232 protein-coding genes, 3 tRNA genes and 7 pseudogenes (2 of these 242 cut by a window edge) are annotated in these 221,591 nt (G+C 62.0%); 118 read left to right on the top strand and 124 right to left on the bottom strand.

Features of this window, described 5'->3' with window-relative positions; genetic code table 11:
* Nucleotides 1–413, top strand: partial view of an SHOCT domain-containing protein gene (locus BDK61_RS17035; RefSeq protein ID WP_007189205.1) — the 3' portion only. It extends 10 nt beyond the left edge of the window; the window shows 413 of its 423 coding nt (coding positions 11–423); its start codon lies off the left edge, out of view; it ends in the stop codon at nt 411–413.
* Nucleotides 414–476: 63 nt separating this feature from the next.
* Here BDK61_RS17035 and BDK61_RS17030 read toward each other — a convergent pair whose 3' ends face one another.
* Together BDK61_RS17030 and BDK61_RS17025 are read right to left on the bottom strand one after the other, a co-directional pair.
* Entirely contained in the window at nt 477–746 is a 270-nt protein-coding gene (locus tag BDK61_RS17030) for a hypothetical protein (protein ID WP_121303854.1), read from the bottom strand.
* A gap of 48 nt (nt 747–794) precedes the next feature.
* On the bottom strand, nt 795–1,301 hold the full coding sequence (locus BDK61_RS17025) for a GNAT family N-acetyltransferase (RefSeq protein ID WP_004964486.1): 507 nt from the start codon (nt 1,299–1,301) through the stop codon (nt 795–797).
* 95 nt (nt 1,302–1,396) lie between these two features.
* Here BDK61_RS17025 and truA point away from each other — a divergent pair, with 95 nt between their 5' ends.
* The 3 genes from truA (at nt 1,397) to pan2 (ending at nt 5,429) form a co-directional block, all read left to right on the top strand.
* Complete coding sequence (gene truA, locus BDK61_RS17020; RefSeq protein WP_004964485.1) at nt 1,397–2,224, top strand: tRNA pseudouridine(38-40) synthase TruA; 828 nt, start codon at nt 1,397–1,399, stop codon at nt 2,222–2,224.
* Between the two features lie 45 nt (nt 2,225–2,269).
* Nucleotides 2,270–4,060 carry an oligoendopeptidase F gene (gene pepF, locus BDK61_RS17015; RefSeq protein WP_121303853.1) on the top strand — a complete coding sequence of 597 codons (1,791 nt, stop codon included), beginning with the start codon at nt 2,270–2,272 and terminating at the stop codon, nt 4,058–4,060.
* 148 nt (nt 4,061–4,208) lie between these two features.
* The gene (pan2, locus tag BDK61_RS17010; protein ID WP_121303852.1) at nt 4,209–5,429 is read left to right on the top strand and encodes a proteasome-activating nucleotidase Pan2; all 1,221 of its coding nucleotides are present in this window, start codon (nt 4,209–4,211) and stop codon (nt 5,427–5,429) included.
* A 35-nt stretch (nt 5,430–5,464) separates the two neighbouring features.
* On the opposite strand, the gene glpR is transcribed toward pan2, so the two are convergent.
* The 6 genes from glpR to BDK61_RS16985 all read right to left on the bottom strand — a co-directional run bounded on the left by glpR (nt 5,465) and on the right by BDK61_RS16985 (nt 10,969).
* Nucleotides 5,465–6,232 carry an HTH-type transcriptional regulator GlpR gene (gene glpR / locus BDK61_RS17005; protein ID WP_121303851.1) on the bottom strand — a complete coding sequence of 256 codons (768 nt, stop codon included), beginning with the start codon at nt 6,230–6,232 and terminating at the stop codon, nt 5,465–5,467.
* A 201-nt stretch (nt 6,233–6,433) separates the two neighbouring features.
* Nucleotides 6,434–6,601, bottom strand: a complete 168-nt coding sequence (locus BDK61_RS23535; RefSeq protein WP_164734732.1) for a hypothetical protein — start codon at nt 6,599–6,601, stop codon at nt 6,434–6,436.
* A gap of 8 nt (nt 6,602–6,609) precedes the next feature.
* Nucleotides 6,610–7,740, bottom strand: a complete 1,131-nt coding sequence (locus BDK61_RS17000; RefSeq protein WP_004964477.1) for an ABC transporter ATP-binding protein — start codon at nt 7,738–7,740, stop codon at nt 6,610–6,612.
* Nucleotides 7,741–7,746: 6 nt separating this feature from the next.
* A complete protein-coding gene (locus BDK61_RS16995; RefSeq protein WP_004964475.1) occupies nt 7,747–8,667 on the bottom strand; it encodes a carbohydrate ABC transporter permease in 921 nt (306 codons plus the stop codon).
* Complete coding sequence (locus BDK61_RS16990) at nt 8,664–9,602, bottom strand: carbohydrate ABC transporter permease (protein WP_011224663.1); 939 nt, start codon at nt 9,600–9,602, stop codon at nt 8,664–8,666. The genes BDK61_RS16995 and BDK61_RS16990 overlap by 4 nt, the downstream gene beginning before the upstream one ends.
* A 26-nt stretch (nt 9,603–9,628) precedes the next feature.
* On the bottom strand, nt 9,629–10,969 hold the full coding sequence (locus tag BDK61_RS16985; protein WP_121303850.1) for a sugar ABC transporter substrate-binding protein: 1,341 nt from the start codon (nt 10,967–10,969) through the stop codon (nt 9,629–9,631).
* Between the two features lie 362 nt (nt 10,970–11,331).
* Here BDK61_RS16985 and BDK61_RS16980 point away from each other — a divergent pair, with 362 nt between their 5' ends.
* The 3 genes from BDK61_RS16980 to BDK61_RS16970 all read left to right on the top strand — a co-directional run bounded on the left by BDK61_RS16980 (nt 11,332) and on the right by BDK61_RS16970 (nt 13,494).
* Nucleotides 11,332–12,546 carry an outer membrane protein assembly factor BamB family protein gene (locus BDK61_RS16980; protein WP_121303849.1) on the top strand — a complete coding sequence of 405 codons (1,215 nt, stop codon included), beginning with the start codon at nt 11,332–11,334 and terminating at the stop codon, nt 12,544–12,546.
* A gap of 42 nt (nt 12,547–12,588) precedes the next feature.
* Complete coding sequence (locus tag BDK61_RS16975) at nt 12,589–13,059, top strand: pyruvoyl-dependent arginine decarboxylase (RefSeq protein ID WP_121303848.1); 471 nt, start codon at nt 12,589–12,591, stop codon at nt 13,057–13,059.
* 81 nt (nt 13,060–13,140) lie between these two features.
* On the top strand, nt 13,141–13,494 hold the full coding sequence (locus BDK61_RS16970) for a DUF5811 family protein (RefSeq protein ID WP_121303847.1): 354 nt from the start codon (nt 13,141–13,143) through the stop codon (nt 13,492–13,494).
* Between the two features lie 56 nt (nt 13,495–13,550).
* Here the strand turns inward: BDK61_RS16970 and BDK61_RS16965 are convergent, their stop codons facing one another.
* From BDK61_RS16965 to BDK61_RS16955, 3 genes are all read right to left on the bottom strand, one after another.
* Entirely contained in the window at nt 13,551–13,745 is a 195-nt protein-coding gene (locus BDK61_RS16965; RefSeq protein ID WP_007189199.1) for a hypothetical protein, read from the bottom strand.
* A gap of 70 nt (nt 13,746–13,815) precedes the next feature.
* Nucleotides 13,816–15,621, bottom strand: a complete 1,806-nt coding sequence (gene infB, locus BDK61_RS16960; protein WP_004964455.1) for a translation initiation factor IF-2 — start codon at nt 15,619–15,621, stop codon at nt 13,816–13,818.
* A 94-nt stretch (nt 15,622–15,715) separates the two neighbouring features.
* Nucleotides 15,716–16,270: a plastocyanin/azurin family copper-binding protein gene (locus BDK61_RS16955; protein ID WP_011224668.1), complete on the bottom strand. Its 555-nt coding sequence runs from the start codon at nt 16,268–16,270 to the stop codon at nt 15,716–15,718.
* 197 nt (nt 16,271–16,467) lie between these two features.
* On the opposite strand from BDK61_RS16955, the gene BDK61_RS16950 reads away from it, so the two are divergent.
* Both BDK61_RS16950 and BDK61_RS16945 read left to right on the top strand, forming a co-directional pair.
* The gene (locus BDK61_RS16950) at nt 16,468–16,707 is read left to right on the top strand and encodes a PRC-barrel domain-containing protein (RefSeq protein ID WP_004518435.1); all 240 of its coding nucleotides are present in this window, start codon (nt 16,468–16,470) and stop codon (nt 16,705–16,707) included.
* Nucleotides 16,708–17,166, top strand: a complete 459-nt coding sequence (locus BDK61_RS16945) for an NOB1 family endonuclease (RefSeq protein WP_004518436.1) — start codon at nt 16,708–16,710, stop codon at nt 17,164–17,166.
* Here BDK61_RS16945 and BDK61_RS16940 read toward each other — a convergent pair.
* Genes BDK61_RS16940 through BDK61_RS16930 form a run of 3 tightly spaced genes read right to left on the bottom strand, consistent with a single transcriptional unit; the run spans nt 17,163 to nt 19,842 of the window.
* Nucleotides 17,163–17,309 (bottom strand): CopG family transcriptional regulator, encoded by a 147-nt coding sequence (locus BDK61_RS16940; protein ID WP_121303846.1) that lies wholly within the window; start codon nt 17,307–17,309, stop codon nt 17,163–17,165. The genes BDK61_RS16945 and BDK61_RS16940 overlap by 4 nt on opposite strands.
* Nucleotides 17,310–17,365: 56 nt before the next feature.
* Nucleotides 17,366–18,508: a CPBP family intramembrane glutamic endopeptidase gene (locus BDK61_RS16935; protein WP_011224671.1), complete on the bottom strand. Its 1,143-nt coding sequence runs from the start codon at nt 18,506–18,508 to the stop codon at nt 17,366–17,368.
* Nucleotides 18,509–18,531: 23 nt separating this feature from the next.
* A complete protein-coding gene (locus BDK61_RS16930; protein ID WP_121303845.1) occupies nt 18,532–19,842 on the bottom strand; it encodes a glucose-6-phosphate isomerase in 1,311 nt (436 codons plus the stop codon).
* 122 nt (nt 19,843–19,964) lie between these two features.
* Between BDK61_RS16930 and BDK61_RS16925 the strand changes: the two genes are divergently transcribed.
* Complete coding sequence (locus BDK61_RS16925) at nt 19,965–20,510, top strand: hypothetical protein (RefSeq protein WP_007189193.1); 546 nt, start codon at nt 19,965–19,967, stop codon at nt 20,508–20,510.
* Nucleotides 20,511–20,605: 95 nt separating this feature from the next.
* Nucleotides 20,606–21,073, top strand: a complete 468-nt coding sequence (locus BDK61_RS16920; protein WP_058992799.1) for a DUF5812 family protein — start codon at nt 20,606–20,608, stop codon at nt 21,071–21,073.
* A gap of 26 nt (nt 21,074–21,099) precedes the next feature.
* Here the strand turns inward: BDK61_RS16920 and BDK61_RS16915 are convergent, their stop codons facing one another.
* Nucleotides 21,100–21,414 carry a hypothetical protein gene (locus BDK61_RS16915; protein WP_004964436.1) on the bottom strand — a complete coding sequence of 105 codons (315 nt, stop codon included), beginning with the start codon at nt 21,412–21,414 and terminating at the stop codon, nt 21,100–21,102.
* 100 nt (nt 21,415–21,514) lie between these two features.
* On the opposite strand from BDK61_RS16915, the gene secF reads away from it, so the two are divergent.
* Both secF and BDK61_RS16905 read left to right on the top strand, forming a co-directional pair.
* Nucleotides 21,515–22,378, top strand: a complete 864-nt coding sequence (gene secF / locus BDK61_RS16910) for a protein translocase subunit SecF (protein WP_004964432.1) — start codon at nt 21,515–21,517, stop codon at nt 22,376–22,378.
* Nucleotides 22,375–23,931 carry a preprotein translocase subunit SecD gene (locus tag BDK61_RS16905; protein WP_011224675.1) on the top strand — a complete coding sequence of 519 codons (1,557 nt, stop codon included), beginning with the start codon at nt 22,375–22,377 and terminating at the stop codon, nt 23,929–23,931. The genes secF and BDK61_RS16905 overlap by 4 nt, the downstream gene beginning before the upstream one ends.
* Nucleotides 23,932–23,965: 34 nt before the next feature.
* On the opposite strand, the gene rnhB is transcribed toward BDK61_RS16905, so the two are convergent.
* From rnhB to BDK61_RS24285, 3 genes and pseudogenes are all read right to left on the bottom strand, one after another.
* On the bottom strand, nt 23,966–24,601 hold the full coding sequence (gene rnhB / locus BDK61_RS16900; protein ID WP_121303844.1) for a ribonuclease HII: 636 nt from the start codon (nt 24,599–24,601) through the stop codon (nt 23,966–23,968).
* A 57-nt stretch (nt 24,602–24,658) separates the two neighbouring features.
* Nucleotides 24,659–25,936 carry a tRNA pseudouridine(54/55) synthase Pus10 gene (locus BDK61_RS16895; RefSeq protein WP_121303843.1) on the bottom strand — a complete coding sequence of 426 codons (1,278 nt, stop codon included), beginning with the start codon at nt 25,934–25,936 and terminating at the stop codon, nt 24,659–24,661.
* A gap of 86 nt (nt 25,937–26,022) precedes the next feature.
* Nucleotides 26,023–27,136: pseudogene (locus BDK61_RS24285) on the bottom strand (mechanosensitive ion channel family protein).
* Between the two features lie 89 nt (nt 27,137–27,225).
* Here BDK61_RS24285 and BDK61_RS16885 point away from each other — a divergent pair.
* Nucleotides 27,226–28,038 carry an undecaprenyl-diphosphate phosphatase gene (locus tag BDK61_RS16885; protein WP_007189186.1) on the top strand — a complete coding sequence of 271 codons (813 nt, stop codon included), beginning with the start codon at nt 27,226–27,228 and terminating at the stop codon, nt 28,036–28,038.
* Between the two features lie 21 nt (nt 28,039–28,059).
* On the opposite strand, the gene BDK61_RS16880 is transcribed toward BDK61_RS16885, so the two are convergent.
* A complete protein-coding gene (locus tag BDK61_RS16880) occupies nt 28,060–28,665 on the bottom strand; it encodes a DUF4382 domain-containing protein (RefSeq protein WP_121303842.1) in 606 nt (201 codons plus the stop codon).
* Between the two features lie 190 nt (nt 28,666–28,855).
* Here BDK61_RS16880 and BDK61_RS16875 point away from each other — a divergent pair, with 190 nt between their 5' ends.
* Nucleotides 28,856–29,722 carry a CheF family chemotaxis protein gene (locus BDK61_RS16875; protein ID WP_007189184.1) on the top strand — a complete coding sequence of 289 codons (867 nt, stop codon included), beginning with the start codon at nt 28,856–28,858 and terminating at the stop codon, nt 29,720–29,722.
* A gap of 305 nt (nt 29,723–30,027) precedes the next feature.
* Here the strand turns inward: BDK61_RS16875 and BDK61_RS16870 are convergent, their stop codons facing one another.
* From BDK61_RS16870 to acs (BDK61_RS16835), 8 genes are all read right to left on the bottom strand, one after another.
* Nucleotides 30,028–30,252 carry a hypothetical protein gene (locus tag BDK61_RS16870; protein ID WP_232508539.1) on the bottom strand — a complete coding sequence of 75 codons (225 nt, stop codon included), beginning with the start codon at nt 30,250–30,252 and terminating at the stop codon, nt 30,028–30,030.
* A gap of 211 nt (nt 30,253–30,463) precedes the next feature.
* A complete protein-coding gene (locus tag BDK61_RS16865; protein WP_007189183.1) occupies nt 30,464–30,679 on the bottom strand; it encodes a hypothetical protein in 216 nt (71 codons plus the stop codon).
* 50 nt (nt 30,680–30,729) lie between these two features.
* Nucleotides 30,730–31,203, bottom strand: a complete 474-nt coding sequence (locus BDK61_RS16860; RefSeq protein WP_004964408.1) for a universal stress protein — start codon at nt 31,201–31,203, stop codon at nt 30,730–30,732.
* 4 nt (nt 31,204–31,207) lie between these two features.
* On the bottom strand, nt 31,208–32,878 hold the full coding sequence (locus BDK61_RS16855) for a sodium:solute symporter family transporter (RefSeq protein WP_121303841.1): 1,671 nt from the start codon (nt 32,876–32,878) through the stop codon (nt 31,208–31,210).
* Complete coding sequence (locus BDK61_RS16850) at nt 32,875–33,303, bottom strand: DUF4212 domain-containing protein (protein ID WP_121303840.1); 429 nt, start codon at nt 33,301–33,303, stop codon at nt 32,875–32,877. Before BDK61_RS16850 ends, BDK61_RS16855 begins: the two co-directional genes overlap by 4 nt.
* A gap of 45 nt (nt 33,304–33,348) precedes the next feature.
* Entirely contained in the window at nt 33,349–35,343 is a 1,995-nt protein-coding gene (gene acs / locus BDK61_RS16845) for an acetate--CoA ligase (protein WP_121303839.1), read from the bottom strand.
* A 70-nt stretch (nt 35,344–35,413) separates the two neighbouring features.
* A complete protein-coding gene (locus BDK61_RS16840; RefSeq protein WP_121303838.1) occupies nt 35,414–37,105 on the bottom strand; it encodes a bacterio-opsin activator domain-containing protein in 1,692 nt (563 codons plus the stop codon).
* 140 nt (nt 37,106–37,245) lie between these two features.
* Nucleotides 37,246–39,189 carry an acetate--CoA ligase gene (acs, locus tag BDK61_RS16835; RefSeq protein WP_121303837.1) on the bottom strand — a complete coding sequence of 648 codons (1,944 nt, stop codon included), beginning with the start codon at nt 39,187–39,189 and terminating at the stop codon, nt 37,246–37,248.
* 163 nt (nt 39,190–39,352) lie between these two features.
* Between acs (BDK61_RS16835) and BDK61_RS16830 the strand changes: the two genes are divergently transcribed.
* The 3 genes from BDK61_RS16830 (at nt 39,353) to glmS (ending at nt 43,352) form a co-directional block, all read left to right on the top strand.
* A complete protein-coding gene (locus tag BDK61_RS16830; RefSeq protein ID WP_004964393.1) occupies nt 39,353–40,213 on the top strand; it encodes a CheF family chemotaxis protein in 861 nt (286 codons plus the stop codon).
* Between the two features lie 158 nt (nt 40,214–40,371).
* The gene (gene glmU, locus BDK61_RS16825; RefSeq protein WP_121303836.1) at nt 40,372–41,562 is read left to right on the top strand and encodes a bifunctional sugar-1-phosphate nucleotidylyltransferase/acetyltransferase; all 1,191 of its coding nucleotides are present in this window, start codon (nt 40,372–40,374) and stop codon (nt 41,560–41,562) included.
* On the top strand, nt 41,562–43,352 hold the full coding sequence (glmS, locus tag BDK61_RS16820; protein WP_121303835.1) for a glutamine--fructose-6-phosphate transaminase (isomerizing): 1,791 nt from the start codon (nt 41,562–41,564) through the stop codon (nt 43,350–43,352). The genes glmU and glmS overlap by 1 nt, the downstream gene beginning before the upstream one ends.
* A gap of 448 nt (nt 43,353–43,800) precedes the next feature.
* On the opposite strand, the gene BDK61_RS16815 is transcribed toward glmS, so the two are convergent.
* Nucleotides 43,801–45,216, bottom strand: a complete 1,416-nt coding sequence (locus BDK61_RS16815; RefSeq protein ID WP_121303834.1) for a sugar transferase — start codon at nt 45,214–45,216, stop codon at nt 43,801–43,803.
* Between the two features lie 356 nt (nt 45,217–45,572).
* A complete protein-coding gene (gene aglF, locus BDK61_RS16810) occupies nt 45,573–46,328 on the bottom strand; it encodes a UTP--glucose-1-phosphate uridylyltransferase AglF (protein ID WP_004964383.1) in 756 nt (251 codons plus the stop codon).
* A gap of 88 nt (nt 46,329–46,416) precedes the next feature.
* Here aglF and aglM point away from each other — a divergent pair, with 88 nt between their 5' ends.
* A complete protein-coding gene (gene aglM, locus BDK61_RS16805; protein ID WP_121303833.1) occupies nt 46,417–47,724 on the top strand; it encodes a UDP-glucose 6-dehydrogenase AglM in 1,308 nt (435 codons plus the stop codon).
* Between the two features lie 5 nt (nt 47,725–47,729).
* Here the strand turns inward: aglM and BDK61_RS16800 are convergent.
* Nucleotides 47,730–48,047 (bottom strand): annotated as a pseudogene (locus BDK61_RS16800) (hypothetical protein); the annotation flags it as partial.
* A 92-nt stretch (nt 48,048–48,139) separates the two neighbouring features.
* Here BDK61_RS16800 and tnpC (BDK61_RS16795) point away from each other — a divergent pair.
* Nucleotides 48,140–49,613, top strand: a pseudogene (gene tnpC / locus BDK61_RS16795) (IS66 family transposase).
* A 3-nt stretch (nt 49,614–49,616) separates the two neighbouring features.
* Here the strand turns inward: tnpC (BDK61_RS16795) and BDK61_RS16790 are convergent.
* The 6 genes and pseudogenes from BDK61_RS16790 to BDK61_RS16765 all read right to left on the bottom strand — a co-directional run.
* Nucleotides 49,617–49,811: pseudogene (locus BDK61_RS16790) on the bottom strand (hypothetical protein); the annotation flags it as partial.
* Entirely contained in the window at nt 49,804–50,277 is a 474-nt protein-coding gene (locus tag BDK61_RS16785) for a hypothetical protein (RefSeq protein ID WP_049939092.1), read from the bottom strand. The gene BDK61_RS16785 and the pseudogene BDK61_RS16790, both read right to left, overlap by 8 nt.
* Before the next feature lie 69 nt (nt 50,278–50,346).
* Nucleotides 50,347–52,680 carry an STT3 domain-containing protein gene (locus tag BDK61_RS16780; protein ID WP_121303832.1) on the bottom strand — a complete coding sequence of 778 codons (2,334 nt, stop codon included), beginning with the start codon at nt 52,678–52,680 and terminating at the stop codon, nt 50,347–50,349.
* A gap of 48 nt (nt 52,681–52,728) precedes the next feature.
* Nucleotides 52,729–53,724, bottom strand: coding sequence for an NAD-dependent epimerase/dehydratase family protein (locus BDK61_RS16775; RefSeq protein WP_121303831.1), 996 nt, complete (start codon nt 53,722–53,724; stop codon nt 52,729–52,731).
* Complete coding sequence (locus BDK61_RS16770) at nt 53,717–54,649, bottom strand: NAD-dependent epimerase/dehydratase family protein (RefSeq protein ID WP_121303830.1); 933 nt, start codon at nt 54,647–54,649, stop codon at nt 53,717–53,719. The genes BDK61_RS16775 and BDK61_RS16770 overlap by 8 nt, the downstream gene beginning before the upstream one ends.
* Before the next feature lie 2 nt (nt 54,650–54,651).
* The gene (locus BDK61_RS16765) at nt 54,652–55,824 is read right to left on the bottom strand and encodes an NAD-dependent epimerase/dehydratase family protein (protein WP_121303829.1); all 1,173 of its coding nucleotides are present in this window, start codon (nt 55,822–55,824) and stop codon (nt 54,652–54,654) included.
* An 84-nt stretch (nt 55,825–55,908) separates the two neighbouring features.
* On the opposite strand from BDK61_RS16765, the gene BDK61_RS16760 reads away from it, so the two are divergent.
* The 22 genes from BDK61_RS16760 to BDK61_RS16670 all read left to right on the top strand — a co-directional run bounded on the left by BDK61_RS16760 (nt 55,909) and on the right by BDK61_RS16670 (nt 66,267).
* The gene (locus BDK61_RS16760; protein ID WP_121303828.1) at nt 55,909–56,304 is read left to right on the top strand and encodes a hypothetical protein; all 396 of its coding nucleotides are present in this window, start codon (nt 55,909–55,911) and stop codon (nt 56,302–56,304) included.
* Nucleotides 56,290–56,362 (top strand) — tRNA-Pro (locus tag BDK61_RS16755). Before BDK61_RS16760 ends, BDK61_RS16755 begins: the two co-directional genes overlap by 15 nt.
* Nucleotides 56,363–56,533: 171 nt before the next feature.
* Nucleotides 56,534–57,088, top strand: a complete 555-nt coding sequence (locus tag BDK61_RS16750; protein WP_004964360.1) for an SWIM zinc finger family protein — start codon at nt 56,534–56,536, stop codon at nt 57,086–57,088.
* Between the two features lie 139 nt (nt 57,089–57,227).
* Entirely contained in the window at nt 57,228–57,680 is a 453-nt protein-coding gene (locus BDK61_RS16745; protein ID WP_058992735.1) for a hypothetical protein, read from the top strand.
* Between the two features lie 70 nt (nt 57,681–57,750).
* Nucleotides 57,751–57,903: a ribbon-helix-helix domain-containing protein gene (locus tag BDK61_RS24355; protein WP_121303827.1), complete on the top strand. Its 153-nt coding sequence runs from the start codon at nt 57,751–57,753 to the stop codon at nt 57,901–57,903.
* A gap of 71 nt (nt 57,904–57,974) precedes the next feature.
* Entirely contained in the window at nt 57,975–59,132 is a 1,158-nt protein-coding gene (locus BDK61_RS16735; protein WP_121303826.1) for a hypothetical protein, read from the top strand.
* A gap of 2 nt (nt 59,133–59,134) precedes the next feature.
* Nucleotides 59,135–59,566: a hypothetical protein gene (locus BDK61_RS16730; RefSeq protein ID WP_058992730.1), complete on the top strand. Its 432-nt coding sequence runs from the start codon at nt 59,135–59,137 to the stop codon at nt 59,564–59,566.
* 6 nt (nt 59,567–59,572) lie between these two features.
* Complete coding sequence (locus BDK61_RS16725) at nt 59,573–60,193, top strand: hypothetical protein (RefSeq protein ID WP_058992728.1); 621 nt, start codon at nt 59,573–59,575, stop codon at nt 60,191–60,193.
* Between the two features lie 95 nt (nt 60,194–60,288).
* Complete coding sequence (locus tag BDK61_RS23530) at nt 60,289–60,444, top strand: hypothetical protein (protein WP_154021006.1); 156 nt, start codon at nt 60,289–60,291, stop codon at nt 60,442–60,444.
* A gap of 3 nt (nt 60,445–60,447) precedes the next feature.
* A complete protein-coding gene (locus BDK61_RS16720; RefSeq protein WP_058992725.1) occupies nt 60,448–60,762 on the top strand; it encodes a hypothetical protein in 315 nt (104 codons plus the stop codon).
* The gene (locus BDK61_RS16715; RefSeq protein WP_058992723.1) at nt 60,762–61,223 is read left to right on the top strand and encodes a hypothetical protein; all 462 of its coding nucleotides are present in this window, start codon (nt 60,762–60,764) and stop codon (nt 61,221–61,223) included. Before BDK61_RS16720 ends, BDK61_RS16715 begins: the two co-directional genes overlap by 1 nt.
* A 3-nt stretch (nt 61,224–61,226) precedes the next feature.
* Nucleotides 61,227–62,030, top strand: coding sequence for a hypothetical protein (locus tag BDK61_RS16710; protein ID WP_121303825.1), 804 nt, complete (start codon nt 61,227–61,229; stop codon nt 62,028–62,030).
* Nucleotides 62,031–62,049: 19 nt separating this feature from the next.
* On the top strand, nt 62,050–62,253 hold the full coding sequence (locus tag BDK61_RS16705) for a hypothetical protein (protein WP_121303824.1): 204 nt from the start codon (nt 62,050–62,052) through the stop codon (nt 62,251–62,253).
* The gene (locus BDK61_RS16700) at nt 62,250–62,717 is read left to right on the top strand and encodes a hypothetical protein (RefSeq protein ID WP_121303823.1); all 468 of its coding nucleotides are present in this window, start codon (nt 62,250–62,252) and stop codon (nt 62,715–62,717) included. The genes BDK61_RS16705 and BDK61_RS16700 overlap by 4 nt, the downstream gene beginning before the upstream one ends.
* A 182-nt stretch (nt 62,718–62,899) precedes the next feature.
* On the top strand, nt 62,900–63,544 hold the full coding sequence (locus BDK61_RS16695; protein ID WP_148709154.1) for a hypothetical protein: 645 nt from the start codon (nt 62,900–62,902) through the stop codon (nt 63,542–63,544).
* 6 nt (nt 63,545–63,550) lie between these two features.
* A complete protein-coding gene (locus tag BDK61_RS23070) occupies nt 63,551–64,108 on the top strand; it encodes a hypothetical protein (protein ID WP_148709153.1) in 558 nt (185 codons plus the stop codon).
* The gene (locus tag BDK61_RS16685) at nt 64,108–64,623 is read left to right on the top strand and encodes a hypothetical protein (protein WP_058992714.1); all 516 of its coding nucleotides are present in this window, start codon (nt 64,108–64,110) and stop codon (nt 64,621–64,623) included. The genes BDK61_RS23070 and BDK61_RS16685 overlap by 1 nt, the downstream gene beginning before the upstream one ends.
* Nucleotides 64,624–65,244 (top strand): hypothetical protein, encoded by a 621-nt coding sequence (locus BDK61_RS16680; protein ID WP_121303820.1) that lies wholly within the window; start codon nt 64,624–64,626, stop codon nt 65,242–65,244.
* Nucleotides 65,241–65,369: a hypothetical protein gene (locus BDK61_RS24255; RefSeq protein WP_256369592.1), complete on the top strand. Its 129-nt coding sequence runs from the start codon at nt 65,241–65,243 to the stop codon at nt 65,367–65,369. The genes BDK61_RS16680 and BDK61_RS24255 overlap by 4 nt, the downstream gene beginning before the upstream one ends.
* Nucleotides 65,362–65,649 (top strand): hypothetical protein, encoded by a 288-nt coding sequence (locus BDK61_RS16675; protein ID WP_148709152.1) that lies wholly within the window; start codon nt 65,362–65,364, stop codon nt 65,647–65,649. The genes BDK61_RS24255 and BDK61_RS16675 overlap by 8 nt, the downstream gene beginning before the upstream one ends.
* Nucleotides 65,642–65,818: a hypothetical protein gene (locus BDK61_RS23525; protein ID WP_155120721.1), complete on the top strand. Its 177-nt coding sequence runs from the start codon at nt 65,642–65,644 to the stop codon at nt 65,816–65,818. Before BDK61_RS16675 ends, BDK61_RS23525 begins: the two co-directional genes overlap by 8 nt.
* Nucleotides 65,815–66,267, top strand: a complete 453-nt coding sequence (locus tag BDK61_RS16670) for a hypothetical protein (protein ID WP_121303818.1) — start codon at nt 65,815–65,817, stop codon at nt 66,265–66,267. Before BDK61_RS23525 ends, BDK61_RS16670 begins: the two co-directional genes overlap by 4 nt.
* 597 nt (nt 66,268–66,864) lie before the next feature.
* Here BDK61_RS16670 and BDK61_RS16665 read toward each other — a convergent pair.
* Nucleotides 66,865–68,199, bottom strand: coding sequence for an IS4 family transposase (locus BDK61_RS16665; protein WP_244209796.1), 1,335 nt, complete (start codon nt 68,197–68,199; stop codon nt 66,865–66,867).
* A gap of 481 nt (nt 68,200–68,680) precedes the next feature.
* On the opposite strand from BDK61_RS16665, the gene BDK61_RS23065 reads away from it, so the two are divergent.
* Nucleotides 68,681–69,469: a hypothetical protein gene (locus BDK61_RS23065; protein ID WP_148709151.1), complete on the top strand. Its 789-nt coding sequence runs from the start codon at nt 68,681–68,683 to the stop codon at nt 69,467–69,469.
* Between the two features lie 154 nt (nt 69,470–69,623).
* Here the strand turns inward: BDK61_RS23065 and BDK61_RS16660 are convergent, their stop codons facing one another.
* Nucleotides 69,624–70,142, bottom strand: a complete 519-nt coding sequence (locus BDK61_RS16660) for a hypothetical protein (RefSeq protein WP_121303817.1) — start codon at nt 70,140–70,142, stop codon at nt 69,624–69,626.
* A 189-nt stretch (nt 70,143–70,331) separates the two neighbouring features.
* On the opposite strand from BDK61_RS16660, the gene BDK61_RS16655 reads away from it, so the two are divergent.
* From BDK61_RS16655 to BDK61_RS16645, 3 genes are read left to right on the top strand one after another with little or no spacing between them, the layout of a single operon-like run.
* Nucleotides 70,332–70,988, top strand: a complete 657-nt coding sequence (locus BDK61_RS16655) for a site-specific integrase (RefSeq protein ID WP_121303816.1) — start codon at nt 70,332–70,334, stop codon at nt 70,986–70,988.
* A gap of 51 nt (nt 70,989–71,039) precedes the next feature.
* Nucleotides 71,040–71,255 carry a DUF7557 family protein gene (locus tag BDK61_RS16650; protein WP_121303815.1) on the top strand — a complete coding sequence of 72 codons (216 nt, stop codon included), beginning with the start codon at nt 71,040–71,042 and terminating at the stop codon, nt 71,253–71,255.
* The gene (locus BDK61_RS16645; RefSeq protein WP_121303814.1) at nt 71,256–71,657 is read left to right on the top strand and encodes a type II toxin-antitoxin system VapC family toxin; all 402 of its coding nucleotides are present in this window, start codon (nt 71,256–71,258) and stop codon (nt 71,655–71,657) included.
* A gap of 334 nt (nt 71,658–71,991) precedes the next feature.
* Here BDK61_RS16645 and BDK61_RS16640 read toward each other — a convergent pair whose 3' ends face one another.
* Nucleotides 71,992–72,339 (bottom strand): hypothetical protein, encoded by a 348-nt coding sequence (locus tag BDK61_RS16640; RefSeq protein ID WP_244209821.1) that lies wholly within the window; start codon nt 72,337–72,339, stop codon nt 71,992–71,994.
* Nucleotides 72,340–72,342: 3 nt separating this feature from the next.
* The gene (locus BDK61_RS16635; protein ID WP_121303813.1) at nt 72,343–72,660 is read right to left on the bottom strand and encodes a helix-turn-helix domain-containing protein; all 318 of its coding nucleotides are present in this window, start codon (nt 72,658–72,660) and stop codon (nt 72,343–72,345) included.
* A gap of 120 nt (nt 72,661–72,780) precedes the next feature.
* Between BDK61_RS16635 and BDK61_RS16630 the strand changes: the two genes are divergently transcribed.
* The 4 genes from BDK61_RS16630 to BDK61_RS16615 all read left to right on the top strand — a co-directional run bounded on the left by BDK61_RS16630 (nt 72,781) and on the right by BDK61_RS16615 (nt 74,696).
* The gene (locus tag BDK61_RS16630) at nt 72,781–72,996 is read left to right on the top strand and encodes a ribbon-helix-helix protein, CopG family (protein WP_255410415.1); all 216 of its coding nucleotides are present in this window, start codon (nt 72,781–72,783) and stop codon (nt 72,994–72,996) included.
* Nucleotides 72,997–73,079: 83 nt separating this feature from the next.
* Nucleotides 73,080–73,406 carry a hypothetical protein gene (locus tag BDK61_RS16625; RefSeq protein WP_121303811.1) on the top strand — a complete coding sequence of 109 codons (327 nt, stop codon included), beginning with the start codon at nt 73,080–73,082 and terminating at the stop codon, nt 73,404–73,406.
* Nucleotides 73,399–73,629 (top strand): DUF7389 domain-containing protein, encoded by a 231-nt coding sequence (locus tag BDK61_RS16620; protein ID WP_004964236.1) that lies wholly within the window; start codon nt 73,399–73,401, stop codon nt 73,627–73,629. Before BDK61_RS16625 ends, BDK61_RS16620 begins: the two co-directional genes overlap by 8 nt.
* Nucleotides 73,626–74,696, top strand: a complete 1,071-nt coding sequence (locus BDK61_RS16615; RefSeq protein WP_121303810.1) for a tyrosine-type recombinase/integrase — start codon at nt 73,626–73,628, stop codon at nt 74,694–74,696. Before BDK61_RS16620 ends, BDK61_RS16615 begins: the two co-directional genes overlap by 4 nt.
* A 139-nt stretch (nt 74,697–74,835) precedes the next feature.
* Here the strand turns inward: BDK61_RS16615 and BDK61_RS16610 are convergent, their stop codons facing one another.
* From BDK61_RS16610 to BDK61_RS16600, 3 genes are all read right to left on the bottom strand, one after another.
* The gene (locus tag BDK61_RS16610; RefSeq protein ID WP_121303809.1) at nt 74,836–76,356 is read right to left on the bottom strand and encodes a hypothetical protein; all 1,521 of its coding nucleotides are present in this window, start codon (nt 76,354–76,356) and stop codon (nt 74,836–74,838) included.
* A gap of 132 nt (nt 76,357–76,488) precedes the next feature.
* Nucleotides 76,489–76,905, bottom strand: a complete 417-nt coding sequence (locus BDK61_RS16605; protein WP_121303808.1) for a CBS domain-containing protein — start codon at nt 76,903–76,905, stop codon at nt 76,489–76,491.
* A 63-nt stretch (nt 76,906–76,968) separates the two neighbouring features.
* Nucleotides 76,969–77,433: a nucleoside deaminase gene (locus BDK61_RS16600; RefSeq protein WP_004964226.1), complete on the bottom strand. Its 465-nt coding sequence runs from the start codon at nt 77,431–77,433 to the stop codon at nt 76,969–76,971.
* 224 nt (nt 77,434–77,657) lie between these two features.
* Between BDK61_RS16600 and BDK61_RS16595 the strand changes: the two genes are divergently transcribed.
* The 3 genes and pseudogenes from BDK61_RS16595 (at nt 77,658) to BDK61_RS16585 (ending at nt 81,628) form a co-directional block, all read left to right on the top strand.
* Nucleotides 77,658–78,707 (top strand): Gfo/Idh/MocA family protein, encoded by a 1,050-nt coding sequence (locus BDK61_RS16595; RefSeq protein WP_121303807.1) that lies wholly within the window; start codon nt 77,658–77,660, stop codon nt 78,705–78,707.
* A 90-nt stretch (nt 78,708–78,797) separates the two neighbouring features.
* Entirely contained in the window at nt 78,798–79,394 is a 597-nt protein-coding gene (gene trmY, locus BDK61_RS16590; RefSeq protein WP_004964221.1) for a tRNA (pseudouridine(54)-N(1))-methyltransferase TrmY, read from the top strand.
* A 129-nt stretch (nt 79,395–79,523) separates the two neighbouring features.
* Nucleotides 79,524–81,628 (top strand): annotated as a pseudogene (locus BDK61_RS16585) (hypothetical protein).
* 15 nt (nt 81,629–81,643) lie between these two features.
* Here BDK61_RS16585 and BDK61_RS24250 read toward each other — a convergent pair.
* Entirely contained in the window at nt 81,644–81,769 is a 126-nt protein-coding gene (locus BDK61_RS24250) for a transporter (RefSeq protein ID WP_193790551.1), read from the bottom strand.
* 94 nt (nt 81,770–81,863) lie between these two features.
* On the opposite strand from BDK61_RS24250, the gene BDK61_RS16580 reads away from it, so the two are divergent.
* The 3 genes from BDK61_RS16580 to tgtA all read left to right on the top strand — a co-directional run bounded on the left by BDK61_RS16580 (nt 81,864) and on the right by tgtA (nt 84,304).
* A complete protein-coding gene (locus BDK61_RS16580) occupies nt 81,864–82,409 on the top strand; it encodes an NUDIX hydrolase (RefSeq protein WP_121303806.1) in 546 nt (181 codons plus the stop codon).
* A gap of 44 nt (nt 82,410–82,453) precedes the next feature.
* On the top strand, nt 82,454–82,711 hold the full coding sequence (locus BDK61_RS16575) for a hypothetical protein (RefSeq protein ID WP_007189160.1): 258 nt from the start codon (nt 82,454–82,456) through the stop codon (nt 82,709–82,711).
* Between the two features lie 120 nt (nt 82,712–82,831).
* Nucleotides 82,832–84,304, top strand: coding sequence for a tRNA guanosine(15) transglycosylase TgtA (tgtA, locus tag BDK61_RS16570; protein WP_004964214.1), 1,473 nt, complete (start codon nt 82,832–82,834; stop codon nt 84,302–84,304).
* Nucleotides 84,305–84,329: 25 nt separating this feature from the next.
* Here the strand turns inward: tgtA and BDK61_RS16565 are convergent, their stop codons facing one another.
* Both BDK61_RS16565 and BDK61_RS16560 read right to left on the bottom strand, forming a co-directional pair.
* Entirely contained in the window at nt 84,330–85,205 is an 876-nt protein-coding gene (locus BDK61_RS16565; protein ID WP_004964211.1) for an NAD-dependent epimerase/dehydratase family protein, read from the bottom strand.
* Between the two features lie 65 nt (nt 85,206–85,270).
* Entirely contained in the window at nt 85,271–86,416 is a 1,146-nt protein-coding gene (locus tag BDK61_RS16560; protein WP_208644687.1) for an alginate lyase family protein, read from the bottom strand.
* 391 nt (nt 86,417–86,807) lie between these two features.
* Between BDK61_RS16560 and arcS the strand changes: the two genes are divergently transcribed.
* The 4 genes from arcS (at nt 86,808) to BDK61_RS16540 (ending at nt 90,440) form a co-directional block, all read left to right on the top strand.
* Entirely contained in the window at nt 86,808–88,595 is a 1,788-nt protein-coding gene (gene arcS / locus BDK61_RS16555; protein WP_121303804.1) for an archaeosine synthase subunit alpha, read from the top strand.
* An 83-nt stretch (nt 88,596–88,678) separates the two neighbouring features.
* Complete coding sequence (locus BDK61_RS16550; protein ID WP_007189155.1) at nt 88,679–89,086, top strand: VanZ family protein; 408 nt, start codon at nt 88,679–88,681, stop codon at nt 89,084–89,086.
* Nucleotides 89,087–89,124: 38 nt separating this feature from the next.
* Nucleotides 89,125–90,201, top strand: coding sequence for an archaeosine biosynthesis radical SAM protein RaSEA (locus BDK61_RS16545; protein ID WP_121303803.1), 1,077 nt, complete (start codon nt 89,125–89,127; stop codon nt 90,199–90,201).
* Between the two features lie 77 nt (nt 90,202–90,278).
* Nucleotides 90,279–90,440 (top strand): hypothetical protein, encoded by a 162-nt coding sequence (locus tag BDK61_RS16540; protein WP_244209819.1) that lies wholly within the window; start codon nt 90,279–90,281, stop codon nt 90,438–90,440.
* 28 nt (nt 90,441–90,468) lie between these two features.
* Here BDK61_RS16540 and BDK61_RS16535 read toward each other — a convergent pair whose 3' ends face one another.
* The 8 genes from BDK61_RS16535 to BDK61_RS16500 form a co-directional block, all read right to left on the bottom strand.
* Nucleotides 90,469–91,197 carry a TOBE domain-containing protein gene (locus BDK61_RS16535; RefSeq protein ID WP_121303801.1) on the bottom strand — a complete coding sequence of 243 codons (729 nt, stop codon included), beginning with the start codon at nt 91,195–91,197 and terminating at the stop codon, nt 90,469–90,471.
* A gap of 85 nt (nt 91,198–91,282) precedes the next feature.
* Nucleotides 91,283–92,047 carry an ABC transporter ATP-binding protein gene (locus tag BDK61_RS16530; RefSeq protein WP_004964194.1) on the bottom strand — a complete coding sequence of 255 codons (765 nt, stop codon included), beginning with the start codon at nt 92,045–92,047 and terminating at the stop codon, nt 91,283–91,285.
* A complete protein-coding gene (locus BDK61_RS16525) occupies nt 92,047–92,733 on the bottom strand; it encodes an ABC transporter permease (protein ID WP_121303800.1) in 687 nt (228 codons plus the stop codon). Before BDK61_RS16525 ends, BDK61_RS16530 begins: the two co-directional genes overlap by 1 nt.
* 32 nt (nt 92,734–92,765) lie before the next feature.
* On the bottom strand, nt 92,766–93,728 hold the full coding sequence (locus tag BDK61_RS16520; protein WP_121303799.1) for a substrate-binding domain-containing protein: 963 nt from the start codon (nt 93,726–93,728) through the stop codon (nt 92,766–92,768).
* A gap of 442 nt (nt 93,729–94,170) precedes the next feature.
* Nucleotides 94,171–94,848: a phosphoribosylformylglycinamidine synthase I gene (gene purQ, locus BDK61_RS16515; RefSeq protein ID WP_121303798.1), complete on the bottom strand. Its 678-nt coding sequence runs from the start codon at nt 94,846–94,848 to the stop codon at nt 94,171–94,173.
* A gap of 52 nt (nt 94,849–94,900) precedes the next feature.
* Nucleotides 94,901–95,155: a phosphoribosylformylglycinamidine synthase subunit PurS gene (purS, locus tag BDK61_RS16510; RefSeq protein ID WP_121303797.1), complete on the bottom strand. Its 255-nt coding sequence runs from the start codon at nt 95,153–95,155 to the stop codon at nt 94,901–94,903.
* Between the two features lie 51 nt (nt 95,156–95,206).
* Nucleotides 95,207–95,866, bottom strand: coding sequence for a DUF7504 family protein (locus BDK61_RS16505; RefSeq protein ID WP_004964178.1), 660 nt, complete (start codon nt 95,864–95,866; stop codon nt 95,207–95,209).
* Nucleotides 95,866–96,741 (bottom strand): GAF domain-containing protein, encoded by an 876-nt coding sequence (locus BDK61_RS16500; protein WP_121303796.1) that lies wholly within the window; start codon nt 96,739–96,741, stop codon nt 95,866–95,868. The genes BDK61_RS16505 and BDK61_RS16500 overlap by 1 nt, the downstream gene beginning before the upstream one ends.
* A gap of 120 nt (nt 96,742–96,861) precedes the next feature.
* Here BDK61_RS16500 and BDK61_RS16495 point away from each other — a divergent pair, with 120 nt between their 5' ends.
* Nucleotides 96,862–97,842, top strand: a complete 981-nt coding sequence (locus BDK61_RS16495; RefSeq protein WP_049939097.1) for a formyltetrahydrofolate deformylase — start codon at nt 96,862–96,864, stop codon at nt 97,840–97,842.
* Between the two features lie 288 nt (nt 97,843–98,130).
* Here the strand turns inward: BDK61_RS16495 and BDK61_RS16490 are convergent, their stop codons facing one another.
* Together BDK61_RS16490 and BDK61_RS16485 are read right to left on the bottom strand one after the other, a co-directional pair.
* Nucleotides 98,131–98,691, bottom strand: a complete 561-nt coding sequence (locus BDK61_RS16490; protein ID WP_011224711.1) for a phosphatase PAP2 family protein — start codon at nt 98,689–98,691, stop codon at nt 98,131–98,133.
* Nucleotides 98,692–98,773: 82 nt separating this feature from the next.
* A complete protein-coding gene (locus BDK61_RS16485; protein WP_121303795.1) occupies nt 98,774–99,808 on the bottom strand; it encodes a phosphoribosylaminoimidazolesuccinocarboxamide synthase in 1,035 nt (344 codons plus the stop codon).
* Nucleotides 99,809–99,959: 151 nt separating this feature from the next.
* Between BDK61_RS16485 and BDK61_RS16480 the strand changes: the two genes are divergently transcribed.
* Both BDK61_RS16480 and cofH read left to right on the top strand, forming a co-directional pair.
* A complete protein-coding gene (locus tag BDK61_RS16480; RefSeq protein ID WP_004964164.1) occupies nt 99,960–100,976 on the top strand; it encodes a sodium:calcium antiporter in 1,017 nt (338 codons plus the stop codon).
* Nucleotides 100,977–101,090: 114 nt separating this feature from the next.
* A complete protein-coding gene (gene cofH / locus BDK61_RS16475; RefSeq protein ID WP_121303794.1) occupies nt 101,091–102,443 on the top strand; it encodes a 7,8-didemethyl-8-hydroxy-5-deazariboflavin synthase subunit CofH in 1,353 nt (450 codons plus the stop codon).
* A 199-nt stretch (nt 102,444–102,642) separates the two neighbouring features.
* On the opposite strand, the gene cofG is transcribed toward cofH, so the two are convergent.
* From cofG to BDK61_RS16440, 7 genes are all read right to left on the bottom strand, one after another.
* Nucleotides 102,643–103,749: a 7,8-didemethyl-8-hydroxy-5-deazariboflavin synthase subunit CofG gene (gene cofG / locus BDK61_RS16470; protein ID WP_007189144.1), complete on the bottom strand. Its 1,107-nt coding sequence runs from the start codon at nt 103,747–103,749 to the stop codon at nt 102,643–102,645.
* Between the two features lie 188 nt (nt 103,750–103,937).
* Nucleotides 103,938–104,648, bottom strand: a complete 711-nt coding sequence (gene sop1 / locus BDK61_RS16465) for a sensory rhodopsin I (RefSeq protein WP_121303793.1) — start codon at nt 104,646–104,648, stop codon at nt 103,938–103,940.
* Nucleotides 104,648–106,234, bottom strand: a complete 1,587-nt coding sequence (gene htr1 / locus BDK61_RS16460; RefSeq protein ID WP_121303792.1) for a sensory rhodopsin I transducer Htr1 — start codon at nt 106,232–106,234, stop codon at nt 104,648–104,650. Before htr1 ends, sop1 begins: the two co-directional genes overlap by 1 nt.
* Before the next feature lie 83 nt (nt 106,235–106,317).
* On the bottom strand, nt 106,318–106,944 hold the full coding sequence (cofC, locus tag BDK61_RS16455; RefSeq protein WP_121303791.1) for a 2-phospho-L-lactate guanylyltransferase: 627 nt from the start codon (nt 106,942–106,944) through the stop codon (nt 106,318–106,320).
* Nucleotides 106,944–107,720 (bottom strand): hypothetical protein, encoded by a 777-nt coding sequence (locus tag BDK61_RS16450; RefSeq protein ID WP_004964147.1) that lies wholly within the window; start codon nt 107,718–107,720, stop codon nt 106,944–106,946. The genes cofC and BDK61_RS16450 overlap by 1 nt, the downstream gene beginning before the upstream one ends.
* The gene (locus tag BDK61_RS16445) at nt 107,698–108,879 is read right to left on the bottom strand and encodes a tubulin/FtsZ family protein (RefSeq protein WP_004593875.1); all 1,182 of its coding nucleotides are present in this window, start codon (nt 108,877–108,879) and stop codon (nt 107,698–107,700) included. Before BDK61_RS16445 ends, BDK61_RS16450 begins: the two co-directional genes overlap by 23 nt.
* Before the next feature lie 137 nt (nt 108,880–109,016).
* Nucleotides 109,017–109,916: a complex I NDUFA9 subunit family protein gene (locus BDK61_RS16440; protein ID WP_121303790.1), complete on the bottom strand. Its 900-nt coding sequence runs from the start codon at nt 109,914–109,916 to the stop codon at nt 109,017–109,019.
* 140 nt (nt 109,917–110,056) lie between these two features.
* On the opposite strand from BDK61_RS16440, the gene tmk reads away from it, so the two are divergent.
* On the top strand, nt 110,057–110,644 hold the full coding sequence (gene tmk, locus BDK61_RS16435) for a dTMP kinase (protein ID WP_121303789.1): 588 nt from the start codon (nt 110,057–110,059) through the stop codon (nt 110,642–110,644).
* Here the strand turns inward: tmk and BDK61_RS16430 are convergent.
* The 3 genes and pseudogenes from BDK61_RS16430 to tnpC (BDK61_RS16420) all read right to left on the bottom strand — a co-directional run bounded on the left by BDK61_RS16430 (nt 110,641) and on the right by tnpC (BDK61_RS16420) (nt 112,707).
* Nucleotides 110,641–110,961 (bottom strand): hypothetical protein, encoded by a 321-nt coding sequence (locus BDK61_RS16430; RefSeq protein ID WP_004964136.1) that lies wholly within the window; start codon nt 110,959–110,961, stop codon nt 110,641–110,643. The genes tmk and BDK61_RS16430 overlap by 4 nt on opposite strands.
* 52 nt (nt 110,962–111,013) lie before the next feature.
* Nucleotides 111,014–111,250, bottom strand: coding sequence for an Lrp/AsnC ligand binding domain-containing protein (locus tag BDK61_RS16425; protein WP_244209818.1), 237 nt, complete (start codon nt 111,248–111,250; stop codon nt 111,014–111,016).
* Nucleotides 111,234–112,707, bottom strand: a pseudogene (tnpC, locus tag BDK61_RS16420) (IS66 family transposase). The gene BDK61_RS16425 and the pseudogene tnpC (BDK61_RS16420) overlap by 17 nt, the downstream one beginning before the upstream one ends.
* Before the next feature lie 263 nt (nt 112,708–112,970).
* Between tnpC (BDK61_RS16420) and BDK61_RS16415 the strand changes: the two are divergent.
* Together BDK61_RS16415 and BDK61_RS16410 are read left to right on the top strand one after the other, a co-directional pair.
* Nucleotides 112,971–113,657: a potassium channel family protein gene (locus tag BDK61_RS16415; protein ID WP_004964130.1), complete on the top strand. Its 687-nt coding sequence runs from the start codon at nt 112,971–112,973 to the stop codon at nt 113,655–113,657.
* Nucleotides 113,658–113,659: 2 nt separating this feature from the next.
* Nucleotides 113,660–113,890, top strand: coding sequence for an Lrp/AsnC family transcriptional regulator (locus BDK61_RS16410; protein WP_004593869.1), 231 nt, complete (start codon nt 113,660–113,662; stop codon nt 113,888–113,890).
* A gap of 39 nt (nt 113,891–113,929) precedes the next feature.
* On the opposite strand, the gene BDK61_RS16405 is transcribed toward BDK61_RS16410, so the two are convergent.
* From BDK61_RS16405 to BDK61_RS16340, 14 genes are all read right to left on the bottom strand, one after another.
* Nucleotides 113,930–114,442, bottom strand: a complete 513-nt coding sequence (locus BDK61_RS16405) for a DUF5813 family protein (RefSeq protein ID WP_121303788.1) — start codon at nt 114,440–114,442, stop codon at nt 113,930–113,932.
* A 217-nt stretch (nt 114,443–114,659) separates the two neighbouring features.
* Nucleotides 114,660–114,744: transfer RNA gene (locus BDK61_RS16400), tRNA-Leu, on the bottom strand.
* Between the two features lie 148 nt (nt 114,745–114,892).
* Nucleotides 114,893–115,417: a DUF7529 family protein gene (locus BDK61_RS16395; protein WP_121303787.1), complete on the bottom strand. Its 525-nt coding sequence runs from the start codon at nt 115,415–115,417 to the stop codon at nt 114,893–114,895.
* 37 nt (nt 115,418–115,454) lie between these two features.
* Complete coding sequence (locus BDK61_RS16390; protein WP_004964121.1) at nt 115,455–115,862, bottom strand: DUF7555 family protein; 408 nt, start codon at nt 115,860–115,862, stop codon at nt 115,455–115,457.
* Nucleotides 115,855–117,192, bottom strand: coding sequence for an ABC transporter ATP-binding protein (locus BDK61_RS16385; protein WP_121303786.1), 1,338 nt, complete (start codon nt 117,190–117,192; stop codon nt 115,855–115,857). The genes BDK61_RS16390 and BDK61_RS16385 overlap by 8 nt, the downstream gene beginning before the upstream one ends.
* Entirely contained in the window at nt 117,185–118,405 is a 1,221-nt protein-coding gene (locus BDK61_RS16380) for an ABC transporter ATP-binding protein (RefSeq protein ID WP_121303785.1), read from the bottom strand. The genes BDK61_RS16385 and BDK61_RS16380 overlap by 8 nt, the downstream gene beginning before the upstream one ends.
* Nucleotides 118,402–119,859: an ABC transporter permease gene (locus BDK61_RS16375; RefSeq protein WP_121303784.1), complete on the bottom strand. Its 1,458-nt coding sequence runs from the start codon at nt 119,857–119,859 to the stop codon at nt 118,402–118,404. The genes BDK61_RS16380 and BDK61_RS16375 overlap by 4 nt, the downstream gene beginning before the upstream one ends.
* Complete coding sequence (locus BDK61_RS16370) at nt 119,859–120,899, bottom strand: ABC transporter permease (RefSeq protein WP_121303783.1); 1,041 nt, start codon at nt 120,897–120,899, stop codon at nt 119,859–119,861. The genes BDK61_RS16375 and BDK61_RS16370 overlap by 1 nt, the downstream gene beginning before the upstream one ends.
* A 112-nt stretch (nt 120,900–121,011) precedes the next feature.
* Entirely contained in the window at nt 121,012–122,859 is a 1,848-nt protein-coding gene (locus BDK61_RS16365) for an ABC transporter substrate-binding protein (protein WP_121303782.1), read from the bottom strand.
* A 267-nt stretch (nt 122,860–123,126) separates the two neighbouring features.
* Complete coding sequence (locus BDK61_RS16360) at nt 123,127–123,468, bottom strand: hypothetical protein (protein ID WP_004964105.1); 342 nt, start codon at nt 123,466–123,468, stop codon at nt 123,127–123,129.
* A 56-nt stretch (nt 123,469–123,524) separates the two neighbouring features.
* Nucleotides 123,525–124,310: an MOSC domain-containing protein gene (locus BDK61_RS16355; protein ID WP_004964102.1), complete on the bottom strand. Its 786-nt coding sequence runs from the start codon at nt 124,308–124,310 to the stop codon at nt 123,525–123,527.
* Between the two features lie 39 nt (nt 124,311–124,349).
* Complete coding sequence (locus tag BDK61_RS16350; RefSeq protein WP_004964101.1) at nt 124,350–124,898, bottom strand: peptidylprolyl isomerase; 549 nt, start codon at nt 124,896–124,898, stop codon at nt 124,350–124,352.
* 166 nt (nt 124,899–125,064) lie between these two features.
* On the bottom strand, nt 125,065–125,997 hold the full coding sequence (locus BDK61_RS16345; RefSeq protein WP_121303955.1) for an alpha/beta fold hydrolase: 933 nt from the start codon (nt 125,995–125,997) through the stop codon (nt 125,065–125,067).
* 57 nt (nt 125,998–126,054) lie between these two features.
* Entirely contained in the window at nt 126,055–127,140 is a 1,086-nt protein-coding gene (locus BDK61_RS16340; protein ID WP_011224729.1) for an anthranilate phosphoribosyltransferase, read from the bottom strand.
* Between the two features lie 109 nt (nt 127,141–127,249).
* Here BDK61_RS16340 and ahbB point away from each other — a divergent pair, with 109 nt between their 5' ends.
* From ahbB to mptA, 3 genes are all read left to right on the top strand, one after another.
* Complete coding sequence (gene ahbB, locus BDK61_RS16335; RefSeq protein WP_121303781.1) at nt 127,250–128,287, top strand: siroheme decarboxylase subunit beta; 1,038 nt, start codon at nt 127,250–127,252, stop codon at nt 128,285–128,287.
* A gap of 73 nt (nt 128,288–128,360) precedes the next feature.
* The gene (locus BDK61_RS16330) at nt 128,361–128,960 is read left to right on the top strand and encodes a response regulator (RefSeq protein WP_121303780.1); all 600 of its coding nucleotides are present in this window, start codon (nt 128,361–128,363) and stop codon (nt 128,958–128,960) included.
* Between the two features lie 87 nt (nt 128,961–129,047).
* The gene (mptA, locus tag BDK61_RS16325) at nt 129,048–129,977 is read left to right on the top strand and encodes a GTP cyclohydrolase MptA (RefSeq protein WP_004964088.1); all 930 of its coding nucleotides are present in this window, start codon (nt 129,048–129,050) and stop codon (nt 129,975–129,977) included.
* Between the two features lie 137 nt (nt 129,978–130,114).
* On the opposite strand, the gene BDK61_RS16320 is transcribed toward mptA, so the two are convergent.
* Nucleotides 130,115–130,921, bottom strand: a complete 807-nt coding sequence (locus BDK61_RS16320) for a TrmB family transcriptional regulator (RefSeq protein ID WP_004593852.1) — start codon at nt 130,919–130,921, stop codon at nt 130,115–130,117.
* 76 nt (nt 130,922–130,997) lie between these two features.
* Nucleotides 130,998–132,611, bottom strand: coding sequence for a DUF255 domain-containing protein (locus BDK61_RS16315; RefSeq protein WP_121303779.1), 1,614 nt, complete (start codon nt 132,609–132,611; stop codon nt 130,998–131,000).
* A gap of 81 nt (nt 132,612–132,692) precedes the next feature.
* On the opposite strand from BDK61_RS16315, the gene BDK61_RS16310 reads away from it, so the two are divergent.
* From BDK61_RS16310 to BDK61_RS16295, 4 genes are all read left to right on the top strand, one after another.
* The gene (locus tag BDK61_RS16310) at nt 132,693–134,069 is read left to right on the top strand and encodes a cytochrome P450 (RefSeq protein ID WP_121303778.1); all 1,377 of its coding nucleotides are present in this window, start codon (nt 132,693–132,695) and stop codon (nt 134,067–134,069) included.
* A gap of 73 nt (nt 134,070–134,142) precedes the next feature.
* Nucleotides 134,143–134,700, top strand: coding sequence for an FxsA family protein (locus BDK61_RS16305; protein WP_121303777.1), 558 nt, complete (start codon nt 134,143–134,145; stop codon nt 134,698–134,700).
* 81 nt (nt 134,701–134,781) lie between these two features.
* A tRNA-Ile gene (locus BDK61_RS16300) sits at nt 134,782–134,855 on the top strand.
* A gap of 250 nt (nt 134,856–135,105) precedes the next feature.
* Entirely contained in the window at nt 135,106–135,960 is an 855-nt protein-coding gene (locus BDK61_RS16295; RefSeq protein WP_121303776.1) for a hypothetical protein, read from the top strand.
* 148 nt (nt 135,961–136,108) lie between these two features.
* Here the strand turns inward: BDK61_RS16295 and BDK61_RS16290 are convergent, their stop codons facing one another.
* Complete coding sequence (locus tag BDK61_RS16290; RefSeq protein WP_121303775.1) at nt 136,109–136,537, bottom strand: arsenate-mycothiol transferase ArsC; 429 nt, start codon at nt 136,535–136,537, stop codon at nt 136,109–136,111.
* Between the two features lie 179 nt (nt 136,538–136,716).
* Here BDK61_RS16290 and BDK61_RS24485 point away from each other — a divergent pair, with 179 nt between their 5' ends.
* Together BDK61_RS24485 and BDK61_RS16285 are read left to right on the top strand one after the other, a co-directional pair.
* The gene (locus BDK61_RS24485) at nt 136,717–136,878 is read left to right on the top strand and encodes a DUF7560 family zinc ribbon protein (RefSeq protein ID WP_449405074.1); all 162 of its coding nucleotides are present in this window, start codon (nt 136,717–136,719) and stop codon (nt 136,876–136,878) included.
* Nucleotides 136,879–136,983: 105 nt separating this feature from the next.
* Nucleotides 136,984–137,835, top strand: a complete 852-nt coding sequence (locus tag BDK61_RS16285; protein WP_121303774.1) for a DUF4013 domain-containing protein — start codon at nt 136,984–136,986, stop codon at nt 137,833–137,835.
* Between the two features lie 45 nt (nt 137,836–137,880).
* Here BDK61_RS16285 and nreA read toward each other — a convergent pair whose 3' ends face one another.
* Nucleotides 137,881–139,170, bottom strand: coding sequence for a DNA repair protein NreA (gene nreA, locus BDK61_RS16280; RefSeq protein ID WP_121303773.1), 1,290 nt, complete (start codon nt 139,168–139,170; stop codon nt 137,881–137,883).
* 100 nt (nt 139,171–139,270) lie between these two features.
* Here nreA and BDK61_RS16275 point away from each other — a divergent pair, with 100 nt between their 5' ends.
* Genes BDK61_RS16275 through BDK61_RS16265 form a run of 3 tightly spaced genes read left to right on the top strand, consistent with a single transcriptional unit; the run spans nt 139,271 to nt 140,857 of the window.
* Nucleotides 139,271–139,666 (top strand): hypothetical protein, encoded by a 396-nt coding sequence (locus BDK61_RS16275; RefSeq protein WP_004964070.1) that lies wholly within the window; start codon nt 139,271–139,273, stop codon nt 139,664–139,666.
* Nucleotides 139,667–139,713: 47 nt separating this feature from the next.
* Nucleotides 139,714–140,310 (top strand): ribonuclease HI, encoded by a 597-nt coding sequence (rnhA, locus tag BDK61_RS16270; RefSeq protein ID WP_121303772.1) that lies wholly within the window; start codon nt 139,714–139,716, stop codon nt 140,308–140,310.
* Complete coding sequence (locus tag BDK61_RS16265; RefSeq protein ID WP_004964064.1) at nt 140,303–140,857, top strand: DUF7108 family protein; 555 nt, start codon at nt 140,303–140,305, stop codon at nt 140,855–140,857. Before rnhA ends, BDK61_RS16265 begins: the two co-directional genes overlap by 8 nt.
* An 84-nt stretch (nt 140,858–140,941) precedes the next feature.
* Here BDK61_RS16265 and BDK61_RS16260 read toward each other — a convergent pair whose 3' ends face one another.
* Nucleotides 140,942–141,301 (bottom strand): PadR family transcriptional regulator, encoded by a 360-nt coding sequence (locus BDK61_RS16260; RefSeq protein ID WP_004593840.1) that lies wholly within the window; start codon nt 141,299–141,301, stop codon nt 140,942–140,944.
* Between the two features lie 297 nt (nt 141,302–141,598).
* On the opposite strand from BDK61_RS16260, the gene BDK61_RS16255 reads away from it, so the two are divergent.
* From BDK61_RS16255 to BDK61_RS16250, 3 genes are all read left to right on the top strand, one after another.
* Nucleotides 141,599–142,132, top strand: coding sequence for an inorganic diphosphatase (locus BDK61_RS16255; RefSeq protein ID WP_121303771.1), 534 nt, complete (start codon nt 141,599–141,601; stop codon nt 142,130–142,132).
* Nucleotides 142,133–142,263: 131 nt separating this feature from the next.
* Nucleotides 142,264–142,389, top strand: a complete 126-nt coding sequence (locus BDK61_RS24245; RefSeq protein WP_004593838.1) for a hypothetical protein — start codon at nt 142,264–142,266, stop codon at nt 142,387–142,389.
* Nucleotides 142,390–142,476: 87 nt separating this feature from the next.
* Entirely contained in the window at nt 142,477–143,820 is a 1,344-nt protein-coding gene (locus tag BDK61_RS16250; RefSeq protein WP_121303770.1) for an alkaline phosphatase family protein, read from the top strand.
* 39 nt (nt 143,821–143,859) lie between these two features.
* Here BDK61_RS16250 and BDK61_RS16245 read toward each other — a convergent pair whose 3' ends face one another.
* Together BDK61_RS16245 and BDK61_RS16240 are read right to left on the bottom strand one after the other, a co-directional pair.
* A complete protein-coding gene (locus BDK61_RS16245) occupies nt 143,860–144,933 on the bottom strand; it encodes a tubulin/FtsZ family protein (RefSeq protein ID WP_004964052.1) in 1,074 nt (357 codons plus the stop codon).
* A 127-nt stretch (nt 144,934–145,060) separates the two neighbouring features.
* On the bottom strand, nt 145,061–145,336 hold the full coding sequence (locus BDK61_RS16240; protein ID WP_004964048.1) for a MarR family transcriptional regulator: 276 nt from the start codon (nt 145,334–145,336) through the stop codon (nt 145,061–145,063).
* A gap of 141 nt (nt 145,337–145,477) precedes the next feature.
* On the opposite strand from BDK61_RS16240, the gene BDK61_RS16235 reads away from it, so the two are divergent.
* The gene (locus BDK61_RS16235) at nt 145,478–146,008 is read left to right on the top strand and encodes a type II toxin-antitoxin system RatA family toxin (RefSeq protein WP_121303954.1); all 531 of its coding nucleotides are present in this window, start codon (nt 145,478–145,480) and stop codon (nt 146,006–146,008) included.
* 15 nt (nt 146,009–146,023) lie between these two features.
* Here the strand turns inward: BDK61_RS16235 and BDK61_RS16230 are convergent, their stop codons facing one another.
* Complete coding sequence (locus BDK61_RS16230; protein WP_004964043.1) at nt 146,024–146,683, bottom strand: halocyanin domain-containing protein; 660 nt, start codon at nt 146,681–146,683, stop codon at nt 146,024–146,026.
* Nucleotides 146,684–146,811: 128 nt separating this feature from the next.
* Between BDK61_RS16230 and BDK61_RS16225 the strand changes: the two genes are divergently transcribed.
* Nucleotides 146,812–147,561, top strand: a complete 750-nt coding sequence (locus tag BDK61_RS16225; protein WP_121303769.1) for a hypothetical protein — start codon at nt 146,812–146,814, stop codon at nt 147,559–147,561.
* An 810-nt stretch (nt 147,562–148,371) separates the two neighbouring features.
* On the opposite strand, the gene BDK61_RS16220 is transcribed toward BDK61_RS16225, so the two are convergent.
* Nucleotides 148,372–148,557, bottom strand: coding sequence for a DUF7333 family protein (locus BDK61_RS16220; protein WP_004964038.1), 186 nt, complete (start codon nt 148,555–148,557; stop codon nt 148,372–148,374).
* A 149-nt stretch (nt 148,558–148,706) separates the two neighbouring features.
* The gene (locus BDK61_RS16215) at nt 148,707–149,456 is read right to left on the bottom strand and encodes a hypothetical protein (RefSeq protein WP_121303768.1); all 750 of its coding nucleotides are present in this window, start codon (nt 149,454–149,456) and stop codon (nt 148,707–148,709) included.
* Here BDK61_RS16215 and BDK61_RS16210 point away from each other — a divergent pair, their 5' ends adjacent.
* Nucleotides 149,457–149,840 (top strand): MazG-like family protein, encoded by a 384-nt coding sequence (locus BDK61_RS16210; protein ID WP_004964032.1) that lies wholly within the window; start codon nt 149,457–149,459, stop codon nt 149,838–149,840. It abuts the gene before it with no gap.
* Here BDK61_RS16210 and dnaJ read toward each other — a convergent pair whose 3' ends face one another.
* Complete coding sequence (gene dnaJ / locus BDK61_RS16205; RefSeq protein WP_121303767.1) at nt 149,841–150,995, bottom strand: molecular chaperone DnaJ; 1,155 nt, start codon at nt 150,993–150,995, stop codon at nt 149,841–149,843.
* Nucleotides 150,996–151,106: 111 nt separating this feature from the next.
* On the opposite strand from dnaJ, the gene BDK61_RS16200 reads away from it, so the two are divergent.
* Entirely contained in the window at nt 151,107–151,625 is a 519-nt protein-coding gene (locus BDK61_RS16200) for a hypothetical protein (protein ID WP_004964027.1), read from the top strand.
* Nucleotides 151,626–151,711: 86 nt separating this feature from the next.
* Here the strand turns inward: BDK61_RS16200 and BDK61_RS16195 are convergent, their stop codons facing one another.
* A complete protein-coding gene (locus BDK61_RS16195; protein WP_121303766.1) occupies nt 151,712–152,020 on the bottom strand; it encodes a HalOD1 output domain-containing protein in 309 nt (102 codons plus the stop codon).
* A gap of 629 nt (nt 152,021–152,649) precedes the next feature.
* On the opposite strand from BDK61_RS16195, the gene BDK61_RS16190 reads away from it, so the two are divergent.
* Complete coding sequence (locus BDK61_RS16190; RefSeq protein WP_121303765.1) at nt 152,650–153,459, top strand: TrmB family transcriptional regulator; 810 nt, start codon at nt 152,650–152,652, stop codon at nt 153,457–153,459.
* 36 nt (nt 153,460–153,495) lie between these two features.
* Here the strand turns inward: BDK61_RS16190 and BDK61_RS16185 are convergent, their stop codons facing one another.
* From BDK61_RS16185 to BDK61_RS16145, 9 genes are all read right to left on the bottom strand, one after another.
* On the bottom strand, nt 153,496–153,780 hold the full coding sequence (locus BDK61_RS16185; RefSeq protein ID WP_121303764.1) for a hypothetical protein: 285 nt from the start codon (nt 153,778–153,780) through the stop codon (nt 153,496–153,498).
* Between the two features lie 340 nt (nt 153,781–154,120).
* Complete coding sequence (dnaK, locus tag BDK61_RS16180) at nt 154,121–156,025, bottom strand: molecular chaperone DnaK (protein ID WP_004964013.1); 1,905 nt, start codon at nt 156,023–156,025, stop codon at nt 154,121–154,123.
* A 164-nt stretch (nt 156,026–156,189) separates the two neighbouring features.
* Nucleotides 156,190–156,870 (bottom strand): nucleotide exchange factor GrpE, encoded by a 681-nt coding sequence (locus tag BDK61_RS16175; protein ID WP_121303763.1) that lies wholly within the window; start codon nt 156,868–156,870, stop codon nt 156,190–156,192.
* Nucleotides 156,871–156,945: 75 nt separating this feature from the next.
* Nucleotides 156,946–157,125, bottom strand: coding sequence for a DUF1328 family protein (locus tag BDK61_RS16170; RefSeq protein WP_121303762.1), 180 nt, complete (start codon nt 157,123–157,125; stop codon nt 156,946–156,948).
* A gap of 137 nt (nt 157,126–157,262) precedes the next feature.
* On the bottom strand, nt 157,263–157,883 hold the full coding sequence (locus BDK61_RS16165; protein WP_121303761.1) for a hypothetical protein: 621 nt from the start codon (nt 157,881–157,883) through the stop codon (nt 157,263–157,265).
* 93 nt (nt 157,884–157,976) lie between these two features.
* Nucleotides 157,977–158,867 (bottom strand): RNA-guided pseudouridylation complex pseudouridine synthase subunit Cbf5, encoded by an 891-nt coding sequence (locus BDK61_RS16160; RefSeq protein ID WP_121303760.1) that lies wholly within the window; start codon nt 158,865–158,867, stop codon nt 157,977–157,979.
* Nucleotides 158,868–158,871: 4 nt separating this feature from the next.
* Nucleotides 158,872–159,450, bottom strand: a complete 579-nt coding sequence (gene cmk / locus BDK61_RS16155) for a (d)CMP kinase (RefSeq protein ID WP_121303759.1) — start codon at nt 159,448–159,450, stop codon at nt 158,872–158,874.
* A gap of 45 nt (nt 159,451–159,495) precedes the next feature.
* Nucleotides 159,496–160,386 carry a DUF106 domain-containing protein gene (locus tag BDK61_RS16150; RefSeq protein WP_121303758.1) on the bottom strand — a complete coding sequence of 297 codons (891 nt, stop codon included), beginning with the start codon at nt 160,384–160,386 and terminating at the stop codon, nt 159,496–159,498.
* Between the two features lie 87 nt (nt 160,387–160,473).
* Nucleotides 160,474–161,124 (bottom strand): adenylate kinase, encoded by a 651-nt coding sequence (locus BDK61_RS16145; RefSeq protein WP_011224746.1) that lies wholly within the window; start codon nt 161,122–161,124, stop codon nt 160,474–160,476.
* 105 nt (nt 161,125–161,229) lie between these two features.
* Here BDK61_RS16145 and BDK61_RS16140 point away from each other — a divergent pair, with 105 nt between their 5' ends.
* Nucleotides 161,230–161,682 carry a peroxiredoxin gene (locus BDK61_RS16140; protein ID WP_004963996.1) on the top strand — a complete coding sequence of 151 codons (453 nt, stop codon included), beginning with the start codon at nt 161,230–161,232 and terminating at the stop codon, nt 161,680–161,682.
* A 92-nt stretch (nt 161,683–161,774) separates the two neighbouring features.
* Here BDK61_RS16140 and BDK61_RS16135 read toward each other — a convergent pair whose 3' ends face one another.
* A complete protein-coding gene (locus BDK61_RS16135; protein WP_121303757.1) occupies nt 161,775–162,650 on the bottom strand; it encodes a homoserine kinase in 876 nt (291 codons plus the stop codon).
* 123 nt (nt 162,651–162,773) lie between these two features.
* Between BDK61_RS16135 and BDK61_RS16130 the strand changes: the two genes are divergently transcribed.
* The gene (locus BDK61_RS16130) at nt 162,774–164,996 is read left to right on the top strand and encodes a sensor histidine kinase (protein ID WP_121303756.1); all 2,223 of its coding nucleotides are present in this window, start codon (nt 162,774–162,776) and stop codon (nt 164,994–164,996) included.
* 11 nt (nt 164,997–165,007) lie between these two features.
* Nucleotides 165,008–166,369, top strand: coding sequence for an NAD(P)/FAD-dependent oxidoreductase (locus BDK61_RS16125; protein WP_121303755.1), 1,362 nt, complete (start codon nt 165,008–165,010; stop codon nt 166,367–166,369).
* A 105-nt stretch (nt 166,370–166,474) separates the two neighbouring features.
* Here BDK61_RS16125 and BDK61_RS16120 read toward each other — a convergent pair whose 3' ends face one another.
* On the bottom strand, nt 166,475–167,083 hold the full coding sequence (locus BDK61_RS16120) for a DUF6149 family protein (protein ID WP_004963981.1): 609 nt from the start codon (nt 167,081–167,083) through the stop codon (nt 166,475–166,477).
* A gap of 121 nt (nt 167,084–167,204) precedes the next feature.
* On the opposite strand from BDK61_RS16120, the gene BDK61_RS16115 reads away from it, so the two are divergent.
* The 10 genes from BDK61_RS16115 (at nt 167,205) to BDK61_RS16070 (ending at nt 179,296) form a co-directional block, all read left to right on the top strand.
* Nucleotides 167,205–168,455 (top strand): NAD(P)/FAD-dependent oxidoreductase, encoded by a 1,251-nt coding sequence (locus BDK61_RS16115; RefSeq protein WP_121303754.1) that lies wholly within the window; start codon nt 167,205–167,207, stop codon nt 168,453–168,455.
* Between the two features lie 48 nt (nt 168,456–168,503).
* Complete coding sequence (locus BDK61_RS16110; protein WP_121303753.1) at nt 168,504–168,728, top strand: hypothetical protein; 225 nt, start codon at nt 168,504–168,506, stop codon at nt 168,726–168,728.
* A 52-nt stretch (nt 168,729–168,780) separates the two neighbouring features.
* Nucleotides 168,781–169,197 carry a DUF7124 domain-containing protein gene (locus BDK61_RS16105; RefSeq protein ID WP_004963972.1) on the top strand — a complete coding sequence of 139 codons (417 nt, stop codon included), beginning with the start codon at nt 168,781–168,783 and terminating at the stop codon, nt 169,195–169,197.
* A 74-nt stretch (nt 169,198–169,271) separates the two neighbouring features.
* On the top strand, nt 169,272–170,120 hold the full coding sequence (locus BDK61_RS16100) for a hypothetical protein (RefSeq protein ID WP_121303752.1): 849 nt from the start codon (nt 169,272–169,274) through the stop codon (nt 170,118–170,120).
* A gap of 125 nt (nt 170,121–170,245) precedes the next feature.
* Nucleotides 170,246–170,779 (top strand): DUF5815 family protein, encoded by a 534-nt coding sequence (locus BDK61_RS16095; protein WP_011224755.1) that lies wholly within the window; start codon nt 170,246–170,248, stop codon nt 170,777–170,779.
* Between the two features lie 49 nt (nt 170,780–170,828).
* Nucleotides 170,829–171,590, top strand: coding sequence for a hypothetical protein (locus tag BDK61_RS16090; RefSeq protein WP_121303751.1), 762 nt, complete (start codon nt 170,829–170,831; stop codon nt 171,588–171,590).
* A gap of 87 nt (nt 171,591–171,677) precedes the next feature.
* Nucleotides 171,678–171,908, top strand: a complete 231-nt coding sequence (locus BDK61_RS16085; RefSeq protein ID WP_121303750.1) for a hypothetical protein — start codon at nt 171,678–171,680, stop codon at nt 171,906–171,908.
* Nucleotides 171,909–172,064: 156 nt separating this feature from the next.
* Complete coding sequence (gene carB, locus BDK61_RS16080; protein WP_121303749.1) at nt 172,065–175,316, top strand: carbamoyl-phosphate synthase large subunit; 3,252 nt, start codon at nt 172,065–172,067, stop codon at nt 175,314–175,316.
* A gap of 108 nt (nt 175,317–175,424) precedes the next feature.
* Nucleotides 175,425–178,445, top strand: a complete 3,021-nt coding sequence (locus BDK61_RS16075; protein ID WP_121303748.1) for a PAS domain S-box protein — start codon at nt 175,425–175,427, stop codon at nt 178,443–178,445.
* 224 nt (nt 178,446–178,669) lie between these two features.
* On the top strand, nt 178,670–179,296 hold the full coding sequence (locus BDK61_RS16070) for a hypothetical protein (RefSeq protein ID WP_121303747.1): 627 nt from the start codon (nt 178,670–178,672) through the stop codon (nt 179,294–179,296).
* A gap of 216 nt (nt 179,297–179,512) precedes the next feature.
* Here BDK61_RS16070 and carA read toward each other — a convergent pair whose 3' ends face one another.
* A complete protein-coding gene (gene carA / locus BDK61_RS16065) occupies nt 179,513–180,559 on the bottom strand; it encodes a glutamine-hydrolyzing carbamoyl-phosphate synthase small subunit (protein WP_121303746.1) in 1,047 nt (348 codons plus the stop codon).
* A 102-nt stretch (nt 180,560–180,661) separates the two neighbouring features.
* Here carA and BDK61_RS16060 point away from each other — a divergent pair, with 102 nt between their 5' ends.
* The gene (locus tag BDK61_RS16060) at nt 180,662–181,075 is read left to right on the top strand and encodes an Lrp/AsnC family transcriptional regulator (RefSeq protein WP_004593789.1); all 414 of its coding nucleotides are present in this window, start codon (nt 180,662–180,664) and stop codon (nt 181,073–181,075) included.
* Between the two features lie 145 nt (nt 181,076–181,220).
* Here BDK61_RS16060 and BDK61_RS24240 read toward each other — a convergent pair whose 3' ends face one another.
* The gene (locus BDK61_RS24240) at nt 181,221–181,352 is read right to left on the bottom strand and encodes a hypothetical protein (protein WP_255458678.1); all 132 of its coding nucleotides are present in this window, start codon (nt 181,350–181,352) and stop codon (nt 181,221–181,223) included.
* Between the two features lie 24 nt (nt 181,353–181,376).
* On the opposite strand from BDK61_RS24240, the gene BDK61_RS16055 reads away from it, so the two are divergent.
* The 3 genes from BDK61_RS16055 to BDK61_RS16045 all read left to right on the top strand — a co-directional run bounded on the left by BDK61_RS16055 (nt 181,377) and on the right by BDK61_RS16045 (nt 184,760).
* Nucleotides 181,377–182,252: a mechanosensitive ion channel family protein gene (locus BDK61_RS16055; RefSeq protein WP_121303745.1), complete on the top strand. Its 876-nt coding sequence runs from the start codon at nt 181,377–181,379 to the stop codon at nt 182,250–182,252.
* Between the two features lie 87 nt (nt 182,253–182,339).
* Nucleotides 182,340–183,440: an AI-2E family transporter gene (locus BDK61_RS16050; RefSeq protein ID WP_004963941.1), complete on the top strand. Its 1,101-nt coding sequence runs from the start codon at nt 182,340–182,342 to the stop codon at nt 183,438–183,440.
* A 132-nt stretch (nt 183,441–183,572) separates the two neighbouring features.
* The gene (locus BDK61_RS16045; RefSeq protein ID WP_121303744.1) at nt 183,573–184,760 is read left to right on the top strand and encodes a sensor histidine kinase; all 1,188 of its coding nucleotides are present in this window, start codon (nt 183,573–183,575) and stop codon (nt 184,758–184,760) included.
* Nucleotides 184,761–184,785: 25 nt separating this feature from the next.
* On the opposite strand, the gene BDK61_RS16040 is transcribed toward BDK61_RS16045, so the two are convergent.
* From BDK61_RS16040 to btuC, 3 genes are read right to left on the bottom strand one after another with little or no spacing between them, the layout of a single operon-like run.
* Nucleotides 184,786–187,221, bottom strand: coding sequence for a DEAD/DEAH box helicase (locus BDK61_RS16040; RefSeq protein ID WP_121303743.1), 2,436 nt, complete (start codon nt 187,219–187,221; stop codon nt 184,786–184,788).
* Nucleotides 187,222–187,277: 56 nt separating this feature from the next.
* Nucleotides 187,278–188,549, bottom strand: coding sequence for an ATP-binding cassette domain-containing protein (locus tag BDK61_RS16035; RefSeq protein ID WP_121303742.1), 1,272 nt, complete (start codon nt 188,547–188,549; stop codon nt 187,278–187,280).
* Nucleotides 188,546–189,616, bottom strand: a complete 1,071-nt coding sequence (gene btuC / locus BDK61_RS16030; protein ID WP_121303741.1) for a vitamin B12 ABC transporter permease BtuC — start codon at nt 189,614–189,616, stop codon at nt 188,546–188,548. Before btuC ends, BDK61_RS16035 begins: the two co-directional genes overlap by 4 nt.
* 58 nt (nt 189,617–189,674) lie before the next feature.
* Between btuC and BDK61_RS16025 the strand changes: the two genes are divergently transcribed.
* The 3 genes from BDK61_RS16025 (at nt 189,675) to BDK61_RS16015 (ending at nt 193,509) form a co-directional block, all read left to right on the top strand.
* Nucleotides 189,675–190,769, top strand: coding sequence for a PGF-CTERM-anchored ABC transporter substrate-binding protein (locus tag BDK61_RS16025; protein WP_121303740.1), 1,095 nt, complete (start codon nt 189,675–189,677; stop codon nt 190,767–190,769).
* A gap of 4 nt (nt 190,770–190,773) precedes the next feature.
* Nucleotides 190,774–191,502: a 5-formyltetrahydrofolate cyclo-ligase gene (locus tag BDK61_RS16020; RefSeq protein ID WP_121303739.1), complete on the top strand. Its 729-nt coding sequence runs from the start codon at nt 190,774–190,776 to the stop codon at nt 191,500–191,502.
* A gap of 87 nt (nt 191,503–191,589) precedes the next feature.
* On the top strand, nt 191,590–193,509 hold the full coding sequence (locus BDK61_RS16015; RefSeq protein WP_007189082.1) for a hybrid sensor histidine kinase/response regulator: 1,920 nt from the start codon (nt 191,590–191,592) through the stop codon (nt 193,507–193,509).
* Between the two features lie 18 nt (nt 193,510–193,527).
* Here the strand turns inward: BDK61_RS16015 and BDK61_RS16010 are convergent, their stop codons facing one another.
* The 4 genes and pseudogenes from BDK61_RS16010 to BDK61_RS15995 form a co-directional block, all read right to left on the bottom strand.
* Entirely contained in the window at nt 193,528–194,928 is a 1,401-nt protein-coding gene (locus BDK61_RS16010; protein WP_121303738.1) for a dihydrolipoyl dehydrogenase family protein, read from the bottom strand.
* Nucleotides 194,929–195,025: 97 nt separating this feature from the next.
* Nucleotides 195,026–197,410 (bottom strand): annotated as a pseudogene (locus tag BDK61_RS16005) (efflux RND transporter permease subunit); the annotation flags it as partial.
* Between the two features lie 177 nt (nt 197,411–197,587).
* Nucleotides 197,588–198,733: an ISH3 family transposase gene (locus BDK61_RS16000; RefSeq protein WP_121303737.1), complete on the bottom strand. Its 1,146-nt coding sequence runs from the start codon at nt 198,731–198,733 to the stop codon at nt 197,588–197,590.
* Between the two features lie 192 nt (nt 198,734–198,925).
* Nucleotides 198,926–200,851 carry a COG1361 S-layer family protein gene (locus tag BDK61_RS15995; RefSeq protein ID WP_121303736.1) on the bottom strand — a complete coding sequence of 642 codons (1,926 nt, stop codon included), beginning with the start codon at nt 200,849–200,851 and terminating at the stop codon, nt 198,926–198,928.
* 204 nt (nt 200,852–201,055) lie between these two features.
* Here BDK61_RS15995 and BDK61_RS15990 point away from each other — a divergent pair, with 204 nt between their 5' ends.
* A complete protein-coding gene (locus BDK61_RS15990; RefSeq protein WP_004963914.1) occupies nt 201,056–201,676 on the top strand; it encodes a TetR/AcrR family transcriptional regulator in 621 nt (206 codons plus the stop codon).
* On the opposite strand, the gene BDK61_RS15985 is transcribed toward BDK61_RS15990, so the two are convergent.
* Complete coding sequence (locus BDK61_RS15985; RefSeq protein WP_004963911.1) at nt 201,673–202,215, bottom strand: response regulator; 543 nt, start codon at nt 202,213–202,215, stop codon at nt 201,673–201,675. The genes BDK61_RS15990 and BDK61_RS15985 overlap by 4 nt on opposite strands.
* 124 nt (nt 202,216–202,339) lie before the next feature.
* Here BDK61_RS15985 and BDK61_RS15980 point away from each other — a divergent pair, with 124 nt between their 5' ends.
* Together BDK61_RS15980 and BDK61_RS15975 are read left to right on the top strand one after the other, a co-directional pair.
* A complete protein-coding gene (locus BDK61_RS15980; RefSeq protein ID WP_007189077.1) occupies nt 202,340–202,948 on the top strand; it encodes a hypothetical protein in 609 nt (202 codons plus the stop codon).
* A 76-nt stretch (nt 202,949–203,024) separates the two neighbouring features.
* Nucleotides 203,025–203,312 carry a hypothetical protein gene (locus BDK61_RS15975; protein WP_004963905.1) on the top strand — a complete coding sequence of 96 codons (288 nt, stop codon included), beginning with the start codon at nt 203,025–203,027 and terminating at the stop codon, nt 203,310–203,312.
* Here BDK61_RS15975 and BDK61_RS15970 read toward each other — a convergent pair.
* Nucleotides 203,309–204,160, bottom strand: a complete 852-nt coding sequence (locus tag BDK61_RS15970; protein ID WP_121303735.1) for an NAD(+)/NADH kinase — start codon at nt 204,158–204,160, stop codon at nt 203,309–203,311. The genes BDK61_RS15975 and BDK61_RS15970 overlap by 4 nt on opposite strands.
* A gap of 108 nt (nt 204,161–204,268) precedes the next feature.
* On the opposite strand from BDK61_RS15970, the gene BDK61_RS15965 reads away from it, so the two are divergent.
* Nucleotides 204,269–205,438, top strand: a complete 1,170-nt coding sequence (locus BDK61_RS15965; protein ID WP_121303734.1) for a KaiC domain-containing protein — start codon at nt 204,269–204,271, stop codon at nt 205,436–205,438.
* On the opposite strand, the gene BDK61_RS15960 is transcribed toward BDK61_RS15965, so the two are convergent.
* Nucleotides 205,435–206,148 (bottom strand): DUF4013 domain-containing protein, encoded by a 714-nt coding sequence (locus BDK61_RS15960; protein ID WP_121303733.1) that lies wholly within the window; start codon nt 206,146–206,148, stop codon nt 205,435–205,437. The two genes, BDK61_RS15965 and BDK61_RS15960, sit on opposite strands and share 4 nt — an antisense overlap.
* Nucleotides 206,149–206,305: 157 nt before the next feature.
* Here BDK61_RS15960 and BDK61_RS15955 point away from each other — a divergent pair, with 157 nt between their 5' ends.
* A complete protein-coding gene (locus BDK61_RS15955) occupies nt 206,306–206,749 on the top strand; it encodes a universal stress protein (RefSeq protein WP_049939108.1) in 444 nt (147 codons plus the stop codon).
* Nucleotides 206,750–206,751: 2 nt separating this feature from the next.
* Here BDK61_RS15955 and BDK61_RS15950 read toward each other — a convergent pair whose 3' ends face one another.
* Nucleotides 206,752–207,183, bottom strand: coding sequence for a universal stress protein (locus tag BDK61_RS15950; protein ID WP_007189072.1), 432 nt, complete (start codon nt 207,181–207,183; stop codon nt 206,752–206,754).
* A 69-nt stretch (nt 207,184–207,252) separates the two neighbouring features.
* Nucleotides 207,253–209,103 (bottom strand): ATP-binding protein, encoded by a 1,851-nt coding sequence (locus tag BDK61_RS15945; RefSeq protein WP_121303732.1) that lies wholly within the window; start codon nt 209,101–209,103, stop codon nt 207,253–207,255.
* An 87-nt stretch (nt 209,104–209,190) separates the two neighbouring features.
* Here BDK61_RS15945 and BDK61_RS15940 point away from each other — a divergent pair, with 87 nt between their 5' ends.
* From BDK61_RS15940 to BDK61_RS15925, 4 genes are read left to right on the top strand one after another with little or no spacing between them, the layout of a single operon-like run.
* A complete protein-coding gene (locus tag BDK61_RS15940) occupies nt 209,191–209,982 on the top strand; it encodes an endonuclease/exonuclease/phosphatase family protein (protein ID WP_121303731.1) in 792 nt (263 codons plus the stop codon).
* Nucleotides 209,983–210,025: 43 nt separating this feature from the next.
* Nucleotides 210,026–210,361, top strand: coding sequence for a DUF7113 family protein (locus BDK61_RS15935; protein WP_004963886.1), 336 nt, complete (start codon nt 210,026–210,028; stop codon nt 210,359–210,361).
* A 51-nt stretch (nt 210,362–210,412) separates the two neighbouring features.
* Nucleotides 210,413–210,784, top strand: a complete 372-nt coding sequence (locus tag BDK61_RS15930) for a helix-turn-helix domain-containing protein (RefSeq protein ID WP_007189069.1) — start codon at nt 210,413–210,415, stop codon at nt 210,782–210,784.
* A complete protein-coding gene (locus BDK61_RS15925; protein WP_007189068.1) occupies nt 210,784–211,086 on the top strand; it encodes a DUF7521 family protein in 303 nt (100 codons plus the stop codon). The genes BDK61_RS15930 and BDK61_RS15925 overlap by 1 nt, the downstream gene beginning before the upstream one ends.
* A gap of 5 nt (nt 211,087–211,091) precedes the next feature.
* Here the strand turns inward: BDK61_RS15925 and BDK61_RS15920 are convergent, their stop codons facing one another.
* Both BDK61_RS15920 and BDK61_RS15915 read right to left on the bottom strand, forming a co-directional pair.
* On the bottom strand, nt 211,092–212,342 hold the full coding sequence (locus tag BDK61_RS15920; RefSeq protein WP_004963878.1) for a DNA double-strand break repair nuclease NurA: 1,251 nt from the start codon (nt 212,340–212,342) through the stop codon (nt 211,092–211,094).
* Nucleotides 212,343–212,397: 55 nt separating this feature from the next.
* Complete coding sequence (locus tag BDK61_RS15915) at nt 212,398–212,790, bottom strand: DUF7522 family protein (protein ID WP_004963876.1); 393 nt, start codon at nt 212,788–212,790, stop codon at nt 212,398–212,400.
* Between the two features lie 171 nt (nt 212,791–212,961).
* Between BDK61_RS15915 and gpmI the strand changes: the two genes are divergently transcribed.
* Complete coding sequence (gpmI, locus tag BDK61_RS15910) at nt 212,962–214,521, top strand: 2,3-bisphosphoglycerate-independent phosphoglycerate mutase (RefSeq protein ID WP_121303730.1); 1,560 nt, start codon at nt 212,962–212,964, stop codon at nt 214,519–214,521.
* A gap of 17 nt (nt 214,522–214,538) precedes the next feature.
* Here gpmI and BDK61_RS15905 read toward each other — a convergent pair whose 3' ends face one another.
* The gene (locus tag BDK61_RS15905) at nt 214,539–215,207 is read right to left on the bottom strand and encodes an RNA 2'-phosphotransferase (protein ID WP_121303729.1); all 669 of its coding nucleotides are present in this window, start codon (nt 215,205–215,207) and stop codon (nt 214,539–214,541) included.
* A gap of 186 nt (nt 215,208–215,393) precedes the next feature.
* Here BDK61_RS15905 and BDK61_RS15900 point away from each other — a divergent pair, with 186 nt between their 5' ends.
* The gene (locus BDK61_RS15900) at nt 215,394–216,128 is read left to right on the top strand and encodes a bifunctional helix-turn-helix transcriptional regulator/GNAT family N-acetyltransferase (protein ID WP_121303728.1); all 735 of its coding nucleotides are present in this window, start codon (nt 215,394–215,396) and stop codon (nt 216,126–216,128) included.
* A 91-nt stretch (nt 216,129–216,219) separates the two neighbouring features.
* The gene (locus tag BDK61_RS15895; protein ID WP_004963863.1) at nt 216,220–216,711 is read left to right on the top strand and encodes a pyridoxamine 5'-phosphate oxidase family protein; all 492 of its coding nucleotides are present in this window, start codon (nt 216,220–216,222) and stop codon (nt 216,709–216,711) included.
* Between the two features lie 7 nt (nt 216,712–216,718).
* Here BDK61_RS15895 and nadC read toward each other — a convergent pair whose 3' ends face one another.
* The 4 genes from nadC to BDK61_RS15875 all read right to left on the bottom strand — a co-directional run.
* Entirely contained in the window at nt 216,719–217,540 is an 822-nt protein-coding gene (gene nadC / locus BDK61_RS15890; protein ID WP_121303727.1) for a carboxylating nicotinate-nucleotide diphosphorylase, read from the bottom strand.
* Nucleotides 217,540–219,051 (bottom strand): L-aspartate oxidase, encoded by a 1,512-nt coding sequence (locus BDK61_RS15885; RefSeq protein ID WP_121303726.1) that lies wholly within the window; start codon nt 219,049–219,051, stop codon nt 217,540–217,542. The genes nadC and BDK61_RS15885 overlap by 1 nt, the downstream gene beginning before the upstream one ends.
* Before the next feature lie 2 nt (nt 219,052–219,053).
* Entirely contained in the window at nt 219,054–220,181 is a 1,128-nt protein-coding gene (nadA, locus tag BDK61_RS15880; protein ID WP_174789895.1) for a quinolinate synthase NadA, read from the bottom strand.
* 269 nt (nt 220,182–220,450) lie between these two features.
* Nucleotides 220,451–221,591, bottom strand: partial view of an amidohydrolase gene (locus BDK61_RS15875; RefSeq protein WP_121303725.1) — the 3' portion only. 356 nt of this gene lie beyond the right edge of the window; only the last 1,141 of its 1,497 coding nucleotides appear in the window; its start codon lies beyond the right edge, outside the window; its stop codon occupies nt 220,451–220,453.

The following is a 221,591-nucleotide window of genomic DNA, read 5'->3' as shown; positions in this document are numbered from 1 at the left end:
CCTCCATCGCTCTCCCGAGGTGGAAGCTCGTCGCGACCATCGCGATACTGTCGACGGGCCTTGCTATGCTCGCAGGTGCGGCCGGCCTTGGCGGGTCGATTGCACCGGTGTCGATCATCCTCGGCTGGTTCATTCTGGCCCCGCTCGTCGCCCTTCTGGGTTCGAAACTACCGATGATCGAGTCCCCGGAAGACGAGACAGCCCAGGATGAAACCGATGCACCCAACGCAACGGAACCGACGGTGGACCCGGTCGATCACCTCCGAGAGCGCTACGCCCGCGGTGAACTGACAGACAGCGAGTTCGAGCGGCGGCTGGACCGCCTGCTGGAGACCGAATCGCTCTCAGCGACCAGCGAGGCAGAGAACACGACCGGTGAGGCCGACAGGGAAGTCAGCCTCGAAACCGAGTGAACTGGCGAGTCATCGCCCTCTGGCCGTACCGCGGGTGCGTGTGCAGCCGAGGCACTTGCGGCCTCACTCCTTCGAGCTAACGACCTCGAGATCACTGTCGGTCAGGCGAACGTGCAGAAGCGCATCGTCCGGGCCCAGATCGACCACGTCGTCGAGTTCGGGCGCACAGCCGGTCATTCCGAGGTCGTTGAAGCCACAGGCGTCACAGACCGCCGCGTCGACCAGCGGGTGGTACGTTTCGTCCCGCTCTGTCGCCGGCAAGTAGCCCGCGTCCTCGATTGTCGAGCCACACTCCGCACAAATCAGTGTCTCCGGGTGTGAGGCGAGGTCCATACACAGTTTTTGTGTAGCCGCTATTTATCGCTGTGTGGAGCCGTCCGCTCAGAGCGCCCGCTGCATCTCCATTTCGACGCGCTCTTTGGCGATGGTCTCGAAGCCGACTGATTCGTACAGTGCCCGGGCGACGTGGTTCGTGTTCGAGACCGAAAGCCAGACGCGGTCGAGTCCATTCTCCTGCCCGTAGCCAAGCAGGACGCGGATGAGCTGTGAACCGATGCCGGCGTGCTGGTAGTCCGGGTGGACGAAAATTGCCAGCTCCGACGTGTCCTGATACGGGACGAGGACGGCGTGGCCGACGGCTTGATCCTCGTGCCAGACAACGACGTTCAGGCCGTCTTCGACGAGGTTTGGCAGCCAGTCGCGGATGTCTGCTTCGGTCCGGGGTGGGACGCCCTGTGACCGGGAGTCGGTCCCGAAGTCAGCATACATCTCCACCAGTGGGTCGATGTCGCCGTCATAGGCCTCGATTGTCACCGTCCGCCCGTCGTGGTCGGTGAACGTTTCGGGCGGGCGAGGGAAGTCGTGATCCGCCGCGGCGGCGTTGGACATACTCCCGTCTTTGTCCTCAGGACGCCTAAGTTCGTCTATCCTTCCCAGCGACTGAGATTCGGGTGAGACAAGTGGTTCGCAGTCGACAAATCGGTATGCGCGCCTATCGCGTGGCCTACGACGGCCAACCGTATCACGGGTTCCAGCGCCAGCCCGACGTCGACACCGTCGAGGGCCGACTGCGTTCAGCGCTCGTCCGCCTCGGTGTCTGTGAGCGTGGCGAGGGGCTGCCTGACCGGTACGCGGCCGCCGGCCGGACTGATGCCGGCGTCTCTGCGCGGACACAGACCGTCGCCTTCGACGCGCCAGCGTGGCTCTCACCGGCGGCGTTCAACGGCGAACTCCCAAACGACGTTCGCGTGTGGGCCAGCGCCGATGTTCCCGAGGACTTCCACGCAACCCACGACGCCGCCGAGCGTACCTACACCTACTACCTGTACGCGCCGGCGGATGCGGACCGACCCGAACACGAACCGGTCGACGACGGGCGGTGGGCCGACGCTGTCGACGCGCTCGCCGGGACACACGACTTCCACAATCTTACCACGGACGAGACCGGTACTGAGCGGACCGTCGCCATCGACTGGACCCGGGACGGTCAGTTCCTCGTCGTCCAGCTTACGGCTGGCGGGTTCTGCCGCCAGCTGGTTCGCCGACTCGTCTCGCTCGCGGCGGCCGTCGCGGACGGCTCGGCCCCGCTCTCGAAGGTCGACCGCATCCTCTCGCCGGAACCCGTTAGCGGCCCCGACGGGGTTCCACCGGCCCCGCCCGAACCGCTGGTGCTGACCGACGTCCGCTACCCGAACGTGCGCTTCACCCGGGACGAAGACGCCGCGGTTGACGCCCGAACGGTTTTTGCACACCGGCGAGCGACCGCCAGAACAACTGCACGGGTCGCTGACCACATCACCGACGGGCTGTAGCTCCCGAAACGAAGGCTTACTTCGGCCCCGTCCCAAGAGCGGGCTATGAGTTCGGTACCCGCACGGAGCGACATCGATGAGGCGTACAAGTGGGACCTCGACTCCCTCTACGCCACCGACGAAGACTGGGAAGCCGCCTACGAGGAGGCGGAGGAACTGATCGAGGACCTGTCCGCCTACGAGGGACGGGCCACCGAGGACGCTGCGACTCTGCTAGAGACACTGGAGACATACGAGGACCTGATGCGTACCGTCTCGAACGTCGCCGCCTACGCCCGGATGCGACGGGACGAGGACACGACCGACGACACGTATCAGGCACTGACCGCCCGCTCACAGTCACTCTCGTCGGAGGCCAGTTCGGCGGCCTCGTTCCTCGACCCCGAACTGCAGGATCTGGACTACGACGACATCGAGGCGATGGTCGACAAGGAACCGGCGCTGGAGCCCTACGAGCACTACTTCGACGACGTGCTCCGGATGAAAGACCACACCCGCTCGGCCGAGGTCGAGAACCTGCTTGCCGAACTCGGCGAGGTCACCGGCGCGCCCGGCGAGGTGTACAATATGCTGGCCAACGCCGATATGACGTTCCCGACCGTCGAGGACCCCGATGGCGACCAGCAGCCGATCACGCTCAACAACTTCACGACGCTCCAGAAACACCCTGACCGCGACTTCCGCCAGCGCGTCTACGAGGCGTTCTACGACGAGTGGGAGACCGTCCGCAACGCCGTCGGCACGGCCTACAAGAACGCCGTCAAGACGGATGTGAAGATGGCCAACGCCCGCGACTATGACACCGCCCGCGAGGCAGCACTGGACGGCCCGAACGTCCCTGTTGAGGTGTACGACACGCTCGTCGACACCGTCCACGACAACCTCGATACGCTCCACCGCCACGCCGACCTCAAACGCCAGTCAATCGGGGCCGACGAACTCCGAATGTGGGACCTTTACACCCCACTCGTTCAGGAGGAATCGCCGGAAATCGAGTACGAACAGGCCTGTGAGTACGTCACCGAAGCTGTCGCACCACTGGGCGATGACTACCAGTCTCGGCTCGCCGACGGGCTAGACTCGCGGTGGGTCGACGTCTACGAGACCGAGCACAAGCAGTCCGGCGCGTACTCCGGCGGTACCTACGACTCCCAGCCGTTCATCCTGATGAACTATCAGGACGACGTGGAGTCGATGTACACGCTGGCGCATGAACTCGGCCACTCGATGCACTCGGAGTACACCAGCGAGGAGCAGCCCTTCGTCTACTCCGGCTACGAGATATTCGTCGCCGAGGTCGCGAGCACTGTCAACGAGACGCTGTTGACCCACCACCTGCTTGACACCGTCGAGGACGAACGCCTCCGCCGGCACATCCTCAACGAGTACCTCGAACGGTTCCGGTCGACGCTGTACCGCCAGACGATGTTCGCCGAGTTCGAGCACCGCACCCACGAGATGTCTGAGGCCGGTGAGCCGCTGACGCCCGACCGGCTTGACGACCTTTACCGGGAGCTGAAAGGCGACTACTACGAGCCGGCGGTGCTCGACGACCGCATCGCCCGCGAGTGGATGCGCATCCCGCACTTCTACCGGGCGTTCTACGTCTACCAGTACGCGACCGGCATCTCGGCGGCCGTCGCGCTTGTCGACGGCATCCTCGATGACGGCGAGCCCGCTGCCCAGCGGTATATCGACTTCCTCCGGAGCGGGTCGCGGCAGTACCCGCTGGAACTGCTGCGCGACGCCGGCGTCGACATGGCCAGTCCGGACCCGGTCGAGTCCGCGCTCTCGACGTACAGCGACTATCTCGATGAGTTCGCCGAGCTGCTGTAGGGCGGTCAGTAGCTATTCGGTGCCTGCCCGGCTAGTCGAGCCGCCGGTCTAACTGAACGGTACAGCCCCGTCTCGACACGGATAACTGTTTCACCCCCTGTGACCCGAAGGCACTTTGTGTCTCAACCGTATAGTATCGACCATCCAAATGTCGCGCAGTCCCTCGCTTCCGGAACGACCACGGTTGGAACTTGATCCCGATATGACGCCTGACGAGCGTCTGGAGGCACTCCGGGAACATTTCAAAGAGATAGTACAGGTCAACGAACAGCTGACTGAGCAGCTCGACGCTGCCCGTGACCGGCAACACGACCTCACGGACGAGGTCGACCAGCTCGAACGGGAAAACGAGACGCTCAAAACCTCGTCGCTGTACATCGCGACAGCCGAGGAGCTGACCGACGAAGGCGTCGTCGTCAAACAGCACGGCAACAATCAGGAAGTGCTGACGGAAGTCTCGCCGTCCATCCGTGACGGCCTTGAGGCCGGTGACCGCGTCGCCATCAACGACTCTTTCGGCGTCAAACAGATCCTCGATCCCGAAACCGACGCCCGCGCACAGGCGATGCAGGTCGATGGCTCGCCGGACGTTTCCTACTCGGACATCGGCGGCCTCGAAGAACAGATCCGTGAGGTCCGAGAGGCCGTCGAGGAACCGCTCGTCAACGCCGAACAGTTCCGTGAGGTCGGTATCGAACCGCCAAGCGGTGTCCTGCTACACGGCCCGCCCGGCACCGGGAAAACGATGCTGGCGAAGGCCGTCGCCAACGAGACCGACGCGACGTTCATCAAGATGGCCGGCTCCGAACTGGTCCGGAAGTTCATTGGTGAGGGCGCGCGACTGGTCCGAGACCTGTTCGAGCTTGCCGCCGAGCGCGAACCGGCTATCATCTTCATCGACGAGATCGACGCCATCGCAGCCAAGCGAACGGAGTCGAAGACCTCCGGCGACGCCGAGGTCCAGCGGACGATGATGCAACTGCTCTCGGAGATGGACGGCTTCGACGAGCGCGGGGAAATCCGTATCATCGCCGCGACGAACCGCTTCGATATGCTCGACCGGGCTATCCTCCGCCCTGGCCGCTTCGACCGCCTCATCGAAGTTCCGAACCCCGACGTCGAAGGCCGCGAGCGCATCCTCGAAATCCACACGCAGGAGATGAACCTCGACGACGACGTGGACCTGGGCGCGTTTGCCACCGAAACTGACGGCCTCTCCGGCGCGGAACTGGCCTCACTGGCGACCGAGGCTGGGATGTTCGCCATCCGCGATGGCCGAACAACGGTCCAGCAGGCCGACCTCCACGACGCCTTAGAGAAAATCGAAGCCGACGACGACGCCAGCAGCGTTCCGGTCGCGTTCGCCTGACGCTGGAGGAAAGCAGATTTTAGACAGGGACAGGATCACGGAACGGCCAGCAAATTGTCGATCACCGCGACGTTCGCCTGCTCGAACACTGCCCGCATCTCGTCGCTCAGCGACACGTCCGTTATGAACATGTCAATATCCTCGACAGTCGCGAACTCGCGGAAGCTCTGACTGTCCAGTTTGCTCCCGTCGGCCACCAGAATGACGTGTCGGCCGCCTTCACAGAGCAGTGTCTTGATGCGCGCTTCGTCTTCGTTCGAGACGGAGAGACCGCCATCGATCTGGACCGCATCGGTTTCGAGAAACACGATGTCGAAGTTCGTTTTCCGAAGGTATGACTCGGCGCTGGGACCGACGAGCGCGTCCGAGGTCTGGCGCAGTGAGTCGCCGACGACCTTGACCTCGCCACAAGTCTCGCGGAGTTCGAACGCGCTCTCCGGTGAGTTCGTCGCGGCAAGCAGCGACAACTGCTCCGGGATGGTTTTCGCTATTTCGCGCGCTGTCGGCCCCGTGTCGAAGAAGACGGCGTCGCCGTCGCTCAGTTCATCGACGGCGCGCTTAGCGATAGCCCGCTTGCCACTTGGGTTGTCGATACTATCGGCCGTACTGGACCCGTCTTTCTCCGACGCCGGAAGGGCACCGCCGTGAAACCGTTCGATAAGCCCGTCTTCTGCGAGTGACGAGAGGTCTCGTCTGATCGTCGCCTCGGAGACACCGAACTCTTCGGTGAGTTCTTCGACGGTGACCCGATCCGATCTGTTTACTTGTCGAACGATTTCTTTCCGTCGTTCATCAGGAATCATGTTCTAGTACAGCGGGCCCGGACTCTGCAGGTGAGGGTGGCCTCCGACTGATGTATGTGTTAGTTCGTATCATCTCTTTCAATAGAATCGGCCCTGCTCTCAGGGCCGGCGACACAGTCTAGTGATTTGCGAGATTGCTCGATGGCGTTTAGGGGTATATCATTCAGTATGTAGACGTTCATGAAAAACTCTCTCCCGGTACTAATCGGTGAAAACACCAAACAGCGTCGTGACGACTGTCCCGACACTGCTGACGATTGCGCCGCCGTAGACACCGGTCGCGTAATTGAAGACTGCGAGGCCTGCCAGCCCGAACGCAGTCCCGAACACGAGCATATCGGCGGGTGCCATCCTATCGGCGAGTTCCATAGCCATCGTCAGATCGTCGCCTGCTGTTCGATCTTCGCGTCGTACGTGAGCGATTCGCCCGTGGCGGGATCGAAATACTGGAGCGAGTCCCTGTCGAACCGGAGGTTCACCGCATCCCCCATCTCGACCGTCGTGTCGGGGTCAACCGCGGCCTTGATGCTCTGGCCGGTTTCGAGTTCGAGTTCGAGTACGGTCTTCTCGCCCTGCGGTTCGACGACCTCCACTGTTGCCGGGTGGACGTTCGCCGGGACGCCGTCCTGATTAAGCGCGATGTTCTCCGGGCGGATGCCCAGCGTCACGCGGTCTCCGAGATACGAGCTGAGCGCATCGGTGAACTCGTCGGGAACGTTGTGGATAGCGCCGCCGAGGTCCAGTTCGAACTTGCCGGCAGACGACTCTTCGAGCGTGCCTTCGAGGAAGTTCATGCTCGGTGAGCCGAGGAATCCGGCGACGAACATGTTCCGCGGGTTCGAGTACACGTGCGTCGGTTCGCCGACCTGCTGTATCTGCCCGTTGTCCATGACTGCGATCTGGTCGGCCAGGGTCATCGCCTCCACCTGATCGTGGGTGACGTAGACAGTCGTTGTCGAGAGTTCCTCGTGAAGTTTGTTCAGTTCGGCGCGCATCTGGACGCGGAGCTTCGCGTCTAAGTTCGACAGTGGCTCGTCCATCAGGAACACTGCCGGGTCACGGACGATTGCGCGGCCCAGCGCGACCCGCTGTTGCTGACCGCCGGATAGCTCCGACGGCCGCCGTTCCAGTAACTCTTCGATCTGTAGCAGCTCCGCTGTTTCTCGGACTCGTTCGGTGATGATCTCTTCGTCCGTGTCGTGTTGCTCCAGCCCGAACCGCATGTTGTCCCGCACCGTCTTGTGCGGATACAGCGCGTAGTTCTGGAACACCATCGCGATGTCCCGCTCGTATGCGCGAGCGTCGTTGACGACATTCTCGCCGATTCTGATTTCACCGTCGGTCGCCCGTTCGAGCCCCGCGATGAGGCGCAGAGTCGTGGTCTTCCCACACCCTGACGGGCCGACGAGGACAGTGAAACTTTCGTCGGGGATGTCCAGCGAGATGCCATCAACTGCCGTAACGTCGTCGAATTCCTTTACGAGGTCGGTGAGTTCTACGTGTGCCATAGTTAGTTACTCCTTGACTGCTCCTTGTGTGAGTCCGCTCACGATGTACTGCTGGAAGAACAGGCCGAACAGGATGCCGGGTAACGCGGCAATCATCCCGCCGGCTGCCAGATGCGCCCAGTCCACGAAGTCGTCAGCTACGAACAGTGAGACCGCGATCGGAAGCGTCTGGGCCTGTTCCGAGGATGTGAGAACGAGCGCGAAGACAAACTCGTTCCACGAGAAAATGAACGCGAGGATAGCAGTGGCCGCGATGCCCGGCTTCGCCATCGGCAGGATTATTTTGACAAACGCTTCCCAACGGGAACAACCGTCGATTCGGGCCTGCTCGTCCAATGATTCGGGAATACCGTCGAAGTAGTTCTTCATTATCCAGACGGCAAACGGGAGGTTGAAGAACGTGTACGTGAGGATGAGCGCGAGCCGCGTGTCGTACAGGCTCCCGGTGAGTCCGCCGATGAGCGGCGGGTTCGACATGATCTGGAAAAACGGGACGATCAGCGCGATGGGTGGAATCATCCGCGCGCCGACGATCGACAGCAGCAGCGACTTGTTCCCCAGGAAGTCATATCGGGAGAAACTGTAGCCGGTGACCGTTCCCAGAGTGATACAGATGAGCGTCGTCGTCGTCGCGACGATCATGCTGTTGATTGTATAGTTGTCGAACGGTCGGTTCGTGAAGATATCCACGTAGTTCTGTGCCGTCGGGCTCTGTGGGAGGAAGGTGATCGGCAGCGACAGCACTTCGCTTGATGGCTTGATGCTCGTAATGAAGATGTAGTAGATCGGGAACCAGATGATCAGGACGTATACGGCGAGCAGTCCGTAAGCCAGCAGTCGCTCGCGGGCAACGGACGGCCACTCGTTCTGTGTCTCCAGTCCCAGCGACCGACGTAGTCGGTTGAGTGGTGATTTCTTCGTGCTCATGCTTCGTAGGGTGATTCGCCGAATATCTTGTACAGACTGGCCACGATGGCGAAGGTCACGGCCAGTAGGACGACCCCAAGTGCAGCGCCGGTCCCGGGTTCGTTGAATACCTGTGCGGTCCGGTACAGCCAGGAGGCCCATACCTCAGTCGCCTTCCCAGGGCCGCCCTGTGTCATCACCCAGACCAGATCCAGCGCCCGGATGTCGAAGATGATACGGATAGTCAGCGCGACCAGTATCGATGGTTTCAGGAACGGATACGTGACGTTCCAGAACCGGGACCACCGACTCGCGCCATCGACTTCGGCGGCGTCGTACAGCTGCTCGGGGACGTTCTGCAGGCCTGCGAGCAGGATGATGATGATGAAGGGGGTGAACACCCAGACGTCGGCGATGATAAGCGCCATCATGGCGAGTGCGCCATCCGAAAGGAACGGGATGTTCCCCGAGATGACGCCGAGCCGCTGAAGCGCCCCGTTTATCGCGCCGAAGTCTGACTGGAACATCCAGCGCCACATCAGCCCGCTCATTACGTAGGGAAGAATCCACGGAACGATGACCGCTGTTCGGAACCAACCCCGCCCTTTCAGATCCTTATCGAGCAACAGCGCGATGCCAAGGCCAAGCAGGAACGAGATGGAGACGCTGAAACCGACGTAAATGACTGTGTTCGTCGTAATCGAAACGAAACTGGGACTGAACACGCCGAGGACGGCCTCGCCCCCTTCGCGTGCGAAGATCAACCGCCGGAAGTTCCGCAGGCCGACGAACTCCATCTCGTTCGTTACCGGGTTACGGAACTGGAAGCTGCTGAGAAACAGCTTCGCGGTCGGATAGACGATTATTGCGGCGATCCACAGCAGTGTCGGCCCAACCGTCAAAGGGACGAACAGCTTGTCGAGTTTGCGACGCAGTGGGCTCTTTTCAATGGACATGATATATAAAACCTGAATCGCGTCAATCAGAGCAGACCGATGTCCTGGTAGAGGCGCTCAATGTTGCTGTAGGCGTCGTTGAGTGCTTTTTCGGGGTCTTTGTTACCGAGCAGCGCCGGCGTGAGCTGCTCGTTCAGATAGTCATCGACCTGTGGCTGTGCCATGTACGTCTCGCTTTTTGCGTTCTCGAGGTTGAACCGCATGTCTTCGAGCAGCCAGGACGGGTACTCGCTTTGGACCTCGTCATCTTCGTACACCTCCGGAACGACAGCCGGGTTCCCTTCGACGAGCATGTTGTTCTTGGACGACTCGCGTGTCGTCATGAAGCGGGCGAACTCCTTGGCTGCGTCCTTCCGCTCGGAGAACGCAGAGACGCTGATGCCGTTCGTGTCTTGGAACGTTGCACGGCTTTCCGGCCCCTTCGGTGGCTTGGCGCTGCCGATGCGGTTCTCGTCCCATTCGTCAATTGCGCGGGCTCCAAGCGGCGTCCAGGATTCGACGGTCGCGTACTGGCCGGCGATGAAGTTGTCACCGACGCCACCCTCGCCGAGACTGGACATCCCGTCAGGCATGATGCCGCGCTCACGGAGCCCATTGAAGAACTCCAGTACCTCTTTGCCTTCCTCGACAAACACCGGCTCGTAGCTGTCGTTGAATAGCTGGCCGCCGGCTTGGTAGAGGAACTGCTTGAAACTGAATACGGACTTGCCGGCCCAGGTGAACGCGAACCCGGATTTGTCGCCCTGTGATAGTTGTTCGCCCTGACTCAGGACCTCATCCCACGTGTCCGGCGGCGCGTCGAAGCCCTGGTCGTTCAGGTACTGCTGGTCGTAGAGGTAGCTCCCCCACTTCCCGAATTCGGGAGCCATGTAGGTCTGGCCGTCGAATTGGACGAGGTCGTTCAGCGAGTCGGGGAACTTGCTCATGTGGTCGCTTCCGAGGCCGATCGGCTCGAGCCAGTCGGAACTGACGAAGTCAGCCAGCCACCAGGTCGGGCCGTTGAACGCGTCGACGGTGCTGTCCTGGTTCCGCCAAATCGTCGTCAGACTGGTCTTGAGGTTGCTCCACGGAACCTCGTTGACTTCCACGGAGATACCGGTCTCCTCCTCGAAGCGTTCAATGTTGGCTTCGGTTCCGGGGTCGAACTCCAGCGACCCGGCGTTGTAGAACACGATTTCGTCTGCCATCGTCTCCGACCCAGTGCCGGTTGTGGCACCGTCTGAACTCTCACCGTCGGAACTATCGCCACCGGAGCCGTCTTCGGTGCTCGAATCGGAGCCGCCACTGCAGCCAGCAAGCGCCGCTGCCCCGATGACACCGGCACTTTTGATGAACGTTCGACGAGTGCGGTTTGAAGTCTCTTGCATACAATCGCTCACGAAACAGCCATGGATTATAAATTATAGGGGTTATTAAATATGAAGATAAATATCATAGTTTATAGCATGAGCTTTTCTGTTGGCTCTTCAGCGTCTAAAATAGAATTTGAAGGTACAACTATCTTATAGTAATATTATTTATTAATTTGGAACTACTGTTTTGCGTGATTGATTTCGCTCACAAACCTGAATTGGGGCATGATTTGAACGAACCATTCACCGAATCGTGCAGACCTGGTAACCGTCTCGATCGGACTGCCGTCATTCGGTCCTGCATCGAGACTCCACAGGTCGCCTGTGACCCACATAACGCCGCGCGATTTAAGCCACCCCGCCCGGTATCGGTGCCCGTGACAGAGCGCGGACGGACACGGCGGGCATTTCTGGGGACGCTCGCAGCGACAACAGTCGGGTCGGTCGCGGGGTGTCAGTCACAGTTCAATCCGCTTGCATCGACGGCGCTCGATGAACACGCCGCCACGCAGTTCCGGCAGGGGCTGTTGAACCAGGGGCATCAGGATATGTCCGTTCCGGACGCCATCGAGCGGGCCTGGGAACTGCCGGCGAACCGCGGGGACCACACCGCGGCGAAAGGGAGCCCTGCGCTGGCACCGACTGGCGACCTGATTCTGGCCGACGACACCGGCCGCGTGCGGGCCATCGCGCCGGACGGCGAGGTCCAGTGGGCAACAACAATTACACAGGCGACGCGAGGGAGCCACGGCACGCCGGCCATCGCCAACGATACCGTCTACATCGGGGCCTACGACGGCGCGCTGTCGGCACTGGACCTCGAAACCGGCCGGCGGCGCTGGCGGACGGACCTGGGCGATGCCATCGGCGCGAGTCCGACGTACTACAACGGGTCGCTGTACGTCGCTGTCGAGCACGCGGCTCCGAGCGGGAGCGTTGTCGCTGTCAACGCCGCGACCGGTGACGTGCAGTGGCGCGACAGCCGACCGACCGACCACCCCCACTCGACGGTGGCACTGGACCGCGAGCACGGCCGCCTGCTGTTTGGCTCGAACGACGGCTACTGCTACGCGTGGTCGTTTCCGGGTCTCGAACAGGTCTGGCGCTACGACACTGGCGGCGACGTGAAAGCCCCCATCGCCGTTGCTGATGGGACCGCCATCGTGCCGTCGTGGGCTGAGACAGTCACTGCCGTCGACGTGACCGACGGTTCGGAACGGTGGACCTTCGAAGCCGACGCCGACGTGATGTGTGCGCCAGCGGTCAACGACGGCACCGTCTACGTCGGCAGCCACGACGACCGCGTGTATGCAATCAATCTCGCCAGCGGCGAAGAACTGTGGCGCTACGACACCGGCGGATGGATTATCGGGAGCGTCGTCGCCACCCGGGACCACGTACTCGTCGGGTCCTACAACGGGCGGCTGTACGCACTGGAGTGGGACTCGGGTGCGGTGGCCTGGACCGTTGAGAACCGCGGCCACGTGACGAGTGCGCCGCTGGTGACCGCTGATGGCATCTACTACACAGAACGCGCTGTCGACGGCGACCCCGACCGCCCGGGGATGTGCTACGGACTCGTTCCGGCATAACGAAGCGAAACCCCTTACACCACGGACCGTCGACTCTCGCCTATGAGTACCATTCGGGTCGTATGGGGGACTGCGACCGGCCCGACCGCGCTGGCCGCGTACGACGCGGCACTCGCCGAGGCGGGCGTCCACAACTACAACCTCATCTCGCTCTCGTCGGTCATTCCTGCCGAACCGACTATCGAGGTGACTGAGACAGCGCCGGATCTGGGGCCGCCCGGCGAAGCGCTAGAGGTCGTCCAGTCCTCGGCGACCGTCGCACCGGGTGAACGCGGCGCGGCGGGCATCGGCTGGGCCCGTAGCGAGGACGGGCCGGGTATCTTCTACGAGGTCGACGGCACCAGCGAGGATGCGGTCCGGATGGAAATCCGTGAGGGGCTGGCCGCTGGTCGGGACCTTCGGGACTGGGAGTTCGTCGAGGAGAACGTCTACGTTGAATCGGCGTCCGACGACGCCGAGTACGCCAGTGCCGTCGTTCTCGCCACCTACGGCGAGAGCCACCCCATCGTGTAGTGCGTGTGCCGACGGTGCCGGTCAGAACTGTGCTCGACACTGGGTTTTTAGTGCTCCCCCCCATAGAGACAGAGAACATTCATGTACGGTAATACGTCGTTTGGTGGGGAGACGGAAGAAATGACGCTGACCGCGGAACAGCGCGAGAACCTCCGCCGGGACCTCTCGAGCGTCGCCGCCCGGACCCGCGAACTCCTGCCCGGCGAGTTCGTCGTCGGCTCGGAAATCAGTAACAGCACGACGGGCCCACGGGCCACAATTGCAGTCCAGCCTCCGGTCGGGTCGGTCGTCAGCGCTGACTACACGCCGGAAGACCCGGAAAGCGCGAGCATCTCCGATGCCGAGCGCGACGACCTCGCGCAGGGCATCGCCGCCTCCGCCGCTCTGCAGGTCAAGCAAGTGATGGGCGACGACACGTCGCCGACAGCGCAGTAACAGTCGCTGCTCTCAGTTTTCTGCAGCACAGTCGTGGTGACGCGTAGTCGTTGCTATCAGTCGTGACCGCCGCTGGTGACCGGCGGGTCATAAAACAGCGCGTAGCCGATGGAGCCGGTCGCTGGGAGGCTGCCGGCACTCAGCGCCGTGACGAAGCTAAGCGAAGTAACCACGGCACCGAGCGACGCCAGTAGCATCGAGAGGGCGATGCTGGCAAGCACGAGGTCAGGCATCGACAGGGACCCAGGCATTCGTGTCTGTATGGAGACACGCCTCCTAATTAAATATTATTACTCGCGCAAACAGCGCACCGAGTACCGCCTATTTCCCCCAGAAGGGGTCGCGGTTCCGGTGTTTCTCCAGATACATCGACAGCGCCTCGCGCTCGTCGACGGAGATGTCTTCCTTGAGTTCCTGTTCGAGAATCTTTGCGTGCTTTTCGGGGATTTCGACCCAGAGGTCGTCGCCTTCCTCGACTTGGCGGCCGACGGTCGGCCCCTGAATGGAGACAGCCATGCGCTCACCGGCGCGGGCCGAGTCGACGTCTTCGCCCTCGTCCTGAATCGTTTTGAGAGTCCCGACGCGGTTCGCCTCGCCGTTCTCCCACCTGACGACGTTGACGTTCCGACGGAGTTCACCGGAGAGGATTTCGACGCCGACGACGGCCGGGTCGGACTGGCGGAAGGTGTGATCCTGCAGAATGCGGAACTTCGCCGGGCGGGTGATGTTCTCCAGAATCTGCTCCTGCTGGGCCTCCTCGATGGCGGTGACGTGGTCGTCGTAGGACTCGACGAGCTGGTAGATGACGTCGTCCTCGAACAGTTTCACGTCCTCCTGTTCGGCGAGGTCCCGCGCGTCGTCGAGCACGTCGACGCTGAACGCCAGAATCGCCTGATTGGTCGACTCGCCGGCCGTTTCGGCGACTCGCACGTCCCGCGGTGCGACCGCGCCGACCTCGGCCCGCATCACCGGGATTTCTTCCTCTTCGAGCGTACTGGAGAGGGCCTCCAGCGACCCGAGCGTGTCGGCCTTGATGACGACCCCTTCTTCCTGTGTCGTCACTTCGATTTCGGCGAGTTCCTCCTCCACCTCGGCGATGACCTCGCTTCGGTCGCGGTCGCGGATGACGCGGATCGGCGCGCCGGCCATCGCATCGCCGAGTTCCGGCGCGGCGATTTTGACACCGTCGGCGGCGGCGACCTGGTCGACCTGCTCGAACTCCTGTTCGGTCCGGATCTCTTCGAGCGGGCGTGGCCGAAGCAGCGCACGCACGTCAGTGATGATCGGCCCTTGCAGCCCGCCGACGACGATGGTATCGTCGTTGCGGATGGTCCCGTCGTAGATGATGGCGTCGAGCGTCGTCCCGAACCCCTGGGTGTCTTTCACTTCGAGGACAGTCCCAACACCGGGACCGCTGGTGTCGATTTCCATCTCCTCTTTCATGTAGCGCTGGGACAGCCCCATCATCACCGTCAGCAGGTCAGGGATGCCCTCGCTCGTTTCGGCCGAGACCGGCACGACGCCGATGTTGGCCTGGAAGTTCTGGACGCGCCAGTACATATCCGCGGAGAAGCCGTTGTCCGAGAGTTCGCCGATAATCTCGTACAGCTTCTCGTTGAGGTCGGACTGCACGCGGTCGGACTGTGCGTCCATCGTCTGCTGGACCGGTTGCCCCTCGTTAGGGTTCCAGCCGGGGACAGTGTCAATCTTGTTTGCGGCGACGATAAACGGCGTCTGGGTTCGCTTGAGGATGTCAATGGCCTCCAGCGTCTGGGGCTGGAAGCCGTCGTTGACATCGACGACGAGGATGGCGATGTCGGCGAGCGCGCCACCGCGGGAACGGAGCGTCGAGAAGGAGTGGTGGCCCGGCGTGTCAATGAACAGCAGGCCGGGCAGGTCGAAGTCCGTCGGGTCGACTAGGTCACCAGCAATCTCGGAAATCACGTCAAGCGGGACGGCTGTCGCGCCGATGTGCTGTGTAATCGCGCCCGATTCGCCGGCGGTGACGGCCGAACCGCGGATCTTGTCGAGCAGGCTCGTCTTCCCGTGGTCGACGTGGCCCAGAACGGCGACGATGGGCGTCCGCAGGGTGTCGTCGGTGGCTGTTGTGGGGTCCGTGTCAGACATAGATGGCTCCAGAAGTTGTCAGAACCGAGTCGTCGGTGGCAGTTAAGTTCGTCGTCATCAAACGCACGCAACCGAACGTGGGGCTAAGCGGGCGTCACTCGGTTACAGTGAATGACCCTGTCATGCCGATGCTCTGGTGAGGGACGCAGTGGTACTCGTACTCTCCGGGGACCTCAAACGTGTAGGCGTACTCGTAGCCGGAACTGTACGTCTTTCCGTCGTCTCCGGGCGTCCCCGTCCAGTCGCTGCCTTCCGGCGTCGCGGTCGATTTGACGTTGTGGCCGCCGGCCTCCCAGACCCACAGCACGGTGCTTCCAGCGGGGACCTCGAACGTTTCCGGGGCGAAACTGAAGCTTCCCGGCGCGACGGCGACCTCCTGTTCGGCGTCCACCGACGTTCCAGTGGAGGCCGGCGTTTCGGTCGAAGTGGCAGTCTCAGTCGGTGTTGGTGTTTCGGTTGGGGTTGCGGTCTCCGTCGACGTCGTCACCGAATCAGTCGGCGTTGCTGTCGCAGTACGGGTTGATACTTGCGTAGCGGTGGCCGTCGCTGTTGGGGATGATTCACCGCTGTCGCCACCACTGCAGCCCGCGATAGTCCCGGTAACGACGGCCGTGAGCGCGCCGAGAAACTGACGCCTGTTCCGGTCCATGCGTACTCGTAGGATGCCTGCCGCTTAGGGCTGCTGCCTACTGTGACTGTGCGATCCCGGTCACAGAACGACTCCACTGGGACTCTCAACACTTGCTTACCCAGCGTTTCTATCCGTGACTGTCGCTGTCGGCGACCATCGTTCTCTCGTCGGATATCCCCGTGGCGTTTATGTAACCTCGTTCGGAACAAGGAGGTATGGCTGCAATACTCGCAGAAAACCTGTCGGGGAAAGACGTGATGGGGACTGATGGCGCGGAGATCGGCAGTCTCTACAACATCACGATGGACTTCTCCTCGGGCGCGCTGCACAACCTCGTTATCGACCCCGCGGAGTCGCTCCGTAACACAAACTTCGAGTACAGCGACCAGGGCCGCCTGCTTGTCCCGGTTGAGCGGGTCAAGGCAGTGAAAGACCACATGATCGTTAAACGCTAGATGTACGTTCTTGACTCCTCGGCATTTATCAACGAGTATCACACCGACGAGCAGATAGCAACGATTCCACTCGTCAGAGAAGAACTGGAGGACGAGGCCGCCTATCGCTTTGACGCGCTCGAAGGCTCTGGGATGCACCTTCACATTCCCGAGGACAACACTGTTGAGCGCATCGAGCGCGCTGCCAGCGAGACCGGTGATCTGGCGGAGCTCTCGGAAACCGATATCCGGCTGATTGCGGCCGCGTTCGAACTCGACAGCCGCCTCGTCACGGACGATTACGCGATGCAAAACGTCGCGGAGAAACTCGATGTGGCGGTCGAAGTTATCGCCCGTGAGGGGATCTCCGAACAGCGGGAGTGGCTGTTCCAGTGTGCTGGCTGTGGCCGCGAGTTCGACGAGAACCGCGACCGCTGTCCCATCTGTGGAAGTTCGCTCTCGCGGAAAAACCCGGCTTAGACGGTCTGTTCGTCTCGGGCGTTGAGCCCGAGCTCGACTAGCTGCGACAGCACTTCCGCCTCTGTGATGCCGTAGCGCCGCGCAAGCGTTTCGACACTCCGCGCTTGGTCGTCATCACAGACGATAGTGAACCGCCGAGCCATGTCACCGCATACAACAGTAGGTCGCATAAACACCCGTCAGACAGCGGTCAGACACCTCAGATCGCCGGATTTCCTGTAATCTCGATGTACAATGTGAGAAACTGGATTGCGTTGAACGCCCCGTGAATAAAGATGGGCACGAGCAGGTTCTCGGTCTTGAGATAGCTCAGGCCCAGCAGCGTCGAGAGGACGAACACTAGCAGTAGCGAGAGGACGGTCTGTGTCGGCGTCCCGGCGGCGTACTGTCCGAAGTGGACGACACCGAAAACGGCGCTGGTGAGTATAATCGCCTGAAATTCACCGAAATCGTCGTAGAGGTACTTCTGGATGAGGTTCCGGTAAATAAACTCCTCGCTCGGCGCGATAGTCAGAAACGCGAGTGGGACCATCACGAGCAGGAATGACGGGTCCTCGCGGGCCAGTTCCTCGACGCTGCTCCGGGCCGCTTCGAGCCCGAGCGCCTGAATGAGGTAACTGAAGCCAAACAGCGCGACCATGAGGACGACGACGCCGCCGACGCTGTAGCCGATGTCACGGAGACCGGGGCGCTGCAGGTCTAGGTCGGTCCAAGTACGGTCTAGCCGGCTGGCGACGGCCGCCCCGAAACCGATGAATCCGACGCCGATGCCGATAGTGAGCGTGACATACGCGGGGCCGGTGACAGTCCCGCCTTCCAGCGCTGTGGCGCTGACAAGCCCTGCGGCCGCGACCCCGAGAACGACGAACTGGGCAAACACCGTGCCCACGAGGAAGCCGGCCAGCCCGATTCCCGTTGCGACCGAGAGCGCTCTGGCGACCGTGTACAGCCGGTCGTTCGGGATGCCGGTCGCCAGCGCCCAGCCCAGCGCAACCGTCAGACCCCCGGCCAGCACTGTGAGATACACGGCGATGCCGACGGTCGCCGCAACGCCAGCACGGAACTCCGGCCCGAAGAAGGCGACGAGCGTGGCGAGGGTTGTGACGATGCTCGCGCCTGCTGCGCCCAGACCCGCCTGTCTGCGGTCGAGTGCGCCGTGACGAACAAGCGAGAAGGCGAGCGCGGCGACGACGAAGCCGGCGGCGGCGACCTGTCGGGCGGTGACCGGGCCGACAGTTGTCGCCGGTGTCATCCAGCCAGCGATGCCGGTTTCTGTGGCGACGAGTACGACGAGACCGAGGCCAGCGGCGAGAACACCCCAGTTCGCGGCGGTATCGTCCATTATCGGCAGTCCGTTGCGCCGGCCTAAAGGGACTCCGTTTCGCCGATACGCAGTCGCTCGCGCTCGTCGATGACCGCCGTCTCGTCCGTCGCTTCGCCGCGGATGAGCGCCCGCGTGGCGTTTTTGCCCCACTCGACGGCCGGCTGGGTGAACGTCTCCACGTCCGCGAGTTCGCCGACGAGGACACAAGCCGCCTCCATCGCGTACAGCAATTCGCCGACGCTTTCGGCGTCGAGACGGTCGATTTCGACTTCCAGTGCCGGCTGGTCAGCCGCCGGCAGGCTCGCCACCGTCGCCTCGTACTCGGCGTCAATGAGGCCGCCGAGGTCAGTTCCGGCGAGATACGACAGGTCTTCGTGGTCCGGGTCGGGAATCGACACGTCGGCACGCTCGCGCGGTCGGACGAACGTGACGACCTTGTCGCGGTGGCCGGCGCGGTACAGCTGGAGCTGGGAGTGCTGGTCGGTCGCGCCCAGCGCTCGCGCCGGCGTCTGACCTCGCCCGTCCTTACCCAGGCTCTCGGCCCAGAGCTGTGCGAACCACTCGCCGAAGGACTCCAGGCGCTCGGCGTAGGGCATGACGGCGTTGACCGTCGCGCCCGCTTCTTCCAGCGCGTAGGCCATCGCGCCGTAGGCGTAGGCCGGCGAGTCATACAGCGACGGCGCGAGGTCGTCAGCCGCCTGCTGACCGCCGGCAAGCAGCCCCTCGATGTCGATACCGAGGATGGCTGGCGGGACGAGCCCGACCGCCGACAGCGCGCTGAAGCGGCCCGGAACGCCCTCGGGGACCGGCAGCGTCGGCAGGTCGTGCTGATCGGCGAGCGCCCGGAGCGGGCCGGACTCGCCCGTCGTGACGACGATTCGCTCGGTCCAGTCGACGCCGCGGTCCTCGTAGGCCTCGCGGACGACGAGGAAGTTTGCCAGCGTCTCCGCCGTCGTCCCCGAACGCGAGACGACGTTGATGGCCGTGTCGGCGAGTGAGAGGCCATCGAGCGTCCGCCGGACGTGCTCCGGGTCGACGTTGTCCAGCACGACGTGACTGCCCGGGTCCTCAGCCAGCGCCTCTGTGATGGTTTTCGCTCCCAGCGCGGAGCCACCGATGCCGACGGTGATGACCGATTCGGCGTCGGCCACCGGCGCGACGGCGTCGTGGATGGTCTCGGCATCGGTTGCTTCGGGGAGGTTCAGCGAGGCGTAGCCGAACTCGCCCTTGTTTCGACCCTGCTCGATTCGCTCGTGGGCCGCGGCCACCCGCTCGTCCAGGTCGTCAAGTGTCGCCCGCTCGACGCCCGGGTCGGCGGCACTGGCAAGCGCGGCTCCGATATCGACGTGCATACTCGGGGTGTCGACGGGCGGGTACAAACAACTCCCGGACGGCATGGCAGCAGACGTGGCTCCGTTGTCACCGCTGGCCAGACAACACCGCGCTTAACCACGCGCTTGCCTAAGGATCAGGTATGACAGACGCGACGGCAGAGCAGTCCGTCACAGCCGATGCCGACGACAAGCCCGAACCGTACAACGGGCTCCCCGGCGCATTCCCGTACGCGTTCCGGGCCACTGACTCGTTGCTGTTCAAAGCCTACGTTCCGGTCGCGTTGTTGCTGTCCGTGGCGATTACGCTCGTGTTCTCGTTCGGGCTGATAACGCAACTCGCCGAAACCGGCAGCGTCCGCGGCGGGACGTTCACCTTCTCCCGGAGCTTCTTCCTGTTCGTCGGGCTGTTGCTCGTCGCGCCGCTGCTGGCTCCAGTGCTCTCCGTCGCGCGCCGCCATCGACGGACCGCATCCTCGGTCGCCTACGACCGCGCCCTCGCCCTTTCGGCGTTTCTGTTCATCGGGTCGATATACCTCGCGCTGTTGACCTCCGCTCCGGCGGAGCTTCGAGAGCCGACACAGAGCGCTGTCGTCGGCTTCTTCTACTCGTTGCCGCCGATTGCCGGCGTCGTCCCGCCGATGCTCGCGACGCTGGGGATATATCTGACTCACCGGCTGCTGAAGTAGCACCGCCAGTCCACGGCTGTCCACTCTTACGGCATACCACTCCAGCCCGTTCCCGGGTCGAAACGGGCAAGAACGCCCGCCACGAACGTGTGTCCATGACAGCGATTGAAGGGACATTTCTTGTCACGAACGCCGACGACGGGTCGGCGACGCTTCGGAACGTCGCAGACTCACAGGTGCTGACACTGTCTGACAATCCCGGCGTTGAGGCCGGCGAAGTAGTGGAGGGAACAGTCGAACCGGAGCCGCCAATGGAGGTCACCTACACCGTCACCGAGGTCGCCGAGCGGCGCACAATTCCCGTCGAGACGGTCGACCTCGCGCCGACGGCCCAGACGACCGAAATCGCGGCCGAGCAGGCCCCCGGCGAGCTAACGACGGTCGAACGCGCTGGTGAGGGCGAGGTACACGTCCTCACGGTTCCGGAAGACGAGACGGCCGAGGCCGCAACGGATGTTGTCGAGGACGAGGCAACCCTCTCGCGGGCGGCCAGGCTCGGCGTCGACCGTGTCGAGGTTCGGACCGCAGCGGGCGTTGTCAGCGTGCGTTACTTGCCGGACTGACGCGTTCTCTCACTCGCCTCGACTTCTTATTCGGTCGGGCCCGCGGCGCTCTGGACCTGCCAGCCACCGGCGATGCCACACGCCTCGCGCTCGGTGTACACGAACTCGGTGTCTTCGGTCACCGCGGACCCGCCCTCGACGGATTCGACCTGGAGCGGGAAGTCCAGCGTGTCGCCACAGCAGCCAACGCCGACAAACTCTGTCCACACGTCGCCCGGTGTGGCGGTGTTGTGTGTCTTCCGGAGGTACGCGCGGAACGGCGACCCGTCTATTTTGTCGCGACCCCACCCGCTGAGGTCCGCTGGATACGAGAGTTCGACCCTGCTTGCGCGCTCGGACATACCGGATATACGTGATAGACTGGCATAGATGTACGGCACAGCGGATGTCAGCGGCAGTGATTGGGAAGGCTTATCCCGGCCCGTCTCACACCGTTCCGTCATGTTCGAGTTCGAGGTCCCGGAAGTCGATTACACCCAGTATTCGAACCGTCAACTGGTGGCGGTTCCGCTGGTGGTGCTCGGTCTGGCGCTTGCGGTGCTCGGTGGCTGGTATCTGGTCACCGGCGCGCCGGTCTCTCCGAGCATCGACTTCACGGGCGGTTCGGAACTCACCGTCGAGTCGTCTCTCTCACAGGCGGAGCTCAGGGACAATACGTTCGACGAACCCGTGGTTTCCGTCCAACAGGTCGAGGGTGAGAACCGGTATATCATCACGTTTGATTCGTCGAATCTGGAGCCAATCGAGGAAACCGCGCGTTCGAGCGATCAGATGGAGTTCCTCGGTAGCGGGACCACGTCGCCGATATTCGGGCAGGAGAACCAGCGGCTAGCGGTCGTCGGCATCGGTGTCGCCTTCCTCGGGATGAGTTTGCTTGTCTTTGCGATGTTCCGGTCGGTCGTACCGAGCATCGCAGTCGTTCTGTCGGCGTTTTCGGACCTTGTCATCCCGCTCGCGGTAATGAACCTGCTCGGAATCAAGCTCTCACTGGGAACCGTCGCCGCGTTGCTGATGCTCATCGGTTACAGTGTGGACTCAGACATTCTGTTGAACAATCACGTCCTCCGGCGCTCCGGTGGGTTCTACGAGTCGACGTACCGCGCGATGCGGACCGGTGTGACGATGACGCTGACGTCGATGGCGGCGATGGCGGTGATGGCGATTTCGGCGACGATATTCGGTATCGAACTGATGGCTTCTATCGGGTTCGTTCTCGTCGTGGGCTTGGCTGCTGACCTGATGAACACCTATATGCTTAACGTCACGTTGCTTCGCTGGTACAAGTATGAGGGGGTCAAACGATGAGCACACTCAAGGAAAACTGGCGCGTCGTTGCGCTGGTCACGCTGTTGCTACTCAGCGCCGTCGCGCTGTTCATCCCCGGCGTTCCGCCAGGGACCTCGGATACTGAAGGAGCTGGGGCCGCGAACCAGTCGACGAACCTCCAGTACGGGATTCAGCTCAGCGGCGGGACGCGTATTCAGGCCCCGATCGTTGGCACTACCGCTGAAGGTGTCGATGTTGCACCCGCAGACGAGGCCGACTTGGCACAAGCGACGGCGGACCGGTTGGGTCTCGACCCGATTGACGTGCGCGTTTCGAACCAGACTGAGACCGTCGAGGTGTTCTCGAACAACGTCTCCACCGGAGAGGTCGAAGCCGCACTCGAAGCCGAAGGGTACGAACCGAGCGAGGTCCGTCCTGGCGTGACCCGGGACACCCGAGAGAACATGGTGTCGGTTATCAACGACAAACTGCGCGAATCGGCGCTGACAGGGGGTTCGGTGCAGCAAGTCAGCTCGCCGGGTGGTCGGAGCTTCATCAGCGTCACAGCCCCGGACAGGGGGCGCGAGGAGCTCATCGGCTTGCTCGAAGAGCGTGGTGTCGTCCGCGTGTACGCTGTCCACGACAATACTGAGAACGGCTCCTACGTCCGTGAGCAAGTCCTCTCACAGGGCGACTTCGCGGGTATCGGGGCAGCACAGCGAAGCGAAACGCAGGGAACGCACGTCCCGGTGACTGTCAAACAAAGCGTGGCCGAGCGCTACGCGAACGACATGGTCGAGGCCGGCTTCGGGAGCGGGTCGACCTGCCGCGACTCGGACTACGACCACGAGAACCTCCAGAACTCACAGGCAGACTGCCTGGTGACGACACTGAACGGCGAGCCGGTGTTCATCGGTGGTGTCGACCCGGGGCTGGGACAGTCCTATCGGAACGGTGAGTTCGCCAACAATCCGCAGTTCATCATGCAGACCAGCAATATGTCTGAAGCGACCGAGCTGGAACTCGCACTCAAGGCCGGTCGGCTACCGGCCCCGCTTGACTTCGACAGCGCCGAAAGTCAGACGCTTTCGTCTGCGCTCGCTCAGGAGTTCCAGCAGCGCTCCCTCCTGACGGGCATTCTCGCCGTCATCGCGGTGAGCCTGGTGGTGTATCTCCGGTACGGGCGTCCAGAGGTCGCCCTGCCGATGATCGTCACGGCGCTGTCGGAGGTGTTCATCCTCCTCGGATTCGTTGCCTTCGTCCAGTATCCGCTGAACCTCTCGCATCTGGCCGGGTTTATCGCAGTCATCGGGACGGGGGTGGACGACCTCATCATTATCGCCGACGAGATCCTCCAGCAGGGGAAAGTTGAAACGGGCCGCGTGTTCCAGAGCCGCTTCCGCAAGGCGTTCTGGGTCATCGGCGCGGCCGCGGCGACGACCATCGTCGCGATGAGTCCGCTGATGGTCCTCTCGCTTGGCGACCTCTCCGGGTTCGCCATCATCACCATCGTCGGCGTGCTGGTCGGCGTGCTCGTGACGCGCCCGGCCTACGGTGATATCCTCCGGAGTCTCGTGCTGGACGAAGACTGACACCGTCGGTCGCTTTCTCCCGAGTTCACGACGCTCAAAAGTCACTGAGCGTTGACTGTGATGCCGCTGCCAGCACGTCGTCACACGTCGACCACGACCGGCGGGCACACGCCGGCAATTCGCCGTGTCGGTCAACGTAGTCCGCCAGGAAGGTCCGCGTTGTCGGGTCACTGGGATAGCCTGACCCCACGTCGCCGTACTCCGCTGCCAGCTCTGCGACATGGGTGTCGCGGGCCACCTTCGCAATAATTGAGGCCGCACCGACTAGCGAGTCCGTCTCGTCGGCTCCATGTTCCGCGGTTACAGCCACGTCGGCGTCGACTGCGTCCGCGACCCGACGACCGAACCGCGCCGCGTCGGTGTCGCCGGCGTCGACCGTCCCTGACAGGCCGTCTCGGGCCACCGCGGATAGGGCCTCTGCCTGCCCTTCGACAGTCAGTGTGTTCATGTCCGTCTCGTCGGCATCGATGCGCTCGACAGATATTTCAGCAATACCAACGGCGTCTGCCGATTCGCGGATTTCCTTGGCCAGTCGCTCGCGTCGCTCCGGCCTGATGTCCTTCGAGTCGCCGACCCCGCCGGGCAGGGCCGCAGGGTCGGCCCGGACGGCGGCGGCGAACATCGATCCCAGGACCGGTCCTTTCCCGGCCTCGTCGACGCCAAATCGCATGGCTGTCCTCTGGACGGCGGTGGAAAAACAGCTTCCGGTTGGAAGCGGCCCAGTGCGCTACTGTTTGAGGAACTCGTCTGTCGCGAACGGTTCGTCCTCGCCCTGCACGTCGATTACGTCGAGCGCCGTCACCACGGCGTCGGTGTCGAGCAGGCCGGCTAGGCTCGGCTCCGTGCGGCCTTCATCGCTGGAGACGAGTTCTTTCACGTACAGGCCGCCTTCCCCGTGGATGCGGAGCTCGGCGTGGCGGTCGTCGGTCAGTTCGCCCTCGGCGTCGTACACTGCTCGCGTCCGTGTGATGTCGGCCCGTCGGTGGGTGACTCGCTGGGGGGTCTCCTGCTGGATGGTCGCTCCGTCCAGCTCCGTTAGTGCGTCCTGCAGGGCGTCGGCGTCGACCGCGTCGCCAAACTCCACGTCCATCCGGTAGGTCTTGGAGGCGTCCAGTTCCTTGACGCGCTCGACCATTTCGTGGGTCGCCAGGTGGAGGTCCGTCACTTCGACCTTCCCGTCGGCGAAATCGTTGATGTCGGCTTCAAGTTCGTCGGCGTCCACGTCGCGTTTGCGCGGTTCCATCACTTCGATGACGAACGGACGGCCCGAGTCGAGCATTCGCGCGTCGACGTCCTCGCGGCCGGCACCGTGGAACACGGCCTCCTCGCCGTCCATCGCTTCACGGACGACAGGCGTGGACAGTTGCTCGACGCTCTCGTCGTAGCGGTAGCCGCTGCCGTCACAGCCGTCACAGGGCTCGCCCTGCCACAGCCCGGTCCCGTTGCAGTCGTTGCAGGGCCACTTCGTCTGGGGGATGTCGCGTTCGAGCTTGCGGTAGCGGCCGTAGATGAACGCCGAGTTGACGTGCGTTTCTACCTCGTCCGTTGCGAGGTCGAGCGTGAGCTGGACTGCTGGACGGCCAAACTCCACCTCCGCGCCGGTCAGGTCGCCGATTCGCTTGCCGACTTCGCGGTTGAGTTCGGTCTTCAGCGCCTCTCCGGCGTCGGGGTCCAGCCCCACGTCCTCCCGGAGCAGTTCGTCGTTTTCTTCGAGTAGCGGCGGCACTTTCGTCCCGACTTGGTAGGTGTCGAATTCGTAGCCGCGGACGGCGCTTGCGGCCTGCTCGGCCCACCAGTCAAAGCGGTCACACTCTCCTTCACAGACCCAGCAGTCCTCGCTCTCCTCAAATGGGTCGTCGTCTGCAAGCGCAAGCGTCACCCGAAGGGCGTGGCCCCGTTCGGCGTTGGCCAGCCCGAAGCTCCGGTCGGCGAAAAGCCGGCCGAGACAGGAATCACACAGCGGCCCGGTGGCAAGCGCCGCACGGGCGTCCTCAAGTATACTCATTGCCTGAGCCGACGCGTCGCCCCCGTAATTGCGTTTCGACCTCTCGGTCGTCTGGGCCGGGGAGGGCCCTGTGACCTTGCTTTCGCTTACTCACCGGTCACGCCGCCGTCATCTGTGGGTTTGCTCTTCGACTGCGCTTGGTCGAATAGCTCGCCCGGAATCTCTTCGGTTGAGATGGAGATGGACCGCTGGGGGAACGGGATCTCGATGTTATCGGCCCGGAACCGTTTGTAAATCGCGCTGTTGAGTTCGTGGGTTGCACGAGCTGTCAGGGCCGGGTTGCTGACCCAGCACAGCAGTTCGAAGTTCAGCGCTGAGTCGCCGAACTCTCGGAACCGGACCCGCGGGTTCGGGCGGTCCTGCACGAGGTCCTCGGCTTCGGCTAGTTCCAGAAGGACATTCTCGACTTTGTCGATGTCCATCCCGTAGGCGACGCCGACAGGGACCCGAATCCGACGCTTGCGTCGCGGCGTCGACTCGTTGACGATAGCAGCGCTATTGAGCTTCGAATTCGGAACTGTGACGAGAATGTCGTCGCGGGTGCGGATGACCGTCGAGCGGACAGAGATGTCCTCGACGCGGCCGCGTTCGCCGCTTTCGAGGACGACGAAGTCGCCGACCGCGTACGTCCCGTCGAGATACAACGATAGCGACCCGAAAAAGTTCGCCAGCGTGTCCCGGGCCGCTAGGCCGACAATGATGCCCATAATCCCCGCTGAGGCCAGCAGCGGCGTCACGTCGGTCCCAGAGGACCAGCAACAGCAAAACCCCGCCGCCCGAGATGAGCGCGCTCCAGACGTTCTGGAGGATGGGGACCATCTGGCGGTCGATGTACGCTGAATCTGTCGCGATGGCGGACGCCTGCCGGCCAATGCGAAGCAGCGTCACCATCCAGACGATGACGACCAGCGAGAGCGTCCCGGCCTCAAGCGAGACGGCGATGGCCGGCCGGATATCGTAAATCTGCGCGCCGGCGTACGCGCCGCCGAGGCCGATCGAGATGTACGCAGCGGTGTGAATCCCACGGAACACGATGTCGTCGACGTCGCCCTCAATGTGTGGGGTGACCCGTCTGATCAGCCGGTCACCGAGGACACGGATGACCAGCGCGAGCGCGACCCCGCTGCCGACGAGTACCAGAAACCCCTGCCAGGCCGGCAGCCCCGACAGCAGGTCTACTACCCCACTTCCCAGTTGCATACCCCCGTTTGGACACCGGCGCTATATATACTGCCACGTCGACGGGCCGAACCGAACGGCCTTTGTCCCGTGGCGTCCGCTCCGTGGATATGAACCCGATTCTCGTCGCTATTCTGCTGGGTCTGCTGCAGGGGGTGCTGGAGTGGATTCCAGTCTCCAGCGAGGGCGGTGTCGCCCTCGCGTCGACGGTGGTCACAGGCGTCTCACCCGCCGCTTCAACCCGCCTCGCACTCTTTCTCCACGCCGGGACGGCGGTTGCGGCCACGGCCTACTATCGCACCGAGGTCCGAACCATCCTCCATTCGATACGGCAACTCTCGCGTCGCCCGTTCGCCGACGAGACGGCGGACCTCTCGTTTATTGTCATCGCGACGGCGGCAACCGCTGTCACCGGCCTCCCCGCGTATATGGTCCTCGACGCGGCTGTTTCGGAGCTAGAGGGCGGGCTCTTTCTGGCGCTAGTCGGCGGCCTACTCGTCATCACTGGTCTCCTCCAGCGGTTCGCTGCGGCGCTGTCGCTGGGCGAGCGTGAGATTCCGGACGGGTTCGACGCTGTCCTGGTCGGGGTGTTGCAGGGGCTGGCCATCCTCCCCGGAGTCTCCCGGTCTGGGACGACGGTGAGTGCGCTGTTGCTCAGGGGCCACGAGGGTGAGTCGTCACTTCGACTCTCATTTCTACTGTCGATTCCGGCCGCGCTCGCTGCCAACGTCCTGGTTCTCGTTGACGACGGCATTCCCGCAATCGAGCCGCTTCCAGCCGTCGTCGCGCTCATCGTGAGCGCCGTCGTCGGCTATCTCACCGTCGACGCGCTGGTCCGGCTGGTCCGGCAGGTCCCGTTCTGGGCGGTCTGTACGGTGTTTGGCGGCCTGGGCGTCGTCGGCGGCCTGCTTGTCGCGCTGTAAGGACCGGTGAACTCCGAGTGCTTACTCCTCGTACTCGATTTCAGTACCGCTGGCGACCGGCTGAAGGATGTACTCACCGGTTTGGCCGCGTTTGACCGGCGTGAAGTCGGCTGTGAACACGGTGCGGGTGTCCGCACGGATTTCGTACTCCTGCGTGAACTGTAGCGGCGCGTCACCGGGCGTGTCAACCGTCGCGTCGCCGCCCTCTGCGAGCGTCCCGTCGACGCTCGTCACATCGAGCTGGAGGTACTCGTAGGTGTCAACCTCGAGTTCAGTCTCGTCAACGAGGGCGGTGTTGCCGTCCTGAAGCTGTACTAGGTCGGCCTTCTGGGCTTCGTCGAACTGGTGGTACTCGCGGGCATCGCTCGTGTCCGCTGTCGTCGATTCCTCAGTCGCTGTGTCTTCCTCCGAGACTGGCCTTACCCAGATACCGGCCATGGTGATGACACACGATTCGAAATCACCGATATCGCCTGGCTGGTCAGTCACTTGCGTCGCGAGTGTTCCTGTTTCGCTGCCGCTCCCGGAACAGCCAGCGAGGCCGACTGTACTCGCTGCTGCGAGGCCGCCGGCGGCTTTCAGATAGTCACGTCGAGATGTCGTTCCTGACTGCTGTTGGTCGCGCATACACTGGTCGAGAGCCGTCCCAGGGTAAAGGAGCCGGGAGATAGTCGGCCCGAGTTCAGCCGAATTTCGCCCGATTTGCCGGATGTAAACGGTCTCTCTGTCGACACAGACCGGTGGTCCCGACCAGTCCCGTGTCGGCGACGATGGAACTTATTTACCCTTCGGCGTCAAATCTCTAATATCAGCGGCTATGAGTGGTGACGAACGCAAGCTAGTCGACACGTCGGGGGACTTCCAGTACGTCGTCCGCGACGGCGACACGGTGACCGACCCGAAGTGGCGCTCCTGTCGACTCATCGTCACCAACAAGCGACTCATTCTGGCGACAAACGGCTCGAAACAGCCGATCCCACACTCCAGTATTACCCTCCCGTCGAACCCTGACGATCTGATTCCCGACGGTGGGACCGGCGGCGCAACCGCGCTGGAGGTGGGCAACAACGTCCTCCTCGTCGACACCCCGAACTTGGACGACTTCCAGACGGAGTACGTCCGCGCGACGCTACAGGGTGAGGTTATCCTCGCACGACAGCAAGCGGTCGTCGGCGGCGTCGTTCAGGAGGACGCCGAGTGGAGCAAGGCACGGTTTCAACTGGATGACGACATCATCCGCCTCCAGTTCCCCGGCGGCAAGAGCATGTCATTCGAAATTGAGGACGTCGGAACTATCGAAACGGGGACCAGTACCGTGATGGGTCAGGAGCGGGAGGTCATCGAGGTCGAACACACTGACAATCAGGACCGTAGCGTCGAAACCCACATCTCGGGGATGGACCACCACACGCGGGCGCTGAAGACGCTCTTTACCCGCGTTATCGAGGACCGTGAGGACGATTACGAACTCTCGGAGATGGAGAGTCAGGTGTTGATGGCGCTCTACTCCGGTGTTTCACCGTTCGAGATGTCCGATTTCGTCGGAACAACGCCCGACGAGGTCGAGGAAATCTATCAGAAACTGCTCGATGTTGGTGCGGTTGATGAGGTCCGGGTTCGGACCGAGGTCGCGTTGAACGCGCAGGGGCGGAATATGGCGAGTGAGGCGATGAGTGAGAAATAGAGAGGCGCTACGCGCCTCTGAACGAACGGCGAAGCCGTGAGTAGCGAGGGGCGCGAACGTAGTGAGCGGCCCTCGAATAGCGAACGGGGAGCAGCGCGACCCGTGAGCAGTAGTGTGGCGCTACGCGCCACAGAACGATTTTCCCTGACGCCGAGCCAACAAAAGTCGGGCGAGGACCGATTCTGATCCGGGGCAGTGGAGCGGTACCGCCACTGCGACCCGTGGCTTGCCTCTAGCGGTGGTCGGGTTCCGATGTAGCCCAGTCAGTACAGCCGGACTCGTGCCCTGCTTCCGTCTCGCCGTTTTCACTCACGCAGGTACTCGACGTCCTCAGCTTCCGTCACCGACACCCCGTCCGGGAGGTCCGACTCCGGGACCGGCGTCAGGGTGAGAACTTCACCCGCCTCGGTCTGGACCCATTCCTCACCCGTCCCTTGACTCCAATCGTGTGGTTCCCAGAACCCCGACTCGAAGCGCATCCAGATGTCGAGACCACTGTAGTACTCTCCCGTTGAACTTTCGTATATCATTGCTGACTCCACGGCGTCTGCTGCCATCGAAAAAGTCAATGCACCTACATGGTATTATTACTACCGGCAGGGCAGAAATTCGCCTGGCTTGAGAATGGAGGGGTGCTTGGATAGCACGGGTAAAGCGGTGGTTCGGCCACCGAATGAGTATGTTTAACAGGGGCGCCGTGAACCAGCTATGGAGCCGCCGCCGCGGAAAACGGAGTCCGGCCTACTGCTGTTCCATCGCCAGCTCGAGCGACCAGAAGAAGCCGTAGTACGCGACGACGCCGGCGGCGAGCGTCAGGTAGTAAGCCCACTGGGGAGCCGACAGTAGGTCGAAGATGACGCTCACAGCAGTCACCCAGGCGATAGCGAACACGAGGTCGACGAACATGCCTCGTTTGTGGTCTCGCACGTGGTTTCGGAGGGTGTCGACGACGCTCATCGGCGGCCTCGTGTCGTCCATGACGGTCGGAGTCGGTGCTGTCCCATTAGTCACGCCTCGATATCCGTCTCGCCGTGAACGTCGACGACGAGTACTGGTAGCCGCGTCCGGCGCAGCACCTTCTCCGTGACGCTGCCAAGGATGACGCGCTTGAGGCCCGAGCGGCCGTGGGACCCCATCACGACGAGGTCGATGTCGTTGTCCTCGACGAACTTTCGGATAGCGCGGGCCGGTTCGCCGGCGGTGATGTGCTCTTCGACCTCGACGCCGTGTTCGGCGGCACGGTCGCGGACGTAGCCGGTGGCCTCATCGGCGTCTTCTTTTATATCGGTCATCTCCGCCAGGTTTCCTTGGCGGATGCGGTCGACCTGTTCTGTCCCCAGCGAGTAGCTGGTCGCGTCGACGTCGACGACGTACAGTGCGTGGACCGTTGCGCCGTATTTCGAGGCGATGTCGACCGCCTGATCGACCGCGTTTTCGGCGGTTTCGCTGCCGTCGGTCGGAACGAGGATATTGTCGTACATGGGTTTAATCGTCCGCGGGGGTACTGCCACTGGTGCTGTCGCCGACGACGTCTGCGGCGGTCTCCTGTTGCCCCATCGGTTCGGGGCTGTGACACTGTCGAACCATCTTTTTCGTCTCCAGCGGTGGCTCGGGCGTCGCCAGCGAGACGGCGATAGTGACGATGAACACGAGCGGCGTCCCGATCAGCGCAGCGCCGATCGGTGGGACGTACTGGGCGTATATCGGGACGAGTGCGCCGCCTTCTCCAGCGGCTGCGCCGAGCGCGCCGATGTAGCTCGGGAGGACGCTGTTGATAATCGAGGTGATCCAGATAAGCAGGCCGAGCACCATCCCGGCCAGTGCGCCCTGACGGTTCGTGTCCTCCCACCAGAGGCCGAGGAAGAACATCGGGAACAGGACGACGCCGGCCAGCGAGAACGCGTAGGCGACCAGCTCGCCGATGAGCGCCGGTGGGTTGAACGCGGTCACCGTTACCAGCGCGCCCATGCCAATGATCGTCCCGCGACCGATGAGCACCTGCTGTCGCTGGGTCGCGTCGGGATTAATCAGCTCGGTGTAGATGTCGTGTGCGACCGCGGAGGAGGCTGTGATGAACAGGCCAGCCGTCGTCGCGATAGCCGCGGCCATCGCACCGGCCGCCACGAGGCCGACGAACCACGTCGGGAGGTTGGCGAACTGTGCGGCGAGCACGACGATCACGTCACCTTCAGCGCCGGACATGCCGCCTTCTGCGGCGTAGGCGCTCGCGCCCGTCGTCGTCTGGAAGAGGTCGACGCCGAAGGCCGCCATTGCGGGCGACGCCCAGTAGAGCAGGAGGATGAAAAACAGCCCCCACACGCAGGACCAGCGAGCGACGCGCTCGCTTCTGACCGTGTAGAATCGGACAAGGACGTGCGGGAGGCCACAGGTCCCGACGATGAGTGAGAACGCCGTCGCGACCCAGAGGTAAAACGGCTGGTTCACGAACGGCGCAGAGAACTCGCGGCCGAGGTCAGCGATCAGTGCGCCGTACTCGATCTGCGGGAGCACCGTCGAGTACCCCTGCGAGAAGCCGACGACGTACACGCCTGCGAGGAACGCGACAATGAGGATGGTGTACTGGACGGCCATGTTCTTCGTCGCGCCCAGCATCCCCGAGAGCGCGAGGTAGCCGACGGTGATGGTCATCATCACGACGATCATCGGGATGATATCGAGCCCGAAGACGTACTGTCCGACCAGTCCCATGCCGCGGGCCTGACCGACGGAGTAGACGTACGCGATGAGCAGCGTGGTGAATGCGGCCAGCGCGCGGGCAGTAGGGGAGTTGAACCGGTCGCCAACGAAGTCCGGCGCGGTGTACTTCCCGAACCGGCGCATCTGTGCTGCCAGGAAGATGAGCAGGACGAAGTAGCCGGTCGTCCAGCCGACGATGAACGCCAGCCCGTAGAAGCCAGAGAGCGCGACCAGCCCGGCGAGTCCCAGATACGAGGCGGCGGACATCCAGTTCGCGCCGATGGCCATCCCGTTCTCGATATTGCCGATGCCGCGGCCCGCGACCCACATCCCCTCTGTGTCGGCCACCTTGAACACGTAGCCGATGACGAGGAACGACGCCATCATCAGGAAGACGATAATCGCCGGGACGAGCTTGAACGAGATGTCGAGCGCTTCTGCCTGTAGCGGGACCGTCACTGCTCGACACCCCCGTCAGTGGCCGCTGCCTCGCCCGTCTCAGGAGCCGTGCTCTCGACGGAATCGATGCCGTACTTCTGGTCAAGCCGGTCCCGGTAGCGCGTGTATACGACCGCCAGAATGAGCGCGCCCGTCGGCGCACCGAACGAGACGAGGAAGTATTGCAGCGGGAAGCCAAACAGGGGCGTCTGCACGGTCATCATCTCCGGCGCAAGTGCGGTCAGCGTCACCGGGCCGAACACGACCAGCGCCCAGAGCACGAAACTGCTCCAGATGATCTTCAGGTGGTCGCGCATAAACGGCGTACTCGGCCGTAACAGGTTCACCTCCCTGTCGAGGTAATCGATGTCGTCGTGGGCGGCTGCTGTGCCGCCGTCTGGTTGGATAGTTGACTCTTCTCGGTCCGCAGGCGTGTCTCTTGACATGGGTATGAAAGCTTGAAAATTCGTGGTGCTGTTCGCTGTTAGGGCTCAGTCACCCTGGACCTTGGTCTCGATATCACTGACAACGTCAGGGTTTCGCAGCGTACTCGTATCGCCCAGTTCCTCGCCGTTGGCAATGTCTTCCAGCAGGCGGCGCATGATCTTCCCGGAGCGGGTCTTCGGCAGTTCGGGCGTGAAGATGACCGCTTCCGGCCGCGCGATCGGGCCGATAGCATCCTCGACGCCGTCGATAATCGCACTGCGGAGTTCCTCGTCCTCGTCGTAGCCGTCCTCGGTGATGACGTAGGCGTACACCGCCTCGCCCTTGATATCGTGGTCGCCACCGACGACAGCGGCTTCGGCAACGCCTTCCACGCCGACGATAGCACTCTCGATTTCCATCGTCCCGAGACGGTGGCCGGAGACGTTGATCACGTCGTCGACCCGTCCCAGCACGGTGATGTAGCCGTCGTCGTCGATTTTTGCGCCGTCCTCGGGGAAGTACACCCAGTCATCAGAGTCGTCGCTATCGGTGTCCGAGTACTCGGCCCAGTATTCGCTGATGAACCGTTCGTCGTTCTTGTACAGCGTCCGGAGCATCCCGGGCCACGGCTTGTCGACGGTCAGGTAGCCGGCGCGGCCGGGTTCGACTTCCTCACCCTCTGTGTCGACGATGCGTACGTCGTTGCCCGGTAGCGGCGGCCCGGCCGACCCCGGTTTCATGTCCTTGACGCCGGGTAACGTCGTTATCATCATGCCGCCGGTTTCGGTCTGCCACCAGGTGTCGACGACGGGACACTCCTCGTTGCCGATATGTTTGTAGTACCATTTCCAGGCACGGGGGTTGATTGGCTCACCGACCGTGCCAAGCAGGCGCAGGCTAGAGAGGTCGTGTTGCTCGGGGTACTGCTTGCCCCACTTCATGAACGCCCGGATAGCTGTCGGCGCGGTGTACAGTTGGTCGGCTTCGTACTCCTCGACGATGTCCCAGAGGCGGTCCTTGTCGGGGTAGTCCGGCGTCCCCTCGTACATCATCGTCGTCGTCCCGAGCGCGAGCGGGCCGTAGACGATGTAGGAGTGGCCGGTAATCCAACCGATATCGGCAGAGCAGAAGTACGTGTCCTCGGGTTTGATGTCGAGCACCGCCTGCGATGTCCAGGCCGCCCAGGCGAGGTAGCCGCCGGTAGAGTGTTTGACGCCTTTTGGTTTCCCGGTGGTCCCGGAGGTGTACATGAGGAACAGCATGTCCTCGGCGTCGCGGTCGACTGGTTCGACAGTCTCGCCTTCGTTGTCGTCGATGACGTCCTCGAAGGCGACCTGATTGTCCGCGTAGTCGTGGTCGAAGCCGTCGCCGTCCATCAGCCGTTCGGCGACGATGGCGCGTTCCACCTCGTGGTCAACGCCGCTCAGCCCTTCGTTGGCTTTGTCGAGGTGGTTGAGCGGGTCGCCGCGGCGGTAGTAGCCGTCGCAGGTAACCAGATACTCCGAGTCGGCGGAGTTCATTCGGGTCGCGAGCGCGTCCGCGGAAAAGCCGGCGAACACAACGGAGTGGGGCGCGCCGATGCGGGCACAGGCCAGCATGGCGATGGGAAGCTGCGGAATCATCGGCATATACATCGTCACGACATCGTCTTCGCCGACACCCATCTCACGCAGGCCGGCCGCGAACTCGTTGACCTTCTGATGGAGTTCCTCGTACGTGTAGGTGATATTGTCTTCCTCGACTGGCTCACCGACCCACTCGATAGCGGCTTCGTCGCCGCGCTCGTCGAGGTGGCGGTCCAGACAGTTCGCTGAGGCGTTTAGCGTCCCGTCTGTGAACCACTCGTAGAACGGCGGGTTCGAGTCGTCGAGTACCTGATCGTACTCCTCCTCCCAGTCGAGAAGGTCAGCGGCCCCCTCCCAGCACTCCGGCCAGTTCTCCTCGAACTCGTCGTAGATACCCTCATCCGTGACGTTCGCCTGCTCGACGAACGACTCCGGCGGCTCGAAAACCTCCTGCTCTTCGAGCCGTGCTTCGAGTTGGACATCTTCATCTGACATGGTCTATCATCGATATTTCACAGCGGCCATATAAACGGGGGGTCTAACTACGATAACATGAAACAGGGTTTCAGTTGTCGGCCGGCTGCCGCGGCTCCGCCGGCCGGTCGTCGAAAAACGCGGTCAGGACCTTCTGCTGTGCTTTCCTGAGGTGATTGTGCAACGTCGGCGACGAGACATCCAGCGAGTCTGCTAGCTCCTCTGCGGTTGAGCCGCGAGGCCACTCGAAGTAGCCGCTGTGGTAGGCCGCCTGCAGGACCGTCTCTTGTCGGTCTGAGAGCGTGTCAGTCAGTCGGTCGCGGAACCCGGTGTCCGTCTCGGCCGGCCGCTCTGTCTCTCGCTTCGCCGCTAGCGATGTCTCTCTGTAGGCATTGGTGATGGCGTTGACCGTCGGTCTGATCTCGGCCTCACTGGGGAGTTCGACTGCGATAGTCGCCACGCCATCGGTAGCCGTCACAGCGCGGATGCGGCCGCCGCTCTCGACCAACTGAAGCGCTGGCGTGTCTGTAACGACGACCTCCAGTAGCACGCCGTCGCTGTGCTCTTCGAGGAGTCTGGCGTCTGTCACCCCGTCGTCGTCGTCCGCATACGAGAGTATTGCGTCGGCCGAAGCATCTTCAACCATCAGATAGTACAGCAGCGACTGGCCCGCAACAGGGACGACGCCGGACAGTTCGACCGTACAGTGTAACGCCTCGGATACTCCTGCGGTAAACGTTCGCTCGTCCGCACAGTGGAACTCCAGCTCGGTCACTGTGTCGGCAAGCAGGAGGCGTTTGCGTTCGGCGGCGACCTGTGCGTGGCCGATCTGCACGCCAAGCGCGGATAACACGGCGTGTTCCGCGTCAGTGAGGCCCTCACCTGTCCCGACCCCAACGACACCGGACACGGCGTTTTCTCTGACGAGCGGGACCAGAGCGACCGACCCAACACTATCGTCGACGACACGAACCTCGCCCACGTCAAGTGGCGTGGAGGCTGACTCGATATGGGCGTCGATCTGCTGCTCGACAGCCGCCTCCGAGATTTCTGTCGTCGCGCGCGGTGTCAGTCCGTCGCCAGTCCGCTCGGCCAGCCAGGCGAATTCGAAGCCGGCTGTCTCTGTCAGGTGGTCACAGACTGTTGTTGCAATTGCTTCCCCAGTCGCGGCGGCCGCAAGCGCCTCGCTGACCGCCGTAATCCAGTTGACGGGTCGCTGGGACCCGCTTGCCGCCGCCCGCCTGCCCGACCCGTCGACGGCTGTGATGATGGTTTCGCGGTCCGGTTCGTCAAGCAGAGGGTCGAGTCGGTCGAGTCGGTCCCAGCCGCCGAGTGCACAGACGACGTCCGGCGGGACGCCGTCGTCCAGCAGGCTCGCCGCGAACCGCCACCGGAGGTCGCGTGTGGAAACTCCGTGCAGGTGTGGTGCCGTATCGGCGGCTCGGTCGGCTACCTCGCTGACGAGCATCTGGAGCCGACGCGGGGAGACGGAAAACAGCGGCTCGTCGTCGTCCGTCCCGGCCGTGTTCGCGTACTTCCGCATATCGTGCTCAACTGAATCCGGGAGGTACGTCTCGCGGACTACTTCGCCGTCCTCCCGAACGGCAAGCAGCCGGTGTCCCTCGAACTCGGTGATGTCGGTCAGCCGCACGGCCGTCATCTCCGCCGGACGGAGTCCGGCCTCCGCACCGAGCCGGAGCACGAGGTCGGACCGGTGTGTCCCGGCCGCGCGCCGGAGCTGTTCGTACCCTCGTTCGCCGATGCGGTCCGCTGTGCCGTCCATATATTTCGGAAATTCAGATAATACCGAAATAAGCGTTGCGACTAGAACGTGGTTACGGATGAGATACTGACAATAATACAGCCGCTAAAGACGCCACTGCCAGAGAAATATTTCGGAAGTATAGATAAATCCGAACCAGCTTACTTCCGTCTCGTAGTCGACTGGATTTCGCCGAGAATTTCGGGGTTTCGCAGCGCGCTGGTATCGCCTAGATCCTCGTCGTTCGCCACTGACGTCAGCAGGCGGCGCATAACCTTGCCCGAGCGCGTTTTCGGGAGGTCGGGCGTGAACACGACCTCTTTCGGGCGGGCGATACCACCGATGGCGTTGACGATAGCGTCCTCGATGGCTGTCTGGAGTTCACGCTCGGCGTAGCCGTCCTCCGGAGAAGCAAACACGTACACCGCCGTTCCGGTCGTCTCGTCGTCGGCACCGACGACGGCGGCTTCGGCGACGCCGGTGACGCCGGCGACCGTCGACTCCAGTTCCTTGGTGCTAAACCGCCGGCCGGCGACGTTGATCGCGTCGTCGATCCGACCGAGGAACGTGATGTAACCGTCAGCGTCGACCGAGACGCTGTCTTCGGGGTAGTACCGCCATTCCTCGGCGCTGTCCGGGGCGCTGCCCCAGCCCGTCCCGTCAAGTAACGCGCGGGGCATCCCCGGCCAGGGGCGCGTCACAACGAGTTCCCCGGCCGTGTTCGGCTCGGCTGTTGCGCCCGAGCGGGTAACGACGGATGCCTCGATTCCCGGCAGTGGGGTTCCAGCGGCCCCGGGTTTCATTTCGTCGACACCGGGCAGCGTCGATACGAGTATCGCACCGGTTTCGGTCTGCCACCAGGTGTCCACGACTGGGCACTCGCCGCCGCCGATGTGTTCGCGATACCACTCCCAGGCGTGAGCGTCTATCGGCTCGCCAACCGTGCCCAGCAGGCGCAGGCTGGAGAGGTCGTGTTGCTCGGGGTACTGTTCGCCCCACTTCATGAACGCCCGGACTGCCGTCGGCGCAGTATAGAACACGTCAACGGCGTACTTCTCGATGAGCTCCCACAGGCGGTCTTTCTCGGGGTGGTCCGCTGTGCCGTTGTACAGTACTGTCGTCGTTCCAAGCGCGAGCGGGCCGTAGACGATGTAGGAGTGGCCGGTAATCCAGCCGATGTCGGCCGAACACCAGTAGGTGTCTTCGGGCTTGATGTCGAGAACTGACCGGGCGGTCCAAGCGACGTGTGCGAGATACCCCCCGGTCGTGTGGGTGACGGCCTTCGGCTGCCCGGTCGTGCCCGAGGTGTAGATGCGAAAAAGCGGGTCGTCCGCTGCCTGCGAAACGGGCTCGACTTCGGCTCCTTCGTGGGCCGCCAGCAGGTCGTGATAGTCGACGTAGTCGTCGCCTAAATGCACATCACGGCCCAGTCGGTCAAGCACGACGACCGACACGTCGTGGTCGACAGTGATTCGCGCGTTATCAGCCTTGTTCTTTTGTGCGACGGCGCTACCGCGGCGGTAGTAGCCGTCACAGGTAATGAGATACTCTGACTCGGCTCGCTCCATTCGCGTCGCGAGCGCGTCCGCAGAGAACCCGGCGAAGACGACGTTGTGTGGCACGCCAAGACGGGCACAGGCCAGCATCGCGACCGGGAGCTCGGGCACCATCGGGAGGTACAGCGTCACCACGTCGTCCGGGCCGACGCCGCGGTCGCGCAACGCTGCTGCAAAGGCGTTGACCTCCCGGTACAGTTCGAGGTAGGTGTAGGTGCGGGACTCGCCGAGGTGTCCCTCCCAGACCAGTGCTAGTTGGTTCTTGCGCTCGGGGAGGTGCCGGTCAAGACAGTTGTATGCGGCGTTTAATCGGCCGTCGGGGAACCATTCGAACGGTGGTCCGTCCGTTCCACGGAGTACCGTCTCAAACGGCTTCTCCCAGTCAAGCAACTCGGCGGCCTCGCGCCAGCAATCGGGCCACTCCCGTTCGAAGCGGTCGTAGACAGCCAAGTCCGTCACGTTCGCCTGTTTGACGAACCAGTCCGGTGGTTCGACTGTCTCTCGCCCCGTCTGGGACTGGCCCCGATCCGGTTCGTCACCCCGTGTCATCAGTTGACAGTACATCGCCGCACCCAAAAAATATCCTATCTAATTGTGTACGATTCCGCTGTGAGACCGACTACTGCGGTCGGCCGTTCTCACTTTCGACACTGGCGACGGAACTTATATTGATTCCTGCGGACAACAACTGCACGAGAGGTCGGTACGGGGTATGAGCGACACCGAAAAGAAGATCGCCGATACGAAGGGGCAGTTCCTCCAGGCGGTCTCACAGGGCCAGCGGCTGACCGACGCCGAGTGGCGAAACTGTCGCATCGTCCTCACCACCGAGCGGGTCGCCCTGCTGGGCGACGACAAGCGACAGATTTCACTGACCGATATCGACCGTATCGCTGACCGGTTCGACGTGAACCAGCAGAGTGCCGGGGTCTCCGACTACGTCGCACTCTACGTCGGCGAAGACGTTATCCTCGTGTCGGCATCGGACCACGGAACGTTCGAGACCGATTTTTACCGGGCGAGTCTCGACGGCGCAATCGTGCTGGTTCAACACCCGGCACTGAAGGGCGGCGTCGTCCAGTCTGCCGAGTGGACGAAAGGCCGACTCAAAGTGACTGACGAGGCGCTGAAACTTGCGATGGCCGACGGCCAGGCTGTCGTCATTGACCGCGCCGACATCGGCGACCTTGCTGTCGAAGAGAAGCAGGTCAGCGGCGAGGAGCGGACGGTCATTCAGGTCGAGCACAGCGAGGAAGATATCAGCGTCGAAACCCATCTCGCAGGCGAGGAGTTTCATGCAACTGTCCTCCGGACAATGCTCGAAGAGAGCGCCGAACAGAACCAGGCCGATCTGGACCTGAGCTCGACGGAGAAGCGGGTCATCATGGCGCTACACTCCGGTGTGTCGCCGTTCGACATCCCCAACTTCGTCGGCATCGATGTCGAAAAAACCGAGGAGATTTTCGACCGACTGATCGAACTCGACGTGATAAGCGTGCTCCGGGAACGGACCGAAGTGAACCTAACGACCAAGGGCCGTCGGGTCGCTGGCGAGCGGATGGGCGAGCAGTAGTCTGTCGTCCAGAACCAGCAAGCGCCACGAGGACAAATTGTTTTGGATATTTGAAACCTCTGGTTTTGCCGTGATAAACTGGACATACGTGTCGAGTAAACACCACCCAATCTCGGTAAGGCCGCCATATTGAAGCCCCTCCTCCGTCTGCAACAGGTATGCACATCGATACGGCTGTAGTCCTTGCTGCGGGTGAAGGGACTCGTCTCCGGCCGTTGACGCGAAACCGGCCAAAACCTATGTTGCCGGCCGCAAACCGTCCGATTCTCGAACACGTCTTCGACGCGCTGGTCGAGGCAGGCATCGAAAAACTGGTCGTCGTCGTCGGCTACAAGCGCGACCGCGTTCAGGACCACTTCGGGCCGACATATCGCGGCGTTCCTATTTCCTACGTGAGCCAGACGAAACAGCTCGGCAGCGGACACGCACTCCTTCAGGCACGGAGCGTCGTTGACGGCCCGGCTCTGGTGATGAACGGTGACCGTCTCGTCGACGCAGCCACTATCGAGGAGGTAGACACCTCCTATGCGGAGACCGGGAACACAAGCATCGCCGTCCTTGAACGGCAAGACACCAGCCGGTACGGTGCTGTCGAGGTACAGGACCGCGATATTGTTGATATCGTCGAAAAGCCACAACACGACGAGTTCAGGCTCATCAACGGCGGGGTGTACGCTTTCGACGGCGACATCTTCGAGGCTATCGACGAAACGACCCGTCACGCCGGCGAACTGGCACTGACTGACACTATCGAACTCCTCCTTGAATCTGACCGCGTTCAGGCAGTCGAGGTCGACGGGATGTGGGTCGACGCGACGTACCCGTGGGACCTGCTGACCGTCGCCCGAGAGGTGCTGGCGCGGGGCCGGGTCGTCGAATCGGCCCGAGACGAGCAGGTCTGGGTCGATAACTCCGCACGCGTCCATGACGAGGCGACCCTCCAGTCGCCGGTTGTCATTGGCCCGGACTGTGAGATCGGACCCGACGCTGTCATCGGTCCGAACGTCGCGCTTGGCCGTAACACCACTATCGGGGCCAACAGCGTCATCCAGCACACTGTCCTCGACGCGGACACGCGTGTCGACCCGAGTTCGACTCTTATCGACACTGTCACCGGGCAGGACGTGGATCTGGGCGTCAACACTGTCGTTCCTGGTGGCCCGGCCGATGTTCAGGTCGGCACAGAAGTGTTCGAGGACCAGCGGCTCGGTGCCGTCATCGCCGACCGTGCCGTCGCACTCGGTGACGTGAGCTTCGTCTCCGGGTCGCTCGTGGGTCCTAATGCTCGGCTTGCCACTGGCGTGACAGTCAATGGAACTGTCCGCGAAGGCGCGGAGGTGGTCCGCTGATGTGTGGGATCATCGGCTGTGTCGGCCGCGGCGACGAAACGCTCGACACGCTCGTTCACGGCCTCTCGAAGCTGGAGTACCGTGGGTATGACTCCGCTGGCGTCGCGCTTGCGAACAACCATCTCGACCTGTGCAAACACTCCGGGAAAATTACCGACTTGCGCGAGGCACTGTCGGACCGGACGCTCTCGGGGTCGGTCGGTATCGGCCACACCCGCTGGAGTACGCACGGTCCGCCGACCGACGAGAACGCTCACCCGCATCAGGACTGCACCGGTGATGTCGCAGTCGTCCACAACGGCATCATCGAGAACTACCAGTCCCTGCGGGACGAACTCGTCAGCGCTGGCCACACTTTCACGTCCGACACCGATACTGAGGTCGTCCCCCATCTCATCGAAGACGCGCTAGAGGCGGGAGCTGACCCCGAAGAGGCTGTCAGAGAGGCGGTCGACCGACTTGAGGGAAGCTATGCCGTCGCCGTTGTCGTTGCCGGCTGTGACTCGGTATTTGCTGCGCGAAACGACTCGCCGCTCGTGTTAGGGATCGACGACGACGCGACGTATCTGGCCAGTGACGTGCCCGCCTTCCGGGATTTCACCGACAAGGTCGTCTACCTCGCTGACGGCGAGTTCGCCCGCCTCAACGGTGCCGGATGGACCGTCACTGACACCGACGGCAATGTCGTCGAGAAGGACATCGACACCGTCCAGTGGGACCCCGAGGAGACCGGCAAAAGCGGCTACGACCACTTCATGCTCAAAGAGATCCACGAGCAACCGCGCGCGCTCCGGCAGTGTCTGCGGGGCCGGGTCGACGAACTTGCCGGAACGGTCGACATCGGCGACCTCGGCGACCTTTCCCCGACCGGCGTCCAGTTCGTCGCCTGCGGGACCTCCTACCATGCAGCTCTGCACGGCGCACAACTGTTCCGTGAAGCGGGCGTCCCCGCCCAGGCGTTCCTCGCCAGTGAATACGCCACAGGTACGCCACCCATCGGCGACGCGCTCGTCGTTGGCGTCACGCAGAGCGGCGAAACCGCAGACACGCTTTCCGCACTTCGGGCCGCCCGCCGCCGCGGCGCACGCACGCTGGCCGTGACCAACGTCGTTGGCTCAACCGCGGCCCGCGAATGCGATCACGCGCTGTACATCCGCGCTGGGCCGGAAATCGGCGTCGCCGCTACCAAGACCTTCGCCTCCCAGCTAGCCGCGCTGAACCTGCTCGCCCTTGGGACGTCGACGACCGGTGATGCCCGGCAGGTAATCAGCGCGCTCCGCGACCTCCCCGGCCACGTTCAGGAGGTTCTTGATGAGTCTGCTGCCCGGGAAGTCGCTGAGTTGTATCAGGACGCCAACGCCTACTTCTTCATCGGCCGTGGCTACCAAGAGCCCGTGGCACTCGAAGGCGCACTGAAAATGAAGGAGATCACCTACAAGCACGCCGAGGGCTTCGCTGCCGGTGAGCTAAAACACGGCCCACTTGCTCTGGTGACAGATAACACGCCCGTATTCGCTATTGTAACTGGCGACGACGAGCGCGCCCGCAAGACTATCGGAAACGTCAAAGAGGTCGAAGCGCGCGACGCCCCGGTGGTCGCAATTACTGACGGACAGAGCGACGTTGAACGGTATGCCGACCACGTACTACAAATTCCGAAGACGCATCCGCGGGCCGCTGCAGTGCTTGCGAATACGCACCTGCAGCTGGTGTCGTATCACACAGCTGCATTGCTGGGCCGAAACATCGATAAACCACGCAACCTGGCAAAAAGTGTGACGGTAGAGTGAGCGGCGCGTAGCTGGCTACTCGCGCTGCTCGTGGTTCTCTGACGGTTTTGGCGGTTCGAGGAGTTTTGCTGCCAGCTTGACTGCTTTTGAGCCTGAGAGGGTCTTTTCGATAGCCCGTGTCACTGTGCCGAGGCCAGAATTTTTCCAGAACCGCGTAAGCTGGGGAGTGAAAGCGTCGAGAACAGCGAGTAATGAACCGACAGTGTACGTTTCGCGTAGGTCGATAACGATGAGCGCTGACTCCGACGTTACTGTGTGGCGCAGATTCTCGCTGCCCTGTTACCTTGCCGCTGTGACCGCCTCTCACCGTTAATCAAAACTCGGTGATAACAGTGTACCAGGGTGATGATTACGGTTTTCAGATTCAGTGCAACTCCCATACGGAAGCGCTTACCGAGATACACGGGCTCATTACGACCGATGTATTGCGGTCGATGATTAAGTGTTCTCAATGGTTCTTGTGCGCCATTATAATATCAATAATAACGCTCCAGATCTGTCTCGAAACGAGTTTCATATCGTAGCTAAACGACTGGTCACGCACGTATTCTAGGTCGTATCGCAGCTTTTCGCCCGGCTCCTTTCCAGTCACATGATTAACCTGGGCAGGACCAGTTAGGCCCGGTTTGACGAACCATCGTTTCTGCCAGTCAACGACACCAGTCTGGATATCCGAGTCCAGCACCGGTCGTTCTGGCCGTGGACCGACGACGCTCATATCTCCTCGCAGTATCGACCAAAGCTGTGGAATTTCATCCAGATGCGTCTGTCGCAGCACTCGCCCGACCGAGGTTACGCGTGGATCGACTCCACCCGCATCTTCGTCGCTAATCTTCACACCGGTTTCGCCTTCTGCGTTCTCGATCATCGACCGAAACTTGTAGATCGAGAAGGTTTCGCCGAACACCGCTGTTCGGTCTTGTCGGTACAGTATCGAGCCGCCGTCCTCTAGCTTTATCGCGACTACAATCCCAACGATCACCGGCGATAGCGCGATCAGCCCAGCCGATGCAAACGCGATATCGAACGCGCGCTTGAGAATGTAGTCCTGTATGTCCCAGGGCTCGATCTCTACGTCAACCAGGGTTCCGACTCCACCGCTGGCGGTCAGCACAGAATCTGCATGGTCGCGATGAACTTTCGCGTTGACACCGTACTCGTAACAGGCGTCGAGAGCGCCGAAGAACTCCGCCCGGTCGGCATGCTCAAACGCTAGCACGACCGTATCGATGTCATACTCGACGAGCACGTCCTCAATCCGCGAGAGGCCACCCAACCGTTCCAACCCACTGGGGTTAGTTCCGCCGTCAGCGATGGCTTCGGTCTGTTCGATTGTCGTAATGACACTCGTCGGACAGAGATACCCCAGGAGCGTCCCGTTGACCTCGCTTGCTACTTCCTCTATCACTTGGAGGTTATCGCCAACGACGATGGTTCGCTCGCCGTTTGAGGACGGTCGCTTCCGAATCCACACAAACCACGCGGGCAGTGCGACCAGTAATAAGGGGGTCACTAACACGACAGTCAAACGCGGCAGCTTGTACGAATAATCGAAGTAGCCGATCGTTGCCAGGACGAGAGCCGGCACGAGTACCCGCTTCTGGGCCAGTGCTATCGCATCAAGAATTCTCCGTGGGCGAGGTTTGTACAACGGGAGGAACACACTGACGACGACCGCGATTGTGACCAAGAGCTCGATCGTGAATTCTGGCCCCGTTGGGGGGTCAGTCGGCAGCCGACTGAGTATCGGGATAGTTGTCGCTATCGACTGGATGGTCGCGTTATTAACAAGTGCGACGGCGACCGCTGTAAGCACGACAACGCCGGCCACACTTGCAACCCGGTACCGCCAGCCACTATCCATTATCAGTGTGATTGCCGAGTTCCGGAATAAGTCCTGCGTCCCGGAACTCAAATACTGAAGCTACTGTCCGTAGACACGCGGTCCAACTGCCCTGCATTGTCATAGTGCCACTGAAAGACACTGCTGCACGAGACCTGTTCGTGAGCCGACGGACCCACGGTGTACGCACCAGCGTAGTCGTGTCGACTATCGCAGCGTTGATCCAACCCTCTCTGTGCCTGTTCCATTTGACGCTGTACGGTAGATATCGTCTCACGGTGGTGGTCCAGTCTTCTGATTGGGAACTTACACAACCACGCGACCGACGTGACTGTATGGTCTCACCGGTTACTGACCAGGCTACCCGAACTGAGCTCTCACTCGCTTGCAGCGATGTTTTCGGCGGCTATCTCTGGGTTAATTTCGCCCTGTAGCCGTTCCTCAGCCTGATCGCGGTCTTCGGGATAGCCGATATCGTTCCGCCAGCCGTCCATGCGGATCGCGTCGATCGTTCGCCCGGAGTGTAACAGGAGGTCAATCGCATCACTGATCTCGTACTCGCCGCGATTGGAGGGCTGCACCAGATGGCAGGCGTGGAAGATAGCTGGCGTGAACGTGTAGAACCCAGTCATCACAAGGTTTGACGGCGGCTCTTCTGGCTTTTCGACGACTTCGGTGATCTCACCGTACTTGTTGGTGTCACAGACACCGTACCGCCCGGCTTCTTCCCACGGGACTTCCTCAACGAGGAAGGCGGCGTCGGCACGTTCCTCCGCCTGACGGTTGACGACGTCCTGGAGGTTCGCTTCGAAGATGTTGTCGCCGAGCATCAGCATGAAGTCGTCGTCAACGTGTTCCTCGACGGTCAGGAGTGCGTGGGCAAGGCCGTTCTGCTCGCGTTGGTGGGTGTAGGTAATCGGAACACCATCGAACTCGTCCTCGTAGTGATTAATGATGGCCTGCTTCTTGTAGCCGACAACTACCAGCAGTTCGTCGGCGCCTAGCTCGATCAACTGCTCGAAGCAGTGGGTCAGAATCGGTTTCCCCGCGACCTCTACCATCCCCTTTGGCTTGTCTTCGGTCAGCGGGCGGAGACGGGTCCCCTCACCAGCGGCAAGTACGACAGCTTTCATATCTCTCAATTCGTTGGCCGTCCGATAAAACTCTTGTCGAATTATAAGATCCGAATTATAATATCCGCTCCTTGACTACTGCCGCCCGATGAACGTCAGCATTGTCGGGAGCGGATACGTCGGGACAACGGTCGCCGCGTGTCTTGCGGATCTCGGGCACGAAGTCGTAACGATAGACATCGATGAAGACATCGTTGACGCAATCAATAATGGCGAGTCGCCGATACACGAACCTGGGCTTGACGAACTTGTCGCCGAACACGGTGGTGGGCGACTCCGGGCAAGTACCGACTACGAAGAAATACTCGACACTGAACTGACGATGTTGGCGCTTCCGACACCATCGAACGACGATGGAAGCATCGACCTCCAGTTCATGGAAGCCGGTGCGGCATCTATCGGTGAGGCGCTGGCCGGCACTGAGAACGCGGCAGCGGACCCGCATCTCGTCGTCACGAAGTCGACTGTCGTCCCGAACACGACCGAGGATCGGCTCGCACCACGTATCGCTGACGCCGGTCTCGAACGTGGGGCGGACTTCCTCGTCGCGTCCAATCCTGAGTTCCAGCGCGAGGGGACGGCCGTCGCGGACTTCCTGAATCCTGACAAACTCGTCTTCGGGACGGACGACGACCGCGCAACGGCCCTTCTCAATGACCTCTACGCGCCGCTACGCAAGGCTGCTGACGGCGACGTGCCGGTCGTCGAAACCGGTATCGCCGAGGCCGAGATGATAAAGTACGCCAACAACACGTTCCTCGCGACGAAAGTCAGCCTCATCAACGACATCGGGAACATTTGCAAGGAGTTCGGCGTTGACGCCTACGAGGTCGCCGATGCTATCGGACTCGACGACCGGATCGGCGAGCAGTTCCTCCGAAGCGGCGTCGGCTGGGGTGGCAGTTGCTTCCCGAAAGACACGGACGCCATCATCGCCGCGGCGCAGGAGCAGGGCTACGACCCCGCTGTCCTTTCCGCGGCCGTGGAACTGAACGACGCGCAGCCAGAGCGGCTCCTCTCCCTCCTCGATGACCACATCGACGTATCCGGCAAACGAATCGCTGTTCTCGGGCTGGCATTCAAACCCGGGACGGATGACATCCGAAACACGCGAGCTGTTCCGGTCATCGAGGGACTGCAGGAGCGTGGCGCAGACATCGTCGCCTACGACCCTGTTGCCACCGAGAATATGCGCGAGCGCTACCCCGACATCGAGTACGCCGACTCAGCTGCGATCGCTCTTGAGGGTGCGTCCGGCGCTGTTGTTGTCACTGGCTGGGACGAGTTCGGAGCGCTCGACGCTGAATTCGATGAGATGGCTGCCCCTGTCGTCGTTGACGGCCGACGGAGCATCGAGCGGCGCGACGGCATCACTTACGAAGGATTGACCTGGTAGTGCGGTTAGCGACGCACTCGCATTTGTCTGTCAAGGACTGCGACTGTGCCGGCAGCGAGTACCGCCACCACGAGCACGGTCGGGTCCGAAGACACGTACAGGCTCGGCGTCGGCGGCCGCCAGTTCGTGAACGGGTACAGCCACGCGCTCGCTCGTCCGTCGGCGTACACTCGCATCCCATCGAGTAGCAACGACGTGAGGCCGCCGAACGTCACGAGGCCGAATACTCGTCTCCAGCGTCGTCGCTCGAATGCGACGGTGATGACTCCAGTGAGCAACAGGACTCCGCCGAGTGTAGAGACAGGCATATAGGTGAACGGCATCGGTTTACCCCCAGAACGATTTCGGTACTCTCTCGTAGATTGCCCCTGACCTGCCAGTAGGTCAATGCAGGCGACAAAGGCGATTGTGAGGGATGGTCTCTCTGACAGAGACCATCCCGTGTCGTCTGCTTTGGGGAGTGCAGTCGCGTGACTTCCTCAGATGACAGCGTTGAGGTTTCGCGTGAGGAACTTCTTGCGCTCAAAAATCGTGTTGAGAAGCTTGAACAGGAGAATCAACACCTCCGCGAAGAGAACAAGCGGCTCAGAGCCAAACTTCGCTGGCACGAAGGACCGCACACCCCCTCCAGTCAGAAACAATCTGACTCTGAGGAGTCGTCCTCGTCTTCATCCGACGAGGACGACGAAGAACCTCGTACTGACGGCGGGACACCGGGTCGAAAATCCGGCCATAATCCCGAGTGGCGGTCTGCACCCGATCCAGATGAGGAGGTCGAAGTCACGTGTGACTGTTGCCCTGACTGTGGTGAGCAGTTCGATGAGTCGGAGGGCATCAGCCCGCGACTCGTCGAAGAGATTCCTGATCCGCAGCCTGTGGAAGCTACCCAGTACAACCGCCATTACTACGAGTGCGACTCGTGCGGAACCGAGACGGTGGCATCACACCCCGACTGCCCCGATGAGGGGCAGTTCGGGGTGAACGTCATCGCGCAGGCGGCTCTTTCCCGGTACGATCACCGGCTTCCCTACCGAAAGATCGCTGATCGTTTCAACCAACTCCACGGATTGGACCTTTCGGGCGCGTCCGCGTGGCATGCGACCGAGCGCGCAGCGCGCGCCGGTCGCTCGGAGTACGAGCAGATACGTAGACAGATTCAACAGGCCGACGTGGTCAACGTTGATGAAACGGGAATCAAGCGCGACGGAGACCAAGCGTGGCTCTGGACGTTCCGAACGGACAAGCACACGCTGTACGCCGTCCGGGAAAGTCGTGGCCACGATGTTCCTGCGGAAGTCCTCGGGGAGGACTTCGCAGGAACGATTATCTGTGACGGGTGGACAGCGTACCCAGCTTTCAGCAAGAAACTCCAGCGGTGTTGGGCGCACATTCTCCGGGAGGCCGAGGATGCTGCCGAACAGCAGGAAGAAGGCGAACCGATCTACCGAGCGCTCACACAGTTGTATGCCGCTCTCCAGACTCAGCTGGAGAGCGACTTGACACTGCGCGAGCGGGCAGAATTACAGCGTGTCGCGCGGAGAGAACTCGAATCGTTGATTGAGCGGTCGGTCCCCGACGGACCAGTGGCAACACTACTCGGGAAGATCGAAGGAGGCCTCGACCACTGGCTCACCTTCGTCGGTGAGCCAGCGGTCTCGCCGACGAACAACGCTGCGGAAAACGCGCTACGTGAACCAGTCGTTCTTCGGAAAATCATCGGGACACTCCGGAACGACCGCGGAATGTTCGTCCACGAAACCCTCTTCTCCCTGCTGGCAACGTGGAGCCAGCAGGGACGCAATCCCTATGAGGAACTCAAGCGAGTCGTTCGGGACAACGAGATGATCTCACGAGCTCGCGCTGTACCGGTCGTTGAATCCACAGGGTAAACACATACGGGTGAACGGAACGCCGAGAAACGCTTCGACTACCCTCTCGTTTAGCACGATTCCGACCTTTACCAGATCGGGAATCGCCGCACCGCCCATCCCAACGACGACCCAGCGCTGATCGAGCCAGTCGACGCGCCAGCTCGCTACCGTGAGAAGGATATATGGGGCGAGCAGGTGTGTTAGCAGGTCAGCCATCGCGGGCCTCCAGCGTCCACGCCTCTCGGTCGATGCGCCAATACCGGACGAACAGCAGCAGGAATCCCAGTGCGCCGATAGCCGAGGCACCGTACTTGTAGAACTCGGCCCACCGACTGCTGTTGACAACTTCGACGCGCTCGGCCGCTATCGTCTGCGCTGGTTCGAGCGTCCCGTACACCTGGACGACGCCACCGGGTTCGACGGCTGTTCTCGTCTCAGTGACCCTGAGTGTGATTGCCGTCCCATCGCTTTCGGCCCTGATTCGCATCTCGCCTTCGTTGGTCTCTGTCACCGTCCCAAACACCATGAGCTGTTGTCCGACGTATGACTCGTATCCGGCCGAAAGGTCCGCAGCATCCGGATACGGTGACCGTTCGTCCTCTGTCAGTTCCGCGTGGATGCACAGTCCCCCGAGTGTCAGACACAGCACAAGCATGATGACGACACGGACCCAGACGCGCACATCCTCTGTTCTTTCGGTGGGTAGAATGGTCGTTTTGCTTCAGAACTACGGCGTGCCTGTCTCAGAAACTCACTCGACAGTGACGTTGCCGCCACCGTACACCGTCTGTTCTGTGACTTCGACGGTCGTTTCACTTCCGCTATCGGTCGTCACCGTGTACGTCCCAGGGTTTGCGACGGTAACAGTGAACGCACCGTTCCGGTCGGCTGTCGTCTGGCGTTCGTAAGCTATCTCTCTGTCCGAGACAGCGACCGTCGTTTCGACCGAAACGGTTGCATTCGGGGCCACGGAGCCCTTTACCGTCCCACCGGGGACGACCGCGAACGCCTTGTGGCTCCCGTCTTCGCTCGTGAATATTGGCTGGTAGTGGGCCAATCCACCCACATCATCGCCCCGGCTTCCGAAGCGCTGGTGTAACCGAGTGTACATCGTGGTCGGTCCCTCAATGTCTGCCTCTGTCGTCACGACATATCCGACTCGGTTGGAAATCCGATTATGGGCCTCATCAGGGTCCGTCGCTGCAATGAACGGTCCGTACGTCTGGCGAGCGTAGCTGTAGCTTCGTGACTCGCCGTTGACGAAGTAGTTGTACACGCGGTTCTGTCCCCAGCGGCTGAGGACGCGGTTTTCTGGGTACTCGAGTCCGCGCTCGGCGGCGTCTGCCTCAATTGCAGTCGCCGTGTCGTATGTCCCGTCCTCAATGAGCACCTGACTCGTTTTGACTGGAACTTGCACCATCCCGAGGGCTCCGAACAACAGGAACAGCACGAACAGCGATACAACCGCACGGCTATCCGGAACGAGCACGTCTCGCAGATCCTTGTCGCCAGTTGCCAGCACCGGACGGGCGAGGTCGACCCACGAGGCGACCCAGACGAACGCAAGGCCGGCGAACAGTGCCAAAAACGGGGCCAGTTCGCCGACGAAACGGACTTGAATCACGGCGAGGACGAGCAACACCCAGGCGTAGCTACTGGCGACGAGCCAGCCGCTTCGGTCGTTCCGAGCGAGGTTGATTCCCCACACCATCGCTGGAAGCGCCACGAACAGCGTCAGGCCCAGCAGGAACAGGAAGCCAAAGGCGTCTGCGCTGAACAGCCCGTACGTCTCGGCGATCGCGTCGGACCGAAACAGCGTATCGAGCCGCCTGTCGAACGTGCCCCACTGTGCTGTGAAGCCAAAGCGGAAGACAAGCAGGCTGATGACGCCAAGCCCGAAATCGACCGCAGTCAGTTGCCTGACAGTGCCCCCGACGCGCCTGGCTACTTCTGCCGTAGTGATGACGATGACGGTGCCCACAGCCAGCAGTGTCGGCGCGCTAGCCACGAGTGCAGTCTGCCAGCCGGTGATAGTATGGACACCGCCAGCGAGTAGCGCACCGAGGCTAACGCCGGCAAGAACTGGTGCGTTTCTGACCAGTGCCGACCGGTCGTTAGACACGTCAAGAAGTGTCTGGCCTAATACGACCAGACTGGCCGGCAGAACAAGCAACGGTCCGGCCTCCCACGCAAGCACTTGGCCGGCAATCCCGACACCGATGCCGACCGCGGCGATCCACGGCTGTGGTTGACGAAGCGATGTTCGATTCGTGGCCGTCGTTAGCGCGACCACGAGTGCAAGGGCAGTGAGTCCCAGCCAGGGATAGTCGAAGGCGTGGTGGTCCGCGAACCCGAGGCTCGTCCGGAAGGCGTGACCGGGAATAAACGCTAGAAAGAGGACCGATGCGAGACCGACACGCCGGTCGCCTGACACCCGAACTGCGAGCAGATAGAGCAGGACGCTCGTAACGAGTGCTGACACGACCGGATACCAGGCGAGAACGTGGCCAATAACTGGGTTGCTCCCGCCGAAGAGGCTGGCGACCCACCAGAGCGTCGCGACCGTGAGTGGCTCCCCATTGGCTAATCCACCTGGGAGCACGGAGAGTGCCCCGAAATTGGCCGCGCTGCCGGCGTTTGCCGCGACCTGTTCGACGTGATACCTGTAGTAGTAGGGGTCGTTGCCCGAGAGGACGATGTCGCCGCCACGATATATCGACCCGATGACGTACGTTCGGGCGACGAACACGACCGCTAGGGCAGCGACGAGCAGGCCAGTTGCTCGTGTATCGAAATCAAAACGTAGCGCGTCACCGAGCGCTAGCCCCTGCCCGCTGTCATTACTGACCTCGGAGTCGCCGTTAAGCGCGGCCCGCACAGCGTCGGGATCGGCGACGCGGTACTCGTCACCGTCCTTCTCGACGATGCCAGCGGAGACGAGTTCGCCGAACTGGCCCGAATCGATGGGAATGTCGTCGAACGTCCAGCCGTCCTGCTCGTCGTCGACGGCCAGAACCACTTCCGTCGCATCTCGTAACTCGGGCCGGTCATCGAGTACCGCTCCCGCCCCGGGCGTATCGCTCATGTATCTTCTCTTTCCGGTCTGGCGAATAAATCCATCGAGACTCGTCGTCTACGTGTTCGCCGACTCCAGTGCGGTCCGAATCGCTGACTCGACGTCGTGTTCCGGAGTCCAGCCAAGCGCGTCGCTTGTCCGCCCGGTATCGACCGGGAATGAGTCAACGAGCGTCTCGTCGTCGCCCCGTGGGTTCTCGACCAGTTCCACGTCGGCATCGATGTCGGCGATATCGGCGGCGATATCCCTGACGAGGTTGGCGACGGTATGGACGCCCGGGTCCTCGTCGCTTGCGATCTCGTATTTTTCGACGCCGGTCTCGCCGCGGTCCAGTTGCTCCAGTAGCCGTTCGCAGCTATCGACGTAGGCCCGGGCCACGTCCTTGACGTGAATGAAGTTCCGGGACTGCGTTCCGGGCTCGTAGACGGTCAGCGTCTCGCCAGCGAGCGCGCGGTTCACGAAGAAGTTGATAACGGTCCCCTTCGAGACGGTCTGGCCGTCTATCTCGTGGCTCCCATAGAGGTTCGATATCATGAACTGGTGGGCAGGGAACGCGCCGTCGGCGTACGTCTCGACATCGCGCTCGTTGAGCAGTTTCGTTCGGCCGTACCAGTTCAGCGGGTCCCGTGGGTGGTCGACTGTAATGGGGAATTCCTGTGGGTCGCCGATGACGGCCATCGAGAACGGGAAAATCAGCGCTGCGCCTGTCTTGCGGCAGAACCAGGCGACGTTGTCCGTTCCCTGTACGTTCACTTCGTACGCTAGGTCTGGTTTCTCCTCGCAGTCGTCGACGCCGGACACCGCCGCGAGGTGCATCACGACGTCGGCCCCGTCTAGCGCCGCTTCCAGACGGTCCCGGTTCCGGATGTCGACGTGTTCGATATCGACATCGCCGACGGACTGCACGGTACCGAGATAGAAGTTGTCGATAGCGGTGATCTCCCAGTCGGGGTGGGCCTGCTGTAGTTCGTAGATGACGCGGCTCCCGATGTAGCCTGCACCGCCGGTGATGGCGATGTGTGGCTGTTCGCTTGTAGGTTCTGTCTCAGACATTGGTGGTGAATTTCTCCGCGAGGTCGCGGACGCCCTCGCGGAGCGTCCACGATGGTTCGAAGCCGGTCTCGCTCAGTCGGTCAAAGTTGACATGATACGACGGACCGGGATGCTCGTCTTCGAGGTAGGTCACGTCGACCGGGGCGACCTCGTCAGCGACGATGTCGGCGATCTCCGAGATCTGGTAGTTCGCGTCCATCGACCCGACGTTGTACACTGGTTCGTCCCAGGAATCGGGATCGCACGCCGCCTCCGCGTAGGCACGGGCAGCGTCCCGGACATGGATGAACGGCCGCCAGTTCGAGCCGTCGCCGTAGACGGTGAGCGGGCGGTCGGTGAGCGCGCGGAACACGAAGTAGTTCACGACGAGGTTGAACCGGATGCCCGGCGAGTGGCCGAAGTTGGTAGCCATTCGCAGGGCGGTGCCAGTCATATCGAACTCCTCGCAGTACTCCTGCAGTAGCGTCTCGGACTGCAGTTTCGTCTCCGCGTAGGGGTTGATCGGGTCCGGGTCGACTGTCTCGTCGATGTCGGTGCTGGTCGCGCGGCCGTAAACGTTACACGAGGAGGCGAAGACGACGTGGTCGACACCGAGCTTGCCGGCCGCAGTCAGGACGTTCTCGGTGCCGTCGTAGTTGATGGCGAAGGTTTCGTCACGGCGTTCATGTGTGCTCGACGCGCCGGTGATGGCAGCGAGATGGATGACGCGGTCGACGCCGCGCATGGCGCTCTCCACGTCGCCGTACTCGCGGATGTCGCCCCGGCGAAATTCGAGGCTGTCGCCGAGCGTCCCCAGCAGCGCCCGCGGCGATCCTGAGGAGAGGTCGTCGAAGACGACGACGTCGTCCACGCGGTCGTCCGCACGGAGCAGCGGTATCAGCGCGCTGCCGATGTAGCCACAGGCCCCGGTGACCAGCACGTCCATTGTCAGTCCTCGCTCAGGACGCCCGGGAGGAAGCGGTCCTCGTGGGCCTCGATGGTGTCGGCGTAGCGGGTCAGCGTCCCGAAGATATCGTCGACGCCGTCCTCGAAGGACTGTGACTGGCCACCGATGAGGTCGGCGTACCGGTCGTTTTCGATCTCCATCTTGTGGGTCTCGTCCTCGTCGCGGGGGTTCTCGAAGTGTTCGACAGCAACATCGAGGTCGTACTCGCTGCCCACATCTGCAATCGTCTCGGCGATCTCGACAATGCTGATGGCGCGTGTGACCTGATTGTACACCGTCAGCCCTTCGGGGCGCTCGTAGGGGTCGGTCAGGGCCACTTCGGCTAGCCCTTCGACGGCGTCCTCCAGCGAGATGAACGGCTTGCGCTGCTCCCCCTTGCCGTAAACGGTGACGGGATAGCCTGCGACGGCCTGCGCGCAGAAGCGGTGGGTAACCGTCCCGAAGTAGTAGTCGAAGTCGAAACGTGTCTTGAGCCGGTCGTCAGCGCGGGTTTCCTCGGTTTCGGTCCCGTAGACGATGGCCGTTCGCACGTCCGAGATCGGGATGTCGAACTGCGTGTGAGCCAGCCGCATGTTCTGTGCGTCGAAGCCCTTCGTCGCGTGATACCAGCTCCCGCCCATGTTGGGGAACGGTACGTCGTCGCGCTCGCCCTGATTCTCCATCGTCGCACCGCCTTCCGGAATCGGGAACTCCGGCGCGCCGTAGACGCCCGTCGTCGTCGTCTCGACGAAGTGGGTGTCAGTGAGGTCGTGTTCCTCGAGGCCCCACAGGAGGTTCCGCGTCGCCTGGAGGTTGTTGTGCTGGGTGTAGTTCGCCCGCTCGCCGTTGATCTGGGAGTACGGCGCGGAGGGCTGCGCGGCGGTGTGGACCACGACTTCTGGTTCGTGGACCGCCAGCAGTTCATCGACGACGGACTTCTCGGCGAGGTCGCCCTCAACGAAGGAGAGGTTCGTCAGGCCGTGGACCTCGCGGGCCGCGTCGAGACGCTCGTCGATACTGGCAACCGGTGTCGCGCTCGTCGCGCCGACATCTTCAACCCACCCTCGTCGGGCGAAGTTGTCGACAAGCAGCACTCGCTCGTCCGTTCGGTCTGCGATTCGCAGCGCGGCTGGCCACCCGACGTAGCCGTCGCCGCCAGTGATGAGGATGGTCATAGTTACTCAGATTATGAGTAACCATGACGCGTAATCAGTCTTCTGGTTAGTTGCCTCCCTGTCTCGTCCAGCCCGACCGCTCGTGTGACACCTGACCCCGCTCACGGAAGCGACAGCCTCCCTCTACTGGCCGATATCGAACCGGTCGAAGTGCTTGAAGACGCACTGGTTCGCGTCCGCCGGTGGCTCCGTGACGACGCGACACGCGTCATGCTTGTCATCGACTGCTATCTCTGCCTCGCTCTCGGGCTCAACTCGGTTGACGATCGGTATCGTGTGTCAGGAGTCGATGTCAACACAGGGTTGTGGTGTGTTTTCGAGACAGGTGGCGAACGTCGCTGCCGGGATACGTTCGTCGTGAAGGTCCGTGTCTTCGGCCTTCGGTTCACCAGTGAAACTGCTCCCAATCTCGCTGTTTCGCAACCGTTAAAACTGACCCTGTCCTCTATCCAATCGCTATCGCACGGGCCGGTGGGGTAGCCTGGTATCCTTCGGCCTTCGGGTGGCCGTAACCGCGATTCGAATTCGCGCCGGCCCATACCATACAAACCCTTTTTCCCGGGTTTCCTAACAGTTAGCGGCCGCTCTACGGGGTGGTCGCTGTGAGTATTCAGCGGGCTCACGAGCTGTCCATCTGCGACTACTGCGGCGGCTACATCGAATCACCACGACAGCCGTGTCCGGCGCTAGACAAGGGGGTGTGTCGTCCATGAGCCGTGCCAGCCGGAGCTGGCAAGCGAGCGACGACCTGCCTCAGTCTGTTGGTGGCCCGTCGACGTTGTCGATGCCCGACGACTGGACGCTGTCGACGGCGTGGAAGCGCGCACAGTCCGAGAACGACCGAGGCGGCGCTATCAACGACGCCGAGCGTGTCGTCTACCTGAGCGACGGCGACAGCACTCACCGCGTGCTGTGGGCGCTACAGGGCCGCACACTCGTCGCAGACTGCGACTGCGCCGGCTACCAGTACCACGGCGGCTGGTGTGCCCACGTCGCTTCGCTGTGGTGGCAGTGGGTCCGCGGGCAGATCGTCGTCGCACATCTCGACACCGGCCGCGAGTACCCATCACCACCAGCATGGCTCCGCCTCGACGACGAACCGACCGCTTTCAACCAACTCACTCCTGCCGAACTCGACGCTTACCTGACCTGTGACCTCGGAAGCCTCGGGGTTCGGGAGTACGCCCGACTCTCCGGTCGCTCGCCCGGAACCATCGGGAACCTACTCCGCTCTGCCCGTGACGAGATGGAGGGCCGCCGATGACACAGGCGCGCACGCCCGCCCTAGCGCGTGACCTTCTGGCGACCCCATGGGGGGCTGTCCTACACGTACCAACATCGGCGTCCGTCACGCCGCCGTATGGGGATTCGGCCCCGTCTTACGGAGAGGTGGCTAGTCAGACATGACTGGTGGAAGCCAACTTCACGAAGAAGATGGGAGTGACAAAATCACCTTCCGTCTGTCGACCACGCTGAAAGAACAGTACAAGGAACAGGTCGACAACATGAGCGCCGATCTAGAGGAATACGTTCGTCAGCGCGTTTCGGAGCCGGAGACTGATGGCGGGCTTGAACCATATGCTGACCCGGACAATCGAGAACTTGCCATTGCCTACCGGACGCTCTGCGAGAAGCGCACTGATAACGGCATTGTCCGAGGAGAAAGCGCGAAGCGTGCACTTGCTCAGGCTGTCGATAGTATCGACCAACAAGACGCACAGCGCCTTCTTGCCCGGCTTGAGAAGCGCGGGTATGTCCATCTTCAGAACGGGATACCACCAAGCGACTACACCGCTGTCCACGTCCGACCGTTCTCACGTAAGGGTGGAACTCAGAACCAAACTGCCGATGCGTGATTTCCGTCTTGCTTAGTTAATTATTAACTAAGCAACAGGTTTTATTTTGTATATCGCCCCATCAAAGACTATGACTCGAAATACAACCGGTGTATCGATGCCCGAGTCAATGGTCGAAAACATAGACGAGAGCTACGTAGCGGCCGGATATCACAGCCGATCCGATTTGATCCGAGATGCGGTTCGTGACAAGTTGTCTCAGATTGAACGCCAGTCAAAGTAACCTGTTTCTCTATTCTCTGCTGTTGACAACAAGCGAGAACCCTTGGTAGTAGTGCCACTATCGCCGGCCGCATGGCCGCCAGCGAGGAAACAGACAGCTCCCAACCCGCGGACCCTTCTACAGTAGCGGAATTAGAGGCGCTACCGTACAGCGAGAAACAGCGCCTCGCCGGGGAACACGGGTACGGGCGAATTGTCGGTGTAGAGGAGGCAGAATTAGAGAATTTTCTCACAGATACACTCGCACTCAGTGAGAGCGAGAACGTCGACAGTGGCAACGATAGCGAACCGGAGGGAGGAACCCAGACAGTGACAAACTCAGAGAGTACGAGCGCCAGCACAGAGACACAGACAGACGCTATCTCCGTCGGTCACGAGGGGAAAGAGAAGCTATCCCCTGAAGGAGCGCCAGACGACGAAGGAACAGCAGTAGAACCACCCAGCGGTGTCGACTTAGACGGGCTGTCACCAGACGACCTCGAACCGAGTGAGTCGGCGTCACCAGCGAACCAGAGCGAGAATAGCGAACACGCTGAGAAACCAGAACAGCAGGAGCAGAACGACAGTAGCGAGAACAGCGAGGATAGCGGTGGCTTGTTGGACCGGATACGCGGCAATAGCGACCGTTCAACAGACGAAATCGTAGCGGAAGCAGATAGCGAGGGAGAACGACAGCGCCGCGAGGAAGTCCGTGAGACGTTTGCTGATGCCTTCGGGGAAGAGTCAGGAGAGAGCGGCGATAGTGCCGAGGAACAACCCGACTCCGGCGGTGACCACTCACCAGCGGGAACCCAGCAGGCCAGCGGCATGGTAGTTGATGAGACGGTCGTGAAGCACCTCATTGGAATGCCCTTCTCGATGACCGCGACGATGACTGACTGGGAGGGCTGGGAACTCTCTGAACAGGAGAAAGCGGCCAACGCAGAGCTGTTCATCGCCATGTGCGACGAGCACGATGTCGATGTCGGCCCGACAGCGATGTTCGCTCTATCGATGCTGGGAACCGCTGGGGGCCGAGCGATGCGCTATCGTCGCCATCGAGATACTGACCCGGTTGAGACTGACCGGAAACAGAGCGAAGACGCTCCTGAATTCAACGACGACGTGACAGCGGTACGCGGTCAGGACGGCCGTCGAGATCGCCGCGACACTCGTGCCGAACACAGAGCAGAACAGAGCGAGAACAGCGCAGAAAGCGAATTCGATTTTGAAGACAGCAGTACTTGGTAATCATGCAGGAAATCATTCAGCAGCTCGCGTTAGTAGCGAGTCAGGCAGACGAATCGCCCGAAGAACGAACGCAGCGACTCAAACAAGTTGCCGACGACAGTGGTGCAACGGCCCGGACACTCTACGAGGTGGAGGAAGATCTTCGCGGACTGGGATGGTCCGCTCTTGTCGACAATGAGGAAACAGTCGACCAGATCGAGGCGAAGCTACAGGGGTTCGCCCCGATGTTCGGCCTCGACCCACAACGCGCGGAGGACCAGTTCGGGCCTGAGACATTCATCCATCTCTTCTCGCAGTACGCGCTTGCGAGGCCGGAGGCGACAGCCTACGCTATCGCTACGCTTGACGACGTACTCACCCGGCGCGGGCTGTACGATGAGCTTGACGTCGACGTACCGGAACCCGGCGAGTACAGCGGCAGCGAGGGGCAGTAGCAAGCGATGGATATTGACCTGAGCGAAATCTCGGTCATCCTCGGCCAGAAGAACTCGGGGAAGTCAGTGCTATTCGAGCACCTGCTGACCCAGACAGAGCGCTACATCTGTATCGATCCGAACGCCGAGCATGGGCCACCGGGTGCGGTGTTTCCCGATAATCCCGGTGACGTGCTCGACCACTGGATGCGCGGCAACACTCAGCAGGTGATTCGAGAGAACCCGTTCACTGAGGATGTCCTCGACGAGTACCTTCGAGCGTTCGGCCAGCTCAAGCGGTGTTACCTCTATCTCGATGAGGCACACAACTGGATGTCCGCACATCATATTCCCGAAGTCCTTCAGCACCTCGTGAAGTGGCACGTCACCCACGCTAACTGTGGATTAGTACTCGCCGCTCACAAGGCGAAAGAAGTCCACGATCAGATCTGGACACAGACGGACAACTACCTGATTTTCGCCTACGGAGACCACGAAGACAGCAAGTTCAGCAAGGTGAGTATCCCCGACAAGCACCGGGTGACCGAAATGGACCCGAACGCGTACCAGTTCCTCACGTACAAAGATGTGGCTGGAGCATCATCGACTATCCGAGGGCCGGTTGAGATTCCGGCGCACTTACGATAGCGTAAAATAGCGCGTACAGACTTCTCGCGGCCATTCGCTATCGGTGTTGTCAACAAACAAATACTGAATCATCCCTCGCGGCAACTACTGGTCGCATGGTTTCGACCAGCACAAGCGGAAACTCGGAGTCGGGTGGGTCACCCAGTAGCTCCGGGTCCAATGGTATCGTCGAGTTCCTGAAAACGCCCATCGGGATGGCTGCTGTGGGCGGGTTCGGGGCTGCAATCATCGCGGGCTACTTCATCATCTGAATCATGGCACTACAAGTCTCTGAACGGAACGCTGCTATCGGTGCCAGCGCGGCGGCAGGGCTTCCCGTTCTGATGTCGGCAGGAGGTATCAACATCGAGGATCGACTAGTGGACGTATCGAATGCAGTGTTTGAGGGAGACCTTGGCTCTGCATCGATGGTCACCGGTGGGGCCTTCTCGCTCATCGGGCTCGGGCTCATTGCGGCAGCATGGGTCGGCCCGCTTCGGGGCTCGCTCGGAATGCTCGCTATCGGTATCGGAATCGGCTTCGCTATGCTCGGTGTCCAGAGCTTCGACGCTGCACGGAGGGCCAACTGATGACCGACGAAACACTCAGCACGGAACTCCAGTACGCGACAGTCTCGGAGAACGTCGCGGGTACGCCGACACCGATCACGACCTGGGACGTGCCGGAGGGAATCGCTATCTCTATCGCACAGGGATCGCCGGCGATTCTCGACGTTGAAGCCAAGGACGGCGGCAACGTCTCGCGCTCGACGAAGATCGGCTTCGGCTATCGGGAACCAAACGACCCGCTGGATTCGTGGACAGTCATCAGCGAGTTCGCCGTCTCTCCATTCAACACACTGTCGCTGAAGGACCAGCAGTCCGGCGAGAACGCACAGCGCCGCCGGGTTCGGTTCCTCCGTGACCGAGTTCCGAATGGGCGGCTGACGCTGGAAGACGCTGACGAGCTGGCGCTTCTGGTGAACGGCCCCGACGTGGTCGACCCGGCAACGCTGTTCTTCAACTACCCCATGCAGGTGGACAACCGGTAGACCATGAGCGGAGCCAACACACGGCCGGGGAAGACGGTCTACCTCGGTTCCGAGATGTTCGATTTCAAGAGCTACCAGCCCGGTTCAGAGGGAATCGTCGCGACGACGAAGGTCCCGAGCACGCAGGTCTGGAAGGTTCCAGTCGGGATGCCGCTGGTGGTAGCACTCGTCGGCAAACAGACAGCGACGGCAGCAGGGGGTGACACTACCACAGTCGACCTCACTCCCGAAGCCCCGATCGTCGACTACATGGATGACGTGACTGCCGGCGAGTACACGACCGACGCTTCACTCGTCGGCTACTTCGACAGCGACGGTGACGGTGACCCGGATACGCTCATTACTGACAGCACAGACACGCAGTACACTGGCACGTTCGGGACTGACGGCGATTTCGTTGCGTCGGCAGGGCTGAAAGAGACGACCGGAAACGGCGATGTCTCAGTCGCCTTCTACGCGGTGATGCGCCACGGGCTGACGAAGATACAGAAGCGCAACAGTGGGAAGGGCAACGTCTCGCAGGAACTTCAGAGCGAAGACAGTATCACATGGGCGTTCTCGAACCCGGATTCGCCGGAGACGGACCGCCAGATCACATGGGACGGACGCAACAGCGGGATGCGCGGTGTGCTCCCGCCGAAGTTCAACATGGACCTGCTGTTCTTCGACACAGAGTTCGCTACGGCCGTCGAGGCAGCCGACGCGGAGAACGTCGAGGTGAGTATCCCGGTGAATCAGCGGCCCCTTCGACCGGATGAAGAGGCTGCTGAACTCCGGCGAAAGGTGACCCAGACCATGGTGGCCTAACGGGCCACCGTTCCAACACATGGTGATTCTACACGACACTGACGACCCAGATAGCAGCAGTACCGATATTGGCTGCCCGTGTGACAGCGGCGGGAACGTGCTTGCAGGGCTTGCGGAGAAGGCCCGGATAGTGGCCGACCTAATAGCGCCGTTCTCGTCGCTGTTGACTTCGCTGGTGCAGGCTGCGACCGTGCTGGCACTGATTCGGGGGCAGTCGATATGAGCGGGTACGGACTCATCGGGACAGATACGCCGATAGACGATCTGCTTGAACAGTACTTCCCCGGTGCACCGAGGAACGTGCTGTACGAGGCTTTCGAAGACGAAACGAACGCGCTGCTGGCGGCCCTGCTGATGGAGATGCGGGGCGACGACATCGACCAGAACGTTTCGGGCGACTCGGAAGCGGTGTACTACAGCGAACCCGGCGTTCCGGTTGACGATACCGACGAAGAGACGGTTTCGTGGGACTTCGCCGCGGATACCGTCGTCGTCTACGGATTTGACTCCCCGATAGTTGTCGCGTTCAAGTCAGCAAAAAAGGCTGACCGATTTATTCCCCTGACCCCATCGGACGCGCCATTCTCTCTTTCCCCGCCGGGCGGACTGGGTGCCTCAAAGCTGTGGTATCGGAAGATGACCGAGGGAGACGCCAGTACTTCCCTGAACGTGCTGGCACTCAAATAGACATGACCTTTGACGGACCAAGCGGAACGACTTGGGGTAGTTACCTCGCGTATCTGCGCGATACGGTGGCTGCCCTTGACGGATGGAGTATTGCCAAGGATAACACCAACGGAGAATCCCCCATCTCCAGCACGCCGGGCGTGTTCTGGGTATGGGAGAACCCGTACGGAGATTACATCGAGATGAAGAGATCTGGCAACGTCAAGTTCGAGGTGTGGATGGGGCCAGACTACGACCTCGCCAACGAGTCATGGAACGATGAGTATCAGGGTATGCCCGCGCTCGACGGTGACGAGTGGGACCCAGTGGACGAGCGAAGCTTAGGGACACAGGTGAGCCACGTCACATACCACGATGACGCCGATGGTTTCGTCTCCTACTGCCGGACCACTGAAGGGACGATTAACGAAGACGGAGTTATTGGGTTCGCTGAAATTACCGATCTATGGGACTACGCCAATGGTGCGAACCGCGAAGCAGAAATGGGGTACATCCAGCAGGGGACGGCCAGTAGCGATGAGAACTACTGGACACAGATGCCGGAATCGCTGGACAGCCGTATAGACGACAAGGCGAGGGGTATGACGAATCCCGACGCAAATTTCAGCAATTACCCGATGTATCTCCCGAACTGGGTTCGGTCGAGCCAGTTCGAAAACGGCAACGGTAACTCTGCCGTCCTTGGTTCACACGACCTGTATCTCAAGGACGAATCAGGCGGCCAGTCTGCCCACCTCGACACGATTCAAGACGATCAGGGGAACGACGCTTACAAAATTGTGAAGGGGAACGGGTCGACGCCGGATATGGCTATTAAGATGGGGTAGCTCGATATGTCGACGTTCACCGAGGCACGCGGACATTCAACGGCGGCCAGCGGGAACAGAGACAACTCCCGTAGCGGTGTGGTGGGACGAAGCGCCTCAGCGGACTCAGTCCGCTACGGAGATCTGCGGGAGGGCACAGTAGGAACGGGTCAACAAATAGAGGCTGAACGTGCGGGAGATGTGAGAACACTTGCAGGAGGTGTGAGTATCGGTGTTGAGGGGGTTCCGATTCCCAACGCGTTTCGTCCAGTCTCCGTTAAAATCGAGGATCCGCAGGGACGCCCACTTTCAGACGCTATCTGGATAATGTCGGGTGGACAGTTCCCGACAGCGGCGAGAGTGGATGGTGAGGGAAGAGCACGGCTCTATCTGCTCTCGATCCAGTATAGTACGTTCCAACTACTCGGTTCGAGCGACAGGCCCGGAGTGGATTACGTCTGGTATCAGGCCAAGGATGCCGAAATTGGGCCGCTCACCGACTCTGCGACACTGACGTTCAAGAAAAAGAAAATCAAGGGCCTGTACGCTGGGACCGGGGCAGACTTCGGAGGGATGTTAGGATAATGGTGAACCTGAATATCGACCAATCAGAGCCGTATATCGACAGTATAGACGTACCGAGCGAGGCCCGCCCAGATGAGTCGTTCACCGTGACCGTCACAGTCGGAAACGAGAGTTCGATTATTGCCCCGCAGGATGGGACGTGTCAGAGCGGGATACTCCAGTTCAACACTGGATGGCGGACGCCGGTCATCATCTACGTCGACGGGCAAGAAGTCCATCGAGAAACGAAGTGCCTCGACGGCAATAGCGCCCCGAAGACGGTGACCAAGCGAGTAACGCTGGGTAGTGGAGAACACAGCGTCACCGCGGAGGTGCTGAAAGTACCGAATGACACGGTTGCAGAAGAGCGGGCGGCGGAGGTAACCGTTCACTCTGATGCACAGGACCCGGCCCTGCCGACGACAGGTGACCGACTGACAGAGATGATTAGCGATATCGCAGATGCGCTTGGCGGAACGACCCAGCAGGTGATGCTGGGGTTCGCTCTAGCCGTCGTGCTGCTGGTGGTGATCTGAATGGTGACGTTCGCTGGCGGTATTCCAGACGGCGGGCTCGTACTGGAATCAGTCGGAACAACCTCGTTCGCTGTGTACAGTCCCGACGATCCGCGTGTCGACCGACGGCAGGAATACGAGCCACAGCTACAGGCCGAAGTGACGAACACCTCGTTCAAGGAACGAGAGGCAGCGGTCATCTGGACATTCGATGAAACCCATGTCCAGAGTCAGACTGAGACGATTGAAGCCGGGCAGACGGCAACAATCTCGAATCGGGTTCCGTGGGAGAGGCTACAGGAGAACTTCGACCTGATTCCGGGCGACTACGAACTCGGTGTGCAGCTGCTTGGCGGCCCGTCGTGGGACAAGCAGACGACGACGTACGGAACGATGCACGTCTACGAGAAGCGTGTACCCGACTCCGGTGATGAGCCGAACGACGAACCCACGTACCCACCCATCAGTGACGGCGATCCACCTGACGGAAGCAGTGACCCGCCGCCTGAGAACACCGGGCCAGAGTCTCCGCCTGCCCTGCTACCTGACGGGTTCCCGACGCTGCCGGCGGTCGGGCCGCTGACTGCCCCACAGACAACGCTTGCGGCCCTCGCAGTCGTTGCGGTGGTGGTGCTTCGATGACGGTAGCACGGCTACTGGGGCAGGTATTCGGTGCGTTGACCGGTACACTTGGTGTGCCCGGAACGCTGCTACTCATCGCCATTGTCGTTGGCGGCGTGGCAATCTGGAGGGATGCTGATGGTTGAACCGTACACCGTAGCGGCGTGGGCAGTCAGCGTCTCATCGATGCTCGTGGTCGGTATCACGGGCTGGGTCGGCCGCCGCGTGGTCGGCTACGTCGAGGAGACGCGCAACGAGGCGCAAGCGGCCCACGAAACCGCAGAGAAAGCCGTCCGTGTTCTCCGAGGTGAGGAAGGGATCGACGACGCCGGGCTCGTCGAGGATGTCCGGTCACACCGCCGGGCGCTCGTTGACGAAGGTATCTACCCACCGAAGGCAACGGACGGAGGTGAGAGCGATGCCTGACCTGACGTGGGTACAGCTGGGCGCTCTCATCTGGTTCTGTGTCACGCTGGCGGTCACCGACGGTGCGGCGCTCTCCCGGCTGGGAATCGCTTGGCTGGCGAAGCGGTTAGGGCTACGGCCAGCAGAGATAGTACGCTTCGAGGCGGCGGCTGGCGGTGGTGATGAGTGACGGAAGTTCTCGATATCCGGTCGCTCCCTCGAACTCGACAGGAGCGGCTACAGCGGTCGAAGTCGTTTGGCGACGTTGCCGAGGAGATCGTGGCCGAGGTGTACGGCTTGGAGGGCCTATCGCTTGACCCGGACTGGTGGGACCTCAGACACCCCAGCAGGGCGACAAAATACCAGGTCAAATCGACATCAACGACAGTCGGCAACAGGTACCCCGGCGATGGTCGCTTTCGCGTCTGGGAAGGACAGACGCGCTCTCTCATCGCATCGGACGCACAAGCGACGGCGTGGTACGCGTTTGTGTTCCTCGATGAGACGGACGGCGTACTCCGAACCACGCGCATGAAGCCGTCGACGGTGAACAACCTCGTCCAAGATCGGGGCGGATGGAACCGCTCGGGTCATTCGATGGGGAAGCAGCACAAAATCCCGTGGGACGAGGTTTTCTGAGTGTCCGGTTCTCGGGTGAAGACATAACGAGCGGCGTCTGTAAACCTATAATCTACGTATGAAAATTAACTGAGCTTCGCACCCTGTTTCAAAACACACCGACGCAGGCTGATGTTATTGAATATCTATGTCTGCTCTGTTAGCGTAATCATCAAACCCGTTCAATGAGTGCTCATCCATTATGCGGCCTAATTTTGCTTCTCGCTCGGTAAGCACAGGTGTAACTCCCTCCCGTTGGCCACCCTCTGGTACGGGTATATTAGCACGTCCGCCGTCCACACTCACTACAACAAACATCTCGATAGGCGTGTTCTGATACGTTAGCCACCACTCATAACTGTCCGTCTGTCCACCTGCTCCCGGTACCCATGGCTCGTCAAAGTCCCTAACGGCCCATCCGTTCTAGTCTAACTTGATTCGGCTGACAGAGATTGTGCCAGAGCTGGTGATACATCTACGGTGAATAACTGGCGCTGAAGATTCGATCTGCTCGTGTGTGACAGCCTGAACTTCTCTCAGGAGGAAGAAGCACTGAATTGCCCATCTGGACCGAGTAGCGCAGCTAACCAGCGACGCGAATCCAGCGTTCTCGCTGGATTACGCGAGCTTGGCGTCAAACGAGTTGTACTGTACCTCCTCAAGCAATAAGGTACGGTGAGCGTTCGGGTTCAATCCGTCGTTCATCAGCGATTTGACGAGACTTGGCGTCTCATAGCCGAGTCGCCGAGCGACTCGGCGGAGTATCCGATCATTCCGGCGGCTCACAGCCTTTGCCCAGCGCTCTCGTGGCAGCAGTGACGACGGCTCAATGTCGTCGTCACTGCAGTTGTCTTCGAGAATCTCGATGAACAGTTCTCGAAGTGTCCGGCTCACAACGAGTGAAATGAGGCTGATCAGAATGAGCGCTTCAACGACCTCTGGTTTGGTTGTATCCATCTTGTCAAGGGCGTATGTAGTCTTGAGTTCACGGAAGAGAAGCTCTACTTCCCATCTAGCTTGGTAGAGCTTTGCGATATCTGAGGCAGCGTAGTCGTCAGCTGGAAGATTCGTGATGTAGAGGTGGTACTGCTGTTGGTCCTCGTTCCAGACACCAACGACGCGAAACGTCTCAACGGCACGGCTGCGCGTGCCGTTGTAGACGCGTCGCTTGAACTCGACCTCGCTCTTGGCATCAATCACGTCACGATGCAGATCGTCCAGAATATCCTGAACTTTTTCTCCCTCCAGAGAAATGGCGTTGCCACGCCATTCCCTGAGTTCGTCGACGATCTTCGGTTGTGCGTTTGGCTTCAACCGCGTCAGGAACCAGCCGCCGTTAGTGTCGATCAAGTCCATCGTCCGGTACTCGAAGTACGCCTGATCGTACAGCAGCAGTGCGTTCTCCAGCCATGGTCCAGTCGACAACTGCGTTGACTCGTGCGTGCGAGCGTCTGTGATAGAAAACTCGGTAGGGAGGCCTGTACTGGTTGATTCGACCACGTGGAGCTTCGCTCCAGCGTGGTCGTCACCAAAGCCAGGGAACTCATCAAACAGCTCCTGGAACAGCGTAATGACTGTCATATCCACGATGAAGACTTCACGGAACTCCTCAAACCGTCCTTGGAGACGGTCGCTCTCGTGATCGAGGTCCTCAAGGGCCTCCTTGAGGACCTCTCGAAGGAATGTACACAGTTCAGGCGTGAACCACTCGTAGAAGGATGAGTACCTGATCGTGCCACCAAAGGTATCGATGTAGGTTTGGCGGAACGCTTCGATTGTTCTGTGCCCGGCTGAGAGAAATCCGAGCGCAAGCGCCCAGAACAGAGCGTCAGCTTCCAACTTCCCGCCGTCGCGCTGCACCAGTCCGGTTGCGCGAGCCAGCTCGCGCAGCCGGCTGTTTGGAAAAGTATTCACCAACCGCTCTTCGATTACCTCATCCGGTGGTAGTTTCATTCACTTTCCACCGGTTTCTCATCCCGGTAACATCTGGTGGTTTTCCTGCTAACTCAGCCTTAGCCTAGAACGGATGCCTAACGGCCACATTTCCTCTTTCTAGACGAATATTGACATCCTCTTCATATACGTAGCAAATGGTTTCTGGATCGGATGTGACGGAAACCTGTGGAGAAACTTTTTCGAAATATTTCCACTGTTCGGGCTGAGAGTCATCAATAACAGATCTCACATCATCAATATGTGTCATATGTGTATGTATCATTATCTGTAGGTATAGTTCTTTGGTTCAAACTCATCCTCGCTCAGAAAAGCTTAAGACTGGATTCCAATAGACGGAATCAATATATGCTAATATCCCTTCTCATTCCGTCCGGTTCTTAGGTGAGAGTCGAACATAGTTAGACTGCTAAAATTATTCCAATATACACTCTTTTACGTACCAGATAACATCATAGTGGCAAGAAGAATATAAACTATGATGAGTGACTTGGAAAAATTTGCAAGTGAAAACAGCAAAAATAAAAACAAAGTAAATAAATTCACTACACTAAACTTAGCAGTAGGTACACCTGTTCCCGCCGGCTTCACTTTGCTCGCTCTTGTCGCAGTAACCAATATTATTTTAACTGAGTTCGGGATTGGCACCCAAAATGGAGAATTACGGGATTCCGTTGCACTAATTGGAATAATAGTCCCTGCTATACTGGTTTTTGCCGCATATAGGTTGCTGTCGAAGAGCAAGAATCAGTACGACATCACCGTTAGGGCTGTCTTGTTACACTACCTTTCTTGCTCAATTAGGTCGTATCAAGATGGCGAGTATGAGGAAGTAGTCCGCTATTTAAAAAAATTCGAAGACTATAATATGAAGAAATCCACTCCTCTTCTACATCCTGCGTACCGATACCGGTTTTATGAGTACATTGACCTACTGGAGGATTCAGATCTTCAAAAACAACAAGAGATTCTGAATGAATCATTTACTGAGAACCTTTCAGCAGTGATAAATAATATCTCATCAAACGAAAATGTAGATATAAAGATACCAAAAGAAGAAACGGACAGACCAGATCGTAACTCTGACTTGCGAATTCTTATAGCCGAACTATCTAATGCAATTAATATTCGTTGGCTAAAATACATTTCAGGGCTAATTTTCCCATTACTCGCAGGTGCAGTTTATTTGATTTGGGGACGAGATAGCGCAGTTTTAGTATTAATGGCATTCCCAATTCTACAATTCCTTTTTTCAGATCCACCGGAATAATAAAAGGAAGAATAAATCACTAGAGCACTATGCAATCTACCTAACTGAGCGCTACAGTATCACAGTCTGTGCCGTTGTATGCCTATATCCGCTTCTGTGGGGAAGGTCGAACATCTTCGTGCCGGAGAATTCGGTATTTTGATTCAGAACTGCACTATCTCCGAAATGCTTTGTATGCATTCTGTACAGCCTTCAGAGGGCTACTCTGATATAGTAGCAACAATAAAGTAATAAGTAGAATTACTGTCAGTAGAGCAGCTTGGTTGGTAATATTATCTAGCTGGAGAGCGGCTGCAATGGCCTGAACTATTGCAGTGAACCCTAAAACAAGCGTGAAAAGTGCAACACTCTCGTTCGTCTCTTGATTCTCAATGGCTATCTGTCGTTCGTGGGCTACGTTGAAGCCCTTTTCAGTCAATTTATACCACACAACGCCCTCTAAACTGGTAGCTGGTCTAGCTCCTACATCTCCTGCATCCACAGATTCAACAAGACCAGAGCGAAGAAGCATATTCAGGGCAGCCGCATCTTCATTTGAATGGATTTGGTAGTTTATTATATTATGATCGTCAGGAAGACGCTCATACGATACATCTTCTAAGTATTCGTTATACATCCACCCATTATTTTGTAAGAAAATATTCAAAAGCTTAGACCACTTTGGCTGATCCATCACTATTTAAAAATTCTGTATCACATGAAAACTTTTCGTAGGACAACATCAATCTTCAGTTCACTGCTCGAGATGGACCATGCCCGAGAACCCGGCATTCTGGTGCAACTGCGCTCTATTTGACCCCTGCTGACCCCCGAGTTGACCGAAAAAACTAGATGTTTTGCAATAGAACTGGGGAACGAGTGCATGAGGCTGAAGGACTACGACAACGACGACGGGAAGCGAGTGTGGCTGTCGGACGACGAACTGACGCGATTCATCGAGCAGGCTGAGACGCCACACCAGCGACTCGCGTTCCTGCTCGCCGGTCGGGTCGGACTCCGGCGCTCGGAAATCATCGAGGTGTGTCCGCAAGACCTCGTCGACGGACCGACCGGCGACCACATCCGAGTCTGGGAGAGCTACGCGAAGCGGGACAAGTACCGAGAGCCGCCGGTCCCACAGGAAGTCGTCACCATCGCGGAGACGCTGGCGTACCAGCAGGACGACGACGAGCCGCTGCTGGACGTGGCTGGGTCAACTGTGTACCGCTGGGTCCGGCGTGCAGCTGACGCACTGGAAGAGGAAACCGGCGACAGGGGTTGGCAGTATCTCGACGTTCACGATCTCCGGCGGACGTGGGGCACGTACTTACTGGAACAGGGCGTGATCCCCTCGGTCGTGATGTCCTTCGGGGGCTGGGAGGACTGGGATACGTTCAGGAAGCACTACCTCGGAGAGTTCAGCCCGGAGGCAATTCGACGAGAGCGCGGGAAGGTCGACTTCCTCGAGGGCGGCGACGAGAGCGCGGAAGTGGTACATCCAGGTACGATGTTGCCGGCCTCTCACCATACAGCGGACTAATTCTCTCAGTCACCGAAAGAGATACCAACCTCTTGTACACAACGTATACATATGAGTACTATCCGCGTCACCGACGAAGTGAAAGAACGACTACGTGACCTGAAGCGGGACGACGAAAGCTTCAACGACCTGCTGGACCGCCTCAGTCGAAGCGAGAAAGACGTAGAAGCAATAGCTGAGTCACTGCCCTCTGTCGACGAGAAAGATATCGAGGAAATGGATGAAGCCCGCAAACGTCTGAATGAATCGTTGGAGGACCGCCGGTAAATGATCGTCCTCGACCGAGATATTTTGGTCAAACTCCGAAATTCTGAGGAAGCGGTGGTTGAGCATCTGAAGCAGTACCGCACCGACGAATGGACGATCCCCTCTCACGTCGCATGGGAGTCGTTTCAGCGCCACGACAGCAGGAGCGATATGCTTCAAGAGCAACAGCATCTCCGGTCAAGTCTTGACCGGATACTCCCGTTCACGTCGGACACCGCGCTCGAAGCCGCCTATCTCGATGAGAAACTACAGTCCCAAGGCGTGACTCTCGACTCCGCGGACCTCCTGAATCTGGCTACCGCACACACCGAGGGTGGCACCTTCATCACCCACAACAAGAATGATTTCGACAAGGACCCTCTTCTAGAACTTACCGACGTGGACGTGGTGATGACTGAATGACGACAACGCTCCAAGTGACAATCTCGATGATGCCAGAGACATACGACTCGCTGGAAGACTCGAAACCGGATGACCTTACAATGGATGCTTATATTCGTTCTCTGCTCCGGAAAGAAGCGGGGAATCCGTTAGATGACTGAGTTAGTACGATCACCATTACGTACGTTCCAGATTCGATGCCGTAATCTTTCACAGGACTGGTCGTCTAACATATCATACGGCAGGTTTTTACGATAGAGAAAGCTTGTATTCCTGAATTTGAAGTTCTCTGTTTGTATCGATGAAAGGTCAGCAATGTGCGGCTGCTCGCCTAGTGGAACATTGGTTCATACTACTATAGACGAATTGTGAACTTCACGCCTGCCTCCACCCAGTCTGGTGGTGTTGCATACCGGTCCTCGAAGACCTTACTCGGGGTTGGTCGTGGGTAATGGCTTGCATCGAGTTCGCCTTTCAGATACAGGATTCCCTCGCTCGTCAGGTCGTATAGATCACCACTGACGGGTGCAAGCAGTCCAGCGTACTGGAGCCACCTGCACCTGTCGCGAATATAGCCGGAAGAGACATCGAATCCACGTTCTCGTGAGAGGATGCTTGGTGATGCAAACCCATTCTCACGAATCCACTCCATGATACGCTCGTCTATCTGATTCATCCAGGAAGCCGACTTCTTTCCGATCATCAGTTACACCTGTTCGTGGTTCTCACCAGCGGAGGGGCCACTGTCCCCGTGCGACTCGATTTCATCTGGCCTATCTTCAGACGTGTCTATTTCACCGTCTAAGTACTTCTCACCGCGTTCAGAGATAGTATAGACACCATTTCCCAAATCGTTCAATAGACCGTGTTCAACCAGTTTTCTACAGCGCTTGGAGATGTATCCCCGTGAGTAGCGGACATATCCGCTGTCTGCCATCACTTTCGGGCTTCCAGAGCCTTCGTTTCTGATGAACTCTAAGATTCTGTCGTCTGCCAAGACCATCCAGCCACCGGAATATCGCATCTTGGTTAATTATCAACACCGGGCGTGATTATAGCAGTGAATCGCTCTTATTAGATATTTACGCTCTAATGCCAACTTCCGTAATCTATATGAACGCAGCGTTATTTGATAACTAACGCAATGGTGCGCAAAAGCCTCTCTGTGTCCATCTCACTACCACGGTGGATGGACGACAAGATTGCTGAACAGGCCGATGAACACGGTGTAAGCTATTCTGAGTACGTTCGTGAGATTGTCCGCGACCACCACAGCACGCCTTTCGACGGTGTGGATGAACCTGTGGTATGCCGGGACGAGAACGGTGAAGTGAACGAGAACGTCGAGGGGGCCGCCTAAACTATGTCCAGTAGCTCACAGGCCCCCACGTCTGGAGACGAGTCGGACGGTCAAGAGACTGACGACGACGCGGAGGACGGCCCATGAACGACGAGAAGATCGACCCTGAGGACCTGCCGCTGCATCCGGAGTACACGCCGGCGATGGTCCAGATTCAGGGTCAGGGCGTCGTCTACGTCGCGGACTACCAGACGCTCGAAAGCGGCTGGGTACGTCTCACCGAGTGGCGTGACCGCCGCGTCAAACTCCCGCCGCACAAGATCGAGGCAATTCGAGAAGTGCGGACGGAGTACTACGACGCTGGCACGGACGGCGAGTACGCGAAGGCGAAGCGCGTGGCCCACGACGAGCAGCGAGAGGAAGCCAGCGCTGACGACTCCGGCGGCAAGGTGGTGGTTGCGGATGACTGACGCCTACAGCCTCACAGTCGAGCTTACTCGCGGCGGTGACAGCAACAACCGCGACAAGATGAAGGCGAAGGTCTCGGCTGACAGCGTCGAGGAACTGCGCGAGAAGGTCGAAGCGGTCCGCAGCGAGATGCAGGAGTGGGCCGACGATTTCCGTAACATCCAGCCGCAGGTTCGTCGTCAGCTCCCCGACGACCAGAGCGAACTGAGTGAGTTAGAGGCATGACGCGCGGCGGTAGACGGCGGGGCGACCCCACAGAGCTATCTCCCCGCGAGGCTTGCCAGCGCTACCTTCGACGCCGTCGGTCAGACTCGACGGAGAAGAGCGTTCACGGCTGGGAGTACCGGCTGAAGCTCTTCGTCGAGTGGTGCGACTCTGTCGGTATAGAGACAGTCGGGGAACTGCGTGGCTACGATCTCGACGAGTACTACGAAATGCGGAGCGCGGAGATCGCGCCGGCCACGCTCGAAGGAGAGATGTGGACGCTGAAGATGCTCTTCGAGTTCCTCGAAGACCTCGAAGCGGTCGATCAAGATCTATCAGAGAAAATCCGCATTCCTGACCTTGACCCAGAGGACCGGTCAAACGATACGAAACTTGCTGCCGACAAAGCGGCCGCACTGCTGTCTTATTACCGTGAGAGCGACAGAGACTACGGAACTCGGCAACACGCGTTCCTTGAACTCGCGTGGAACACTGGCGCTCGACAGGGCGGCCTGCGGGCCTTGGACCTGCGGGACACGGAGCTGGGAAGTAGCCCCTACGTCGAGTTCCGCCACCGACCGGAGACGGACACCCCGCTGAAGAACAAGCGCCGCGGTGAGCGTCCGGTGGCGCTTCCGAGAGAGACGGCCGACGCGCTGGAGGCGTACATCAACGGCCGTCGGTACGATGTGCGGGACGAGCATGGCCGTCAGCCGCTGCTGGCGAGCGCGAGTGGACGGCCGACGACCAACACCATTCGAGTGTGGAGCTACCTCGCCACGCTCCCGTGCAGCTACGGGATGTGCCCTCACGAGAAGGACATCGAGAAGTGCGACTGGAACGAGTACGCCCACGCCAGCAAGTGCCCGTCGAGCCGGTCCCCGCATCAGATTCGGACGGGTTCGATTACGTGGCACCTAAACCGAGGATGGCCGCCGGAAGACGTAGCGGAGCGCGTCAATTCCTCGGTGAGTACTATCGAAGACCACTACGACAAGGCAGACCCCGAACAGCGGCGGCGACGGCTTCGCAACCGGATGGAGGACCGCCGCCGACCACTCATCAACGAACTGGAGTTCACCCAATGACACCAACTGACCCATCAGCGACGATTCGACAGCGCACCGAGTATGAGCATCCTACGAAATCGGTTAGTTCCGCGTCGCGCCGGCCCATTTTTCCAACGCAATTACTAGATAACGACAGTACCGTCCTCTGCTATTCCGCTCAACAGTCGGTCTGGCCGCGAGATACCTGATAGGCCTGGCCGCGGAACCGGAACCGACGTGTGTCTACATTGTGGCCAATGCCGTTGTTCACGACTCGCTCGTCGGTCTCGACGACGACGCGGTCGACATCATCGGTCAGGAACGGCAAGGCATTGCGGAGACCACCGGGGCGGCTGGCGAACCGAGCGCTTGCCATCACCTGTTCGGCGAGAACCCGCTCGCTCGCGCTGTCGGTGCGAGTCAGCGAGAACGTCGCGTCGGCTGGCCGTTCGCCGTCGCCGTGGCGACCAGTCGTCACCGTGACGGTATCGCTGTCTCGGGCTGTCGACACCCCGTCGATCGGCGTCACCGCAGCGCTGTCGCCAACCAGTTTGACCAGGGCACCACTTTCGGTCGTCGCGTGCCCGTAGCCGGCAACGATAGCGTATTCGCCGCCGCCGAGGTAGCCCTGCGTGAGGCCATCGCAGGTGCAGTCGTCGGTGCTGCACCCGACTGCCTGCCCGTTGAACGCCCGGAGGCCCCACTGGTCCCGGCCGCCCGGTTTCAGGATACGACAGTCGGCGGTGTGGACTCCTGGCGCGATGTGGAACCACTCGCCGCCGACGAGTTTGTAGAGGTCCCAGTGGCCACACTGCAGTCGCCCGTGGCTGTTGTTGACCGTCTCGAAGCCGACTTGCGTATCAAGCTCCGCGCGCTCGGCACTGGGCCGAACAAAGGCTGGGGTCGTCTTCTCTGCGTCGTGGAACCACTGGACGCTGCCGTCGCCGGAGAGTGGTGGGAGCGAGCGGCCGGCGAACCGGGAGTCGGTTTCCGGGCCGGGACTCCGCGTATCCCAGACGGTGACCGAGAGCGTCTCACTCTGGCCGCGAAACTCGTAGGTCCCGGTCGGCCGCCCGGATTGTCCCGGCTCGCCGACGAGCGCATACTCCAGTCGGACCCACTCATCGGGAGCCAGCCGGTACGTCTCTGGCATCCACGGACCGAGTTCGTCGACGCGCCAGTACCCCTCGTCCGTTCGCCCGAGCGAGGGGACTCGGTCGGCGAGTTCGTTGTTGTCCGTGGGTGCGAGATGGAGTCGGGATTCGTGGTCGGAACCGCGTGGCTGTCTGCTGTGCGTCTGCCCGACACCCGGAAGCAACTCGATTCTGAACGTGTTCTCGAACTCGTTGCCGTTCTGGAGCCAGCCGCGAAGCGTGACCGGATGGGCGTCGGTCGCCGTCTGGTCGAACCAGAGTCCGACTCGCCCCCTGTCGTCCGTGTGGAGTCCTGGCGAACTGAGGGCGTAGGTTCGCGGCCCGGTTTCCAGTCCGATGACGGTCGTCGGATTGTCTGGTCGCAGCGGGCTACCGGTGTCCGCCGACCTCTTTGTCCCGCTGTCGTTCGCATCGGTTACTGACTGCGTCGGGCGCGGAGCGGGCGTTACGTCGGCAGTCTCGTCTGAGCCGAGGGTCCCGAACGAACAGCCGGCGAGCCCGGCCAGCGCACCTGGGACTGACGCGAGGAGGGCACGTCTGCGCATGGGCAGCGATTCGTCGCTCCCGGTAAACCCTTTCTGGACGCTCAGACGGGGTTTGTAGCGTTCTTGGAACTCAATTTGAGATGGAGCCGCCTGACTGCGTCTCTATAGCCCCGACTTTTCGGATTCGGGCTGTCACCCTTCCGCGAACATCTCAACGACACGGTCTAGGTCGGGCGACAGTTCCTGCATCACGTCTGTCGTCGTGAGAATACCGACGCCGTCGGCCTGTCCGTCGACTACGAGTCGCTTGATGCTGTGCTCGACCATCGTATCGATGGCTTCCTCTAGCGGGGCACCGGGGTCAATCGTCTTGACCGGCGTCGTCATCAGATCACCAACTGGCGTCGTATCTGGGTCCATCCCATCGCGGAGGCCGGCGATAATGTCCGTTTTCGTGAGTATGCCTCGTCCATACTCGGTTTCGACGATGACAGACCCGACCGCTTCGGACGCAAGGAGCTTCGAAACGTCGCGGACGGCAAGCTCCCGGTCGACGGTCTTCACTGGCTTGGTCATCACCTGCTCGACCGGTGTGTCAAGTGAATTCATAGCACTAGTTAGCAAACACACATAATAAGTCATTTGACTCCCGCAACCGGTGCTGACGTGGCCTTACCAGTCAAAGTCTTCGTGAATCGCCAGTCCCTCCTCGTGACATATCGGCCCGGCGACGTCGGTGATGCCGGCGAGGATTTCACCGGAGCGGACGGACTCCTCGTGGCCGCTGAACTCACCCATCTCGTCGCTGCCGACGCTGTACACGACTCGGCCGAGGCCAGCGTACCGGAGCCCGCCGGCACACATCGGGCACGGCTCGGTGCTCGTGTACATCACTGTCTCTGCCCGCTCGTCCGGGTCAAACTCCTGCATTGCTCGGTGCGCCAGCTGGAGTTCCGGATGGCGGCGCACGTCCGATTCAGTGAGGACGCGGTTCGATGCCTCCATCACAACCTCGTTGTCACGAACGAGTACCGACCCGAAGGGCCGGTCGCCGCGGTTGACAGCGGTCCGGGCCAGCTCGAAGGCGCGTTGCATGTGCGTTTCGTGGTCGAATTCGTCGAACTCTGACACAGGCATACCATCGCTTTGACCCGCAATCGGAAGTAGGCACGGCGGGGGAGAGCTTGGGGTCGTGACCGCGAACTGACGGCGGTTAGACCGTTCCCAACACTGCCGACACCGCGTTTCCCACACTCAACCACGCGACGGTTCAGTCTGCGACACGTTGGTCGCTCAGGGCCACATCTGTCCCGCGTTGGCACATGCCAGAGCGTATGCCTGTCGGCTCACAAACACGAACTATGCTGCGGACCGCAATCGTCGGCCTGGGCGATGTCGCACACTGGCATAAGGCCGCAATTGAGACGACTCCCGGTGCAGTCCTGACTGCGGTCGCCGATATCGATTCACAGCGAGCCGAGCGCGTCGCTGCCGCATGGGACGTGTCTGGGTACACCGACCTGCAGCGGCTGGTGGCGTCCGAAGCGGTCGACTGGGTCCACGTCTGTACGCCGCTGCAGACCCACTTCGACCTCGCGATGGCCTGTATCGACGCGTCGGTCCACGTGCTAGTCGAGAAACCCTTCGTCGCCACCAGAGCGGAGTTCGAACGGCTTACCGCTGCTGCAGACCGGGCTGGCGTTCGGGCGACAGTCGTCCATAACCAGGTGTACTACCGGCCGCTACAGACCGCACTTCAGCGTATCAAGCGTGGCGACCTCGGGCGACTCCACAGCGTCGCCGTTCACTGGGCGGAGGACATCGACCCGGCGGTTCCGGGCCGCGGGGACTGGGTGCTCGACCTCCCCGGCGGCGAGTTCGGTGAGGGCATCGTTCATCCAATATACGTCGGGTTGCGCGCGGCGGGCTATCCCGCGGACGACGCCTCGGTCGCCATCCAACAGTGTAACACGGCCGCAGACGGGGTTGCGTTCGATGGCATCGCCGTCTCGTTCGTGACGGCCGAGGATGTCACCTGTACAATACAGCACCACTCGAACGTGCCTGACCGCCGTCGCGTCGTTTTTACCGCGGAGTGCGGACACCTCACCGTCGACATCGGGACACAATCGCTCCGGTACCACCGCCACGGCTACGGCCCCAACTCGCCGTACGACCTGCCGATGCTTGCCGGGGCGCTCACCGACCTGCGAAACGCGGCCCGTACGACCGCCAGCGCAGTCCGTGAGACAGTCAAGACGCGGCTCTCGTCGTCGTACTCGACCCACGACACACATACGCCGGTCGTCCGTCGCGAAGCACGGGCAATCGAACACGGCGGTGAGGGGCCGACGCCGCGAGCGGAGGCCGACTGGGCCAACCGGCTGTTCACCTCGGTTGCCGAACTGTGAGTCCTGCGTCCGGGTGGTTCGTTGTCCGGATCTGGCCGCGTGTCGTTCGGCTGTCGATGCACGTAAGTCGCCGACCAGCCTCGAACCGGTATGCGTCAGTTCGTCATCATCGGTCACGACGCCCCGACGACGCCGGAGTTCTCGCTCGACGATCTGGCCGGCGCTGCCGGCCGGCTCGACGTGCTCTGTCGGTGTGTCACCAGCGCGTTCTTTTTGAGCCATGCCATCCGGGAAGACGTGCGGGTCCACCTGATTCTGGGCGACGAGTACACCGTTACGTTCGAGGGGAGCGACCTCCGCCGGCTGAACCCGGATGAACGGTCCACAGCGGCACTGATACGGAAGGCACTAGAAGAGCGCGAAGAAGCTATCGGCCACATCCCGGTCGAAACCTCGCCGGGCGTGTCGCTCACGCGACGGGGATTCGAAGGGACGCTCGACGACGTGGCGCGCCGCGGAACCGTCGTCCAGTTGCACGAGGACGGCGACCCCATCGTCGGCGTTGCACCCCCGTCGGACCCAGTGTTCGTCCTCTCGGATCATCACGACTTCCGAGACGAGGAAGCGGCGCTGCTGGCCGACCGTGCGGACGAGCGCGTCTCGCTTGGGCCGAAGGCCCTCCACGCAGACCATTCGATCACGGTCGCGCACAATTATCTGGACACGGCGGGGTTCGAACGGTACTGACGGGGCACGTTTGGAGACTGCCAGAAGGGTTTTCCTCCGCGGTTCGCTGAAATGGTGTATGGAATTATTGGGTTCGGAGACAGCGACGGGTCGCGCTGTCCGACGACGCACCGAAGCGATGAGGGACCGATGACTGACCGGGATGGACTGTCCCGTCGTGCGGTTCTGCAGACGGTTGCCGGGACCGGCCTTGCGTCCGTCGCCGGCTGTTCGGCGTTCGAAAGCGAAAGCGACGACGCGGCCTCGACAGTTGAGGGCGAACGCGCCGCAGAACTCGCCCGACGGTTTGCACCGACGCTGTACTTCGACCGGGCGGAGCCGTGGTTCCCGACGGACCCGCGGCCGTACACAAGCGAGCAGGACGGGGACACCGTCGTCGACGGGTTCGACGCGTTCAACGGGTATCACGAGCGGATGGCCGACGGAGAGCCGCCAGACCCGACGGCGTTCTACAACGTGGTCGAGTACGAGAACTCGCCGCTTGCCGTCGTCCAGTTCTGGTTCTACTCGGCCTTTGACCAGTTCACAACGAACTTTCACTGGCACGACTGGGAGGTCCTGCACGTGTTCGTCGACACGGGGAGGGCGACCCGCAACTGTACGTCGCCAGCTCCCACTCCCGGAAGGTGCCCAACAACGAGTTCCTCGACCCGGACCCAGAGATGGTGCCGCGCATCCTCTCGGAACTGGGCTCACACTCCAGCGCGCTGTCGGTCAACGACGTTCGCGACCGGTTCACTCGGCTGCCGGAGGGAGACCGGTTCGCGGATATCACGAACAGCGCGGTCGAAACCATCGAGGACCTCGCGGAGATTCCTGTCGCCTATGGGCTCCCGCGCGACGAGGGCTCGCGACTTCCCTATCTCGTCCCGGAGTACGAGGGCGCACCGCTGTACGAACACGAGCGGCTCCCGTCGGTCAGCCGTGAGGAGCTCATCTCGGAGCCGCTCACCGTCCGTTCGTTCGATAGCCTCACCGAACCGCCGTCGGACCTGCCGACGCGGGAGACGGGGCTCGTCTTCCAGCACACCGACCGGGGCGACGGTGACCCAGACATCGAGTACGACCTCGTGCCGAGCAGCGAACTGGAACATATCGCTGATTTCACCGGCCCGCAGTTGAGCTTCGAGTTCGCCGTGCCTGAGTTCGCCGAGGACGCCGTCTCAGGCCACATCACGACGACTGGTGCGCCCTGGAACCAGCCCCGCTACGAGAACCCCGCCGCGGATATCTCCGAACCGAACCACCGGGCGGCGCTGGCCGAGCGCTACGACGCCATCGGCGCGCCGGCGGAGATACGGACCATCGTTGCCAGCCTTTCGGAAGCTGTCTCGAACGACGACGCCCCCGACAACGAAGGGCTCACGACCGAGGACACCACCGTCGAGTCTGTCGCCCTGCTGGAGAGCGACCCCGAGGCCGTCCCGACTTTTTCAGGTCTGGCTGTCGTTCAGGACGTGCCAGCGGGCGAACACCGGTTCACCGTCAACGGGGCCGGCGTCGCGCCACACAGTGAGACGGTGTCGGTCCCTGAAACGAGCGAGGCCGACGGGCCGACTAGAGCCGGTGTCGACGGCGAGGTCCCGCTCGTCGCTCGGGAAAACGCCACTCGTCTCGAAGTCGATCCCGCTGGAGCCGATAGTGACCTCACCGACCTCGCCGTCGAGGACGACTTCGCTGGTCGACTGTACGACGCCCCGCTCGCCGAACCCGACGCTGTGTACGTCCACGGCGGCGGCGCGTATACGACGGAGGTCCGGGACCGCGACGACGAGATAGGTGCATTCCGGGTGAACCCGGACCCCGAGGCCGACACTGCCGCAACAATCGATGAGCCCCGAACTGGCAAGGCCTCGCTGGCGTCGTTCCTCGCCGACATCGCCGAGGAGACGCGCCAATCGGTGCTCGACGAAATGGACGATGACGGCGATTCTGACGATGATGACGGTACTTCCGGGAGTAGCGGCGGCTCCGGGAACGCTATCCAGGGCCTCGAACGAGCGCTCGCCGCTGTCGTTGAAGCCGCCGAGCGAGCAACGGAACGCGCCGAGGCCGGTGACCGCGGAAACGCTGACAAGCAACTTCAGGCCGTCGCTGACCGGCTCCGGCGCGTCGCGACCAGAATCGAGGATGCAAGCGACGCTCTCTCGGACCCGCTGTCGAACGCGGCCCGACGACGCCTCGAACAGGCAGATCGACGGACTGAGCAGGCACAGGCCGCTGACAAGCTGTGAGTGCTCGTGCTATCCTCAGAGCCCGCCCCACCGGGCCAACCCGCCGGCGACGAGGACCAGTCCCCCAGCGATGAACGTTCCGGGGACCGGGAGGACGAACAGTACAATACCGAGCAGGATGACGATTGTCGATACTCTCATTCCACCTCTACAGAGTGCGCCATCTCGCATCCGTCCGGTGCCTGCATTTGCGTGGACCCGTGTTGACTTTGCCGGTGGGGACCACACTCCCAGTATGGACGAGGAACTCGCCTGGGAGACGCTTGATGCAGAGACCGCATACGCCTGTCCGGGGTTTGATGTCGTCCGTGAGGATGTCCGCTTCCCTGACGGCACGGAGGGTGCGTTCGATTACGTGCAGCACGGTGAGAGCGTCATCGTGCTCCCGTTTACCGCCGACGGCGACGTGGTCGTTATCGAGGAGTGGCGACAACCAATCCGTCGAATCAACTACGGTCTGCCTGCCGGAACGATGGAAGACGAGGACGACGACCCAACCGTCGCCGCCGCTCGCGAACTCCGCGAGGAAACGGGCTACGAGGCAGATACGTTCGACCATCTCTACACGGGCGAACCGGCTAACGGCAACACTGATTATGTGTTCCATTACTACGTCGCACGCGGCTGTGAGGCGGCGGCCGACCAGAACCTCGACCACAACGAATCGATTCGGGTCGACACTGCCGACTTCGATTCGCTGATCCAGTCGGTGCGCGACGGCACGCTCCGTGACAGTCGGTCTGCCGTAGGTATCATGTACTATGCCCTGTTCGAGCGCTGAACTGACGACAGCTTGAAATCATGTGGAGTGGTACCAGCAAACACATGGCCCCGATTGCACTCGACGAACAGACGGAACGCCGGCTCGATAAACTGCGCGCGGCTGTCCGCCGTCGGACCGGTCAGCCGATTTCGCGGGCGGAACTGCTCGAACGGCTTGTCGAGGACGCCTACGGGTCCCGCGACGAGGTGGTTGCTATGTTCCGAACCTCACAGACGTACGTCGCTGACGAGGACTCCGGGACCGTCCACCGGCCCGAGCGGAAACTGGTGCCCGGCGGAGCGGAACAGCCCGACGAATAGCGGCGCTGTGCCGGCCGGCGCGCCGTTCGGCCCCACCGTCGTTCTCGGCTTCCGCCAGTGACGAACGGCCAGCCACGGGGGAACACAACCCTTAGGCGCGCCCACCGACGACGACGTGTAATGACGAATTTCGAGGTCCGCCAGTACGACGCCGCGGGCCGGCTGGGCGAGCTAACGGTGCCACGGGCCGGCGTCACCGTTGAGACGCCGACTATTCTGCCGGTGGTCAATCCCCACGTCCAGACGGTTGCACCGGCAACGTTGGCGTCGGAGTTCGGGGCGGAGATACTCATCACGAACAGCTACATCCTGCACGGCTCCGATGACCTCCGTGAGCCTGTGTTAGAGCAAGGCCTCCACGACCTGCTTGGGTTCGACGGGGCTATCATGACCGACTCCGGGTCCTTCCAGCTCGCCGAGTACGGCGACATCGACGTGACCACTGAGGAGATTTTGGAGTTCCAACACGAGATCGGCTCCGATATCGGCACGCCGGTGGACATCCCGACGCCGCCGGACGTGGACCGCGAGCGGGCGACCGAGGAACTCAAAACGACACAGGAACGGCTCGAACACGCTGCTACCGTCGACACCGGCGAGATGCTCGTCAGTGCGCCGGTTCAGGGCGCGACGTATCCGGACCTGCGGGAGCGCGCCGCTGCAGATGCCGTCTCGACCGGACTTGATGTGTTCCCGCTAGGAGCCGTCGTCCCGCTGATGAACGAGTACCGCTACGCTGACCTCGCGGATGTGGTCGCGGCCTGCAAGCGCGGGCTGGGGGAGGTCGGCCCGGTCCACCTGTTCGGTGCGGGCCATCCGATGATGTTCGCGATGGCGGCGGCGCTTGGCTGTGACCTGTTCGATTCGGCGGCGTACGCGCTGTATGCCCGCGACGACCGCTATCTCACGGTGCAGGGGACGGAACTGCTCGACGAACTGAGCTACTTCCCGTGTCACTGCCCGGTCTGTACCGACCACACGCCGGCGGAACTCGATGCGATGGACGCCGACGCACGCGAGGAACTGCTCGCGCGGCACAACCTCCACGTCACCTACGGCGAAATCCGGACGGTCAAGCAGGCGATTCGCTCGGGCAACCTCATGGAACTGGTCGACAGCCGCGCCCGTGGTCATCCGGAGATGCTCGACGGCTACCGCGCCTTGCTCGACCACTCAGAGCAACTCGAACGCACCGACCCCGTCTCGAAGGACGCGTTCTTCTACACCTCGACTGAAAGCGCCCGCCGGCCCGAGGTCCGACGCCATCAGGACCGACTGGAGCGCCTCCCGGTCGAGGGCGAGGAAGTGCTGCTGACGGAAGGCAGTTCCAGTGCACAGTATGACGAGAGCTGGGGCGTCCTGCCCCCGTTCGGTCCGTACCCGCGCGAACTCGCTGACACCTATCCGCTGACCGCGGAAACGCCGGACCGGACCGACCGGGCTGCCTACGAGGCCGCGGCTACAGGAGTCCGACGACTGGTCGAACTCCACCCCGACGTGTCCTTTACCCTGGTCCACGACGACTGGCCAGCAACGGCACTTGACCGCGTGCCTGAGGGCGTTCGCCTGCGAGACCTGCACGCCCGCGACTGATCCGTTTTAATCTTCTCGCCGCCGGTCAGACTGTCGGCACATCCACGTCCACATCGGCAGCCTCACGCCACGAACGGGTCGGCTCCCAACCCAGCCGTTCCGTGGCCTTGGCTGTCGAGTACGCCGCGGCGTCCCCTTCGACTGTACAGTCGTCCGGCACACGACCGTAGTGGTCGCGCATAAGTTCGACCAGCGGTCGGCCCAGCGCGTTGTCGGGGCCGACGCAGTTGAACGTCTCATGCCCCGCAACATCTGCGGTGAGCGCGGCCTCGACGAGGTCGGCTACGTCTCGTACGTCAACGTACGACCAGTAGTTGCCCGCGCCAGCCGCGAGGTCGTCAACGTAGTCCTCTGACCGACAGGGGTACTCCCCGGGAATCTGTATCCACGACGGGCGGATTGACGCCACAGAGATGCCGTCCCGGCGGGCAATCGTCTTCCCGATTTCCTCGGTAACGACCTTTGAGAGCCCGTAGTCGTCCTCGGGCCTGCGTGCGTGCTTTTCCGTAATCGGGAGTTCATCTGGCACGGGGGTCTCCTCGGCGAAAAAGAAGCCGTACGCACCATCAGATGAGCCCTGCACCACGTCAGCGCCGACACGGCCAGCCGCCGAGAGGACGTTGTGTGCCGCCAGCGTATTGTTCTGGAACAGGTCTACACCGGGATGGTTCCCAGCTACCGGAATCGCCGCCCAGTGGACCACTGCATCCGGGTCGATGGCGGTGAGCGTGTCGAAGACGCCCCCGGCGTCTGTCAGATCGAGCGCCTGATACTCAACAGCCGGCTGACCCTCGTCATCGGGGAGACGGCGGTCAAGCACTGTTACGTCGTGCGGTCCGGCGAGACGGTCGACGATCCAGCGCCCGGAACTCCCCCGGCCGCCGGTCACGACAACATTCATACCGGACTTAGAGCCGCTGGCATCCAAAACGTGGCGGTGTGACTGCGTCTCCGGAAACAACGCTGTTACAGGTCAAGCCGGAACCGCTCGCCGTGCGTGAACGTTGTCCAGCCGAGGATGCGTTCGTCCCGATGTGGCCGGTCAGGGTTGTCAATTGCCGCCTGCTGGGCTGAGACGTACGTCGGGACGTTCTTCACTGGCTGTCCGCTCTGCTTGAGCGCTTTCAGATACGTATCTTTCTTGTAGTACGAGTAGGCCACCTCGTACAGCGAGGACGCGGCTTCCTGCTTTCTGGCGGGGAAGCCGTCACTGTTGACAAACCGGTCGGGGTCCCCTTCACCCATCGCCTCCCAGGCCTCTGGGTCGGCCACGTATGGCGCGTGGGCGTCGAGAATCCGCTCGATAGCACCCCTGTCACCGTCGAATTTCTTGTACTCGTACAGTGTGGGGCCGTCGAGTCTCTCGGCGTAGAGTCGGCTGAGTTCCGCGGCGGTGATCAGTGCCTTCGCCGCATACAGCGAGTACGCCAGACTCGACGCACGAATGATTTCGTTTTCCAGCAGGCCGTCCTCGCGGAGTTGGGTGAAGCCGTCTTCGCGGTTCCGTTGGATGGCATCACGGAAGCGGTCCCAATCTCGGAGATACACTGAGCCGGCGGCGTGGGTCATCTCCTGCCAGTTGAAGATGTTCTGTTGCCCCATCGCGGTCGGAATGTTGTGGCCCACGTCGTCGAGGAACGTCCGGACCCACTCCTGCAGGTCGGCCTCCGCGCCGACACTATCGTCGCTCCACGCCTCGTGGCCCCGAACGAGTTCCGCGCCCCACCACATTTTCGGGAGCGTGATGAACTGCTCGATGCTGTTCGTTTTTACAGGAGCCATATAGGTCTCCGACCGCAGGAACCAGTGGTCCAGCAGTTCGACGGCCTTCTCGGCGTATTGATCCGCACCGGTGTACTGGTAGGCGAGGCCGAGGTCCCGGAGCCGGTCCCCCGTCCTGATCGCGGCAACGTAGTCCTTGCGTTCCGCGGGGTCTTCAGGTCCTTTCGTTTTGAACTCGTGGCCGTCGCCGTTGTCCGTGACACTCTCGGGGTCCGCTGCCATCGCGTCGCGGACATCACTCATGAAGGCCTCGTGGGCCCCCGTCCACGGGCTGTCGCCGTTCTCAACACGAGACTGTATCGCGGCCAGCGTATCGAGATGGACGAACATTGCGGCCCTGTTTTTAGTTGGTGGCTCCGATACCTGTTCTGTTGGTGACCCCGATACCTGTTCCGTTGGTGTCGGCTCCGTCTCATCTGACACGGCCCTCGCACCCGAGTCCCCCGAGGAGAGGCCGGTCGAACAGCCCCCTAGCGCTACGGCTGTCCCCGAGAGAGCGAGCAACACGTCTCGTCGTGTCTGTCGCTGCACGAGTCGTCTGTCATCCCCGATGGATTTAGTTAGGACCTAGCTAATCAGCGAATAGCGGCTTGTTTGCGATAATCATGGTCACATAACTCCCGATCAGGATGCCGTTTGCTGGATTTGAACGGCTTTTTGCTCGCGGGGTCGTGCTGGCCCAAAGGCAAGATAGTTGGTCGCGCGCGGCTGACGCCATTGCATGACCGACTACTTCGAGGTCCACGAGCGCGACAGCGCCGCGCGAGTGGGTGAGTTGCGCCTCGCCGACTCCGTGACGACGCCAGCGCTGGTCGACGACGTGGACACTGAGACGCCGGGCGACTGCCGACACGTCCTTGCTGACGCCGGAAGCCGCTGGTCTACCGAGCGAGACGCTCCCGACGGCGACGACTCGTTGCTCACTGTCTTGCCCCACCGCGGACTCCCCGCCGGCACGCCGGACGAAGTCGCCGAGGCTTTCGCCGTCGACTATCCGGATGTCGAGTTCCCAAGTGCGGCCGTTGTTTCCCCTGATACCGCGACCAACCACGGCAGCGACGCCTACGTTCTCGCTGGTGCGCCCGGCTATGTCGGGCACGCGTCGGCGTTCGTCGATGCCGTTACGACCGTCCGTGAGGCAATTCCCGCGGACACCGCGCTCTATCTGCCCGGCGTTGCAACGCCGCGAAACGTCGCAACGCTCGTCTATGCCGGTGTCGACCTCGTGGACCCCGACCGCGCCGTCATCCGTGGGACTGAGGGGCGGTATCTCACGACCGACGAGGCGTACTTCCTTGAAGACCTCGACGAACTCCCGTGTGCGTGTCCGGCCTGCCAGCAGCCACGCGCGGAGTTCGACCGCGAGGACTGCGCTGAACACAACGTCAACGCGCTCGCCGCGGAACTCCGACGCGTCCGCCGCCGGATTCGTGACGGTCGCCTCCGTGACTACGTCGAGGGTCAGGCCAGACAGGACAACTGGCTCACCGCGACGTTCCGACGGCTGGACCAGGGGTACGGCTATCTGGAGGAGCGAACGCCGCTCATCCGGCGGGCCGACCTCTCGGCGGCCAGTGACGACTCGCTCCGGCGGGTCGAAATCCAGCGCTTCGCCGAGCGCGTCACCGACCGCTACGTCCCCCGCTTTGACGACCGCCCGCTCGTGCTGGTCCCGTGCTCGGCACGGAAACCCTACAGCGACTCACAGAGCCACAAACAGTACCACGACGCTATCAAGTGGCGCGCCCACGTCGTCTCGATGACCTCGCCCATCGGTGTTGTTCCGCAAGAACTCGAACTCACTTACCCCGCACAGCACTACGACTCCGTGGTCACGGGCGACTGGACCGCCACTGAAATCGAGTTCGTCAGCCGCGTGCTCGAACGCTATTTAGAAGGCACTGACTACCCGGAGATTATTGCCCACGTTCCCGGCGAAGGCTACCGCGACATCTGCGAGCGCGTGGCCGATTCGCTGGACCGGGAGTTCACCTACACGGTCACCGACCACCCAACGACGGCGGATTCGCTGGGGAACCTCGCCGCCGAACTGGAGGGCTGGGACCGCTATCCGAAACGCGAGCGCGAACACAACACTATCCGCGCCGTTGCTGACTACCAGTTCGGCGAAGGCGCGGGTGACGAACTGTTCGACGACCTGTCGACGCAGGGGCGGTATCCGCAACTGCGCGCCGACGACGCTGACGGGGAGCAACTGGCGGCGCTCGCCCAGCAGTACGGCGTGCTCTCGCTGACCACCGCCGGCGCGCGCCGCTGGGTCGAGAGCGACGTACCGACGAAAACCGTCGAAATCGAGCCGTTCGTCCCTCACGGCTCGGTGCTTGCGCCGGGGATCACGGACGCCAGCGACGACATCCGCGTCGGCGATGACGTGGTGATTAAGGGTGATGCGGCCTTCGGCGTCGGTCGCGCCCAGATGAGCGGCCCGGAGATGCGGTCCTCGACGCGCGGTATTGCCGTCCAGATGCGACACGTCGACGAGCAGTAACAGGGTCCGCTGGGATTCGTTCCGAATCGGCTACCGGCTTCCCTGACCGTCCGACTTATTTGCGCACCGGGAAAACCGCCAGTATGGACGTGTCGGGGTTCCGCCGCTACCTCCCTGCAATCGGGTTTTCCCTGTTGGTACTGGTCACATCACTGCTTCCGGTTCCAGAAGGGGCGGGCGAGCAGGTCCCCGCACTTCTCGGTTTCGCGCTGGATAAGTGGGTGCACGCGGCGAGTTACGGCACGTTGGCGGTGCTGCTCGCGTGGGGCCGGCAGGCCCGCGATGTGACGACGGTTGCAGCACTCGTGATTGTCTCCCTTTGCTACGGGGCCGGGGTCGAACTCCTGCAGGCGCTCGTCCCGTCACGCGGTGTAAGTGGCGCTGACTTCGTGGCCAACGCTGTTGGGGCTGTTCTGGCCGGACTGGCGTGGCTCGCGGCCTACCGTTCTGACGCCCTTTCAGACCGAACCGACCCACAATCCCGGCAGTAACGAAGCTGCTTTACGCGCTCATCGGCTACCTCGCCCCAATGAGCAAGCCCAGTCCTGAAGTCTACGAGGAGGGCAAGGGCATGGACGCCCACAACTCCGTGATGCGTGACATCCGGTCGCGCAACGACTCGACCTATGACCCTCGCGAGCCGACCCGCGTGTGGCTCGACGAGGACAACACCCCGGACGGCGTCTACCAGAGCCTGACTATCATCCTGAACACCGGCGGCTGTCGGTGGGCACGTGCCGGCGGCTGTACGATGTGTGGCTACGTCGCCGAGAGCGTTGAAGGAGGGAGTGTCGCCCATGAAGACCTCATGGCACAGATTCAACACTGTCTGGACCACGAAAGCGAGAACAGCGACGAGCAGAGCGGCCTCATCAAGATTTACACCTCCGGGAGCTTCCTCGACGAGCGCGAAGTCCCGGCGGAAACGCGTCAGGCTATCGCCGAAACCTTCGCCGACCGTGAGCGCATCGTCGTCGAGTCACTGCCGGACTTCATCGACGAGGAGACCGTCGGCGACTTCGTCGACGTAGGTCTGGAGACGGACGTGGCGGTGGGTCTGGAGACGGCGACCGACCGCGTCCGCCACGATTGCGTGAACAAGTACTTCGACTTTGCCGACTTCGAGGCGGCCTCCGAGGCGGCGCAGGCCGCCGGTGCCGGCGTCAAGGCGTACCTCCTGATGAAGCCGCCGTTCCTCTCCGAAGCCGAGGCCGTCAAGGATATGAAGCGGTCGGTGCGACGCTGTGCGGCCGTCGACGGCTGTCACACCGTCTCGATGAACCCCTGTAACGTCCAGCGATACACGATGGTCGAGGAGCTGTACCACGACGGCGGCTACCGACCGCCGTGGCTCTGGTCGGTCGCCGACGTGCTGGAGTCGACCGCCGATGAGGACGTCATCGTCGTCTCGGACCCGGTCGGCCACGGCAGCGACCGCGGCCCGCACAACTGCGGCGAGTGTGACGACAAGGTCCAGCGCGCTATCAAGGACTTCGACCTCCGGCAGGACCCGTCGGTGTTCGAGCAGGTGAGCTGCGAGTGCGAGGCGACGTGGGACGCTGTCATCGAACGCGAGCGCAGCTACTCGCTCCCGCTCGCTCGATAGGCCTTCGAGCCGACAGAAACCGTGTGATGGCCTGTCGACCAACGCTTATCCGTCTTTCGCGCATAATACTGTTCGATATGACCCCGAACGGTGACCAGAACAGCCGAAGTTTCAATAAACGCGGGACGGTCACGGAGTGTGACCTGTGCGGTGAACAGCGACAGTGCATCGACGGCGACGGAATGGTCGCCTGCAGTGCCTGCCAGTCCGACCTGCTGCCGCCCGGCTGGGGTCTCTAAGGCTCCTCTTACGCCGCCGTTCACTTGCTTACGATGACTCATCCGACAGCGACCGGTCGAGAGCGGGAATGACGCTGGCGGTCGCGGTCGCTTTGAACGAGGCGACGAGTTCCGCGCCCGTAGTGATATCAAGTTTGTCGAGGCTTGTGTCGGTCACGAGCGCTGACAGCGTCGTCGTCGGGTCGACAGCCAGCGCAACAAGCGCGATAGAGGTTCCCTCGTCGATACGCTCGACGGTGCCCGCGAACTGGTTGCGTGCGCTTGTCCCCGTCGACTCTGGGGCCTCGGACGGTGCGTTCAGCGTCACCGTGTCGGCGCGGATGCCGACCTCCACCGCGTCACCGGGACACGCTTCAGTGTCGACGATGGCCCGGACCGTCCCCGGCGGGGTCTCGACGGTCGCAAGTTCCCCGTCACGGTCCACGACAGTCCCTCGCAGGACTGTCTCTTCCGCCGTCGCTACCCCGTCGAAATCGGCCTGTAGCCGCTGAAACCGGGCCAGTAGTTGCTCAGCAGCGTCCGTGAGTTCACTGCCGCCGCCACCGCTGCCACCTCGACTGCGGTCGACCAGCGGGCCGAAAGCATCTTCGAGTTCCACGATGCGGCGCTGGGCGTGGGCGTACGACCGACCCAGCGCGTCGGCGGCGGCGTTCAGCGACCCGTGGGCCGCGACCGCCTGCAGGAGCGTCCGGTCGCGGGCGGTCAGCGCCACGTCGCCCTGCTCCAGTTGCACTTCGACGTCCGCAGTCGCATCCATATCTCGACAATGTCGTTCCCCGATAAAGGTATTGCCGCCGACCAGCCCTATCTTCCACCGGTGATCGGAGTGGCGTATGAAGCGGTCAGTAGACCAGTTCTCCGGAGATGAACTTCTGGGTGCGGTGGTCCGATGGGTTCTGGAAAATCACTTCTGTCGGGGCTATTTCAGTTATTTGCTCGTCGAGTAGCACTGCGACCCGGTCTGCCACCCGCTCCGCCTGATGCATGTCGTGTGTCGCCACCACGACACCGATACCCCGGTTCCGGGCCTCGGCTATCGCATCCTCGATAACGGCGGTGTTCCGTGGGTCCAGATCCGATGTCGGTTCGTCGAGTAACAGTAGGTCCGGGTCGTAGGCCAGCGCGCGGGCGAACGACACCCGCTGGGCCTCGCCGCCCGAGAGCGAATCCGCGTGCTGGTCCATTTTCTCGGTCAGCCCGACAACGCCGAGGGCCTCGTGAACGGCCGCCGCGGTGCCGTTCGAGCGAACTATGGACTGTAGTTCGCGCTGCAGTCTGGCTGTCCACGACCTGCGGATTCGAAGCCCGTATTCGACGTTGCGAGCGACCGGCGCGTCGAACAGACTCGCTTCCTGAAACACCATGCCGATCCGCCGACGCAGCGAGAGCCGTGTCGCTTCGTCGACGGCCCACACGTCCGTGTCGTCGAAGCCGATGGTTCCCTCGTCCGGTTCCAGTGAGAACGCGAGCAGTCGGAGCAGCGTCGTCTTCCCGACGCCGGATGGACCGATGACGGCAACGACCTCGCCGGGTTCGATCCCGATCGAGAGGTCCCGGAACACGTAGTCGTCTCCGTATGCGTGTGATACCGCCGTGACATCGAGCATTATCGCTGCACCCCCTGGTCCCCCAGTCGGATGACGATAGCGTTGACCGTCAACACAAGCGTGACCAGCACGGCCCCGAGAATCATCGCCGTCTCGTACTGTCCCTGTCGGGCTTCGAGTTGAATCGCGGTTGTCAGCGTCCGCGTTTTCGAGATGCCCCGTGCGCTCGTGATATTCCCGCCGACGATGAGCACGGACCCGACTTCGCTGATGGCACGGCCAAAGCCCGCAAGCACTGCCGTTGCGATACCGTATCTGGCCTCCTTGAGTACGACTAGCGCCACGTCGAGGCGTGTTCCGCCGAGAACGTGCGCGGCGTCGCGGACGTTGTCGTCGACGCCACTGATAGCCGCGAGGCTGATCGCCGTAATCGGCGGCGTTGCCAGGATGAACTGAGACATGATCATCGCCTCCTTGGTGAATATCAGCTCTAGATCTCCCAGCGGTCCCTGGTTCGAGACGGTAAACAGGACGAGAAGACCGACGACCACGCTTGGAAACCCCATCCCAGTGTTGATGACTGACTTCACGAACTGCTTGCCGGGAAAGTCAGAAAACCCCATCACCACGGCGATCGGGAGGCTGAACAGCGTGCTCAGTGTCACGGCTATGACACTCACGTATAGTGAGACGTAAATGATACTCGACACGTACCCTTCCCGGAACGGAAGGGCGACGACGGTCATCGGTAGGTATCCGACTGAATCGAGGAACACGCTTACTCGCCTGCGTCGCTACTCCATCCTTCTGGCACGTACTGCTGGAAGTTGGGGTCCTCGGACACGGCTTCCGGGAAGAACAACTGTTCGCCGTTGACCTGATAGTTCGAAATTGCGTCCTGGGTTCCGGGGCTGGTGATCCAGCCGATGTATGCCATTGCCAGATCGTAGTTCGCGTTGTCGTGGACGCCGGGATTGACCGCCATAATCCCGTATGGGTTCGCGAGGATCTCTGGTCCGTCCTCGATCGGCCCCTGCACCAGAATGACGAGGTCGATCTCTGAGCGCTGGGAGATGTACGTCCCGCGATCCGAGAGCGTGTACGCGCCCTGCTGGTTGGCGATGTTCAGCGCCTCACCCATGCCGGTCCCAGTCTCCTGATACCAGTTTCCGCCCGGTTCAGTTCCCGCCGCTTCCCAGAGGTTGAGTTCCTTGGTGTGGGTACCGGAGTTGTCCCCGCGTGAGACGAACTGGGACTCCGACTCGGCGATAGTTGTCAGTGCCTCCGTGGCCGAACCCATGCCCTGAATCCCTGCCGGGTCGTCTTCGGGGCCGACGACGACGAAGTCGTTGAACATCAGGTCCCGGCGGTTGATCCCGTATCCGTTGCGCATGAAATCGTCTTCGAGGCCGCGGGCGTGGACCATCACGATGTCCGAGTCACCGTTGCGGGCCGATTCAAGAGCCGCACCGGTCCCCTGTGCGACTGCATCGACCGACACGCCGTACATATCCTCAAAGTCGGGGTGGATCTCATCGAGCAGGCCCGTGTCGTACGTACTCGTTGTTGTCGTAAGCGTCAGGGTTTCGCCGGCCACCCCTGGCTGACCGCCGCCCCCGGATTCCGCTTCCGTTTCCGCTTCGGTCTGGCCGCTGCCTTCCCCGGACTGCGCACACCCGGCGGTAGTTGCTAACGCGCCTGTCCCTATTGCTGCAATGAACTCTCGTCGTTGTATCGGCATAGATACAGCGTTGACCCAACAGCAAATATAATTTATGATGGATAAACCGATGTATCTATTCTGTTAGGTCTGTACGGGCGACAGCGGTAGCGGACACCCTCGCGGCTCGTTTTCCTGAGAGGCACTAGCGCTCGACACAACGCGAGCGGGGGAAGGCTGCCCTGTTAGCGATGATTCGTTGCCGAGAGCACATGCGAGTGGCTGATGCACTCTATCGCCATCAGCCGCAGCCAAACGCTTTGTCCTCCTCGATTTCACTTCCACTCCGGTACGCATGTATTTATACGGCTTGACCGCCAAGGCCAATATAGGGGCCGCCGGACTATGTCACACGCTCCGCTGGTCCCTTCCCCTTTGAGACACAACCAGATAGCGGCGCGGCTGTTCGGATATGCCCCAGTCGCGTATGAAACCGCCGCAGTGACAGTTTCGTCTGTGACCGTTACTCAGCGAAGCCCGTGAGAACGCCGCGGCCGTCAGTCCGACCGAGGTCCGACAGTGTCGCCCGCTCCGGGTGGGGCATCATGACGGCGACGTGTTCGGCTTCGCCGGTGACGCCGGCCACGCTGTGCTTCGAGCCGTTCGGGTTCGCTTCGGGTGTGACAGTCCCGTCCTCGTCACAGTATTTGAACAGAATCCGGTCCTCGGCTTCGAGTTCATCCAGACGCTCGTCGGTGATCTCATAGCGGCCCTCACCGTGAGCGATCGGGAGTTCGACGACCTCGCCGTCCTCGTACTGGCTGGTCCATGGCGTGTCGGCGTTCTCGATGCGCAGGTGGACGTGCTCACACTGGAAGCGGGCGCTCTCGTTGGTCGTGAACGCGCCGGGGGTCAGCGACGACTCGCAGCCGATCTGCGCGCCGTTGCAGATGCCAAGCACCGGCGTTCCCTCGCTTGCGACTTCGCGGACGTCGGCCATGATTGGCGAGCGGGCGGCCATCGCGCCGGCACGGAGGTAATCGCCGTAGGAGAAGCCGCCGGGGAGGACGACGCCCTCGACATCCTCGGGAAGCCCGTCCTCGTGCCAGACGAGTTCGGCGTCGAAGCCCAGCGATTCCAGAGCCTGGACGGCGTCGCGGTCGCAGTTCGAGCCGCCGAACTGGATGACGGCAATGGTCACGCGAGCCACCCCGTGTGGAAACAGACCTTTGCCGTCAGTTTCGAGGTGCTGGTCATTCTGTCTCGGTCACCTCGACGTCGTAGTCGTGGATCGTGGGGTTCGCCAGGAGCCGCTCGGCCATCTCCTCGGCGCGCTCGGCCGCGTCGTCGGCGCTGTCGGCGTCGAGATCTAGCTCGAACACATCCGCCGAGCGGAGGCCGTTCAGGTCGAAGCCGAGGCGTTCCAGCGAGCGCTGTGTCGTCTCTGCCTCGGGGTCGAGGACGCCCCGTTTGAGGCGGACGGTGACGGTCGCGGTAAAGGCAGTCATTACTGGCAAGCGAGCGGGCAGCGGAGAAAACGCTTGTGTTCTCCCGGCAGGTCACGTTCCGACCGGCGTCCAGTTGGTTGGCTGGTTTTGCAGGCCGGCCACTCGGAGATCAAGGTCGCCTTGATCAGCACGAATATCCACCCGCCCGTCGAAAAACCGTGCCACGCTTTCGACGACCTGCTCCTCGTGGGCGTTCGGGTCGAGCACACAGATACCCAGCCCATCCGCAGTTCCGATCCGGCCGGTGATGGTGTTGAGGAACCGGTACACCGCCCGCACGTCGTCGCTGTAGACGAGCAACGGCGTCAGCGTGATGATGCCGGTGCGGACTCGCGTGTAGCCGCTGGCGTACGTCGACTCGTACTGACCGGAGTACTCGATACCGATACCGGTCAGGTCCGCCGGCGTGTTGACCGTGGACACGTTGTCCTCCGACAGGTCGCCGCTTTCCTGTGCGCAATCGATAACACGAACTCGCTCGCGGTCGAGCGCACCGCCGTGGCGCTCGAAGTCCTTGAGCATCGTTGTGGCGTCGCTGTCTGTCGCGACGAGGACGGTCCCGCCGTTGGTATCGGGACTACAGAGCAGTCGCAGTCCCATCTCCCGCGCGCCGCTCAGACCGGGCCCGGTCACGAGCAGGCTCGTTCCTGACTCGACCGGATTCAGCGGTAGGTCGTCGAACGTGTATCGGTCGTCCTGTTGCTGTGCCATTAGCGGTCCCCCTGTAGCCGGCGTCGCAGCAGCAGTTGGTCCTCAACCTCGTCAGCGAACCGCTGGAGGTCGTCTCGCTCGGTCTGCGTGTAACGCCGCGGTTCGCCGTCGGTGCAACAGACGGCACCAATTGCGTTCCCCTCCCTGTCTGTAATTCGGACGCCGGCGTAGGACCTGATATTGAGCTGTTTCAGCGCGTCGACCTCGGCAAAGCGTGGGTCTTCGTGGGTGTCTTCGACGACCATCGTCTCGTCCGAGAGAATTGTATGGGTGCAGATGGTGTCCTCGCGGGCGAGGGTCCGCCAGTTGGCTCCTTCACACGCCACGAACCGCTCCTCGTGTTCGTCCATGAGGCCGACAAAGGCCACGTCGATGTCGAAGTGACTGGTCATAAGCGCCGTCAGCTGGTCGAACGCGTCGATTGCCGCCAACTGGTCGACATCGTACTGCTGGACGGCGGCCAGCCGCTCCGTCTCGGTCTCCGGAACCGGGTAGGCCGCCTGCGTTACCTCGGCGGCAGCCATGGCAGCCACATCTGCAAGCCGCTCCCGGGACTCCGGAACCGTCCGCGGCACGTATTCGACGACCTGCTCGGGCCCGCCGCGGGGGAGGTCCGACGGCGCGTGTTCCGTATAGAGAGTCACAACACAGGCCGGATTCACTGCACGGACCGCGTCTACCACGTCGAACCCGTCCCCGTCTGGAAGGTCGAAGGCCGTCACAACGCAGTCGACCGACCGGTCAAGTGCTGCGGTCAACGTATCGAGGGACCCAACTCCCTCGACAGCGAGTCCGGCGTCGGCAAGCGCGTCGGCCGTCTCGGCGCGCTCGTCGGCGTCCGGCTGGACACAGAGAACGGTCGGCGAATCACTCATCACGACCAGACGTTCACGGACTAACACACAAATGGTTGGCGGCCACGCTCGGTGGAAAACGAAGGCTTTTGCCGTGGGACTGCCGACTCTGCGTCAAATGAATGACGACGCTGTCCGGAGGTGGGTATCGTGACTCGCGATTTGACTGAGATTACGGTCGTCGGCGAGGACGACACGGGCCTCATCGCCGAAGTGACCTCGCTCCTGTTCGAGCGCAGCATCAACATCGAAGACCTCGATCAGGCTGTCCGAGAAGGGGTCTTCCGGATGACCATGCGCGTCGACACGTCCGGGATGGTGACGACGGAGGAGAAACTCCGCGAAGACCTCACCGAACTGGGCGACGCACTCGGCGTCGACGTGCAGGTCCGGTTCCCCGCCGACCGCGAGACCCAGACCATCGCCGTCCTCGTCACGAAGGAGTCTCACTGTCTGGAGGCGCTGTTCGAGGCGTGGGCCAACGGCGACCTCGGGGCCGACATCGAGGTGGTCATCGGGAACCACGACGACCTCGAACCGCTGGCGGCCAAATACGACGTTCCGTTCCACGACATCGGCGACGAGAAGGGGACGCCGGACGAGGACCAACTGCTCGATCTGCTCGCACAGTACGACGCTGACCTCATTGCGCTGGCCCGGTATATGCGCATCCTCTCGCCCGATGTCGTCTTCCGGTACGAGAGCCGGATCATCAACGTCCACCCGAGCCTGCTCCCCGCCTTCCCCGGTGCGTCGGCATATATGCAGGCTATCGAGGAGGGCGTCCGCATCGCTGGCGTCACCGCCCACTACGTGACGACGGATCTGGATCAGGGACCGATCATCACCCAGCGCGCGTTCAACGTCCCCGACGACGCCACTGAGGAGGAACTCCAGCAGATCGGCCAGCCGCTCGAAGCCGAGGCACTCATTGAGGCCATCAAGCTCCACCTCGACGACGAGGTGAACGTCCATCGTGGCCGGACGAAACTGCGGGACCCCGAGGAAACCTCGGCCCAGCTTGGTGCACCGGAGAAACTCGACCAGCTGAACCCCGACCGTCCGATCGACGGCCTTGGCGAGTTCGTTGCCGGGGACGACGAACTCGAAGCCGACGACTGAGACACCGCCGCTCGGCGTCTCACTCCGGAAACGGTGGCGCAACGGGGCTGTTTCTGGACGTGACGCCGCGAACGCTTCGAGCGACGGTGCGTGCTCGCATGTCAGCCTTGCTTGTTGCTGACGGGCCATCCTTCTGGCTGTAACTGCGGCAATCGATTCGCCACCCCGCGGTGGCGACAGTCTCGGAGAGCATCCAGAACATGAAGCGGTCGGCTCCCTCTATGTGTTGCAAAGCAGGCCTGCCGACACAAAAACTGGACTCCGGGCCGCACAGACATATGCCGTGGTTCAGTCCAGAACCGGTCGAGCTCGCGACAGGAAGTCGGACCGGTCGACGAGTCGCTTCGCGGCGGCGAACGCGAGTACCCCGATAGCCACGCCAGCCACGGTGTCTGAGAGGTAGTGCGTGCCGAGATAGACCCGCGAGAACGACACCGTCGCCGCGAGGCCGGCGACGACGCCGAACGGAAGCCGCGGCGACTGGCGCGCTGTCATTGCAAAGACGACGACGGCGGCCGCGTGACCGGAGGGAAACGACGTGGCGACGGTGCCGGTGTCCCCGGTCATACACACCGGGGCAGGCGGAAACGGCCGCTGCACTGTTTGCATAAGCACCCCGACAACGACGCCAGTCAGCACCAGCGCCACGGCAGCCATCAGGAGCTCGTCTTCCCAGCCGGCCAGACCGAAGAAACCGAGAAACACGACTGCCGCCGCCGCCGAACCTAGCCCGGTCACCGAGGTCAGGACCTTCGTGAGAAGTGGGTTCCGGAGTTGGAGTATCAGCGACACCGTCTGGTCGTCGGTAGCGACGATAATATCGATGAGTTCGCTGACGACCTCCTCCATGTGCCACAGTTGAGGGGCTGCTGTGGTATATCAGCACCGGCGATTGTCGGCGAGGCGGCAGCGCCGCCGTGTCACACCGGCGTCAGAGTTCGCTTGCGGCATCGACAGCATCGTCGAGTGACGGCGCGTCGAACACGTCGCCGCCGACGTAGGCGTTTGTGCCGGCGCAGTAGAGGTCGCGCGCGACTTTGATTACGTCGTCATCGAGCGGTTCCGGTGACTCATCACAGAGTGCCTTCCAATCGGCGACGCCCTCTACATCGGCCTCGTTTTTCGCCTCGCCCACGGCCTCGACCCACTCGGGCTGGGTTCGCTTGTGGTACTGGCGGATGACCTCCTTCGAGACCTGCTGGCCCCCGTAGGAGAAGCGGTTCTCATCGAACGTGCCGACCACGTCGGCCACGCGGATCTCTCCGTCGTAGTACAGACACTCGATTTTCCCGTCCTCGTGGATCAGGTTGGCCTCGGCGGCCTGTTCCGTAACGATGTGGTTGACTGCCCGAGCCAGCTCTTCGAGGCGGTCGATGCTGGCCGCACCGGCGATCCGGTCGGCCGCCTCACGGTCGAGGTATCGGTCCTGTTCCTCGTATTTCGTCGAGAACTCGACGATCGGCTCGTCGAGGTCGACGACTTCCTCGGGCCAGGTGTCGTAGTCAAGGCCGTGGTCGGCAGGCTCGGTCCGGGACCGCAGTGACGATCCGACGCCGACCCGGTTCCGAAAGACGATCTCCAGGGGAATGAGGTAGTTCTCGTCGGCCCCCGCGTGGTAGGCGTCGTAGTCGTAGCTCCCGTCCTCGAAGGGGAGGTCCGGGACCTGCGTGAGTTCGATGACCATCTCCTCGGGGGCGGCGTCGGCCGACAGCGCCTCGCCGAGGTCGAGTACCTCGTCGCTGTCGGGGAGCCTCACGCCCTCGTAGTGGGTCGGGACGTGGTTCTCCTCCAGTAGCTGGAAGTTGTACGCGCCCATCGTACACAGCGACGCGCCCTTGTCGGGGATCTGGTCCGGCATCTTCCCCCAGTCGAATACGGAGTAGTCGTCCGTGAACACGAACGCGCCGCGGCCAAGCCCCTCGGCCGTCGCCGGTTCGTCCACGCGAAATTCCTTGACGCTCGTCATTGTGCCCGCCTTTCGGGCCGGGGACAAAGACGTTTCTCATACTGTCGGCTGTAACTATTGTAAGATATTCGCGGTAGCGAAATTCTTCACAGACAGTATCACTCGCGCTCGGAAGGCAAGGTTTTCTGTCGGGCCGTCGACTGACTGTCTGATGGCTTCCAGTCTGTTGGTCGAGGCTGCGATCATCGTCGCCGCGACGGTCGCGATATGGAAAGGGAGCGACTGGCTCGAATCATCGAGCGAGCGGCTCGCGACGTACTACGGCCTCCCAGACGTCGTTCAGGGCGCGATCATCGTTGCCGTCGGGTCAAGTTTCCCGGAGGTCGCGACGGTCGTCGTCGCGGCGCTTGGCGGGTCAATGCCGCTTGGCGTCGGCGCAATCGTCGGGTCGGCAATCTTCAACATTCTCATTATTCCCGCAGCTGCGGGTATTGCCACGGACGACGAACTCGAATCAAGCCGGACACTCGTCTACAAGGAGGCGCAGTTCTACATGCTCGCCGTCTCAGTCCTGCTTATTACGATGGCGCTTGCGGTCATCTACTATCCCGGTGAGGCCACACTCACTGGCGTTATCACGCGGCCGCTGGCGGCGATTCCGCTCGCGCTCTACGGACTGTACGTTTTCATCCAGTATCAGGATACGGCCGACCACGACCCCGAAGAGGACTGGACTGCCGACATCTCGGTCGGGCGGGAGTGGCTCTTTCTTCTGCTGGGCCTGGCTGTCATCCTCGTGGCCGTGGAGAACCTCGTCCACGCCGTCAGAGTCATCGGTCGGGCCGCCGGCGTTCAGGAGTTTCTGCTCGGTGTGACGATTCTCGCGGCGGCGACGAGTCTCCCCGACACGCTCGTCAGTGTTAGAGCAGCCCGCGACGACCGCGGGGTCACGTCGCTCGCAAACGTTCTCGGCTCGAATACGTTCGACTTGCTTGTCGCTATCCCGCTTGGCGTTCTCATTGCCGGCACGTGGACCGTCGACTTCGCGATGGCCGTGCCGATGTTCGGCGTCCTGACCGGGGCAACGATTCTTCTGTTCACCGTCCTCCGAACCGACCTTGTGTTGAGCGAACTCGAATCGTATGCGTTGCTCGGCGCGTACGCGGCTTTCGTTGCCTGGGTTATCGTCGAGACTGCGGGCTGGGTCGGTGGCGTATTGCCGACCTGATGGAGTGTTCCCGGAATTGCAGCCGCTTGTCTCCCGGAACACGGGGCCCTGTCGACCTTGTGATCCGTGTGCGTACCCATACGCTTTTGACCGTTCTTTCCCTCCTGTCCAGCAATGCCGGACGTCCCAGAGACCGTCGGTACTCCGGACGGCTCCACCGAGTTCGAGCACCGTCCGACGACTGACCAGTCGTTCGAGAACGCCCTCGCCAAGGCGAGAAACGGGACGCGACTGACAGTTGACGACGCCGTCGAACTCTTTACCACGGGCACTGACCGGGACGGTATCGACCACGACCGGAAAGAGCAGGTGCTCGAAGCGGCCGACCGCCGTCGGGCCGAGGTCGTCGGTGACGAGGTCACCTTCGTCGCGAACCTCAACAACAACGTCACAACGGCCTGCAACACGGGCTGCCTGTTCTGTAATTTCAAGGACCGCTCCGAGCAGTTCCGGAGCGATTATCAGGAGGACCACGGCGGCTTCACGAAGACGCCGAGCGAATCCCGTCAAATCGTACAGGACACTCTTGACCGGGGCATCTACGAGGTCTGCTCGGTGTCTGGACTCCACCCCGCGCTCGCGCTGGACGACGAACACCGGGAGATACTGGAGACGAGCGACCGCGGAGACCTGAACTACCGCTCGCCCGACGAGTACGAGACGGACCCGGCCACATACTGCGAACAGCTCGACGCGATGAACGTCGGCGACATCCATCTCCACTCGATGACGCCGGAGGAAGCCTATCACGCCCGCCGGGGCACTGACTGGTCCTACGAGGAGGTGTTCAGCCGATTGCAAGACGCCGGGCTCGACAGCGTCCCCGGCACGGCTGCCGAAATCCTCGTTGACGAGGTCCGTGACGTTATTTGCCCAGGAAAGATCCGCACTGACGAGTGGCTCGAAGCGATGGCGGCGGCTGCGTCGGTTGGCCTCGATATGACCTCGACGATGATGTACGGCCACGTCGAGAACGAGTACCACCGTGCGCTGCACCTGCAGCGCATCCGTGACCTGCAGGACCGAACCGGCGCAATCACAGAGTTCGTCCCGCTATCCTTTGTCCACGAGGAGACGCCGCTGTACGAACGTGGCATGGTCGACGGCGGCGCGACGGTCGACGAGGACGAACTGATGATCGCCGTCTCACGGCTCTTCCTCGACAACGTCGACCACATCCAAGCCTCGTGGGTCAAATACGGTGACACGCAGGGGTTGAAGATGCTCACCTGCGGCGCGGACGACTTCATGGGGACGATTCTCTCAGAAGAGATCACCAAGCGCGCCGGCGGCGACTACGGCGAGTTCCGGTCGTTTCAGGAGTACGCCGACATGATCACTGCCATCGGCCGGACGCCCGTCGAGCGCTCGACGGACTACGAGCAGCGCCGCGTTATCGACCCCGACGCCGACGTGCTCGGCCCGCAACTCGGACCACGGGCTGACGGAACGCCATTACTCGACTGAATTAGTGGACCACGGCTGGGCACTGGCCGTGGCCGGTGTGGTAGAGTATTCCGCCTGGAACTGCTGTCAGAGGCACGCCCAGGCATGATATATATTGGTACGCCAGCGTATGTGTAGATACCGCCTAGACTGCTAGGTGATTGTTGTCCAGTGTCTGTTTGGCCGTGGCGACCGTTCACCTGCAGACTGGCCGCCGGAGTCACAGCGTCACTGGATTCACACCCCGGTCCAGTATCGACCGGAACCGGTCGCCGGCGTCATTATCGGCCTCGATAGCCGCCTCGATGGGGGCAGAGAGCCAGCCGTCGTCGACGAAGTGGTCGTAGACCGGCAACCGCTCGCTCAGTGGCACCTCGGCGGCCTCGGCGACGGCGGTCAGTTCCTGCAGCGCGGGCCACTCGTACTCGGGGTTGATGTGGTCGACTGTGACCGGAGAAACGCCGCCCAGGTCGTCGATACCACAGTCAGTCAGGTCCCGGGCGGGCGCGAGGTTCGGGGGGACCTGTACGGACACTTCTTCGGGAAGGGCCGCGCGGGCCATTGCTGTCACCCGGCGCATTGTCGCCAAGTCGGGGGAGCCGCCCTGCCAGCGCTCGTTCTCGACGACGGGCTGGATGATGACCTCCTGAATATGGCCGTAGCGTTCGTGCATCTCTCGGATAGCGAGCAAGCTCTCTGCGCGGTGGTGCCAGTCCTCGCCGATGCCGACGAGAATGCCCGTTGTGAACGGAACGCCGAGTTCGCCGGCCACCCGGAGGGTGTTGAGTCGCTGACCGGGGTTTTTCGCCCGCGGGCCACCGTGTGCCTGAACCTCTGTGGTCGTCTCAAGCATCACGCCCATCGAGGCGTTCAGGTCGGCGACGTGGGCCATCTGCTCGCGTGTCTGGTCGCCGGGGTTGGCGTGCGGGAGCAACCCCTCCTCCAGCGCGATTTCGCAGGCTTCCCGGAGGTACTCGTGGATGGAGTCGTGGCCCCACTCGGCGAGCTGGTCGTGGACCGCGGTGTAGCGGTCGTCCGGGTCGTCGCCGAAGGTAAACAGCGCCTCGGTACAGCCGGCGTCGGCCCCGCGGCGGCAGGTCTCCCGGATCTCTTCGCGGTCCATCAGCTCTGCCTGCCCCGGCGGGTCGTAGTACGTGCAATAGGTGCAGGTGTAGCGGCAGGCGGTCGTCAGGGGTAAGAACACGTTCCGGCAGTAAGACAGCGCCGACGCGGCCTCGACATCTTCGGGCATCACCGACAGCAGTCGCTCGATGTCGGCGTCCGAAATCTCGATAGCGATGTCATACGCGTCCGTGCCGGGTATCACGTCCCGGGGTGGGCACCCCACGGACAAAAACCTTCAGTCGTGTGTGATGGCCTGTGCCAGTAGTTGTGGACGGTCGAAACTGGCCACATGACAACAGAATCAGTGTGCCGCGACACGCCGGTTACTTGTGAACCGTTATCAGCTCCGAAGTGCCGCGTGATCGACGACACCTCGGTGACCGCTACTGCTTAGTCCGCCGGCGTCACTGTGGTGTCACCCGAATCCCGAAGCAGTTTCGCGGCGAACACCTGCCGTCGGGCGTAGAAAAAGTACACGTAAGGGACCTTCGCCAGCAGGTCGAGAAACGCATAGGTGATGCTGACACCGACGTAGGTCGCGAATCCAAGTCCCTCGGGGCCAGCAAGCCAGACGAGCGGATACGCGATCCACAGCAGCCCGACGTGGTTCTTGAGGAGGCTAAACAGGCCGATACGCTGTGGGTCGTCCGGAACCGAGCGCGGGAAGATGAGGTACAGATAGGCAAATAGCGAGATGTGGAACACTGCCGAGACGCCGAACAGTGCCCATTTCAGTGTCCCGGCGGCGACGACCGCCCCGACGCCTGCAAGTATCATCAGGGCGTCTGCCGCCATGACCCCGAAAATCGCGCGTCGCGACGCGCCGGCAGTATACCCGATAAACCCGACCAGCAGCGGCGTCGTCACCACCCAGTCGAGATATCGGAACCCGACAAGCGTCGTCTCGCCGATGGTTACGGTACCAATACCGAACACCATCGCAACGTACGAGATACCTGCAACCCCGGGTATAAGCGCTAGTGCCGCCAGAATTGGCCGTTCGTCGGACCCCTCAAGCGACGCATAGAGGAACCCGACGATGGCGACACCGACCGCAAAGCCAGCGGCGGTTATCCCGTACACGACTGAAACGGCGTCCATCAGTCGTCACCTCCAACTGACGGCGACCCTACGGCGCGCGTCTGGCTTGCCGCTGTGGTATCTGTGTTAATGGTAAACAGTCGAACTCGAGATTCGAGGTCGTCAACCGCGGTTTCGCGGAAGGAATCGAGTGAGTCGGAAATCGACTTGACGACGTCCCGCTGCCGACGGATCTGTGTCGACATTTCTTCCGCAGTCGTCGCTGTCTCCGCGCTTGCTTCGGTGACATCCGCTATCGAGTCGGCCGTCGCTTGAACGGTGTCTGCCTGCTCCGAGGTAGTTTCTCGCATCTCTTCGATGGAGGCTGAGATGTCGTCGACGGCCTCCGCGATTGTCGCAATTTCCGACAGGGCCGATTCGACGGTCTCAGTACCAGTTTCGACTCGCGTCTCCGTCGCCTGTATCGAGTCAGTCACCTCCTCTGTCTGCTCAGATACCTCCGCGATGACCGTTGCTATCTCGTCAGCCCGCGACTGCGTCTCTTCAGCAAGTGACTTGACTTCGTCTGCAACGACGCTGAACCCGTTCCCGTCCGCACCGCTGCCCTGTCCACCGGCGCGACCGGCCTCTATCGACGCGTTCAGTGCCAGCATATTTGTCTGCTCCGCGATCTCTGAGATGATATCCGCGATGTCCGTTATCTCGGCCATTCGCTGCTGGAGGGTTTCGACCTGTGTGACAGCGTCAGCTGCATCAGCCTGTATCTGGTCCATCTCCGTGAGGGCTGTTTCCGAGGCTGTCCGAGCGTCACTGCTGGCTTCCTCGACCTCACTGCTCCGGTCGGCAAGGTCGTCAATTGTTGCGGCAATTTCCTCTGCTGACGCGCTCACGTCCTGAATATCGACTGCAGCTGATTCGAGTTTTGTCTGCTGGTCGGTTGCTTGCGTCTGGATATCGGCGACCGTTTCGACAGCCGCGTCGACCTCCTGCTGGACTCGCCGACTCGTTTCGGTTATCTCGTCAGTTTCAGTTGTGATACGCTTCGAAACGGCGGTGACCGTCTCGATCGTCTCCTGTAACTCATCCATCATCCTATTGAACGACTGGCCGACGGTCTCCATAGCGTCATACTCAGTGGCCACATCGACACGCTGCGTGAGATCGCCGTCTGCGGCGGCTACCATGACTGTCCCGTACTCTGTTGCAATGTCCTGGTAGGCTGTGGCGAGTTCCTTGGCTTCCTCCTCAGCAGCCTCTGCCTCTGCCTGTGCCTCGTTTGCGTCAGTCTGTGCCTGTTCGAGGTCTGCCCTCGCGGCCTCCATCTCTGACAGTCGATCGCGCAACGAGACGCGCATCTGCTCGATAGAGTCAGCAAGGTCCCCGAACTCGTCGGTACGCGTCGAGTCGATTTCGATATCGAGGTCCCCGTTTGCCACCCGTTGTGTCTGTGCTGATAACTCGGTGATGCTGGCAACCGTTTCGGCTGCGTTGATCGAGCCAAGCGTCAGTAAACCGGCGATGCCGGCGACGACTGTCGATGCAACATCTTGTGTTACCACCCCGACAGTGATAAGCAGGGTAGCCGTTGCGATGTATCCGACACCGAGCTTGGCCCCATAGCTCTGCTTGACACTAGAAATAGTCACATATGGATAGTAGTTTGCAACTACCTAAATGTAAACTCGGAAGTATCAGTACTGATACTAGGGCGGCTGAGACCTCGGTCAAACTACCGAAATCGCTCCACGTCGACCCGTCCACCGGTGGCTGTCAGCTCGAATCCTGACTGTTTGAGCCAGTCGGCGGCCGCGCCGTCGCTGTGTAGCAGTACCTCAGCGAGGTCGCCCGGTTCGTCGATGTCAGTCGCAAGCCGCCGTGAGTCAACTTCGGTAACGCTGGCTCCCACGTCTCGGGCGGTCTCCCGATGGTCGCGGATAGACGCGCCGTGGTAGTCGACCCTGAACTCCGGATGCCGACAAATGAAGGCGTTCGTCCCACCGCCTAGACCCGGAGCCAGCACCACATCGGCCTCGGGAGCAAGCAGTCGTTCGATGCTTTCCCGGGTCACAAGCGGGAGGTCGGCCATCACGACGGCGAGTGCCCCTTCGTCGTCAGTCACCGTCGACGCGAGCAGGTCGTTGACGAGCGGGTCAAGCCCGCGGTCGTCGACGGTGACCGGAACGGCACAGTCGAGGGGCGCTGTCGAGATGACTTCGGGTTCGTGGCCCGCTGATGTCACTGCGTCGACGACGTCTGCAAGCATCGCTTCGGTAAAATCACGGCGCTCGTCGGGAGACAGAACAGTTGAAAGCCGCGTTTTGGGGTCAGACCCCGAGACGGGGACGACGAGACGCATTACAGCTTGGAGTATTCGTCCTCACTCATCTGGGCGTACGCGTAGTAGCCGCCACCGACCAGCAACAGGAGGACGATGAGTCCGCCACCGACCAGCAGCAGCGTTTGCTGGGTCTGAGCGCTCTGCTGGGCCTGCTGTGCTTGGCTCTCGGCCTGCCCGGCGAGGTCCTGAGCGTTCTGGAAGTTCCCGTTCTCGTATGAGGAGATAGCGCTGCTGACCAGTTCCTCAGCGCCTTCGTTCCCACCGGCCGCGTCGATTGCAGCCTGTGCGTCGTCGATCGCCTGCCTGGCCGCCTGACTCTCTTCGGTGTAGTGGTGGGCGGTGTCGCTGCGGAACTCCTCTTCGTTGTTGCCGCTGACTCGACTGAGCGCGGCAACCTGATAGTTCTGCGCCGGCTCGTACGTGTAGTTCGAGATGGCCGGCGTCGTGCCGACAAGTTCGACGCGAACTTGGTCACCGTTATTATCGATCTCCAGATCCTGTTCGAAGGACTGGTCGCCGTAGGTTTCTTGATTCACCTGATTCCCCGCACGCAACACAGTGACCGTCCAGCTAACGTTCTGAAGTTCGGTCGAACCGGCAAGCGTCCACTCGTTCGGTGCGTCGGTGAACGGGTCGTCTATCGTGTACGTCACCGACACCTCTTCGCCGACGGCACTCTCGGTTGGCACCCCGTCGGCAGAGACAGAGAATGCACTCGCTGTGCCGGCGGTCGCGAGCAGCGCGACGACACAGAGGAGTACGGCGGTCTTATTAGAATAGCGGATCAAGTTCATCTTCGTCGTCTTCGACCAAGTCCTCTAAGTTATCTTCGCTTTGGTTACGGATATCGTCGATGTTGTCCTGTGCCTCGATGGCGACCTGCTGGAGTTCCTTGATCCGTGGAACGTTGTGAACGCCAGCCAGCAGGATGGATGCGGCCACTTTCGGGGCGTTAGTCGGATAGTCGCCACCGCGGACCTCCATCGAACCGGTCTGCTCCTCGAGCCACTTTCGGCCGCGTTCTATCCCCTTCCGGTTCAGGTGCTCTGGCGGCCCTGCCATCACGAGCAGGGCACGCTCTGCACCTTCGATCTCACAGGGGAGTGTCAGCCGGCCGAGCGCGGCTTTCCGAACGAGCGACGTGATACGGTTCGTCGTGTTAGCCGTATCCATGCTATCGTCTGACGAGTCGTCGCCCTTGAACCGCGAGAGCAGGCCGCCGCCGCCAGAGGATACCTCGACGTCCTCGGAGGCGTAGCCGACGGTGGACACGCCGCCGCCGTCGAGCGTGTTGATGATCTCGGAGGAGTCGACGACGCTTTCGGCGACGTTATCGCCAGCCTCGATCTCACCAGCCCCAAACAGCACGCCGAAGCGCCGGACGATCTCCTCGTTGATGTGGTCGTAGCCGCCTTCGACGGACTCGCCAGTCTGTCGCCAGGCGTCGTTGTCGAACACCATCAGGTTGTCCACCTCGCGCACGAACGTCTGGAACGAGCGGGCGGCGTTGAGGGTATAGATGCCACCCTCGTCACTGCCCGGCAGGACGCCCAGGCCGTACACCGGTTCGGTGTAGATGCGCTTGAGGTGTTTTGCGACGACCGGCGACCCGCCCGATCCGGTCCCGCCGCCGAGACCGGCGACGATGAGGAAGGCGTCGACTTCGTGGACAGGGATGTTGTCAATCGCACCCTGCACCTCGTCGATATCCTCTTCGGCGATTTCCGCGCCGAGTTCGTTGTCCGCGCCCACGCCGTGGCCCTTGACGCGGGCCTGGCCAATGAGCACTCGATTCTCTTCCGGAATGTGTTCTAGCCCAAGCAGGTCTGCTTTTGCTGTATTAACCGCAACAGCCGAGCGGACGATTCCCGAGCCGGTTTCCTTGTCGTACTCGAGAAATTTGTCCACAATTTTGCCACCGGCCTGCCCGAAGCCGATCATCGCCAGTTTCATTATATGGTTCTCCGCTTAAAGGGTCAAAGAGCGATGGCGAGTATAAGTGTTTTGCCCGGCTCTCAGTCCTGAAAGCTACGCTTGAAAACAAATCTCTTCTGACATAAACCCCTATAGGTGGAGGCTACTGCCAGTGATTATCCGCGGAGGTATCCGCTGAGTGTCGTTAAAGAGCCACTACTGACGCCGAACGCGTCGATATCGTTTGTTGCCGGACTGTTATCGAATTTGAGCGAACGGTACTGGTCAGCGCCCATCGGGAAGCCAACGCTTCCCAAGACAGAGAGGCCGACCTTCGCGAGCGGCATCGGAAGGGGAACGATGCTTACCGACGACCCCTCTGCATCGTACACCTGATTGGTCACGTCTCTGAGTGTCAGTACTTCCGGCCCACCGATCTCGTAGGTCTCGCCGACGTGTTCCTCGGATTCGATGCTGTCGACGAGCATCGGCACGAGGTCACCGACCCAGATGGGCTGGAACTTTGTCTGACTACCGCCGCCGGGAAGCGGATACAGCGGGACGCCCGGCGCGAACATCCCTTTGAGGCGCTTCGTGAAGGAGACGAACTCCCCGCCCTTGCCGAAGACGACTGACGGTCGGAAGATGGTCCAGTCCAGCGAGGACCCCGTAACGACTTGCTCGGCCTGTCCTTTCGACCGGATGTAATGCGTGTCGCCATTAGGGTCTGCACCCAGTGCGCTCAGCTGGACGAATCGGTTGACGCCGTGCTCTTCTGCGGCCTGTACGCTGTTTTCGGTCCCGCCGAGATGGATACGTTCGTGCATCCTATCGCCGCCATCCGGCTTGAACAGGGGCGACAGTGCGACCAGATAATACACCGCGTCCTGACCCTCGAACGCGCTCTCGATGCTACCGTAGTCTGTGACATCCCCGGCGACGGTTTCGACACCGTCTGGGAGTGTCGTGTCCTCCGGAGACCGGGACAGCGCAGTGACAGCGTGTCCCTGTTCGTCAAGCGCACGGCACAGGTGCTGTCCAATAAATCCGGTCCCGCCAACGACAAGTACATCCATGGATTCCGATACGGTCGGTAGAACCGTAAAGGTGGGCGTATTTCTTTGCCCGACCGGCCCGCAGTCCGGTCACTTGTGTCAGTCTACGGATGCACCGACCAGGTCGGGGCGCTTACGTCCCCCCACACAGATTGTGAGGTATGCTCGTCACGCTCGAAGGACTGGACGGGAGCGGCAAGACGACCGTGTGGGAACGGCTCCGGAGCGACGACGCTGTCCCCAGCGAAACTGTGTTCACGCGCGAACCGACGGATACCTGGTACGGAGACGCCGTCCAGCGCTCCATCGACAACGACGACGCGGACTCGCTGGCCGAACTGTTCCTCTATACGGCAGACCACGCCGCACATCTCTCGGAGACGGTCCGACCGGCACTCAACGAGGGTCGGCTCGTCGTCTCCGACCGCTACAGTGACTCGCGGTACGCCTATCAGGGTGCGACACTCGCAGGTAGTGGGACGTTCGACGACCCGCTATCGTACATCCGAGAAGTCCACGCCCCCTGGACCCGCCCGCCGGACCGGACCGTGTATCTCGACCTCGATCCCGAAACCGCTGCACGGCGAAGCGGCGCGACGAACAAGTTTGAGACCGCCGAGTATCTCACAACGGTTCGTGACAACTACGAGCGACTTATCGAAGCCGACCCGGAGCGGTTCGTTCGCGTCGACGCAACCGCCGACCCAGACACGGTGTACGAACGGGTCCGGGCAGCGATTCTCGATTAATCCATCGACGCCGGCAGTTCGACCTCGTCGGGGGCTGGCATCCAGAAGTAATCGAACGTAATCCCGGTAGCGAGTGGAATAACGACAGTCACGAGGAGGACAGCCGTCTGGCTCCCGAGATTTGCACCGAGTTTGAACACTCCGCTCAATACGATGAGAATGACGACCATAACTACCGGACAGAGGAGCAGCGAGTAAACGAGGCTCCCCCACCGCGTGTTCAAGCGGACGCGGAAAAAGCGCGTCATGAGCGCCGTCACAGCACTGTTGACCAGCACGATGACGAGCAGGCCGATAATACCGGCGACACTGACCATGTTCCCCGTAGGGTGGCAAGTCCCTTTGCCGTGTCGGAACAACGCGGGGCGCTCACTCCAAACAGATGTACGTGCGCGTGTCGGCGACGCCGTCGAGATCCCGGACATGACCCGAGACCGACTGCATGATATCATACACTTCCGTACCCGTCGCTTCGCCGATGATATCGTACTGCCCGGCGACGATATGTGCCTCGGTGATGCCCTCGGCGTCACGAACTGCCGCAAGGAGTTCTTCGGATTTGCCAGCAGCGGTCTTGATCAGTATGTGTTTACCCTGTGGATTCAACGACCGGTACAGCGCGAGCTCGTGAGATCATCTCGTTGTCCCGAACGACTCGCTTGAGTTCCTCATAGGGATTGCGTCCCTGCTGGCTCCACGTTGCCAGCAGGGAGAAGAGGGTTTCGTGGACGAACATTCCGCGGTCGTTCCGGAGTGTCCCGATGATTTTCCGAAGAACGACTGGTTCACGTAGCGCGTTTTCCGCAGCGTTGTTCGTCGGCGAGACCGCTGGCTCACCGACGAAGGTGAGCCAGTGGTCGAGGCCTCCTTCGATCTTCCCGAGTAGTGTTGCCACTGGTCCGTCGGGGACCGACCGCTCAATCAACGATTCGAGTTCTCTCCGCGCGACACGCTGTAATTCTGCCCGCTCGCGCAGTGTCAAGTCGCTCTCCAGCTGAGTCTGGAGAGCGGCATACAACTGTGTGAGCGCTCGGTAGATCGGTTCGCCTTCTTCCTGCTGTTCGGCAGCATCCTCGGCCTCCCGGAGAATGTGCGCCCAACACCGCTGGAGTTTCTTGCTGAAAGCTGGGTACGCTGTCCACCCGTCACAGATAATCGTTCCTGCGAAGTCCTCCCCGAGGACTTCCGCAGGAACATCGTGGCCACGACTTTCCCGGACGGCGTACAGCGTGTGCTTGTCCGTTCGGAACGTCCAGAGCCACGCTTGGTCTCCGTCGCGCTTGATTCCCGTTTCATCAACGTTGACCACGTCGGCCTGTTGAATCTGTCTACGTATCTGCTCGTACTCCGAGCGACCGGCGCGCGCTGCGCGCTCGGTCGCATGCCACGCGGACGCGCCCGAAAGGTCCAATCCGTGGAGTTGGTTGAAACGATCAGCGATCTTTCGGTAGGGAAGCCGGTGATCGTACCGGGAAAGAGCCGCCTGCGCGATGACGTTCACCCCGAACTGCCCCTCATCGGGGCAGTCGGGGTGTGATGCCACCGTCTCGGTTCCGCACGAGTCGCACTCGTAGTAATGGCGGTTGTACTGGGTAGCTTCCACAGGCTGCGGATCAGGAATCTCTTCGACGAGTCGCGGGCTGACGCCCTCCGACTCATCGAACTGCTCACCACAGTCAGGGCAACAGTCACACGTGACTTCGACCACCTCATCTGGATCGGGTGCAGACCGCCACTCGGGATTATGGCCGGATTTTCGACCCGGTGTCCCGCCGTCAGTACGAGGTTCTTCGTCGTCCTCGTCGGATGAAGACGAGGACGACTCCTCAGAGTCAGATTGTTTCTGACTGGAGGGGGTGTGCGGTCCTTCGTGCCAGCGAAGTTTGGCTCTGAGCCGCTTGTTCTCTTCGCGGAGGTGTTGATTCTCCTGTTCAAGCTTCTCAACACGATTTTTGAGCGCAAGAAGTTCCTCACGCGAAACCTCAACGCTGTCATCTGAGGAAGTCACGCGACTGCACTCCCCAAAGCAGACGACACGGGATGGTCTCTGTCAGAGAGACCATCCCTCACAATCGCCTTTGTCGCCTGCATTGACCTACTGGCAGGTCAGGGGCAATCTACGAGAGAGTACCGAAATCGTTCTGGGGGTAAACCGATGCCTTGATCATAATAAACGCGCTAACCATATTGTGGTGTGTCGTGTCATAGCACGAAAAAGCTTCCGTCAGTCGACAACAATAGCCTTGTTGTTTGATATCGTGGTCAAGGCGTCCGGTGGTTCCACCGGGTGGGTACTTTTATTCACCCCCGCCCCATAGGAGGGTGTATGCGATTCGTTATCGTGGGTGCAGGTCGTGTCGGATTGCGGACGGCTCGCGTCCTGCAAGAGAGTGGCCACGAAGTTGTCCTCATCGAGCGCGATGAGAACGCCGTCGAACGCGCGCGAACGGCTGGTTTCGAGGTAATCGCGGGCGACGGCGCTATCGAGGAGACGCTCGGCAACGCCGACCTCGAAGCTGCCGACGCGCTCGGCGCGCTCACCGGCGACCTGAACGACAATTTCGTTGCCTGTATGATCGCCAAGGAACACGGCTGTCGAACCGTTATGCGTATCGACGAGGACTACCGCGAGGAGATCTACCGACGCTACGCCTCCGACGTTGACGAGGTCATCTACCCCGAACGGCTGGGTGCTATCGCCGCAAAGAACGCCCTGCTTGGCGGCAACATCCGCGCGGTCGCCGACATCGCACAGAACCTCCAGCTCGTGGAGTTTACCATTCAGAGACAATCGCCGATGGAAGGGTACTCGCTGTCGGAGCTGGAGCTGCCATCGGATTCCCGGCTAATGGCGCACGGGAAAGGCGAGGACCCGCTCGCCATTCCCGACCCGGACGAAACGCTGGAGGCCGGCGACCGGGTCGTGATACTGGCCGACTTCGGGACGCTCTCTGACGTTCGTAGTATCGTTGTCGGTGAATCAGAACGTGCGACTGCGCTTGGAGGTGCCTGAACATGGTCATTGCCTACGTGATGGTCAAAGCCCACACTGGTGACGCGGACCGTCTGAAGGATGACATCGAAGCCGTCGACGGCGTTGTCGAGGCCCACATCGTCGCTGGTGACGTCGACTTTATCGCAAAAGTGAACGTGGAGACGCCCGCCGAAGTCAAGGATGTCGCAGCGACACACATCCAGGAAATCCAGGGTGTCGAAACGACACAGACCTATATCGCGATGGACTGAGGCTGGCTGTTACCCTGTTTCCATGCTCGACACGTACAGCTACAGCGGTGTCCCGCCGCGAGACCCCTCGCTCCCGCCGGTACTCGCCGAATTGAGCAGGTCAGCCACGACGCCGACATAGTCGTAACCGGGAATGACGCCCTCGACGTACGTCCCCTCGACGTACTCGACGAAGGTTTTGGCGACGTCCGCGGCCTGCCGTTCGCCACCCATTGTGTACTCGAACGTGACCACGACCTGCTCGCCGGCCTCAACGACGGTGTAATCGTCCAGCTCGACAGCGGTTCGGGTCGCTTTCGGCGCGTCCTCAAGCCGTCGCTCCAGCGTCTCAAGCCAGCCATCGACGACGGCGTCACCAACCTCATCGCTTGTCGCGGCCTGTAGCGACGGCGCTCTGACCGTCACCTCGTAGTTTGTCCGCCACTCTTCGCCCTCAGACGCGGTCACGCGGCCGTCGAAGTTCGTCGTTTCGACCGCGTAGCTATCTCCAGCCGGGACAAGCGCATCGTGTCGGTCGAACGCTTCGGCAACGTCATCTGGCACATCAGTCATTACGCCGGTATAGGCCACAGAGGTGCAAAAACGCGTCGTGTCCGGACACTCTCCGTTCAGATCGTCTGTCACTGCCGCACCCGAAGCCCTAACCCACACAGGCTGTGCCACATCTGGGCCAAGTCGGACTGTCGAGTGTGTCACAGACGAGCGGTCAGGATTGTCTCTTGTGGACTACTGTGGCAAATATCGCTCCTCATGTCCACTCGTCGCAGAATGCGAGGGATGGGATTCGAACCCACGGACCCCTACGGGAGCGGGTCTTAAGCCCACCGCCTTTGGCCAAGCTCGGCTACCCTCGCGCAGATTGAACTCTGCGGGGGCTAGTGAATGGTCCTTTCGGTCTCGGGCTGCGAGATGGCCTATCGTGTCCCACCGCCGTCACGTCGGCGGCACTGAATACGGACCGTGACACATCGACGTGGCTGTCACTCTCTCCGATGCCGATACCTACTCGTCGACAGGGAGCCTGTCTGTTGGGAGGAACTTCGTCCGGTCCGCGTGGTTGAACGTTGCGACCGGGGTCCCGTCCAGTTTTCTGAGCATCGTCTGGAACGTCGCGCCGTCGTTCGCAGCGGTAACCGCGTTCCCGGCATCCTGTAGCTTGTATGCGCCAGCGATGAACAACGAGGCGGCGTCTGGGTCGAAGTACTCGACGGCCAGAAATACCTGTTCTCCGACCGTCCGCCGATACACGTCATACGCTTCGAGGGGGTTCGATTCGACTAGCCGCGTCACGTCTTCGGCCTTGTTGCCCGGAATGACGAACACGAGTTCGAGCCCGTCACCGTCGTCGACTGTCTGCAGGCCCGCATCCCCGGCCGGGACGACGACGGCCTCGCGGCCGTTAGACCGCCGCTGGTCTGCCAGTGCCTGTGTCTCTTCTAGCGTCTGTTTCCACGATGCCTTGCGCTCGTCCGAACCGGCGGCAAGCCGTTCGAGGTCGTCCGTCCCCTCGCCACCTGTCTTAACCATATCCAGTCGTTACGCCCGTGGGAGGTAAATGGTGGTGTCACCGGACGCCGAAGACGACTTCCATGCTCAGAGAGAGCCCGAGGACGAACAGGCTCGCAACAAAGAGTTTCACTGGCGGCGAGAATCGGTCTTCGGGTGGGGCGAGCGTATCGAGGGGTGGCACGGCACGAGCCAGCACCGACTCGAACGGCGTCCGCTCCCGCGCTGACACGCCAAACGACACGTCTGATTCACCGGACTCATCGGAATCGAGAGATGGCGCACGCCACAGTGTGACCGAGGCGTAGCCAAACAGCGCGAAGCCGATAAAAAACAGTGCGAACTTCACTGTCACCCAGCCACCGCCACGGAGCGGCGAGAGCACGCCACCGATAAGCGTCGCTGTGAGCGTTACGCCGAGGGCGTACCACAGCAGATCGAGTATCTTTCCCGCCAGGTTATCCATCGTGCGTGTCGTAGCCACGTTGGCGGAGTTCGTCGCCAGGGGAGACGTGCTCTTGTGCGTGTCGGTGACAGAAGCTCATCCGTCCATCGTCGACATCGTAGTACTGCGGCGTTTCGGTGTCACACTGACTGCCGAACACTTCTCTGAGGTAGGCACGAGCGGCGTCGGGGTCGCCATCACTGAGATACGACGCCGCCTGCTCGACGTGCTCCTGTACGACCGGCGGAAGGGTCACGTCGCTGAACTCCTCTTCGACGATTTCCTCGCTGTCGGCCAGCGCGGTGTCGAACCCGAGTCGTTCCTTGAGCCGCTCACCGATCGACTGTTCCGCGCGCGACCGCTCGCGAATGACATCACGGAACTCTCGAATCCGGTCCCACACCGCATCGCTAGCGTCTATGTCCTCTGGCCGAATCCGAACGGGACACCGCGTTGCGAAGGGACACCCCTGCGGCGGATCCCGTGGACTCGGTGGTGAGCCCGGTAGGGTGATCCGATCCACCTGAACCGTCGGATCCGGTTCTGGAATCGCCGACAGCAATGCGCGCGTGTAGGGGTTTTCTGGGCTCTGGAACAACTGCTCCGTCGGCCCGACTTCCATGAGGTTCCCGAGATACATCACCCCGACGCGGTCACAGATGTGCCGGACCACGCTCAGGTCGTGCGCGATGAAGAGGTACGTGAGACCGAACTCCTCTTGAAGCTCCTCCAGCAGATTGAGTATCTGGGCCTGAACGGACACGTCGAGTGCCGAAACGGGTTCATCGAGGACGACGAACTCCGGTTCGAGTGCGAGTGCGCGAGCAATGCCGATGCGCTGTCGCTGCCCGCCGGAGAACTGGTGGGGATATCGGTAGTAGTGCTCCGGCATGAGCCCGACCTGGTCGAGCAGTGTCCGCACTTTCTCCCGACGCTCGCGGGCCGTGCCCTGTTCGTGAACGTCCAGCGGTTCGCGGATAATCTCGCCGACAGTCATCCGGTCGTTGAGGCTCGACTCGGGGTCCTGAAACACCATCTGGGCGTTGCGGCGCCACTGCTTGAGGTCGCCGCCGCTGAGCTCGGTTATATCGGTTCCATCGAAGGAGACCGTCCCAGACGTAGCCGTCTCCAACTGGATGAGCGTCCGACCCAGAGTTGTCTTGCCACAGCCGGATTCACCGACTAGCCCGAACGTCTCGCCGCGTGAGATTTCGAAGTTCACGCCGTCGACGGCTTTCACCGGGTCTCCCCCGAGCAGTCCACCGCCTTCGTAGTACGTCTTCAGGTCCTGTACATCGAGCAACGTCTCGTCGGCTTGGTGCGACACGGTATCGACGACTGATTCACTCATCTGGGTCACCTCCCCCACTGTGTCCGCCGGTGTCCCCGGCACTGTGGCCATGGCCACCATCAGCCCGGGCATCGCTGTCGTCGGACCCGACCGGACTGGTATCCTCTCCGGCGTTTCGCTTCGCAGCCGGCCAGTCGTCTGCCGACAGCGCTTCGTCTGCCTCGGCACCTGTCTGGTCTGCGTTCGCTTCGTGCTGTGTCACAGTGTCGTCGGTAGGCATATCTTCGGGGTACAGGAGACAGGCAGCGGTGTGGTCTGCTGATTCGCCGACCTCGACGTGGGCGGGATGGACCCGCTCACACTCATCGAAGCCCTTCGGGCACCGGCTGACGAATCGGCAGAACGACGCCGATTCGTGCGGCGTCGGCACGTCCCCTTCGATAGTGGGCAGCCGATCCGTACTGGGGTTCCGGCCGGGAATACTCTGCAGAAGTCCCTGCGTGTATGGATGGTGTGGGTTTGCGAACAGTTCCTTGACGGGTGCTTGCTCAACGACTTCGCCGGCGTACATCACGGCGACGCGGTCAGCAACTTCCGCGATGACGCCCATGTCGTGCGTAATGAACATGATGCCGATGTCACGCTCCGTCTGAATCTCCTGCAACAGGTCAAGAATCTGGGCCTGAATAGTGACATCGAGCGCCGTCGTCGGCTCGTCACAGATGAGCAGGTCTGGGTCACAGGCCAGTGCCATCGCGATGACGGCTCGCTGGCGCATCCCGCCGGAGAACTCGTGTGGGAACTCATCGACACGCCGCGCCGCGTCGGGGATGCCGACTGCACGCAGCAGTTCGATGGCTTCCGACTTGGCTTCGGCACCTTCCATATCGCGGTGGAGCTCTAGCGCCTCGATGATCTGGTTCCCGACAGTGTACACCGGGTTGAGTGAGCTCAGCGGGTCCTGAAACACCATCGCGATGTCCCCGCCACGAACTGACCGGTACTCCTTCTCTGAAAGCGCCGTCAACTCTCTCCCGTCTAATCGTATGGACGACTCCTCGCGGATTTCGCCCGGACTTTCGACCAGTCCCATTATCGAGCGCGCGGTGACACTCTTGCCGGAGCCGGATTCGCCGACAATACCGAGTGTCTCGCTGCGAGCAATTTCGAAGGACACCCCGTCGACAGCGCGGATCTCCTCTCGGTCGCTGTGGAACACTGTCCGGAGGTTGTCTACGGCCAGCAGTGGCTCGCCGTCTTCGGTGTGGCTCATCCGCCACCACCCCCGGCGGCCGCGCCAGTTGCACCGCCTTCAGCACCCTCGCTCTGTGGGTCGATAGCGTCACGAATCCCATCACTCAGTGCGTTGAACCCGGTAACGACCAGCGTAATCAGGATACCCGGAATGAGCGAGATGTGCCAGGACTGACTGGCGATGTACGACTGTCCAATGTTGATCGCCCGCCCCCACTCAGGAGTCGGGGCGGTAATCCCGAGTCCGAGGAACGAGAGGGCAGAGACGGAAATAATGACCCCGCCCAGTGTTAGCGAGGCATAAACCAAGAGATAGCCGAGGATATACGGTGCCATATGTTTCCGCATGATCACAGTGGGTCGCTGGCCGTAACTCCTTGCCGCGTCGACCCACTCCTGTTCCCCGACCTGTAACGCAGGACCACGCACCGCTCGCCATAGCCCCGGCCAGCGTATTAACGCGAACAGGAGGATGAACAGCATCGCCCCGTTGTACAGCTCTGCTATCCAGTGATTCTTGAACACCACTGTCGCAAGAATCACCAGCAACAATGCTGGCATTGCCTGCACGGAGTCACTGGTCAGTACCACGATGAGGTCAGTCACCCCCTTGTAGTAGGCGGTAACTAATGCCAGCGTCGTCGCAATAAAGCCTGCAATCGCCATCGATCCGAGGCCGATGAACAGCGACACCCGTGCACCAAAGGCGAGGAAGGTGAACAGGTCCTTGCCGCTGACGAGCGTTCCGACGGGATGGAACCGCCCGAAGTCGTCGTAACTCCAGATTCCGACGTTGCTGTCACCGCTCCCGCGGGAGGCGGAACCGAGGTTCGCCTCACCGATAGTGATCGTTTCGACCGTCTCCGTGTCCGCGTCGTAGTACTGCATATCGTGGGAGTACGGTCCCTCGATATTCTCTTCGGCCGTCGTTGGGCCGACAACGGGCGCGAACGCGGCCATCGTGATGAAGAAGACGACGACCGCAAGTCCGAACAGGCCCCAGTAGTGGCTTCGGAGTCGGTCGATGACGTCGTCAGTCGGCGTCCAGTCAGCGGCGCGGTAGTGCCGGCGGAACGTCACATACCCGTACCACAGCCAGCCCAGCAAGACTGCAACGTATACGTACACCAGCAGGAAGCGAATGAGCCATGCGTACTTCGGCTCAAGGCCAAGGAACGTGCCTTGCCAGGCGCTCCCGTCGTAGTATCCTCGGTTGGGTATCAGTTCGCGGCTCAGCAGGTGCGGCAGTTCGCTGAAGAACGCCGACGCACTGGCGAACGCCTCGGCACCGGGCGCGCCCGGAAGTAGCCCGAGTCCGAAGCCAATCGCGCCGAGCAGCCCATCGAGGTACGTCGGTCCCTCAAGCAACAACAGGAGACAGAGCCCGGCCCCCCACAGCAGTGCCGGCCCGGGGTGGGCCTTGAGTCGGTCCCGTAACGGCTGATCGATGTCTTCGGTGAGTTCTGTCTCCATCATGCGTCGTACCCCACGCGTGGGTCGATAATTGTGTACGCGAAGTCCTGTACAATATTCAGCCCGACGATAAGGAGGATAAACAGATACATCAGTGTTCCAACAAGCGGGAGGTCACCCTGCTCTGCCGCCCGGAAGAACAGGAGACCGATACCGTTAATCGAGAAGACAGTTTCGACGAGCACTGACCCGCCAATCAGGATGAACGCTTCCGCAGTGATCACCGGCACGAGCGGAATCAGGGCGTTTCGGAAGATGTGCTTCCACACCAGTACTCGCGGTGAGACGCCTTTGGCCTTGGCCGTTTCGACGTACTTCGAGTTGATCGTTTCGAGCACGGCAGTTCGGCCGATACGCATCTCTGTCCCCATCGACGCGGACCCGAGCACCAGTGCGGGCGGCAGTATCTGCTTTGTCGCTTTCGCGAGGTTGGTCCATGCCTGTCCCGGGTCAGTCATCAATCTCGTGGGATTCTTGAGCACGGCGAGGTTCGGCGAGGTCACGACGTTCGTCTCCACGATGAAGCTGGTCCAGCTGAACCCGAACAGCTGTTCCGTCTGTGAAAGCACCGTCACCAGAATTACCGCGAGCCAGAAGTTCGGCATCGCTCGCCAGACAATCCCACCGAAGGAGGCGAAGTAATCCGAGAACGTATTCGGATTCAGGCCGGCGTAGAAGCCAAGCGGAATGCCGATTCCAAGGGCGATCAGGACCGCCCAGAATCCGAGCCAGATCGTCCGCGGTGCGTAGCTAATGATGAGGTCGATGGCCGGCGTCCCGGAGTTGACCACCCACGACTGGCCCAGATCGAACAGGAACAGGTCACCCATAAACTCGAAGTACTGTTCCCAGAGCGGTTCGTTCAGTCCCAATCGTTGTTCGATCTGTCGAATCGCACGTGCATCACCTTGCGGACCGAGGATCGCCGCTGCAGGACTGAGCGGCCCCAGCCGGATAATTGCGAACGTTACTGTCGTCCCGAATATAATAACAGGGATTGACAGTACCAAGCGCTTGAGCATATACGTAGCGCGGCTCATGGCTTAGCTTGTCTCCGTTGTACGGGTACTTGTGAGTTCATAATCTCTGAGGGCTGCGAAGTTGTTCCCGTCACCAATCGTGACGGGGACGGTCACGCCAGCAGGGACGCGATTACTCTCTGTCTCCGAGCGACACAGTGTTCATCTTCTGTCGGCTCGGTCCCATCCCGGCAGGCGGAGCAAAGTCGACGTGGTCGTACCAGAACAGCTCAGTCAGCTCGTGATACACCGGCAGCATGGCGACGTCTTCCCAGTTCGCGTTCTCCATCTCGAGGTACGCGTCGTTCCGGGCGGTCTGGTCCTCTTCCGTCGGTGCCGGGTTTTCGGCGATCGCCTGATATGCCTCCTCAGCCTGCTGGGCAGCGTCGCCGTTCTCCGGCTGCCAGTTGACGTACGAAATCGGGAAATCGAGGCTCGTGTCAGTCTGTGGCGGGTTCAGCAGCTGGAGGAAGTTGTCCGGGGCGGGCCAGCCGGCGACCCAGCCAAGCGAGTACATCTCTAGCTCGCCGTTGCGGCCACGTTCAAGCAGCGTGTTAAACGGCGCCTGATTGACTTCGAGGTCGATGTAGACACTCTGTAGCTGGTCTCGAAGGATGCTTGCGGTTTCGCTCCAGACACCGGACTCGTAGATTGTCAGCTCCATGGCGAACCGCTCGTTTTCGCCGTAGCCAGCTTCTTCCATCACCGAGCGGGCCTCTCCGAGTTGGCTGTCGTCGTAGCCGTACGGGTACTCGTTTTCGGCGCGGTCGTTGTAGTTCTGGGCGCCGCCGGGGAAGATGGACTTCGGCGTGAAGTTGTAGGCGGGCTCGCCGCGCTGTTTGAACACCTGTTCGACAACGGTGTGCTGATTCATCGCATACGCGACCGCCTGACGGACCGGCTTGGGTACGCTGGCCATATTGAACCCGAGATAGAACACCCCGATATTCGATACAGCGGAGTAATTGGCCGTGGCGCCGTTGCGCAACTCGCCGTAGGACCCGATCTGACGACCCTGGTCGTCTTCCTCCTCGACGGACACCTTCCCGGGGTCGTACTGCGCCGTGGGGAGCTCGAAGATGTCGGCATTGCGGTTCATCGCGTAGTTGTAATTGGCCGAATCGTTCTCGATGACCGCAAAGTGGACGCCGTCGACGCTCGCGCTCTCGCCGTAATAGTCGTCGTACGCGCTGACCCTGGCCTCAGTGCCGGAGTCCCACGTGTCGAACTCGAAGGGACCGTTCCCGACCGGGTTCGAACTGGAGAACTCGGCCTGTGTCATCTCGCCCTCATACCCTTCGATATCGCCGACCATGCCCTCAGGAACCGGTGAGAAAGAGGAGTACGCGAGCATTTCCAGCGTGGATGCAAACGGTGATTCCAGCTGGATTTCGAGCGTTGTTTCGTCGATAGCTTCGACGCCGAGCGTCCCGGACTGGTACACTTCCTGTTCCTCGCCGTCGACCGTCTCGGTCGTCGTCTCGTGTGTCACGCCCAGCGAGTCCAGAACGAAGTAGGCACGACTGGAGTTGCTAGATGCAGTCAGTCGCTCGAACGCGTAGACAAAGTCGCTGGCGGTTACGGTGTCCCCGTTGTGGAAGGTTGCATCCTTCAACTGGAACGTGTAGGTTGTGAAGTCCTCAGATACCTCATAGTCCGCAGCCATAAGCCCCTCTACAGCGGGCTGACTGTCGGGATAGTTCATCAGTGGGTCGAACATCTGCTGGATGACGATTCCCGACTGGGTGTCGGTCGCCTCGATCGGGTCCATCGTCGTCATCGTCCCCGTGTTGACCCGCCAGAGGTCCCCCTCTTCCTTCAGGTCGGTCCCGACATCGCCCCCACTGTCGTCTGTCGAGTCCATGCCGCCGCCGGTTCCCTCCTCTGCTCCCTCAGTCTCGTCACTATCACTGGAACATCCCGCCAGCGCTGCGGCCGCCGCAGCACTGCCCGTTGCTTTCAGAAACGATCGCCGTTCCATGCTACTTGAACGTGGCATATTGATACCCAAATTGCCCCCTACAAATAGAAGTTATGTCATACAGTAGCTTGAAATATTAAACTGCTCGCATGAAGAAATTCAGTTTATTATCTATAGTAATCTTACATGATATATCCTGTAGTGAATGTTACCTGAATGCAAATATTCCACCCCACACAACGGAATTATCGGCGGTATTGACCGCGCGCACTGGTTTTTACGTGGATTGATAGGTGGGAGTAACAGCGGCCGCTGTCAGAAACTGCGCTACCAGTCGACGGAGAGTGACCCGTCGCCGTTTGGGTCCGGGGCGATTTCTTCGTTCGTTCGCCGGTCGATGACGTGGATGATGCCCCGGTCCTTCTTGGCTGGACAGGCCTCCGCGGCCGCGATATTGTGATCGAGGTCTGACTCGTCGATGAAGTACGCCTCGGGCTTGGCGATGCCAGTGTCCAGGTCAAGCGTCCAATTGCGCGACTTCTCGGCGCATTTGCCCGCGCCGAAGCACTTGTTCGCCTCGAAGATTATTTTGTAGGGCTTCTCCTCGACCGGGGGGCCGTCCTGTTCGCCGAACTCGCTCGGGTCGACGTGGTCGTCCGCGTCTGCCATTACGCCCCGTTCGGGATGGACCGTCTTTCGATTGTCGGTCTCGCCGTTGTTCGCCGCTACGTCTCAGTCGTCGAGACGACCTCGACGGGGTCCCCGACGGCGAGCGCCGCGTCGCGGTCGGCCTCAGGAACGCGGGCGATGAGCATCAGGGTGTAGAAATGGTCGAAGGCGTCCCGGTCGGCCCACTCCGGAAACGTCTCCTGTCGGCGTTCGATGAACTGTTCTCGGAACCCCGGGGTTTCCTTCCCGGTGTCGGGGTCTCGCTGCGGGACCACACAGCGACCGCAGGGTGTCACCCCTTCGAAGCGGACACTACCGGCCCGGAACGCTGGAGCGTCCGCGCCGACGAAGCGGTCTTCCCAGAACGCCGGGACGCCGCCGACCTCGACGTTCGCCCGGAGTCGTCGGCGCAGCCCGTCGACAGTCACGTCGTCGAACCACGATGCCACCGTTTCCAGTGTCGCGGTACTGATGACCGACGGCCCCATTTCCCGCCGGTCGACGTACCCAAGTGTCTCGTCGCGCTCGACGGTCAGGTCCACATCGAAAAATTTGCTGAGCCAGTCGGCGGCTCGGGTGCGATCACTTGCATCCCGGAGTCTGAACGACGCGCTATCGCCGTCGGTGGTGACCGACAGCGTCCCCGTTTCGGTGTCGTAGCCGGTGTCGATGTCGTGGACGCGGCGGGTTCGCTTCCCGTTGACCACGTCGCCGTCGGCGTCGAACAGGGCGAACTCGCGGTCGTGCGCCAGCGTCCCGCCCGGACGCATCGATACTGAGTCGCAGTCCATGCCGTCCAGTGCCTTGACGGGGTAGACGGTGAGTCGTTCGACGTGTGCCACTATCGGTTGCTCGGTCGGAACAACGAAAACGTTGTCTGGTTACCGGTGAACGTCGACCGATTCCAGCAGCATCTCCTCGGTCGGCGCGTCGTTGCGGTCGGTGTCGACGCTGCCGATAGACTCGACAACGTCCATTCCGTCGATGACCTTCCCGAAGACGGCGTGCTTGCCGTCGAGGTGGGGCTGGGCGTCGAGGGTGATGAAGAACTGCGAGCCGTTGGTGTTCGGGCCGCTGTTGGCCATGCTGAGGACGCCCGGGCCGTCGTGGCTGAGTTCGTCGTGGAACTCGTCGTCGAAGGAGTAGCCGGGGCCGCCGCGACCAGTGCCGGTCGGGTCGCCCATCTGGATCATGAAGTTCTCGATGATCCGGTGGATGTCGATATCAGTGTACAGCGGGTCGATGCGCTTCTCGCTGGATTCAGGGTCTTCCCACGCGCCGGTCCCCGGGCCGACTTCGGTCCCGTCGTAGTCGTCGGCCCCTTCGGCCAGACCGACGAAGTTCTCGACGGTAGTCGGCACGCGCTCATCGTACAGTTCGACTTCGATCTCGCCCTCTGTCGTGTGGAGGGTTGCAGTCAGGTCACTCATACTCAATCGGAGGGAAGCCCGGCAGAAAAGCCTGCCCACTGACCGAGGATTCACGTACTGCAACGAGGCCATCGCCGCCATGGTCTGAGTAGCTGTCGCGTGGCGGGACGCGGGAGTCTGACGCGTCGCCACGCGACCGGGAGTGTCGGCTGTTCGTTGCGCTGGGCTACGGCAGGTGTGACAGCAGTAGCTCCGAGACCTGCTCGGGGGCGTCGAACTGGACCCAGTGGCTCGCCGCCGGGAGCCGCTCGACTCGACAGCCCGGGACCCATTCTTCGAGGTCCTGGGTCAGGTCGAGCGAGAGCGCATCGTCCTGAACACCCCAAATAAGGAGCGTTGACGCTGTCACTGGACTGTTGCCGACCCCGCCCGCCGTGAGCGTCAGCTTTGCGTTCCGCCGGCCAAGCGCCCGGTAGTAGTTGACCGCGGCCGTGCGCGCGCCCGGCTGCCCGAGCGCCCGCTTGTACCGCCGCACGTCGGTCTCGGTGAAGGCGTCAGGGCGGGTCGGTCCGTCAGTCAGAATGCGCTCCAGCATGGTGAAATCGTTCCAGCCGAGGCTGGCCTCCGGAAGCGCGGGAAGCTGGAAGAACAGCACGTACCAGGAGCGCAGTAACTGGTCGACCGAGTGGCGGAGCGCTCGTTCGTATGTCGAGGGGTGTGGTGCATTCAGAACCGCAAGCTGGTCGACAACATCGGGACGGTCGATAGCGGTCTGCCAGGCGATGACACCGCCCCAGTCGTGCCCAACAATGTGGGCCTGTTCGCGGTCGAACGCCGACACGAGGCCCGCGACATCGGCGACCAGTTCGTCGATGTGATAGGCTCCGACGCCCTCGGGCTTGTCGGAGTGGTTGTAGCCCCGGAGGTCGGGTGCAACCACGCGGTAGCCGGCGTCCGCGAGCGCCGGGAGCTGGTGTTTCCAGGCGTACCAGAACTCCGGAAAGCCGTGCAACAGGACGACGAGGTCGCCGTCCGGCGGCCCGGCGGTCACGGTATGAAGCCTGATACCGTTCGTGTCGACCAGCTCGTGGATTCCGGGGGTTTCTGCTGCGGGTACCGTCCACGCAGTGCTGTCACGAGCGCTGGCGTGTTGTCCCATCAGAATCATTTCGCCCGCTCGGTAGAAGTGGGTTCCGCTCTGTGGGCCGTTGCCGGCTTAGAAGGTCCGAAGCTCGTCGAGTGTCGCCGCTGCGCTGCCGTCGGCAATCGCTTCACGGGCCTGTTCGAGGCCGTCCTGAATACTGTCGGCGTCCTCACGGGCATAGATGCGGAGGGCGGCGTTGAGCGCGACAGCATCGGCAAAGCCGTCTTCGCGCTCGCCGGCCAGCACAGCCTCGGTTATCGCCGCCGACTCTTCGGCCACGTCGTCGACCTGCAGGTCCTCGCTCTCAATGTCCATCCCGTACTCGCCGGTGCGGATTTCGAAGTCTGCGATGTCCTCGTCGTCGGACTCCTCGCCGGTGACGGGCCATTCGGCCACGATTGTCTCGCCGGGGCGAACGTCGTCGTAGCCTTCCATTCCCTGGAAGAACAGGGCGCGCTCGACGCTGCTGGTCTCGGACTGGGCGAGTGTTCGGACCATCTTCTTCGCGAAGGCCAGATGGTAGAAGCTGCCGAGATGCACACTGGCGTTGGCGGGGTTCGCAAGCGTCTCGACAGTGTTGACGAACGTCCGGACGCCCATGTTGTCGCGGCGCTCGAACAGGGCGTCGATGCCGGGGTTGAACTCGGGCTGGTAGTAGTAGCCGAAGCCGACCTCGTCGACCATATCGGCACTTTCGCTCGGCTCGATTTCGGTTCGGACGCCCAGTTCGTCTAACACGTGCTTGTAGGCGTCCTGCTTCTGCGTCGGGACGCGGTCGCCGGAGTGGACGACAACGGGCGTCCCGGCGGCGGCGGCGACGACACCTGCGCCGACGCCGAGAATCGCGGACCGGCCTTTGCCGTCGTAGTTGGCCCCGCAGTCGACAGGGTCAGCTTCTGGCGTAGCTGTCTCGACCGATTCCTCGGACATCACGTCGACATACGCACCCAGTTCCTCGGGGGTGTTGCGCTTCCAGCGGTTGGCGAGCCAGAACGCGCCAAGCGTCGTGTGGTCGGGTTCGTCGCCGAGGATGCGCTGGAACGCCTCCCGGGCCTGTGTGCGGGACATATCGTCAGCCGATTTGTGACCGGAGCCGACGACTTCCGTCATGAGTCGTTTGAGCGGCCATTCGCCGTACTCCCGGGTCGCTTGCGCCATGGAAACGTGTTCGGGCCAGAGTTCAAAAGCCCCTGCGTTTTGTTCTCAGTTTATGGGAACTGACCGCCTTCCCGAAAGGGATACACGACTACACTCCTAATCGAATACAATGAGTCTCCAGTCGGGCGAGTGGCGCGAGCAGATCGACGAGGTAGACGCTGCGCTCATCGATGAGTTCCAGAGTGACTTCCCGATTCAGGAACGCCCCTTCGAGGCCGTTGGTGATGCGCTGGGGGTCTCGGCGGGAACAGCACTCGACCGGGTCAAAACGCTCCGTGACGACGGCATTTTCCGTCGGTTCGGTCCGGTTCTTAATCCGCCGGTCATCGGCTCTTCGACGCTGGCTGCTGTCAGCGCCCCCGAGGACCGGTTCGACGAGGTTGCCGAGATAATCAACGGGTACCGGCAGGTGAACCACAACTACGCTCGCGACCACAAGTGGAATATGTGGTTTGTTGTCACTGCAGGCTCCCGACAGCGACGTGACGAGATTCTGGCCGAGATTGAGGAGCGAACCGGCTGTTCGGTACTCGTCTTGCCGATGTTGACTGACTACTACATCGATCTGGAGTTCCCGGTTGTCAACGGTGACCGGTTCGCCCGGGAGAGTCTGGAGACGACCGACGCCACTGCGACTCGAATAAGCGAAGATGCCGCCGCGGACCTCTCGGAACTGGACCGACGATTGTTGCTCGAAATTCAGACTGGTTTCCCGCTTGTCGCAACGCCATACCGAGACGTGGCGGACGCTGTCGATGCCGACGTGTCCGAAGTACTCTCGGCTATCAAGCGACTCCAGCGAACCGGCTGTATCAAGCGCATCGGCTGTGTCGTGAATCACATCGTCACCGGGTTCGACAACAACTGCATGGTCGTCTGGGACGTGCCGGACGACGCCCTCGACGAGCGTGGGCAGGCAGTCGGCGAACTCCCCTATGTCACGCTCTGCTATCACCGGCCACGCCGCCCGGAGCAGGACTGGCAGTACAACCTCTTTACAATGATCCACGGACGCGAAGCGGACATCGTGGACGAGAAGATAGACGAACTCGCGACTGACCACCTCCCGTACGACCACGGCCGGCTGTACTCGACGGAGACGCTGAAACAGACTGGGGCACGATACGACGACATCGTCGGCCAGTAACCGTTCTCAGTCAGGGTGTCCCGGGAACGGTGGCCGGAACCCTTTTGCAATTCTGCTGTAAATATGCTAGCTAATGACAAAGGGTCGGCAAGTGACAATCCTCGTTGTCGACGACGAGCCAGCGGTGGCAGACGTGTACGCGGACCAGTTAGGGGAACGCTACACAGTCGAGACGGCATACAGTGGTGAGGCCGCCCTCTCGAAGCTGGACTCCGCAGTCGATGTTGTCCTGTTAGACCGGCGGATGCCGGACCTCTCCGGCGACGAGGTGCTGTCGGCGATCCGTGAGAGGCGCTACGATACGCGCGTGGCGATGGTGACCGCAGTAGACCCCGATTTTGATATCATCGAGATGCCCTTCGATGATTACGTCCTCAAACCAGTGTCGAAGGCGGACCTCTTCCAGACAATCGAACAGTTGCTTCTGTACGCCGATTACGAGGAACGCCTGCGGGAATGCTACTCGCTCACGGCGAAATACGCTGCACTGGAATCATCGAAACCACAGGCTGTCCTCGATGAGAGCGAGGAGTTCACTGCGCTGCGGGCCGAACTTGAGGAAGTCCGCGCGGAGCTTGACGAACTCACGGATTCGTTCGACGCCACGGACTTCGAATTGCTGTTTCGGAATTTCGAGACGGACGAGTCAATACCGGACAACACACAGTTTTGAGTCGGGTCGGAGCGGTTGTTTCGGGACTCACGGCGACCCGCCCACCCTTTCGAAAGCACTAACCGATTCTCTTCCATAGGGAGGGCAATGAGTCAACAACTCCCGGACGTGCAGGCGTCGAGTCCGGACGTAACGGTCGGTCTCAATCGCGTCGGTGTGACGGGCGTCGAGAAACTCGTCAAACTGGGGCGTCGTGACCGCGACCCCATCGTACTCATGGCGGAGTTCGAAGTGTTCGTAGACCTGCCGTCCTGGCGAAAGGGTGCCGATATGTCCCGCAATATGGAGGTTATCGACGAGACGCTGGAAACCGCTGTCTCCGAGGAAGCCTATCGGGTTGAGGATGTCTGTGGCGACGCCGCCGAACTCCTGCTTGAGAAGCACGATTACACGACGAAGGCGGAGGTTCGGATGGAAGCGGAGTACGTCACCCACGAGTCCACGCCGGCGTCCGAAATGGCGACACAGTCGACCGCCGACATCATCGCCTCGGCGACAGCGACTGAAGACGGGACGAGCGAGGAAATCGGTGCTCGCGTCACCGGGATGACCGTCTGCCCGTGCTCACAGGGGATGTCAGCTTCCCGCGCCCGCGAGACGCTCAAGCAGCTAAACGTCGAAGACGATGTCATCGAGGAGTTCCTTGAAACCAATCCACAGGCCGGCCACTCACAGCGGGGCCACGCCACGCTCACCGTCCAGAGCGACGGCGCGCCCGAGGTCGACCTGAACGAACTCATCGAAGTCGCCCGCGATTCGATGAGCGCCCGCATCTACAACCTCGCGAAACGGCCCGACGAGGACCACATGACCTACGAGGCCCACAAGGACGCCAAGTTCGTCGAGGACTGCGTTCGCGCGCTTGCCGAGGGCGTCGTCAACACGTTCCCGGACCTGCCGGACGACGCCGTCGTGACGATGAAACAGTCCAACGACGAGTCTATCCACCAGCACAACGCCCACGCAGAGCGCGTGGCACAGTTGGACGACCTGCGGCAGGAAGTCAGCGAGGACTGAGCGCAGCGAAGTCCTCGGAACGTTGAGCGGGGAGCACAGCGATCCGCGAAACCGCAGAAATTTTTGAGCGGAGCAGTTCACAACAGTACGGACGCCGTTTGCGACTCGATTTCCTCTCACCTGTTCCGGCGGTCCAACTATGGCGGGCCGACCGGTTTCGCTTCGGCCCAGTGTTCTTCGAACGCCTGGCTGATATCGGCAGTGAAATCGGAGTCTTTCATGTCGATGACGCCGAAGGTTTCCTCGCGGCCCAGCGGGTGTGGGACCTCGATACAGACTTCGACGCCGTCGAGTAGCTCGAACGTGGTCCTGATGTTCGGGCTGGCGCGGGCGCTGTAGTTGTCGTAGTGGAAGAGGCGCTCGTAGTACTCACGGTTGGCCTCCTCAGGAAGGCTTTCGAACAGATCCGGTCGGACGAGCAGGGACACTTCCACACCGCGCTCTAACGCCGCTTCGAGTTCGTCAACGATCCGCTCGGTGCCGGAGAGGATATCGACCTGTCGAGCGGGTGCCGAGCCGACCATGATAATCTCGTCGTCGGCGGCGGCTAGCCGCTCAAGCAACAGGTCAAGCGAGTTATCGGGGCCGACGGCGGCCGTCCAGAACGGCTCCTCGACGGGGTCTGCCGACTCCAGCTGTGACGAGAGGTCGTCAACGATTTCCTCGTACTGGCCGACCTTTTCCTGGAGTTCGCGCTTCTTGTCTTCGAGCAGGCGGTCGAGGGCCGTGTCGGGCTCGACGGCGACGTATTTTTTCGGTCTGCTGGCGGTCTGGCTGCGGACGAGATTGTACGTTTCGAGGCTGTTGAGCACGTCGTAGATGCGGCCCATCGGAACGTCACTGGCCCGTGATAGTTCCTTGGCCGTTGTCGGTCCCGTTTCCAGCAGTGACCGGTATGCTCTGGCTTCATATTCGGAAAGTCCGAGATCTCTGAGACTGGACATACCCATACATCAGGGTACGTGTGCAAAAACTTGTCGGGGGTTTACCGTTTGTCCACGTTTGCTGTCGTTGTTCGTGTCAGCGGTCGCCAGTGAGTGAGGCTTCGAGTTCGGCCGGGGTCGTCCCCTCGGCGACAATTGCGTCCCCGTCGAGGAGTCGCGCCGTGCCGTCGCCGTCCGGCTCCGGGACGACGGTGGTCTCGTGGTCGGCCAGCCGAAGTGCCGCGCGGTGGAGGTCCGTTCCCGCTTCGGCCCCGACGGTGAGGGTCTGGGGTTGCTGAAGGCGGGCCGCGACGCCGGCGTAGCCGGCCACCTCGACGCCCATCCGTTCTGCTGCGCCGGCGAAGGACTCGACGGCTGAAAGCGCCGCGTTGCGGTATCGGTCCTCGCCGGTGAGTGCCGCGAGGTCGACAAGGGCGTCAGCCAGTTCCACTGTCGCGTCGAGCGGATGGAGCGAGCGGGTACACAGCCCTGCGCCGCTGTCGGGACCGTCCCGGAACGCGCCGTCATCTTGCTGGCGGTTTTCGATGGTCCAGTCGGCGATAGCCTTGGCCGGCCCCGGTTCACCGAGGACCTGCCAGCTCGTCGTCAGGCCCTGGAGGAGCTGGGCCTGGTCAAGCAGCAGACCGGTATCGCTGTCCGCGCCGTCGTAGTGGGCGACCTCGCCGCCATCGACAAGCGATTCACAGACGGCGTCTCGCGCGCGACTGGCGTACTGCTGTGCGCGCTCGTCGCCGGTGTAGGCTGCGACCCACAGCAGGGCATCGATAGCGAGGCCGTTGCGGTCTGCGAACACTGTCTCGTCGACGTTCGGCGACACGGTCCCTTCGCGCTCTGTCGGCTCCAGCCGGTAGTACTCGTCCGAGCCGGCTTGGCTCGCGGCGAACGCGTCGCCGGCCCACAGTGTCGTCGTGAGGTAGTCGACGGTCCGCTGGGCGGCGTCCCGGTACGCCTCAGTCCCAGTGTACCGGTAGCCGTGAGCGAAGGCCCGGACTAGGGCAGCGTTCTCGTCCAGTAGCTTCTCACGCCGGGGGTTCCCCCAGCTGCGCTCTGTCGAGTACCGGAAGAAGCCACCGTCGTAGGTGTCGAGCAGGTGTGTCCGAATCGCTTCGAGTGTCCGGGTGGCCTGGTCCCGCGCTCGGACAAGGGCGAACTCTACGGTCCGCGGCAGCGGGAACTTCACGTCGGTTCCCCAGCCGCCGAACTCGTCGTCGAACGCGCCAAGCAACTGTTCGACCATGTGTTCCTCGATGCGCGGCCGGAGTTCGCCAGCCGGCGGCGATTCGTCCTGTAGCTGCCGGGGAATCGAGCCCGCCGCCGCGCCCTGGGCGTCCCACGACTCCCGGACGGAGTCCAGAATACCGCGGAACCCGTCCGGCCCGAGGAACGTCGCGCCGGTGATGACCTCGCCCTCAGGAGTCAGGAACACCGTCGACGGGAATCCACCCATCGTGTACCGCTCCCGGACGCGTGGGTTCCGGTCGGCGTCAACGCGGACCGGGACGAACCCGTCGTTGATGTTGGCCGCGATGCGGGGCTCGCTATACGTGCCTCGGTCCATCGCCCGGCACTCGGCGCTCCACGGAACCGTCAGCGCCAGCAGTACCGGCTTCCCCGACTCTGCGGCGTCCTCGAACGGGGCTGTGCCCCACTCGCGCCACTCGACCTTCGTGTCGCGTGCGTATTCGTCCATACCGGGTGTGGGCGGTGGGCGTACAAAGGCCCTCTCACTCTCGGCGAAAGACCGATTGGCGGCGCGGTCCAAGCGTGGGCGATGGATACCCAGCAGACGATTCGCGAAACGCCGGAACCGGTCACACCGGGCGACCGGCCACCCCGTCTCGGCCGCGTCCCGTTCGTCGACAACACCGCCGCGATGTTGCGTGACCCGCTGGGGTTCTATGACCGCGCCGGGGCCCACGAGGCCGACATGGTGGGGTACAGCGTCGCCGGGACGACGGGCTGTTTCGTCTGCCATCCCGACCTCGTCGAGCAGGTGCTTGTGACCGACGCCGATGTATACGAGAAGGGACAACTGCTTCAGGATACCCTCGGCCAGTTTATCGGCGAGGGGCTGTTCCTGCTGGAAGGCGAGGAGTGGCAACAGCAGCGGACGGCGCTCCAGCCGGCGTTCTACCGGGAACGCATCGCCGCCTACGGCGACACGATGACAGAGTTTGCCGACCGAGCAGCAGCGGGCTGGAGCGACGGCCAGCGCATCGATGTCCTCCCACATATGCAGTCGCTGACGCTGAACATTCTCGGCAAGACACTGCTAGACGTGGATATCGAGACGACTGCTGACGCGCTGGAACCGCTACTCGACGCGCTACGTACACGACTGGACCCGCGGTCGCTGTCGGCGTACCTCCCGCTGTGGGTCCCGACGGCGACGAACCGCGCCGTCACTAATTCGCTGGCCGAGTTCCAGTCCACGCTCGACGACGTTATCGCCGCCCGTCAGCGTGAAGACGAGCACGCCCGCGAGGCACGCGACGACGTACTCTCCCTGCTGCTTTCGCTCGACGACGAGACGATGGACCGCGAGCGACTGGGTCACCAGCTCCTGACGTTTCTGGTCGCCGGTCACGACACGACGGCGCTGACGCTCACCTACGCCTGGTTCTTGCTGGCAAATAATCCGAAGCGCCAGCAGCGCCTGCACGACGAACTCGACGCAACGCTGGGGGAGCGCCAGCCGTCGCCCGAGGACCTGTTCGAACTGCCGTACCTCGATGCCGTGCTGAATGAAGTCCTGCGGCTGTACCCGCCCGCGCTCACGGTGTTTCGCCAGCCGACAGAGCCGGTGACGCTCGGAGGGTACGAGCTCTCGACGGACGCCCAGCTCACTCTCCCGCAGTGGCTCGTCCACCGGGACGACCGGTGGTACGACGCACCCGACGCCTTCCGCCCCGAACGGTGGGACGACGACCTCGAAGCGTCGCTCCCGGACTACGCCTACTATCCCTTCGGCGGCGGTCCGCGCCACTGTATCGGGATGCGCTTTGCCCGGATGGAGGCCAAACTCGCCTTGGCAACCATCGCCCAACAGTACGCCGTCGAAGCAGTCACCGAACCGCCGCTGTCGCTGGCGATGCAGATTACACTGAGTCCCACAGACCCCGTCGAAGTCCGACTGCGGGAACGCTGACCCGCTACGCCGGCGGTCGACAGCTCGGTCCTGCTCTCGAAAGGCGTTTGGGGGCGGGCCTGCAAGCAGTCGTATGCTCCGGGTCATCGGGCTATTGCTGCTCATCCCGCTGTTCGACATCGTGTTACTGGTGACGGTCGCGATACCGTTCCTCGGCTCGCTCGTGACGGTCGCCCTCGTCGTTCTGACGGCGCTGGTTGGCATGCTGCTGGTCCGCGCCGAAGGCCGTGCGACGCTTCGGAAGATACAACAGCGGCTCGCCGTCGGCGAACTCCCGACCGACGAGCTCATCGACGGCGGCCTCCTCATCGCCGCTGGCGCGTTCTTCCTCACCCCCGGCCTAGTGACGGACTTCGTTGGCCTCCTGCTCGCGGTGCCGTTCACCCGGTACCCCGTCCGCGCTGCCACGCGCCGCTGGGTCGTCCGGCCCTACATCGATGCCAAGACCAGCGGTTTCGCCAGCGGCCAGGTGTACGTCGGCGGGTTCCCTAACGACGAGAACGGCACGGCCGGCCCCGGTGCGACCGGTCCAGATGGCGGCCCCAGTTCGGGGTCCGGTTCCGGCTCCGGCACCTCCTTCGACCCCACCGAAGCCACTGACGTCGACTTCGACGATAGCGACGAAAACTGAAGCCCTGACGCGGTTTCACATCCCTAACCAGCCGCGAAACGTTACCCTTTTCAATACCCCTCGGGTACAAAAGAATGCGTTGGGCCAATAGCTCAATCAGGTTGAGCGCTCGGCTGATAACCGGGAGGTTCGCGGTTCAAATCCGCGTTGGCCCATGCCGAGTTCTTCCCGTTCTTGGCTTTACCGAAACCGGAGCTACAGCGCTGTAGTTCGCTGATTTCGCCGGAATTGAAAAGTACCGTTGAAGGAAGTATTTATCAACTCGCAAGGGAACCTTGCGGACCCTGCCGTCGTCTGGCGTTTACTACGGCTCAGGCTGTTATCACGGGTGAGCCTGCCTTCGCGATTCCGACCGGCAAAAACACACCCGGAAGGCTTTCCTTCCAGTTGTCTGTCAGTAGCTGTATGCGACGACGCCAGTTCCTCGCGGGCGGCACAGTCCTCCTCTCGGCTGCTGTCGCTGGTTGTGGCCATCCCTCCGTCGTGCTGGACATGGACGACGCGACAGCGGCCGATATTGCCGACGAAGTTTCGATATCGCCTGACTCCGAATCGGCGGAATACACGGTTGTCTCAGCGGCCATCGAAAACGGCTCCGCGACGCGCCGGGGCCGAAACGAACTGTTCGACCAGATAGATACCGTCCGGATCGATGAGACCTTCTACGAAGTTTCGGAGACGCCACTTGAGAGCAACGAAGTGACAGTGTACGAGGTGCGAATCGATTTCGACCCGGCTGATTCGACGGCTGAAATCGGTGAAATCGCCTATGAGGAGCTACCGGCGGTGGACCGCCAGCGCCTTGACCCAATTATTTCAGACGACAACCCGCCCAGCGGGGACGGATACGATGTGGGTATCGGATACGGAACCGCCGCGGAAGTGGGTGACGGGTCGGTGTTCGTTCCGGAGCGCCAGTACGATATTATCGTCCACGACGGCGACCGCTACCGGGTGACGGTCAGCACACGAACGACAACAGAGACGAAATACCGGTACGAAGCGACGGAAGTTGCGTCGGGTGTCGACTCGTTTGCTGACCAGATCCGAGACCAGTACCTGTTCACCCTTACGGGCCTTTCCGAAGCCGAACGAGAAGTCGTTGAAGAAGCGATTGACGGCGGCTACTTTCAGGATGACGAGGCCTTCCGGTCAGTCACTGACCGCATTCGGGAACACGAAGGGATCGAGGTCACAGATAGCTACGGGACGTGGCTTCTGGCGTACGAACAGGTCGAGTATCTCACGTACGTCGAGTGATAGTCAGCAGTCAAGGACTAAGGCGACTCGGCCGGCGCATCGGACCGCTCTAACTTCAGCGTCTGCAGCAGGTATCGGTTATAGTAGCCACTGAAATTCAATGTACACCTGATCGCACGAGAGCAGTGCGCTCAATGTGTCACTCGTTTCAACTGATACTGCTGTCGGTGAATTCGTCGAACAGGTCGGCGACACGCTTTTCGATCGCATCTCGGATTTCCCGGACCTGTTCGATTGGCTGCCCGTGCGGGTCCTCTAGCGCCCAGTCGCGCACTGCGACATCGGCGTCGAGTTCAAGCGTCGAACATCCCATTGTCGCAACGACGGTACACTCGTTGAGTTCGTCGTTCGAAACTGCCTGCGGAACCCGGTCAGAGAGGTCCATATCGAGTTCACCCATCGCTTCGACGACCTCCGGGTGCACTTCGTCCGCGGGGTCTGTGCCTCCGGTCAGGATTTCGACCGCATCTTCGAGTCCGCGACGGGTGCGCTCCCGCTCGGCAAACGCTGCGGACATCTGGCTTCGGCCCGCGTTCTGGACGCAGACGAATCCGAACTTCAGCGGTGCATCAGTCATCGTGTAACCGTACCGAGCGAGTGGAATAATCCTTCCTAAGACCACTATTGTGGGCTATATAACTGAGACCGTCTACCGTACGGCAGTCGCGGCTGGCGAGCGGGACGCTCTCACGTGCGTATAGACCCTTCACACTGAGGGGACAGTTCCTTCGGCTATCCAAGTCCGTGCCTGAGTATATGCCGGAGTACCGCTTCACGTGCCCGAAGTGTGATGCGTGTGCAACGGTCGACGGTGGCGTCCGCGAGCGCCTGTTGGTTGTTGGATGCCCAGTTTGCGCTGGAGGTGTCGATACCCCGGCGTTTGTTGAGGTCTCGCCACACGGGACCGACCGACCCTGAGCCACGCCGTTGTCCGTGCTGAATTGGTCCAAGAGCTGCGATGTCTGGGTCGCAGCTTTCAATCATTACACAACTTATTTGAACCTATCTCAAGACTGACTGAACATGATAGAGGACGCACTTCGCTACCAGACACAGGGCGACGACTGGGTCAAACGCGTTGCCCTCGGTGGGGTTGTACTGTTTTTCGGCTTTTTGATCGTTCCGCTGTTCACGTTTCAGGGATACATGCTCAAAGTGATGCGCCGGGTCCTCAGGGGCGAGACTGACACGCCGCCGGCCTGGGACGAACTGGATCTGACCGACATAACCGTTGACGGAATTCGACATACCGTTGTCGTTATGGGGTACGGTTTGTTGCTCACGCTCGCGCTTGCTGTCCCGGGCCTGCTGGTGATCGGCGGTGGACTCGGCGGCTCTGAAGGATTGCTGCTCGTGGGCTTTCTCGTCGCCGCCTTGCTCTACCTTATCGGCGTTCTCGCAATGGCAGTGATACTGCCCGTTGCGACGGGGAACTTCGTCCGGGCGGACAGTATCGCTGCGGGCTTTGACCGTGATGTTCTCTGGTCTGTCGGCACGAGCCGAACGATGCTGATGGCTGTGGTGATGGCGTTTGGGGTCAACATCCTCATCTCCGTTGGAGCGACCGTTCTGGGATTCACCATCATTGGCTACCTTGCAGTTCCGTTCCTCGCGTTCGTCGGTCAGTCCGCGATCATGTACGTCTGGGGGCGTGGCTTCGCGGACGCATACGAGGAGGAGTACGGTGAACCGCCGCTTGCACCCACGACTGGGACTGGCGGGACACACAGGTCCGGACCAGCCACGACAGGCGTGGATGAGCCGACGGGAGACAGCTACGCCGATGACTCGAGCTGGAGTAGCGATACCGACGATGACGGATTCGGCACTTCGGCCTGGGACGATGTCAGTGACAGTGACAGCGGGCAACGCTGATAGCAGTCACCCGACATGGCTGGTCACCTGTAACGCAAAATATCGTCAGAAGTCGCTCAACTGCGACTGCAACCCGGCGACGAGTTCGGACTTGCGCCGTAACTGTCCGAGACTGACGGGGAGTTGGTCGGCAATAGCTGTCAGTGTCTCCCGGAAGGACTGTGCGGTCCCGGGTTCGCCGTCAAACGCATTCCGGACGCCCTCACGCACCTGCCAGACGCCGACTGGTGCCCAGTAGTCGTCGGTGATTTCCCGCAGTACCAGACACTTCGCCTGTTTGTCGCGCTCCTGCAGGTGTTCGAGGACACCGAGGCGTGCCGCGTAGTACGCTCCCGCAGTCTCCTCGACATAGGCGGTCCGTCCCTCGTAGCCCTCGTGAGCGCTAGACATGTAGTAGCCTGTCTCGGGACGGGGGTTCCAGACGCTCTGGGGGGCTTTCATCTCGACGAGTTCGAACTCCCAGCGGCCGGGCGCAAGCACCACCCAGTAGCGGTTTCCCATGTACTCGTTGTACCACAACTCCGGCTTATCGATGGTGTCGGCGTTGCGTAGCGTGCCGCGGACGTACTGCCCGACCGTGTCGTCGACGGCGGTGATCGACCACCGTGTCGGCACCAGCGACCGCTCGCTGGCCTGCCCGAGCGCGCCTGCCGAGAGGATGGTGTTGATATCGTACACGTCGAACCCGCGGCGGTACAGGTACGCCATCGCACCCTCCGCGCGCCAGTCGTCGTCCGACAGCGTCTTTTCGACGGGCCGGGGGACGTGGGGGTTCTCCGCCAGGTCCGCACCCGTCGCGTGTGCCCGTGGCCCCGTTGGCGTCCCAACATCGTCGAAGTTCACATCCATCTCGGGAGTGCCGTCGAGACCGACCTCCACGTCGACGGGATGATCCGCGATGGCGACTTCCCGCTGGACGCCGACGAAACCGTTCCAGACATCGTGGACCCCGCTGGTACCGCGCCCACCACCGGCGCTGACCGAATCGACTGACGTGGTCTGGGTGGAGTTCACCATGCCGGTCCGGCGCTGGAGTACGTCCTCGATGCCAAGCCCCTCCTGATACCAGTCGCCGCTGGTTGCGAACCCGGCAGCGGCGGCGTCGGTATCGACTGGAGAGAGCAGGCCCGTTGAGACGTTGGGGTATCCTGACCGACCGACAAATATCTCGGGGGCCGTCGATCCGAACAGCGAATCGCCCTGCACTGCTGCCTCGAACTGCTGCTCGACGTCTTCGAGGTGGTCCGTGATGGCGTAGGATTTCTCCGCCGCAAGGCGGCGCCGCTGTGCGGCTTCGTCCTCCTCGAACCCCTCGATGAACTCGTCGAGTTGCATCTGTCACGCCTTCGGCCCTCCCCGATAAGAACCTTTCCGGCGGTCCGTGAGAGAGCAACTCTTACAGGGCCGGATTGAGTAACAACAGGTGATATAAATCATGACAAATACAACGAAGTGGTTCCTGCTCGGCGCGACGCTGGTCAGCATGGCTGTCGTATTCGTCTCGGCGGTCATTCCAGTCGCGTATGAGCAGGCGCTGGTCAACCTTCTCGTCGGAGAACTTGCGGCCCTCACGCTCGCACATTCCACCTATCGGGTCTCATCGGGGAAACAGGCAAGCCCTCTCGCAGCGGCGATAGCTGTCCTGTCCGGTATTGTCCTGTTTCTCTCACCCGTCCTCATTGAGCCTGTCGACCCCATTCTGTCAGTAATGTTCGCCGCTGGTGCCGTCGTCACTGTCGGCGGGCTGGTTGGTGTTCTGGGTCGGGTGCTCGGCAGTGAGGAGAGTCGACAGACTGGTGCTGAGCGAATCAGCAGAAACGCCGGGAACTGACGGGCCGACCACAACGTCTATACCGACGGGTCAGCCACCCTCAGACGATGCCGGTTATCGAATGCGACGAGATGACGGCCCGCGAGAGACTGGCGGACGCGGGACTCGACATCCAACAGGGAAACACTGACCACGAGCGCTGGCGCGTCGAATACGGCGGCGCGACAGCGGTCGCCTACGACGGGAAAGTCGTCGTGCAGGGTGAGGGGACCGCACGACTTGAGGCCCTGCTGCGCGGCACTGACGGCGGGCGCGTCCATGCATATTTTGATGGCGCATCACGGGGTAACCCGGGACCAGCCTCGGTCGGCTACGTGCTGGTCAACGACAGCGGGATTGTCACGGAGGGTGGAGAAACGATAGGAACGGCGACAAACAACCAGGCGGAGTACAAGGCGCTCATCCGCGCGGTTGAAGTCGCACGCGATTACGGATTCGACGATGTCCATATCCGGGGTGACTCAGAGCTTATCGTCAAACAGGTCCGTGGCGAGTGGGATACGAACGACCCCGAACTGCGCGAGCACCGTGTCCGTGTCCGCGAGCTACTGACAGACTTTGACGACTGGCAGATCGAGCACGTTCCGCGGGAAATAAACGACCGTGCAGACGAACTAGCTAACGACGCACTCGACGATGACTGACCTGCCGACAGATGTGACCGAACAGGCCGAACGGCTGACTAGGCTCGCTCGCGAAGTAGTTGATGATGCCGAGGCCGACGCCTACAGGACTGAACGCGACGAAATCCTCGCAGAGTACGACTACACTGCCCGTATCAGAAACGACGAGACGGGTGACGTACTCGTCTGCCATCCCGTCGAATGGGTCGATGATGGCGTCATCCGTCCGGAGCGGGTCGACGACATCGACCGAGGCGTCGAGATACGGCTTTCAGGCCCCGGCGACCCGGACGAGTGGGCAGAGATCGACGCTGCAAACCGCGCTGTCGTTGAAGCCGTTACCGAAGCACACGGTGAGACACACGGCGCCAACGCGGAGTTGCTCGCTGATTTCATGGGTAATCACTACGCGAAACCGATCTCGGAGGCGACGCCGGACGAAATTCAGGAGTTTCGAGACGACTATGTCCGACGAAATGCGTGGCCAACTGCGGAACAGCGGTCGGTTCTCGACCAGTCGATCCGTCTCACTGTCGAAGAAGCCGGTGGTCGCGCTCCTGACGCATAATCGTCTGGTACACCTGTCGGTGAGCAGTATTTGTCTGTTGTTAAGAAGTGGTTAACAGTAGTTCGCAGGTGCCCAGGTGCGAATCTACTGCTGCGCCGCGATCAGATCACGGAGTTCGTCGGCTCGGCCGTCATCGGAGATGAACTTTCCGAACACCCATCCGAGCTGGTCAAGGACTGCATCCTTGCCCGACTCTGTCAGGGAGTACTGGTTCGTTCGCTTGTCGAGTTCGCTCTTCTCGACGAGACCCATCTCGACGAGGTCGTCGAGGTTCGGGTACAGGCGACCGTGGTTGACTTCGTCGTTGTAGTATTCTTCTAGTTCGCGCTTGATAGCGAGACCATACCGCGGCTCTTCAGCGAGTATTACTAGGATATTCTGCTGAAAAGCGGTAAGCTCTTTTGCGATGCCCGGACTGTCAGTAACTGTTTGTGCCTCTGACATAGTTGAGTAAATGTCAGCAAGCTATTTAACACTTGTTAACTCTGGCGCACAACGCCTGCTGTGGGGCATTAACCACCATACAACTAGCAGCTACAGTATTATCAGAAAAATTATATTATGCGCCCTCAGTTGAATTGAGTTTCCGATTAATTTGCTTTCAGATTGTCGTTTACAGGTGGTAAGTGTAATCTAAGAATATATCTATAGTTAGATATTATTGGGTTATATAGGGCATAATACCGAATAGCTGCGGCTATTACGAAAGGACTTTTTGACGGCGTCGCGCAGTCGCCGGTGATGACGAACCTCTGGGAAGACCTCGAAACCGGACCGAACCCCCCCGAAGAAATCTACGCCGTTGTTGAGTGCCTGAAAGGCGAGCGTAACAAGTACGAGTACGAGAAGGACATTCCCGGTGTCGTCCTCGACCGTGTCCTTCACTCGAACGTTCACTACCCGTCCGACTATGGTTTCATCCCGCAGTCGTACTACGACGACGAGGACCCGTTCGACGTGCTCGTCCTCGTCGAAGACCAGACGTTCCCCGGCTGTGTCATTGAGGCCCGCCCCGTCGCCCTGATGAAGATGGACGACGATGGCGAGCAGGACGACAAGGTCATCGCAGTCCCGACTGAGGACCCGCGCTATGACCACATCGAGGACCTCGACGACATCCCACAGCAGACCCTCGACGAGATTGACGAGTTCTTCTCCACGTACAAGAACCTCGAAGCGGGCAAAGAAGTCGAGACGCTAGGCTGGGAAGACAAAGAAGCCGCAAAGGACGCTATCGTCCACGCGCAGGACCTCTACGACGAAGAGTTCAACTGACGCGTCCGGGACCACCTTTTGCGGTTTTTGTTCCGTTGGCGGTGTATTTCCAGAAGTAATACCGGCAGGTACCTCCGATTATGTATGAGCATGGGTAATTTTTTGTCCGTGTAACCGCTATCGGTACGTGTATGGCTACTGATGACACCGACGCAGCGCTGGACCACACGACTGTTGTTCCGCGAGTCGAGCGACGGTCGACACCCGGAATCGCACATCTGACGGTGGTTCCGGAGAACGCGGACCAGTCGTCCTGACCGTTGGGCTGTGTCGATTATTTTGCCGCTTTCGGTGACGCGGCGCCGAAAAGAAGTTTCTTGTTCCTGACCTGACTAACAGACCGTATGGGATTATTCGACCGATTGAAGGGCGACGACGCACCGCGTGTTGCCTTCTTCGGCATTGACGGCGTACCGTTCAGTCTTATCGACGAACACCCCGACGTGTTCCCGAACCTCACCGAGATGGCGTCGGACGGAAGCGCCGGCCCCATTGACAGCATCGTCCCTCCCGAGTCTAGCGCCTGCTGGCCAGCGCTGACGACCGGTGTTAACCCCGGCCAAACGGGTGTCTACGGGTTCCAGGACCGCGAAGTCGGTTCGTACGACACCTACGTCCCAATGGGACGCGACGTGCAGGCGACGCGCCTCTGGGACCGCGTCACAGACGATGGCCGCAATGCCACGGTCCTGAACGTGCCGGTCACGTTCCCACCCCAGCGGAACGTCCAGCGGATGGTCTCGGGCTTCCTCTCACCGGGCGTGGACAAGGCCGCTTACCCGGACGAACTCCGTGACAACCTTCAGGACAGCGACTACCGTATCGATGTCAACGCCAAACTCGGCCACGACGACGACAAAAGCGACTTCGTCGAAGACGCTCACAAGACGCTCGAAAAGCGCTACGAGACGTTCAAACACTACGTCGAACAGGACGACTGGGACCTGTTTTTCGGCGTGTTCATGACCACGGACCGGGTCAACCACTTCCTCTTCAAGGACTATGAGCGCGACGGCGAGAACCAGGACGCCTTCTTTGAGTTCTACAAGCAAGTCGACGCGTATCTCGGCGACCTGCGCGACCGGCTCCCCGACGACGTGACGATGGTTGTCGCCTCGGACCACGGCTTCACCTCGCTCGACTACGAGGTCCACTTCAACGAGTGGCTTCAGGAGGAAGGGTGGCTCGACTACGCAACTGATGACCACTCCGAACTCGGCGATATCAGCGAGGACACCAAGGCCTACTCGCTCATCCCCGGCCGCTTCTACATCAATCTTGAGGGCCGCGAACCGAACGGTGGCGTCCCCGAAGACGAGTACGAGTCTGTCCGCGCGGACCTCAAAGAAAAACTCGAAGCGCTCGAGGGCCCGGACGGCAAGCCCGTCGCAGACCGTGTCGTCACCAAAGAAGACGCCTACCGCGGCGACCACGACGACATCGCACCGGACCTCACTGTCGTCCCGAACCACGGCTTCGACCTGAAGGCCGGATTCAAGGGCTCCGTGGACGTGTTCGGCGTCGGGCCGCGAAACGGCATGCACAGCTTCGACAACGCGACGCTCATGGTCGACGACCCGGATGTTCGCATCGACGACGCCGACCTCTACGACATCGCGCCGACCATTCTCGACCTGCTCGACCACGACTTCGACCGCGCAAAGTTCGACGGCAGTAGCCTCGCCTGAGGCTCCTGTTGCGACCGAGAAATTCTGCTATCTAAACCGTTAGAACAGTCCGTCCAGCTGGTCGTTCGTGAACTCGTCCGGGTCGGTCGTTCCACCCTGTGAGTTCGCCGCTTCTGTGGCGCGCTCCATGAACTCGTTGACCCGCTCGGACCGTTCGACGCCCGAAAGGACGATGAGTGACGCGATTTTATCGGAGCCGAGCGGGAAGTCCCCGCCCCGGACCTCCATACTCCCGGTCTGGTCTTCCACCCAGCGGCGCGCTCGCTCGACGCCTTTCCGCGAGAGGCGTTCGGGGTCACCCGCGACGACGAGGAGGGCCGAGTCAGCCTTGACCGCGTTGGGTAGACTCATGCTCGTAAGGAGGGCTTTCCGGGTAACGCTGGTGATAGTGTTGACGTTCTCGCCGGCATCCTCGCTGGCCTCGGCGCTGGCGTAGCCGATAGAGGCGATGCCGCCGCCCCTGAGTGTGTTGATGATCTCCGAGGAGTCGACGACGCTCTCGCCGACCCCCTCAACTGCCTCGCCGGAGGCGAACAGCAGGCCGACGCGCTGTGAGATGGCGTCATTGACGCGTTCAAAGCCGGCGGCGACGCTGTCGCCGCTGCCCCGCCAGGCGTCATTGTCGACGAGGAGGAGGGAGTCTGCCTCGCGGGCAGCGGTCTTGAGCGAGCGACCGGCGTTGGCCTGGTAGAGGCCGCCCTCGTCCCGGCCGGGAAGAATGCCGAGGACGTACACCGGCTTCTCGTAGATGCGCTTGAGTTCGCGGGCGAGCATCGGTGCGCCACCGGAGCCGGTGCCACCGCCGAGTCCAGCAACGACGACGATGGCCTCGGCTTCGGTCGTGATCCGACCGTCGAGTTCGTCGAGCACTTCGGTGGCGTTCTCCTGCATAACCTGCGCCCCGAGCTCGTTGTCACCGCCAACGCCGTGACCTTTCACGCGGTCCTGTCCGATGAGGGCCGTGTCGATATCGAGATTCTGGAGGTCGGCTCGCGCCGTATTAACGGCGAGGGCCCCCCGGACAGCGTCGAACCCCATGTCGTAATCGAACTGGGCAAGCGACTGGGTTACTTTCCCGCCAGCCTGCCCGACACCAATCAGGACGACTTTCATATCAAATGTCTCGTGAGGGTGACTAATCAACGTTGTCCTCACACTGTGAACGGGCGACAAAGAAGGTGAAGCGGCCCTTGGCGTGGAATGGCGGACGTGGTTCCTTAACCTGAAGCGCGTCGGGTGGTTACTCGACCCGGAGCGTGTAGATCCGCTTACGCGCGTCGGAAAACGAAAACCGGGAGTCGATGACGCCGACATCTTCGAGGCGAGAAAGGGCGTACCGGACTGTCCGCGGTGGCAACAGGGTCTCCTCGGCGAGCTGGCTCTGGGTCAGGGTCTCGTTGTACTCCAAGACTTTCGCGACGAGTTTTGCGCTCGGCGGGAGATCGCGGACGGCGTCCCATCCACTGTCCTCGTCCTCGCTGTCGGCATCAGCGGATTGGATATCGGATGCGCTCATGGTACTTCCATTGTATCCAATACAGAGTGATAATATTTTCTGTTCGCTATTATGCTCTGTGGAAATGTTTCGGCAAAAAACGCGGCCGCGGACGGAGTCTATGCCCGAAAGTTTACCTTCGGTACATCCGGTGTCACAGACGTGGACGAAGTCGAGGTCAGCACAGTCGTGTATGCCCCACCCGAAGAGGTGTACGAGTTTCTGCTGGATTTTCCGGGCTACGCACGATATTCCGAATATCTCGACCGCGTGGTACAGGACGGCGACGGCTCACCGGGGACGAACTACGACCTCGTATTCTCGTGGTGGAAGCTCTCCTACACCGCTCGGTCGGAGGTGACTGACGTTTCGCCGCCGACGCGTATCGACTGGCGGATCGTCAAAGACATCGACGCCGAAGGGTACTGGGCGGTCGAGCCTGATCCGGACGACGTTCTGGCGGACGAGCAGACGGCCTCACGGGTGCGATTTCACGTTGCGTTCGACCCGGGGTCGGCTTCAGACAGCGCTATCGACCTTCCCCGACTCGTTTCGATGGACTGGGTAATCGAGAAAGTCAAGCCACTCATCCGCAAGGAGGCGACCAAAATCGTCGAACGTGTCGTCGAGGATCTTGAAGGGCAGGAACGGGATGTCGATCTGGAGATTCATGCCGGTCCGGATTCAGTATAACGCAGCGAGGGACCGCTACTCGGGCGTCTCGTAGTCGCCGCCGTACCGGATGAAAAAGTACGCGAGTCCGAGCGTTGCGACCATCACGAACGAGGTTGCAACCCCGAGCGTCTTCGCGCTGTTTGGCACTTCGGGCGGGCCGGAACTCCCACTACCACCGCCGCCGCCGCCGGAAGACTTCGTCGGGTAGTCCGTCCCGACGACGATGGCTCCCTTCATGCCGAGCCCTTCGTGTGGCACGCAGACGTAGGGGTAGATGCCGTCCTCCTCGAAAGTGTGCTCGTAGTTGACGCCGGCGCTAGAGACGGCGCTCCCGGAGTCAAGCGGACCCTCACCGTCCGAGACGACGTTGTGGCCGCCGCCGTTGCCCGTCCACTCGAACTGGACCGTTGCACCGTTGTCAACGTGGATCGCGGGTGGGCCGAAGCCGAACGCCCCGCCGTTTGCCTGCACGCCGACTTCTACCGTCGCCGTGTCCTGTCCGGTCGCATCGGCGACTGAGCCATCGTAGTTGCCAACCTGGTCGAGGAACCCACCAAAATCCGGCGGCCCGCCGCCGCCACCTTCGGTGCCTTCCTGTGCGGTCGCGGTGCCTGCTGCGGCCGACGCAGCCGTGGCCCCTGCCGCTGTCCGCAGGAAGCCGCGACGGGACACGTCCGCTCTACCGTCTGTCATACCTGACCGTTTGGGACTCCCCGTCCTGAATATGTCGGTTTCGAATCGGGGCCGTACTTTTCACAGTGGCATCACAACAGCCGCGGGTGCCGTGAAACATTTAACGCCGGTAGACCGAAACCACCGGTATGTCTACCGGAAGCCAGGGGGTCGTTGGCGGGATCCGTATCGACCTCAATCGGTTACACGAAACGTGGATGGAGCTCGTGTATCCACGCCAGCGAAACGCTAACGACACCGTTCTCGGGACGTGGACACCGGACTCCTCGTTCGGGATGGCCCTCTACCGTCTCTGGTCTGCGCTCGGTGTCCCAGTCATCGCGCTGGTGTATCCGCTGGTACTGTGTGGCGTCGTCCTGCGCTACCAGACCCGCCGCATTGACGGCACGGCGACCCGCCTGGGCGTTCTCGGTGTCGTTCTACTCTCTGTCCTCGCCTGGGGTGGCTTAGCGGCCCTTGCCCGGTTCGAGCCGGGGAGTATCGACCTCGTGTCGGGCGGGTTCACCGCTGTCGCTGTCGCCGGCGGGGTTGCGACGCTGTCGGCCGCGCTCGCTGTTACGTTCCGGCGGGTCGGCGGTCGCGGGACGACGGTCGCGCTGGCATACCCGTTTGCTATGACGGCCATCTTCCTCCCGCCGGTCGTCGCAGCGCTGTACTCAACGACTGTCGCCTCGGTCGTCATCCCCGCGAGCGACTCGCTGTCCCGGTGGTTCCTCTACGAAGTGCTGGCCACTGTCGGTGTCGCGGAGTTCTTCATCGAGAACTTCGATCGGGAAGGCATCGCTTACGTCATCATCTGGCTCGGGATCTCCATCCCGCTGGGGTGGGTGCTCGGCCTGCTGGTGACGCTTGCGGACTTCGTCCGCCCAACCGAGTGACCGCAAAGCCACCGTGTAGACGACCCTGGCTCCTGTTCTTGATGGGATGGAAGCCGGCAAGATGTTTCTGAAATAGTGGTGTATGGCCGGAACTTGTCCGAACCGCGCGTGATGGAGACAGAGGACGTACTGGGTAGTACAGTGACCAGCATCAGCAGCCCATAGTTGTAGAAACTGTCTGAGAATCGATGTTTCCGGTGTCGTCAATACGGACTTCTGCAAACCGGGAATTACAGTCGAAATGATCAGTCGTTACTGGGTACGTACCAGTCGTCTGTGTTGATTCGTCGGTTATCTTGAGAAGGTAGCCCGGAGACCGAATTTCTAACCAAAGTGTCCCGTTCGGTGGAAGTGTTTCTGTCTGGGTTACGACTGAGGAGGAACTCTCATTATGCAGTAATTCGACAGAGACAGTTCGGCTCGCCGGGCTATCATTCCAGATCTGAATTGGCAACCTATCTCCAGCTCCATCAACTCGGATGACGGTCGTGGGTTCCGCTTTCGTTCCCCGATACGGGGCTGGAACGGATGGAGTAATCGTTGGCGTGTCAGATGTCGTTACGTCGGGCGGACCACTGAGGTGTGAGAGAGCGGGAAACAAGAACGCTGAAACGACGATGCCGGCAACAATGATGAGAATGACGGTAAGAAGCGGACGGATATTCACACTACAAGCGACTTCCTTCTGTGCGTATCTGCCTTCTGGTTGTCACATCGACGGCGCGTACCGGTCACATCCGTCACTCTGAATCGGCGCAACTCGGGGTTGCGGTGACTTGCCCTGCGGGCTGTGTGAACCGAAAAAGACCGCTACGGACTGGCGCGGAACTCGCCGTGCTTCATTCCGAGGAAGAACGCGACGACCGAGAACACAATCATCGAGGGCAGAACCATCATCAAGACCGTCGAGAGAGTCATCACAGACGTGAGCCCGACCGTTGCGATAGCGACGATTACGACGAGCGGGGCCACTGCGGGCACAAAGTCAAAATCCATACTTCCGATTGTAGCCGGACAAATAAATTCTTTAAGAAAGCAACAGCGTCGATCAACTGACTGGCCAGCGGTTCGGTTCTTCACCCGCACCAACACGACGAGTACTGCGTACCCGTGAAGTACACTGCTGACGAACGTCTGCCCGGTCGCTACGACGGCGTCGCGTCGTCCGGCCGAACAACGGTTTCCTCGGGCGCGTCTCCATCGGCAACAGCGATATCCGCAGTCTCGTTGCCGCCGAACACAACCGTCGCACCGGTCCGCATCGGTGCAAGCAGTCCGACGACAACCGCGCCCGCAGTCGTCATCGGTGCCCGAAGCGCGACGGTCGTCTCCGCGTCGATATCGTAGTCGGCAACGACACGGCTGCTTTCGGCCATGAGTTCACCGTGCGTGTATGTTCTGTCGGCCGCCAGAACAGCGTCGTCAGGTGCGACCTCGCCCGGCGGCTGAAGTGGGTTCTCGCTCCACAGTTCTCGCTCGAACTGGGCGATGGTGGGGTCATCGACCGGGCCACCGTAGGCCAGCCCCTTGGTCCCCGGTCCCTGCGTGTAGCGGTCGAGCCACGCCGCTGGCGCGACGAGCGCCGTCGCGTCGACTGCATTCGGCGGGTCCATATCAACGACTGCGCCGTCGAGCGCCGCTGCGAGAAAGGCAAGCAGTGCGTCCGGGGCGTCCCGAAGGTAGCCCGGTCGGTCCTCGTCGGTCGGCTTTTTCGGACCGACGACGACGGCGACCCGCGTCCCGTGCCGGACCCCGTAATGTCGCAGCAGATTCCCGCCTTTCCAGGCGTTCGTGGCGAAATCGGAGTAACTGTACGGCGCCGCCCGCTCCGGTGAACGAAAGAGGACGCCGTCGCGGTCGCGGGCCTGCGCGACAAGGTCACCGAGTACCTGCATATGTCGTCGTTCGGCCTCACCGATGAAAAACAGCGCGGCCACAAAGCCGATGTGGGTGGCTATCCCCACGCTCTAGAAATGAAACGACAGCAACAGGTTGCCGACGTGCTCAGGGACAGCGACATCGACACGCCGCCCGCGTACCGGTTGCTTGACGTGGTGGCTGAACTCGGCGACATCGCGGCACAGGTCAACGAAACGACCGGCTACGGCACCGATTTGACGGCACTATCGATACGAGAAGACGAACTCGGCGACGCTCTATTTGCACTACTCGCGCTATGTGAACAACTCGATGTCGACGCCGATGCCGCGCTCTCGTCGGCGCTGGCGAAATACGAGGGACAATCAGGCACAAGCGGGACGCCGGCAAACGGGGACTGACTACAGCGAGTTCTTCAGTTTCTCGAAGAAGCCTTCATCGACATCGACCTCTTCGCCGCCGGCCTCCGCGAACTGTTCGAGGGCCTCCTTTTGTTCGGCGTTGAGGCTGTCGGGTGTGACGACCTGTACCTGCACGTAGAGGTCGCCGTGGCCGCGGCGGCGGAGCCGCGGCATCCCCTTGCCCTCCAGTCGGAACACTTCGCCGCTCTGGGTGCCGCTTGGCACGTCGACTTCCACCTCGCCGTCCAGCGTCGGGACGGTGATGGTGTCACCGAACACTGCTTGCGGGAACGAGATGGCCTGCTGGTGTTGCAAGCTGTCGCCGTCGCGCTCGAAGTCCGGGTGGTCGCGGACCTGTACCTCGATGAGCAGGTCGCCGTTCGGGCCGCCGTTTTCCCCGGGCGCGCCCTCGCGCTCCATCCGGAGTGTCTGCCCGTCGGCGATGCCGGACGGAATCTCGACTTCGAGGCTCGCATCGTTCTGGACAACGCCGTTGCCCCGGCAGGTCGAACACGTTTCGTCGTACAGCGTCCCCTCGCCGTCACACCGGCGGCAGGTCGTCCGCTGCTGCACCCGCCCCATCGGTGTCTGCTGGACCTGCGTCGTCTGGCCTTTGCCGTTACACTCCGGACAGGTCTCCGAGTCGGCTCCCGGCGGATGCCCGGCCCCGTCACAGTCGTCGCAGGCTTCCGGCCGGGTGACGTTCAGTTGCTTCGTCGCGCCGTTGTAGGCCTCTTCGAGGTCGATTTCCAGTCGCGTCTGGAGGTCCTGCCCCTGCCGCCGTCGGCTGCCACCGCGTCCGCCCCGGCCGCCGCCCCCGAAGAACTGGTCGAAGATATCCTGCATATCGAAGCCGCCAGCGCCGCCACCGAACGGGTCTCCACCCATCCCACCGCGGCCGCCGCCACCACCAGCGCCGCCGCGCTTCTCGGCCTGTTCGAAGCGCTCGTGGCCCATCTGGTCGTACATCTGGCGCTTCTCCTCGTCGGTGAGGACCTCTTTGGCTTTCTTGGCCTGCTTGAACTTCTCTTCGGCGTCGGGGTCGTCGCTCACGTCCGGGTGGTATTCCCGGGCTTTCTCCCGATAGGCCTCCTGAATCTCGTCTTCGGAGGCGTCTCGAGAGACACCCAGTATCTCGTAGAAATCCTGACTCATTCGTTGTACAAGGCTTAGACGATTGAGCTACTTCAAAAGAACGGGTTGCCGACTAGTCGTGTTCGACCCGTACCGGGGCGCTTATTTTCGTGCCGGGGGAGGATTCGAGCAATGAGTCCTGAGTCGTCTCGTGGGCATCGGGGTCTCGTCACGGTCGAGCGAGTCGCAGTCTGGGGGCTCGCGGCGCTGGCCGTCGTCGGGCTTGTTGCACTCGTCGTCGGCCCCGGTGCAGACCTGCGGACGGCGTCGCCGTCGGTCACCGTCGACGGCCAGTTCGACGCTGAGGCGGGAACGGTCACGCTCACCCACGCCGGCGGGGACCGGCTCACGGACACCAGTACGCACGCGCTGGCGCTCATCGTCACTGACGCTGACCGGAACCGCTCTACCACACTAACGTGGGCCGAGGCAGAACGGCTGCCCGTCGTGCCCGGCGACAGCGTCGTTGTTGACGACCCGCGCGTGGACTCGAATGGTGACGGAAATTATCTCGACGGCGATGCCTCGGTCGGCTTCTACCTCGATAGCGGCGACACCGTTGCGGTCCGCTGGACTGGCCGGCCACTCGGTGCACCGGACGAGCGGACAACGACGCTCGATACAGTAACGCTCGGTAACAAAACTGGTTGACTGTTCCCCCTCCTCAGGTGGCCCGTTATGGCATTTCCGGGAAGCGTCCTCGGCCGTTTGCGGCGGTGCTCCTGTTCCGTGTGTCGTCACGGACCGACGGGTCCGGTGTGGACATACACGTCTCCGGTTCCGGTCACAGTCACTCCGTAATCACCCAGCTGAAACGAGAGTGATACGCCGCTGTCCGGCCCTGACGAATGGACAAATAGCTGGTCAAGCGCGTCCGGGTCGAGCGTTTCGATGAGGGGTGATAGCTCTATCGCCTCTTGCCCAGCTGCGATTGCAACCGTTTGTACGACCGCTACTGACGGTGAGACTGTGTTCCAGTCGAACTCCGCGTGGAGCGTGTCCGGATTGTCGGATGTCCCGTCGGGCCGCCTGTCGGACCCACTCATTACTAGCAATATGTTGACCAAACAACTTAATTCTACTGTCAATCAATAAGTTGTAATTATGATATGTGAAGTGTCTACCTAATTATCGAGTAAACGCCGATAAAAGCTTTCACTGCTGGATGTGAACAGTCCTTTATGATTGCAAGCTGATACAGTAGCTGTCCGCTAAACTTGTATTCCTGTGTCGGCCGTTTCCGCCAAGAAATGACACTACAGACGAAATACTGCCAGTGAAATAGCTGCTGTAGCGTGCCTGATACGACTGCGTCTGGCTGAGTATCACTCTAAACGCACTCCCTGATGCCTGTCTGGGCAGTTTTTCTGAAAGAGGCACGCAGCAGATGTGGTTGGGACACATAGGATGCCGCGTGCCAAGTACCTCTACTCCGGACCGAGGTATAACAGTTGTGTGATTAACTGAGTAAACAAGAGCAGGACGCCGACGCGACCGACACGTGGACCAGCACGTGCGACAACCGGAGCCCGGACTGCCACAATACGCTCTGTGGCCCCATCAAGCAGCGCTAACTCCGATGAGAGCCGGCAATGTAGCAGTAACAACGTCTTTTACCTGTGGGCGTCATCTTCCTACACATCCTCGGCTTCCACCGAGATGAAGGTTGGGACACATGACATCTGATGCAACACACGAAGAAGCGGTAAGTTTACTACAGGAGTTGGGCTTGAAAGAGTACGAGGCGGAGTGTTTTGTGGGGCTCTCTCGGATGTCCAGCGGCACGGCGAAAGGATTGAGCGAGGTAACTGAAGTTCCGAGGACGCGTGTTTACGATGCCGTTCGGATTCTCGAAGCGAAGGGGCTTGTCGAAGTCCAGCATTCGAGTCCCCAGCAGTTCCGGGCCGTCCCGCTCTCCGAGGCCACCGAAACGCTCCGCGATCAGTACGAAGAGCGTATCGAGCGCCTCCAGTCCGCACTGAGTGAGATGGGACGCATCGAAGCCGACAATGACGAGGCTGAGCTACAGGAGGTCTGGTCGCTCTCCGGGTCCGACGCTATTGAGAACCGCGCTGCGGCGATCAGCGCGGACGCGACCGACGAAGTGGTCCTCGTCATCGGCTCCGAAGCGGTCCTCACCGAGCCGCTAATCAAGCAACTCAATTCGCTCGACCCGAATGCAGACCTCATTGTCGGGACTGGGTCCGCCTCGATACGGGACCGCGTGGAACAGGAAATCCCACGCGCCACTGCGTTCCTGTCCGAACTGGACTGGCTCCACAGTGAAATGATACCTGAGGAGGACGCTGCGGTTGGACGACTTCTGCTCGTCGACCGGTCGACTATGCTCGTCAGCTCAATCAACCCACAGACTGGCGACGAACAGGCCATCTTCGCGACCGGGCTCAGAAACGGGCTCATCGTCATCGCACGCCGTCTCCTCTCGCAGGGCGTCGTGGAGATGACCCCACTAGAGCAAGGCTAACAAGCCATGTGCGCGGGCCGTCACCGCCCGCTTCTCTCACTCGTCGTAATGATCGGAGAGAAACGCAAGGAGCGGCCGGACCCGGTCGTACTCCGGGCCCCGTGTTACCCAGTGCGTTTCCCGGTCCCACTCGATGAGCCCCATCTCTGCCAACTTCGGGAGCTGCCGATGATAGAGTTCCGCCGGGATTGCCGGCTCTCTCACTGGCGTCCGACCGCCGTCAAACTCGGAGACAGTTGGCCGCCACCGCTCCGCATCACATAACGCGAATAGTACCTGAGGGCGGTCCTCGTGTCCCACCGCGTCGAGTTGCGCGCTCAAACACTGTGGCTAAATCTGTTTTTGATTGCTCACTGCGCGGCCGTACGCTCGGCTATCGAATATATGTGTGAAATTTTCATTATGTATTATTGTTCTGAATATCAGGGTGAACGAAACGAATCCGGGGCTTCTGTGTCCGGATCACACAATAGAGGCTCGGAACGGCCGCTGTTACCGATTCACCGCATGCGTGGCAAATGCCGATCCCTTCCGAGAAAGATAGTCTGTCTATTCTGCGAGCTCGGCGATTGGGTTACACCGCTGAGCGGACGACGCCGATTACCCGTCGTCGCCGTCGTCCGCGTCTTCAGCCGACGTCTACCGGGGGAATGAAACCGACTTACTCTTCGTCGTCTTCGTCAACGTCCTCGAAGTCGGCGTCGACGTACTCCTCGCCCTGCTCGGCCGCGCCGCCTGCTGCGCCGCCCGGTCCGGCAGCGCCGCCGGGGCCGGCAGCGCCACCCGGACCAGCGCCCGCGGCACCGCCTGCGGCCTGCTGGGCCTGATCCTGATACATCTGCTTGCCGATCTCCTGCAGTTCTTCGCTCAGGGTCTCGGTGACCGCCTCGTAGTCCTCTTTCGTGGCGTCCTCGTCTTCGAGGACTTCCTCGACGTCCTCGATTTTCGCCTCGATATCGGACTGGAGGTCCTCGTCGATCTCCTCCTCGTTTTCGTCGAGGAGTGTCTCGGCGCGGCGGACGGACGCCTCGGCCTCGTTGCGCGCTTCGATGCGCTCGCGGCGCTGCTCGTCCTCTTCGGCGTGCTGTTCGGCCTCCTGTTGCATCTCCTCGATCTGGTCGTCGGAAAGGCCGGCACCGCCTTCGATGGTGATGTCCTCCTTGTTGCCCGAGCCCTTGTCCTCGGCTTCGACGTTGACGATGCCGTTCTCGTCGATGTTGAACGACACCTCGATCTGAGGCGTGCCTGCGGGGGCCGGTGGGATGCCCGAAAGCGCGAACGCGCCGAGCAGTTCGTTCTCCTCGGCGATTTCACGCTCGCCCTGGAAGACACGGATCTGGACCTGTGTCTGGTTGTCCTGAGCGGTTGTGAAGATCTTTGATTCCTCGGTCGGGATGGTGGTGTTCTTGTCGATGAGTCGCTCGAACAGGCCGCCCTTGACCTCGACACCCAGCGACAGCGGCGTCACATCGAGCAGGACGATGTCGTCTACATCGCCCGAAAGGACGCCAGCCTGAATGGCTGCGCCCAGCGCGACGGCTTCGTCGGGGTTGACGTTCTTTTTGGGCTCCTGCCCGGTCATCTCTTCGACCTGGTCCTGCACCTGCGGCATCCGCGTCGAGCCACCGACGAGAATGACTTCGTCGATGTCGCTTTTGGTGTAGTCCGCGTCGGCAAGCGCCTGCTCCGTCGGGCCGACGGTGCGCTCGATGAGATCCTCTGTGAGGGACTCGAACTTCGCGCGCGTGATCTTTTGCTCAAGGTCCAGCGGACCGTCGTCGGTGGTCGCGATGAACGGGAGGTTGATTCGGGTCTCCTTGCGCGAGGAGAGCTCGATCTTGGCCTCCTCGGCAGCCTCTGTCAGGCGCTGGAGCGCCTGCCGGTCGTCGCGGAGGTCGATGCCGTGTTCGGCCTCGAACTCGTCAGCGAGATAGTCGATGATGGCGTGGTCCCAGTCGTCGCCACCGAGGTCGTTGTCCCCGTTGGTCGCGACAACTTCGTAGACGCCCCCACCGAGGTCGAGGATGGAGACATCGAAGGTGCCGCCCCCGAGGTCGTACACGAGGACGGTCTGGTCGGATTCATCATCGAGCCCGTAGGCCATCGCGGCCGCCGTCGGCTCGTTGACGATTCGTTCAACCTCGAAGCCGGCGATCTCGCCGGCATCCTTGGTTGCCTGGCGCTGTCGGTCGTTGAAGTACGCCGGGACCGTAATAACGGCCTTCTCGATCTCGTCGCCGAGGTACTCCTCAGCGTCGTGTTTGATCTTCTGGAGGATCATCGCCGAGACCTGCTCGGGTGTGTACTCCTCCCCGTCCAGTTCGACCGAGTAGTCGTCTTCGCCCATATGGCGCTTGATCGACTGGATGGTCTCGTCGGGGTTCTTTACCGCCTGGTTCTTCGCCGGTTTCCCGACAAGCCGCTCACCGTCGTCGAACGCAACGACAGAGGGTGTCGTCCGCTCGCCTTCACCGTTGACAATGATTTCAGGGTCGCCACCTTCCATGACCGCGAACGCGCTGTTCGTGGTCCCAAGGTCGATACCCAGAATCTTGTTGCTCGCCATCTTACCCGCTCATAGCGGATTGGGCCGGTTAAAAGTTGCTAGATGTACTGATTGGAAAAACGGACAAAGGGGCCTCCTCCGGGCGGTTTTATACTCGGTGGACTTCCCTGACCGGTGATTATTTAATGTACCGCAATACGACCGCTATACCACCGGAGTGCCCGCTACTCCTCGCTCTCGCTGACGGTCACCTGCGCCTCGCGCAGCACTTTGTCGGCCATCTCGTAGCCCGGCCGGTGGACATCGGCGATTGCCCCGTCCGGCTGGTCGCTGTCGACGCGGGCGAGCACCTGATGCTGTGTCGGGTCGACGTCTCCGCCGGGGTCGGGGTCGATGACTTCGACGTTCTCGGCATCGAGGACATCGTCTAGCTGGCGAAGCGTGGACTCGACTCCACCTCTGATATCGGTGTCCTCGTCCTGTCCGAGCGCACGCTCAAGATTGTCTCGAACGTCGAGCAGGCGCGTCACGAGGTCCTCGGTGGCACGCTTCTGTTCCTGTTCGCGGCGCTTGTCCATCCGCTTCTTGTAGTTCTGGAACTCCGCTTGCTTGCGCTTGAGCTTCTCCTTTAGCTCCTCGATGTCACCGTCTTGTTGTTCGACCTCCGATTCGAGACTGTCTACGCGCGTCCGTAGCGCGGAGAGTTCCCGAGCGATGTCTTCGGGGTCCGATTCGGCGACCCGGTCGACCAGGTCCTCGTCGGTGTCGAACTCGCCTATGTCAACCTCGTCCGCGTTGACGCCCTCGGGCACGTCCTCGAGATCCGCGTCACCGTCCGCTTGCGCCTCGCTCGCGGTCGACTCCTCCGTCGCGGCCGTGTCGTCGGCTGCGTCCTGCTCGGTCATACCCGATAGAAGTCGTCACGTGGATAAAAGGATTCAGAAACGGCCTGGCGGTGATACTGATAATCAGAGCCTGTCTCACAGGAGGAAGCTAACGACCATCAGAACGAGGAAGACGACGACGAGGATCTTTGCGATTCGCATACTGAGCCCCGCCACACCGCTCAGTCTGGCTAGTCCGGCGATAATGGCGAGGACGAGAAACAGCAGCGCCAGTTCGAGGAACCCACTGCCGGGTTGGAGTGGGATCGCCGGTATAGTGTCACTGCGAACTAATGCACATTCTGCTGTACAACAACAGTACAGTTAGCGTATAAACGGTTTCGACTGTGGCTGCGGTAGATACTGCATGACACTGTGTACCGGCACACCTCCAGGTATTATCTACCGCCTAATCAGGGACCCATGGCAAATACGTCCGGGTCGTACTGGAACCGAGTTTGATAGGTCTCCCACTCATCAGCCTTCTTCAAGCGGTACTTCGCGAAAGACGGGTTTCGGACCAGTTCTAATTCGGCAATCCGTTCCTGAACCGGGTCGAACATACTTTTCCAATCGAGGTCACGGAGTGACTCGCCGGGCTCTTCATCGGCTGCAGCGAATGTCACTCCATCATCTGTCTGCTCAATTGACCCGTACTGATATCGACTCCAAGCCGTGTACGTTCCGAACGGAACCGTTTCAGTTGGCGGTGGTGGTCGACGATACTGCACTTGGAACCGCTGATGCCTTTCCCCGCCGCCCCACAGCACTCCACGAGTGAGAAGCTTAATACGGCTTTTCGTGTCTATAGAGCTGTTATAGGTAATTCGGGCGTGCTCGTATTCGCTTGATTGGAACTGGTCTGCGACGTTATCGGTGTGATGGATCTCGATTTCGTGCTGATACGGTAACGATGTCCGGCGTGCGCGCTCGACAACTGAAATCGTCTCCGTGCCCCGACGAAGCTCATCGTGTGGGCCTGTTCGACGCCACTGTGCCGGGTCGGCCTCATCGGGGTCGACCCACTCGTCCATACTACTAATATGCGATTGACAGTGGTAAGTTTTGTTATGGTTCACTGTGGCATATGTTTCGCGTGCTGCCAATGTCGTGTGAAATACAACTGTTTACACTAACATACGGTCAAGTTCGACAACGAGGCCGCTGTCGGCGTCTGGGTCGCTGACGAGCGTCCCCAGGCAGACCGCAGCCCCGTCGGGCGTGACAGAGACGACCTGTGAATCTATCTCAGGCGTCGCGTCGCCCACTTCTGCCGGGCCGGTCTCGATGACGCCCGGCGCATACACCGGCGCGCCTTCGGCGACTTCGCGGGCGGCGCTGGGCGCAATTGTGACCCGTGGCAGGTGGGACAGCGCACGCTCTGCGGGCTGGATAATCTCGCGCAGTTGCGCTTCGTCCCCGTCTGCAGCAAAGGCCAGCGCGTCCACGAGGTCGTGCATCGTCGACAGCGATCCGTCGTCAAAGGTGCCGGTCGCCGCCCGGCGGAGGTCGCCCATGTGTGCGCCGGTCCCCGCCGCCAGCCCGATATCGTGACACAGCTTCCGGATGTAGGTCCCCGACGCACACCGAACCCGCAACAGCAGTCTCCGGTCCCCCTGTTCGAGGATACCCAGTGAGTGAATCCGGCGGGAACGCAACTGGCGCTTCACTGCGCTCTTTCGAGGAGGTTTCTGATAGATGTCTGTCTCGAACTCGGCGACGATATCCGCAATATCGGCCGGCGCTTGGTCGTGGAGTTCGAGCACCGTCACGTACTCCTTGACGGCGTTGTCGAACACTTGCGCCATCCGAGCGGCGTCGCCGAGCAACACGGGCAGACAGCCGGTCACCTTTGGGTCGAGCGTTCCGCCGTGGGCGACCCGGTCCTGGCCAGTGGCGTCGCGAATCCAAGCCGCGACCTGATGGGCTGACGGGCCCGGTGGCTTATCGAGGTTGACGACGCCGAACGAGCGAAGCGAATCGAGGTCCCGTTCGTCGGGCGGGGCACGGAGTGTCATCGGCTCAGAACTCGTACCGGACGTTCTCGACCGGTGCCTTCCCCTCGTCGCCATCGGGGCTGTATGATTCGACAGCGTGGAGGGTCACGCTCAGGACTCCCTGTGGGTCCCAGCGAGCGGTGTTGACCGACAGGTCGTAGATAGAGAGGTCGTCGAAGTCGATGTCGTAGTAGTCGCTGTAGCGCTGGGCCTCGCTGTCGCCACGCTCTCGGGTTTCGGTCTTTGCCTGTTCGAAGGGCTTGTTCTCCCGTGTCGCGATGCGGTCGGCGCGTACGTCCAGCGGCGCAGTCAGCCACAGTTTCATGTCGGCGTACTCGCCCGCCATCCAGCCAGCGAGTCGGGACTCCAGCACGAGGTCATCGCGCTCGGCAGCAATATCACGCAATCGGCGGTCCAGATCACGGTCGATCTGGTCGTCTTCCTCGGCGGCTTTGTTCAGCTCGAGCGGTGTCATCCCGCGCTCTTCGGCCAGCGAGCGGAAAATATCGCCGCCACTGACGTGCTCGTAGTTCAGGGCGTCGGCCAGACTCTTGGCAAGTGTGCTCTTGCCGCTGCCGGCCGGGCCGGAGACGGTAATCAACATAGAGATGTTCGGGGGGCCCCGATAGAAAGGGCTGTCTCTTCGCGCCTACCCAGTCGGCGTCGTCTCGACGTTGAGCGCCTTCCGGATGATCTGGGTGAACGACAGCGAGCACAGGAAGTACCAGACAATCCACGCCTGGACCGGGCCGGCGACGCTGTTGCTCCACGCTTCGACCTCGCCGAAGATGGGGAGCGTAATCACCGGGCTCGCGTCGACGCCGGCTCCGAAGACAATCCAGTAGAGCCAGAGGAACAGCGGGATGTTGACCAGCATGATCCACACCATCGGTCGGAACTGCTGTTTGAACATCCCCATCTGGTCGGTCATCAGCTCCATCTGCTCCTCTTCGAGGCGGTCAAGCGCTTCTTGATCGTCGCGTTCCTTTGCGGCTTTGCGGCGCTCTTTCAGGTCCTCCATCTTCTCCTGGTGGTCGCCCATCCCCGACATGTCCATGAGGTTGTCCTGCAGAATCGTCGAGGTGGTCCCGGTGATAATTGCAAGCACCAGGATAACGACATAAAACGGCAGCATGTCGTTGAGCGGCCCGAGGACGATGTCGATGACGCCGCCTGCGATAACGTCCCGGACTGAAGTCAGGGAGTAGCCGGCAAACAGGCCGAGCGTGCCGAGGCCGGCGAGTTTGTCCCATTTCGACCAGCCGCTGCCCCCGTCATCATCGCTCGGGGCCGCGTCGGACTCTTCGAGCGCCTCACGGACGCCATCAGGGTCGTCGATAACGAACCCCTCGCCATCGGCGTCGATGAGCAGGCCGGACTCGATGAGCCGGCCCCACTCGCCGCTCGTGAGGTCGTCGCTCACGTCGCCCCAGGTGACGGTCCCGTTCTCTTCGGCCGCAGCGAGCACCGTCGAGAGCGCATCAGTCATTGCCTCGCCGTCTTCGGCGAGTCGTTCTACCTTCGGCGCGGTACGTGCCATTGTGTGTGCTTGAGTTGCGACGGCATATCAACGTTTTACTCTGACTGTCTCGACGGTATCGGACTCGAACGGCGGTTCCGTCGCGTTTCAGGCCGTGTGTGCGTCGACGGCGTCCTGAATCTCGCTCCAGACCTCGTCGGGTGTCTGCTCGCCGTCGATGGCGACGAAGCCGTCGTGGTCCCCGTAGTGGTCGATGACCGGTGCGGTGTTGTCGTCGAACACGTCCAGTCGGTTGCGGACGGACTCCTCGTTGTCGTCGTCGCGCTGGATGAGGTCGCCGCCGCATTCGTCACAGACACCGTCTTCCTCGGGCTGATTGAACTCGACGTGGTAGTTCGTGCCGCAGTCGTCACAAACCCGCCGGCCCGTGAGTCGGTCGACCAGTTCCTCCCGCGAGACATCGAGCGAGAGGATCACGTCGAGGGCGGTCATCCCTTCCAGTTCTTCGGCCTGTTCGAGGTTACGCGGATAGCCGTCGAGCACGAACCCGTCAGCCTGTGAGAGGGCTTCGTCGACGATAGCGTTAACTACCGCGTCCGGCACGAGATCGCCCGCTTCCATGTACTCACGGGGCGTGTCGTACTCGGTGTCCATGTCGCTGATATCCATGTCCTTGTTCGCCCGAAGGGCGTCACCGGTCGTGATGTGTTCGACGCCGTACGCTTCGGCGAGGTTGGCGCTCTGGGTTCCTTTGCCGGCTCCCGGCGGCCCGACAATCAGGATTCGTGGATTCGACATAGTCAGGGTTTCCAAGGGGTCGGTTAAATGGTTGTCCAAATCACGCTGGCGGGTCACGCTGCCGCCACCCAAAGGCGTGTAGGCGTCCCGGGCCAACACAGAATAATGCTTGAACCCGGCGCGCCGGCCCCCGACATCAGCGCACAGAATCAGTTCGGTGAGACTGTCTCGCCCGACTTCGATGCGCCGACCGTGCTGTACTTCTATCCCGAAGATTTCACTGGCGGCTGTACCATCGAGGCTCGGGATTTCCAAGAACAGCTCCCGCAGTTCCGCGAGGGCGGCATCACCGTCTACGGCGTTTCGATGGACGATGTGGCGACCCACGATGAGTTCGCCGAGGAGGAAGGCCTGCTGTATGACCTGCTTGCCGACCCCGACGGGACCGTCGCCGAAGCGTTCGGCCTCGACACCAGCGGCGGCCGGACGGACCGCCGAACGTTCGTGCTCGCCGATGGCGAAATCAAGTCTGTCTACGACCCGGACATCTCGGACCCCGACGGGCACGCCGAGGCAGTGCTCCGGGACGTTCGAAACGAGTACGTGCAGGGCGGATAGGCCCGCTGTTTTCAAACTCACTTGGAGCTGATACGACAACGAGTACGGGCGGGGCTGTCCGGCTGTGTGACAGAGGCGACGGACCGCAAATTCTAGAACACTTCCGCGCCGCCGCCGATTCGGGTCTGGTACACCCGGGCGTCGACCCCGCGCTCGCCGAAGGCGTCGAGCATCGTGCTCGCAATCTTTCGGCGGTCTTCCTCAGCACACGCGGCGATGACTGTCGGGCCGGCCCCGGAGATAGTGACGCCGGTGGCACCAGCCGACAGCGCGGCTTCACGAACCTGTTCGTAGCCGTCGATGAGCTTCGCGCGGGCCGGCGTCACCACGGTGTCGTGCATCCCCTGGCCGACGAGTTCGGGGTCGTCGCGGTGCATCCCGGTCGTTAGCGCCGCGGCGTTACCCACTGTCTCTACCATCTGGTCGACGCGGGCGGTCTCCGGGACGACGTTACGCGCGTCCCGCGTCGAAACCACGATATCGGGCAGACACGCCACGAGCGGGATGTCGGCGTCGACCTGCGTGACGCCCTTGTCGGTCGCGATGGTGAATCCGCCCATGATCGAGGGGGCGACGTTGTCGTCGTGGGCGTCGCCCGAAACGACGGCCTCGCCCTTGGCGGCGATGGGGACCAGTTCCTCGCGGGTGTAGCCGCGGTCGTACAGTTCGTTCAGCCCAACGGCCGCTGCGGCGGCGCTGGCCGCGGAGGAGCCAAGCCCCGATGCGGGACGGACACCCTTATCTATCTGAATGCGTGCCGGCGCGTCAAGTGCGTCAGCGACCGCGCCGACGGTGTTCTTGTCGGGGTCCTCCGGGATGTACTGGCTGCCAGCACCGGTTACGTCGATGGTCACCCGGTCAGCTTTCTCCAGACGGACAACGTCGGCCGGACGCTCCAGTGCAACGCCGAACACGTCGAAGCCGCTCCCGAGGTTCGCACTGGTAGCCGGCGCCCGGACTGTCAGCATGCCTGCGAATTTCAGCAGTGTAGGCAAAAAGGTAGCGAACCGACACTGTGGCCGTTTCCCAGTACTGAGAACGCGGCCCAAAGGCATAATGCTGGGAAACCTGACGTTGGGATAGGTATTGCTATGGATGTCGACATTGCAACGGTCGCCATCCTCGGGAACGCGGGTGGAGCGCTCGTCGGTTTCGTAGTTGCGGTTATTGCCACCCGACACCGGGATGTCCCCGGTGCTCGCCAGTACGGCTGGCTCGCACTGGCTGGTGGGTGCTGGTGTGCCGTCTCTCTTTGGCGAGTTGTCGCTACCAACCCCACCGTCGCAGAAACGGTGTACGTGCTGGCACGAACCACTTCGGCACAGCTACTCGGGCTCTGGGCCGTTTTCGTGCTCGTCTACACTGGCCGGCGCTCGTGGCTTCGCCCGACCCGTCTCGCTCCCCTTTTGCTTGCGGCGAATGCAGACGTGCTGCTACTGCTTTTTGGCCAGGGTCGCTTCGTCGAAGCCGTCCCCATCACCCAGAGCGGCGTGACGCTGTTCGCCGTGCAACGTGGGGCCGCCTACACGACGACGCTTGCAATCTCTTACATCCCGTTATTTGTCGGCTATGCTCTCCTGATCGAGTTCTTGTTCCGGTCACAGAACCTCTATCGGCGGCAGACAGCGACAATCCTCATTGGAACCATCCTCCCGGTACTCGCCGCCGTACTGTATGATTTCGGCTACACGCCACATCCGGCCATCGACTTTACGCCGGTGGCGTTCTCGATCAACGCGGCACTCGTCGGCTGGGTCCTGTTCGAAGACGAGTCGCTATCGGTAAGAACGGTGTCGGGTGACGGCCTCGTCGACAATCTCCCCGACCCGGTCATCGCTCTCAACGACGACTGTGTTGTTATCGATTACAACGCCGCGGCGGCCAGCGCGCTAGATCATCCAGAGCCTGATGGGGAGTCACTCGACGACCTTGCCCCGGGTCTCGTTGGCCACATTGAGCGCGGCGAGGTGTTCTCGTTCGGGGATTCGTTCACCTACTATAACCCACAGACGACGAGTCTCACCGACCAGTCCGGGACGGAACGCGGTCGCCTCGTCGTGCTCAGGGACGTCACCGGACAGCAGCGCCGGCAGGACCGACTCGAAGCGCTACAGGCTGCGACCCAGCAGTTCATCGAGGCAGAGACAGCCGAAGCGGTTGCGGAGATGGCCGTCGAGTTCGCAACTGCCGTGCTCGACCAGAACGCGGCGGGCGTGTTCCTCGAAGAGGATAGCGTTCTTGAACCGGCCGTCATCAGCGAGACGATCGAAAATAACGTTGAGGAAGAACTGCTATACGGGTCACCGACTGACAGGCCCGAAAGCAAACTCTGGCAGACGTACGAAACCGGTGAGATACAGACTGTCTCGCTGGAGCAGGACGGACTCGACCCGCTCGACAACGCGCTTATGCTGCCGCTTGGCTCCCACGGCGTGATGGCGATCACCGCATACGGCAGCACCTTCGCCACGGAGGACAGGCGATACGCCGCGATTCTCGCACAGACGACGCAGGTCGCCCTCGATCAGGTCGAGCGCGAGCGCGAACTCCGCCAGAGCCGGAGTTCGGTCAAGCGACGCCGCGAACAGATAGAGTTCTTCAACGGCATCCTCAGACACTCGCTGCACAACGCGATGGTCGTCATCCGCGGCCGCGCGGAGCACATCAGGGATGATGTCCCGTCACCGAAACAGCGCCATCTCGACAGCATCAGCGACTGGTGTGGGACGCTCACAGAGATGAGCGAAACGATCCGGGATATCAACAACACGGTGACAGCAAGCGAAGCCGAGCGGCTGGACACCGTCGATCTTAACGCCACACTCCGGCGCTCAATTGAGTCGCTCCGAGTCGAGTACGATTCGGTATCGGTCTCCTACGAACTGGACGGTGAGTACAGCGTGCAGGCGAATGAGTTGCTCGAAGAGGTCCTCCTGAGCATCCTCCGGAACGCGGTCGACCACAACAACGCCGACACCCCACAGGTAACCGTCTCGGTCCAGCAGGCCGGCGACTGGCTGCAAGTCCGCATCGCTGACGACGGCCCCGGTATGAGCGATGAATTAAAGACGAAAGTGTTTGAGCGCGGGCTCTCACCCGACCAGACCGCCGACGGGTTCGGCCTCTACTTCGTCTCGGTCATGATGGAGCTGTACGGCGGGACGCTCTGGTTCGAAGACAACCGCCCGACGGGGACGGTCGCTGTTCTCGAACTCCAGCGGGCGGTGACGTGCAGCAAAGCCGGCGACGACCCCCAGTCCGGCGACACCGAGACGGCGGCGACCGAAGCGCAAACTAAATCCCACAACCGCTGATAGGTCGGGGTATGATTGGCGTCGTCGGTGGCGGTATCGCCGGCCTCTCGGCAGCGTACCGGCTCCAGCAACGTGGTCACGAGGTACGTGTCTTCGAGGCGAGTGAGGACCTCGGCGGCCTGGCAGCGACCTACGAGACGGCCGGAGACCCCATCGAGAAATTCTATCACCACCTCTCGAAATCCGAGGAAACAATCGTCGACCTCGCCGAGGAACTGGGCCTCGGTGATGCGGTCGAGTGGCACATCGGGGAGAACGCCTACTACGTCGACGGCGTCGTCCACCCCATGGACAAGCCCTGGGAAATCCTCTCGTACCCGCACCTCTCGCTGTACGACACGTTCCGGCTGGGGATGCTCGTCCTCGATATCGACGTTCGCGGCGGCGTCCCGTCGTTCGACACCTACGAGCGGCTGGAAGACTTCGAGGACGTGCCCATCGAGGAGTTCGTCGTCGACCACACTACCCGGGGCGTCTACGAGAACTTTTTCAAGCCGCTGCTCGATGCGAAGTTCGGCGACCGGAAAGACGACGTGAGCGCCGCGTGGCTACTCGGCCGAGTCAAATTCCGCGGCGAGCGGGACATCCTGAACGGCGAGATTCTGGGCTACTTCGACGGCGGATTCGGTCGCCTGCTCGACGCGCTGGTCGACGCCGTCGGCCGCGATAGCATCGTGACGGGCACACGCGTGTCCGAGGTCGACACGAGCGGCGGGGCCGTCTCGTCGCTGACGGCCACGGACGGAACCGAGACGACGGTTCACGACGTTGACAGCGTCGTCGTCGCGACGATGCCGAACGTGCTGGAAGCCCTGACCGGCTACACCTGCGACATCGATTTCCAGGGGACAGTATGCTCGGTTATCAGCATGGACGAACCTTTGCTTGATACGTACTGGCTGAACATCGCCGACGACGCTCCCTTCGGCGCGCTCATCGAACACACGAACTTCGTCTCCGCGGAGCGGTACGGCGGCGAGCATCTGCTGTACGTCGCCCGCTACATTCAGGACGAATCCGAAGCCATCTGGCAACAGAGCGACGACGAGGTCGCCGAGACGTGGCTGCAGGGCATCGAATCGCTCTTCCCTGATTTCGACCGCGACGCCGTCAACTGGATTCGAACAGGGCGCAATCCACGGACTGCGCCGGTCTACGAACGCGGGTATCTCGACATGGTCATCCCGTACGACCTGAGCGACGCCGTCGCGGACGGCCTCTACTACGCCGGGATGGCCTCACGTGCACAGTACCCGGAGCGCTCGCTCAACGGCGGTATCGTCGCGGGCTTCGAGTGCGCCGACCGCATCGCACGCGACCCGTCTGCGGCGACGAAAACCGACGAGTCGCCGCTTTCGGAAGCCCAACGCTGAGGGCTTTGCTGCCCGAGTCGATATCCTACGCTCCGGCCATATGTTGGCTGCCCCTTCTGATTACGGCTGATACAGCGAAAAACAGGCCTCCGACCGCCGTCTGGCTCAGTCGCCGGCCGCGCTTTCCACGTCGTCCTCGTCGATGACCGGCGCGTCGGTCGGGCTCACGTCGTCCGGTTCCTCGCGGCCGCCACCGACTACCATCTCGCCGTCCTCGGTTTCGACGTAGACGTCGTCAGCAAAGCCACCGACGGCGTGGGGGTGTTCCGGCTCGTCCAGTCGCTCTGGCGTCGACGGCGCGTCGGTGACGCCGCCGGCCGGCCGGAACGTCCCGAGCGGGTCGTCGATGGTGATGCTGTGCGCGTCGAAGAAGTCCGCGTACCGCTCGTAGTGGGCTTCGAGTTCGTCGGCCGGGAACTCCATCATCTCCGTCCAGCCGTGGTTGTAGAAGTCGAAATTCGCCTGAATGTGGGTAATTTCCCGAGCCTCAGCTTCCGAGTACTCTGCTTCGAGTGCAGCCACGTAGGTGTCCATCGTGCCGTCGAAGAAGTCATCGAGGTGGTCGCGCCGCTCCTCCCGGTGTGCCTCGTCGGCCTTCCCGAGGAAGATTTTGGTGTGGAGTTTCACCAGCCCGTAGTTGGCCACCGACCGGACGCCGGGTGTGGTCAGCGCCTTCTTGCTTGCCCAGTGGCGCGGGTTCTGGTAGATTTTCATTTCAATTTCGAATACGGGCCCCAGCGCCTTCAAATCCCCGACTATCGGTGTGTTCAGTTCGCTATCGGAAACGATACGCAGATAGCAATCCACATTAGGCCTGATTTCGTACCGGCCGTACATGAGCACGTCGCACGTAATCATCGGTGACGGCATCGCGGGTGCGTCCGCAGCCGAAACAATCCGGGAAGCGGACCCGGATGCGTCGGTCACAGTCCTGACCGACGAGGGGGAGGCACTGTATAACCGGATTCTCATCAAGGAGTTCGCCAAGGGGAAGCTGCCGGAAGCGCCGATCTCGATCCACGAGCCGGAGTGGTATGACGAACGCGACATCGACCTCCAGCTGAACACTCACGTGACGGACATCGATCCCGATGCCCACGAGATCCAGACCCACGAGGGAGATACCTACGAATACGACAAGCTGCTGGTGGCCACGGGTGGGACGCCGGCACAGGTTCCGGTCGAGAACAGCGACGCCGACGGCGTCCACCACTTCTGGACGTTCCAGGACGCGCGTGGCATCCGCGAACATGCTGACGAGGCTGACCAGGGTATCATTGTCGGGGCGGGACTGCTCGGCATCGACCTCGCGGCGGTCTGTGCCGCTCAGGAAATCGACGCGAAGTACCTGATGCGTGGCAACCGCTGGTGGCGCTACGCACTCTCGGAGGACGGCGCGGAGATCATCCACGAGGCGCTCGAAGAGAACGGCGTCGAACCCGTCTTCGAGTCCGGCGTCGACCACTTCGAAGTCGACGACGACGACAAGGTCACCGGCGCGGTCGACCCCGACGGCAACCACTACGAGGGCGAGTGGGCCGGCGTCGCTATCGGCCTCGATTTCAACACCGAGTTCCTCAACGGGACCGGACTCGAACTCGACGACGGCGTCGTCGTCGACGAGTACATGCAGACCAACGTCGAGGACATCTACGCCGCGGGTGACCTCACCCAGTTCTACGACACCATCCTCGACTCCCAGGCGCAAAACGGCGCGTGGGGTTCAGCCAAGGAGCAGGGGTCGGTCGCCGGGACCAACATGGTCGCGGACGCCGAGGAGAAGGAGTTCCGCTGGGTCTCCTCGTACTCCATCACGCACTTTGACTTCCCGTTCCTTTCCTTCGGTCACCCGACCCGTGGCGACGACGAGGCCGAACGGAAGTACTCCGACAGTGAGTGGCGGCGGCTCGCTTTCGAGGACGGCCAGCTTATCGGCGGCGTGCTGATCGGCGACCTCTCACAGCAGTCGGCGTTCAAACAGCTCATCCGCGAAGAGCGGCAGGTCGCCGACAAAAAGGAACTGCTGCTAGAGAAGGAAGTGGACCTCGAAGAAGTCAAGGCGCAGACGCCCGCACCGGCCGAATAAGGCCAGCCGACACCGATATTTTTACGCGCTGCGGACGTAGCAGCGTGTATGCGCGACGCCCTCTCCCGCGTCGTTGCTTGGCTCAGCCGCCGCAGCGACCGGTCGGGTGAGGCAGACAAAACGGGCGACGAGAGCGGCGGCTTCGCCGGCTCGCGGCTCGATGCGTCGGTCAATCAGGGGCACGGTCAGGGCGACCCACGGGCCGCCAGCGAGATGGCGGCGGTCCAAGCGGAGGCCGACCGGCTCACACAGACGGACCAGCACCGCGAATAACTGCCAGCGGGAGAACGACGCTCTTTTTTCGCCCTAAGGCGGAGAGTCGCGTATGGATGGCGGCAGCGGCGATATGACACTCGCGTTCGACCTCGACGCCCTCAAGCAACTGGCCTACCCGGACAGCGTGTTCAACGACGCGCGCCAGTGGTCCGAGTACGTCGGCGTCATCTCCGAACAGCCCACCTACGTCGTGACCAACTTCACCCGGAAACATCGGATCAGACAGGACTTCTTCTCAGGGCCGCGCGGCCGCGAGGAGAGCCTCGAAAACGTCAAAGAGCAGTTCGACACTGACCGACACGTCTTCGTCGGCGCTGACGACGAGGACGCCGATCTCGCCGAGACGGCGGGCTGGGAGTACCTCCCCGTCACGCAGGCCGCAGAGGCGGCCGACTGGGACCTTGGCGAACCCGAGACGCCGGACACAGCAACTGACGAGGACGAGCAGCGCGACGACTGGCCGTAAGCGGCACAGTCCCGCCGTCGGCGGGTATCTACGATTCGACTAGTTTTATATTTTCCCGGAGAGCGACTGAAGATATGGCCCTCCATACAGGTGACGCGTTACGGCGCGGTATCGACGATGTAACTAGCGAAAGCGGCCTGCTGGTCATGGGCGTTTTTCTCCTGTACAACCTCGGAAACACCGTCGCAAGCTCGTCGCTAATGGAAGTGCTATTCGACGAGCTGATGCCACAGGGCACCCCCAGTGGCGCAGGTGGCCCTGCTGGGGCGGGCAGTCCGGGGTTCTCGATGGCGGATTTCGTCGGACCGTTCAGCCTTGATCTGGCAGCTCCGGTCGCCGTGGTGTTGCTGCTGGTGTTCCTCGTGTTCGGACAGCTCGTCAAGTTCTGGGGTATCCGGCTGTTCGCAGAGCAGAGCGAAATCAGGAGCGACAACGCGTCGGAGCGTGCCGTGATGGCGGCTGTCCTCGGTGGCGGCATCGCAATCGTGATGTTCGCAATCTCGATGAGCTCGACGTTTTTCCAACTCAACGGACAGGCTATACTAAGTCTCGTCGCGTCGATCGGTAGCGTTCTCGCCTCTCTGGTCGTCGGCCTTGCACTCGTCTACCTGCTGCAGGCGATTGCCCTGTACGACGGCGGCTACGTCCAGACAATCAAACACTGTGTCGCACGCTTCATGGACGCCCCGGCACAGATCATCGTGCTTCTGTTCATCCTGTTCCTTCTCGGTATCATTCCGGGCATTCCCTCGACGGCGTCCGTCATCTCAGTGGTCCTTCCCGGGTCGTTTGACCTGCCGTCCCAGTCGGTTCTGCAGGTCGCGTCGATGGTGCTGAACGCGCCAGTGCAGGCGTTCGGTCTCGCAGTGATTACGGACGCCTACGTTCAGGTGCGAGCGGACCAGGACGACGACGGGTTCTGAACACGGACATAGCGCTTCGACTGCCCCTGCTGATACCATCGCGCCAGCTATAACCCTCCGCTCGCAGGTCTGCGCCGCGATCAGAGACCGCGGTGTTTAACCACGCGAGCATACAACAACAAGCAATGGCTGAACCGCGCGTGCCCGGCGGGCGCGAGTCCGAACTCGAACTGGCCTGTGGCGAACTTGTCGACACGCATGACCTCCATCTGGGCATGCGGGAGTTCGCGTGTGACTGCGGGCAGACTCACGGCGTCGTGCTTGACCCGCACCCGCTGGCACGGTTCGTGCCGGAGTTTCTCACCGAGGTGCTACACGCGACTATCGAGACCAACGACGACTACGATGAGTTCACCACCGTCCACCTGATGGGTGTCGTCATGGAGGAGTTCCCCGAGAAGGTCGTCGCCGCCGACACCAGCGAGGACGGGTCAGTTGGCTTCTCGCTGGCATGGGTGAGTGACTTCGATTCCCGCCGTCTTCACGAAATCGTCGTCGAACTGCTCGTGGAACTGATGGAACACGCTATCAGCCATGCCGAGGACGACGACGTGATGGCGGAGTTCGAGGAGCAGATGCTCCAGTTCGATGTTGACGCATTTGTCGAACAGTACCGCGACGAGCGAAACTTCGACGGCCGATCTGATACCGCGATCTGAGACCGACTGCGACCTGAGCACTTAGTAGGGCGGGCTCGCATACCCACGCATGGCGGGTCGTATCGCGGTCCTGCTTGTCCTCTTGCTTTTTGCGGGCTGTGGAGCCTTCGGCGGGGCGGAGCGACAGACGGTGACCCCAGTTCCGGTGCCCGAGCAGTCACAGGACGACCGGGCCAACCCCGCCGTGACCGAGGACGCTGTCGACGCCAGGCGACTCGCGGCGGCCCACCGGCGCGCGACGCGGAATCGCTCGTACGTGCTGGGAATGCGGCTGTCGCTGGAGTGGGGGACACAAATCGTCAGTCTCGTCGTCGAAGACAGGTATCGCTACCAGTTCCGAACCGAAATTATCAACAAGAATTACACCAAGCAGGTGTACACCAACCGGAACCGACGCTATGTCTACGACGAGCGAGCACAGGGAGCCTGGACCGCAACGCGGCGGCTAACCCCGGTCAGCGGGGTACTCGACCCCGACCCCGCTCGACTCATCGAAGCCTACCTCGCCACGAACGTCAGCGTCGACCGTCCGAGAGACGACTGTGACTCCTGCAGCGTGACGCTCATGGCTACGGACCCGCCGGCGGCGTTTGAACCGGCCGATAATTACAGCGTGCAGGCGACTGTCCGGCCGGACGGCCTCGTCCAGTCGCTCACCGTCTCGTACTGGGACCGCTCCAGAAAGGCCCCAGTAAGCTACGAAATCCGGTACTCCGCGGTTGGCGATACAACCGTCTCCCGACCGGCGTGGGTCCGAAAACGCTGGGGGAACGCGACAGACAGCGACCCTGAACTGTCCGACAGCCAGTGACACGCCGCCGTCGGTTGATTTCCCGAAATCAGCCGTCTGACTGTTGTCTGACGGTGTTATATGGTGGAAGCGGTGCTGTAACTGTGTATGGCTATGCGTGAGGGAGAGTTCGGGCGCATCCTGACAGTGCTCGAAGAAGCCGATGTCAACGGCACACTGACGGCACGCGAAATCTGTGACCTGCTCGAAGAACACGACGAGGCGTTCGGGAGCGCCCACCGTGTTGCCACAGTCCTTGGTCGTCGTGCTCAGTCCGGCGAGGTCGAGGTTATTCAGGGCCAGCCCTACCGATATCACGTTCCCGACCGCGACAACTGACCGTTCTCAGCGCCGCTACCGTCTGTCTGCTATACCGAGACTCGTCTGTGAGAGTGCTGACTATGTGACGCAGACGCATTACGATATTCGAAATTAGTCTTCGAGCTTCGCATTGTTTCGCCGGGCTTATTACGATGTGTAGACTCCGCTCGTACAATGACAGCGGACGAGGACCGTACAATCCTGCTCATCGGCAGTGGCCCGATCAAGATCGGACAGGCGGCCGAGTTCGATTACTCCGGCGCACAGGCGTGTCGTGCCCTTCAGGAAGAAGGTGCCCGCGTCGTGCTCGTGAACTCGAACCCGGCGACGATTATGACTGACCCGGAGATGGCGGACAAGGTGTATCTCGAACCTATCAACACCGAAGCTATCTCTGAGATCATCCGGAAAGAAGAACCCGACGGCGTCATCGCCGGTCTGGGCGGCCAGACTGGACTGAACGTCACCGCCGAACTTGCCGAGGAGGGCGTCCTTGACGAGTACGACGTGGACGTGATGGGGACGCCACTGGACACCATCTACGCGACGGAGGACCGCGACCTGTTCAAACAGCGGATGGAGGACATCGGTGAACCGGTGCCGCGCTCGACGACCATCACGCTCGACGACGGTGAATCGGTCACCGACTTGGACGAGGACTCGCTCATCGACCGCGTCGAATCCGCCGTCGACGAGGTCGGCGGGCTCCCCGTCATCGCGCGCACGACGTACACACTCGGTGGCTCCGGCTCCGGCGTCGTTGACGAGATGGACGAACTCATCGAACGCGTCCGCAAGGGCTTGCGCCTCTCGCGCAACAACGAGGTCCTCATCACCGAGTCTATCTCCGGTTGGGTCGAACTCGAATACGAGGTGATGCGCGACGCCGACGACTCCTGTATTATTATCTGCAACATGGAGAACATCGACCCGATGGGTATCCACACCGGAGAGTCGACCGTCGTCACCCCCTCGCAGGTCATCCCCGACGAGGGCCATCAGGAGATGCGCGACTCCGCGCTGAAGGTCATCCGCGACCTCGGCATTCAGGGCGGCTGTAACATCCAGTTCGCCTGGCACGACGACGGCACCCCCGGCGGCGAGTACCGCGTGGTCGAGGTGAACCCGCGTGTCTCCCGCTCCTCTGCGCTGGCCTCGAAGGCAACCGGCTACCCGATTGCCCGTGTCACTGCGAAGGTCGCGCTCGGCAAGCGCCTCCACGAAATCGACAACGAAATTACCGGCGAGACGACCGCCGCTTTCGAGCCGGCTATCGACTACGTCGTGACGAAAGTGCCGCGCTGGCCTATCGACAAGTTCCGCGACACGGAGTTCAAACTGTCGACAGCGATGAAATCCACCGGTGAGGCGATGTCAATCGGCCGGACCTTCCCCGAGAGCCTGCTGAAGGCGCTTCGCTCCTCGGAGTACAATCCGGCTGCTGACTTCAACGAAATCGACGACGCGGAACTCGAAACGGAGTACCTCGAAAAGCCAACGCCTGACCGTCCGTACGCGATGTTCGAGGCGTTCTGCCGCGGCTACACCGTCGAGGAAGTCGTCGATATCACCGACATCAAAGAGTGGTACGTCGAGCGGTTCAAAGAGGTCGCCGACGCCGCTGAGGCCGCCCGCGATGGCGACTACGAGACCGCCGCACAGGCCGGCTTTACTGACCAGGAAATAACGGCGCTGGCCGGCGGTGAGTTCAACGATACGCACGTCTCCTGGCTCCCGGCGGATCTGGATGAAGACGGCGGCGACGAGCCGGAAGTCGAAGCGGCGACCGATGGCTCCGGTGTCACAGTCGACACCGTCGAGACGGAGACGACTGACCGCGACTTCAAACTCGTCGACACCTGTGCCGGCGAGTTCGAGGCGACGACGCCGTATTACTACTCGACGCGGGACCCGCTGTCGGGTATCGACCGCGACGAACTCCAGATCGACCCGGACCTCGAAAGTGTCGTGGTCGTCGGTGGCGGCCCCATCCGTATCGGGCAGGGCGTGGAGTTCGACTACTGTTCGGTCCACGCGGTCCGCGCGCTGGAGAACCTTGGCATCGACGCCCACGTCGTCAACAACAACCCCGAGACGGTGTCGACCGACTACGACACGTCCGACGGACTGTTCTTCGAACCAGTTACTGCAGAGGAGGTCGCCGATGTCATCGAAGCGACCGACGCGGACGGCGTGATGGTCCAGTTCGGCGGCCAGACCTCTGTCGACATCGGCCACCCGCTCGAACAGGAGCTCGAACGCCGCGACCTCGACTGTGAGATCATGGGGACCTCCGTCGACGCGATGGACCTCGCCGAGGACCGCGACCGGTTCAACAAGCTGATGGACGAACTCGGTATTTCACAGGCCGAAGGTGGCTCTGCGACCTCCAAGGAGGAGGCCCTCGACCTGGCCCACGACATCGGCTACCCCGTCCTTGTGCGCCCGAGCTACGTGCTCGGCGGCCGCGCGATGGACGTGGTGTACAACGACGAGGACCTCGAAACGTACATCGAGGAAGCCGTCCGTGTGAGCCCGGACAAGCCGATTCTGGTCGACGAGTTCCTCGCCGACGCCGTCGAACTGGATGTCGACGCCGTGGCCGACGAGGACGATGTCCTCATCGGCGGCGTGATGGAACACGTCGAGACGGCGGGCATCCACTCGGGCGACTCCGCCTGTATGATTCCGCCCCGGTCTCAGGAGATCAAGGACGTGATGCCGCGCATCCGCGAGGTCGTTGAGGATATCGCCGACGCGCTCGATACCGTCGGTCTGCTGAACGTCCAGCTCGCCGTTCGTGACGGCGAGGTGTTCGTCCTCGAAGCGAACCCGCGCTCGTCCCGTACCGTTCCGTTCATTTCCAAGACGGCCGGCGTCCCAATCGCGAAAATTGCCGCCAAGGTGATGTCTGGCGCGACGCTGTCCGAACTCGACGTACAGGAGCAGATTCCCGAGCAGGTCTCTGTCAAGGAGGTCGTCCTCCCCTTCGACCGCCTGCCGGGTTCGGACCCGCGTCTTGGCCCGGAGATGAAATCCACCGGCGAGGTCATGGGGACCGCCGGCTCCTTCGGCAAGGCCTACCAGAAGGCCCAGATGGCCGTCGGCAAGGCAATCCCGCTCGAAGGGACAGCCATCGTCGACCTGCCAATCCTCGGCTTCGAGGAGCACTTCGACGTGCAGGACTTCGACGACTACGAAGACACCGACGCCATCATCGACGCCATCCAGAGCGGCAAGGTTGACCTCGTTCTCTCCCGCGACCGCGACGTACTGGAAGCCTGCGTCGAGGAGACAGTGACGTACTTCTCGACCCACGAGAGCGCCGAGGCGGCGCTGGAAGCGATCAACTCTGCCGACCAGCCACTCGCGGTTCAGGCCATCGACGAACGGCCAAAGACCCAGCGCGAGTGGGGCGCTGAGTAACGCGGCCGGTTGTCTTCGGGGCCAGACCGCTCACCGCGGTAGCACTGGCTCCTGTCACTCAAGATGACAGGTACAAATACTTATTCTTCGGACACGCACACATGAGCAATGGGCGATGCCGTACGTGTGTTGCACGTCGAGGACGACCCCGAGTTCGCGTCGATGACGGCGGCGTTTCTCAGCCGTGCCGACGACCGGTTCGACGTGGTCTCGGCAACGTCGGCAAATGAGGGACTCACCCGGCTCAGCGAGGAACCAATCGATTGTGTTGTCTCGGATTTCGAGATGCCCGGTCAGGACGGCATCGAGTTTCTGGAATCCGTCCGAGCTATCGACGAGAACCTCCCGTTCATTCTCTTTACGGGGAAAGGCTCCGAGGAAGTGGCCAGCGAGGCGATTTCGGCCGGTGTGACCGACTACCTCCAGAAACAACAGGGCACCGACCAGTACACAATTCTCGCCAACCGCATCGCCAACGCGGTCGAGCAGTACCGGTCACAGCGGGCACTGGACGCGAGCCGGGAGCGGCTCTCGCTGTTTATCGATAAGTCACCGCTCGGCGTCATCGAGTGGGACGAGAGCTTTGAGGTGGTTCAGGTCAACGAGAAAGGCGAGGAGATCCTGCGGCGTGGGGAATCGGCGCTCGCCGGCAAGGGGTTCGAGACGCTCGTCCCGGACTCGGCGCTGGATGCGGTCGAAGAGACAATCACGGCCCTACAGGAAGGCAGCGGGGGCTACTATACGGTGCTTGATATCGAGACCGGCGACGGCGAGGAGATCGTCTGTGAGTGGCACAACCGAATCATCCGAGAAGACGGAGAGACCGTCGCGATCTTCTCGCAGTTTCAGGAGATCACGGAGCGCCGGCAGCGACAGCAGCGTATCGAGGCACTGCACGACACAACGCGAGAGCTGATGCACGTTGAGTCACGCGAGGCTGCCGCCGAACTGGTCGTCGAAACCGCGCGTGATCTGCTCGGATTGCCACTCAGCGCTGTCTTTCTCGCCGATGAGTCGGCCGACGCTCTCAGGCCGACCGCAGTGACCGACCAGGCTCAGGCGATTATCGACGACCATCCGACGTTTAGCGAGGGTGATAGTCTGGTCTGGGAGGTGTTCGACTCCGGCGAACAGCGTGTTTTCAACGATGTCTCCACTCACCCCAACCGCTACAACCCTGACACCGACGTCTGTAGCGAACTCCTGATTCCACTGGGCGACCACGGTGTGCTGATCGCCGCATCTACCGATGCCGCCGCGTTCGAGGACGCATCGGCCTCGCTGATGCGAACCCTCGCTGCGAACACCGAGGAGGCCCTTTCCAGACTCGACCGGCAGCAGGAACTCAGAACGCTCACGGAACGCCACGAACTCGCCCTTGAGGGTGCTGAGCTCGGCGTCTGGGACTGGAACGTTCAGACGGACCAAGTCACCTTCGACGAGCGCTGGGCGAATATGCTCGGCTACACGCTCAATGAACTCGACCCGACAGTCGACACCTGGGACGAACTGATTCACCCCGAGGACCGCGAGCGGACCTACGAGGCACTGAACGCCCACCTCGACGGCGAGACGGAGATATACGAATGTGACCATCGCCTCAAGACGGCGACCGGCGACTACCGATGGATCCGCGACATTGGCAAACTGGTCGAACGCGACGAGAACGGCGATCCGGTCCGTGCGGTGGGGATCCATCAGGACGTGACCGACCACAAAAAGCGGAAACAAGAACTCGAAGACACGAGCCGCAAACTGCAGGTCATTCTCGACACAGCGCCGACGTACATCCTGATGAAAGATCTCGACAGCCGCTTTCTCTTCATCAACAGTGCGGCTCGTGACCTCTACGGGATCGACGCTGACAAATCTGTTGTCGGCCTGTCCGATTACGATATTCTTCCGGACCACATCGCGGAGCAGACTCACGCCGACGATCAGCGGGCCCTTGAACAGAAAGAGACCGTCGAAGTCGAGACGGTGATTCCGGTCGACGGGACGGAGCGGACGCATCTGACGCGGAAGACACCGATACTCGACGATGACGGCGAGCCGTACGCCCTCTGTGTCGTTGCGACTGACATTACCGACCAGAAACAGCACGAGCGGGAGTTGGCTCGCCTCACCGACGAGTATGCGGCGGTGTTCGAGAACACCAACGACGCCATCGCGCTCGTCGACATTGAGGAGCCGGCAGACGATCCGACGTTCCGATACGTTCGGACGAACGAGGCCTACGAGCGACAGACCGGGTTCGACACCGAGTCACTGACCGGTCAGACCCCAGTTGAGGCTGCCGGCCCGGACATCGGTCGTCGAATCGCCGACCACTACAAGCAGTGTGTCTCGGCCGGTGAACCTATCACATTCGAGGAGCGGGACCTCCACCCGACTGGCGTCTGGGAGACACAGGTAACACCGATCGCCGCTGACGGAGAGATCACCCGGCTCGTTGCCATCTCACGGGATATCTCCGACCGAATCGAGTACCGCGAGGAACTGGAGCGACAGAACGACCGGCTCGAAGAGTTCGCGAGCATCGTTAGCCACGACCTCCGGAACCCGCTCAGCGTCCTCGAAGGCTCGCTCACCCTTGCCAGAGACACCGGCAACGACGAGCAGTTCGACCGCTGTTACCGTGCAATCGACCGCATGAAGGAACTCATCGAGGATCTGCTGACTCTCGCCCGTGAGGGGGACACGGTATCCGAAACGGAGCCGCTCAACCTCGAACCGACGGCGCTGTCCTGCTGGCATGCTGTCGAGACGTCTGATGCCACACTCGAAGTCACTGCTGAGAGCACAATCTACGCCGACGAGAGCCGCGTTCGCCAACTCCTCGAAAACCTCATCAACAACGCTGTGACGCACGGCGGCCCGGCCGTCACTGTTGAGGTCGGCGATCTCGACGACCCGGGGTTTTACGTCGCCGATGATGGTGGTGGTATCCCGCCGGAAAAGCACGACACAGTGTTTGAGAGCGGCTACACCACCACTGACGGTGGAACCGGCTTTGGGCTCGCTATCGTCAAGGAGATAGCGGCGGCACACGACTGGTCGGTGTCCGTTACTGAGAGCGACGCCGGCGGCGCACGATTCGAGTTCAGGGGCGTCAGACAGGAGTCATAGAGCGGTCGGGCTGTAACGACTGTTATCCATGCACCGATTTCTCAACCATTACATGTCCGAACCGTTGAACCGATATGGTGGTCATAGCTAGTACTCGATTAGCTACTGATGACTATCTGTCCTGTTCTGTGCCAATAATGGCACGTTCGTAACACTCATTTCTGGGGCTGTGACACTAGCAGTATGGACCGTGTTGCAATCGCTGTCGCCGCTCCGGGAATCCGATGATAGAGGACATCACTAAGCGGGCGGAGACAGTCGCTGAGATGGCTCCCAGTGACTCGGTAACGGTAGGTGTCCTCGCTGGATACAAGAGTCGTTTCTCCGAGTCACCACCGCTGAACAACCCACCGCTGACGTACTTCGACGGCGCGGAAGCCCCGGCGTATCTCCTGACCAACGGGAAGCGCGGCATCGGTCGCGGAACGAAACGCAAGACCGACTCACCGGTCGGCGACCGACGGACCGTCATTCTGGTTACCGGCCGCCGGACGCTCTGTCTCATCGGGAAAGACGAGGACGACGACATCATCGAGATCCCACACGAAGCAGTTGCCGACGTTACCACCAAGACCGGGTTCCGTGCGCACCGCCTCGCGCTCCGGACCCCACGGAAAATGTACCACTGCTGGGTGCACCGCAAGACCGACAAAACAACGCTCAAAGCGGCCGCCGAGTTCATCGAGAACCACCAGCAGGACAGTCCGGACGCAATCGACGGCGACGACGACGCCAACCGAGTCATGTACCGCGGTCGCCCCGTCGCACCGCAGAACAACACGGCCAAAAGCGAAGACAGCGACCAGACGAAATACTACCGCGGGCAACCAATCGACGACGACAGCGACTGAAAGACGTGGCTCATGCGTGTCCAAACCGCGCCGCCCGCGGTTCGTTGCTGTTCACGGTTCGCGGTTCTCATCTGCTCCGCTCGCTTCGAACCGCGCTACTGCTCGCGGGTCACTCTGTTCCCCGTCGTCGGGCGGCGATACCGCCCGACTGCTTGCGGGACCGAAGGTCCCGCTCCGCTCGCAATGCGAGGGCCGCTCCCTACGGCCAGGCTCACCCTACTCCCCCGCCATCCCTAGCACATCATCAAAGAAGCCGAGCGAATCATGCGGGCCGGGGTTGGCCTCGGGGTGGTACTGGCGCGTGATGATATTCAGGTCGTCGTTTTCCAGCCCTTCCGGCGTGTCGTCGTTGACGTTAATTTGGGTCACGTCGAGCTTGTCGCCGGGGTCGGCGACGGTGTAGCCGTGGTTCTGGGTCGTCATCACGACCTGATTGGAGCGCAGGTCACGGACCGGCTGGTTCACGCCGCGGTGGCCGAACTCCATCTTCTCAGTTTCGCCGCCGAGCGCGTTGGCGACGACCTGCTGGCCGAGACAGATGCCCGCGAGCGGCACGTCGCCGACGTAGGTCTCGACGAGTTCCCCAGCCTGCTCGAAGTTCTCGGGGTCGCCGGGGCCGTTCGAGATGAACAGCAGGTCCGGGTCGACAGCGGCCACGTCGTCCTCGGTGGCGTCGTACGGGAACACGTGGACCTCGGCGTCGCGTTCGACGAGCGACTCGGCGATAGAGCCCTTCGCACCGCAGTCGACCAGCGCGACCGTCGCACCGTCGCCGCCCTCGTTGTGGACCTCCACCTCGTCGACGGAGACCTGCGCGCCGATGTCGGTGTGGTCAGACATATGCTTACACTCGTGGAGTTCGTCGAGCGCGTCCTGCTCGGTCACGTCCGGCCCGGCGGCGATCCCGCATTTCATCGCCCCCTCGTCGCGGATTTCGGTGACGATGTCGCGCGTGTCGAGGTGGTCGACGGCCGGGATACCCTCGGATTCGAGCCACTCGGCCACGTCGTCGGTCATCTCGCGGGCCACTGCCGCGCGCGGGTGGACGCGGTCCGACTCGAAGCGTTCCTCTCGGACGCCGTAGTTCCCGATGAGCGGATAGGAGAACGTCAGGACCTGTTCCTCGTAGGAGGGGTCGGTGAGACTCTCCTCGTAACCGGTGTACGCCGTTGTAAAGACCAGTTCACCGCGGGCCGTCCCCGGAGCGCGAGCGCGCGCCTCGATGACGCGGTCGCCTTCGATTGCCACGTATGCGTCAGCCATTACGAGATGCGTATACTATAGTCGGCCATAAGGGTTGCTTTCGAAGACGAGTTTCGAATTTCGTAATCCTCAAGTCACGACCGGTGATACTGTCATATCTCGATGGACGACCTCGACAGAGAGATACTCTCGATACTCCGCCGGGACGCCCGAACCCCGTATACGGAAATCGCGGACCGGGTCGGCACGTCGGAAGGGACTGTGCGAAACCGCGTCGAACGACTGGTCGAGGACGGCGTTATCGAACGCTTCACTGTCGCGACGCGGACCGGCAACGTGAAAGCGATGATCGAGGTCAGCGTCGATGTGAACGTCGACACGGCCGAGGTTTCGGACCGCATCGCTGATTGGCAGGAGGTTGATTTCGTGTGGCAGGTCTCCGGCGAGGAGGACATCGTCGTGGTCGTTGATGCCGCTGACACCGACGCAGTCAACGGGCTCATCACGCAAGCGCGTGAGTTGGAGGAGGTTGTGGGCACGAAGACGAGGTTGATTTTAAACGAGCGCGTCGGGTGATGCGTGTGGCGTGGCCGTGCGCGAACCGACGCGATTAATCGAAATCCACCGAATGAGACTCATTCTGAACGAACGAGTTGGGTGACGCGCGGCAGTGCCGCGCGAGCCAACTCGGTGAATTGGAATTCACCGAGTGGGGTTGATTTTAAACGAGCGCGTCGGGTGATGCGTATGGCGTGGCCGTGCGCGAACCGACCTCGAAGAACGAGCGGCGGAGCCACGACCAGACTCGCAGCGCCGTGGTCGCCACCAGCCCGACGTGACACCCTGATTTCATATCTATTGGGCTACGAGAGACGGTATGCAGTTCCCGGCGGGCCTGGATATCGACATCGTCTCGACGTACGGACAACTCGCGACTGACGGGGCGCAGTTCCTCGCCGCCGCGGCGCTGCTCTACGCTGTCGGCCGGCTCATCGTCGTACCAGCGGTCCGGTTGGCGCTGTCACGGACGGCGACGAATAAAACGGTCGCCAGTGCGCTGACTAGCGCGGTCCACCTGCTGTCGGTCGTCTTTGCGGTGGTCATCGGAGCGAGCGTTGCAGGCTTCAGGGGGGCGCTCGCGGGGTCGACGCTGCTGGCCGCGGGCATCACACTGGCGGTGGGGCTGGCAGCACAGGACGTGCTCGGGAACTTCGTCGCTGGCGCGTTCATCGTGACTGACCCGGATCTGAACGTCGGTGACATCATCGCCTGGAACGGGATGCAGGGCACGGTGGTCGATATCGACCTGCGAGTGACGCGGATTCGAACGCCAGATAACGAGCGCATCATCGTCCCGAACACGGAGCTGGCGACGAGCGCGGTGACGAACCAGACATCAACAGGCCCGGTGGGTATCTCCTACCGGTTCGGCGTGAGCTATGACGCCGATATCGAGACGGTACAGGCCATCATCACGAACGCCGCCCGCGACCTCGATCACGTCTCGGAGAAGCCGGCACCGACAGCCAGAGTCAGCGACCTCGCGTCGACAGCGGTCATCCTGACAGGCCGGATCTGGATTCCCAACGAACGGCGGAATCGGCTCGCGTCGGTCAGGGCTGCGTTTATCGAGCAGGTGCAGGCCGACTGCCGCGCCGAGGGCATCGACCTCAGTGACACGAGCCAGCACGAACTCTCCGGCGACATCGGGGTCCACGACGGCGTCAGGCCGGCGCACGAGCGAACCGAATAGCTACCGGTCGGTACAGCATCGACCCCGTGCTGTCTGCGAGATTCGCAGCGTCCGTACGTTTATACCTGTTCATAAGATGGTATGTATATGGACGAGAAGCGCTTCGTCGTCGCCCTCTTTGGTCTCGCTGTCGCGGTGGTGGTCGGCGTCCTCGCATATCAGTTTATCGCGGCGTTGACCGTCTCCGTGTTCCTTTACTACTCGACGCGACGGTACTACACCTCCTTGCGCAGGCTCCGCCTTCCGGCGCGGGTGCGTGCGGTCGTCGTCATGGCTTCGCTGGCGATTCCGCTCCTGTTGCTCGTCAGCTATGCGGCCGTCCTCCTCATCATCGAAGCCCGGCAGTTTGTCACCCAGTACGCGCTCGTCGACGTGGCCGCAACACACGTCAGCTGGCTGGACGGCGCGGAGTCTGTGCCAGACCTCACCGTAGAGGGGTTGTACAGCGCCTACCAGTCGGGACAGCTCAAGCCGTTCGTTGACTTCCTCAGCGAGAACGCCATGGTACTCACGTCGGTCGCCTCCCAGTTCTTCCTCAATCTGTTCATCACGACCATCGTCACGTACTACCTTCTGGTAGACGGACGACGCATCCGCGGGTGGCTGCTCCGGTTCGATGACGGGGCCATTATCCGCGAGTATCTCGAAGCTGTCGACGAGGAGCTGGAAGCGGTGCTGTTCGGCAATCTCCTGAACGTGCTGGCGATATCGCTCATCGCCATCGCTGCATTCACCGGCTATAACGTCGTAGCGCCGGCGGCTGTCGAGGTCCCGTATCCAACGCTTGCCGGCGCGCTGACCGGTATCGCGAGCTTGATCCCTGTCGTTGGGATGAAAATAATCTATCTCCCACTGACCGGCATCACCGCGCTCCCGGTGGTGCTTGACGGCCAATCGTCGCTGCTTGCGTACGTGCTTGGATTCCTCCTCATCGCCGTGGTCGTCGTCGACACGATTCCGGACCTGCTGCTCCGGCCACTTCTCAGCGGTGAGAGCACACACGTCGGGCTCCTGATGCTCGCGTACACGCTCGGTCCGGTCGTGCTGGGGTTCTACGGGCTCTTCTTTGCCCCAATACTGCTCGTCGTTGGCATGACGTTCGCGAACACGGCACTTCCCCGGCTGCTCGGCGCGAGCGAACCGGACGGTATCCACCCCGACCAGTTACGACTGGAAGACTTCAGCTAGCCATCGTAGCGGTGAACGAAACCCGAATGTGGATAGAGTTCGCGAGCGAGCAGTGATTGACAGCCACGTTGGGTGTGTACTTTTGACATACAAAAAGAACATTTATATTCAGGTCGAAATAAGGAACTAAAAATGGGGTCAAACTCCGACTCCCTCCCCTATCAGGCGTCCTCAACTGACCAGATCGGGGAGTTGCATGTGGCGATGCGGCGACTGATGGCCGCCGAAGACCAGTCTGCGGTCGCGGCAGTCGCAGTTGAGACTGCAACAGCAATTCTCGATTTTCCCTTCAGTGTCTTCTGGGAGGCCACCGACAGCGAACTCAAAGCCGTAACCATCTCCGAGCCACTCCGGGAGCACGTCGAGGCCCCTGCTGACCCGGGGAAGGTAATGCGACATGAGCATGGGAGCTGGCTGTGGAAACAGTACGAATCCGACGAGACACAGCGAGTTCTGGTTTCGGAAGAAAAAGCCGCGTCTGATGCACCGCTGCATGGCGGTATCACCGTCCCGCTCGCAGAATATGGGCTTTTGACTGCTGGGACGGATGAGCGAGCCGAACCGACTGAGCGTGAGACGCAGTTGGCCGATATCCTCGGGAAGAACGTACTCTCGACCCTCGAACGGATCGAGCGCGAGCGGGAGCTGAAGCGGCAACGCGACAACCTCGACCTGTTGAACCAGATCGTCCGTCACGACCTCACGAATCACCTACAGACCATCACCGGCCGGGCGGAGTTGCTCCGGGACCAGTGCAGTGGCGACGCCCTAGAACACGTCGACGGGATTCAGGAGAGTAGCCAGTCGGCCGCAGAACTGCTTGAGACGGCTGGAAACCTTGCGACGGTAATGCGACAGACGGACTGGGAGACTGAGCCGGTCGCCCTCGGCCCAGTCCTGTCCTCGGTGACCGAAGACATCACAGCGACGTACACTGACGCACAGGTTACCGTCCTGGATGAGTTCCCGTCGGTACAGGTCCAAGCTGACGAACTCCTGTCCTCCGTGTTCCGGAACGTCCTGACTAACGCCATCCAGCACAACGACTCGGCAACGCCGTCAGTCGTCGTCGACGCAACTGATGATGGAGACGTAGTCAACGTCATTGTCGCCGACAACGGCCCGGGAATCCCGGACGAGCAGAAACGGACGGTGTTCGAGCGCGGGGAGAAGCGACCGGACAGTGAAGGGACCGGCGTCGGCCTCTACCTCGTCCGAACGCTGGTCGACGCGTACGGCGGCGACGTGTGGGTCGAAGATAACGAGCCGCGGGGGGCCGTTGTCGGACTCACGCTGCCGAAAGCGGCGGATGACGCCTGAACCACCGCCGGAATAAGAGGGCTTGTTATCGATTCAACAACCCGTCCAGTAAATGTATCGCGCCATGTTTGTCCAGCGGGTCGTTCGCGTTCCCGCAGTGGGGCGACTGCACGCAGGCCGGACAGCCGTCGGCGCAGTCACACGCGGTCAGCATCGACAGCGTGGTGTCCATCAGCGGCCCAATATCGTGGTAGCCCGCTCGCGTTAGCCCGATGCCGCCGGGATAGCCGTCGTAGATGAAGATGGTCGGTTCGCCGGTGTGGGGATGGCGCGGCGTCGACAGGCCGCCGATGTCGCCGCGGTCACAGAGGTATTCAAAGGGGAACATCGAAATCATGGCATGCTCGGCGGCGTGGATGGCCCCTGGGAAGTCGCCGTCGTCGCCGCCGTCGGTCACCGCATCGCCGGACTGAACGCCGTCGCCGCTTTCGCTCCCGCTCTCAGCCCCGTACGCACCCTGCCGTATCTCGCGTTCTAGGTCCGACGGCACGGTGTGGTACAGCGCCTTCGTCTCCAGCGTCGTCTCTGGTAGGTCGAGCGAGCGCTGTCCGAGGGCCTCCCCTGAGGAGCCGTCGCGGCGCTCGTAGCCGGTGATCTGCTTGCGCATCGTCACGGACGCGAAGCGGACCGGCACGTCTTCGCGGGTCGGCAGTCGCCGCTCCGCCAGGTCCGCCTCGACGGTGATGGTCTTGTCGTGCAGGACGCGGGTGAAGTAGTCGGCCCACGTCCGGTCGAGTTCTGCCACACCCGCGTTGAGGTCGAGGTCCGTCACCTCGTAGCGCCGGCCCTGATGATGGTAAATCGCGCCGGGGTGGGCGTCCCGCAATGCGTCCTCGACGGAGAGTTTCGCTATCACGTCGCCTTTCGCCACCAGTTTCACCTCGCCGTCGTCGACGGTCCGCAGGTTCATCTCGTGGTGTGGGCTGCCGTTACCGAGCCAGCGCATCCCTTGGTCGGTCTGGCGGCGGTCGAGTTTCCCGGCCGATTCGAGGCCGGAAACCACGTCGGGGAACGTCTCGCCGAAATGACGGTCGTCGTCCGGCGAGAGCCAGTTTTCGCAGGCGGCTGCGTGGACGTGGCCCGGGAGCAGTTGCTCGTTTTCGGGGTTGGTCACGGCCTGCTCGGCCCCTGTCTCGAACAGCGCGTCGGGGTTGCGCAAGACGTACTGGTCTAGCTGGTCCTCCCCGCCGACCAGCGCCACCAGGGCGGGGTCGGTGCCGCGGCCGGCCCGTCCGGCCTGCTGGAAGGCCCGCATCCGCGTGCCGGGGTAGCCGTCCAGCAGCACGGCATCGAGGCCGCCGACATCGACGCCCAGTTCGAGCGCGCTGGTCGACCAGACGCCGCGCAGGTCCCCCGACTGCAGGCCCTGCTCCAGTTCGCGCCGCCGGTCGTCGGTCAGTGCGGCCTGATACGCGCCGACGCCATCGGCGAGGTCGTGCTCGCCACGCTTCCGGAGTTCGTCGGCGCTGTCGCTGGCGTACCGCTCGGCCGTCTGGCGCGACCCGGCGAAGACGACCGTCTGGAGGCCCCGCTCGACGAGGTCCACGAACAGCTGTTTTGTCTCGACGTGATTCGACTTCCGGCGGCCGCTCCCCCAGCCGTCGCCCTCGTACTCCGGCGGATTCCACAGCAGCCAGTGCCGCGGCCCGCTGGCGCTCGCGTCCTCGTCGACCAGCGCGAACGACGGCTCGGGCTGGCCGGTGACCGCTGCCGCGTGCTCCACTGGATTGCCGATGGTCGCCGAGCAACAGACCCACTCAGGGCCGCCCGCTGTTGCGTTGTCGCCCCTTCTGCCGTTGCTTTCGCTGCTATCTCTGCCGGCGTCGAACCGCTCGGCGATACGCTGGAGGCGGCGCATCACCAGCGAGACGTGGCTGCCGAACACGCCGCGGTAGCCGTGGACCTCGTCGACGACGACGGTTTCGAGCCGCTGGAAGAACCAGTCCCACAGCCGGTGGGCGTGGGGGAGGATGCCGTAGTGGAGCATATCTGGCGTGGTCAGCAACACGGTCGGCTGGCGCTCCCGGATGGCCTCCTTCTCGGATTTGGACTGCCGACCGGTGTACTGGGCGACGGAGACCCCGGAGGCGAAGCCCAGCCCCTGCGCGAGTTCCGACAGCGTCTCGGTCTGGTCGTTGATGAGCGCGACCTGTGGCGCGATGTACAACGTCGTCGCCCGGCGGTCCAGCGCCCGCTCGAAGGCCGGCACGGTGTAGGCGAGGCTCTTACCGCTGGCCGTCTCGGTCGCGAGGACGACGTTCTCGCCGCCGCGGACCGCCTCGATAGCGTCCACCTGATGGGCGTAGAGGTCCGTGATGCCCCGGTCTTCAAGGACGCCGCCGAGCCGGTCCGCAACCTCGCAGTCCGCGGTCCGTGCGTCCCGACCGGGTACCGTCCGCTGGTCGACGATCTGTCCCTCGTAGTACGGACGGTTCCGGAGCCACGAAATCGTGTCGTCCACGGGCGGGGTACGTGGACGAGAAGTATCGGTGTTGCTGTTCTCAGTCGGCGGTGCTCTCAGTCAGTGGTCGACTGGCTGAGTGGCGGTGTCGCGTCGCGCTCCGTTGCGGGCGGCAGGGACGCGACTGCCGCAGGGAGCGCAGTCAGCGGCACGGTGTCGTGACCGTTGCTGGTGTAGGCGCTCTCGTCTGTCTCGACGGCGAAGCAGGCACCGCCAGCCTCGATAACCGGGCTGTTGCCGTCACCGGTTTCGCCCGCTATCACGACGGCATCGGCCGTAGCGGCGAGGTCGGCGGCGCGCTGGCGTGCCGCGTCGTCGATGCCGGCGAAGGCCGGGACCGTGACCGCCTCGCAGTCGAGATCGGCGGCCCGCTCGGCAGCTGTGTCACCGGCGGGGACGACGCCGATGCTGACCCGACAGCCGGCCCCGACGAGCTTCGAGACGGCGGCAGCCGCTGGCGTGCCGGTCCCGACGACGTGGACGCGACGGGCGACCGACTCCTGCTCGGGCAGCGGTGTCACGAGCGGCGCGTCGGTGCCGGGCTGGGTCGTCACCAGCGTCTCCGCGTCGAAGGCGTCACGGAGCGTGTCGCTCGTGAGAACGTCAGCAGGACGGCCCGCGGCGCGGACCCCGCCGCCGGCGAGCAACACCAGTTCGTCGTAGTACCGCGCGGCCAGATTGAGGTCGTGAATCGCGGCGACGGCCGTCTTCCCGTCGTCGACGAGCGTCCGGACCAGTTCGAGCGTGCGGACAGCGTGGTTGATGTCGAGGCTCGCCGTCGGTTCGTCGAGCAGGAGCACCGGTGTCTCCTGTGCAAGCGCCCGAGCGAGGAGGACCCGCTGGCGCTCGCCGCCCGAGAGCGAGGTGAACGGCCGGTCGGCGAACTGCGTGACGCTCGCGCGTTCCATCGCCCGCTCGACGGCGCGCCGGTCGGCCTCGTCCATCCGGTCGAACCGGCCGAGATGTGGCGTCCGGCCCATCTCCACGGTCTGCCTGACGCTGAAGTCGAACGACAGTGCGGTGCCCTGTGGCGTGCTCGCGACGAGGCGGCTCACCGCCTTCGCCGAGCGGTTCGAAATCGGCTCGCCGTCGACACGAACTGTTCCGGTGTCCGGGTTGAGCGTCCCCTTCACCGCTCGCAGGACGGTCGTCTTACCCGCGCCGTTGGGACCGACGAGGCCGACGAGCGACCCGCGGTCGACGCTGAAATCGACGCCCGAGACAACCGACTGGTCGCCGAAGGAGACCGCGAGGTCAGACACGTCAAGCATCGGCCCGGAGCGGTCCCGTTCTGGGTCCGAACCTTCGGGCGCGGTCTGCTCGCTCATAGCTCGTGCACCTCCCGCTTCCGGAGCAAGTACAGGAAGAACGGCGCGCCGAGGACGGCGGTGACGATGCCGACCGGGACCTCGGCGCTGCCCGAGCGTGCCAGCGTGTCCGTCGCCACGAGGAACGACGCGCCGGCGAGCGCCGCCGTCGGGAGCAGTATCCGGTGGTCCGGCCCGACGAGCAGCCGCATCACGTGGGGGACGATGAGGCCGACAAAGCCGACGATGCCGGCGACGGCGACGCCTGCCGCCGTGATGACCGCCGACAGCGCGAGGAGGACCCGCTTTGTCCGTTCGACCTCGATACCGAGGCTCTGTGCGTCCTCCTCGCCGAGCAGCATGACGTTCAGGTCGCGTGCGTACGCGAGCAACACGACGAACGGGACAGCGACGAGTACGACGCTGGTGGTCACTTCGGGCCACGACGCGCCCTTGAGATGGCCCATCAGCCAGTACAGCGCCCGGCGGATGCTCTCACCGCTGTGAAGCAACAGGAACGAGACCACCGCGCCCAGAAACGTCTGTATCGCCACGCCAGCCAGCAACAGCGTGGCGACCGGTGTGTGGCCGTTTCGCGTCGCGATGAGATAGACGCCGAAGGCCGCGACCAGCGCTCCCGCGAAGGCTGCGCCGCGGAGTCCGAGGCCGAACGGGATAACGACCGGCGCAACGATAAACCCGACCGCGCCGACCGCCGCACCGGAGGAGACGCCGATGATAGAGGGGTCTGCCATCGGGTTCCGGAAGATACCCTGCATGATTGTCCCTGCGGCGGCAAGCGAGAAGCCGACGACCGCACCGAGCAGTATCCGGGGGAGTCGGACCTGCAGCACTATCTGTGTCTGGAGGTCGCTTACAGCGTAGGAAAACACGTGAGCCGTGGTCACGTCGACGGCAGGGCCGGAGATCGAGATGCCAGTCGGAACGACGACAGCGTTGAGCAGCACTTTCCCGACATCGGCAGGCGGAATCCACACCGGGCCGATGCCGGCGCTCGTCGTCACCACGGCACAGAGGACGGCGACGAGCCCCGCCGACCACCCGACAGTCCGACCCGCGAAACGCATGTATGAAAGCCCACTTGCAGTAGATAAGTATTTATTGCTCCTGACACCCGCCTATGGTATGCGACGACGGTCTCTCGTCTGTGTCTTTGTCCTGCTCGTCGGCTCGTTCGCGGGTATCACTCCAGCCTCAGCAACAGCAGCCACACAGGCGGAGGGCTGCTCGTTTCCGGTCACGATGACCGACGCGACCGGGACCGAGGTCACTATCGAGGAGCGCCCGGCGCGGGTGACGACGACCAACCCCTCGGCCGCCCAGACGATGTGGGAGATCGGCGGTCGTTCTCAGGTTGTCGGGCTCACACAGTATGCAAGCTATCTGGACGGTGCTGAGAGTCGGACGAACGTCTCCGCGAGCTTCGGCGTCAACGTTGAGCGCGTCGTCAGCACGAACCCGGACCTGGTGATTGCACCGAACGCCAGCGCCGGTGACGTAACCCCGCTCCGGCAGGCCGGGGTCACCGTGTATCACCTCCCCGCCGCGACAACTATCGAGGATATCCGGACAAAGACAACGACCATCGGCCGCCTGACCGGCAACTGCGAGGGTGCGAGCGAAGCGAACGCCTGGATGGACGCAAACGTCGACGCTGTCCGGCAGGTCACCGCCGATGTCGAGGACCGACCGACCGCGCTGTACCCGCTGGGTGGGGGGTACGTGGCGGCGGGCAACACCTTCGTCACGTCGCTCATCGAACTCGCGGGCGCGGAGAACGTTGCGGCCCGTAACCACACACAGTACCCACAGCTCAGCGACGAGGTCATCCTTCAGCTCGACCCGGCCGTGCTCTTTGTTACCGAGAACACAGCGACCGTCGCGGAGACAGAACCCTACGCCAGCACGACCGCGGGCGAGACCAATTCGACGGTCGCCGTACAGGTGCGGAACATCAATCAGCCAGCCCCGCGGAGCGTGGTCTCGTTCGCACACAACGCCACTGCACAGCTCTACCCGGACCGCTACGACGCCGACAGCTACGTTCCCCGGTCGGCTGTGACGCCGGCCGCGACCCAGACGAGCGAGCCCACGCCCGCGGACCACACGCCGAGCACTGACCAGCCCACGACCGACGCCAGCGGTCCCGGATTCACCGCCGTCGGGGCGCTTCTCGCAGTACTCGCCCTCGTCAGCACGCTCTCACGCCGGAGGCGATAGCGCCATGGACAAACAAACCATCCGCGAGACGGTCTGGGACGCGCTGGAAGAGCGGGGTATCGCCCGGTTCCCGTTCCCGCCCCACGACCGAATTCCGAACTTCGAGGGCGCAAGCGAGGCCGCACAGAGCCTGACCGAGACGGCGGTCTGGGACGACGCTGAGACGGTCAAGGCGAACCCGGACTCGCCACAGCTCCCGGTCCGACGGGCGGCGCTACGGGCCGGCAAGACGGTGTACATGGCCGTGCCACGGCTCCGGGACGAGCGGTGCTTCTACGAACTCGACCCCGACGAACTCGACGATATCGAGGCCGCGCCGGCGGTGTCGAACGTCGCGGACCACGCCCGGCAAGTGGGCCCCGAGGCGGTCGGGAGCGTCGACCTCGTGGTGTCGGGCTCGGTCGCAGTCACCGAGGACGGCGCGCGCACCGGGAAAGGCGAGGGGTACAGCGACCTCGAATACGCTGTTCTCCGTGAACTGGGACTGGTCGACGAGACGACACCGGTCGTGACGACGGTCCACGAACTTCAGATTGTTGGCGGCCCCGAAGGCGTCGTCGACACCACTGTCCCCGTCGACGACCACGACGTGCCGATGGACTGGGTTGTGACGCCGGAGCGCACTGTCGAGACGGCGACCACGCATACGACGCCAGCGGGCGTCGACTGGGACGCGCTTTCGACAGAGCGCATCGACGAGATTCCGGTCCTGTCAGCTCGCCGGCCCGACTGACCTCTCAGTCGCTATACACGGGGTAAAACCCTGGTAATGAAAGCCTACCGGCGGTACAATTTTATCCCCACATACCCTGAAACGGGTATGGATACACCCGTGGCCACGCCGAACCGTCACGGGGCCGACGGAACTGCCGGGCGGGTACGCGTTCTCTATGTTGACGCGGACTGCGACGACATCACGGCAGTCACGGAGACACTGAGCGGGAGCCCCGACGAATTTACTGTGACGGTGTGTGAGACGGCGGACGACGCACTCACATCACTCGAAAACGCGTCCTACGACTGTGTCGTCAGCGAGTATCGACTGCCGGACCGAGACGGAATCGAACTGTTACGGGCCGTCCGGGACCAGTCCTTTGACCTCCCGTTCCTCCTCTTTACTGATGACGGCGATGAGAGCGTGGCCAGCGATGCCATTTCGGCCGGGGTCACGGACTACGTGACGAAGACACCGCTCTCAGAACAGACGGAGCTGCTCCGACAGCGGATTACCGCTGCTGTCGCCCGCTATCTGGAGGAGGCAGACATCCTTGACCGGATGACAGACGGATTCTTCGCGGTGGACGAGGACTGGGAGTTTACCTACCTCAACGAACGTGGCCGGCGCGTCATCGGCCGTGCGATGGCATTGGACGGGGATACTGCTGACTTGCTGGGGCAGAATATCTGGGAGGCGGTCCCGTCGATAGAAGGAACGGAGTTCAGCAAGCAGTACCGACGGGCGATGACCAAGCAGGAGCCAACATCCTTCGAAGGGTACTTCGAGCCGCTACAGACGTGGTTCGACGTGTCCGTGTACCCATCGCCAACCGGAATTTCGGTGTACTTCCGTGATATCACTGAGCGGCACAGGCACGAAGAAGAGATCAGGAGTAGAGAGCGGACGCTGCGAGAGATTTACGGGGTCATCTCGCGCAAAGACCTGGATTTCGAGGAGAAGGTCGAGCGACTCCTCGAAATCGGGCAGAACGCCCTCAAAGCCGAAACGGCCGCGCTCTCACACATCGATGGCGATATGTACGTCTTCGAAATCGTCCGCGACCGGACGGGAGCTATCGAGGCGGGCGATGCAGTCCCGCTGGACGCCACGAACTGCGAACGGGCCGTCGTTGAGGAGCAAACGCTGGTGCTCGCTGATATCGCCGCAGACCGCCCTGAGCTGACCGCCAAGGCCGGCTACACGGAGATGGGAATCTCCTGTTACCTTGGAACGCCCGTCATCGTCGACGGGTCGGTGTACGGGACGTTCTGCTTCTACGGCACGGAACGCCGTGATTCCTTTTCGGAGTGGGAAGTCACGCTCGTCGAGCTGATGGGGAACTGGATCAGCTACGAACAGGAGCGTGAACGCCGTGAGCAGGAACTCACTCGCCAGCGTAACCGTCTGGAGGACTTTGCCAGCGTCGTCAGCCACGACCTCCGGAACCCGCTCAACGTCGCGGTCGGCCGGCTCACGCTTGTCGACGAGGAGTACGACGGAGACCCGGAGCACGTCGAATCGCTCCGGCGGTCACTCGAACGGATGGATGAACTCATCGACGACGTGCTCGCGCTCGCTCGCGGCGGCCACAAGGTCATTGACGCGACCGAAACGTCGTTAGACGACATCATCACGGCCGCCTGGGACACCGTCGAGAGCTCGGACGCGACGCTTGAACGGGTCGATACGGACGCACGAATCACGGGCGACCAGACGCGGCTTCAGCAGCTCTTCGAAAACCTCTTCCGAAACAGTGTGGAGCACAGCAACGACCCCGTGACCGTCCGCGTCGGGACCCTCGCTGACGGCCGGGGGTTCTACGTCGCGGACGACGGTCCCGGGATTCCCGAAGACGAGCGTGACGAGGTGTTCGAGCGCGGCTACACCACGAGCGACGACGGGACCGGCTTCGGGCTGGCTATCGTCTCCGAAATCGTCGACGCACACGGCGGCCGGATAACTGTCGCAGAAAGCGAGGACGGCGGGGTTCGCTTCGACGTGACCGGTGTCCAGGTCGACTGATTATAACTGGTCGACTGATTATAACTGGTCGACGCAGTCCCGAATGAGGCCATCGACGTTCTCCGGGAGCGTCGGGTGATAGGCCCGGTTCGGCAGGTCACGCACGTCAAGGCCGAGCTCGACGATGGTCTGGAACGTCTTGGCGAAGCTGTCCGCGTGGTAGTGCATGCCTTGCCAGCCGAGCACTGTCCCGTCGTCGGCGTCGACGACGAGCTTTGCAAGCCCCTCGGGCACGTCTTTCGATTTGAACACGCCGTCGTCGCTGGCCTGTCGGGTCGCCGTGACAATATCGTAGCCAGCCTCTTTTGCAGTCTCCTCGTTGTGGCCGACGCGAGCGAACGGATACACACCCAGCCCGGAGAAGATGACGTGGTGGTGGACGTTTCGGTACGCTTCGAGCGAGCCGCCGGCTTCCTGTCGGACGATGTTCTCGGCCGCGGTGAAGCCCTGCTCCTTGGCAACGTGGAGAATCGGCTCCTTCCCGTTGACGTCGCCAACGGCGTAGATGTGGTCGGCGTCGCGGGTCTGCATCGTGTCTTTCGCCCAGTCGCCGTCAACTGAGACCGGTGTGTTCTCCAGCCCGAGCCCTTCGACGGTCGGCCGACGGCCGGTAAAGAGGAACAGCTGGTCGGCCTCGAACGTCTCCTCGCTGCCGTCGTCGTACTCGACGGTGAGGCGAACGCCGCCGTCCTCAGTCTCTTCCAGTTCCTTCTCGTAGCAGTTTGTCGGAATGGTCACGTCCCAGTTGTTTTCGTAGATGTCGAGCGCCTCGTCGCCGAACTCCGGGTCGCCTTCGTCGATTGGCCGGTCGTCGTGCTCGATAACGGTAAGCTCCATCCCGCCGGCCTCCGCCAGATACGGCACCATTTCCATCCCGATGTAGCCAAAGCCCATCACGATGCCGGAGTCGGGGAATTCGGTGGCGTCGAGCACCTGGTCGCTCGTCATGAAGTCGACCTCGTCGATGCCGGGCGTCTCCGGGACGTTCACGCTGGAACCGGTCGCAATGACGACGTAGTCGGCCTCGTGTTCCTCGCCGCCAGCCCGGACCGTGTGCTCGTCGACGAACGTGGCGGTGTCGTGAATGAATGTCACGTCGTCGCGTTCGGCCATCTCGTGGACGGAGTCTCGGCGGTGGCCCGCCCAGTCGAGCACGTGGTCGTCCTTGCGTTCGACGACGGCTTCCAGATCAACCTCGGGCACGTCGCCGACGAGGCGTTCGTCGTGGCGCGCCTGAAAGCGGTGGGCGCCTGCGGAGAGCACTTCCTTGGACGGCATACAGCCACGAAGAATACAGAGGCCGCCGCCGGGCTCGCCGTTGTCGATGAGCGTGAGTTCGATGTCTTCCGCCTCGACGAGGTCGCCGGCGACTGCGGCCCCGGCACTGCCATACGCGCCGATGATAACGACGTGAGTCATACCAGTGCTAGAGCGACGGCATTAAATAAAGGCTTCAGTGGCGTGTTTCGCCCGGACACGACCGACGTGTGGTAGTCTGGCCCACCGAACCGACTGGTCAGTCGTCGCCGTCGACGGGCGCGGGTGGACGCGACCGCCCGAACCCGAGTATGCCACGAACCGACCAGTCAGCGTTGAACACTCGGTCCCAGACGACAAGTGCGGAGGGGATCACCAGCAGGGACGCGAGGAACGCGTACCCGATCGACAACGCCGTCAGGATACCGAACTGGCCGATTGCGGGGAACACAGCCAGCCCGAGCACGCCGATGCCGAACGTCGTGGTGAGCATACTCCCGAACAGCGCGCCACCGGTCCCGCGAACGGTCCGGTCCAGTGCCGTTTCGAGGTCGTTTTCGTCGAACTCGTCGGCAAACCGGTGGGTGACGTGGACTGAGTAGTCGACCCCCAGTCCGATAGTTATCGCCAACATCGTCGCTGTCAACGCGTTGAACGGGATGCTGGGCACCCGCATCGTCCCGCCGAGCCACGCCACCGTGACGACGACAGGAATGATGTTCACGAGGCCGAGCGACGGCCGTCCCTCCAGCATATTGTAGATGAGGATGAGGAACACCGACGCGCCGATAAGTGCGATCGCCAGCGACTGGATCGCAGACTCCAGGATGAGGTCCGAGACGGCCTGGAACACGACAACCGAGCCGGTTGCCGTCGCGTCATACCGGAAGTCGTCGGCAACGTTTCGCGTATCGGTGGTCACCTCTGCGTCGGTCGCGTCCGCCTCGACGGTATAGACAACGCGTGCGCTCCGGTAGTCCTCGGTGATGTACTCGAGGGCCTGGCCACGGGCCGACGAGTCGAGCAGGTACTCGTATATCTGTTCGAGGTTATCGTCCGGGATCCCGTTGTCGTTCCGGTCGTTGCGCTCGACCATTCGGCGGAACTCGGGGTCCTCGTCCGCCCGGTCCTGGATGACGGTCACGATAGACGTCGAATCAGCACGCCCGTCTTCTCGAACAAACGAGTCCGGCGGGTTGTTCCCCGCCCGATACATCTGCTCAAGCGCCGCGTCGTTCCGCATCGGCCCCTCTACGTACACCGTCGCCTGACTGGACTGGGTCGTGTCGAACCGTTCATCGAGGAAGTTCGTCACCTCCGTTACGGTGTATTCGCTCGGAGCGAACGGCTCCGGCAGGGCCTCGACGAAGTCCGGGTTCTCCTCGGGCGGCAGGAAGTCCTCCTGACTGAACGAAGTCGAGACGCCGGTGGCGTAGTAGCTGGCACCGACCGTAGATACGAGGATGAGCACGAGGAAGATGATCGGGGCGCGGTTCGCGATGACGACACCGCCGCGCAACACGTCACTGAGTGCCGAATCCTCCGCGCCCAGCGGCGTCTCGCTGAACGTCGGAATGGGGTAGCGCTGGCGGAGCCGGTCCAGTTCTACCTTCGCCGCGGGCAGGAACACCCCGAAGATGAGAAAGGTGAAGGTGATACCGACAGAGGCCACGTAGCCGAAGTCCTGAATCGGCGGCAGTGCGCTGGTGAGGTTCGCGGCAAACCCGATGACTGTCGTGCCGGTCACGATGAAGAACGCGACAAGCAGTTGGTCGGTCGTGATCCGCATCGATTTCTGGATGGACGCCCCGGTTTCACGCTCCTCCCGATATCGGTTGACGGCGTGAATCCCGAAGTCGATACCCACCGCCAGTAACAGCGGTGGCACGGCGATGAGCATCTGCGAGAAGGGGATGCCGGCAAGCCCCATGAAGCCGAACGTCCAGACGACGGCCATAAACAGCGCGAGCAGGCCAAGCGCCATGTCCGCGAGGTCGCGGTAGGCAATCGTCAGGAAAAACAGAATGAACAGCACTGCCGCGGGCACGGTCAGGATGAGCGAGTCGCCGACGACGTTCGAGAACTCGTCTGCGACGATACCGCTACCGAACAGGGTAATGCCACCGTGGTCAGCGCTGGCGACAGTGAACCCGGCCTGTTTCTGGATGCTCGTTAGCGGACTCGAACCGCCCTGGCCTGACCCGGAGGAGATTCCCGCCGGGACCTCGTGTGTGACGACTCCGATGGTCGCCGACGCCGAGGCGGCTTTGCGGTTGAAGTCCTTGCTCAGTAGTGATTTGAACCGGGGATTCTGCTCGGCCGCGCGCCTGACGGCAGCGTCGATTTCACTCGGCGTTGCGGCTTCGACAGCATAGACCTGTTGTTCAGTTGTCGTCGCTTCCGGGTCCAGCTGCTTGGCGACAATGCTGGCGGCGCTTGAGGTCGATGTGACACGGAGCGTTCCGCGCTGTTCCAGCCGGTGCTGTGACCTGAGCATCCGGAGCAGCGCCGGCTTCGAGAGCACGTTCGTCTCCTGCTGGATCAGCTGTGTGCTCCCTGTATCCGGTGAGAAGGTCGGCGAGAACTTGTCGTTGACCTCCTGTAGTGCCTCCTCGGCCGGCAGTCCGGTCGTAAACTCAGTCGATCACATCGACAGCCGCGTAACCCCGTTTGATTACGGTGAACTAAACCGAACTAGCTGTGGAGCATCTTCGAACCGCTGGTGAGCATGATTTTCGGGATGGACCGTCGCTGTCGGCGGCGGACTGCCGCCGACGCGACAGTGTCACCACTGACGACCGCCGTCCGGCCCGATGGACAGCTACCGGAAGAACCGGCCGTTAAGTGGTTGATTCGCTGGAACAGACCTGCGGACACCAAGTGCTGTCCAAGCTGCGCGAAGCGTCATTTCGCAAAACTCCGTGAACGACCACTGCAAGAGGCGGCGCCCCCCACGGCGGGGCGCCGCCACGTACCTCCAGTGGAGATATCGCCAGCTGTTCTGAAGCAGTAGGCTCACTACAAACATTACCAACCGTAGTCCAGCATCCTGAGAACTAGTGAAAGCGAGGCTCTGCTTGGCTAATCGGTAGCTTGATTCGATGCCGAAGCGCTTGCTGTAGTGATCTCGTGCATCTCGTGGCGTGTCGATAAAGGGCGCGTCAGCGGCGTAGCCGTGACGCGCCACCCCGTGTTCGTCGTACCGTCCCTGCTGGTACACGCAGTCGATGAACACAGGGAACTCCACCTCGCCAGCGAGATCGTGTTCGATCTCGCGGCTCCAGCCTTTGCTGAGTTTGTTTTGAATCGTCTCACCCCACTTGACGATCGGCATCACATAGGCGTAATTGTGCGCGTACAGCAGCTTGAGACAGGTGCTGTTGTAGAAACCTCGATCAAGGTAGACGGCCTTGACGCCGAGGTCAAGGCCGTCAAGGAGTTCAAGAAACTCACCGAGGACATCGCTGGTGGTTTCGCCAGCAACGAGCTGGCGAACCGCCAGCGTGTATCGCTTGTTGCGTACGCGCACGTAGAGCGTTGCATAGGCGTGAAACGTCGTTGTTCCACGCTTGGCCTGTGAGGAGTACAGAGCCTCGGTTTCGTCCTCATCACCGTAGTAGGGATCGAGGTGGAGGTCTGCGCAGACCTCCACCGGTCGATCTGGAAGTGTCTCAAGCGTATCTCGTTGAAGCAGCGTGTCTCCAACCGATTCAACCGAATCCAGTTCAAACTGATCGGTGAGATGTCCACGGACGGTATTAGCGTGTGGTGAGTCGTCAGTCGTTTCGCAGACGTGATTGATCGAGGTCCCGCCGGCGCTGGCGCCGGCGAGGACCTCATAGAGCGTCTCTGCCGTGACCTTGACATTCTCGCCGAGATCTAATGAAAGTTCCTCGTCAAGACTATTGACGACAAAATTAAGCAGGTGCTCTTCTTCTATCTCGCTGTCTGCTTGGGTGGCTTCCACACTCTTCCCAAGTAGACGCTTCCTCTAACCCGATGTGATCGACTGAAACTGCGACGTCCCGGAATTGGTCGAGACGCCCCCGAGGCCGGCGCTGAAGACCACCGTCACGACCAGGAAGAGGAGCACCACCTTCCGTGAATCGTGGACGATGCGGTCGTCTGCCCAATCGATGTAGCGCTGATAGTCCATGCGTTAGCGGAACCTGAAGTAGCCGCCGATGGCCAGGGCGGCCACGAGTGCGACGCCGATAATCGCCGTCAGTGGTGAACTGCCACCGCCGGAGTTGGTCACGGAGACCGGAAGCCGGTAGGTATCAGACACCGGCGTATCTCCGTCCGGTTCCTCGTACTGGAAGTCCACCGAAACGGGGTAGCTCTTCGTCATCGCGGCACCGCTTGCGCTGATGCCGAACTCGATGGTTGTTGACTCACCCTGGTCAAGGCTGTCGACGTACGCCTGGTCGTCCGAGACGGAGATCGGTGACTCGGCGAACAGTTTTGCCTCGATATCGGTCAGTCGCTGCCCGGCATCGTTGGTGATAGTCACTTCGAGCGTGCTGGACCCGCCGACGTTGACGGACGCGTTCGTCGTCTCGACAATGAACTCATCGGCGCTCCCGTCGACGCTCTGTCGGATTTCGAGCGTGTCGCTCTCGCGCCTGTCGTCCTCACTGTTGCGGTAGGTGGCGACGAAATCGAACTGTCGTGGGCCGGCGTTCGCGTTATCGGACACGTCGGCATCGAACGAGACGGTCGCCGACTCGCCCGGCTCGAGATCGCCGACTGCGTACTGGGTTTCCTTTGGCGAGATGTTGTCGTGGGAACTCTCCCAGTTCAGGACAACGTTACGGACCGTTCGGTCGCCAGTGTTGGTGAGTGACGCTTCCAGCGTGCCGTCGTCACCTGCCTGCAGGGTCGATTCAACGTCGCCTAGCTCGAAGGACTGCTCTGGCTCGGGCCGGATTCCGAGCGAGATGTCGTCAGCGACGCCGGCATCGCCTTCGGGGTCGTCGTAGCTTACCGACGCCGACAGGGCGTAGCTCTGTGTCTTGGCGTCGTCGCTGGCGCTTGCGTCGACGCTCACCGTTCGCGTTTCACCGGGCTCCCAGGAGCCGACGAACTGCGACGTGGACTCGGACTGTCCGAACGTAATTGCGGTGTTCTGCGTGGCAAGCGACACTGTCGCGCCCGAGACCGTGACAGGACCGTCGTTGCGCAGGGTCACGTTGTACGTCCCGGAATCGCCGACAGCGACGTCACTGTCGGTACTTTCGACGGTGAACGTTTGCTCGGGGTTGGGCGTAATACCGAGGGAGGAGGCGGTCGTGCTCTTTCGCACCCCGTCCGTGTCGTCGAAGTCGACCTGGAGGTCGAACTGATACGGTTCGGCTCTCGTATCACCGCTCGCACCGACGCGGTACCGGAGGGTACGCTGTTCACCGGCCTCCCAGGTGTCGATAAACCGGGAGCTGCTGGCGTCGCCACCGACTGTGAGTTCGGAGTTCGTCGATTTCAGCGTTACCGAGGATTCTCGGGCCGGCTCGTCACCGGTGTTCTCGACAGTGACTGCGACCGTGCCGGTCGAATCCACGCGTGCACCGGAGTCGACGTTCACCACGTCAAAAGCCGCGTCGTCGTCGATTTCGATTTCGAGTTCGATCCGTTCGCTCGTGGTCGTTTCAGCCCGTGCACCGTCGCTTTCTGAGGCATAGCTTGTGTACTTGTATTCGACGATGACTGGAACGGTATAGTCTCCTGGGCTTGCACTGTCATCGACGCTCACTTCGAAGGGAATCGGCTCCGTTTTTCCTTCTGGGACGGACCCAACGGCCTGTTTGTTCGTCGTCACCGTAATCGGGGCGTCGCCGCTGTTGACCTTGACCATCGTTCCGCGGGCGGTCGTCACTTCGCTGTTCTGGACACCCTGGGTCGAAGACCCGGAGTCGATCGTTCCGCTGTTGACGAGGACGACGTCGAGTGTCGTCTCCTCACCGGGTGTGACGGTATTATCGACGAACGTTGCGTCGAAGTCGGGACTTCCGGTCACGGCGCCGATCGCCGTTCCGGATGCCATGAGCAATGCGACAACAGCCAGCGTCAGTAATGTTCGTGGTTTCATGCGTAGGGACACTTCGGACATGCCGTGTCGTTATTTCTATCCGGAGCGGACGTCATGCGTGGGAGATCGGCATATATGCCCACATACGTCTGTACAGACTCCCGCCCGAACCGTGTACATCGAACGAACGTTCGGTCGCCTATCAACGTTGTGGTTCAGTAACAGTGGGAAGATATTTACTGCCCGAACGAATATTCGGTCGGGATGAGTGATGGAATTCCGTTCGCCGGGGAGCCAGCGGACTCGCACGAGGCGATAATGCGAGCCACGTTCCGTGCCCTCCGGGAATACGGGTATGCCGGACTTTCGATACAGCGAATCGCGGACGAGGCCGACCTCAGCAAATCGACGTTTTATCACCACTTCGATGGCAAGGAGGACCTCCTGTTGTCGTTTCAGGAGTTCATCCTCACGGAATTTAACCGCATTTTTCAGATCGAGTCGACCGGCGACCCCGAACAGGACATCAAGACGTTTGTCAGTCTCATTCTCGACGATTTCCCGGACTGCGTCGAAACGCCAACCAAGAACGCCGTACTCGGTTCGTACGTCGAGATGCGTGCTCAGGCAGTCCAGAACCCGGACTTCCGCGAGAAATTCACTGAGACGGACGAACTGTTCGCCCGACAACTCGTACAGATCATCGAGGACGGCATCGAACAGGGAGTCTTCGCCGATGTCGACCCCGACACGGTTTCGCGGTTCATGATCACGATACTCGACGGTGTAATTCTTCAGAGCGCAACGCGCAACGACAATCCTGTCGCCGAGGTTCGGGATACCATCGACGAGTACATCGAAGAGACGCTGATTCTCAACACCTAGCTTCGGCTGATAGACTGGTACGTCTGTTTCAGCTCTTCGAAATCATCGTTCTCGGCGTGCAACATCCATTCCAGTTCCCTGGCACGTTCCTTTAGCTCCGTGTACTCGGCGCTCGATTCCAGTTGTGACGCGGACTTTTCGCGTTCCAGCACAGAGAGCTTCGAGGAAATCCGGAAGTACTCGTCGAGCCTATCGTCCTCGTCGGGTCTGTCGAGATGTTGATCGAGCGTCGACAGGAGCGTCGACTGGCCGACCGGCTTCTGGAGGTAGTCGTCGAACGGCATCTCCAGAATATTCAGATCAGCGTCGACCGCGGTCAGCATGATGATGATGCCGTCGTACCCTCGCTCACGCAACCGCGAAAGCACGTCGTCACCGTGCACGTCAGGCATTCGTCGGTCGAGCAACACAGCGTCGAACTCCGGGCCGGCAGCGTCGAGCGCTGCTTGGCCACTGTACGCAACCGTCGTCTCGTAACGCTCACCCAGTTTCAGGGCCTGCGTGTCGGCGACGTCGTGTTCGTCGTCAACGACGAGCACCCGCGGCGGGCCGCCTGTTGTTCTGGACACAGTATTACGCAGGTCTAGGGCTGGCAACTGTATATGTCTTATCGGCAGCCGCCTCTCGAAAAGCGTTAACCGATGGCCCATTGAGTGTGTACCGATGAGCAAGTCGTCGGCGGACACAGGCGGTCGACACCGTCTTGGCAGCCTCGCGGCCGTGATCGGGTGGATAGGAGCAGGAGCGGTCGTGCTCGCCACCGTCGCGCTGGCGGTGCAGTCAGTGTTCTCACTCGGACTCTCGGAACAGGTCACCATCGGCCTCGGTCTGGCGCTTGGCGGCGGGCTGGGCGGCGTTTCCTACCTGCTGGTGACTGATTCGCCCGGCGAGACGACCGACGAGACGATGACTGTGTCGGCAGATGCCAAGCACACACCGGAGCCACAGCCGGTCGACCTCTTCGACGGTCATCCTGACCCGGTGTTGTACTTCGCCGACGAGGGCCACGGCCCGGTCGTGCGTGCAGCAAACGAATCGTTTGGGGCCACGTTCGACGTCCCGTCCGACCGCCTCAGCGGGACAGCCCTCTCAGAAGCCCTGCTCGTGGCCGGTATCGACGAAGTGGACGCCGAGACAGTCAGCACGGCTGACCTTGATGTCGTCGCCCTCTCGACGGCACCCGACGAACCGCGGCAGTTTCGGCTGCGGACAGCCGGCGCCCCATCGACCGGCTACCTCCTGCTCACACCGCTGGGGACAGCGGGCGAGTGAACGGCCGAACGCCGCCCGCGGGTCGGCGGCGTAACGGAACTTTAAAGATTCCATCCCGGCGAGATTCTGGATAGGAATGCTCGCGTCACCGCTGCAACTCATCGATAGTTTCCTGCTGAACTACACCATCGGTGATGTCCTGCTACTCGGCTTTGTCGGTGGGCTCGTCGCAATTCTCCCGCAACGATCGCTCCGGATGCTGGGACTGCACACAATTGCGCTGGGCGCACTGCTCGTGATTACGCCGGCATCGGCGATGGAACCGAACAGTGCGAGCGTCCTCGCATCGTCGTTCCAGTACAAACTATTCGGTATCGTGCTGCTCGTCCTCGCCCCGGTGCTGTACGCCGTCGGTCGGCGTTAGGCCAGCTTGTCAAGTGCGGTGAAAAAATCAAGCGGCGGACCGGCAAGCCGGACCGGCTCGCCCGCACGCGAGACCGTTATCCGCTCCGGTGGGACCACGTCTTTTCGAACCCGCCCGTCACTGACGACGACACCGCTGTCGGCGTCTGTGAGTTCGACGACGATTTCGCTGTCAACGTCGACGACCAGCGGTGGCGTCCCCATCTCGTCTGCCATCCCCGTGATGATGAGGCCAGCCACGTCGGGGTGGACGAGCGGCCCGCGTTCGCTGAGGTTGTACGCCGTCGAGCCGGTGGGTGTCGCCACCAGTACGCCGTCGGCGTGGCCGGACGTGTACAGCGAGTCATCGACGTACACATCGACCGTCGCCCCGCCGCCGTGACCGCGGCGCTCGCCCTGCACGACGACCTCGTTTAGCGCCGGCGACAGCTCCCAGTTGTCGCCGCTGGCCTGGAGTCGCGGCTTGGCCCGCGTTCTGGCGCTCCCGGTTTTCTGGATGTGTTCGACCTCCGCGACGACCGTCTCGACGGCCTCTTCGGGTGCAATAGCGTTCAGAAAGCCGACTTCGCCGAGATTGACCCCCAGTATCGGCGTTGACCCCGCACCGCGGGCCGCGTACAAAAACGTCCCGTCGCCGCCGATACTCACGACGAGGTCACAGGTGGACATCTCATCGACCGGAGCCGAATCGGGCACGGCTGCCTCCCATGCGTCGTGGTCACCCAGCGCTCCGGCGGTCGTTTCGTCGACAACGACGGCCGCCGACGTGGCGCGCAGTCGGTCACACAGTGTACTCGCAAGCGACATAGCCCGGTCGTTGTCCCGCTGCGCGACGATCCCGACAGTCATTGTCGGACGTTCCCGCCGGCCGTATATAAACCCTCTACGACAGCAATTATATCAGTCCCGACGCGTATCCACTTCTATGGGCCGTTCGTGTGGCTGGTGGTCGTGCGTATGAGTGAGGATGACGAGTCCGACGACGACTGGTTTGAAAGTGCGCTGGACGACGAGGACGGCGACAGCGAACCGACTGAGGCAGACGACATTTCGGCGACGCCATCCGAGAGCGACACCGAGGAACCGGCGTCTACCGGCACTGACTCGTTTGGGGCCGACAGTGACGACGGCAAGCGCAGTGGTGATAGCAGCCCGTTCGATGACGACGGCAGCGCCGACTTTACTGAAGGCAGTGATAGCAGCCCGTTTGGTGATGACGGCAGCGCCGCTTCTGGCGGGGACAGCAGCCCGTTCGACGACAGCGGCGGTGACCCCTTCAGCAGCGAGAGTGGGCCTGCTGATGCCGACGCTGGGTCCCCCGGCGATGGTGATGGCGGCGGGCTCTTTGACGACGACTTCGCCACGGCGTTCGAGTCTGCCGGCAGCGGTGGCGGTGACAGCGGGAGCGACTTCGAGGAGGAGTTCGAGTCCGATATCCCACGGGTCGACATCGGTATCGAGGGACTCGACCAGATGATTCAGGGCGGGATTCCACAGCGCCACCTCATCGTCACTATCGGTTCAGCCGGAACCGGGAAGACGACGTTCGGATTGCAGTTCCTCCACCACGGCCTTCGGAGCGGCGAAAACGCAGTGTTTCTGACGCTCGAACAGTCCCACGACGCGATACTGGACACCGCCGGTGACCGCGGCTGGGGGTTTGAGGAGTACGAAGAGCAGGGCCAGCTAGCGATTGTCGACCTCGACCCGGTCGAGATGGCAAACAGTCTGGACAACATTCGCGGCGAGCTGCCGGCGCTCATCGAGAAGTTCGACGCCGACCGGCTGGTGCTTGACTCCGTCTCACTGCTTGAGATGATGTACGACGACCAGTCGCGACGACGCACTGAAGTGTTCGATTTCACCCGGTCGCTGAAACAGGCCGGCGTGACGACGATGCTCGTCTCCGAAGCCAGCGAGACCAACCCCTTCGCGTCCAGACACGGTATCATCGAATACCTGACGGACGCCGTGTTCATCCTTCAGTACGTCCGGTCAGACACCAGCGAGACGCGACTCGCCGTCGAGATCCAGAAGATACGGAACGCGAACCACTCCCGGGAGACGAAACCCTACGAGATAACGAACGACGGCATCTCAGTTTACCAGCAGGCTAACATCTTCTAAACCGTCGCCGTCCCGACCGACTCCGATTCATCCCGATCATCAAGTGCGGCGTTGTAGCCGCTGGCCCAGAGGTCCGTCGCGACGACGAGCACGTAGAAGGTGGCGAACGGACTGAGCAGCACGGCAATAAGCGAGCCGATGAATGGAACGACGTTGAGCAAGTTCACCACGACGTTGACGGCGATGAACAGGGCAATCGAGACCAGCCACGGCGTCGCGTACTCCGTGGACATGACTAACGTCCGTAGCGTCCCGAAGTCGAACCCGGCACCGAACTCGCCGGTACAGGCGAAGTGGATAATAGCCGCTGTCGCAACGTAGCCGAACACCAGCGACAGGACGAACGAGATGGCCAGCCCACCGAAGAGGCCGGCCAGGCCGGCACCCGCTCCGGCACGAGTCCCGGTCGCCAGCGCGAACAGGCTGCCGCCGACAGTTACTCCGAACACGACGAGCGGGACGAGCATATACACGATACCGATGAGCCAGGCTTTGACGCCGTCGACAAGCAGTTCCCCCCAGTCTTCGAACGCTGGCGGCTGTGTCGCCCCGTCTGCTCGCTTGCGGATTGCCTGAACGAGATAGCCGTACACGAGGATTGCAGGGACGACGAGGAACGAGAGGAGGCTGAGGCCCCCGCCGATGAGGACGGTCACGGTCCAGTCGTCGTTCTCCATGGGATACGTGAGTGCATCGTCTATCGATTCCATGACTATTGGTCACACTCAACAGAGTTAGTTACAGACAGCTTGCCGGGTTATTCGCTCGGCTTACCACAGGACCGGGATGTGTCGCCACCGTCACTTTCTCTCTGCGATTGCCCCGGTTAGCGGAACCAATAAATCACAACCGGGCAACAAGTGGGATATGGTACTACTCGTTCCCTTTGACGGCTCGGCCCTGTCGAAAGCCGCGCTCACGCGGGCGATGGAGTTCGCGGACTACCGCGATGAGGACATCACTGCACTGTCTGTTATTCCGGACGATGCGGCGTACGCGCGGGAACACGGCTGGCTCGACGCGGATGAGGCGTTCACTGTTGAGGCGGTCGCCGACCGGATGCGAGAGCAAGCCGAGTCAGTCGCCCCGGCGGCGTCGTTCCGCTATGAGGTCCCGGAAGACGTGAGCTCGATGGCATCGACGACGACGAATATCACCCGGACAATCAGAGAAGTCGCTCACGAAGAGGAGGCCTCAATCGTGTTCATCGGCAGTGAAAACGCCGGGCGGGTGTCGACGCCGGTCTGTAGCGTCGGCTCACCGGTCTCAGAAGACCCTGAATACGACGTTCATATCGTCCGGCACCCGTAGCGCTATCTGACGACAGTTACGGGGATGGACGCCCGTCTGACGACGATTTCGGCGACGCTACCCAGAAGGATGCGAGACATTCCCGAGCGGCCGTGACTCCCCATGACGATCTGGTTGATGTCGTGGTCATCCGCGTACTCCACGATGACCTTTGTTGGTCGCCCGACCTCGATGACGCGTTCGACGGACTCGACACCGGCCTCGGTCACTTCCGACTCAAGGTCGTCGAGGAGGTCCTCCGCCGTTGCCTTCTGTGTCTCGTACCACTCCTCGGAGAACGAGGGAATCGATGCCTCCGCGCTGTAGCCGGCCTCTGCGGGGTTGATGACGTGCAGGAGAACGAGTGTCGCGTCCGGATACTCCTCGGCTGCGAACGCACAGGCCACCGATGCTTGGTCTGAGCTGTCGACCGGAACAAGGATTCGCTTTGCCATACGTCCACTTCCGCTGGGGCCGGTTTGAATCTTCGGCCCGCTGCAATCGGTGAGTTGGCCTGCTGTTTGTCAGTCTCGCCCGTGGCGAGTCACACACGTTGACAGGCCGATGAGTTCGACTGGCTCGGAGTTATCGGGCGAGTAGACGACCCGCTGGCCCTTCTCCATGTAGGGAACCTTCGATTCCAGATTGCTGGGGATGTTCACCGCCGAGATGGCGTCTTCGTCGCCGAGGTTGAGTACCATCGTCGTATTGATCTGCTTGAACACCGGGTCGGCGATGTCCTGTGGGTCCTGCGTGATGAGGTACAGGCCGAGACGCTCCTTGCGGCCCTGTTTGGCGGCCTCGGTGAACTTCCCGATGACCTTGCGGCCCTGCACGCTGTCGGCGTCGGTCAGGAAGTTATGGGCCTCGTCCATCCCGAGGACGAACGGCGTCTCCTTGATGCGGTCGTAGTCCGGGTCGTTCGAGAGCTTCTGGTCGATGAGCAGGCTGGAGACGGCCAGTACGATTGTCGATGCGGTCCGGGAGTCCGTGATGTGGTACGTCGGGATAACCGTCAGCCCGCCGTCGCGGACGAACTGCGAAATCTGGTCGGTGATTGGTCGGGCGTCCTGGTCGAAAACCGCGCCAAAGCCCTGAACGCGGCGCTTGACGGCGTCGAACGTAGCCTCGTGCACGTCTCCCGTCTCGTCCAGTTCCTCCTTGAGCGCGGGGTCTCCGAGGAAGGTCCGGAAGTCGCTGTAGGTCCCGCCCTCCCCGTATTCGCGCTTGAACCGCGGGAGCAGTGTGTTCACCAGCGCGCCGTACTGGTTGTCGTTCAGGCTTGACCCAGCGATGAGCCAGGGATTGTCGTGGACGAGTGAGAACGGAATCGTGAACTCCACCTGCTCGGCGCGGTGGTGGCTGGCGTTGTAGTCGGCCCCGGCCACCTTCGGAACGAAGGCGATAGTGTCGTCGTGCCCGCCGTAAGCGATGCCTTCCCGTTCACAGCGCCGCTCGAACTCGTCGGTCATCTCGGGGTTGTCGTCGTGCATCTGGGCGTACTCGTCCTGGGGGTCGAACTGGACGACGGCGAGTTCGGGTGTGCGGCCGTCGCCCATCTCGTAGGTCCGACCGAGATACTGCCGCAGGACGTTTTTCGAACTGTGGGTTTTCCCGGACCCGGTCCCGCCAGCAACGAGGGTGTGCCGGAACACGAGCGGGTCACCGGCGACGTAGTCGTCTTTCAGCCGGTAGTCGATGGTCGGCGGCTCGGCGGCCGTCCGGACCTTTTCGCCACCGACGGCAAGGTGGCCCAGAAAGACGCCGTCCTCGGGAATCTTCAGGCCGGTCTTGATCTCGGACTTGTCAGTGGCCTCCCGGACGACGGTTTCGGGTTTTGGCACCCGGTCGGTCATCCGACGTTTGAGTTCGCCACCGTCGCTGTACAGCACTGCAACCGGCTCAAGCTCGGCGATGAATTTGAAATCCCGCTCGTCGATGCCCCGCTCGCGCATCGCTCGCCGGGCGTGGATTTCGGTCGCGTCGTCGGCATGGAACTCTTGGGCGTACTCCAGGGCCTTGATGCGGCAGAACAGGCGCTCACCGCCTGGGTATGGGACGAGTAGATACGTGCCGATGCGCAGACGCGAGCGGTTCCGCGCGGTGACGTACGCCCGGAGGACCGTTTCCTCCGCTTCCTCGCTGATCCGGAGGCCGTTCGCGGCCGAGAGGACGCCGAGGCCGGTGTCTGTTCCGGCCGGTGTCACATCCATATCTTCGAAGTCATCGTCTGCAGACTGTGTTGTCGGGTCGGTTTCCTCCGACGCATCGACAGCCCCATCACCGTCATCGGCCGTCTCGGCCGACTGTGCGGCCTCGTCGTCAGCCGCCGCGTCGTCGCCGTCGAAATCAGTGAAATCCCCGAGGTCGGACATACCCCAGTTCAGGGTAGCCGGGGATTAACACCTTTCCCCAGCAGCATGAATGTGAAACCTTACCCGGATGGCTGTCAACGAACGCATATGAAGCCGACGCGGGTGATGTCTTTCAATGTGCGGTACGATACTGCTGGGGATGGGGTAGACGGGTGGCCCCACAGGCGGCGGCTGGTGGCTGGAATCATCCGGTATCACAATCCCGATATTATCGGGGTGCAGGAGGCGATGGCACACCAGCTCCGGGAGCTAGAGGTGTTGCTGGACGGCTACGAGTGGGTCGGTGACCCACGGGAATCCGTCGATGCCGGCGGGGAGCACACGGCCATCGGCTACCGGGCCGAGCGCTTCGACTGTGCGGCCACGAACACGTTCTGGCTCTCCGAACAGCCCGCCGAGCCGAGCAGCGTCGGCTGGGACGCTGCCTATCCCCGCGTGGCGACCTGGGCCCGCCTTCGTGACCGCGACACCGACGATGACCTCCTGTGTCTGAACACGCATCTCGACCATCAGGGGGCTGACGCGCGTGTCGAGGGTATCGAACTGGTGCTTGACCATCTCGACTCTGCCACCCGGGATGCGCCCGCAGTGGTGATGGGTGATTTCAACTGTGTCGTCGGTGAACCGGCCTACGAGCGCGCCGAGGGGCACGAACTCCCGGACGGCCGCCGGCTCGTTGACACCCGCGACACAGCGACCGTCACCCACGGCCCGACGACAAGCCGAACCGACTTCCACGACCTGCTCCCCGAGATGGGTATCGACCACGTGTTCGTCAGCGAGGACGTGGCCGTCGACACCAGAGCGGTCATCGCCGACCGCGACGACGACCACTACGGCTCCGACCACTTGCCTGTCGTGGTCGACTGCGAGCCCTGACCCGGGGGAGAATCTTTTGCCGTTGGGGCCCCTATATAGGATTATGTTGCTTATTCGGGGGACGGCAGGCGGGACGGCGCTGACCGGGACGCTGTACGAACCGGGTGAGGAGCCGCCCGAGTTCAAGGGCGCGCCGGACGAGGGGACGCCCTACGTCTGGGTCTGTGACGCTTTCTACGAGGTCGAGAGCGGCGGGCAGGTCCAGTCCATCGGCGACCGCGAGATACGAATCGCCTTCGAATCCCCGATGCCCCGCGGCTTCGAGACGCGCGATGCGGCCATCGACGCGGCCAAGGAACATGTCCGAACGCAGTTCGCCCGGCTCGGCGTCGCCGGCGAGACGGTCGACGTGACGGTACAGCAGGCCGAGACGGCGTAGTCGGAGTGGCCCGTTTTCTGAGTCAGCGAACGACCGGTGAGTTATACGACGATGCCGGGTGAACTACTGCGCGTGGCCGAGGACCCGTCCCCGACTGAGGTGTTTGCCCTCCTCGACGACGAATACGCTCGCGCGCTCCTTGCAGCCACGAGTCACAGACCGATGACAGCAACTGAACTCAGCAACGACTGCGAGATGTCACTCTCGACCGTGTATCGCCGTCTCGACGCGCTTGAGGACTGCGGCCTCGTCGCCGCTCGAACGCAAATCGCGGACGATGGGCACCATGTAGACGTGTACGAGGCACAGATGGACGAACTCACCGTGTGTCTCACCGACGGGACCTTCGATGTCAGCCTTGCCGTCGAGTCAAAGACACACGAGTTCGCCGACGCGCTGGTAGACCTCTGGGAGGGGCTCTGATGGATTTTGCCGGCCTCTCCGCCGAAACGTGGGTCACCGTAAACACTGCGTTCCACCTCGCACAGACGGGGGTCGGACTGCTCATTGCTGCATTGGCGCTCGTTGGCTACCGACGACGGCGGACCCGCTCCATGCTCGCACTGGCTATCGGAATCAGCCTCCTCACCTTCGTCTCGTACCTTGTTACCCTTAGCGCCGTGCAGGTTCTCCCGCGAATTGTGTTTCCCCTTCCGGGCACTATCACAGAACTCGTTGGTCTCCTCGTCCTCCTCTACGCTATCGTTCTGGCCCGTCGCGACTAGCCCCTTCAGAACGATTCCTCGACGGCACCCCACCGGATGTCGTTGTACTCCCGTTCGCGGTCGGTCTCGAAGGTCCGCTCGATGCGGCGGGTGAGTTCCTCACTCCCTTGCCGGTCGATTTTGGCGAGTTCGTCGGCCTTCCCGATAGCCAGTGGCGGCCCCTGTTCCCGGGCCACGTCGTGGAGTATCTGCCGTGTGAGTTTGGTCCGGCACTCCGGGTCTTTGGTGAACGCGTACGGGGCCTCGACGCGGAACACGAGGTCCGAGCGCGGGTCGTAGAGGACGAAAAACGTCACCTCGTAGGCCTCAGGGTCGAGCGACCGCTCGATGCCCAACGCGTCACCGTCGGCGGCCATGATGCCGTCAGTGCCGCCCCGCGAGCGGAACCAGTTCGTCGCAGTGAGACAGTCGGTCTGGCGCTCGCCCTCGTCGTCGCGGCGTTCCAGGATTCGGCGGAAAAAAGCAGTGTCGTTCACCCACGGGGCGTTGGTCTTGCGCCGGAGTGCCCGCGTGAGGGCCTTCGTCGAGGAGTTCTTGATGAACCCGACCATCGGGACGTCCCGCTCGACGAACCGCTCGACGAGGTCGACGTAGTTGTTCACGACCGTTTTGGGGCGGTCGTCCTCCGCGAGCAGGTCGGCCAGTTCGGTGTCGCGGTCGGCCCAGCGGAGGACGCCGGTCGGATAGATAGGGCCGTCGAGGATGAACAGGTCCTCGACCACGTCGGCGTTGGTCAGCGCGTGCCGGCTCTCCGCGAGGTACAGCGCCAGTGCGTGGACGACCCGCTGCTCGTAGCGGTCGACCTGTGGCACGTCGAGGACGCGCCGTTTGGCGTAGCCGCGGTCCCCGCCTTGCCACTCGCCGTCGAATCCCAGCGTCGCGTCGTTGGAGTGGACGGCCATGATGATGGTCCGGCCCCGGTGGAGTTCCACGTCCGAGGGGACACTGCCCATCGCAGCCTGCGCCACGTCCAGCACCAGCCCGTTCTTGAACGTCGTCGGATTGATCGTCCCCGAATCCAGGCCGTGCTGGGTCGGAAACGGCGGGTCTGCCAGCGCGATATCCTCGATAGGGACCTTCCGGCGGCGCTGCTCGTCCAGCGGCTCCAGAATCTTCGTTCCGTCCTGCCACAGCGGGTCGAGAAAGCTGTCCCACACCTCCTCGGCGGCCGCCTCCTGGTCACTCGTCTCGACGGTCTCGCGTACCTGCCCAGCGAGCTTGGCGATTCCGTCGACGTGAACCGGGTCCAGCGTCATGCCCGTGGGTTCGCCGGGACGGGCATAACCCTTTGGTCACCCGCCGATTCGGTGGTTACTCCTTGCCCGACTCCTCGCGGAGCAGGCGTTCGATGGCCTCGGCGATTTCCTCGTAGGACTGCATCGTCAGGCCGTCCGTGGTGATGAGCACGCCCTGGCGTTCGGTCGTCGCCCGCACGAGGTAGCCGTTGGAGAACGCGCGCACGGTGAAGCGATAGTCGCCCAGTTCGGACTCTTGGTATGCGTTTTTTGTCTGCTTGTACCCCTGCCATTCGTGGCCGACGAAGTCGTTGAGGTCGGCGTCCTGTTCGAGGTCGTCCCGCAGGTAGAGCTGCTCGAAGTTCGCACGTGTGAAATACGTCACCGAGCGCAGCGAGTCGCCCGTCGCCGTCCGGGCTGTCGTAACGATTGCGTCGGCCAGATCCTCCGAGAGAATATTTCGAGTCATGCCCGACCGAAGGCGGGCCACCCTCTTAATTTCAGGGTTCCAGATACCGACAACGATAGCGGGGCGGAGGCGGGGGGATAGCCCCACCAGCACCGCCGAATTTCGCATTATCGACCGTCACGTTCGGGACTGACCGACAGTGTATTAGGCCGGTCGCGTGACCCACTGGATATGGACGCCGGACTCATCATCTTGGACGGGTGGGGCCTGAATCCGGACGACGATGTCCGGGATGCCGTCGCCGCCGCCGACACGCCGAACTTCGACCGCTACCGAGACGCGGGCGCAGCGTCGACGCTTACCACCCACGGCCGCCGGGTCGGTCTCCCGGAGGGCCAGATGGGCAACTCAGAGGTCGGCCACCTCAACATCGGGGCCGGCCGCGTCGTCAAGCAGGACTCTGCTCGCGTCAGCGACAGTATCGCCCGCTCGCGGGGCGAAGCCCCGCCCGATGACGACGCACAGGACCCGCCGTTCTTCGAGAACGAAACGATTCTATCGGCCTTCGAGCACGCCGAGGCGCACGGCGGCCGGGTTCACTTCATGGGCCTCGTGTCGGACGGTGGCGTCCACTCGTATCAGGACCACCTGCACGCACTCATCGAACTCGCCGGCGAGCTCGGGACTGACGCTGTCTCACACGCCTTCACCGATGGCCGGGATACCTCGCCGACCGGCGGTGAGGACTACCTCGCCGACCTCGAAGCCCACGTCGAGGAACACGGGACCGGCCACGTCGCCACCGTCTGCGGACGCTACTACGCGATGGACCGCGACCAGAACTGGGAACGGACCCGCCGGGCCTACGACGCCATCGTTCACCGAGAGGGCGACCACCACGCCGATGAGGCCGTCACGGCCGCCACGGAGTCGTACGCCCGCGACACCACTGACGAGTTCATCGAACCCACGACTGTCGGTGACCACGCCGGCCTTGAAGCCGGCGACGCGGTTGTCTTCTTCAATTTCCGGTCGGACCGCGCCCGACAGCTCACCCGGATGCTCGGCGATATCCGACCCGAAGACTGGGGGGCCGACACCGAGCCACCGGACACCCGGCTGGTGACGATGACGCAATACGACGAGACGTTCGACCTGCCGGTCGCCTTCCCACCGAACCAGCCTGCGGACGTGCTCGGCGAGGTGCTTTCCGAAGCCGGGAAGACACAGATTCGACTGGCCGAGACGGAGAAGTACCCCCACGTCACCTACTTCCTCAACGGCGGCCGTGAGGTCGCGTTCGACGGCGAGAGCCGCGAAATCGTCGATAGCCCTGACGTGGCGACCTACGACCTCCAGCCAGAGATGAGCGCGCCGGAACTGGCCGACACCGCTATCGAGTTCATCGAGACTGAGGACCCCAGCGCGATGGTCCTGAACTTCGCCAACCCCGATATGGTCGGCCACACCGGCGACTTCGACGCGGCGGTGACCGCCGTCGAAGCCGTTGACGAACAGCTCGGGCGACTGGTCGAGACAATTGGGGCTGCTGGCGGTCACGCACTCATCTGTGCCGACCACGGGAACGCCGACGATATGGGCACGGAAGACGACCCGCACACGGCCCACACGACCAACCCCGTCCCGTTCATCTACCTCTCTCCCGACGGAACTGCCGGCGGTCGGACTGCCCGTGACGGCGGGACGCTGGCCGACCTCGCGCCGACGATGCTCACGCTCATGGGTATCGACCGGCCGGACGCGATGACCGGCACGCCGCTGGTCGAGTAGCGGGCGACGCAACCACGCTATTTTTCGAGCAGCGAAAGGTACACCGGCGACACGCGGCCAGTTGTGTACGTCTCGGTTCCGCGCTTGACGATTCGGCGGTCATCGGACTGCATTGCCGTGGCGTCGACGACGAACACGACGGGGTCGGCGGCGTGGCGACGCCCCACCTCCCGGGCCGCCGCGGCGGATTCGGAAAGGTGGACCGTCTGGCGGCTCATCGGCTTCAGTCCCGCCTCGCGTATCGAATCGACGTTCCGCGGGGCGGTCCCGTGGTACAGCGTCGCCGGAACGGGGTCATCGGTCCCGTCGAGGGTCACGTCGACGGAGTGCCCGTATGCCGCGCGAACACGGCCGCCAGCGGTCGTAATTCCTGCTTCATTGCCGACGCCCGTCCGCTCGAATCGCCCTTTCGGGTCCGTGGCGATGACGCCGGCCAGTGCCGCAGCATCAGCCCAGTCGTACTGTCGCTCGACTGCGACACGGAGGGCATCGAAGCCCGTCCACCCCGCTTTGTCTACCTCGATGCCTGCGTCTTCGGGAAAATGTCTGAGCGCGCCCGAGACGAACTTCGAGAGCTGTCGTCGCCGTGCGCCGTCGAGAATGTGGGTCCCGGCTCCGTCACAAACCGGGCACGTGTCGCCCTCGAAGAAGCCGTCTTCGGGACAGCGGCGGACCGCGTCTGGCATAGTCGAGAATGAGCCACGACCATACAAAAGCGTCACGCGGACGTGCCAGTTTTCTGCGACACAGACACCTGTTCCAGCCGGTCTCACCGGCGGCCACGGCAGCGCTGCTGGCAAGGCGGCCTGCAATTGCAGGTGACGGTGCCGGGTAGCTTCAAGTAGATACAGTCATCAGTGGGCCATAGCGAGATGCCGTCCCCAACAGACCTCGAACTCGGCGGTGAGCGGTCCGACGTGTACCGGTTTGTGGAACGGAACGGCCCTGTCGCGCCCGCCGAGGTGGCCGAAGCTATCAGTGTCGACCCCGAGCGGTTCCAGCACCACGTCTCCATTCTCAAACGGGACGACCTCATCGAGGCCACCGAGGACGGGAAGCTCACCGTGGCACTTCATGGCGGTGAGACGGCTGAACACTACGAAGCCGGCGTTAGCTACGAGATACGCCCGTCCCGGCCGTCGGACCTCTCCGGCGTCGTCGGCACGATACGCGACGTGACCAGTGAAGCGCCGTATATTATCGCGGCCGGCGTCGCGGAGCAACTGGCCTACGAGGACACGCTCGTCCGGTGGGGTCCCAACCGCTGTCGCGTCGTGTTCGTCGCCACGGTGGACGACGATGTTGTCGGCTGGGTCCACGTCGCCATGTCCGAAGTGGACGAACTCGCGTCGACGGCCGAACTCACGCTCGGCGTGATGGAGACGTACCGTCGCCATGGTATCGGCAGTCACCTGCTTCACCGCGGGGTCGAATGGGCCGCAAGCCGTGGCTGTCGGAAGGTGTACGACAGCCTGCCGGCGACGAACGAGCGAGCAATCGACTTTCTGAAGGCGGCCGGCTGGACGGCCGAGGCTGTCCGCACTGACCACTACGAAATTCGGGGCGAACTGGTCGACGAGGTGATGCTGGCCCGCCAACTGGACTGAGACGGACTGTATAGCGTCCCACCGCGTGGTGAATAGCGACCCCCGAGCCAGCGCCCTGTGGCTTTATGATTATCTACCGACAAGTGCTGGCATGACATTTGAGCAACTAGAAGAGTACGGGATGCTCCAGATGGACAGCGGGGATATCGAAAAGACGCTCGAACGCAAGAGTATCGGCGTGCTCGGCGTCCCAACCGACTCCGCGCCGCTATTGCGCCCGCTCAGTTTCTGGTACGACGGCGAGTCTGCGCTCTATTTCGTCTACGTTCTCGGTAGCGACAGCCGGAAGGTGACGGTGAGCGACCAGGCAGATGTTGCCCGGTTCCTCATTTATGATATCGAGACGACGTTCAACTGGCGCAGCGTCCTGCTGACGGGGACCATCGAGCGAGTCCCTGACGACGAACGTAGGGCAATCGAAGACCAGATTGACACTTCATGGAAGCCTGACGTGTTCGAGCGGGCGGCCGAGACGGAGGCCACAGCGCTGTACCGGTTCCAAATCGATGACCGGGCCGGTATCAAGCAACTCGAACTCCCGCCCGAACTCAGGTCTGAATCCTCGTCGAGTCGGCCGGAGTAACCGGGACTCAGCCCGTTCGGAAGGAGAAATCCAGCGTCGGCGCGGAGTGGGTCAGCGACCCCATCGAGATGATGTCCACACCTGTCTCGGCGTAGGCCGGCACGTCCGCGACGGTGATACCGCCACTGGCTTCGGTGAGCGCATCGGCATCGGACGCCGCTACGAGGTCGACAGCCCGCTCGGTCTCGCCGGGGGACATGTTATCCAGCAAGACGATGTCTGCGCCGGCTTCCGCGGCCCGCGGCGCGTCCTCCGGGGCTTCGACTTCGACGTCGAGTTTTGTTGCGAAGGAGACTCGCTCGCGGAAGTGCTCAATAGCGTCAACGAGGCCCATTTCGGCGATGTGGTTGTCCTTGACCATCACCATGTGTGAGAGGTCGAGCCGGTGGGTGTCGCCGCCGCCAGCCGCCACCGCTCGCTTTTCGATGCCGCGCAGGCCAGGGGTCGTCTTTCGCGTGCCGGCGATACAGGGTGTGGAATCTGTCGTGGAGGATTCCGCCGCGTCGACGGCGGCACGGGTCTTCGTCGCCACGCCTGAAGCGTGACCTGTGATGTTCACGGCGACGCGCTCGCCGCGGAGCACCGACTGTGCGGGGCCGTCGACGCGAAGCACTACGTCGCCAGCGTCGATGGCGGACCCGGAGTCGACCGATGTCTCCACCGCGCAGTCCAGATACTCGAACACCGCGGTGGCGGCGTCGAGGCCCGCCACTACGCCGGACGCTTTCGCTACCAGACGGCCCTCGGTCGTCCCGGGTACATCGTTGGTCACGTCGTGGTGGCCCACGTCCTCGCGGAGCCACCGCTCGATGTCACTGTCGGTAAGCATCAGTCGGCCGTGGACTCCGGCGGCTCCTCGCTCGCGTCCACGAGATTGTGCGTGCCGACGCTCTCCTCGTTTTCGGCGGCGTGGCGCGCGATCAACAGGGCGGTGACGCTCGCGTGGCGGAGTTCGTACAGCGAGCGGCTGGTTCGGGTACGGACGTAGGCATCCACTTCGCCCTTGAGCCGGCGGAGGACGGCCATCGCGCGCTGGAGGTCCGCGGGGTCGCGCTCGACGCCGACGTTCTCGGCCATCACGCGGGTCAGCCGCTGGAACTTGTCGCGGGCAAACCGCTCTGGCAGGTCCGGGTCCCGTTCGAGCAGTTCCGGCGCTTCGATTGGCTCCGGGTCGGCCCCGGCAGCGTCCTCGCCAGCCCGCAGGCCCCAGACCAGCCCTTCGAGCAGGGACGTGCTGGCGAGGCGGTTCGCACCGTGGACGCCGGTCCGGGAGCATTCGCCGACGGCGTAGAGCCGGTCCAGCGTCGTCCGGCCGCGGTCGTCGACGTTGATGCCGCCACAGAGGAAGTGCTCGGCGGGCGCGACTGGGATGCCGTCTTCCCAGTCGACACCGTGTTCCGTACAGCGCTCGGCGAGGTTCGGGAACTCCTCCTCGAAGTCGAGCGGCGAGACATCGAGCGTCACTTCGCCCGTCGCCTCCCGCTCGGCTTTGACTGCCCGGGCCACCACGTCGCGGGGCGCGAGTTCGGCGTCGGCGTGGTAGTCGGGCATGAACCGCTCGCCGTCGCCGTTGCGAAGCAGGCCACCCTCGCCGCGGACGGCTTCGCTGACGAGGAAGGCCACGTCGCCGTCTATCGTGCAGGCAGTCGGGTGGAACTGCACGTACTCCATATCTTCCACTTCGGCCCCGGCGAGTGCCGCCATTCCGATGCCGTCCCCGGTCGTGTTGTCGGGGTTCGTCGTCCGCGGGTAGAGGTCGCCGATGCCCCCGGTCGCCAGCACGACGCTGCCGGCGAAGTATGGAGTTACCTCGCCGTCGGATTCGAGCATCGCGCCGTGGACACGGCCCTCGTGACGGATGAGTTCGAGCGCGGCGGTGTCGTCCAGAATCTCCACGCCGTCGTGGTCGTCGATGTAGTTCAGGAACGGGACGTGGATGTGTCTGCCCGTCGAGGCGTCCACGTGGAGGATGCGGTCTTCGCTGTGGGCGGCCTCGCGGGTGAAGTCGTGGCCCGAGCCGTTCTGGTCGAACTCGACGTCCAAGGTCTCAAGCAGCACGTCCTCGACGGCCTCGTTGGCGTTCTCGACCAGCACATCGACGGCGTCGGGGTCGGCGGTGCCGTCGGAGGCGGCCATGATGTCGTCTTTGAATTCTTCGGGCGTATCTCGGGAGATGGCGATGCCGCCCTGTGCCCACCAGGAGGAGGAGCCTTCCGGGCGGGTCGCCTTCGTGGCAAGCGTCACGTCGTCGCCTTCGCGGGCCGCAGCGAGCGCTGCCGCCAGTCCGGCGATACCGGAACCGATGACCAGCACATCCGTCGTAATCGGGTCGTCCGTCATGGTCAGATCTCCAGCATTCGGTCCATCGCGACCTGTGCCAGTTCCTTCTCCTCGGGCGCGACTTCGATGACGTTGCGCTCGCGGCCCTCGACCAGTTCCTCAAGCACCCACGCGAGGTAGTTCGGGTCGATCTGGCGCATGGCGTTGCAGTCCATGCAGGCGTCGCCACACAGCGGGACGACATTCACGTCGGGATGCCACCGCTGGAGGTGGTGCGTGAGGTGAATCTCCGTGCCGATGGCCCACGTCTCGCCGGGGTCGGCCTCGGCGACGGACTCACAGATAGTCGATGTCGAGCCGGCCACGTCGGCGGCCTCGACGACCTCGCGGCGACACTCGGGGTGGACGATGACGTTCGCGTCGGGGTAGTCCTCGCGGATCGATTCGATGTGGTGCTCGCGGAAGCGTTCGTGGACCTGGCAGTACCCCTCCCAGAGGATGACGTCGTTTTCGACGGCGTCAGCGGCGTCGGTCCCCTCGGCGTCCCAGGGATCCCACTCGACGGTTTCGTCGGCCATGCCGAGCCGGTGTGCCGTGTTTTCACCGAGGTGTTTGTCGGGCAAGAACAGCACCTTGTCGCCCTTCTCGAAGGCGTACTCGAAGGCCTTGTGCGCGTTCGAGGAGGTACAGACCAGGCCGCCCTGCTCGGCGCAGAAGGCCTTCAGGTCGGCGTAGCTGTTCATGTACGTGATAGGGATTATCTCTTCGTCGTCGTCGAGCGCCGCGGTCAGTTCGGCCCACGCGGCGTCGACCTGCAGCGCCTCGGCCATGCCGGCCATCGGGCAGGAGGCCTCCATCGACGGGAGAATCACGGACTGGTCGTCGTCCGTGATGATGTCTGCGGATTCGGCCATGAACGTCACGCCGCCGAAAATCACGTAGTCGGCGTCGGACTGGGCGGCTTCTTTCGAGAGCTGGTAGGAGTCGCCGATGAAGTCGGCGTGTTCGACAATCTCCTGTCGCTGGTAGTTGTGGCCGAGGATGACCACATCATCGCCAAGCTCGGCGAGCGCGCTCTCGATGCGTTCGGTCCGCTCGTCCGCATCGAGGTCCCGGTACGACGGCGGGAGCTGCTCGAGGTTGTCATACTTGAAGAGGCTAAGATCCGTCTCGAACGCGGCGGTTTCCATTTCGGGCACGTTGTATCCACCTGTGGGTACTCACACTTCGCAACTACTTCGTGAAAAGATTTTATCTTCAAAGAAGCTAGTTGGTGGCGGAGAAAATTGTGTATCCAATATCGGTGGCCACTATACTTTTGTTTCCGGGATTGGTGACTGCTCTGGTTTTATATCCGGCTTTGGCGATTTATCCGGTTCTATACCCCGTATTGCTGAATCAAGTTGTTTGTTACCGAACAACAAGAACCGCGGCGCTTCGATACCGCTCTTTGTTTGATTCAGTCCCCGGAGTCGAATACGATGTCCCCGGCGCTGACGGTCATTGTGACGTCTATGTCCGAAATCTTCCCGTTCGGTACTTCCCACGGCGAGGCCGATAGCACAGCGAAATCCGCGACCGACCCCGGTGTGACTGTGCCCATCCGGTCCTCGTCGAAGCCCGCATAGGCAGCACCGCTGGTGTACGCCCGGAGCGCCTTGCCGACTGTCAGTCGCTGGCTCGGCTCCGGCGCGGTAACGGCCTGCTGAACACCATACAGCGGGGAAAGTGGCATACAGTCGCTCCCGAAGGCCAGTTGTGCGCCGGCATCCACGAGGTCGCGGAACCGGTTCGTCAGCCCGCGACGTTCGCCGAGGCGCTCGTCGTACAGGTCGCCCGGCGCTGCCCAGCGGTGGAAGTTCGGCTGGGCCGAAACGACCAGCGGCGACGCTGCCAGTCGCTCCACCAAGTCGCCGGTGAGGACTTCGGCGTGTTCGACGCGGTGGCGCTCGCCCGCGGCGTCGACGGACTCGATAGCCGAGAGCAGCGCGTCGATGGCCGCGTCACCGATGGCGTGAGCGGCGAACTGGAGGCCCGCGTCGTCGACCGCCGACACGAGTTCCCGGAGTGCGTCCGGGTCTGTCCGCCACTCGCCGGCGCTATCGCTGTCGGCGTAGGGGGTCCGAAGCCGCGCGGTTCCAGCCCCGAGCGACCCGTCGATGTACGCCTTGATCGCGCCCGTCCGGACCCGGTCGCTCCCGTGGTTCGTCACTAAGCCGAGTTCCCGTATGGCGTCGAGGTGGTCTGCCCAGTAGTTGAGCCGAACCCGCAGAGAGAGTGCGTCTTCGGCGTCCAATTCGCGGTACACCTGTGGGGCGTGAGACTGCCGCACCATGTCGTGAACGGCGGTGATTCCCTTTGAGAGGGCCACTTCCTGTGCAGCCAGCAGATACTCCCGTGTCTGTGTGTAGTCGGGCGCGATGGCGTCGAAGACGGCCTCAGCGGCTTCCTCGACGAGCACACCGGTCGGCGCGCCGTCCTCGGTGCGGACGCCGTCGTCGGGCAGGTCCAGCGTGTCCAGCGCGGCGTGGTTCACAGATACCGTGTGAATGTCTTCGCGCGCGGCTGCGACCGGGCGGTCAGTGCTCACCCGGTCCAAT

It is taken from the genome of Haloarcula quadrata, assembly GCF_003634715.1.
Lineage (GTDB): Archaea > Halobacteriota > Halobacteria > Halobacteriales > Haloarculaceae > Haloarcula > Haloarcula marismortui.
This window is presented reverse-complemented; position numbering and strand designations above follow the sequence as displayed.

Bases quoted from the DNA above. Each gene is read 5' to 3' on its own strand.
- BDK61_RS15935 (WP_004963886.1), top strand. From the start codon at position 210,026: ATGTTGCTTATTCGGGGGACGGCAGGCGGGACGGCGCTGACCGGGACG.
- BDK61_RS16255 (WP_121303771.1), top strand. From the start codon at position 141,599: ATGACGAACCTCTGGGAAGACCTCGAAACCGGACCGAACCCCCCCGAA.
- BDK61_RS16680 (WP_121303820.1), top strand. From the start codon at position 64,624: ATGGTGACGTTCGCTGGCGGTATTCCAGACGGCGGGCTCGTACTGGAA.
- BDK61_RS16625 (WP_121303811.1), top strand. From the start codon at position 73,080: ATGAACGACGAGAAGATCGACCCTGAGGACCTGCCGCTGCATCCGGAG.
- BDK61_RS16990 (WP_011224663.1), bottom strand. From the start codon at position 9,602: ATGTCCATTGAAAAGAGCCCACTGCGTCGCAAACTCGACAAGCTGTTC.
- gpmI (WP_121303730.1), top strand. From the start codon at position 212,962: ATGGACGCCGGACTCATCATCTTGGACGGGTGGGGCCTGAATCCGGAC.
- rnhA (WP_121303772.1), top strand. From the start codon at position 139,714: ATGCCGGTTATCGAATGCGACGAGATGACGGCCCGCGAGAGACTGGCG.
- BDK61_RS16060 (WP_004593789.1), top strand. From the start codon at position 180,662: ATGGACGACCTCGACAGAGAGATACTCTCGATACTCCGCCGGGACGCC.
- BDK61_RS16525 (WP_121303800.1), bottom strand. From the start codon at position 92,733: ATGACCGTCGTCGCCCTTCCGTTCCGGGAAGGGTACGTGTCGAGTATC.
- BDK61_RS16200 (WP_004964027.1), top strand. From the start codon at position 151,107: ATGAGTCCTGAGTCGTCTCGTGGGCATCGGGGTCTCGTCACGGTCGAG.
- BDK61_RS16710 (WP_121303825.1), top strand. From the start codon at position 61,227: ATGAGCGGAGCCAACACACGGCCGGGGAAGACGGTCTACCTCGGTTCC.
- BDK61_RS16775 (WP_121303831.1), bottom strand. From the start codon at position 53,724: ATGTCTGAGACAGAACCTACAAGCGAACAGCCACACATCGCCATCACC.
- glpR (WP_121303851.1), bottom strand. From the start codon at position 6,232: ATGATTCCTGATGAACGACGGAAAGAAATCGTTCGACAAGTAAACAGA.
- ahbB (WP_121303781.1), top strand. From the start codon at position 127,250: ATGAGTCTCCAGTCGGGCGAGTGGCGCGAGCAGATCGACGAGGTAGAC.
- nreA (WP_121303773.1), bottom strand. From the start codon at position 139,170: ATGCAACTCGACGAGTTCATCGAGGGGTTCGAGGAGGACGAAGCCGCA.
- BDK61_RS16925 (WP_007189193.1), top strand. From the start codon at position 19,965: ATGACAGACGCGACGGCAGAGCAGTCCGTCACAGCCGATGCCGACGAC.
- BDK61_RS16115 (WP_121303754.1), top strand. From the start codon at position 167,205: ATGAGCACGTCGCACGTAATCATCGGTGACGGCATCGCGGGTGCGTCC.
- BDK61_RS16430 (WP_004964136.1), bottom strand. From the start codon at position 110,961: ATGGTCAGTGTCGCCGGTATTATCGGCCTGCTCGTCATCGTGCTGGTC.
- BDK61_RS16160 (WP_121303760.1), bottom strand. From the start codon at position 158,867: ATGACACTCCGTGCCCCGCCCGACGAACGGGACCTCGATTCGCTTCGC.
- BDK61_RS16520 (WP_121303799.1), bottom strand. From the start codon at position 93,728: ATGCCGATACAACGACGAGAGTTCATTGCAGCAATAGGGACAGGCGCG.
- BDK61_RS16965 (WP_007189199.1), bottom strand. From the start codon at position 13,745: ATGCCTGGGTCCCTGTCGATGCCTGACCTCGTGCTTGCCAGCATCGCC.
- BDK61_RS16135 (WP_121303757.1), bottom strand. From the start codon at position 162,650: ATGCTGACAGTCCGGGCGCCGGCTACCAGTGCGAACCTCGGGAGCGGC.
- BDK61_RS15975 (WP_004963905.1), top strand. From the start codon at position 203,025: ATGCTCGCGTCACCGCTGCAACTCATCGATAGTTTCCTGCTGAACTAC.
- BDK61_RS16050 (WP_004963941.1), top strand. From the start codon at position 182,340: ATGGACGAGAAGCGCTTCGTCGTCGCCCTCTTTGGTCTCGCTGTCGCG.
- trmY (WP_004964221.1), top strand. From the start codon at position 78,798: ATGCGTCAGTTCGTCATCATCGGTCACGACGCCCCGACGACGCCGGAG.
- BDK61_RS16640 (WP_244209821.1), bottom strand. From the start codon at position 72,339: ATGATCGGAAAGAAGTCGGCTTCCTGGATGAATCAGATAGACGAGCGT.
- dnaJ (WP_121303767.1), bottom strand. From the start codon at position 150,995: ATGAGTCAGGATTTCTACGAGATACTGGGTGTCTCTCGAGACGCCTCC.
- BDK61_RS16265 (WP_004964064.1), top strand. From the start codon at position 140,303: ATGACTGACCTGCCGACAGATGTGACCGAACAGGCCGAACGGCTGACT.
- BDK61_RS17000 (WP_004964477.1), bottom strand. From the start codon at position 7,740: ATGGCACACGTAGAACTCACCGACCTCGTAAAGGAATTCGACGACGTT.
- BDK61_RS15905 (WP_121303729.1), bottom strand. From the start codon at position 215,207: ATGCCAGACGCGGTCCGCCGCTGTCCCGAAGACGGCTTCTTCGAGGGC.
- BDK61_RS16190 (WP_121303765.1), top strand. From the start codon at position 152,650: ATGACATCTGATGCAACACACGAAGAAGCGGTAAGTTTACTACAGGAG.
- sop1 (WP_121303793.1), bottom strand. From the start codon at position 104,648: ATGGACGCCGTTTCAGTCGTGTACGGGATAACCGCCGCTGGCTTTGCG.
- BDK61_RS16315 (WP_121303779.1), bottom strand. From the start codon at position 132,611: ATGGACGAATACGCACGCGACACGAAGGTCGAGTGGCGCGAGTGGGGC.
- BDK61_RS16580 (WP_121303806.1), top strand. From the start codon at position 81,864: ATGGACGAGGAACTCGCCTGGGAGACGCTTGATGCAGAGACCGCATAC.
- BDK61_RS16620 (WP_004964236.1), top strand. From the start codon at position 73,399: ATGACTGACGCCTACAGCCTCACAGTCGAGCTTACTCGCGGCGGTGAC.
- BDK61_RS24255 (WP_256369592.1), top strand. From the start codon at position 65,241: ATGACGGTAGCACGGCTACTGGGGCAGGTATTCGGTGCGTTGACCGGT.
- BDK61_RS15990 (WP_004963914.1), top strand. From the start codon at position 201,056: ATGAGTGATGGAATTCCGTTCGCCGGGGAGCCAGCGGACTCGCACGAG.
- BDK61_RS15955 (WP_049939108.1), top strand. From the start codon at position 206,306: ATGGTACTACTCGTTCCCTTTGACGGCTCGGCCCTGTCGAAAGCCGCG.
- BDK61_RS16410 (WP_004593869.1), top strand. From the start codon at position 113,660: ATGGTCATTGCCTACGTGATGGTCAAAGCCCACACTGGTGACGCGGAC.
- BDK61_RS16120 (WP_004963981.1), bottom strand. From the start codon at position 167,083: ATGAAAATCTACCAGAACCCGCGCCACTGGGCAAGCAAGAAGGCGCTG.
- btuC (WP_121303741.1), bottom strand. From the start codon at position 189,616: ATGCGTTTCGCGGGTCGGACTGTCGGGTGGTCGGCGGGGCTCGTCGCC.
- BDK61_RS16275 (WP_004964070.1), top strand. From the start codon at position 139,271: ATGACAAATACAACGAAGTGGTTCCTGCTCGGCGCGACGCTGGTCAGC.
- BDK61_RS16365 (WP_121303782.1), bottom strand. From the start codon at position 122,859: ATGGAACGGCGATCGTTTCTGAAAGCAACGGGCAGTGCTGCGGCGGCC.
- BDK61_RS16610 (WP_121303809.1), bottom strand. From the start codon at position 76,356: ATGCGCAGACGTGCCCTCCTCGCGTCAGTCCCAGGTGCGCTGGCCGGG.
- nadC (WP_121303727.1), bottom strand. From the start codon at position 217,540: ATGCTTACCGACAGTGACATCGAGCGGTGGCTCCGCGAGGACGTGGGC.
- BDK61_RS15920 (WP_004963878.1), bottom strand. From the start codon at position 212,342: ATGACGCTGGACCCGGTTCACGTCGACGGAATCGCCAAGCTCGCTGGG.
- BDK61_RS16490 (WP_011224711.1), bottom strand. From the start codon at position 98,691: ATGGAGGAGGTCGTCAGCGAACTCATCGATATTATCGTCGCTACCGAC.
- BDK61_RS16290 (WP_121303775.1), bottom strand. From the start codon at position 136,537: ATGACTGATGCACCGCTGAAGTTCGGATTCGTCTGCGTCCAGAACGCG.
- BDK61_RS15980 (WP_007189077.1), top strand. From the start codon at position 202,340: ATGAGCAAGTCGTCGGCGGACACAGGCGGTCGACACCGTCTTGGCAGC.
- aglF (WP_004964383.1), bottom strand. From the start codon at position 46,328: ATGAAAGCTGTCGTACTTGCCGCTGGTGAGGGGACCCGTCTCCGCCCG.
- BDK61_RS16260 (WP_004593840.1), bottom strand. From the start codon at position 141,301: ATGTCAGAGGCACAAACAGTTACTGACAGTCCGGGCATCGCAAAAGAG.
- BDK61_RS16695 (WP_148709154.1), top strand. From the start codon at position 62,900: ATGAAGAGATCTGGCAACGTCAAGTTCGAGGTGTGGATGGGGCCAGAC.
- BDK61_RS15925 (WP_007189068.1), top strand. From the start codon at position 210,784: ATGGATTTTGCCGGCCTCTCCGCCGAAACGTGGGTCACCGTAAACACT.
- BDK61_RS16915 (WP_004964436.1), bottom strand. From the start codon at position 21,414: ATGTCCGAGCGCGCAAGCAGGGTCGAACTCTCGTATCCAGCGGACCTC.
- BDK61_RS16390 (WP_004964121.1), bottom strand. From the start codon at position 115,862: ATGGATAACCTGGCGGGAAAGATACTCGATCTGCTGTGGTACGCCCTC.
- BDK61_RS16165 (WP_121303761.1), bottom strand. From the start codon at position 157,883: ATGGACGAGTGGGTCGACCCCGATGAGGCCGACCCGGCACAGTGGCGT.
- BDK61_RS16295 (WP_121303776.1), top strand. From the start codon at position 135,106: ATGCGACGACGCCAGTTCCTCGCGGGCGGCACAGTCCTCCTCTCGGCT.
- BDK61_RS16870 (WP_232508539.1), bottom strand. From the start codon at position 30,252: ATGATATACGAAAGTTCAACGGGAGAGTACTACAGTGGTCTCGACATC.
- BDK61_RS16615 (WP_121303810.1), top strand. From the start codon at position 73,626: ATGACGCGCGGCGGTAGACGGCGGGGCGACCCCACAGAGCTATCTCCC.
- BDK61_RS16485 (WP_121303795.1), bottom strand. From the start codon at position 99,808: ATGACGAGCGTCAAGGAATTTCGCGTGGACGAACCGGCGACGGCCGAG.
- BDK61_RS16150 (WP_121303758.1), bottom strand. From the start codon at position 160,386: ATGGCACGTACCGCGCCGAAGGTAGAACGACTCGCCGAAGACGGCGAG.
- tmk (WP_121303789.1), top strand. From the start codon at position 110,057: ATGCTCGTCACGCTCGAAGGACTGGACGGGAGCGGCAAGACGACCGTG.
- BDK61_RS16895 (WP_121303843.1), bottom strand. From the start codon at position 25,936: ATGAGTATACTTGAGGACGCCCGTGCGGCGCTTGCCACCGGGCCGCTG.
- BDK61_RS16975 (WP_121303848.1), top strand. From the start codon at position 12,589: ATGAGTACCATTCGGGTCGTATGGGGGACTGCGACCGGCCCGACCGCG.
- BDK61_RS23525 (WP_155120721.1), top strand. From the start codon at position 65,642: ATGCCTGACCTGACGTGGGTACAGCTGGGCGCTCTCATCTGGTTCTGT.
- BDK61_RS16945 (WP_004518436.1), top strand. From the start codon at position 16,708: ATGTACGTTCTTGACTCCTCGGCATTTATCAACGAGTATCACACCGAC.
- BDK61_RS16245 (WP_004964052.1), bottom strand. From the start codon at position 144,933: ATGAAAGTCGTCCTGATTGGTGTCGGGCAGGCTGGCGGGAAAGTAACC.
- BDK61_RS16505 (WP_004964178.1), bottom strand. From the start codon at position 95,866: ATGGCACAGCAACAGGACGACCGATACACGTTCGACGACCTACCGCTG.
- BDK61_RS16550 (WP_007189155.1), top strand. From the start codon at position 88,679: ATGGACGTGTCGGGGTTCCGCCGCTACCTCCCTGCAATCGGGTTTTCC.
- BDK61_RS16660 (WP_121303817.1), bottom strand. From the start codon at position 70,142: ATGGATCAGCCAAAGTGGTCTAAGCTTTTGAATATTTTCTTACAAAAT.
- BDK61_RS16860 (WP_004964408.1), bottom strand. From the start codon at position 31,203: ATGTACGACAATATCCTCGTTCCGACCGACGGCAGCGAAACCGCCGAA.
- BDK61_RS16935 (WP_011224671.1), bottom strand. From the start codon at position 18,508: ATGGACGATACCGCCGCGAACTGGGGTGTTCTCGCCGCTGGCCTCGGT.
- rnhB (WP_121303844.1), bottom strand. From the start codon at position 24,601: ATGCGATTTGGCGTCGACGAGGCCGGGAAAGGACCGGTCCTGGGATCG.
- BDK61_RS16545 (WP_121303803.1), top strand. From the start codon at position 89,125: ATGAGCAAGCCCAGTCCTGAAGTCTACGAGGAGGGCAAGGGCATGGAC.
- BDK61_RS15885 (WP_121303726.1), bottom strand. From the start codon at position 219,051: ATGACGGACGACCCGATTACGACGGATGTGCTGGTCATCGGTTCCGGT.
- acs (WP_121303839.1), bottom strand. From the start codon at position 35,343: ATGTCAGATGAAGATGTCCAACTCGAAGCACGGCTCGAAGAGCAGGAG.
- glmS (WP_121303835.1), top strand. From the start codon at position 41,562: ATGTGTGGGATCATCGGCTGTGTCGGCCGCGGCGACGAAACGCTCGAC.
- BDK61_RS16725 (WP_058992728.1), top strand. From the start codon at position 59,573: ATGGATATTGACCTGAGCGAAATCTCGGTCATCCTCGGCCAGAAGAAC.
- BDK61_RS16815 (WP_121303834.1), bottom strand. From the start codon at position 45,216: ATGGATAGTGGCTGGCGGTACCGGGTTGCAAGTGTGGCCGGCGTTGTC.
- BDK61_RS16575 (WP_007189160.1), top strand. From the start codon at position 82,454: ATGGCCCCGATTGCACTCGACGAACAGACGGAACGCCGGCTCGATAAA.
- BDK61_RS16540 (WP_244209819.1), top strand. From the start codon at position 90,279: ATGACCCCGAACGGTGACCAGAACAGCCGAAGTTTCAATAAACGCGGG.
- BDK61_RS16780 (WP_121303832.1), bottom strand. From the start codon at position 52,680: ATGAGCGATACGCCCGGGGCGGGAGCGGTACTCGATGACCGGCCCGAG.
- BDK61_RS23070 (WP_148709153.1), top strand. From the start codon at position 63,551: ATGTCGACGTTCACCGAGGCACGCGGACATTCAACGGCGGCCAGCGGG.
- BDK61_RS17025 (WP_004964486.1), bottom strand. From the start codon at position 1,301: ATGTCCAACGCCGCCGCGGCGGATCACGACTTCCCTCGCCCGCCCGAA.
- BDK61_RS16045 (WP_121303744.1), top strand. From the start codon at position 183,573: ATGGGGTCAAACTCCGACTCCCTCCCCTATCAGGCGTCCTCAACTGAC.
- BDK61_RS16375 (WP_121303784.1), bottom strand. From the start codon at position 119,859: ATGGAGACAGAACTCACCGAAGACATCGATCAGCCGTTACGGGACCGA.
- BDK61_RS17030 (WP_121303854.1), bottom strand. From the start codon at position 746: ATGGACCTCGCCTCACACCCGGAGACACTGATTTGTGCGGAGTGTGGC.
- BDK61_RS16370 (WP_121303783.1), bottom strand. From the start codon at position 120,899: ATGAGCCGCGCTACGTATATGCTCAAGCGCTTGGTACTGTCAATCCCT.
- BDK61_RS15970 (WP_121303735.1), bottom strand. From the start codon at position 204,160: ATGACTGTCGGGATCGTCGCGCAGCGGGACAACGACCGGGCTATGTCG.
- arcS (WP_121303804.1), top strand. From the start codon at position 86,808: ATGACCGACTACTTCGAGGTCCACGAGCGCGACAGCGCCGCGCGAGTG.
- BDK61_RS15950 (WP_007189072.1), bottom strand. From the start codon at position 207,183: ATGGCAAAGCGAATCCTTGTTCCGGTCGACAGCTCAGACCAAGCATCG.
- BDK61_RS15945 (WP_121303732.1), bottom strand. From the start codon at position 209,103: ATGTCCGACCTCGGGGATTTCACTGATTTCGACGGCGACGACGCGGCG.
- BDK61_RS16995 (WP_004964475.1), bottom strand. From the start codon at position 8,667: ATGAGCACGAAGAAATCACCACTCAACCGACTACGTCGGTCGCTGGGA.
- BDK61_RS15930 (WP_007189069.1), top strand. From the start codon at position 210,413: ATGCCGGGTGAACTACTGCGCGTGGCCGAGGACCCGTCCCCGACTGAG.
- BDK61_RS16535 (WP_121303801.1), bottom strand. From the start codon at position 91,197: ATGGATGCGACTGCGGACGTCGAAGTGCAACTGGAGCAGGGCGACGTG.
- cofC (WP_121303791.1), bottom strand. From the start codon at position 106,944: ATGCGTCTCGTCGTCCCCGTCTCGGGGTCTGACCCCAAAACGCGGCTT.
- BDK61_RS16635 (WP_121303813.1), bottom strand. From the start codon at position 72,660: ATGCGATATTCCGGTGGCTGGATGGTCTTGGCAGACGACAGAATCTTA.
- glmU (WP_121303836.1), top strand. From the start codon at position 40,372: ATGCACATCGATACGGCTGTAGTCCTTGCTGCGGGTGAAGGGACTCGT.
- BDK61_RS16145 (WP_011224746.1), bottom strand. From the start codon at position 161,124: ATGTCGAATCCACGAATCCTGATTGTCGGGCCGCCGGGAGCCGGCAAA.
- BDK61_RS16320 (WP_004593852.1), bottom strand. From the start codon at position 130,921: ATGTCCAGTCTCAGAGATCTCGGACTTTCCGAATATGAAGCCAGAGCA.
- secF (WP_004964432.1), top strand. From the start codon at position 21,515: ATGTTCGAGTTCGAGGTCCCGGAAGTCGATTACACCCAGTATTCGAAC.
- cmk (WP_121303759.1), bottom strand. From the start codon at position 159,450: ATGTTGATTACCGTCTCCGGCCCGGCCGGCAGCGGCAAGAGCACACTT.
- BDK61_RS16530 (WP_004964194.1), bottom strand. From the start codon at position 92,047: ATGCTCGATGTCACGGCGGTATCACACGCATACGGAGACGACTACGTG.
- BDK61_RS16685 (WP_058992714.1), top strand. From the start codon at position 64,108: ATGGTGAACCTGAATATCGACCAATCAGAGCCGTATATCGACAGTATA.
- BDK61_RS16215 (WP_121303768.1), bottom strand. From the start codon at position 149,456: ATGCAGGTACTCGGTGACCTTGTCGCGCAGGCCCGCGACCGCGACGGC.
- BDK61_RS16450 (WP_004964147.1), bottom strand. From the start codon at position 107,720: ATGAACTTGATCCGCTATTCTAATAAGACCGCCGTACTCCTCTGTGTC.
- BDK61_RS24355 (WP_121303827.1), top strand. From the start codon at position 57,751: ATGACTCGAAATACAACCGGTGTATCGATGCCCGAGTCAATGGTCGAA.
- acs (WP_121303837.1), bottom strand. From the start codon at position 39,189: ATGACACGGGGTGACGAACCGGATCGGGGCCAGTCCCAGACGGGGCGA.
- BDK61_RS16705 (WP_121303824.1), top strand. From the start codon at position 62,050: ATGGTGATTCTACACGACACTGACGACCCAGATAGCAGCAGTACCGAT.
- BDK61_RS16880 (WP_121303842.1), bottom strand. From the start codon at position 28,665: ATGCGCGACCAACAGCAGTCAGGAACGACATCTCGACGTGACTATCTG.
- BDK61_RS16735 (WP_121303826.1), top strand. From the start codon at position 57,975: ATGGCCGCCAGCGAGGAAACAGACAGCTCCCAACCCGCGGACCCTTCT.
- pan2 (WP_121303852.1), top strand. From the start codon at position 4,209: ATGTCGCGCAGTCCCTCGCTTCCGGAACGACCACGGTTGGAACTTGAT.
- BDK61_RS16090 (WP_121303751.1), top strand. From the start codon at position 170,829: ATGGCGGGTCGTATCGCGGTCCTGCTTGTCCTCTTGCTTTTTGCGGGC.
- BDK61_RS16955 (WP_011224668.1), bottom strand. From the start codon at position 16,270: ATGGACCGGAACAGGCGTCAGTTTCTCGGCGCGCTCACGGCCGTCGTT.
- aglM (WP_121303833.1), top strand. From the start codon at position 46,417: ATGAACGTCAGCATTGTCGGGAGCGGATACGTCGGGACAACGGTCGCC.
- BDK61_RS16830 (WP_004964393.1), top strand. From the start codon at position 39,353: ATGAGCGACACCGAAAAGAAGATCGCCGATACGAAGGGGCAGTTCCTC.
- BDK61_RS16865 (WP_007189183.1), bottom strand. From the start codon at position 30,679: ATGAGCGTCGTCGACACCCTCCGAAACCACGTGCGAGACCACAAACGA.
- BDK61_RS16765 (WP_121303829.1), bottom strand. From the start codon at position 55,824: ATGACCATCCTCATCACTGGCGGCGACGGCTACGTCGGGTGGCCAGCC.
- BDK61_RS16985 (WP_121303850.1), bottom strand. From the start codon at position 10,969: ATGCAAGAGACTTCAAACCGCACTCGTCGAACGTTCATCAAAAGTGCC.
- BDK61_RS16600 (WP_004964226.1), bottom strand. From the start codon at position 77,433: ATGCCTGTGTCAGAGTTCGACGAATTCGACCACGAAACGCACATGCAA.
- truA (WP_004964485.1), top strand. From the start codon at position 1,397: ATGCGCGCCTATCGCGTGGCCTACGACGGCCAACCGTATCACGGGTTC.
- BDK61_RS16110 (WP_121303753.1), top strand. From the start codon at position 168,504: ATGCGCGACGCCCTCTCCCGCGTCGTTGCTTGGCTCAGCCGCCGCAGC.
- BDK61_RS16565 (WP_004964211.1), bottom strand. From the start codon at position 85,205: ATGAATGTTGTCGTGACCGGCGGCCGGGGGAGTTCCGGGCGCTGGATC.
- BDK61_RS15900 (WP_121303728.1), top strand. From the start codon at position 215,394: ATGCCGTCCCCAACAGACCTCGAACTCGGCGGTGAGCGGTCCGACGTG.
- BDK61_RS16905 (WP_011224675.1), top strand. From the start codon at position 22,375: ATGAGCACACTCAAGGAAAACTGGCGCGTCGTTGCGCTGGTCACGCTG.
- BDK61_RS16340 (WP_011224729.1), bottom strand. From the start codon at position 127,140: ATGGCGCAAGCGACCCGGGAGTACGGCGAATGGCCGCTCAAACGACTC.
- BDK61_RS16345 (WP_121303955.1), bottom strand. From the start codon at position 125,997: ATGGGACAACACGCCAGCGCTCGTGACAGCACTGCGTGGACGGTACCC.
- BDK61_RS15995 (WP_121303736.1), bottom strand. From the start codon at position 200,851: ATGAAACCACGAACATTACTGACGCTGGCTGTTGTCGCATTGCTCATG.
- BDK61_RS15915 (WP_004963876.1), bottom strand. From the start codon at position 212,790: ATGACTCGAAATATTCTCTCGGAGGATCTGGCCGACGCAATCGTTACG.
- BDK61_RS16675 (WP_148709152.1), top strand. From the start codon at position 65,362: ATGGTTGAACCGTACACCGTAGCGGCGTGGGCAGTCAGCGTCTCATCG.
- BDK61_RS16445 (WP_004593875.1), bottom strand. From the start codon at position 108,879: ATGAAACTGGCGATGATCGGCTTCGGGCAGGCCGGTGGCAAAATTGTG.
- BDK61_RS16745 (WP_058992735.1), top strand. From the start codon at position 57,228: ATGACTGGTGGAAGCCAACTTCACGAAGAAGATGGGAGTGACAAAATC.
- BDK61_RS16095 (WP_011224755.1), top strand. From the start codon at position 170,246: ATGGCTGAACCGCGCGTGCCCGGCGGGCGCGAGTCCGAACTCGAACTG.
- BDK61_RS16140 (WP_004963996.1), top strand. From the start codon at position 161,230: ATGCTTGAACCCGGCGCGCCGGCCCCCGACATCAGCGCACAGAATCAG.
- BDK61_RS16305 (WP_121303777.1), top strand. From the start codon at position 134,143: ATGCTCCGGGTCATCGGGCTATTGCTGCTCATCCCGCTGTTCGACATC.
- BDK61_RS16210 (WP_004964032.1), top strand. From the start codon at position 149,457: ATGTCGTCGTTCGGCCTCACCGATGAAAAACAGCGCGGCCACAAAGCC.
- BDK61_RS16130 (WP_121303756.1), top strand. From the start codon at position 162,774: ATGGATGTCGACATTGCAACGGTCGCCATCCTCGGGAACGCGGGTGGA.
- BDK61_RS16700 (WP_121303823.1), top strand. From the start codon at position 62,250: ATGAGCGGGTACGGACTCATCGGGACAGATACGCCGATAGACGATCTG.
- BDK61_RS16385 (WP_121303786.1), bottom strand. From the start codon at position 117,192: ATGAGTGAATCAGTCGTCGATACCGTGTCGCACCAAGCCGACGAGACG.
- BDK61_RS16220 (WP_004964038.1), bottom strand. From the start codon at position 148,557: ATGGATTTTGACTTTGTGCCCGCAGTGGCCCCGCTCGTCGTAATCGTC.
- cofH (WP_121303794.1), top strand. From the start codon at position 101,091: ATGCCGGACGTCCCAGAGACCGTCGGTACTCCGGACGGCTCCACCGAG.
- BDK61_RS16020 (WP_121303739.1), top strand. From the start codon at position 190,774: ATGGACAAACAAACCATCCGCGAGACGGTCTGGGACGCGCTGGAAGAG.
- BDK61_RS16715 (WP_058992723.1), top strand. From the start codon at position 60,762: ATGACCGACGAAACACTCAGCACGGAACTCCAGTACGCGACAGTCTCG.
- BDK61_RS23065 (WP_148709151.1), top strand. From the start codon at position 68,681: ATGAGTGACTTGGAAAAATTTGCAAGTGAAAACAGCAAAAATAAAAAC.
- carB (WP_121303749.1), top strand. From the start codon at position 172,065: ATGACAGCGGACGAGGACCGTACAATCCTGCTCATCGGCAGTGGCCCG.
- BDK61_RS16630 (WP_255410415.1), top strand. From the start codon at position 72,781: ATGGTGCGCAAAAGCCTCTCTGTGTCCATCTCACTACCACGGTGGATG.
- BDK61_RS24240 (WP_255458678.1), bottom strand. From the start codon at position 181,352: ATGAAATCAGGGTGTCACGTCGGGCTGGTGGCGACCACGGCGCTGCGA.
- BDK61_RS16720 (WP_058992725.1), top strand. From the start codon at position 60,448: ATGGCACTACAAGTCTCTGAACGGAACGCTGCTATCGGTGCCAGCGCG.
- BDK61_RS16380 (WP_121303785.1), bottom strand. From the start codon at position 118,405: ATGAGCCACACCGAAGACGGCGAGCCACTGCTGGCCGTAGACAACCTC.
- BDK61_RS16085 (WP_121303750.1), top strand. From the start codon at position 171,678: ATGGCTATGCGTGAGGGAGAGTTCGGGCGCATCCTGACAGTGCTCGAA.
- BDK61_RS16415 (WP_004964130.1), top strand. From the start codon at position 112,971: ATGCGATTCGTTATCGTGGGTGCAGGTCGTGTCGGATTGCGGACGGCT.
- BDK61_RS16920 (WP_058992799.1), top strand. From the start codon at position 20,606: ATGACAGCGATTGAAGGGACATTTCTTGTCACGAACGCCGACGACGGG.
- BDK61_RS15965 (WP_121303734.1), top strand. From the start codon at position 204,269: ATGAGTGAGGATGACGAGTCCGACGACGACTGGTTTGAAAGTGCGCTG.
- BDK61_RS16500 (WP_121303796.1), bottom strand. From the start codon at position 96,741: ATGAGTGATTCGCCGACCGTTCTCTGTGTCCAGCCGGACGCCGACGAG.
- BDK61_RS16395 (WP_121303787.1), bottom strand. From the start codon at position 115,417: ATGGTTAAGACAGGTGGCGAGGGGACGGACGACCTCGAACGGCTTGCC.
- BDK61_RS16770 (WP_121303830.1), bottom strand. From the start codon at position 54,649: ATGGACGTGCTGGTCACCGGGGCCTGTGGCTACATCGGCAGCGCGCTG.
- BDK61_RS16230 (WP_004964043.1), bottom strand. From the start codon at position 146,683: ATGACAGACGGTAGAGCGGACGTGTCCCGTCGCGGCTTCCTGCGGACA.
- BDK61_RS16875 (WP_007189184.1), top strand. From the start codon at position 28,856: ATGAGTGGTGACGAACGCAAGCTAGTCGACACGTCGGGGGACTTCCAG.
- BDK61_RS16930 (WP_121303845.1), bottom strand. From the start codon at position 19,842: ATGCACGTCGATATCGGAGCCGCGCTTGCCAGTGCCGCCGACCCGGGC.
- BDK61_RS15895 (WP_004963863.1), top strand. From the start codon at position 216,220: ATGACATTTGAGCAACTAGAAGAGTACGGGATGCTCCAGATGGACAGC.
- BDK61_RS16285 (WP_121303774.1), top strand. From the start codon at position 136,984: ATGATAGAGGACGCACTTCGCTACCAGACACAGGGCGACGACTGGGTC.
- BDK61_RS15960 (WP_121303733.1), bottom strand. From the start codon at position 206,148: ATGGAATCGATAGACGATGCACTCACGTATCCCATGGAGAACGACGAC.
- BDK61_RS16360 (WP_004964105.1), bottom strand. From the start codon at position 123,468: ATGGCAGACGCGGACGACCACGTCGACCCGAGCGAGTTCGGCGAACAG.
- BDK61_RS16885 (WP_007189186.1), top strand. From the start codon at position 27,226: ATGAACCCGATTCTCGTCGCTATTCTGCTGGGTCTGCTGCAGGGGGTG.
- BDK61_RS16070 (WP_121303747.1), top strand. From the start codon at position 178,670: ATGATAGAGGACATCACTAAGCGGGCGGAGACAGTCGCTGAGATGGCT.
- BDK61_RS16010 (WP_121303738.1), bottom strand. From the start codon at position 194,928: ATGACTCACGTCGTTATCATCGGCGCGTATGGCAGTGCCGGGGCCGCA.
- BDK61_RS23535 (WP_164734732.1), bottom strand. From the start codon at position 6,601: ATGGAACTCGCCGATAGGATGGCACCCGCCGATATGCTCGTGTTCGGG.
- BDK61_RS16560 (WP_208644687.1), bottom strand. From the start codon at position 86,416: ATGTTCGTCCATCTCGATACGCTGGCCGCGATACAGTCTCGTGTTGAG.
- purS (WP_121303797.1), bottom strand. From the start codon at position 95,155: ATGACTGCCTTTACCGCGACCGTCACCGTCCGCCTCAAACGGGGCGTC.
- BDK61_RS16970 (WP_121303847.1), top strand. From the start codon at position 13,141: ATGTACGGTAATACGTCGTTTGGTGGGGAGACGGAAGAAATGACGCTG.
- BDK61_RS16250 (WP_121303770.1), top strand. From the start codon at position 142,477: ATGGGATTATTCGACCGATTGAAGGGCGACGACGCACCGCGTGTTGCC.
- dnaK (WP_004964013.1), bottom strand. From the start codon at position 156,025: ATGGCGAGCAACAAGATTCTGGGTATCGACCTTGGGACCACGAACAGC.
- BDK61_RS24245 (WP_004593838.1), top strand. From the start codon at position 142,264: ATGGCTACTGATGACACCGACGCAGCGCTGGACCACACGACTGTTGTT.
- BDK61_RS16125 (WP_121303755.1), top strand. From the start codon at position 165,008: ATGATTGGCGTCGTCGGTGGCGGTATCGCCGGCCTCTCGGCAGCGTAC.
- BDK61_RS16950 (WP_004518435.1), top strand. From the start codon at position 16,468: ATGGCTGCAATACTCGCAGAAAACCTGTCGGGGAAAGACGTGATGGGG.
- BDK61_RS16645 (WP_121303814.1), top strand. From the start codon at position 71,256: ATGATCGTCCTCGACCGAGATATTTTGGTCAAACTCCGAAATTCTGAG.
- BDK61_RS16650 (WP_121303815.1), top strand. From the start codon at position 71,040: ATGAGTACTATCCGCGTCACCGACGAAGTGAAAGAACGACTACGTGAC.
- BDK61_RS24250 (WP_193790551.1), bottom strand. From the start codon at position 81,769: ATGAGAGTATCGACAATCGTCATCCTGCTCGGTATTGTACTGTTCGTC.
- infB (WP_004964455.1), bottom strand. From the start codon at position 15,621: ATGTCTGACACGGACCCCACAACAGCCACCGACGACACCCTGCGGACG.
- BDK61_RS16480 (WP_004964164.1), top strand. From the start codon at position 99,960: ATGGCTTCCAGTCTGTTGGTCGAGGCTGCGATCATCGTCGCCGCGACG.
- BDK61_RS16750 (WP_004964360.1), top strand. From the start codon at position 56,534: ATGAGCCGTGCCAGCCGGAGCTGGCAAGCGAGCGACGACCTGCCTCAG.
- pepF (WP_121303853.1), top strand. From the start codon at position 2,270: ATGAGTTCGGTACCCGCACGGAGCGACATCGATGAGGCGTACAAGTGG.
- mptA (WP_004964088.1), top strand. From the start codon at position 129,048: ATGAGTCAACAACTCCCGGACGTGCAGGCGTCGAGTCCGGACGTAACG.
- nadA (WP_174789895.1), bottom strand. From the start codon at position 220,181: ATGGAAACCGCCGCGTTCGAGACGGATCTTAGCCTCTTCAAGTATGAC.
- BDK61_RS16100 (WP_121303752.1), top strand. From the start codon at position 169,272: ATGGCCCTCCATACAGGTGACGCGTTACGGCGCGGTATCGACGATGTA.
- BDK61_RS16175 (WP_121303763.1), bottom strand. From the start codon at position 156,870: ATGACCGAGCAGGACGCAGCCGACGACACGGCCGCGACGGAGGAGTCG.
- BDK61_RS16240 (WP_004964048.1), bottom strand. From the start codon at position 145,336: ATGAGCGCATCCGATATCCAATCCGCTGATGCCGACAGCGAGGACGAG.
- carA (WP_121303746.1), bottom strand. From the start codon at position 180,559: ATGGCTGACGCATACGTGGCAATCGAAGGCGACCGCGTCATCGAGGCG.
- BDK61_RS16730 (WP_058992730.1), top strand. From the start codon at position 59,135: ATGCAGGAAATCATTCAGCAGCTCGCGTTAGTAGCGAGTCAGGCAGAC.
- BDK61_RS16225 (WP_121303769.1), top strand. From the start codon at position 146,812: ATGTCTACCGGAAGCCAGGGGGTCGTTGGCGGGATCCGTATCGACCTC.
- BDK61_RS16195 (WP_121303766.1), bottom strand. From the start codon at position 152,020: ATGAGTGGGTCCGACAGGCGGCCCGACGGGACATCCGACAATCCGGAC.
- BDK61_RS16940 (WP_121303846.1), bottom strand. From the start codon at position 17,309: ATGGCTCGGCGGTTCACTATCGTCTGTGATGACGACCAAGCGCGGAGT.
- BDK61_RS16665 (WP_244209796.1), bottom strand. From the start codon at position 68,199: ATGAAACTACCACCGGATGAGGTAATCGAAGAGCGGTTGGTGAATACT.
- BDK61_RS16025 (WP_121303740.1), top strand. From the start codon at position 189,675: ATGCGACGACGGTCTCTCGTCTGTGTCTTTGTCCTGCTCGTCGGCTCG.
- BDK61_RS24485 (WP_449405074.1), top strand. From the start codon at position 136,717: ATGCCGGAGTACCGCTTCACGTGCCCGAAGTGTGATGCGTGTGCAACG.
- BDK61_RS16605 (WP_121303808.1), bottom strand. From the start codon at position 76,905: ATGAATTCACTTGACACACCGGTCGAGCAGGTGATGACCAAGCCAGTG.
- BDK61_RS23530 (WP_154021006.1), top strand. From the start codon at position 60,289: ATGGTTTCGACCAGCACAAGCGGAAACTCGGAGTCGGGTGGGTCACCC.
- BDK61_RS16105 (WP_004963972.1), top strand. From the start codon at position 168,781: ATGGATGGCGGCAGCGGCGATATGACACTCGCGTTCGACCTCGACGCC.
- BDK61_RS16330 (WP_121303780.1), top strand. From the start codon at position 128,361: ATGACAAAGGGTCGGCAAGTGACAATCCTCGTTGTCGACGACGAGCCA.
- BDK61_RS16840 (WP_121303838.1), bottom strand. From the start codon at position 37,105: ATGGACGGCACAGCGGACCGCATCGGCGAACGAGGGTACGAACAGCTC.
- BDK61_RS15940 (WP_121303731.1), top strand. From the start codon at position 209,191: ATGAAGCCGACGCGGGTGATGTCTTTCAATGTGCGGTACGATACTGCT.
- BDK61_RS16655 (WP_121303816.1), top strand. From the start codon at position 70,332: ATGAGGCTGAAGGACTACGACAACGACGACGGGAAGCGAGTGTGGCTG.
- tgtA (WP_004964214.1), top strand. From the start codon at position 82,832: ATGACGAATTTCGAGGTCCGCCAGTACGACGCCGCGGGCCGGCTGGGC.
- BDK61_RS16055 (WP_121303745.1), top strand. From the start codon at position 181,377: ATGCAGTTCCCGGCGGGCCTGGATATCGACATCGTCTCGACGTACGGA.
- BDK61_RS16350 (WP_004964101.1), bottom strand. From the start codon at position 124,898: ATGAGTGACCTGACTGCAACCCTCCACACGACAGAGGGCGAGATCGAA.
- BDK61_RS16440 (WP_121303790.1), bottom strand. From the start codon at position 109,916: ATGGATGTACTTGTCGTTGGCGGGACCGGATTTATTGGACAGCACCTG.
- BDK61_RS16405 (WP_121303788.1), bottom strand. From the start codon at position 114,442: ATGACTGATGTGCCAGATGACGTTGCCGAAGCGTTCGACCGACACGAT.
- BDK61_RS16035 (WP_121303742.1), bottom strand. From the start codon at position 188,549: ATGAGCGAGCAGACCGCGCCCGAAGGTTCGGACCCAGAACGGGACCGC.
- BDK61_RS16310 (WP_121303778.1), top strand. From the start codon at position 132,693: ATGGATACCCAGCAGACGATTCGCGAAACGCCGGAACCGGTCACACCG.
- BDK61_RS16850 (WP_121303840.1), bottom strand. From the start codon at position 33,303: ATGTCAAGAGACACGCCTGCGGACCGAGAAGAGTCAACTATCCAACCA.
- BDK61_RS16595 (WP_121303807.1), top strand. From the start codon at position 77,658: ATGCTGCGGACCGCAATCGTCGGCCTGGGCGATGTCGCACACTGGCAT.
- BDK61_RS16015 (WP_007189082.1), top strand. From the start codon at position 191,590: ATGGATACACCCGTGGCCACGCCGAACCGTCACGGGGCCGACGGAACT.
- BDK61_RS16075 (WP_121303748.1), top strand. From the start codon at position 175,425: ATGGGCGATGCCGTACGTGTGTTGCACGTCGAGGACGACCCCGAGTTC.